Annotated in this window: 196 protein-coding genes, 12 tRNA genes and 1 other RNA gene; 86 read left to right on the forward strand and 123 right to left on the reverse strand. The window is 48.6% G+C overall.

Going from position 1 to position 209,918, the window contains the following annotated elements; all coding sequences use genetic code 11:
- The 4 genes from WCV72_01250 to WCV72_01265 all read left to right on the forward strand — a co-directional run.
- Positions 1–2,895: hypothetical protein (locus WCV72_01250; GenBank protein ID MFA6458002.1), on the forward strand; the 2,895-nt coding region annotated here is incomplete at its 5' end.
- Positions 2,896–2,903: 8 nt separating this feature from the next.
- The gene (locus tag WCV72_01255) at positions 2,904–3,455 is read left to right on the forward strand and encodes a hypothetical protein (GenBank protein ID MFA6458003.1); all 552 of its coding nucleotides are present in this window, start codon (positions 2,904–2,906) and stop codon (positions 3,453–3,455) included.
- A 9-nt stretch (positions 3,456–3,464) separates the two neighbouring features.
- Positions 3,465–5,639, forward strand: a complete 2,175-nt coding sequence (locus WCV72_01260) for a PKD domain-containing protein (GenBank protein MFA6458004.1) — start codon at positions 3,465–3,467, stop codon at positions 5,637–5,639.
- 9 nt (positions 5,640–5,648) lie between these two features.
- A complete protein-coding gene (locus tag WCV72_01265) occupies positions 5,649–6,602 on the forward strand; it encodes an NAD(P)-dependent oxidoreductase (GenBank protein ID MFA6458005.1) in 954 nt (317 codons plus the stop codon).
- Between the two features lie 322 nt (positions 6,603–6,924).
- Here the strand turns inward: WCV72_01265 and WCV72_01270 are convergent.
- Positions 6,925–7,000 (reverse strand) — tRNA-Trp (locus WCV72_01270).
- 21 nt (positions 7,001–7,021) lie between these two features.
- A complete protein-coding gene (locus WCV72_01275; GenBank protein MFA6458006.1) occupies positions 7,022–7,927 on the reverse strand; it encodes an AEC family transporter in 906 nt (301 codons plus the stop codon).
- Positions 7,928–8,258: 331 nt separating this feature from the next.
- Between WCV72_01275 and fba the strand changes: the two genes are divergently transcribed.
- On the forward strand, positions 8,259–9,188 hold the full coding sequence (gene fba, locus WCV72_01280; protein ID MFA6458007.1) for a class II fructose-1,6-bisphosphate aldolase: 930 nt from the start codon (positions 8,259–8,261) through the stop codon (positions 9,186–9,188).
- Here the strand turns inward: fba and WCV72_01285 are convergent.
- A complete protein-coding gene (locus WCV72_01285; GenBank protein ID MFA6458008.1) occupies positions 9,185–10,471 on the reverse strand; it encodes a putative glycoside hydrolase in 1,287 nt (428 codons plus the stop codon). The two genes, fba and WCV72_01285, sit on opposite strands and share 4 nt — an antisense overlap.
- A 105-nt stretch (positions 10,472–10,576) precedes the next feature.
- Here WCV72_01285 and WCV72_01290 point away from each other — a divergent pair, with 105 nt between their 5' ends.
- Complete coding sequence (locus WCV72_01290) at positions 10,577–11,674, forward strand: mechanosensitive ion channel family protein (protein ID MFA6458009.1); 1,098 nt, start codon at positions 10,577–10,579, stop codon at positions 11,672–11,674.
- A 6-nt stretch (positions 11,675–11,680) separates the two neighbouring features.
- On the opposite strand, the gene WCV72_01295 is transcribed toward WCV72_01290, so the two are convergent.
- The 8 genes from WCV72_01295 to rnpB form a co-directional block, all read right to left on the reverse strand.
- The gene (locus WCV72_01295; protein ID MFA6458010.1) at positions 11,681–11,968 is read right to left on the reverse strand and encodes a hypothetical protein; all 288 of its coding nucleotides are present in this window, start codon (positions 11,966–11,968) and stop codon (positions 11,681–11,683) included.
- Positions 11,969–12,009: 41 nt separating this feature from the next.
- On the reverse strand, positions 12,010–12,921 hold the full coding sequence (locus tag WCV72_01300; protein MFA6458011.1) for a lytic transglycosylase domain-containing protein: 912 nt from the start codon (positions 12,919–12,921) through the stop codon (positions 12,010–12,012).
- The gene (locus WCV72_01305) at positions 12,918–15,548 is read right to left on the reverse strand and encodes a cation-transporting P-type ATPase (GenBank protein MFA6458012.1); all 2,631 of its coding nucleotides are present in this window, start codon (positions 15,546–15,548) and stop codon (positions 12,918–12,920) included. Before WCV72_01305 ends, WCV72_01300 begins: the two co-directional genes overlap by 4 nt.
- Entirely contained in the window at positions 15,538–16,755 is a 1,218-nt protein-coding gene (locus WCV72_01310) for an S-layer homology domain-containing protein (GenBank protein MFA6458013.1), read from the reverse strand. The genes WCV72_01305 and WCV72_01310 overlap by 11 nt, the downstream gene beginning before the upstream one ends.
- 43 nt (positions 16,756–16,798) lie before the next feature.
- Positions 16,799–17,860: a peptide chain release factor 1 gene (gene prfA, locus WCV72_01315; GenBank protein ID MFA6458014.1), complete on the reverse strand. Its 1,062-nt coding sequence runs from the start codon at positions 17,858–17,860 to the stop codon at positions 16,799–16,801.
- A 64-nt stretch (positions 17,861–17,924) separates the two neighbouring features.
- Positions 17,925–18,758, reverse strand: coding sequence for a peptide chain release factor N(5)-glutamine methyltransferase (prmC, locus tag WCV72_01320; GenBank protein MFA6458015.1), 834 nt, complete (start codon positions 18,756–18,758; stop codon positions 17,925–17,927).
- A 2-nt stretch (positions 18,759–18,760) separates the two neighbouring features.
- A complete protein-coding gene (locus WCV72_01325) occupies positions 18,761–18,967 on the reverse strand; it encodes a hypothetical protein (GenBank protein ID MFA6458016.1) in 207 nt (68 codons plus the stop codon).
- A gap of 63 nt (positions 18,968–19,030) precedes the next feature.
- An RNA gene (rnpB, locus tag WCV72_01330) (RNase P RNA component class A) lies at positions 19,031–19,378 on the reverse strand.
- Between the two features lie 98 nt (positions 19,379–19,476).
- Here rnpB and WCV72_01335 point away from each other — a divergent pair.
- Positions 19,477–19,932 (forward strand): hypothetical protein, encoded by a 456-nt coding sequence (locus WCV72_01335; protein ID MFA6458017.1) that lies wholly within the window; start codon positions 19,477–19,479, stop codon positions 19,930–19,932.
- On the opposite strand, the gene WCV72_01340 is transcribed toward WCV72_01335, so the two are convergent.
- The 4 genes from WCV72_01340 to WCV72_01355 all read right to left on the reverse strand — a co-directional run bounded on the left by WCV72_01340 (position 19,933) and on the right by WCV72_01355 (position 22,243).
- Positions 19,933–21,300 (reverse strand): MATE family efflux transporter, encoded by a 1,368-nt coding sequence (locus WCV72_01340; GenBank protein MFA6458018.1) that lies wholly within the window; start codon positions 21,298–21,300, stop codon positions 19,933–19,935. It lies immediately after the preceding gene.
- A 276-nt stretch (positions 21,301–21,576) separates the two neighbouring features.
- Entirely contained in the window at positions 21,577–21,786 is a 210-nt protein-coding gene (locus tag WCV72_01345) for a hypothetical protein (GenBank protein ID MFA6458019.1), read from the reverse strand.
- 4 nt (positions 21,787–21,790) lie between these two features.
- Positions 21,791–22,129 carry a hypothetical protein gene (locus tag WCV72_01350; GenBank protein ID MFA6458020.1) on the reverse strand — a complete coding sequence of 113 codons (339 nt, stop codon included), beginning with the start codon at positions 22,127–22,129 and terminating at the stop codon, positions 21,791–21,793.
- Positions 22,130–22,167: 38 nt separating this feature from the next.
- A tRNA-Pro gene (locus tag WCV72_01355) sits at positions 22,168–22,243 on the reverse strand.
- Between the two features lie 367 nt (positions 22,244–22,610).
- Between WCV72_01355 and WCV72_01360 the strand changes: the two genes are divergently transcribed.
- Positions 22,611–23,546: a DUF475 domain-containing protein gene (locus tag WCV72_01360; protein MFA6458021.1), complete on the forward strand. Its 936-nt coding sequence runs from the start codon at positions 22,611–22,613 to the stop codon at positions 23,544–23,546.
- Positions 23,547–23,552: 6 nt separating this feature from the next.
- Here WCV72_01360 and WCV72_01365 read toward each other — a convergent pair whose 3' ends face one another.
- The 5 genes from WCV72_01365 to WCV72_01385 form a co-directional block, all read right to left on the reverse strand.
- On the reverse strand, positions 23,553–24,632 hold the full coding sequence (locus tag WCV72_01365; protein ID MFA6458022.1) for a YibE/F family protein: 1,080 nt from the start codon (positions 24,630–24,632) through the stop codon (positions 23,553–23,555).
- A 16-nt stretch (positions 24,633–24,648) separates the two neighbouring features.
- Positions 24,649–24,725 (reverse strand) — tRNA-Pro (locus WCV72_01370).
- Positions 24,726–24,914: 189 nt separating this feature from the next.
- A complete protein-coding gene (nrdR, locus tag WCV72_01375; GenBank protein ID MFA6458023.1) occupies positions 24,915–25,361 on the reverse strand; it encodes a transcriptional regulator NrdR in 447 nt (148 codons plus the stop codon).
- A 93-nt stretch (positions 25,362–25,454) separates the two neighbouring features.
- A complete protein-coding gene (gene ruvB, locus WCV72_01380) occupies positions 25,455–26,489 on the reverse strand; it encodes a Holliday junction branch migration DNA helicase RuvB (GenBank protein MFA6458024.1) in 1,035 nt (344 codons plus the stop codon).
- A 40-nt stretch (positions 26,490–26,529) separates the two neighbouring features.
- Positions 26,530–26,606: transfer RNA gene (locus tag WCV72_01385), tRNA-Arg, on the reverse strand.
- A gap of 403 nt (positions 26,607–27,009) precedes the next feature.
- Between WCV72_01385 and rny the strand changes: the two genes are divergently transcribed.
- From rny to WCV72_01400, 3 genes are all read left to right on the forward strand, one after another.
- Positions 27,010–28,596: a ribonuclease Y gene (gene rny / locus WCV72_01390; GenBank protein MFA6458025.1), complete on the forward strand. Its 1,587-nt coding sequence runs from the start codon at positions 27,010–27,012 to the stop codon at positions 28,594–28,596.
- Positions 28,597–28,692: 96 nt separating this feature from the next.
- The gene (locus WCV72_01395) at positions 28,693–29,421 is read left to right on the forward strand and encodes a ZIP family metal transporter (GenBank protein ID MFA6458026.1); all 729 of its coding nucleotides are present in this window, start codon (positions 28,693–28,695) and stop codon (positions 29,419–29,421) included.
- Positions 29,422–29,466: 45 nt separating this feature from the next.
- A complete protein-coding gene (locus WCV72_01400) occupies positions 29,467–30,600 on the forward strand; it encodes a glycosyltransferase family 1 protein (GenBank protein MFA6458027.1) in 1,134 nt (377 codons plus the stop codon).
- Between the two features lies 1 nt (position 30,601).
- Here WCV72_01400 and WCV72_01405 read toward each other — a convergent pair whose 3' ends face one another.
- Complete coding sequence (locus tag WCV72_01405; GenBank protein ID MFA6458028.1) at positions 30,602–31,012, reverse strand: hypothetical protein; 411 nt, start codon at positions 31,010–31,012, stop codon at positions 30,602–30,604.
- An 83-nt stretch (positions 31,013–31,095) separates the two neighbouring features.
- On the opposite strand from WCV72_01405, the gene purH reads away from it, so the two are divergent.
- The 4 genes from purH to WCV72_01425 all read left to right on the forward strand — a co-directional run bounded on the left by purH (position 31,096) and on the right by WCV72_01425 (position 35,751).
- Complete coding sequence (purH, locus tag WCV72_01410) at positions 31,096–32,601, forward strand: bifunctional phosphoribosylaminoimidazolecarboxamide formyltransferase/IMP cyclohydrolase (GenBank protein MFA6458029.1); 1,506 nt, start codon at positions 31,096–31,098, stop codon at positions 32,599–32,601.
- Positions 32,602–32,732: 131 nt separating this feature from the next.
- Positions 32,733–33,722, forward strand: coding sequence for an aspartate carbamoyltransferase catalytic subunit (locus tag WCV72_01415; GenBank protein ID MFA6458030.1), 990 nt, complete (start codon positions 32,733–32,735; stop codon positions 33,720–33,722).
- Entirely contained in the window at positions 33,719–35,020 is a 1,302-nt protein-coding gene (locus tag WCV72_01420) for a dihydroorotase (GenBank protein MFA6458031.1), read from the forward strand. Before WCV72_01415 ends, WCV72_01420 begins: the two co-directional genes overlap by 4 nt.
- Positions 35,017–35,751 (forward strand): sulfite exporter TauE/SafE family protein, encoded by a 735-nt coding sequence (locus tag WCV72_01425; GenBank protein MFA6458032.1) that lies wholly within the window; start codon positions 35,017–35,019, stop codon positions 35,749–35,751. Before WCV72_01420 ends, WCV72_01425 begins: the two co-directional genes overlap by 4 nt.
- 221 nt (positions 35,752–35,972) lie before the next feature.
- Here the strand turns inward: WCV72_01425 and rpsE are convergent, their stop codons facing one another.
- The 27 genes from rpsE to argC all read right to left on the reverse strand — a co-directional run bounded on the left by rpsE (position 35,973) and on the right by argC (position 49,742).
- Positions 35,973–36,668 carry a 30S ribosomal protein S5 gene (gene rpsE / locus WCV72_01430; GenBank protein ID MFA6458033.1) on the reverse strand — a complete coding sequence of 232 codons (696 nt, stop codon included), beginning with the start codon at positions 36,666–36,668 and terminating at the stop codon, positions 35,973–35,975.
- Between the two features lie 47 nt (positions 36,669–36,715).
- Positions 36,716–37,063 carry a 50S ribosomal protein L18 gene (gene rplR, locus WCV72_01435; GenBank protein ID MFA6458034.1) on the reverse strand — a complete coding sequence of 116 codons (348 nt, stop codon included), beginning with the start codon at positions 37,061–37,063 and terminating at the stop codon, positions 36,716–36,718.
- A gap of 53 nt (positions 37,064–37,116) precedes the next feature.
- Positions 37,117–37,659: a 50S ribosomal protein L6 gene (gene rplF / locus WCV72_01440; protein MFA6458035.1), complete on the reverse strand. Its 543-nt coding sequence runs from the start codon at positions 37,657–37,659 to the stop codon at positions 37,117–37,119.
- A gap of 13 nt (positions 37,660–37,672) precedes the next feature.
- Entirely contained in the window at positions 37,673–38,056 is a 384-nt protein-coding gene (rpsH, locus tag WCV72_01445) for a 30S ribosomal protein S8 (GenBank protein ID MFA6458036.1), read from the reverse strand.
- A 102-nt stretch (positions 38,057–38,158) separates the two neighbouring features.
- A complete protein-coding gene (locus WCV72_01450) occupies positions 38,159–38,383 on the reverse strand; it encodes a type Z 30S ribosomal protein S14 (protein MFA6458037.1) in 225 nt (74 codons plus the stop codon).
- A 14-nt stretch (positions 38,384–38,397) separates the two neighbouring features.
- Entirely contained in the window at positions 38,398–39,135 is a 738-nt protein-coding gene (gene rplE, locus WCV72_01455; GenBank protein MFA6458038.1) for a 50S ribosomal protein L5, read from the reverse strand.
- Positions 39,132–39,464, reverse strand: coding sequence for a 50S ribosomal protein L24 (rplX, locus tag WCV72_01460; GenBank protein ID MFA6458039.1), 333 nt, complete (start codon positions 39,462–39,464; stop codon positions 39,132–39,134). The genes rplE and rplX overlap by 4 nt, the downstream gene beginning before the upstream one ends.
- A 28-nt stretch (positions 39,465–39,492) precedes the next feature.
- Complete coding sequence (rplN, locus tag WCV72_01465; protein ID MFA6458040.1) at positions 39,493–39,861, reverse strand: 50S ribosomal protein L14; 369 nt, start codon at positions 39,859–39,861, stop codon at positions 39,493–39,495.
- On the reverse strand, positions 39,858–40,226 hold the full coding sequence (gene rpsQ, locus WCV72_01470; GenBank protein ID MFA6458041.1) for a 30S ribosomal protein S17: 369 nt from the start codon (positions 40,224–40,226) through the stop codon (positions 39,858–39,860). Before rpsQ ends, rplN begins: the two co-directional genes overlap by 4 nt.
- Before the next feature lie 10 nt (positions 40,227–40,236).
- Positions 40,237–40,650: a 50S ribosomal protein L29 gene (rpmC, locus tag WCV72_01475; GenBank protein ID MFA6458042.1), complete on the reverse strand. Its 414-nt coding sequence runs from the start codon at positions 40,648–40,650 to the stop codon at positions 40,237–40,239.
- A gap of 1 nt (position 40,651) precedes the next feature.
- Positions 40,652–41,071 carry a 50S ribosomal protein L16 gene (gene rplP, locus WCV72_01480; protein ID MFA6458043.1) on the reverse strand — a complete coding sequence of 140 codons (420 nt, stop codon included), beginning with the start codon at positions 41,069–41,071 and terminating at the stop codon, positions 40,652–40,654.
- Positions 41,072–41,079: 8 nt separating this feature from the next.
- The gene (rpsC, locus tag WCV72_01485) at positions 41,080–41,829 is read right to left on the reverse strand and encodes a 30S ribosomal protein S3 (protein ID MFA6458044.1); all 750 of its coding nucleotides are present in this window, start codon (positions 41,827–41,829) and stop codon (positions 41,080–41,082) included.
- A 52-nt stretch (positions 41,830–41,881) separates the two neighbouring features.
- Positions 41,882–42,328, reverse strand: coding sequence for a 50S ribosomal protein L22 (rplV, locus tag WCV72_01490; protein ID MFA6458045.1), 447 nt, complete (start codon positions 42,326–42,328; stop codon positions 41,882–41,884).
- Positions 42,329–42,415: 87 nt separating this feature from the next.
- Complete coding sequence (rpsS, locus tag WCV72_01495) at positions 42,416–42,691, reverse strand: 30S ribosomal protein S19 (GenBank protein ID MFA6458046.1); 276 nt, start codon at positions 42,689–42,691, stop codon at positions 42,416–42,418.
- Positions 42,692–42,769: 78 nt separating this feature from the next.
- On the reverse strand, positions 42,770–43,627 hold the full coding sequence (gene rplB, locus WCV72_01500; protein MFA6458047.1) for a 50S ribosomal protein L2: 858 nt from the start codon (positions 43,625–43,627) through the stop codon (positions 42,770–42,772).
- Positions 43,628–43,719: 92 nt separating this feature from the next.
- On the reverse strand, positions 43,720–44,013 hold the full coding sequence (gene rplW, locus WCV72_01505; protein ID MFA6458048.1) for a 50S ribosomal protein L23: 294 nt from the start codon (positions 44,011–44,013) through the stop codon (positions 43,720–43,722).
- A gap of 35 nt (positions 44,014–44,048) precedes the next feature.
- A tRNA-Gly gene (locus WCV72_01510) sits at positions 44,049–44,123 on the reverse strand.
- Complete coding sequence (gene rplD, locus WCV72_01515; GenBank protein MFA6458049.1) at positions 44,109–44,810, reverse strand: 50S ribosomal protein L4; 702 nt, start codon at positions 44,808–44,810, stop codon at positions 44,109–44,111. Before rplD ends, WCV72_01510 begins: the two co-directional genes overlap by 15 nt.
- A gap of 65 nt (positions 44,811–44,875) precedes the next feature.
- Positions 44,876–45,157: a hypothetical protein gene (locus WCV72_01520; GenBank protein ID MFA6458050.1), complete on the reverse strand. Its 282-nt coding sequence runs from the start codon at positions 45,155–45,157 to the stop codon at positions 44,876–44,878.
- 26 nt (positions 45,158–45,183) lie between these two features.
- Positions 45,184–45,768, reverse strand: coding sequence for a 50S ribosomal protein L3 (gene rplC / locus WCV72_01525; protein MFA6458051.1), 585 nt, complete (start codon positions 45,766–45,768; stop codon positions 45,184–45,186).
- A gap of 156 nt (positions 45,769–45,924) precedes the next feature.
- Entirely contained in the window at positions 45,925–46,191 is a 267-nt protein-coding gene (locus WCV72_01530; protein MFA6458052.1) for a hypothetical protein, read from the reverse strand.
- A 109-nt stretch (positions 46,192–46,300) separates the two neighbouring features.
- On the reverse strand, positions 46,301–46,606 hold the full coding sequence (locus WCV72_01535; GenBank protein ID MFA6458053.1) for a hypothetical protein: 306 nt from the start codon (positions 46,604–46,606) through the stop codon (positions 46,301–46,303).
- 91 nt (positions 46,607–46,697) lie between these two features.
- Entirely contained in the window at positions 46,698–47,072 is a 375-nt protein-coding gene (rpsJ, locus tag WCV72_01540) for a 30S ribosomal protein S10 (protein MFA6458054.1), read from the reverse strand.
- Between the two features lie 102 nt (positions 47,073–47,174).
- Positions 47,175–47,426 carry a hypothetical protein gene (locus WCV72_01545; GenBank protein MFA6458055.1) on the reverse strand — a complete coding sequence of 84 codons (252 nt, stop codon included), beginning with the start codon at positions 47,424–47,426 and terminating at the stop codon, positions 47,175–47,177.
- Between the two features lie 58 nt (positions 47,427–47,484).
- Positions 47,485–47,844, reverse strand: coding sequence for a hypothetical protein (locus tag WCV72_01550; GenBank protein ID MFA6458056.1), 360 nt, complete (start codon positions 47,842–47,844; stop codon positions 47,485–47,487).
- A gap of 42 nt (positions 47,845–47,886) precedes the next feature.
- Positions 47,887–48,681 carry a [LysW]-aminoadipate kinase gene (locus tag WCV72_01555; GenBank protein MFA6458057.1) on the reverse strand — a complete coding sequence of 265 codons (795 nt, stop codon included), beginning with the start codon at positions 48,679–48,681 and terminating at the stop codon, positions 47,887–47,889.
- A 29-nt stretch (positions 48,682–48,710) separates the two neighbouring features.
- Positions 48,711–49,742: an N-acetyl-gamma-glutamyl-phosphate reductase gene (gene argC / locus WCV72_01560; GenBank protein MFA6458058.1), complete on the reverse strand. Its 1,032-nt coding sequence runs from the start codon at positions 49,740–49,742 to the stop codon at positions 48,711–48,713.
- Between the two features lie 131 nt (positions 49,743–49,873).
- Here argC and WCV72_01565 point away from each other — a divergent pair, with 131 nt between their 5' ends.
- Both WCV72_01565 and WCV72_01570 read left to right on the forward strand, forming a co-directional pair.
- The gene (locus tag WCV72_01565; GenBank protein MFA6458059.1) at positions 49,874–50,089 is read left to right on the forward strand and encodes a hypothetical protein; all 216 of its coding nucleotides are present in this window, start codon (positions 49,874–49,876) and stop codon (positions 50,087–50,089) included.
- A 72-nt stretch (positions 50,090–50,161) separates the two neighbouring features.
- Positions 50,162–50,917 carry a hypothetical protein gene (locus WCV72_01570; GenBank protein ID MFA6458060.1) on the forward strand — a complete coding sequence of 252 codons (756 nt, stop codon included), beginning with the start codon at positions 50,162–50,164 and terminating at the stop codon, positions 50,915–50,917.
- Between the two features lie 2 nt (positions 50,918–50,919).
- Here WCV72_01570 and WCV72_01575 read toward each other — a convergent pair whose 3' ends face one another.
- Positions 50,920–52,182, reverse strand: a complete 1,263-nt coding sequence (locus tag WCV72_01575; protein MFA6458061.1) for a glutamate-5-semialdehyde dehydrogenase — start codon at positions 52,180–52,182, stop codon at positions 50,920–50,922.
- Between the two features lie 59 nt (positions 52,183–52,241).
- Entirely contained in the window at positions 52,242–53,426 is a 1,185-nt protein-coding gene (locus WCV72_01580; protein ID MFA6458062.1) for a glycosyltransferase family 1 protein, read from the reverse strand.
- 111 nt (positions 53,427–53,537) lie between these two features.
- Here WCV72_01580 and WCV72_01585 point away from each other — a divergent pair, with 111 nt between their 5' ends.
- The 3 genes from WCV72_01585 (at position 53,538) to WCV72_01595 (ending at position 56,256) form a co-directional block, all read left to right on the forward strand.
- Complete coding sequence (locus tag WCV72_01585; protein ID MFA6458063.1) at positions 53,538–54,041, forward strand: hypothetical protein; 504 nt, start codon at positions 53,538–53,540, stop codon at positions 54,039–54,041.
- Positions 54,042–54,174: 133 nt separating this feature from the next.
- On the forward strand, positions 54,175–54,684 hold the full coding sequence (locus tag WCV72_01590) for a hypothetical protein (GenBank protein MFA6458064.1): 510 nt from the start codon (positions 54,175–54,177) through the stop codon (positions 54,682–54,684).
- Positions 54,685–54,735: 51 nt separating this feature from the next.
- Positions 54,736–56,256 carry a pyridoxal phosphate-dependent aminotransferase gene (locus WCV72_01595; protein ID MFA6458065.1) on the forward strand — a complete coding sequence of 507 codons (1,521 nt, stop codon included), beginning with the start codon at positions 54,736–54,738 and terminating at the stop codon, positions 56,254–56,256.
- On the opposite strand, the gene WCV72_01600 is transcribed toward WCV72_01595, so the two are convergent.
- Positions 56,253–57,224 (reverse strand): hypothetical protein, encoded by a 972-nt coding sequence (locus tag WCV72_01600; protein ID MFA6458066.1) that lies wholly within the window; start codon positions 57,222–57,224, stop codon positions 56,253–56,255. The two genes, WCV72_01595 and WCV72_01600, sit on opposite strands and share 4 nt — an antisense overlap.
- 91 nt (positions 57,225–57,315) lie before the next feature.
- Between WCV72_01600 and WCV72_01605 the strand changes: the two genes are divergently transcribed.
- From WCV72_01605 to WCV72_01615, 3 genes are all read left to right on the forward strand, one after another.
- A complete protein-coding gene (locus tag WCV72_01605) occupies positions 57,316–58,581 on the forward strand; it encodes an MgtC/SapB family protein (protein ID MFA6458067.1) in 1,266 nt (421 codons plus the stop codon).
- Positions 58,582–58,704: 123 nt separating this feature from the next.
- Positions 58,705–59,946: a Glu/Leu/Phe/Val dehydrogenase gene (locus tag WCV72_01610; GenBank protein MFA6458068.1), complete on the forward strand. Its 1,242-nt coding sequence runs from the start codon at positions 58,705–58,707 to the stop codon at positions 59,944–59,946.
- A 366-nt stretch (positions 59,947–60,312) separates the two neighbouring features.
- Positions 60,313–64,455 (forward strand): thrombospondin type 3 repeat-containing protein, encoded by a 4,143-nt coding sequence (locus tag WCV72_01615; protein MFA6458069.1) that lies wholly within the window; start codon positions 60,313–60,315, stop codon positions 64,453–64,455.
- Here the strand turns inward: WCV72_01615 and WCV72_01620 are convergent.
- From WCV72_01620 to gatC, 4 genes are all read right to left on the reverse strand, one after another.
- Positions 64,440–65,177 (reverse strand): FAD-dependent oxidoreductase, encoded by a 738-nt coding sequence (locus WCV72_01620; protein MFA6458070.1) that lies wholly within the window; start codon positions 65,175–65,177, stop codon positions 64,440–64,442. The two genes, WCV72_01615 and WCV72_01620, sit on opposite strands and share 16 nt — an antisense overlap.
- Before the next feature lie 53 nt (positions 65,178–65,230).
- Positions 65,231–65,674 carry a type II toxin-antitoxin system PemK/MazF family toxin gene (locus tag WCV72_01625; GenBank protein ID MFA6458071.1) on the reverse strand — a complete coding sequence of 148 codons (444 nt, stop codon included), beginning with the start codon at positions 65,672–65,674 and terminating at the stop codon, positions 65,231–65,233.
- An 18-nt stretch (positions 65,675–65,692) separates the two neighbouring features.
- Complete coding sequence (gene gatA, locus WCV72_01630) at positions 65,693–67,123, reverse strand: Asp-tRNA(Asn)/Glu-tRNA(Gln) amidotransferase subunit GatA (protein ID MFA6458072.1); 1,431 nt, start codon at positions 67,121–67,123, stop codon at positions 65,693–65,695.
- An 86-nt stretch (positions 67,124–67,209) separates the two neighbouring features.
- Complete coding sequence (gene gatC / locus WCV72_01635) at positions 67,210–67,497, reverse strand: Asp-tRNA(Asn)/Glu-tRNA(Gln) amidotransferase subunit GatC (GenBank protein MFA6458073.1); 288 nt, start codon at positions 67,495–67,497, stop codon at positions 67,210–67,212.
- A gap of 45 nt (positions 67,498–67,542) precedes the next feature.
- Here gatC and WCV72_01640 point away from each other — a divergent pair, with 45 nt between their 5' ends.
- Entirely contained in the window at positions 67,543–67,947 is a 405-nt protein-coding gene (locus tag WCV72_01640) for an adenylyltransferase/cytidyltransferase family protein (GenBank protein ID MFA6458074.1), read from the forward strand.
- Positions 67,944–68,903, forward strand: coding sequence for a permease-like cell division protein FtsX (locus WCV72_01645; protein ID MFA6458075.1), 960 nt, complete (start codon positions 67,944–67,946; stop codon positions 68,901–68,903). The genes WCV72_01640 and WCV72_01645 overlap by 4 nt, the downstream gene beginning before the upstream one ends.
- Before the next feature lie 2 nt (positions 68,904–68,905).
- Here WCV72_01645 and gmk read toward each other — a convergent pair whose 3' ends face one another.
- Together gmk and WCV72_01655 are read right to left on the reverse strand one after the other, a co-directional pair.
- Entirely contained in the window at positions 68,906–69,505 is a 600-nt protein-coding gene (gmk, locus tag WCV72_01650) for a guanylate kinase (GenBank protein ID MFA6458076.1), read from the reverse strand.
- Positions 69,506–70,202: 697 nt separating this feature from the next.
- On the reverse strand, positions 70,203–70,541 hold the full coding sequence (locus tag WCV72_01655; protein MFA6458077.1) for a YraN family protein: 339 nt from the start codon (positions 70,539–70,541) through the stop codon (positions 70,203–70,205).
- A 54-nt stretch (positions 70,542–70,595) separates the two neighbouring features.
- On the opposite strand from WCV72_01655, the gene WCV72_01660 reads away from it, so the two are divergent.
- Together WCV72_01660 and WCV72_01665 are read left to right on the forward strand one after the other, a co-directional pair.
- Complete coding sequence (locus tag WCV72_01660) at positions 70,596–71,384, forward strand: TIGR00282 family metallophosphoesterase (protein ID MFA6458078.1); 789 nt, start codon at positions 70,596–70,598, stop codon at positions 71,382–71,384.
- A gap of 158 nt (positions 71,385–71,542) precedes the next feature.
- Positions 71,543–72,013, forward strand: a complete 471-nt coding sequence (locus WCV72_01665) for a hypothetical protein (protein MFA6458079.1) — start codon at positions 71,543–71,545, stop codon at positions 72,011–72,013.
- A gap of 149 nt (positions 72,014–72,162) precedes the next feature.
- Here WCV72_01665 and WCV72_01670 read toward each other — a convergent pair whose 3' ends face one another.
- The 5 genes from WCV72_01670 to WCV72_01690 all read right to left on the reverse strand — a co-directional run bounded on the left by WCV72_01670 (position 72,163) and on the right by WCV72_01690 (position 77,172).
- Positions 72,163–73,284, reverse strand: a complete 1,122-nt coding sequence (locus tag WCV72_01670) for a DUF1297 domain-containing protein (protein ID MFA6458080.1) — start codon at positions 73,282–73,284, stop codon at positions 72,163–72,165.
- A gap of 12 nt (positions 73,285–73,296) precedes the next feature.
- Positions 73,297–73,662 (reverse strand): four helix bundle protein, encoded by a 366-nt coding sequence (locus WCV72_01675; GenBank protein MFA6458081.1) that lies wholly within the window; start codon positions 73,660–73,662, stop codon positions 73,297–73,299.
- Between the two features lie 47 nt (positions 73,663–73,709).
- A complete protein-coding gene (locus WCV72_01680; GenBank protein MFA6458082.1) occupies positions 73,710–74,720 on the reverse strand; it encodes a formate--phosphoribosylaminoimidazolecarboxamide ligase in 1,011 nt (336 codons plus the stop codon).
- Between the two features lie 82 nt (positions 74,721–74,802).
- Entirely contained in the window at positions 74,803–75,351 is a 549-nt protein-coding gene (locus tag WCV72_01685; GenBank protein MFA6458083.1) for a hypothetical protein, read from the reverse strand.
- A 567-nt stretch (positions 75,352–75,918) separates the two neighbouring features.
- Positions 75,919–77,172 (reverse strand): 3-isopropylmalate dehydratase large subunit, encoded by a 1,254-nt coding sequence (locus tag WCV72_01690; GenBank protein MFA6458084.1) that lies wholly within the window; start codon positions 77,170–77,172, stop codon positions 75,919–75,921.
- Positions 77,173–77,292: 120 nt separating this feature from the next.
- On the opposite strand from WCV72_01690, the gene WCV72_01695 reads away from it, so the two are divergent.
- The 6 genes from WCV72_01695 (at position 77,293) to WCV72_01720 (ending at position 87,109) form a co-directional block, all read left to right on the forward strand.
- Complete coding sequence (locus WCV72_01695; protein MFA6458085.1) at positions 77,293–77,679, forward strand: hypothetical protein; 387 nt, start codon at positions 77,293–77,295, stop codon at positions 77,677–77,679.
- A gap of 147 nt (positions 77,680–77,826) precedes the next feature.
- Positions 77,827–78,195, forward strand: a complete 369-nt coding sequence (locus WCV72_01700; protein MFA6458086.1) for a hypothetical protein — start codon at positions 77,827–77,829, stop codon at positions 78,193–78,195.
- Positions 78,196–78,254: 59 nt separating this feature from the next.
- A complete protein-coding gene (locus WCV72_01705; GenBank protein ID MFA6458087.1) occupies positions 78,255–79,811 on the forward strand; it encodes a FecR domain-containing protein in 1,557 nt (518 codons plus the stop codon).
- Between the two features lie 85 nt (positions 79,812–79,896).
- A complete protein-coding gene (locus WCV72_01710) occupies positions 79,897–81,255 on the forward strand; it encodes a hypothetical protein (protein MFA6458088.1) in 1,359 nt (452 codons plus the stop codon).
- A complete protein-coding gene (locus tag WCV72_01715) occupies positions 81,252–84,911 on the forward strand; it encodes a hypothetical protein (GenBank protein ID MFA6458089.1) in 3,660 nt (1,219 codons plus the stop codon). Before WCV72_01710 ends, WCV72_01715 begins: the two co-directional genes overlap by 4 nt.
- Positions 84,912–84,940: 29 nt before the next feature.
- A complete protein-coding gene (locus WCV72_01720; GenBank protein MFA6458090.1) occupies positions 84,941–87,109 on the forward strand; it encodes a hypothetical protein in 2,169 nt (722 codons plus the stop codon).
- 138 nt (positions 87,110–87,247) lie between these two features.
- Here the strand turns inward: WCV72_01720 and ispE are convergent, their stop codons facing one another.
- The 3 genes from ispE to dxr are packed head-to-tail and all read right to left on the reverse strand — an operon-like array spanning position 87,248 to position 90,434.
- Positions 87,248–88,192, reverse strand: a complete 945-nt coding sequence (gene ispE / locus WCV72_01725) for a 4-(cytidine 5'-diphospho)-2-C-methyl-D-erythritol kinase (protein ID MFA6458091.1) — start codon at positions 88,190–88,192, stop codon at positions 87,248–87,250.
- Positions 88,189–89,313: a 2-C-methyl-D-erythritol 2,4-cyclodiphosphate synthase gene (gene ispF / locus WCV72_01730; protein MFA6458092.1), complete on the reverse strand. Its 1,125-nt coding sequence runs from the start codon at positions 89,311–89,313 to the stop codon at positions 88,189–88,191. The genes ispE and ispF overlap by 4 nt, the downstream gene beginning before the upstream one ends.
- Positions 89,310–90,434 (reverse strand): 1-deoxy-D-xylulose-5-phosphate reductoisomerase, encoded by a 1,125-nt coding sequence (gene dxr / locus WCV72_01735; GenBank protein ID MFA6458093.1) that lies wholly within the window; start codon positions 90,432–90,434, stop codon positions 89,310–89,312. Before dxr ends, ispF begins: the two co-directional genes overlap by 4 nt.
- A gap of 57 nt (positions 90,435–90,491) precedes the next feature.
- Between dxr and WCV72_01740 the strand changes: the two genes are divergently transcribed.
- Positions 90,492–91,001: a hypothetical protein gene (locus WCV72_01740; protein MFA6458094.1), complete on the forward strand. Its 510-nt coding sequence runs from the start codon at positions 90,492–90,494 to the stop codon at positions 90,999–91,001.
- Between the two features lie 388 nt (positions 91,002–91,389).
- On the opposite strand, the gene WCV72_01745 is transcribed toward WCV72_01740, so the two are convergent.
- The 7 genes from WCV72_01745 to WCV72_01775 all read right to left on the reverse strand — a co-directional run bounded on the left by WCV72_01745 (position 91,390) and on the right by WCV72_01775 (position 98,082).
- The gene (locus WCV72_01745) at positions 91,390–91,863 is read right to left on the reverse strand and encodes a zinc ribbon domain-containing protein (GenBank protein MFA6458095.1); all 474 of its coding nucleotides are present in this window, start codon (positions 91,861–91,863) and stop codon (positions 91,390–91,392) included.
- Positions 91,860–92,648, reverse strand: coding sequence for a prolipoprotein diacylglyceryl transferase family protein (locus WCV72_01750; protein ID MFA6458096.1), 789 nt, complete (start codon positions 92,646–92,648; stop codon positions 91,860–91,862). The genes WCV72_01745 and WCV72_01750 overlap by 4 nt, the downstream gene beginning before the upstream one ends.
- A 32-nt stretch (positions 92,649–92,680) precedes the next feature.
- Complete coding sequence (locus tag WCV72_01755; GenBank protein ID MFA6458097.1) at positions 92,681–93,865, reverse strand: hypothetical protein; 1,185 nt, start codon at positions 93,863–93,865, stop codon at positions 92,681–92,683.
- 40 nt (positions 93,866–93,905) lie between these two features.
- A complete protein-coding gene (locus tag WCV72_01760) occupies positions 93,906–94,304 on the reverse strand; it encodes a hypothetical protein (GenBank protein MFA6458098.1) in 399 nt (132 codons plus the stop codon).
- The gene (purD, locus tag WCV72_01765; GenBank protein ID MFA6458099.1) at positions 94,301–95,641 is read right to left on the reverse strand and encodes a phosphoribosylamine--glycine ligase; all 1,341 of its coding nucleotides are present in this window, start codon (positions 95,639–95,641) and stop codon (positions 94,301–94,303) included. The genes WCV72_01760 and purD overlap by 4 nt, the downstream gene beginning before the upstream one ends.
- Before the next feature lie 14 nt (positions 95,642–95,655).
- Positions 95,656–97,137 (reverse strand): amidophosphoribosyltransferase, encoded by a 1,482-nt coding sequence (gene purF, locus WCV72_01770; GenBank protein ID MFA6458100.1) that lies wholly within the window; start codon positions 97,135–97,137, stop codon positions 95,656–95,658.
- A gap of 81 nt (positions 97,138–97,218) precedes the next feature.
- Positions 97,219–98,082 carry a bifunctional 5,10-methylenetetrahydrofolate dehydrogenase/5,10-methenyltetrahydrofolate cyclohydrolase gene (locus WCV72_01775; GenBank protein MFA6458101.1) on the reverse strand — a complete coding sequence of 288 codons (864 nt, stop codon included), beginning with the start codon at positions 98,080–98,082 and terminating at the stop codon, positions 97,219–97,221.
- 201 nt (positions 98,083–98,283) lie between these two features.
- Here WCV72_01775 and WCV72_01780 point away from each other — a divergent pair, with 201 nt between their 5' ends.
- Genes WCV72_01780 through WCV72_01800 form a run of 5 tightly spaced genes read left to right on the forward strand, consistent with a single transcriptional unit; the run spans position 98,284 to position 103,754 of the window.
- A complete protein-coding gene (locus WCV72_01780) occupies positions 98,284–100,023 on the forward strand; it encodes a hypothetical protein (protein MFA6458102.1) in 1,740 nt (579 codons plus the stop codon).
- A gap of 16 nt (positions 100,024–100,039) precedes the next feature.
- Positions 100,040–100,696, forward strand: coding sequence for a GspMb/PilO family protein (locus WCV72_01785; GenBank protein ID MFA6458103.1), 657 nt, complete (start codon positions 100,040–100,042; stop codon positions 100,694–100,696).
- 43 nt (positions 100,697–100,739) lie between these two features.
- Positions 100,740–102,020 carry a GspE/PulE family protein gene (locus WCV72_01790; protein MFA6458104.1) on the forward strand — a complete coding sequence of 427 codons (1,281 nt, stop codon included), beginning with the start codon at positions 100,740–100,742 and terminating at the stop codon, positions 102,018–102,020.
- 13 nt (positions 102,021–102,033) lie between these two features.
- Positions 102,034–103,338, forward strand: a complete 1,305-nt coding sequence (locus tag WCV72_01795) for a type II secretion system F family protein (GenBank protein MFA6458105.1) — start codon at positions 102,034–102,036, stop codon at positions 103,336–103,338.
- 8 nt (positions 103,339–103,346) lie between these two features.
- Positions 103,347–103,754 carry a hypothetical protein gene (locus tag WCV72_01800; protein ID MFA6458106.1) on the forward strand — a complete coding sequence of 136 codons (408 nt, stop codon included), beginning with the start codon at positions 103,347–103,349 and terminating at the stop codon, positions 103,752–103,754.
- Here the strand turns inward: WCV72_01800 and topA are convergent.
- From topA to WCV72_01820, 4 genes are all read right to left on the reverse strand, one after another.
- On the reverse strand, positions 103,751–105,985 hold the full coding sequence (gene topA / locus WCV72_01805) for a type I DNA topoisomerase (protein ID MFA6458107.1): 2,235 nt from the start codon (positions 105,983–105,985) through the stop codon (positions 103,751–103,753). The two genes, WCV72_01800 and topA, sit on opposite strands and share 4 nt — an antisense overlap.
- A gap of 212 nt (positions 105,986–106,197) precedes the next feature.
- Positions 106,198–106,581 (reverse strand): hypothetical protein, encoded by a 384-nt coding sequence (locus tag WCV72_01810; GenBank protein MFA6458108.1) that lies wholly within the window; start codon positions 106,579–106,581, stop codon positions 106,198–106,200.
- Between the two features lie 126 nt (positions 106,582–106,707).
- The gene (locus WCV72_01815; protein ID MFA6458109.1) at positions 106,708–108,063 is read right to left on the reverse strand and encodes a Fic family protein; all 1,356 of its coding nucleotides are present in this window, start codon (positions 108,061–108,063) and stop codon (positions 106,708–106,710) included.
- Between the two features lie 84 nt (positions 108,064–108,147).
- The gene (locus WCV72_01820) at positions 108,148–109,248 is read right to left on the reverse strand and encodes a DNA recombination protein RmuC (protein MFA6458110.1); all 1,101 of its coding nucleotides are present in this window, start codon (positions 109,246–109,248) and stop codon (positions 108,148–108,150) included.
- 256 nt (positions 109,249–109,504) lie between these two features.
- On the opposite strand from WCV72_01820, the gene metA reads away from it, so the two are divergent.
- Positions 109,505–110,410: a homoserine O-succinyltransferase gene (gene metA / locus WCV72_01825; protein ID MFA6458111.1), complete on the forward strand. Its 906-nt coding sequence runs from the start codon at positions 109,505–109,507 to the stop codon at positions 110,408–110,410.
- Between the two features lie 222 nt (positions 110,411–110,632).
- The gene (locus tag WCV72_01830; protein ID MFA6458112.1) at positions 110,633–111,901 is read left to right on the forward strand and encodes an O-acetylhomoserine aminocarboxypropyltransferase/cysteine synthase family protein; all 1,269 of its coding nucleotides are present in this window, start codon (positions 110,633–110,635) and stop codon (positions 111,899–111,901) included.
- A 237-nt stretch (positions 111,902–112,138) separates the two neighbouring features.
- Here WCV72_01830 and WCV72_01835 read toward each other — a convergent pair whose 3' ends face one another.
- The 6 genes from WCV72_01835 to fmt form a co-directional block, all read right to left on the reverse strand.
- A complete protein-coding gene (locus tag WCV72_01835) occupies positions 112,139–112,705 on the reverse strand; it encodes a nicotinamide-nucleotide adenylyltransferase (protein ID MFA6458113.1) in 567 nt (188 codons plus the stop codon).
- A gap of 50 nt (positions 112,706–112,755) precedes the next feature.
- On the reverse strand, positions 112,756–116,160 hold the full coding sequence (locus WCV72_01840; protein MFA6458114.1) for a transglycosylase domain-containing protein: 3,405 nt from the start codon (positions 116,158–116,160) through the stop codon (positions 112,756–112,758).
- A 55-nt stretch (positions 116,161–116,215) separates the two neighbouring features.
- Positions 116,216–116,425, reverse strand: a complete 210-nt coding sequence (locus WCV72_01845) for a hypothetical protein (GenBank protein ID MFA6458115.1) — start codon at positions 116,423–116,425, stop codon at positions 116,216–116,218.
- Positions 116,426–116,486: 61 nt separating this feature from the next.
- Positions 116,487–117,602 (reverse strand): dNTP triphosphohydrolase, encoded by a 1,116-nt coding sequence (gene dgt, locus WCV72_01850; protein MFA6458116.1) that lies wholly within the window; start codon positions 117,600–117,602, stop codon positions 116,487–116,489.
- Positions 117,603–117,635: 33 nt separating this feature from the next.
- A complete protein-coding gene (locus WCV72_01855; protein ID MFA6458117.1) occupies positions 117,636–118,181 on the reverse strand; it encodes a hypothetical protein in 546 nt (181 codons plus the stop codon).
- Between the two features lie 357 nt (positions 118,182–118,538).
- The gene (fmt, locus tag WCV72_01860) at positions 118,539–119,462 is read right to left on the reverse strand and encodes a methionyl-tRNA formyltransferase (protein MFA6458118.1); all 924 of its coding nucleotides are present in this window, start codon (positions 119,460–119,462) and stop codon (positions 118,539–118,541) included.
- Between the two features lie 125 nt (positions 119,463–119,587).
- Between fmt and WCV72_01865 the strand changes: the two genes are divergently transcribed.
- A complete protein-coding gene (locus tag WCV72_01865) occupies positions 119,588–119,908 on the forward strand; it encodes a hypothetical protein (protein ID MFA6458119.1) in 321 nt (106 codons plus the stop codon).
- A gap of 384 nt (positions 119,909–120,292) precedes the next feature.
- On the opposite strand, the gene dapB is transcribed toward WCV72_01865, so the two are convergent.
- The 3 genes from dapB to WCV72_01880 are packed head-to-tail and all read right to left on the reverse strand — an operon-like array spanning position 120,293 to position 121,719.
- A complete protein-coding gene (gene dapB / locus WCV72_01870; protein MFA6458120.1) occupies positions 120,293–121,033 on the reverse strand; it encodes a 4-hydroxy-tetrahydrodipicolinate reductase in 741 nt (246 codons plus the stop codon).
- Positions 121,030–121,329 carry a hypothetical protein gene (locus tag WCV72_01875; GenBank protein MFA6458121.1) on the reverse strand — a complete coding sequence of 100 codons (300 nt, stop codon included), beginning with the start codon at positions 121,327–121,329 and terminating at the stop codon, positions 121,030–121,032. Before WCV72_01875 ends, dapB begins: the two co-directional genes overlap by 4 nt.
- A 24-nt stretch (positions 121,330–121,353) precedes the next feature.
- A complete protein-coding gene (locus WCV72_01880; protein ID MFA6458122.1) occupies positions 121,354–121,719 on the reverse strand; it encodes a hypothetical protein in 366 nt (121 codons plus the stop codon).
- Between the two features lie 145 nt (positions 121,720–121,864).
- Between WCV72_01880 and ftsH the strand changes: the two genes are divergently transcribed.
- The 3 genes from ftsH (at position 121,865) to rpe (ending at position 125,088) form a co-directional block, all read left to right on the forward strand.
- Positions 121,865–123,697, forward strand: a complete 1,833-nt coding sequence (ftsH, locus tag WCV72_01885) for an ATP-dependent zinc metalloprotease FtsH (GenBank protein ID MFA6458123.1) — start codon at positions 121,865–121,867, stop codon at positions 123,695–123,697.
- 135 nt (positions 123,698–123,832) lie between these two features.
- Complete coding sequence (rpiB, locus tag WCV72_01890) at positions 123,833–124,261, forward strand: ribose 5-phosphate isomerase B (protein MFA6458124.1); 429 nt, start codon at positions 123,833–123,835, stop codon at positions 124,259–124,261.
- Between the two features lie 212 nt (positions 124,262–124,473).
- On the forward strand, positions 124,474–125,088 hold the full coding sequence (gene rpe / locus WCV72_01895) for a ribulose-phosphate 3-epimerase (GenBank protein ID MFA6458125.1): 615 nt from the start codon (positions 124,474–124,476) through the stop codon (positions 125,086–125,088).
- A gap of 5 nt (positions 125,089–125,093) precedes the next feature.
- Here the strand turns inward: rpe and WCV72_01900 are convergent, their stop codons facing one another.
- Positions 125,094–125,474, reverse strand: a complete 381-nt coding sequence (locus tag WCV72_01900; protein MFA6458126.1) for a hypothetical protein — start codon at positions 125,472–125,474, stop codon at positions 125,094–125,096.
- 23 nt (positions 125,475–125,497) lie between these two features.
- On the opposite strand from WCV72_01900, the gene tnpA reads away from it, so the two are divergent.
- Positions 125,498–125,926, forward strand: coding sequence for an IS200/IS605 family transposase (gene tnpA, locus WCV72_01905; protein ID MFA6458127.1), 429 nt, complete (start codon positions 125,498–125,500; stop codon positions 125,924–125,926).
- A gap of 85 nt (positions 125,927–126,011) precedes the next feature.
- On the opposite strand, the gene WCV72_01910 is transcribed toward tnpA, so the two are convergent.
- Positions 126,012–127,067, reverse strand: coding sequence for an MraY family glycosyltransferase (locus tag WCV72_01910; GenBank protein MFA6458128.1), 1,056 nt, complete (start codon positions 127,065–127,067; stop codon positions 126,012–126,014).
- A 9-nt stretch (positions 127,068–127,076) separates the two neighbouring features.
- Positions 127,077–127,970: a tRNA pseudouridine(55) synthase TruB gene (gene truB, locus WCV72_01915; GenBank protein ID MFA6458129.1), complete on the reverse strand. Its 894-nt coding sequence runs from the start codon at positions 127,968–127,970 to the stop codon at positions 127,077–127,079.
- 221 nt (positions 127,971–128,191) lie between these two features.
- Between truB and WCV72_01920 the strand changes: the two genes are divergently transcribed.
- Positions 128,192–129,058, forward strand: a complete 867-nt coding sequence (locus WCV72_01920; protein ID MFA6458130.1) for an NAD(+)/NADH kinase — start codon at positions 128,192–128,194, stop codon at positions 129,056–129,058.
- 231 nt (positions 129,059–129,289) lie between these two features.
- Here WCV72_01920 and WCV72_01925 read toward each other — a convergent pair whose 3' ends face one another.
- Positions 129,290–129,802, reverse strand: a complete 513-nt coding sequence (locus tag WCV72_01925; GenBank protein MFA6458131.1) for a hypothetical protein — start codon at positions 129,800–129,802, stop codon at positions 129,290–129,292.
- 391 nt (positions 129,803–130,193) lie between these two features.
- Between WCV72_01925 and rplA the strand changes: the two genes are divergently transcribed.
- Both rplA and WCV72_01935 read left to right on the forward strand, forming a co-directional pair.
- The gene (rplA, locus tag WCV72_01930) at positions 130,194–130,889 is read left to right on the forward strand and encodes a 50S ribosomal protein L1 (GenBank protein MFA6458132.1); all 696 of its coding nucleotides are present in this window, start codon (positions 130,194–130,196) and stop codon (positions 130,887–130,889) included.
- A complete protein-coding gene (locus tag WCV72_01935; protein ID MFA6458133.1) occupies positions 130,886–131,335 on the forward strand; it encodes a dUTP diphosphatase in 450 nt (149 codons plus the stop codon). The genes rplA and WCV72_01935 overlap by 4 nt, the downstream gene beginning before the upstream one ends.
- A gap of 65 nt (positions 131,336–131,400) precedes the next feature.
- Here the strand turns inward: WCV72_01935 and WCV72_01940 are convergent, their stop codons facing one another.
- Positions 131,401–132,087 (reverse strand): ComF family protein, encoded by a 687-nt coding sequence (locus WCV72_01940; GenBank protein ID MFA6458134.1) that lies wholly within the window; start codon positions 132,085–132,087, stop codon positions 131,401–131,403.
- 33 nt (positions 132,088–132,120) lie between these two features.
- Between WCV72_01940 and WCV72_01945 the strand changes: the two genes are divergently transcribed.
- Together WCV72_01945 and WCV72_01950 are read left to right on the forward strand one after the other, a co-directional pair.
- Complete coding sequence (locus WCV72_01945) at positions 132,121–132,465, forward strand: hypothetical protein (GenBank protein ID MFA6458135.1); 345 nt, start codon at positions 132,121–132,123, stop codon at positions 132,463–132,465.
- 82 nt (positions 132,466–132,547) lie between these two features.
- On the forward strand, positions 132,548–133,084 hold the full coding sequence (locus tag WCV72_01950; GenBank protein ID MFA6458136.1) for an adenylyltransferase/cytidyltransferase family protein: 537 nt from the start codon (positions 132,548–132,550) through the stop codon (positions 133,082–133,084).
- Between the two features lie 53 nt (positions 133,085–133,137).
- On the opposite strand, the gene WCV72_01955 is transcribed toward WCV72_01950, so the two are convergent.
- The 3 genes from WCV72_01955 to eno all read right to left on the reverse strand — a co-directional run bounded on the left by WCV72_01955 (position 133,138) and on the right by eno (position 134,876).
- Positions 133,138–133,214: transfer RNA gene (locus tag WCV72_01955), tRNA-Val, on the reverse strand.
- A 127-nt stretch (positions 133,215–133,341) separates the two neighbouring features.
- Positions 133,342–133,416, reverse strand: a tRNA-Glu gene (locus WCV72_01960).
- A gap of 191 nt (positions 133,417–133,607) precedes the next feature.
- A complete protein-coding gene (gene eno / locus WCV72_01965) occupies positions 133,608–134,876 on the reverse strand; it encodes a phosphopyruvate hydratase (GenBank protein MFA6458137.1) in 1,269 nt (422 codons plus the stop codon).
- A 279-nt stretch (positions 134,877–135,155) separates the two neighbouring features.
- Here eno and proB point away from each other — a divergent pair, with 279 nt between their 5' ends.
- Positions 135,156–135,917: a glutamate 5-kinase gene (gene proB, locus WCV72_01970; protein MFA6458138.1), complete on the forward strand. Its 762-nt coding sequence runs from the start codon at positions 135,156–135,158 to the stop codon at positions 135,915–135,917.
- A gap of 53 nt (positions 135,918–135,970) precedes the next feature.
- Here the strand turns inward: proB and WCV72_01975 are convergent, their stop codons facing one another.
- From WCV72_01975 to WCV72_01990, 4 genes are all read right to left on the reverse strand, one after another.
- The gene (locus WCV72_01975; protein MFA6458139.1) at positions 135,971–139,192 is read right to left on the reverse strand and encodes an efflux RND transporter permease subunit; all 3,222 of its coding nucleotides are present in this window, start codon (positions 139,190–139,192) and stop codon (positions 135,971–135,973) included.
- A gap of 47 nt (positions 139,193–139,239) precedes the next feature.
- On the reverse strand, positions 139,240–140,982 hold the full coding sequence (locus WCV72_01980) for an efflux RND transporter periplasmic adaptor subunit (protein MFA6458140.1): 1,743 nt from the start codon (positions 140,980–140,982) through the stop codon (positions 139,240–139,242).
- Positions 140,983–141,009: 27 nt separating this feature from the next.
- Positions 141,010–141,486 carry a MarR family transcriptional regulator gene (locus WCV72_01985; protein ID MFA6458141.1) on the reverse strand — a complete coding sequence of 159 codons (477 nt, stop codon included), beginning with the start codon at positions 141,484–141,486 and terminating at the stop codon, positions 141,010–141,012.
- Positions 141,487–142,040: 554 nt separating this feature from the next.
- Positions 142,041–142,117: transfer RNA gene (locus WCV72_01990), tRNA-Arg, on the reverse strand.
- A 145-nt stretch (positions 142,118–142,262) separates the two neighbouring features.
- Between WCV72_01990 and lysS the strand changes: the two genes are divergently transcribed.
- The 4 genes from lysS (at position 142,263) to recJ (ending at position 147,585) form a co-directional block, all read left to right on the forward strand.
- Positions 142,263–143,720 (forward strand): lysine--tRNA ligase, encoded by a 1,458-nt coding sequence (lysS, locus tag WCV72_01995; protein MFA6458142.1) that lies wholly within the window; start codon positions 142,263–142,265, stop codon positions 143,718–143,720.
- Positions 143,721–143,856: 136 nt separating this feature from the next.
- Positions 143,857–145,122, forward strand: coding sequence for a hypothetical protein (locus WCV72_02000; GenBank protein ID MFA6458143.1), 1,266 nt, complete (start codon positions 143,857–143,859; stop codon positions 145,120–145,122).
- Between the two features lie 248 nt (positions 145,123–145,370).
- On the forward strand, positions 145,371–145,946 hold the full coding sequence (locus tag WCV72_02005) for a transposase (protein MFA6458144.1): 576 nt from the start codon (positions 145,371–145,373) through the stop codon (positions 145,944–145,946).
- 31 nt (positions 145,947–145,977) lie between these two features.
- Positions 145,978–147,585 (forward strand): single-stranded-DNA-specific exonuclease RecJ, encoded by a 1,608-nt coding sequence (recJ, locus tag WCV72_02010; protein MFA6458145.1) that lies wholly within the window; start codon positions 145,978–145,980, stop codon positions 147,583–147,585.
- A gap of 263 nt (positions 147,586–147,848) precedes the next feature.
- Here recJ and WCV72_02015 read toward each other — a convergent pair whose 3' ends face one another.
- The 3 genes from WCV72_02015 to gap all read right to left on the reverse strand — a co-directional run bounded on the left by WCV72_02015 (position 147,849) and on the right by gap (position 154,291).
- Positions 147,849–151,538: a biotin carboxylase N-terminal domain-containing protein gene (locus tag WCV72_02015; protein MFA6458146.1), complete on the reverse strand. Its 3,690-nt coding sequence runs from the start codon at positions 151,536–151,538 to the stop codon at positions 147,849–147,851.
- Positions 151,539–151,735: 197 nt separating this feature from the next.
- Positions 151,736–152,725: a biotin--[acetyl-CoA-carboxylase] ligase gene (locus WCV72_02020; GenBank protein ID MFA6458147.1), complete on the reverse strand. Its 990-nt coding sequence runs from the start codon at positions 152,723–152,725 to the stop codon at positions 151,736–151,738.
- A gap of 558 nt (positions 152,726–153,283) precedes the next feature.
- Positions 153,284–154,291, reverse strand: coding sequence for a type I glyceraldehyde-3-phosphate dehydrogenase (gene gap, locus WCV72_02025; GenBank protein ID MFA6458148.1), 1,008 nt, complete (start codon positions 154,289–154,291; stop codon positions 153,284–153,286).
- Positions 154,292–154,367: 76 nt separating this feature from the next.
- On the opposite strand from gap, the gene WCV72_02030 reads away from it, so the two are divergent.
- The gene (locus tag WCV72_02030) at positions 154,368–154,718 is read left to right on the forward strand and encodes a zinc ribbon domain-containing protein (GenBank protein MFA6458149.1); all 351 of its coding nucleotides are present in this window, start codon (positions 154,368–154,370) and stop codon (positions 154,716–154,718) included.
- Between the two features lie 75 nt (positions 154,719–154,793).
- On the opposite strand, the gene WCV72_02035 is transcribed toward WCV72_02030, so the two are convergent.
- Positions 154,794–155,255: a 23S rRNA (pseudouridine(1915)-N(3))-methyltransferase RlmH gene (locus WCV72_02035; GenBank protein ID MFA6458150.1), complete on the reverse strand. Its 462-nt coding sequence runs from the start codon at positions 155,253–155,255 to the stop codon at positions 154,794–154,796.
- A gap of 50 nt (positions 155,256–155,305) precedes the next feature.
- On the opposite strand from WCV72_02035, the gene WCV72_02040 reads away from it, so the two are divergent.
- From WCV72_02040 to WCV72_02055, 4 genes are all read left to right on the forward strand, one after another.
- Positions 155,306–155,382, forward strand: a tRNA-Gly gene (locus WCV72_02040).
- 64 nt (positions 155,383–155,446) lie between these two features.
- The gene (locus tag WCV72_02045; protein MFA6458151.1) at positions 155,447–156,634 is read left to right on the forward strand and encodes a type III PLP-dependent enzyme; all 1,188 of its coding nucleotides are present in this window, start codon (positions 155,447–155,449) and stop codon (positions 156,632–156,634) included.
- Between the two features lie 185 nt (positions 156,635–156,819).
- Entirely contained in the window at positions 156,820–159,186 is a 2,367-nt protein-coding gene (locus WCV72_02050) for a phosphoketolase family protein (GenBank protein ID MFA6458152.1), read from the forward strand.
- A 29-nt stretch (positions 159,187–159,215) separates the two neighbouring features.
- Positions 159,216–160,235, forward strand: a complete 1,020-nt coding sequence (locus WCV72_02055; protein MFA6458153.1) for a hypothetical protein — start codon at positions 159,216–159,218, stop codon at positions 160,233–160,235.
- A gap of 27 nt (positions 160,236–160,262) precedes the next feature.
- Here WCV72_02055 and WCV72_02060 read toward each other — a convergent pair whose 3' ends face one another.
- The gene (locus WCV72_02060; protein ID MFA6458154.1) at positions 160,263–160,550 is read right to left on the reverse strand and encodes a zinc-ribbon domain containing protein; all 288 of its coding nucleotides are present in this window, start codon (positions 160,548–160,550) and stop codon (positions 160,263–160,265) included.
- A gap of 138 nt (positions 160,551–160,688) precedes the next feature.
- On the opposite strand from WCV72_02060, the gene WCV72_02065 reads away from it, so the two are divergent.
- On the forward strand, positions 160,689–161,609 hold the full coding sequence (locus WCV72_02065) for a transketolase C-terminal domain-containing protein (GenBank protein ID MFA6458155.1): 921 nt from the start codon (positions 160,689–160,691) through the stop codon (positions 161,607–161,609).
- 3 nt (positions 161,610–161,612) lie between these two features.
- Positions 161,613–162,200: a hypothetical protein gene (locus WCV72_02070; GenBank protein MFA6458156.1), complete on the forward strand. Its 588-nt coding sequence runs from the start codon at positions 161,613–161,615 to the stop codon at positions 162,198–162,200.
- Here the strand turns inward: WCV72_02070 and WCV72_02075 are convergent.
- A complete protein-coding gene (locus WCV72_02075) occupies positions 162,197–163,312 on the reverse strand; it encodes a glycosyltransferase (GenBank protein ID MFA6458157.1) in 1,116 nt (371 codons plus the stop codon). The two genes, WCV72_02070 and WCV72_02075, sit on opposite strands and share 4 nt — an antisense overlap.
- 292 nt (positions 163,313–163,604) lie before the next feature.
- Positions 163,605–164,906: a homoserine dehydrogenase gene (locus WCV72_02080; GenBank protein ID MFA6458158.1), complete on the reverse strand. Its 1,302-nt coding sequence runs from the start codon at positions 164,904–164,906 to the stop codon at positions 163,605–163,607.
- 86 nt (positions 164,907–164,992) lie between these two features.
- On the opposite strand from WCV72_02080, the gene WCV72_02085 reads away from it, so the two are divergent.
- Positions 164,993–165,745 carry a hypothetical protein gene (locus WCV72_02085; protein MFA6458159.1) on the forward strand — a complete coding sequence of 251 codons (753 nt, stop codon included), beginning with the start codon at positions 164,993–164,995 and terminating at the stop codon, positions 165,743–165,745.
- Here WCV72_02085 and glyA read toward each other — a convergent pair.
- Positions 165,742–166,992, reverse strand: coding sequence for a serine hydroxymethyltransferase (glyA, locus tag WCV72_02090; GenBank protein ID MFA6458160.1), 1,251 nt, complete (start codon positions 166,990–166,992; stop codon positions 165,742–165,744). The genes WCV72_02085 and glyA overlap by 4 nt on opposite strands.
- 75 nt (positions 166,993–167,067) lie before the next feature.
- Between glyA and WCV72_02095 the strand changes: the two genes are divergently transcribed.
- The 3 genes from WCV72_02095 (at position 167,068) to WCV72_02105 (ending at position 168,311) form a co-directional block, all read left to right on the forward strand.
- A complete protein-coding gene (locus WCV72_02095; protein MFA6458161.1) occupies positions 167,068–167,358 on the forward strand; it encodes a hypothetical protein in 291 nt (96 codons plus the stop codon).
- 60 nt (positions 167,359–167,418) lie between these two features.
- Positions 167,419–167,835, forward strand: a complete 417-nt coding sequence (locus WCV72_02100) for a hypothetical protein (protein MFA6458162.1) — start codon at positions 167,419–167,421, stop codon at positions 167,833–167,835.
- 146 nt (positions 167,836–167,981) lie between these two features.
- Positions 167,982–168,311, forward strand: a complete 330-nt coding sequence (locus WCV72_02105; GenBank protein ID MFA6458163.1) for a hypothetical protein — start codon at positions 167,982–167,984, stop codon at positions 168,309–168,311.
- A gap of 45 nt (positions 168,312–168,356) precedes the next feature.
- Here WCV72_02105 and WCV72_02110 read toward each other — a convergent pair whose 3' ends face one another.
- A complete protein-coding gene (locus WCV72_02110; protein ID MFA6458164.1) occupies positions 168,357–168,686 on the reverse strand; it encodes a hypothetical protein in 330 nt (109 codons plus the stop codon).
- Positions 168,687–168,747: 61 nt separating this feature from the next.
- Between WCV72_02110 and WCV72_02115 the strand changes: the two genes are divergently transcribed.
- The 6 genes from WCV72_02115 (at position 168,748) to WCV72_02140 (ending at position 173,418) form a co-directional block, all read left to right on the forward strand.
- Positions 168,748–169,191 (forward strand): signal peptidase II, encoded by a 444-nt coding sequence (locus WCV72_02115; protein ID MFA6458165.1) that lies wholly within the window; start codon positions 168,748–168,750, stop codon positions 169,189–169,191.
- 10 nt (positions 169,192–169,201) lie between these two features.
- The gene (locus WCV72_02120) at positions 169,202–169,915 is read left to right on the forward strand and encodes a hypothetical protein (GenBank protein ID MFA6458166.1); all 714 of its coding nucleotides are present in this window, start codon (positions 169,202–169,204) and stop codon (positions 169,913–169,915) included.
- Entirely contained in the window at positions 169,908–170,108 is a 201-nt protein-coding gene (locus tag WCV72_02125; GenBank protein MFA6458167.1) for a YtxH domain-containing protein, read from the forward strand. Before WCV72_02120 ends, WCV72_02125 begins: the two co-directional genes overlap by 8 nt.
- The gene (locus WCV72_02130; GenBank protein MFA6458168.1) at positions 170,105–170,779 is read left to right on the forward strand and encodes a hypothetical protein; all 675 of its coding nucleotides are present in this window, start codon (positions 170,105–170,107) and stop codon (positions 170,777–170,779) included. Before WCV72_02125 ends, WCV72_02130 begins: the two co-directional genes overlap by 4 nt.
- Positions 170,780–171,219: 440 nt before the next feature.
- Positions 171,220–172,395 (forward strand): S1 RNA-binding domain-containing protein, encoded by a 1,176-nt coding sequence (locus tag WCV72_02135; protein MFA6458169.1) that lies wholly within the window; start codon positions 171,220–171,222, stop codon positions 172,393–172,395.
- A 99-nt stretch (positions 172,396–172,494) separates the two neighbouring features.
- The gene (locus WCV72_02140) at positions 172,495–173,418 is read left to right on the forward strand and encodes a hypothetical protein (protein ID MFA6458170.1); all 924 of its coding nucleotides are present in this window, start codon (positions 172,495–172,497) and stop codon (positions 173,416–173,418) included.
- A gap of 1 nt (position 173,419) precedes the next feature.
- Here the strand turns inward: WCV72_02140 and WCV72_02145 are convergent, their stop codons facing one another.
- Both WCV72_02145 and WCV72_02150 read right to left on the reverse strand, forming a co-directional pair.
- Positions 173,420–175,015, reverse strand: coding sequence for an S-layer homology domain-containing protein (locus WCV72_02145; GenBank protein MFA6458171.1), 1,596 nt, complete (start codon positions 175,013–175,015; stop codon positions 173,420–173,422).
- Positions 175,016–175,110: 95 nt separating this feature from the next.
- Positions 175,111–175,695, reverse strand: coding sequence for a rubrerythrin family protein (locus WCV72_02150; GenBank protein ID MFA6458172.1), 585 nt, complete (start codon positions 175,693–175,695; stop codon positions 175,111–175,113).
- A 130-nt stretch (positions 175,696–175,825) separates the two neighbouring features.
- On the opposite strand from WCV72_02150, the gene WCV72_02155 reads away from it, so the two are divergent.
- From WCV72_02155 to WCV72_02165, 3 genes are read left to right on the forward strand one after another with little or no spacing between them, the layout of a single operon-like run.
- Positions 175,826–176,101, forward strand: coding sequence for a metal-sensing transcriptional repressor (locus WCV72_02155; protein MFA6458173.1), 276 nt, complete (start codon positions 175,826–175,828; stop codon positions 176,099–176,101).
- A gap of 16 nt (positions 176,102–176,117) precedes the next feature.
- Positions 176,118–177,482 (forward strand): sulfite exporter TauE/SafE family protein, encoded by a 1,365-nt coding sequence (locus WCV72_02160; GenBank protein ID MFA6458174.1) that lies wholly within the window; start codon positions 176,118–176,120, stop codon positions 177,480–177,482.
- Positions 177,483–177,495: 13 nt separating this feature from the next.
- Positions 177,496–179,676: a heavy metal translocating P-type ATPase gene (locus WCV72_02165; protein MFA6458175.1), complete on the forward strand. Its 2,181-nt coding sequence runs from the start codon at positions 177,496–177,498 to the stop codon at positions 179,674–179,676.
- A gap of 9 nt (positions 179,677–179,685) precedes the next feature.
- On the opposite strand, the gene WCV72_02170 is transcribed toward WCV72_02165, so the two are convergent.
- The 5 genes from WCV72_02170 to hisS form a co-directional block, all read right to left on the reverse strand.
- Positions 179,686–179,762 (reverse strand) — tRNA-His (locus WCV72_02170).
- 111 nt (positions 179,763–179,873) lie between these two features.
- Complete coding sequence (locus WCV72_02175) at positions 179,874–180,149, reverse strand: MGMT family protein (protein ID MFA6458176.1); 276 nt, start codon at positions 180,147–180,149, stop codon at positions 179,874–179,876.
- A complete protein-coding gene (ilvD, locus tag WCV72_02180) occupies positions 180,143–181,813 on the reverse strand; it encodes a dihydroxy-acid dehydratase (GenBank protein MFA6458177.1) in 1,671 nt (556 codons plus the stop codon). Before ilvD ends, WCV72_02175 begins: the two co-directional genes overlap by 7 nt.
- Positions 181,814–181,895: 82 nt before the next feature.
- Positions 181,896–182,414, reverse strand: coding sequence for an NYN domain-containing protein (locus WCV72_02185; protein ID MFA6458178.1), 519 nt, complete (start codon positions 182,412–182,414; stop codon positions 181,896–181,898).
- Positions 182,415–182,439: 25 nt separating this feature from the next.
- The gene (gene hisS, locus WCV72_02190) at positions 182,440–183,825 is read right to left on the reverse strand and encodes a histidine--tRNA ligase (protein MFA6458179.1); all 1,386 of its coding nucleotides are present in this window, start codon (positions 183,823–183,825) and stop codon (positions 182,440–182,442) included.
- A 288-nt stretch (positions 183,826–184,113) separates the two neighbouring features.
- Here hisS and WCV72_02195 point away from each other — a divergent pair, with 288 nt between their 5' ends.
- The 5 genes from WCV72_02195 (at position 184,114) to WCV72_02215 (ending at position 188,706) form a co-directional block, all read left to right on the forward strand.
- A complete protein-coding gene (locus tag WCV72_02195) occupies positions 184,114–185,229 on the forward strand; it encodes a hypothetical protein (GenBank protein MFA6458180.1) in 1,116 nt (371 codons plus the stop codon).
- Complete coding sequence (locus tag WCV72_02200) at positions 185,226–186,185, forward strand: PrsW family glutamic-type intramembrane protease (GenBank protein ID MFA6458181.1); 960 nt, start codon at positions 185,226–185,228, stop codon at positions 186,183–186,185. Before WCV72_02195 ends, WCV72_02200 begins: the two co-directional genes overlap by 4 nt.
- A gap of 192 nt (positions 186,186–186,377) precedes the next feature.
- Positions 186,378–187,259, forward strand: coding sequence for a pyridoxal 5'-phosphate synthase lyase subunit PdxS (gene pdxS / locus WCV72_02205; GenBank protein ID MFA6458182.1), 882 nt, complete (start codon positions 186,378–186,380; stop codon positions 187,257–187,259).
- A gap of 89 nt (positions 187,260–187,348) precedes the next feature.
- A complete protein-coding gene (gene pdxT / locus WCV72_02210) occupies positions 187,349–187,912 on the forward strand; it encodes a pyridoxal 5'-phosphate synthase glutaminase subunit PdxT (protein ID MFA6458183.1) in 564 nt (187 codons plus the stop codon).
- Positions 187,909–188,706 carry a transketolase gene (locus WCV72_02215; protein MFA6458184.1) on the forward strand — a complete coding sequence of 266 codons (798 nt, stop codon included), beginning with the start codon at positions 187,909–187,911 and terminating at the stop codon, positions 188,704–188,706. The genes pdxT and WCV72_02215 overlap by 4 nt, the downstream gene beginning before the upstream one ends.
- Here the strand turns inward: WCV72_02215 and WCV72_02220 are convergent.
- Positions 188,703–190,562: a right-handed parallel beta-helix repeat-containing protein gene (locus WCV72_02220; protein MFA6458185.1), complete on the reverse strand. Its 1,860-nt coding sequence runs from the start codon at positions 190,560–190,562 to the stop codon at positions 188,703–188,705. The two genes, WCV72_02215 and WCV72_02220, sit on opposite strands and share 4 nt — an antisense overlap.
- Before the next feature lie 391 nt (positions 190,563–190,953).
- Here WCV72_02220 and WCV72_02225 point away from each other — a divergent pair, with 391 nt between their 5' ends.
- Together WCV72_02225 and WCV72_02230 are read left to right on the forward strand one after the other, a co-directional pair.
- Positions 190,954–192,111, forward strand: coding sequence for an ArgE/DapE family deacylase (locus tag WCV72_02225; GenBank protein ID MFA6458186.1), 1,158 nt, complete (start codon positions 190,954–190,956; stop codon positions 192,109–192,111).
- Positions 192,112–192,116: 5 nt separating this feature from the next.
- Positions 192,117–193,037: a D-alanine--D-alanine ligase gene (locus WCV72_02230; GenBank protein ID MFA6458187.1), complete on the forward strand. Its 921-nt coding sequence runs from the start codon at positions 192,117–192,119 to the stop codon at positions 193,035–193,037.
- Here WCV72_02230 and WCV72_02235 read toward each other — a convergent pair.
- From WCV72_02235 to map, 9 genes are all read right to left on the reverse strand, one after another.
- Complete coding sequence (locus tag WCV72_02235) at positions 193,006–193,140, reverse strand: hypothetical protein (protein MFA6458188.1); 135 nt, start codon at positions 193,138–193,140, stop codon at positions 193,006–193,008. The two genes, WCV72_02230 and WCV72_02235, sit on opposite strands and share 32 nt — an antisense overlap.
- Positions 193,141–193,351: 211 nt before the next feature.
- Complete coding sequence (locus tag WCV72_02240) at positions 193,352–194,587, reverse strand: S8 family serine peptidase (GenBank protein MFA6458189.1); 1,236 nt, start codon at positions 194,585–194,587, stop codon at positions 193,352–193,354.
- A gap of 105 nt (positions 194,588–194,692) precedes the next feature.
- Positions 194,693–200,011, reverse strand: coding sequence for an Ig-like domain-containing protein (locus WCV72_02245; GenBank protein ID MFA6458190.1), 5,319 nt, complete (start codon positions 200,009–200,011; stop codon positions 194,693–194,695).
- A 1,294-nt stretch (positions 200,012–201,305) separates the two neighbouring features.
- A complete protein-coding gene (locus WCV72_02250) occupies positions 201,306–202,361 on the reverse strand; it encodes a DUF4325 domain-containing protein (GenBank protein MFA6458191.1) in 1,056 nt (351 codons plus the stop codon).
- Positions 202,362–202,881: 520 nt separating this feature from the next.
- Entirely contained in the window at positions 202,882–204,177 is a 1,296-nt protein-coding gene (locus tag WCV72_02255) for an ammonium transporter (GenBank protein ID MFA6458192.1), read from the reverse strand.
- A 296-nt stretch (positions 204,178–204,473) separates the two neighbouring features.
- Positions 204,474–204,548, reverse strand: a tRNA-Asn gene (locus tag WCV72_02260).
- Between the two features lie 221 nt (positions 204,549–204,769).
- Complete coding sequence (locus WCV72_02265; GenBank protein MFA6458193.1) at positions 204,770–205,255, reverse strand: hypothetical protein; 486 nt, start codon at positions 205,253–205,255, stop codon at positions 204,770–204,772.
- Positions 205,256–205,368: 113 nt separating this feature from the next.
- Positions 205,369–206,154, reverse strand: coding sequence for an inositol monophosphatase family protein (locus WCV72_02270; protein ID MFA6458194.1), 786 nt, complete (start codon positions 206,152–206,154; stop codon positions 205,369–205,371).
- A 123-nt stretch (positions 206,155–206,277) separates the two neighbouring features.
- The gene (map, locus tag WCV72_02275) at positions 206,278–207,051 is read right to left on the reverse strand and encodes a type I methionyl aminopeptidase (protein ID MFA6458195.1); all 774 of its coding nucleotides are present in this window, start codon (positions 207,049–207,051) and stop codon (positions 206,278–206,280) included.
- Between the two features lie 137 nt (positions 207,052–207,188).
- Between map and WCV72_02280 the strand changes: the two genes are divergently transcribed.
- From WCV72_02280 to WCV72_02290, 3 genes are all read left to right on the forward strand, one after another.
- Positions 207,189–209,360, forward strand: a complete 2,172-nt coding sequence (locus WCV72_02280; GenBank protein MFA6458196.1) for a polyribonucleotide nucleotidyltransferase — start codon at positions 207,189–207,191, stop codon at positions 209,358–209,360.
- A gap of 118 nt (positions 209,361–209,478) precedes the next feature.
- Positions 209,479–209,733, forward strand: coding sequence for a GIY-YIG nuclease family protein (locus WCV72_02285; GenBank protein MFA6458197.1), 255 nt, complete (start codon positions 209,479–209,481; stop codon positions 209,731–209,733).
- A 6-nt stretch (positions 209,734–209,739) separates the two neighbouring features.
- Positions 209,740–209,814, forward strand: a tRNA-Phe gene (locus tag WCV72_02290).
- The last annotated feature ends 104 nt before the right edge of the window (positions 209,815–209,918 follow it).

Genomic DNA, 209,918 nt, shown 5'->3' on the forward strand with positions numbered 1-209,918 from the left:
CTGAATAACATCCAGACCGCGGTGAAAGGTGACAACACGACGGCAGCAGCGAGTATTCGCACGAGTGTCACGGCAATTCGCAGCAACCTGAAATCCAGTAATCCGAACGCGACTGTAATCCTGGCGGAATTGACTGAAATGGAGGATCAGATTGACGGCTTGCTGACGAATTCCGAACGCACGCTCGTCGCGGCAAGCATCACGAAAATTCGCAGTATTCTGGTAACGAACACTACAGTTGTCACGACTCAGGGTGGCTTGATCGAAACTGAGCTGCAGAAAATTGTGGATGCTATGGTCAATGACAACACAGCTGCGGCGACCAGCATTCGCACAAGCGTGACTGCGATTCTCGGGAACCTGAAATCTAGTAGCCCGAGTGCGACCGTGGTCCTGGCCGAATTAACTAAAATGGAGAGTCAAATTGATGGCTTGTTGACGAATTCTGAGCGCAATGCCGTCATGACGAGCATCACGAAAATTCGCAGTATCGTCGGGACTTCCGCAGTGACGAACCCTCCGCCTGTCGTCACCCAAGCAGGTGTCATCGAAACTGAGCTACAAAAAATTGAGACTGCGGTGCAGGGCGACAGTAGTAGCTCCGCACGCAGCATCCTGGTAAGCGTCGGAACCATTCGAAGTAATTTAGCCAACAGTCCATCAGCAAGCGTGATTCTAGGTGAATTAGACAAGATAGCAGATCACGCGTCTTCTCTCTCGTCTTCCGCGCAAACAGCCGTCATGATCAGCGTCGCAAATATTCGAAAAATTGTCGGACTGAGTGAAGACACTGAAGTCATTCGTGATCTTGCACAAGCCATCAGCGATGTGACTGAAGGAAATGTCAGCCTGGAAGAAGTCGAATCTAACCTGCAAGCAATCGAAGCCAAAATCTCAGGCTTACCTGAGAACCAAAAAGATGTCGTGCGTGACGGAGTCGACGCAATTCGCAAGCTAATTAGTAATCAGGGCGCAGCGGTAAACCGCAAAGCACAGATTACCGCGCTCGAAGCTCAAATCCAGAAAATCGCTGACAATCTTTTTTCCGAGGAAGAAATCGGCACGATTGAGGCAGAAGAAGCCAGCCAGCGCGCAGATTTTCAAACCAAGACTGCCAGTCTTCAAAGCTGCATGGGAGCTTATCTAGATGCGAATGTAATCCGGACGGAATTAACTAAAATGGACAGTCAAGTTTCCGGTTTGTCGACTAATTCGGCGTACACCTCCATCACGACGAACATCGCAATAATTCGCGCGGCTATAAGCACTCCGGTTGAGACGGACACAATTAGTGCGACTCAAGGCGACTTGATCGAAAAAGAGCTGGAGAAAATTGTGGCTGCAGTGAAGGATGACACCGTGCATGCGGCGGATAACATCCGCGCTGACGCGAAATCTGACGCGAACATCTCTACTCTGAGTAAGACAGCAATTCTAGGAAAATTAGATATGCTAGAGGCTGCTGTTCCCGACTTGTCGACCGATGCGGAGCGCACCAAAGTCACGGCGAGCATCGCGACGATTCGCAATATCGTGAACACTCAAGCATCGCCAATCATAGCTAATAGCGATACGATCGAAAAAGCACTACAGGATATTGTGAACACTGGTAACGGCACGACTGCAGCAGCGAGCATTCAAACGAATGTCACGGCGATTCGCAGCAATCTAACATCCAGCAATCCGAGTGCGACCGTGGTCCAGGACAAATTAGATAGAATAGGAGGTCAAATTTTCGGCTTATCAAACGATTCGGCTTACACTCTCGTCACGGAGAGTATCGAAGAAATTCGCCGTGTCATGGGAAATTCAGCAACTATCACAACTCAGGGCGGCTTGATCGAAGCTGAGCTGCAAAAAATTGTTGACGCTGTGCAAAGCTACAACACAGCTGCGGCGATTAGCATTCGCGCAAGCGTCACGACAATTCGCAACGATTTAACATCTGGTAGCCCGACTACTAGTAAATGTCAGAGCGAAATCATTGCCTGGATAGCCCAAAAAGAAGAATACCAAAAATTTATTATTGACCTCCAAAATCTGACCTCCAGCCGAACCATCGCCGCTGAAGCAGAAATAGAACCTCTGCAGAAAAAACTCGATCAATTGAAGGCGGAAGAAGCCGCCGCCACAACCGTCACCAATCTCAACCCGCTCACGAGCAGCCTCGAAGCGAAATATCTGAAGGCGTGGAGTCTCTTCGGTGGTGACGAACCAGCAGTCGAATCTCCTCGTGAATGGCTTGGAATAAATAAACAAGCTGATTCCAGTCCGCAGCTCAGCGTACTCAAGAATAAATTTGAAGCGAAATATCTGAAGGCAGAAGCAGACGGAGTCGGAACTTGGGACATGATCAAGGGCGGAGCAACGGAAGCGGGCGGATTTATTGGCTCAGTTGTTTCGGCGCCACTCGAGGTCGTGGGCGGATTCATCAGCGGAGCCACCGGCGCCCTCAGCGCCGGTATCGGCGCAGTCGCCGGAGCACTCGGCATCTCGACCGATGCTGCCGGTTCAGCCACTTCTTCCGGCACGGTCTTCGACGGCATCGGCTCAGCCAAAGGCTTGACCGCGTTCGCCTCGAATTACAAAGGCAACACCTATGGCGATGCCATCGGCTCGATCACCGGCTGGACAAATTTCACTTTACCTTTCGTCGGCGTGATCGCGATCGCGGCACTCATCTACGCCGGCTTCCTCTACCTCACTGCCGCTGGCAACGAAGATCAAGCCAAAAAAGCCAAAAACATTATCATCTGGGTGGTCATCGGTATCATCATTATTTTCTCAGCCTACGCCATCGTCAATACACTGCTCTCGGGCAGCAGCGGTAGCAGCAGTAATGGCACAAATGTCAATGTTAGCGGCGGCGGGGTCGATGTTAATTACAGCAATTAAAAAATTACATGAAATCCAAAAAAATATTTCTCGTTCAAAAAGTCGCAATCGGCATCGTGCTCGGCATATTCATTGTCGGCACGGCGATTTTTGGCAGGATGGCAGGTCAAAATCTCATGGCGGATCTTGATATAAATCTCGGCGGCATACTCGACGGAGTCTTGGGTGGAGTCGGTCTCGACATCTCGACCGACGGATTTAGCTTCAGCACGGGTGGCGGAGTCGCGAAACAGCCTGGCTGCGGTGGGAGTGAGTGTCTCGTCGCCCCTAATCCGGATGCTTACGCCGGTATCGTCATTACTGGCATAGATGGCACAACCAACCTCCGCGCGGCAATCCTCAAATGGACCAATTTTTTTCTCAGCTTCTTGGCGCTCATCGCGATGATCTTCTTGATCTATGCCGGCTTTCTGTATGTCACCTCGATGGGCAATGACGAACAAGCCAAAAAAGCCAAAAACATTATAATTTGGGTGGTCGTCGGAATTATCGTAATCATGATCGCATACTCCCTGGTTAATACTCTCATCACCACCGGACCGACCGGTCATGACATTTAATCCTCAAAAATGGAAAACCAAAATCTTGCCGACTTCGATGAAATCGCGCCGCTGCACGAGGAAGCTCCTGCTCCGAGCAAAGAACTCGTAAAAAAAGTTCCCGCGCGTAAGCCGATAAATACCAAAAGAATAACTTTTGGCTGCCTCTTTATATTTTTATTGGTATTTTTGATTCTGCTGCTAGCGATGGCTTTTGGTCTCAGCGCCGACGAAAGCACGATTACGAGTCTCGGTCTCAATCCGACCAGTCTCAAAAATTGGTCGATTGGCATGGTAAATTTTTTGTTTGGCGCAATCGCTCTCATCAGCTTAATTGTTTTGATCCTTGGAATTTCACGCCGATTGCTGGCAAGTCCGGATAATATTGTCGGAAAATCACGCGCGACCAAACGCTCGCTTTTGAGTCTGATTATTTTCATCATTGTCGTGACGCTGTGGTCTGTGGTTTATGGTTACTTCAGCCAATTCGAAATCCGAGAACCAGATTTACCAGTGGAAATCGTGACCAATCCAGTCGACACACTGAATCTCACTTCGCCACTGCAGATTGAATTTTCGGCGGAAAGAATCACATCTAAGTTTGCCAAAAATTACAACATCGTTAGTTACGAATGGGACAAAGAAGGTGACGGCAATGTCGATGCAACCGGCACGAAGAACAAAATTTATTTTCAAGATCGCGGCGAAAATAATGGTCTTTATGAAGTCAAATTGGTCGTCAAATTACAACCCAAAAGCGGCGGTCCGATTGAGACGCGCGAATACCAACGCGAAATTTCGATTGGCAAACAAGAGATTTACGGAGAAATCGCAGCTGACAAATCGTCAGGCGATGTACCGCTGACCGTTGAACTTGACGCCAATGACATCAAGGATCCGGACGGTGCCGAGATTATTAATTTCAGTTGGGATTTGAATGGCGACAACCGTCCCGACCGCGAAGCCGCGACATACGGCACAGCCGAATGGACTTTTGACAAGATTGGTGATCATGTCGTCAGCCTCACGGTGACATCAGCCGATTTCAACGACAGTGGCACACATGAAACCAAGACTTTCAAAAAAATCATCAGCGTGCGTGAGCCGATCAATACAGTCGATGCGGACATTTGGATTGAGTCCACTCCCCAAAGTGGCTATGCTCCACTCACAGTCACGCTCTTCGCCAATTACCAAAAGGCAAGTCTGCAAAATTCGCGAATCGAAAAATACGAGTGGCAAATCGGCGATGGACTCGCAAAATTACTGGGACAACGCACAAAATATACTTTTGAAAAACCCGGAAATTATCCTGTCTCGCTTATCGCGACCTTGGCCAACGGCCAAATAAGTACTGTCACCAGCGAAATTATTGTAAACGATGCAAGCTTCGCTCCAAAAGCTATCATCACTACGACACCTGCAGCAAGTGGCGCAAAAAAAATAGTCACCGGACCAGCGCCCTTCACAGTTGAATTCGACGGAATGAGTTCGACTGATTCCGATGGAAACATCGTAAAATACGAATGGGATTTTGACGGCGACGGCCTCTGGGATGAAGAAGGCAGTCTCGTCAAACATGAATTTATTGATTCACAAAAATACGAAACCACCCTTCGCATCACTGACGCCGACGGCAACGAATCACGCGCAAAAATCCCAGTCAATGTAGAAGAAGAAAGCGCTATTATCAACTTCGGCACAAATCAGCTCTCTGGTCCAGCTCCACTCACAGTCAATTTTGATGCTTCCGGCTCGCGCGTTCCCCGCGGCAAAAAAACTATTTCTTATGAATGGAACTTCGACTCGAAAAATAGTAAAAGCGAGAGTTTTATTTATGACCGCGCCCAAACCTCGCATGTTTTTGGAATTGTCGGAGAATATGTTGTGAGCCTTACACTTCACACTGACGATGGGAATAAGTATTCTGACACTTTAAAAATAGTGGCTTCAAACGCTTCGCTTATTGCAGAGTTCACACTCTCTCGTTCTGTCGGACCAGCGCCACTCGCAATTTCATTCGACTCCAGTTCGTCGAGCGGTAATTTCAATAAAATTGAGTGGGATTTCGGCGATGGCACAACAAGCACAAACGACAAACCAAGTCATATTTTCGAGAAAGCCGGAAAATACGAAGTCATCTTGCGCATCTACGATCCCTTCAATAATGTTTCCCAGACGAGCAAAATCGTCACCGCCAATTAATTCCTAAAATTGCAGCCTAAAATTTATTTCTTTGAGGTCGAGAAAATCGACACCAAATTGGTTCGCCGGAAATATCCGCAAGCGCAGATTTTCACTGAGCCTTTTGGAAAGAAAATTCTGGCGAAATGCCGCGACGCGGAAGTTTTGTGCGGCATGGTGCATTCCGATTTTTCGGCGGCGAATTTAAAGGCACTGCCCAATTTGAAATTGGTCGTCACACGCACCGCGGGCTACGACCACCTCGATCTGAAATATCTCGCCGCGCACAAAATTCCGGCGGCCTTCGTGCCGGACTACGGCTCACATGCCATCGCCGAACATGTTTTCGCGCTGCTGCTCTCGAGCTGCCGCAATGTCCTCGAGGGCGAGGAGCGCACCGCGCACGATAATTTTTCGTGGGAAGGTCTGCGCGGCATGGCACTGAAGAATAAAACTCTCGGCGTAATCGGAACCGGACGCATCGGCGCGCAAGTGTGTCGAATTGGAAGCGACGGATTTCTGATGCGAGTCCTCGGCTTCGACAAATTCAAAAATCCCGAACTCAAAAAACTCAAAAACTTTCGCTACACCTCGCTCAACTTTTTGTTAAAAAATTCCGACATCATCTCACTCCACCTGCCACTCTTTCCTGCGACCGAGCACTTCATCGACGCGAAAACAATCGCCCAAATGAAAACCGGCGTCGTGCTGATCAATACCGCGCGTGGCAAACTCATCGACACGCCAGCGCTGGTGAAAGCGATTAAAAAAGGGAAATTCTGCCGCGTCGCTCTCGATGTCGTCGAGCACGAAGACAACCTGCGCGAAGATCGCGAGCTCCTCCATCTGCCGCGCGTCATCATCACACCGCATGTCGCTTTTTACACCGACCAGACGACGGACAAAATGTACGCCGAGGGTTTCCGTTCAATCGACGAATTTTTGAAACACAAAAAACTCACGCACCAGATTGTAGGACACTAGAAACGCGAATCTCTAAATTGTTTCGAGACTTGAGCCGCGTAGAATTTTTGAATATTTTCAAGTCTCTAGAGGGGTAATTTTCTAATTCTTAATTTTGTAATTTTTAAATAAATTTCAATTTCTAATTTTTAAAAATTTGGGTTTAGGATTTATTTATAAAATTAAAAATTTAAAAATTTGTAGACTTCCGCAAGTTTAATAAATGACTGGCTCAATGACTTAAAGACTTAGCGACTTAAGACCTAATGACCCTCCGAACCCATGACCCAATGACCCTCCGAACTTCTGGATTTCGAGATTTGCGTAAAAATCTTTGGAGTGTTGGCAGGCCCAGAAGGATTTGAACCCTCGCTTCCGGTTTTGGAGACCGGCGTGCTAACCACTGACACTATGGGCCTAGTTGCGTGAGCGGGATTTTATCAATTGACGAGGAAATACGCGATTCCGATAATCACGAAGCTGCCGAGTGAGGTCCCGACGACGAAATTCGAAATCGTCGCAACTCGAAAATTGTAGCGTTCTGCGAAAACCGAGAGCGAAATCGCCGCCGGAATGCCCGACTGCAAAAGTAAAAATTCTTGCAACTGTCCGGTCGGCTTGAGCCAAAAATTCAAAAGTAAGAAAGTGGCAGCGGGGAGCGCGAGCAAGCGAAAAAGCGAGAAGGGCAGAGATTTTTTGAATTCCGTGACCGAGAAATTCTCGAAGATGAATGCGCCAAGCGCGAAAATCGCGAGCGGTCCGGCAGTCTGACCGAGCATCGCCGCCGCATCGAGAACTGGCGTGAACGGAATTTTTAAAATGGAAAAAACCACACCGGCGAGAATCGAGATGATAAGCGGATTGCGCAGAATTTTGCCGCAAAAACACCAAGCCTTGCCGTGCGCCGTCGCGTATTCGAAAAGATAAATCGTAAGTGCGATGCCGACCGGACCGAGCACCGACGAGGAAATGACCGCGAATTTCAATCCGGCAGCTCCAGCGAAAGCCTGGAAAAAGGTGATGCCAAAAAAAGCATTCGAGCCAAAAACAATCGCGAGCGCAAGCAACACAAAATTTTCCTTCGAAAGAATTTTCACGAGATGCAAAAGCAGCAGCAATGCGACGAGTGCCAAGATTGGCGCGATTGAGCCGATGATAATCTTCGAATCAATCGTCGTGAGATCAGTACGCGTAATTTGCTCGAAAAAAAGCGCGGGGAGCGCGAAATAATAAATGTACGAACTCATCCCGCGAGTGTGCGCGCTGGAAAGAATTTTCAAATGGCGAGCAAACCAGCCCAGAAAAATGACGAGCGCGAGCGTGCCGAGCGTGAAGAGGATTGGCATTCGGGAAAAGTTTTGTTAAATAATTTTAACACCTAGTTAATCTAGCTAACCCACGAGATATCTCGCAGGTTAAAACTTAGTTTTTTAAATTTGAAACTTATTAGTTTGAAACCTAAACTGCGAAAAATCAGTGAACTTGACTCGTCATCTTCACTCGATTGAGAATCGAGCAATTCATGCGACAGTTCAAAGCCTAAAGTTCAAAGTTCAAATTCTGGATTCCCGCTGGAGTTTATCCTCGACCTTGATCGGGGACAGGAAAGACAATTAAAACTTACTTCTTACTTCTTAATCCTTACTAACTTACTTCTTACCAATTTAATCCTTCCTCATGCTTACTACTTCCACTCAAATTTTCCAAAAAGCACTCGCCGAGAAATTTGCCATCGGCGCGTTCAATGTGAACAATCTCGAAATCATCCAGGGAATCATGGAAGGTTGCCGCGCGAAGAAATCGCCTATAATTTTGCAGGTTTCAGCTGGCGCGCGGAAATATGCCGGCGCGATTTTCTTGCGGAAATTGATGGAAGGCGCGGCGGATATTTATTCGGAAATCCCAATCGTCTTTCACCTCGATCACGGCGAGGATTTCGAAATCTGCAAAGAATGTATCGACCACGGTTTCACCAGCGTGATGATCGACGGCTCGAAATTTGAGTTCGCCGAAAACATTGCCCTGACGAAAAAAGTCGTGGATTACGCGCATGCGAAAGGCGTCGTCGTCGAAGGCGAGCTCGGAAAATTGGAAGGGATGGAAGACGATGTCATCGTCGCGAGAGGCGAGGGAAAATACACTGATCCAGCGCAAGCCGCAGAATTCGTCGCGAAAACCGGCGTCGATTCACTCGCCGTCGCGATTGGGACGAGTCACGGCGCGTACAAATTCCCGCTCGGTGTCGAGCCGAAGTTGGATTTCGAGCGCTGCCGCAAAATCGCGGAAGCTGTCAAAATTCCGCTCGTACTGCACGGCGCCAGCTCGGTGCTGCAAAATTTTGTCACGGAAATTAATTCCTTCGGCGGCAAAGTCGAAAATTCGCAGGGCGTGCCGGAAGCAGCCATCACCGAAGCTACGCAGTGCGGGGTCGCCAAAGTAAATATCGACACCGACATCCGCCTCGGCATGACCGCTGCCGTGCGTAAAAATTTGGCTGAATTTCCAGAGAATTTCGATGTACGCAAATTCCTCGGCGCAGCGCGAGATGCAGTGCAGCAAATGGTCGAGCACAAAATTGACATCCTCGGCTCAGCGGGAAAAATTTAGTCGCGGCAATTCTCCGGTCGCTCGATTGTGCCGAGAATTTTGTAGACTTCGGTGTAGTCGTTTTGGATATCCCAGACCATGAAGCCACAAACTCCCGCGGCGAAAACACCTTTGATCTGATCGGCGATTTCTTTCTCGGAATTGTAATAACCCTGAATCCATGGTCGTAATTTATCGGCATTTTCACCGAGAGCCTCTCGGTATTTTCGCAGCGTGAGATAAACCGTCGAGTATTCGAAGCTTTCTCCTTTCAGGGAATAATTCGGATTGTCGCGGGAAAAAGTCGCTGGGTAAAGCATCGGGGCGATGATGTCAGCCAGCTCGCCAAGCTCACGAATATCCTGACCGAGGGCGGCCTCAGTCGCACCATCATCCCAGGGTAGCACCGCGAAAGTATCGATGCTCAAAACGGCATTCATTTTTTGTGCGTCAATCGCCTCGCGCGCCATTTTCACAAAATTTAAAATGTTTTTTGTTTTTTCCTGTCCCGAAATTCCGAGCCACGCGCTCGTGAATTTGTCGGGATAGCGCACAAAATCGAGATTGATTTCATCGACTCCCGCCGCGACAATCTCAGAGATGACCTGCCGGTTGTATTCCAAAACTTCGGCATTCGCAGGATCGACCCACTCTGGCACCGGCGTATTCGTCCAGGGATTTTTCAGCCAGACCTGCGGATTTTTGAAAGCGAACTCTGGATCTTTGACGCCAATCACGCGCGCAATGGTGTAAATCCCAGCTGATTCCAGCTGGGTGACGATGGTCGGCAAATCATAGAGCGGCTTTTTCAAACCGTATTTTTTGGCAATTTCTGAATTGGAATCGAAATAAACGAAGCTGCCCTTTACATCGAAAATGACTGTCGAATTTTCGATTTTTTGTAATTCTCTGATTTCGTTCTTTAAAAAATTTTTATTCGTAATGTTGTTTATGTGGATATAAACACCAATTTTTTGCTTTGCTTCGTTTCGTTCAATTTTTTGCTTTGCTTCATACCGCGCAGCTGGATCAGGCGATAGTTCAATTTCAGGAGCTGAGTCCAATACAAATCGTTCAATATCGCGCTCGACATCACCCTCGAAGGCCAAATAAGTACTATTGTAGATTTCAGAAGGCGCTGTGAAAAGAATGTATTCAGTCTGCCTATTTTCGAGTGCTATCGTAAAAATATTACCGCTCACGAAAGTAGTCGTAAGCACCAAAAATAAAATCACAAAATTAAAAATCGTAGATGAGAGCCTCATTCTCGCGTCAGAACTCGATTCGTTTATAATTTCTTGCATATTTTGTATTTATGTATTTTAAACTAAAATTGATATAAAGTCAATTTTATTTTAATTTGATATTAACTGAATTTGCTAAAATTTCCGAAAGTTAAAAACCAAAAAATGAATGCACTCACATCTTTGCAGTCTTGGATTGGATCTCTAGAGCCGTACATCAAGATCTTGAATAAGTTCTTAATTTTCAAAATTCCTGCGCTGCAGTGGATCCTCGCCCTTGGTGCCTTCGCGGTTTTGCTGCTGCTTTTTCGCTTTTTCCGCCGACACATCGTCAACAATCTGAAGAAGCTCGGCAAAAAAACTCAAAGCAATCTGTATATCACTCTGGTCGAATTTTTGGACAGCATTCCGACGCATTTTTACCAGGTCGTGGCGGCGTTCGTCGCATTTTATCCGCTCGTCATCAAGCTGGAGAATCAAAGCGTTGGTCGTATTTTTAGAACGATTTTTCTGATTATCGTAATGTACCGCGGTCTACTTTTTTTACAAAAATTTCTCGGCTACATGATCGAGAAGACACTGATGAAAAATGAGGAAAACGAAACGGCGCTGCATGGCATTAAAATTATTTTGAACATCGCACTCTGGTCGATCGGCGTATTAGTTATTTTGCAAAATCTCGGCTTCGAAGTCTCGACGCTGGTCGCGAGCTTGGGAGTCGGGGGCATCGCCGTCGCCTTCGCGCTGCAAAATGTCTTGGGCGATCTTTTTTCGAGCTTCGCGATTTATTTCGACAAACCCTTTCAAATCGGCGACCACATCGTCCTCGGGACAGACAGCGGCACAGTAAAAAAAATCGGACTGAAAACCACGCGTATCACGACCTTGCAGGGCGAGGAGCTGGTAGTCTCGAATGCCGAACTCACCTCAGCGCGCATCAAAAATTTCAAACGCATGAAGAAGCGACGCGTGAGCTTCGCCTTCGGCGTGACCTATGCGACACCGACTGAGAAGCTGAAAAAGATTCCCAAAATCGTCGCTAAAATTATCGCGAGTGAAAATTTGACCGAGCTCGAGCGTGTGCATTTCAAAGCATTCGGCGATTTCAGCTTGAATTTCGAAGTCGTTTACTTCGTGAAAAGCCGCGAATACAACGACTACATGGACATCCAACAATCCATCAATCTCGCTTTGATGGACGCTTTTGAAAAGGAAAAAATCGAGATGGCTTTCCCAACTCAGACGATTTTCTTGGCGAAGTAGTTAATTTTAAAGATCACATTCTTCTTCCTGTTCTTGCTGTTTTTGGGCAACTTGAATAAAAATTGCCTTAATCGCGTTTCTTTTTTCTTCGGAAAGTTCGCAAATTGGAATTAATCTCCCGTCAGGGAGAAGAAGCTTTACTCTCTTACGCAAAGCAGGCACAGATATAAAATTCTCAGCAGCTTGGACCAAAGTTAAAGAACAGATATCCTCTTTCATCTTAAAAAATGGATGCTTGCTGGAACTTCCGTCAATAATGACTGTGCCAATTCCTGGAACTTCAAATTCTGTCATCGTCAAAAATTAAATAAGGCATAATTTTGCCTGATAAATAATCAGCGCGCAATCTTCACATCGAAACTACCACTCGGTAAGGAATTACCCACAATCCACGGATTGAGCTCTTTGATCGCGCGCAGTGTCGTCGCATTTTCACTCGCGAACTGAGCGAGATCGGCGACCGGACCGACGACTGTCTGGACTGCGAATTTCGGCCAAGCGAAATAATCGCCATCATCCAGCTCGTAACCGTATTTTTCGGGATCACGCATGATTTCCTTGACTGCGAGAATCCGGAAAAGATAACGCGAGGTTTCGTCGTTCAAATACAAATCGTAGTAATCATCCACGAGCTGCTCGTCGATCCGCCGCGCCAGACCGTTCTCGCCGGAATTGTAAGCCGCCGCCGCGAGCGTCCACGAGCTGAATTTCTCGTGTAAAAACTCCAAATAATCGAGCGCTGCCGGAGTCGATTTTTCGAAATTATTGCGCTCGTCAATCGCGTCGTCCACACGCAAGCCGTATTTCTCCGCCGTCGCGGGAACGAATTGCCACAGTCCGACCGCACCCGCCGAGCTCGTGACATCCTCACGCAAGGCCGATTCTGCGACCGCCAGATATTTCAAATCGTCCGGCAAGCCGCGTTGCTTGAGCTCGCTCTCAATGGTTGGAAAATATTTTGGCGCGCGTTTGAGATACAAAATATTTTGGTAATCACTCGCGAGCGTGACGAGAAATTCTTTTTCCCAAGATTCCCGGACATAGAAATCATCGAGCGGTACCTTCTCGCCGCAAAATTCCAAATCGGTCGGCCAGTCCACTTTCAGCAGGTTGGTGCGCGAGAGCAGAATTTTTTCACCACCGCCCAGCACGATTTTGAAAAACAAAAAGATTGCCAGCAAAATCACACCCCAAAAAATGAACGAAAAATAGGAACGGCGGGCAAGCAAGGTCTGATGAAACTTCAATTCTTGGTAGTTAAAAATCGCGCGAAAATTTTACGGATTTCCTCGAAAAATAGAATACTGGCGCTGAGCACGACGACCGCCGACCATTCGGCAAGCGAAAGATGCGCTGTCGAGAATATTTTTTGGGCGAGCGGAAATTCGACGACGATTAGCACGAGTCCGACCGAAACCAAGATCGCGAACCAAAGGAAAAGATTTTTTTGGATGTGTCGGGAAAAAGCCGACAGTGTCGCCGAACGGAAATTGAAAAGATTGAAAAGCTGAATAATCACAAGTGTCGCGAAGGCGAACGAACTCGCCCGAATGTGAATCAGAGAACTGCCAGTCAGCGCTTCGCCGAAATGCCAACCCTCGTGGAGCAACATGCCGAAATATCCGCTGAGCACCAAGCAACCAATCACCACTCCGATCCATAAAAAACGCAAAATAAAGCGACCGCGCAAAATGCGCGAATTCGGATCGCGTGGCGGCTCACGCATCGCGAGCGGATCAGCAGGATCGACACCGAGCGCGAGTGAGGGAAGCATATCCGTACCTAGATCGACGAGCAAGATGAGCACGGCCGTGAGCAAGAGCGGCAGATTGAGGAGAATCGACGCCACGACGGTGACTAGCTCGCCGATATTGCAGGCGAAAACATAAGCGATAAATTTCTGCATGTTCCCGTAAATTCGTCGTCCTTCGGAAATCGCATCGACAATCGTCGCAAATGAATCGTCGGTCAAGATGAGGCTCGCGGCTTCTTTCGCAACATCTGCACCGCAGCGACCCATCGCCACGCCGATATCGGCGCGTTTGAGCGCGGGCGCGTCATTCACGCCATCACCAGTCACCGCCACGACTTCACCCAGTTTTTTGTAAATTTCGACGATGCGCAGTTTGTCCGCCGGCTGCACCCGCGCGAAAATGATGTTCGCCTTTTTCGCGAGAATTTTCTCGAGTTCACGGTCGGATAATTTTTGTAATTCGTCACCCGTCAGCACGCGCGTTTTTTCATCGGCGATACCGAGCTCGCGTGCAATCGCCCGCGCCGTCACGCCAAAATCGCCCGTCACGACAGTAATGCGAATACCGGCGAGCCGACACGCTTCGACCGCCTCGCGCACTTCGCGCCGCGGCGCATCGTACATGCCGAGCAAGCCGACGAAGACCAAATTCGCTTCAGCTTGCGCGGGTGTCAATTTTTCACTTTTTTTCACAGAGCGAAACGCCGCACCAAGTACGCGCAGCGCGTCATCCGCGAAAAATTCGGCATGGGCGAGCACGCGCTTCTTCGTCTTCGCATCGAGTTTTTTGATTTTGCCATTTTCGAAAAAGTGCGTGCAGCGCGCAAGCAATTTTTCCGGCGCACCTTTCACAAAAATTTCCGAGCCAATAACCGTACTCATTAATTTACGATTCGAGTCGAAAGGGAAAGTTTGCGTCCGCCGCCACTTCTGAGTAATGCCGAATTTGCGCGCAGCAACTTTCAAAGCCGCCTCGGTCGGATCGCCGACCATTTTCCAAATTCGACCTTTCTGCTCAAGCTCAGCATCATTCACCGCATCGAAAATCGAGAATAATTTTTGGGCGTCGAGATTTTTGCGGACGATTTCGACCTTGCCGCTCTGCGGATCATAGCCGCTCCCAGTCACTTCGAATTCGCCGTGTCCGGCGAGCCAGCCGCGGCGCACGACCATTTCGTTGCGCGTCAAAGTACCGGTCTTGTCTGAGCAAATGACGGTCGTCGCACCGAGCGTCTCGACGGATTTCAAATCTTTGACGAGCGCGTTTTTTTCCGCCAGCCGCCGCATCCCGAGTGCCAGCGCCGTCGTGATCGTCACCGGCAAACCCTCCGGCACCGCCGCGACCGCGACTGCGACCGCGAAGAGCAGTGACTCGACGAAGGAATAACCGCGCAAAAAATAGCCGAAAATGAAAAGTAAGGCTGAGACGGCAAACGCAACTTTGCTGACAAAAATTCCGATGTTTTGCATTTCCTTAGTGAGCGGTGAGGCGGATTTCTGGGTCGTCGTCGTAAGCTCAGCAATCTTGCCAAATTCGGTCGCCGTACCGACTGCGGTGACGACCGCGCGACCACCACCACTCACGACTGTCGTGCCCGAAAAAATCTGCGCCAAGTTCGGATTCTTGGTGTCGAGGAATTTGTGAACGCTGACGGACTCGCCGGTCAAAATCGATTCATCCATGAGAATCTCGTCGATTGCGAAAAGGCGCGCATCCGCCGCGACTTTGACACCTTCTTCGAGGATCAAAATGTCTCCGACGACAATTTCGCTCGCCGGCACGATTTGAATTTTACCGTTACGCAAAACTTTCGACTTGAGCGCGATTAATTTTTGCAGCGCTTCCAGCATTTTTTCCGTTTTGAATTCCTGGAAAAAACCAATCACAGCATTCAAAATAACAATGCCGAAAATCACGAGCGCATCGACGATCTCGCCGAAAGCGCAGGAAATCCCGGCCGCCACGAGTAAAACGACAACGAGCAAATCGAAAAATTGCCGCGCGAATTTCAGCCACAAACTTTCCGGCTTTTTGACGGCAAGCACATTCGCTCCAAATTTTTGGCGATTCGCGAAAACTGCGGCACTCGTGAGTCCCGTCTTGGCGGAGCTAATTGGCATTCGGTAGATTTTCGAGATAATCGACGAGCTCGCCGCGGGTGTATTTCAGTGCGCGCATCACGAGCTCAGCCATTTGCCCGCGCGTCAGATTGGCATTCGTCGCCGCGAAATCCGTGGGTAAAATTTGGAGCTGCTGAGCTTTTTGCAAATAAGGAGCGAACCACTCCGTCGCGGAATTTTTTTCGACGGAAAAATCAAAAGCCTGGACGAGAATCGTAATCGCTTCGGCGAGATTGACCGGATTCGCCGGCTTGAATTCACCATCGGGATAACCGCTGATGATGCCATTGGCTTTGGCGAAGCAGACGAAAGGTGCGAACCAGTCGGTCAGCTCGACATCCGGAAAACATTTTTCGGCGAGCTCAAAATTGGCGAGCTCATCCGCGAAGCGCGTCTGAATCAGGATTTTGGTGAATTCGGCGCGATTCATCTCGGCACCCGGTTTGAAATTGCCGTCATCGTAACCCGCCACGATTTTTTCATTGGCGATGAAATTGATGGCGTAAAAAAATGCGGCATCCGGCGAGACATCGCCGAAAACCTGTTCGGCTAATTTTTTCGCCAGCTCCGCCGCCGCCGCCGCTTTCTTCTCTGCGAGTGCCGCAAGAAAAGGCGCGAGCGCATTTTCGTCGAGCAGTGAAATATAAGCACCGAAAGTCTCCGTGAAAATTTGGCGGACATTCGTATTCACGACGCCGTGAATTTTGACGACATCATCCGCACGCGGCGCGTAGCCGAAAAGAATCTTGGAATTTTCGTCGCGGAATTGAGTTTTTGAACCGATTAAAACAGTGTATTTTTCGCCCTCGACTGTCTCGAGCGTGAAGGTCGTCGCCGTCGGCTCGCGCACCCAGCCGTAAAAATTTTGGTCACACAAAAGCAAATTGGAATCTTGCGCCGCCAGAATGACATTCTGCGCATTCACCAAAACTCGGACATTGTCGCCCGGGAAAAATTCTCCCGCCGCAGCCGGACCGCCGCCGTCACGGTATTTCGCGATGGCTTCCATCCGTCCCGAGGAAGTCGCACCGTCGGAATTTTTGACTGACAAAATTTCCGCACTCGCTTCGGTCACCGTCGCCGTGAAAACTTTTTCTCCGGCGAGGGGACTCGCGAAAGGATTGGGCTCAGGGTCGGTGAGTGCTGCCGCGCTGGAAACGGTGAGCAGCAGAACAAGTAAAACTTTGAGAAAAAATTTGCGTAGCATTGGGGCAATTTTAAATTTAAAACCTAAAATTTTAAATTGACTTTTATTCGATTTTTAATTTTTCAGCCAGCTCAGCCTCAGCCAGCTGCGCGACGATTTCGGTCAAATTACCTTCCATGATTTTCGGTAAGTTCGAGAAATTCTGCCCGATGCGGTGATCCGTCACGCGATCCTGCGGGAAATTGTAAGTGCGAATTTTTTCGGAACGGTCACCCGAACCGATCATGCCACTGCGCAATTCGCCGCGTTCACGCGCCGCTTCCTCTTCGTAGCGCGCGAGTAAACGACTGCGCAACACCTGCATCGCCTTGGCGCGATTTTTGATTTGGGACTTTTCGTCCTGCTGCGACACAATCAAACCGGTCGGTAAATGCGTGATGCGTACGGCAGAATAAGTCGTATTAACTGACTGCCCGCCCGGACCACTCGAACAAAAAGTATCGACGCGCAATTCATCAGGACGAATCTCGACATCGACTTCCTCCGCCTCCGGCAGCACCGCGACCGTCACCGCGGAAGTGTGAATGCGTCCTTTGGACTCAGTCGCCGGAATTCTCTGGACGCGGTGTGTCCCGGCTTCGAATTTGAATTTGGCGTAAGCGCACGATCCCTCGACGCGGAAAACAATTTCCTTGACTCCGCCCGCCTCCGCCTCCGACCGCGAAATAATTTCAGTTCTGAGATTTTCCGTTTCCGCGAAACGAAAATAAGCGCGGGTCAATTCCGCTGCGAAAAGCGCCGCCTCTTCACCACCCGTTCCGGCACGCACTTCGACAATCACGCTCTTGCCTTCGTTTTTGTCCTTTGGCAGCAGGGCGATTTTGAGCTTGGCCTCGAATTCGGCGAGCTGTTTTTCAGCGAGAATTTTCTGCTCCTCGGCGATTTCTTTCATCTCCTTGTCGCCCGATTGGAGAATTTCCTCCGCCTCGGTGCGATTTTGCCAAGCCGATTCGAAGGCGCGCAAAAGCTCAACATCCTGGTTGATTTGCGAATAACGAATCGAGAGTTCACGGAATTTTTTTTGATCCGCGACATTCTCCGGCGAAGCCAGTTGCTCTTCGATTCCACTAAATTCAGCGAGAAGTTTCCGAACCTTTTCAATCATGAGGAAGGAGAATAAAGGTAATAATGAGCTTTAAAGATTATAAGGATTTTGATTATTTTAATCCTTATCGCTCTTTATTGCTCTTGAGAGTCTTCACAATCCTGCTTATTTTCAGCACTCGCGCGATTCCCGCGAGGTCAGGCAAAATCGTGATTTCCGAATCGGAAAAAATTTCCTGCGCGAATTTTTCCAAAATCTCAGTCTGCGCGCCGCCACCAAATTCGAGCAAAACGAATTTTGGTTTTTGAGGTAATTTGGAAATTTGAATCAATAATTTCCGAATCAGATCGAGTCCATCCGCACCACCGTAAAGCGCGAGCCGCGGCTCGAAGTCCGCGACCGATTTTTGAATCTCGCGAGAATCGTCCGGAATGTAGGGCAAATTCGCCGCGATTACTTCAAACTCATCGGAAATTTTTTCAAGCAAATCTGATTCGATCAGTTCAATTTCCACGCCCAAGTTTTGGGAATTTTTTTGAGCGACTGCGAGCGCAGCGGGGGAGACATCACTCGCGCTGACGCGACAATGCGGCAGATTTTTTTTGGCGGAAATCGCAACACAACCCGAGCCCGTCCCGACATCAAGCAAGCTCCGCGGCGCAATTTTCAGAATTTCTGCAACGAGTAATTCCGTCTCAGGACGGGGAATCAGGACATTTTCATTGACGAAAAAATCGAGTCCAAAAAATTCCTTGTGACCGAGAATCACCGCGACTGATTTGCCGGCGAGACGGGATTTCTCGAAAGCGTGAAAACGCGCTAACGCAGCTTCCGAAATCTCAAAATCCGGCTGCGCGAAAAGCTCCGTTGGCGAGAAATTCAAAACCTCACCCAAAAAAAGCTCGGCATCCAATCGGTCAAGCAGCGAGCCTGCGAGAACTTCCGAAACTTTCGGCAAGACTATTCGTAATGCTTTTTGCGCTCGTGCTCGGCGCGGTATCTTTCGCGAATAATCGCCGCCGTGCGTTTTTTGAGCGCTCCTGGCTTTTCTGCCAAATAACGACCTTTGCGCAACGACTTCACGAAACGCGTCGAACGACGATTGAAGCGGGTGAGCAATTGATCAGAGCTCTCGTTTTTCTTGCGCAAAACTTTGGTGGAAGCCATAGTAATTTAAGATTTTAGATTTTCGATTGAAGATTTAGTGGCGGGATTTTAGCGAATAAAATTGGCTCAAGCAAACGATAAGCCGAGTTCTGTCGTGGGCAATCATTTTTCTATGCGGCGGGAAACGCGGGGGCCGTGTCCGCCCGATTCCGTATTTCCAATCCCGCCTTGCAGCCGAGAGGGTTTACCACGCTTCAATCTCACGATTGAGCGAAGGGCGTAGCTCGATCCTAGAATTCGAACATCGCCCGACTTTTCACCTTTGTCCCGCCGAAGCGGAATAGTATTGTCTCTGTGGCACTTTCCCTATCCTCACGGACGGTCGCCGTTAGCGACTCTCGTTGACACGCACTGCTCGGACTTTCCTCCCTCGAATTCGAAAATTCAAAGAGCGATTGCCTTGTTTACTTGAGCCATGCGAATTTTGATAGAAAAGAAAATAAAAGTCAATTTTGGCTTGGCGTGCAAGCTGAAATTTCGTTAAAATACCGCGCTCTATTCCCAATAAAATGCTTGAAAAACTCCGCCGAGATTCAGCCGAAAAACCGCGCGATTGTGCCGATTTAATCGATTGGCTTGGACAAATCATCAAGCAAAATAATCAAGTCAATTTAGAATTTCCAAATGTCTACGAAGTTTTTAGTTGGCTGCAAATAAATAACCTCATAAACCGACTGAAGCTAATAAATTGGCGCCAAACAATAAACGCTCGCCGAAGAAAAAGGCAAAATCCCAAACCAAAGAATTGTTGGGAAAATCCAAATTACAAACTAAATCAATGCTTGAGGCGATTAATCACAGCTTTGACAGAACGAAATTCGCACCATGAACTGGAGAAAATTTTCGCAGCTGCAGCTGCAGAAAATCCCGAAATCGTAGCCCGTTTAAGTAAAATTGAAAAAGAGTTTTTTAAAAGATTTAATCGTGCATCAACACGAGCATCTGCACAAACAACACTTAATTAATTATAAAGTTGGATTGAAAACCAAATCGGACTTCAGCCACTTTTTTTGAAAGTAGACAAAGAAGGCGAGCGCGAGCGCGGAGACATTCGCGAGCGGGTAGGCGAGCCAAATTCCAAATTCGCCGAGAGCGCAATTCTCCGAGAGAAAATAGCTCAGAAAGAAAATCATAAAAGCGTGGAACGACGCGAGCAGCATCGCTGTCGTCGTCTGTCCCGCCGCCTTGACCGTGCCGAGGATAACCATCTGTACACCAATCAAACCGAAAGTCGGCGCCATCAGGCGAATGAACATGGTCGTCCGCGCGATCAGCTCCACCTCACCCGGCACGAGAAAAGCCGCGAGATTGGAAGCGAAAATAAAAACTAAAATCCCCAAAGCCGTCAGTGAGATGAACGCGATTTTCATGCCGGATTTCACGATTTTCTCCGCCCGGGCGTGCTGCCGCGCACCGAGATTATTGCCGACTAGAGTCGTGGTCGCCATCGCGAAACCCATCGCGGGAATGATAATGAGCATCAAGACTTTGGTTCCGATGCCATAAGTCGCGATTGCGAGCGTGCCGAAACCGGTGACGATAAGCGTGACGAGAACCATGCCGAGCGAACGCGCTGACATTTCGATCGAGGAAGGGAAGCCGAGCAGGAAAATTTTCTTGAGCCATTTTTTCTGAATCCGAAAATCGGACAGCCGCACGCCGAGATTGTATTTTTTCGAGAACAAGAAAATGAGACCAACCACCGCCGAGAGTGATTCCGTGATTAGCGTCGCGAAAGCCACTCCTGCCACGCCGAGCGGCGGAATGAAATTCCAGCCAAAGAGAAAAAGCGGGTCGAGGAAAAAATTGAGCACCACCGTCGCAATCGAGATGAGCAGCGGCAAACGCACATCACCGATTCCGCGCAGCATCGATTGGAAAATGACGAAGATGAAAACCGCCGGCATGGCGAGGAAAGAAATCCGCAGATAGTCGGCGGCAGGAGCGAGCACCGCCGGATCGTGAGTCAGGAAACTGAGCGCCCATTCCGCGCCGAAGTAGCCGAGCGCACCAATCGCCAGCGAGACGAGCGTGACGAAAGCGAGCGTCTGACCAGTCACCAGTGCGACACCGCGCCTGTCACCGCGACCATTGAATTGCGCGACCAAGATCGAACCAGCCATCGCGAAACCCATCGCGAAAGAATTGAGTAAAAAAGTAATTGGAAAACTGAGTGAGACCGCTGCCACTGCCGTAGTTCCGATGCGACCAACCCAAAAAGTGTCGATGAGTTGATAAACCGTCTGAATCGTATTGACGAGAATAATCGGAATCGAGATCATGAGAATCGACTTCACGATCGGGCCTTCGAGCAATCTTTTGCGCGCTTCCATGTTGAAAATAAGTTAAATCAATATAAATCACAAAAATTGCCGAGACAGAATTACATCAGGAATTTTAGCACTAGCTCCAAGAGCTAATCTACTTTTGCTTGAGTTTTCAAACCACAACCCGAACCGAATACCAAAAGATTATGGGAAATTGAGGATAAAGCAATAGGTCTGACGATTAAGAGTTTGAGAGCATATTTAATTAGGAGAGATTCAGATGTGAATTTTTTGAAAAAGCAAGTTGTAGAACCTTAACTATTTAGAGCTAGTAGAATCAGTTTATTTTTTGGTGGGGGTATAAGTAATCATTTGTTTGCCTCCATAATAATCATTGACTGCTTTTGCAGCTTGTTCCTTCAAATTTTCAACATCATCTTGTGTAAGATTTTTTTTATTTAGCAAAGCTTCAATCAAAAAACTATTAAGCTTTGACTGAAATTGAAGCTCAATTATAACTTTACCGATATCAATGTCTCCAATTTTAATCATAGAGTTATTTGATAGATTGATTAAGTTGGTTAATTTGTTCTTTTAATTTCATATTTTCATCAATCAAGTTCTTCTGCAAATTTAACAATATCGAGAAAGAATCTTGTCTTTCATTCATTAGCATTTCTATAGTTTTATCAAATTGTTGCTGTTCGCCATTTAGTTCATGAACGAGTGTTGATAAACCAAAAAATTGCGTAATTAAAAAAGCAAGCACAGCACCAACTAAAATCCATAATGCTTTAATGGCATATTCGGACATGATTCCACGAACATACTCGGATACGGGTAATGACCCATCAACCTTAGTCTGTCCGTCGTCATTGATTTTTAAGTCTGCCATAATTTACTTAGTTTTAGATGTCTATCAGACATCCATAATGGTCGGGGTAGCCGGACTTGAACCGACGACCTCACGCACCCCATGCGTGCGCGCTACCAACTGCGCTATACCCCGATTTTAAGTTTTATGATTTCTGAACCTCCGACCTTCCCGATGTCCATCGGGACGCGCTACCAACTGCGAGACAAAGTCTAGCCTTCGGCTCTATACCCCGATTCAATTTTCAATGATTGAATGATTCAATAATTCAATTTGCAATTAATTTTAATTTCGAGTTTTAAGTTTTAAAACAAGATTGAAAAATTTAAAATCGCGCAGCCGATTTTAGCGCAAAAAAACATTTCAAACAGCTCGAACAGCTATTTCCGCTCATCGTAAAAAGACGCGCAATCGCCGGGGAAACGAGCGAGCGTGCGTGCGTGCTTGTTTGCAGAAAAGTGTTTAAAATTTCGGGCAACCAACCATCCTTCACTTTTACTTTATGAACCTTTGGTCAATCGCTCTCACCGTCATCGGGCTCTGCCTTTTTGAGACTATCTCTTCGATTGATAATGCAATCATCAACGCCGAAGTCCTCGGCACGATGCAGCCGAAGTACCGGCGTTGGTTTTTGATCTGGGGAATTTTGTTCGCTGTTTTTGCCATACGCGGTTTGCTGCCTTGGCTGATTATTTGGCTGGCTACTCCCGGACTCGGGCCCTGGGAAGCGGTGACCGCGACTTTCAGCAATGATCCGCGCGTGCTGACGGCAGTCGAATCAGCTGCGCCGATTTTGCTTTCGGGCGGCGGAACATTTTTGGTTTTCCTATTTTTTCACTGGCTATTCCTGGAGGACAAACACTTCGGACTGAAAGGTGAAAAATTCTTTTTCTCGATTGGCATTTGGTTTTACGCCGTGGTTTCGATTCTACTGTCAGCCATCGTCTGGCTCGCACTCCAAGAAACACCGATGATGGCTTTTGGCGCGGTGCTTGGTTCGACGGCTTTTTTCATCACGCACGGCTTCAAGCAAAATGCCGAACAAGCTGAACGCAAAATGCTCACGACCGGACTCTCCGACATTAGTAAAATTTTTTACCTCGAAGTCATCGACGCGACTTTCTCGATCGACGGCGTACTCGGGGCTTTCGCCTTCACGCTCTCGGTGCCACTCATCCTGCTCGGCAACGGTCTCGGTGCGATCGTCGTGCGCCAGCTCACGATTGGCAATATCGACAGAATCAAAAAATATATTTTCGTGAAAAACGGCGCGATGTATTCGATTCTCTTTCTGGGAATAATTATGTTGCTCGATAGTTTCGGCTTCGAGGTTCCGAGCTTCGTTTCTCCGGTCATCACTTTCGGCGTCGTCGGCTTTTTCTTTCTCAAATCGCAGCACGCGCTCAAAGCAAGTGGTGGCAAAATTCCCAGCAAATAATTCAAACTAGCGAGCGCGCTTTTTCCTCCTGAGAAAGAAAGCTCCGAGCGCACAGGCAAGCGGTGCTGCCAGCACGAGTGCCAGCGAGCCGACCAAGGTGCGGACGATTTCTTCGGCGGCAAATTCAGAATTCAGCAGCGCCCAGAGCGGCTGATTGCCATCGACGGCGAAAAGCAAAATGAAGGGCAGTGCGACTCCGACATAGGCGAGCGCGAGCGTATTCACCATCGAGGCGATGTGCTCGCGACCGACGCGCAAACTGCTCCGAAAAATTTCGCGGCGCGAAAGATTCGGATTTGCCTGGATTAATTCATCCGCGGTCGTGATTTCGGCGACCGTAATATCGTCGAGTACGCCGAGCGCACCGAGTAAAATTCCGGCGAGCAAAAGTCCGCGCAAATCGAGCTTGCCGAAAAGTACACCCGACAAATAAAAAGTTTCCTCCGTCCCGGTGCCAAAAAGCGCGGCGAAGTTGGTGAAAAAAACGGCGAAAATTGCCGCGATTCCGAGTGTGAAAATAGTCGCGAAGAAAGCCAGTAACGACCGGAAATTAAATCCGTGCGCCAGAAAAATCGTCACCGCGGCAATCAGCGAGCCGCCGATCAACGCAACCAAGAGGGGAGGATAACCCGCCGCAAGCGCGGGCACGATGCCGAAAATAATCGCACCAATCGAAGCCGCGAGTCCGACGAGCGCAGTGACGCCGCGCCAGCCGCCGACTGCAATCAGAATCACGACGAAGATTGCGAAAATTATCAATAAAGCTGCAAGACGATAATGATCATAAATTTGCCAAGTCATCGTGCCGCCGAGGTCGAATTTACCGAGTACGAATCTCTCGCCGACGATGGGAACTTGATTCGGCGTCGTCGTGAATTCGTCGGTGACCTCGACTGAAATTTCGCGCCCGTCAGTCAGTCGAATCGTCGCATTTTTATCTTGAATTTTCGTGACATCACCGACGGCGAATTCGAGGCTGTCTGGCGACACAGTCGAAGCCGAATCTGTCGAAGTATCCGCCGCCACCGCCATCGCGAAATGCGCTGAAGCAATCAAGAGCGCAAGCGTGAGAATTATTTTTCGCATTTCGCACGAATTTATTTGGTCGGGGTGAGAGGACTTGAACCTCCGACCTCGTCGTCCCGAACGACGCGCGCTAGCCAACTGCGCTACACCCCGATTTTGAGTTTTATGATTTCTGAACCTCTGACCTTCCCGATGTCCATCGGGACGCGCTAGCCAACTGCGAGACAAGGTCTAGCCTTCGGCTCTACACCCCGGTTTTAAATTTTCAATGATTCAATAATCGAATGATTCGGCCGTGAATTTTCAAAAACAGATTCTGCCTCTTTGCCGCCGATTTTTCAATTAAAATTTTCGTAAGCGCAGTAATTCTTTTTGGAAGCTCGCCACATCTTTGAATTCGCGGTAAACCGAAGCGTAGCGAATGTAGGCGACATCGTCGAGCTGTTTCAGCGCTTTCATCACGAGATTGCCGATCTTGCGCGAATCGACTTCTTTTTCGCCGCGCAGCTCCTCTTCGATCGCATTCAAAACCAAATCAACCTGGTCGCGCCGCACCGGGCGCTTCTGGCAGGCGACCCACAAGCTCTTTTCCAATTTTTCGCGGGAAAATGGTTCGCGCGTGCCATCCTTTTTCACGACGATACAATTCGGCGCATCGACGCGCTCGTAAGTCGTGAAACGAAAACCACATTTCTCGCATTCGCGCCTCCGCCGAATCGCGTTGCCACCGTCAGTCTCGCGTGAATCGATCACGCTCGTCTCGGGATTGGCGCATTTTTGGCAAATCATCACGGCGATTTTGCACCAAATGTTGCGGCTTGAAAAGCGCAAACCACAAAATCGGCGATTTTTTTAATCCCAAGCATCAGACAATTTTGGATTTTACGGAATTTTAATTCCGAGTAATTCGAATGCTGCCGGAGTCGCAACGCGCCCGCGCGGCGTGCGCGCGAGTAATCCGAGCTGCAGTAAAAATGGCTCAATCACGGTCTCGATCGTGTCCGCTTCTTCCGAAGCCGCGGCTGCGAGCGTCGAAAGTCCGACCGGACCGCCCGCGAATTTGCGAACCAAAATCTCGAGAATACGGCGATCGTGCGCATCGAGACCCTGCGCATCCACGCCCAAATCGCGAAGTCCTTGCTCGACGACCGCAGAATGAATCACACCGGCGTGGTTGATGTCCGCGAAATCGCGCATCCGCCGCAACAGTCGATTCGCAATTCTTGGCGTCGCACGCGCGCAACCGGCTAATTTTTGGCAAGCCGCCGGCTCGATTTCGACTTGCAGAATTTTGGCAGAACGCGCCAGAATTTTTTCAATTTCGGCATTGTCGTAAAAATCCAAGCGAAAAACCGAACCGAAGCGATCGCGCAGGGGAGCGGACAGACCGGAAAATTTCGTCGTCGCGCCGACCAAAGTGAAACGCGGCACTTCGAGGCGCATCGTTTTCGCGCTCGGACCTTTGCCGAGGACGAGGTCAATCGCGAAATCTTCCATCGCGGAATAGAGTACTTCTTCAACAACTGTCCGCAAACGGTGAATTTCATCAATGAAAAGTAAATCGTTCGGCTGCAAGTTGGTCAGAATCGCCGCGAGATCGCCCGCTTTTTCCAGTGCCGGACCGGAAGTGATGCGCAGATTCACTCCGAGCTCATTCGCGAGCACAGTCGCGAGTGTCGTCTTGCCGAGTCCCGGCGGTCCGTAAAATAAGGTATGTTCGAGCGCTTCGCCGCGCTGCTTCGCTGCCGCGAGAAAGACTTTGAGGTTTTTTTTCAAATCCTTTTGTCCGATGTACTCGTCGAAAGTCTGCGGACGCAGCGTCGCGTCCAATTTCGAAAACTCGTCCGAGGTCGCTTTCGGCTCGACCGGACTTTTCTTTTTTTCGGATTTCGCAATTTTTTGATTTCTTTCAATCATCGCCAAATTTTCAATTTTAAATCTTAAATTTTAAATTGTTTGGTGCGCCCGGGAAGATTTGAACTTCCGACCTTTACCTTAGAAGGGTACTGCTCTATCCAGCTGAGCTACGGGCGCGAATTGAAGTCATTTTAGCGGAAGACAGAAAAGTTGCCGCAAGACCGCCATTGGCGGATATAGACCCGAGTTACGAAACCAATTCAGACTTGGGTTGCGAAAAATTTTCGAATTACAAATTCGAACCAGCACAAGACTTAACAACCCTCCGAACCAAATGACCCAATGACCTGACATTTGTCAGACAGGAATTAAAAAGTTAAAATCAACTCGCAATTTTCTCAAACAGTTGCTGAAGATTCCAGATTTATTTTGAAAAATGAAAACTGAAACGAGGTGGAAAACTTCTGAAAAATCGCTGAAAAAACTTGTTCTCACGAAAATAGAGACTCGAAAAAGTTCTCAAATCGTCGGGCATTTTTCGCGATAAAACTGTTTGGGGCTATTATTTAACCCCAATGCAATGGATCCCACAATTTTATTTGTCATCGTCGGCCTAGTCGTCGGCGGAGCTGGTGGTTTTTTCGCAGCTGCGACTAAGTTCAAAAAAGACGCGGAAGACTCAGCCAAAAAAGCTGCCAAGCTAATTCTGGAGGCGGAAACGCACGCTCGGGAAATCGAGAAACACGCCCGGGAAATCGAGAAGCGTTCCCATGCTGCGGCTGAGGAATCGAAACAAGAGGCGGAAAAAAATCACGCCAAGGCGGAAAAAATTCTTACCGAAGCCAAAACGGAGGAGAAGGAAATCAAAGCCAAAATCGAGGCGAGTGAAAAAAGACTCGTCGAAAAAGAAAATCACCTCGATGTCAAAATTGAGAATCTCGAAAAGCAAAAAATCACGCTCACTGAGCGCGAAAAAGAAATCGAGGACTTGAAAATCGAGACGGAAAAAATCCGTGAGGAGGAGAAAACGAAACTCGAGCAAGTCGCGAAACTTTCGAAAGAAGAAGCCAAACAGCAGCTACTCGCCAAAATCGAGAAGGATTCGGAGGAGGAGCTCGTGAAAAAAATCCAAGAAGGCGAAGCGAAAGCGAAGCTCGAGGCTGATAAGAAAGCGAACAAAATCATCGCGCAGGCGATTCAGAGATTGGCGCAGGAAGCCACGAGCGAATCAACCGTCACACTCGTCCCGCTCGCCGACGACAGCCTGAAAGGTCGCATCATCGGTCGTGAGGGAAGAAATATCACCGCTTTCGAAATGGCGACCGGCGTCGATGTCATCGTCGATGACACGCCCGGCGCAGTTCTCATTTCGGGTTTCGATCTGCTCCGCCGCTATGTCGCGAAGACTGCACTTGAGAAATTGATTGCTGACGGTCGCATCCACCCGGCAAGAATTGAAGAAACTGTGAAGAAGGCTGAAGAAGATGCGCAAAAATTGATGCAAGAATGGGGCGAGCAGCTCGTCGTCGAGACCGGCGTCGTCGGCCTCCCGCCGAATCTGATGAAGCTCATCGGACGACTGCGTTTCCGCACGAGTTATGGTCAGAATGTTTTGAAGCATTCCGCCGAAACAGCCTGGCTCGGCGCAGCCATCGCGAGTGAACTCGGCGCGGATGTGAAAATGGTCAAAACAGCGTGCTTGCTGCACGACATCGGCAAAGCCGTCGACCACGAAATCGAAGGTCCGCACGCGCTAATCGGCGCGAATATTTTGCGGAAATTCAAAATCCCCGAAGAAATCGTCCACGCCGTCGAAGCGCATCACGAGGATGTGCCGATCGAATCCATGACTGACATCATCGTGCAAGTCGCCGATGCGATCTCAGCCAGTCGTCCGGGCGCACGCCGCGAAAGTCTCGACGCCTATATCAAACGCCTCGAGGAACTCGAGAATATCTCGAAGAGTTTCGCCGGAGTCGAGAATGCCTACGCGATTCAAGCTGGTCGCGAAGTACGCGTCATCGTGAAGCCGCAGGAAATTGACGACCTCGCCGCGCACAAATTAGCGAAAGAGATTTCGAGCAAGATTGAGAAAGAAATGACTTATCCGGGTCAGATCAAAGTGAATGTGATTCGCGAAACACGCGCGGAGGAACTCGCGAAATAATCGTTCTAATTGTTCAATCGCTGCGCTTGTTCTACTTGTTCTAAATGTTGAAATTGAGCGGTCGAACATCTAGAACAATTAAATTAACGCATCCAAATGCTACCAATTTTTCTCGCCACCGGAATCGCTTTCCTCGCTTTCCTCGGCGGCGGACTGCTCTCGCACCGCTTTGCGCATTTCATCGCGCGCCATTCCGGACCAGTCATCGCTTTCGCGAGCGGCGCCATGCTCGCGATCACCTTTTTCCATGTTTTGCCGGAAGCCATCGCGACTGCCGGTCAGCCCGCCTGGACTCTTGTCTTAGCCGGAATTCTGTTTTTCTTCACGCTCGAACATTTTTTTTATTTACATGGCTGCCCCGAACACAGTCATCCGGGCGAATGTGAAAACCACGCCATCGGACCGCTCGCTGCCATCGGCATCGGCGTGCACTCTTTTTTCGACGGTGTTCTGATTGTCTTCGCTTTCCTGACGAATCCTGTCCTCGGCTGGCTCACAGCAATCGGCATCGTCCTGCATAAATTGCCTGCTGGCGCGATTTTGCATGCGCTGATTTGTCACAAAAAAGACCGCAAAAGTTTGTGGTGGATTTTCGCCGTCGCGGCGACCACACCCTGCGCCGCTCTCCTGACACCCGTGCTGAGAACTTTTTCCGAGCAGCAGATTGGTTATGGCTTGGCTTTCTCCGCCGGGACTTTGCTCTACATCACGCTTTCCGACCTGCTGCCTGAGACGCATCACACGAAAAATAAATTGAATCTTGTTTTTCTCGTAATCGGTATCGCGCTGATTTTCAGCTTCGGCCATTTTTTCCCGGTCGAGTAAGAACAATGTTCGCGTAATCCTGCATTTGTCGGTAAAATCTCGCGGATGAAAATCGGGATTGACGCTCGGATGTATTCGAGTGGTTTCACCGGCATCGGTCGTTACACTTTCGAATTGATTCGCGGACTCGCGCGGCTCGATGCGAAGAATGAATTCGTCGTGTTTTTGAATCCCCAGGAATTCGAGAATTTCGTCGCACCGGCGGAGAACTTTCGGGCAGTGCGCGTCGATGCGCCGCATTATTCCACCGACGAGCAAACGAAATTCCTCAAGATTCTGAATTCCGAAGACCTGAATCTGATGCATTTCACGCATTTCAACGCGCCGATTTTGTATCACCGGAAATCAATCGTGACGATTCACGACCTCACGCTTTCGAAATTCCCGGGTAAAAAAATGAATAAGCTCGTCCATCGCCTCGCTTATAATCTCGTCCTGCGCCGCGCGACTAGTCACGCGAGCAAAATCATCGCCGTGTCGCAGAACACGAAAAAGGACTTGATGGAGCTCTTGAAAATCAATTCGGACAAAATCGAAGTCGTGTGGAATGGTGTCGGTCGCGAGTTCGTGCCGTCTTTTCCGACTGAGCTTTCGCGTCGCCAACTCGAACAAAAATTCGGCATTCGGAAAAATTACCTGCTCTATGTCGGCGTCTGGCGCGACCACAAAAATATCTTGGGAATGCTCGAAGCGATGGCGCAAGTCGTCGCACGACAAAAAGATTTCGATGGCGAAATCGTGATTACCGGTCGTCCGAATAAATTTTACGCGCCAGAGATTTTTGCCAAAGTCCGTGATCTCGGTCTCGAAGACCATTTCGTTTTCACCGATTTGGTGGATGACCGAGATTTGTTGCAGCTTTATCAAAACGCGCGCGTCTTTGTCTTCCCGAGCTTTTACGAAGGCTTCGGTCTGCCGCCGCTCGAAGCGATGGCGTGCGGAGTTCCAGTCGTCGCCAGCAATGCCAGCTCGATTCCAGAAATTTGCGGCGACGGCAACGCGCTCTTTTTCGATCCGAAAAACAGTGAAGAAATGGCAGACAAAATGTGGGAAGCCTGGTCGAATGAAGCGACGCGAAAAAGATTACGCGAGCGGGGACTGCGCCGCATCGCTGATTTCTCGTGGCGCAAGATGAGCGAAGCAACCTACGAAATTTACCGCGAAGTTTTGGGGATTTGATTTATGATTTTGATCTATGGTCTTCATACATTTTGATAACCTGATCTCGTATCGCAGTAATCAACTCTATCTTCTCTGGAAGAGAGTTAGACTTGAAAGCTGTGTCAATTTTACTTTGCCAACCCCTTATCGTGCCTTCAGTATTAGGATCACATCCTCTTATATCGGCTGCCAAAGCAAAAAGAGTATTGCCTAATGGCCCCACAACTTTACTATCTAATTGATTCTTAGCTGTGGACAAAACTTCTTCTGTGAGTTTACCAGCCATTTCTGCTCTGGATAAAGAGCGCACAATACCGTGAAATGGTTCACCTAAGGCGTCAAAACCAAAAGGATGATGACCTAATGGTCTTTCAGATAATCCTGCTGACAATTCAACAAATGATTTTTCTGTTGGATTTGGATTAGGCATGATTTTAAGGGTTAAAAAAATAAGGCTAAATTTTCTCTCAATATTTTCGGCTTGTCAAAAGTTTTCTGCTAAAATCTCCGCCGGTGCAAAAAACCGCGTTAATTTCCGTTTCTGACAAAACTGGTCTCGCCGAATTCGCGCGCGGACTGGTGAAACTGAATTTCACGATTCTCTCGACTGGCGGCTCGTTTGATTTTCTGAGGAAAAATAAGGTCTCCGCGACACGCGTCGAAGATTTGACCGGCTTTCCAGAAATCCTCGGCGGACGCGTCAAAACTTTGCATCCCAAAGTTTTCGGCGGAATTTTGGCGCGCGCGACGAAAAGTGATGCTGCCGAACTCGCGAAATTCGGCATTCCGAAGATCGACTTGGTTTGCGTCAATCTTTATCCTTTCGCCAAAACGATTGCGCAAAAAAATGTGAAATTCGCCGATGCCATCGAGGAAATCGACATCGGCGGTGTGAGCTTATTGCGTGCTGCCGCGAAAAATTTCGAGTCGGTCGTTGTCGTCGCGAATCCTGAGCAATATTCTGAGATTCTTGAGAATTTGAAAAAGGGTATCTCAAAAACCGAACGCCAAAAGTTGGCAGCGGAAACTTTCGCGCTGACGCAAAAATACGACGCACTGATTGCGAATTTCCTCGGCGCAGAAAATGAACTGCCTGTTTTCGAATTTCAAAAAAATCTACGCTACGGCGAAAATCCCCACCAAACCGCCGCACTTTTTCACGAAGTCGGAAACACGAAGAGCTGTATCGCGAATGCGGAAGTCCTCGGTGGCAAGGAATTGAGTTTCAATAATTTGATGGACGCGGATTTCGCGATTCGCATTCCATTTGAATTCGCGAAGCCGACGGCTGCCATCATCAAACACGCCAATCCTTGCGGCGTCGCGAGTGACGCGACGATTTCCGGCGCGTTGGATAAAGCTTTGAACGCCGACAAAAAATCGCCTTTCGGTGGAATCATCGCGCTGAATCGTCCGGTCGATAAAAAATGCGCGGAAATCATTCAGCCGCTTTTCATGGAAGTCATCATCGCGCCGAGCTTCGAAAAAAGTGCGCTCGCGATTTTGCAGAAAAAGAAAAACTTGCGCCTGCTGGCAATCGGTAAATTTGAAAATAATCCGGACGAATTGGATTTCAAAAAAATTGGCGGGGGAGTCTTGGTCCAGAAACGCGACACCCGTGTCGTCACGGAACAAGATTTGAAAGTCGTGACGAAAAAACCACCAACAAAAGCGCAAATTCGCGATCTCATCTTCGCCGCGAAAGTCTGCAAACACGCGAAATCCAACGCCATCGTCATCGCGAAGGATGAAGTCGCCGTCGGTATCGGCGCGGGACAAACCGCGCGTGTCGATGCCGTCGAAATCGCCCTCGCGAAAGCAGGCACACGCGCCAGCGGAGCGGTGCTCGCGAGCGATGCGTTTTTCCCGTTTGACGATTCGGTGACAGTCGCAGCGCATGCCGGCATCGCCGCGATCATTCAGCCGGGCGGTTCGATTCGTGATGGAGACTCGATTGTCGCCGCCGACCGTGCGAATGTCGCGATGGTGACTTCAGGTGTGCGCGGATTCAAACACTGAGTAATTTTAGATTTCAAATTTAAAATTGAAGATTTTATTTTTTAAAAAATAAATCAAAAATCGACAATCTGAAATCTAAAATTATTTTCAATTTGCACGGCACGCATTTTTCATTTACACTCGCTCCTCGGATGACGACTGCAAACTTACTTGCGGAGCTGAAAAAGACGCGCAAAGCGAAAAATCTTTCCAATTTAGACCTCATTTCAGTCGAAAATATCACGCTCGATGACCTCGAGCTGATTTTGGCTGTCGCGCGAGTTTTCAAGAAATTCATCACGGATGGCGCGAAAAAATGCGATCTCTTGAAAGGTAAGACCATCGTTAATTTTTTCAACGAGAATTCTACGCGCACACGCAGCTCCTTCGAGCTCGCCGGCAAACACCTCGGCGCAGATGTCATCAATCTCGCCGGCTCAGCTTCGAGCGGCAAAAAAGGCGAGACACTGGGGGATTCCGCGCGCACGCTCGACGCGCTCAATGCTGATATTTTAATCATCCGCGATGCGAATTCTGGTGCCGCCTTCCAGCTCGCGAGTCTCGTCCGCGCTTCCATCGTGAATGCTGGCGACGGCTGGCACGAGCATCCGACTCAGGCTTTGCTCGAGCTTCTAACCTTGCGCGAGAAATTTGGGAATAAAAAACTGACTTACCTTTTCGTCGGCGACGCTTTGCATTCGCGCGTTTTCGGCAGCCAAGTGCGACTTTATCAGAAACTCGGCTTCGAAATCCGCCTCGCCGCACCGCAGACTTTGATTCCGAAAGGTGTCGAAAATTGGGGCGTGAAAGTTTTTTATAAAATCGAAGACGCTCTACCGGGCTGCGATGCGATTCACGCGATTCGCCTGCAAACGGAAAGAGCCGCAGGGAAATTCGTCGCCACCGGTCGCGAATATTCGAAAAATTATTGCCTGAATTTGCCACGGGTCGCGCTCGCGAAAAAAGACGCCGCGATTCTCCATGCCGGTCCGGTCATCCGTGAATTCGATTTACGCACCGAAGTTTTGGAATCGCCGAATTGTCTCGTCCAACAAATGGTCGAAAATGGTCTGCCGATCCGCATGGCAGTCGAGTGGCTACTCGCGACGAATCCGAAAAAGAAAGTAAATCCCTGGAAATGAAAACAATTCTGATCCAGAACGGCCAAGTCGTGAATCCGGCGAACAAGAGAAATCCTGTGCGCGTCGCTGATATTTTCATCCGCGACGGCAAAATTGCCAAAATCAAAGCGAATCTCGACCGACCGGGTGCGGATATCGTCCTAAATGCGAAAGGCAAATTGGTGACCGCCGGACTCGTCGACATGCATGTCCACCTGCGCGAGCCCGGACGCGAAGACAAGGAAACCATCGCGACGGCGAGCCGCGCCGCGGCACTCGGCGGAATCACGACGATTCTCGGCATGCCGAATACGAATCCGACCATCGACAATCAGACGACGGTGAAATTCGTACTCGAGAAAGGTCGCGAGGCGGGGATCGTGAATGTCCTCACCGCTGGATCTTTGACGAAAAAAATGGAAGGACACGAGCTCGCCGAGATTTGGGAAATGCGCGAAGCAGGCGCGTCGATGATTATCGACGATTGCGCCGAGACGAGCGGCATGGGACTGAGGAAATTGGCGCTGGAATATTGCCAAACTTTCGGTATGCCGATTCTGACGCATCCCGAAGATGCCGACCTCAAAGACGGCGCTGTCATGAATGAAGGCTGGATGGCGACGCAGCTCGGTTTGCCGGGTTCGCCGACTGCGACTGAGGCTTTGGTCGTCGCGCGCACCATCGAGCTTCTGCGCGAAACTCCGACGCCATATCACTTCACCCATGTCTCGACTGGTCGCTCGGTGGAATTAATTCGCGCCGCGAAAAAAGCTGGCTTGCCAATCACCGCCGACACGACCGCGCATCATTTGCTTCTGACTGACGCGGCTTGTGCCAATTACTGTACCGCCGCGAAAGTCGATCCGCCACTGCGCAGCGAAGCCGACCGCCAGCAATTAATCGCCGGAATCCTGGACGGCACGCTCGACGCGCTGATTTCGGATCACGCGCCGCATCTCTTGGTTGAGAAATTCGTACCTTTCGCCGAAGCTGCCGTCGGCATCACCGGACTCGAGACACTCTTCGCGCTGGCGTTTTCGGAATTGGTGAAAAAACACAAAATGCCGCTCGAAGATTTCTTCGCGAAATTAACTCTCAATCCAGCCAAAATTATTCGCTCTGATCGCGGACGAATCGAAGAAGGCGCGATTGCCGATCTCTCGATTTTCGATCCGAATATGGAATGGACCATCGACAAAAATAAGTTCGCGTCCAAAGGACGCAACACGCCATTTCACGGCCGCAAAGTTTTTGGCAAGGCGACCGATGTCTTGGTCGGCGGCGCACTGATGGTGCGCAAAGGTGAGCTGCAAAAATGATTGAGTCGCTTGCGTTTTTCGCAATCGCTTTTTGCGGCGGTCTCGTCGCCGTCCCGGTCGGCGGCACTTTTTTGTTTGTCGTGCCGAGCTTTTTATTCCTCGGATTGAATGGACTCGAGACACTCCTGCTCTCCCGCATTTACGCGCTCGCGGCAGCCGCGAGTGGTAGCTCGTATTTTTTGAAAAATCACCGGACTGAATTTGATTGGCGTACTATCGCCAAATTTTTGGCAGGCAATATCCTCGGCTACGCGCTCGCTGCCAAAATCGCGACTTCGCTCGATGTCGGATTTTTGACGAAAATCATACCCTTCGTCTTGCTCGCTGGCGCAGTGCTTCTACTGAAAGATTGGAAAATCGAAAAACTCCACCACCGAAAAATTTTCCAGAGAATCCTGCCCACAATCGGATTTCTGTTCGGACTTTACGGCGGACTCGGCGGCGCGACCAGCAATATGATTATTTTGGTTTTGACGCTCGCGCTCAATTTCAGTCTGCACCGCGCCATCGTCAATACGCGCCTGATCGAAGTCGTCGGCGGCGTTGTCGTCGTCGCGAGCTACTTATTTTTCGGCGCGAAATTCACAGGCTTCGAGCTTCCGGTCATCGCGGGCGCAGTACTCGGGGGATTGCTCGGCGCACACTTAACTTTCAAAACAAAACCAACCTGGCTCAAAAAAGCTTTCTTAATCTTGGTTGTACTCGCTGCGATTAAGACGCTATTCTTCTAGCGCAAAGCTCGAAACTAATTCGAGTTTGAGCTGTGAAAAATTTTAATTTTTATCCGTCCCGTTTTTAACCTATTTTTAAACCCGGAATTAATTCCGGAGTTAGGAGTGCTGGCGGTAGAGTAATGAACGACTCAACAACCCTCCGAACCTAGTGACCAATGACCCCCGAACCCAAAGACTGAAAGACTGAATGACTCAACCACTTAATGACTATGTTCCAGCTAGGCTTTCTGCTCGATTTCAGTCTCGAGGCGACCTTTCTCTTTCTCGACTTTTTTCGCAGCTACTTTCAAATCACTCGGCGCTCTCTTCGCATCATCTTTGCGCGGGGGGCGACGGCGACCGACTTTTTCGGAACCTTTTTGCGCCGCTTGGCGTTTCTTCTTCTCGTCGTCTTTTTGTCTTTTTAATTCAGCGGTGAATTTCTTGGCAGCCTCAGTTAATTTCAATTCACTCAAAATACGCAGCATCGCTTGACCGAGTACGACGCGATTCGTCGTGCCGAAACTTTTGGAAAGCACATTTTTGACGCCGGCTAATTCGAGCATCTTGCGCACAGCCGAGCCAGCGATGAGACCGGTTCCTGGAGCCGCCGGGATGATCAGGACACGCGCCGCTTTGTATTTCAATTTGGCAGCGTGCGGAATCGTATCATTCACAATCGGCACTGTAATCAAATTTTTCTTCGCATCAGACGCTGCTTTGCGCGCGGCGATTTGGACATCGGCGCCTTTTCCGAGACCGATGCCGACACGACCAGCGCGATCACCGATGATGACTGTCGCGCGAAAACGCATGCGGCGACCACCCTTCACGACGCGTGTGACACGATCGAGCTGCAACATGTATTCCTCGAATTCTTTTTCTTCGCGCGGACCATGACTGCGGCGTTTGCGTTTGTCATTAGGAGTGTTCATTGAGAGTTGATAGTTAGTAGTTGGTAGTTCTTAGAATTGCTTTCTAATTAAAATTTCAGACCGGCAGCACGCGCGGCATCAGCGAGAATCTTGACACGACCGGAGTAGAGGAATCCGCCGCGATCGAAAACAACCGCTTCGATTTTGGCAGCTTGTGCAGCCGTCGCGACCAATTTGCCGACTTCCGCCGCCTTCTCAGCTTTCGTGCCTTTTTTAATTTTGAGTGAATTCGCGGAAGCGAGCGTCTTGCCCGCAGTGTCGTCGATGATTTGCGCGTAAATCGCGGTCGTCGATTTGAAAACGGCGAGACGCGGACGCAGCGCATTGCCATTCACGCGCGCGCGAATGCGGCGTTTGCGGGCAGTGCGGTCGAGTAATTTTTTAGCGGTTTTCATTGGAATTTTAGATTTAGCTTCTCGCTTGCACGAGAATGAGTGTGCGCATGCGCTTATTTAGCAGCCGATTTACCAGCCTTGCGTGGAATGTGTTCGCCAGCGTAAGCAATACCTTTACCTTTGTAAGGTTCCGGTTTGCGCCACTTGCGAATGTTCGCGGCGACTTCACCGACGAGCTGCTTGTCGATGCCGCGGGTAATGATCGTATTTTTCTTCACATCGATTTCGAAGTCGATGCCTGCCGGTGCTTTGATCGGAACCGGATGCGAGAAACCAAGCTGCAGTTCGAGATCTCGACCTTTCGCCGCGACTTTGTAGCCGACACCCGTGATGATTAATTTTTTCTCGAAGCCTTTCGTCACGCCCTCGACCATGTTCGCGAGCAAAGTGCGTGTCAGTCCCCAGAGCGCGCGCGCTTCTTTCGAGTCATTTTTCGGAGTGACGACAATCGTCTCGCCGTCTTTTTTAATTTCGACGAGCGCGTTGAAGCTCTGCTTCAATTCGCCTTTGGGTCCTTTGATTTTCGCGGAATTTCCGGAAATCTCAGCGGTGACACCGGCTGGAATGGGGACGGGATTTTTGCCAATTCGACTCATTTTAAGTTTGGAATTAATAAATTTCGCAGATGACTTCACCCCCGAGTTTCTTTTGGTGCGCCTCTTTATTCGTGAGAAATCCAGCCGAAGTCGAAATCACCGCGATGCCGAGACCATTTAAGACTGGTTTGATTTCGGTTGATTTGACATAGACGCGGCGACCCGGTTTCGAGACGCGATTGAATTGAAATGCGCCGCCTTTCTTGAGGCTCACTTCGAGGATTGGAAATTTCTCGGAAGTGTTTTCTTCGATTTTCCCGACAAATTCACTCGCCTCGAGCACTTTCAAAATCGCGAGTTTTTGCTTCGAATGGGGAACGCGCACGACTTCCTTACGCGCGTTTTGCGCGTTGCGGATTCGCGTGAGCATGTCGGCAATTGGATCGGTTATCATAATTTTTTAAGTATTAATTCATAAGCCCTAAAATTTTTTGTGATTTATGAATTGTGGGATAAATTTTTTAGTTAATTATTTATGACTTAATATTTAAGACTTAATCTACCAGCTCGCTTTTTTGACTCCGACGATTTCCCCGCGCGAAGCCAATTCGCGGAAACAGATTCGGCACATTTGGAAGCGGCGCATGTAGCTACGATTGCGTCCGCAAATGCGGCAGCGATTCACGACGCGAGTTGCTTTTTTGGGTTTCACACCCGCAGCCAGCGCATTGGCGACTTTGCGTTTGAAGCGGGCAGCTTTGACGATGGATGAAGTTTTAGCCATTTGGAATTAAAAAATTATTTTTTAGCTTTTTCGGCTACCGGGGCAGGAGCTACTGGAGCCGGTTCGACTTTCGGTTTTTCTTCTTTGAATAATCCCGCTGCCTTCGCTGCCTCCGCCGCCGCTTTTTGCGCGTCAGCTAAAGCTTTTTTGGCAGCATCTTCAGCCGCATCAGATTTGGAAGTGTCTTTCTGGAAAGGAAAACCGAGCGCGGTGAGTAGTGCCTTGGCATCGGAATCCGAACGCGCCGTCGTGCAAACTGTGATTTCGAGACCGTGCACGAATTCGGCGTCCTCTGGTCGCACCTCAGGAAAAACGGTGAAATCCTTGAGTCCGAGCGAATAGTTGCCGTTGCCGTCGAAACTTTTGAGCGGGATACCACGGAAATCGCGGACGCGGGGGAGCGCGACATTCACTAATTTGGAAATGAAGTCGAGCGCACGGGGGCCGCGCAGCGTGACCGAGAGACCGATTGGCATGCCTTCGCGCAATTTGAAATTCGAAATCGCTTTCTTCGAAAGATGTGTGCGCGCTTTCTGATTCGTGATGGTCGCAAGATTCTTCGCGACTTTCGCGAGAATTGTCTCGTCCATCGAGTTCGACGAACCACCTTTGCGCGCGAGCTTGCCGACACCGACCGAGACTTTTACTTTGTCGATGTGGGGAATCGCATGAATATTTTTCGCGCCGATTTTCTTACCGACGGCGGGCAAAATTTCAGTTTTGACGATTGCGGCTAAATCAAATGCTTTCATTGTTTGGAGATTTTCGGGTTAATAATGCCTTCGTTGCATTTTTTGCAGAAGCGCGTTTTTTTGCCGTTGGCGAGAATACGATAACCGACGCGTGCCGGCTTCTTGCAGTGCGGGCAGATGATTTTGACATTCGAGACATCAATCGGTTTCTCGAATTTCACGATCTGACCAGGCGTACCGTCGGCGCGTTTTTTGATGTGCTTCGTCACGATGTTGACTTTTTCGACGATGACTTTGCCTTCTTTCGGAATTGCGCGCATCACTTTGCCAGTTTTACCCTTGTATTTACCGGCGATGACTTGGACGAGATCGGAGGAGAGAATTTTCATTGCGGAATTATGATTTAAAATTTAGGACCTAGAGAACATCCGGAGCTTGGGAAATAATTTTCTGGTAGCCTTTTTCACGCAGTTCGCGCGCAATCGGTCCGAAGACGCGGGTACCTTTCGGTTCGCCCTTCTCGTCGATGATCACGACCGCATTTTCATCGAAGCGCAGTGCGCTGCCATCTTTGCGGCGAATCGTATTTTTGGTGCGGACGATCACCGCTTTTTGAATGCTTTTTCTTTTGGCAATCGCTTTGGGTGTGGCTTCTTTGACCGAGACGACGATCACATCACCGATATGTGCGTAGCGTCTGTGGCTGCCGCCCAAGACTTTGAAGCATTGCACTAGTTTCGCACCAGTGTTGTCAGCGACTTCGAGAAAAGTTTCATTTTGGATCATTTGGCTGTGGCAGAATTATTTTCCGATTTAGCTTTTTCGATTTTCGGAGCAGTTTTTTCTTTGGCGACCGACTCTTTCAGTTCGCGCTCGGAGGCGCTCTCGACGGCAGCGGGCTGGTCGACCACTTTCGCATTCTTGGAAATGATTTTCACGAGCTTCCAATTCTTCAGCTTCGAGAGGGGAATCGACTCGATGATTTCCACGACATCGCCGACTTCGGCTTCGTTCTTCTCGTCGTGAGCATGGAATTTTTTCGAGACGCGGTAATTCTTCTTGTAAATCGGATGGCTCACCTCACGATCGACACGGACGACGATCGTTTTCTGGTTGGCGTTCGAGATGACGATGCCTGTTTTGCTACGCATTTAAATAAGATTATTTTTCAGATTTTTTAAAAAGTCCTTTCGGTTCGACTTTTTTGACTTTCACATCTTTGTTGGATTTGGCTTCGATTTTTTCTGCTTCGGTTGCTTCAGCTTTTTCCGCCTTTTTCGGAGCAGCTTTTTCTTTCTTGGTTGTTTGCTTTTTCTCGATCTCAGCTGAAAATTCTTTGGCTTTCTTACCGACCGCGTCGGAGGTCTTTTCGACTTTGTCGCCGAATTTGGTGCGGCGAGCTGCTTCCGTCAGAAGCTGGGCGAGATATTTTTTGAGGATTTTGATGAGATGCAAATCTTTCAAATGATTCGTTCTCACGCCCATTTTTTGGCGGAAAAGTGTGTCGCGCGTGCGCGTCACTTCCTCGTGGAGATCACGATCGGAGAGTTGCGCGATTTCAGAAAATGTCAGCATTTTATTCGTGTTCTTTGGTTACAAATTTAGTCTTGACCGGGAACTTGTGGGAAGCGAGTTCGAAGGCTTCACGGGCTTGCTCGACTGTCACACCTTCGAGTTCGAAGACGACCGTGCCGGCTTTGAGCGCCGCGACATAATATTCGACTGAACCTTTTCCCGAGCCCATCGGCACTTCCGCCGCTTTCTGTGTAATTGGTTTGTGAGGGAAGACGCGAATCCAGAGCTTGCCACCGCGTTTCAGATAGCGTTGAATCGCACGGCGCGCGGCTTCGATTTGGCGGGAGGTGAGCTCACTGCGCTCGACGATCTTCATGCCGAATGATCCGAATGCGACGCGACTACCACGCACGGCGACGCCTTTGAGCGAGCCGCGATTGCGGTGCCATTTTCGAAATTTAGTCTTTTTAGGAAATAACATTTTACAAATTATTTTTTAGCTTCAGTTTCGAGTTCTTCCTCCAGGCGACCTTTGGCTTCTTTCTTGGAAGCGTCTTTGCGCGATTCCGCGAGCCAATTTTGGTCGGCTTCTTTTTGGACGGCGGTCGCATCTTTCAGGAAGATTTCTCCGCGGTAAGTCCAGACTTTCACACCAATCTGTCCGTAAGTCGTGCTCGCCGGGATTTCACCGTAGTCAACATCCGCGCGAATCGTGTGCAGTGGAATGTTGCCTTCTTTGAAAGTTTCTTCACGGGAGATATCAGCACCATTCAGACGACCAGCGACGCGAATCTTGATTCCACGCAAACCGCCATCCATGCCTTTTTTGACAGCCTGTTTTGCGACGCGGCGGAATGGCATGCGGCGTTCGATTTGATTCGCGACCGACTCGGCGATTAATTGGGCGACTGTATCCGGCTTGGCGACTTCGATGATGTTGATTTCGATTTTGTCGCCGAATTGCTGTGCAATGTCGTTCTTCAATTCTTCCAAAGCCGCACCAGCCCGACCGATGACCATGCCCGGCTTCGAGCTGTGGACATTGACTTTGACATGTCCGGAGCTGCGCTCAATCTCGATCTCGCCGACACCCGACTCCTTCAAGCGTTCTTTGATCGCCTTGCGCAGCGTGATGTCGCGGTGAAGCAAGTTCACATAGTTCTTTTTCGAGAACCAGCGCGAGCTCCACGATCTGATCGTGCCGAGCCGAAACGATTTTGGATTAACTTTCTGACCCACAGTTTAAGGATTAAGAAGTAAGAAGTAAGAATTAAGAATTAAGGACTAAGAATTAAGAATTTACTGGTTCTGCTTTTTCAATTTTTTCTGCCACCTTTTTAGCTTTCGGCTTCGCAACTTTCGCGTCGCTCTTTTTAGCTTTTACCTTTTCGTTTTTACCTTCTGCGGCAGCGACGACCGGGGAGAGCTCGACGAGCAGGCGGGAACTGCGTTTCAGAATCGGATGCCAGCGACCTTTCGAGACTGGCAAACCGCGTTTCAGTGTCATGCCCGCATCGACGGAGAGTTTCGAAATCATCAGGTTTTCACGGTCTTGTTTGAAATTGTTTTCCGCATTCGCGGCAGCCGAAGCGATCAATTTGGCGATGATCGGCGCACTGCGTTTCGGCGTGAATTTCAGAATCGTGAGCGCTTCGTTGACTTTTTTACCGCGGACGAGCGCAGCGACAACATTCACTTTCTTGGGAGAAATGCGGGTCTGGCGGAGGTAGGCTTTCATTTAAATTTAAACTTAATTCTTATAACTTACTTCTTACTAGCTTAATCCTTACTTCTTATTTCTTACTAACTTAATCCTTAATCCTTCCTAGGATTCTTTGGCTTTTTTACCACCGTGGTGCCGCCATGTGCGGGTTGGTGAGAATTCACCGAGACGGTGACCAACCATTTGCTCAGTGATGAAGACGGGAAGATGTTGTTTGCCATTGTGGACGGCGAAGGTGAAGCCGACGAATTCCGGCGGAATGACACAAGCGCGCGACCAAGTCTTGACTGGTTTTTTCTTGGCGTCGGCCGGGAGATTCTGAATTTTCTTCAGAAGCTTCGGGTCGAGGTACGGTCCTTTTTTGGCGGAGCGGGTCATTTAGAATTGAAAATTTAGAATTGAATATTTTTCACTATTTTCTAACACTATTTACTAACACTAACACTATCCCTAACACTACTTTCTGCGGCGGGAGAATCTTCCCGGTTTGCGGCGTTTGAGAATCAATTTGGCTGAATACTTGTGTTTCTTGCGAGTTTTCACACCGAGTGCGAGCGCACCCCACGGTGTTTTCGGCGCTTTCATACCAATCGAGTTGCGCGCCTCACCTCCACCATGCGGATGATCGCAAGGGTTCATGACCTTGCCGCGAACTTGCGGACGACGACCCATGTGGCGCACACGACCAGCTTTGCCGATTCTCTGGTTGGAATGGTCGATGTTTGCCGCGACTCCGATGGTCGCGAAACAAATTTTTGGGACGAGACGGATTTCAGAAGAGGGGAGTTGGATTTGCGCCATATCTTTATCAGTCGAAACGACTTTGGCACGACTACCCGCGGAGCGAGCCATTTGCCCGCCTTTTTTTGGTTTCAGCTCGACATTGAAGATTTCGAAACCGGCAGGAATATTTTGAATTTGGCAGCGATTGCCATTTTTAATCTTCGTCTTTTCGGCAGTCAGCAGCTTGTCACCGACTTTGGAACCGTGCGCTGCGAGGTGGTATCTCTTGTCTCCGTCAGGATAGACGACGAGCGCAATCCACGCTGAGCGATTCGGATCGTATTCGAGCGCGGCGATCTTGCCGGGGATGCCGGATTTCGCTGTCTGGTCGAAGTCAATCAAGCGGTAATTGCGTTTTTCTCCACCGCCACGATGACGGCAAGTGATGTGACCGAGATTGTTGCGACCGGCTTTTTTGTTCAGGCGCGTAATCAGGCGTTTTTCCGTCGGTTTCTTCGCAAGCACGCTGCGATCGACGACACTCATCTGGCGTCGTCCCGCGTCGTTGCGTTTGTAAATTTTGACAGGCATTGAGTAGTTTCTAGTTTTTAGTTAATAGTTTTTAAGTTCTTACTTCTTACTTCTTACTCCTTACTAACTTAGTCCTTAATCCTTAATCCTTCCTAGGCTTTGATCTTGTTGATATCAATCATCTTCGCACCAACCGTCGTGACAATCGCCTTCTTGCCAGCATTGCGTTTCTCGACTTCGCGCCGACCAGCTTTGCGAGTTTTGGGTTGAATTTTGGAAGTGCAGACTGATTTCACTTTCACGCCGTAATATTTCTCGACGGCATCAGCGACTTCATTCTTCGTCGCGCCATTTTTGACGATGAAGGAGAATTTGCCGGACTTCTGTCCACCGAAAGATTTTTCGGTGTCGAGCGGGCGGACGATAATTTCGTGGAGGCGATTCAAGTTAGAATTTAATAATTATGATTTATGATTTAATTTGGAGCGGGCGAGCGGAATCGAACCGCCGTCTCCAGCTTGGAAGGCTGGCATAATAACCATTATACGACGCCCGCAGTTTCCTCCTTCTTGGATTTAGATTTGGAAGAAGATTTTGCGGCCGGTTTTTCCACCTTCGCCTCGATTTTGAAAATGTTGGTAAGCTCGAGGAGCGCGGATTTTTCGAATAAAATTTGGTCGAATTTCGTGAGATCGTGCGGATTGAGCAAATTAACAAAGAGCGGCTTCACAAATTCGAGATTCTGAGCCGATTTGATGAGTGTCGCATTGCGATTGTGGACGACCAAAGTCGAGCGGCTCGCTGGCAATTTCGCGAGTAATTTCATAAACTCTTTGGTCTTCGGCGCTTTCAATTCGAAACTTTCGAGCGCGATAATTTTGGATTCCTGAGCTTTGGAGGTCAACATAGAAGCGAGCGCGAGTCGGCGTGCCTTCTTCGGCATCGCGCGACTGAAATTGCGATCGTTGCGCGGTCCCCAGGCGACACCTCCACCACGCATGATTGGCGAAACACGATCACCGCGGCGCGCATTACCTGAGCCTTTTTGGCGGAGAATTTTAATCGTCGAATGGGCAACCTCGCTGCGTTTGAGCGTGTGTGCCGGAGAAATACGCGCATTCGCGTGTTGGCGTACGAGCGCAGTGTGCACCAGTACTGGATTGATCTTAGCTTCGAAGAGGGAAGCGGGAAGTTCAATCTCGCCTGTTTTCGAACCGTCCTGTGAGTAAATTGGGGCTTTCACGAGAGTAAAGGATTTAAACCCGCCGCTAAGCGGGCTAATTAGGTTGAATGTAAATTAAGTGGAAATTATTCTGCGACTGCAGCCGGAGTCTGAACTTTGCAATCAATTTGTTGGAGCTGGATCGAAGTCTCATCGAGATTTACCGGGAAAGGTTGGCAAGTCTCGGCCTGTTTGATGAGATCGACGACCGCCTGTTGATAACCAGCCTGCGCGGCTTTATTGACTTGATTGACCTGAAAATTTTGCCAGATGCTATTAGCGACGAAGACGACCGAGAAGATGATCCATGCCGCGAGAATGATTTGACCGATACCACCGTTTTCGAGAAGTTTGCATTTGAACTTCATATTTTTAGGGTTAGAGTGCGAATTTTTTAATTGGCTTCGATTCTGATGAGTGTGCCAATCGAACCAGGAAGCGAACCTTTCACGACGAGCAGATTTTTTTCGAGATCGACTGCGACGAGTGGAACATTTCTTTTGGTGACTTTATCGCTTCCCATACGCCCTGGAAATCTTTTGCCCTTCGGCACACGACCCGTACCCGTCACCGCGCCCGAGCTGGAGCCCGGTTGGCGATGGTGATGGCTACCGTGACTCTCTGGTCCCCGGGAGAAGTTGTGGCGTTTGATGACACCGGCAGTACCTTTACCTTTGGAGATGCCGGAAACTTTGACCAATTTGATTTCTGAGAATGCCGCGACGGAAATTTTGTCGCCCTTTTTCTGTTCAGCTTCACCTTCAATTTTGAATTCAGCTAGGTGGCGAAACTTCCGAGTTTTTTGTGGCTTTTTCAATTCGTCGAAACCGAGGATTAACGCGGGATATCCGTCCTTCTCGGTTGTTTTGATTTGAGTGATCTCGTTAGGAGAGCATTCAATTACCGAGACGGGGATCACACCACCGTCATCCGCGATTACACGCGTCATGCCGACTTTGCGGCCGAGTATTCCAGTCATTGGAAGAGGTTAGAGCTGCGTTGAACTTAAGTCCCGCAAGTGCGGGAGCCTCAGCAGCGTGGTTAACTATTTTTAAGGCTCCGATTTTCGAAGCGCGAGAATTTTACCTAAACTTTTTTTAAATGCAAATCTTTTTTTAGACTTTTTTACCAAACTTCAATTATATAAAATACGGAATTGAAAGCGAGTGCCCTCGAGCAATCTGATTAGATCAGGAATCTTTTCAGGATTAGCACCATACAAAGTAAAAGTTGACTCCAAATCAAATTCAGCATTCGTTGCATCTACAGATTCACGCAATACTTTTGGAGCAAAAATTGCAAGATTATCCATTGCCCTACGAAGATATAATTCGTTCTTTGAGGGCGAAGTAAAAACCTCAATCACAACCGAGGGGGGTTTTCCTTTTTCTACTTCTGGCATTTTAAAAAATTAGGGTTCGCATTTTTACACGCATTCCAAAAACTGACAAACTTCTAAACTTAATCCTTAATCCTTAGTTCTTAATCCTTAACTAACATCTCACCGACTTTTATTGCGGTGTTTTATTGAGAGGCTCCCAGTGGCAAATAACCTCGTCACATTTACCATCCGGCGAAATAACAAAAACCTTGGCTACATCACTCCGAACCAATCCTGCAATTGCCTCTTGAATTTCGGCACCATTATTGGCGACCTCAATTGGCTGAGTCATAGTCTCCTTGCCAGATAGCTTTGTGCGTAAATAACCTTCTCCATCTAAAAAAAGCAAAGTCGCATAACTTCGCACATTGACTCCATCTCTTCCTGTCTTTTTGATTTCGATAATTTGGCAATAGCCTTGTTCGCCTGGTTTCATTTTAAAAAATTAGGGTTCGCATTTTTACACGCACTCCGAAAACTGACAAACCTTTGCCACTTAATTCTTAATCCTTAGTTCTTAATCCTTACTAAGCCATCTTGATCTCGACATCGACACCACTCGGGAGCGTGAGCGTCTGCAATGACGAAACTGTGTTCGGCGTGGATTCTTTGATGTCAATCAATCTTTTGTGTGTGCGCATCTCGAATTGTTCTTTCGCGGTCTTGTGCTTGAAGGTCGCGCGGTTGACTGTGAAAATTTCTTTCTGTGTCGGCATCGGAATCGGTCCGGAAATAATCGCGCCACTGCGGAGCGCAGTATCGACAATCGTCTTCGTCGCTTCATCGACGATGCGATGATCGAAAGCGCGGACGACGATGCGAATCGACGGCTTGCTATCAGAGAGCGATTTTTTCGTCGCTTTCGAAGCTTTCAGGGTTTTCGTTTTGGCAGTGGCTTCCATAAAATTGATTTAGAGCTTGCCCTCGACTTGATCGAGGGTAGGCGGATTTTAGTGAATTTTTTAGAAAAATCAAAACTAAATATCGGAATACTGTTCCTCATCTTAATCCTCATTTAAAACCCGATACCCTAATTGCTCAAACCCCTTGTTTAATTCATCATTAGTAATTGAACGAGGAACATCACGGACAGTAAAGGATTGAATCGAATCTTCATTAAGAAAAACAATTCTTCCGCAATGCTCCCCAATACATTGCATAATCATAGACCTAATAAACCTAGCATCTAAAAGATTCACCTTCTCTGTATCAGACACGACACATTGAATTTCTCTAGTCTTGGTTTCAGTAGACATTTTACAAAAATTAAAAATAAGACCGCAGCTTAATCGAACTCATTAAAAAAGCAAAACGCTAACTCTTAATGTTCTTTTTCGCAGCTATAATTTTTTGTATTTCCGAAAAAAAACCAAACGGATTTTCCCACTCTGCCAGTATCGAGCCTGCTCGATATGGAACAGCCCTGGCAAAATTCTCAGGGCGCATGTGTTTATTTCTTTTTTTGTCGCAGTCTTTTTTTGTCAGACACTGCATACTGTCGCGAATACTTTTTCGAACACCTTCACATAAAACTTGACAGCCGGTGGATAAAACCATGTCGTAGAAAAAATCATGATGGTCGAAATATGGATTTTTAGATCGTAGCCGGTATTGCTCATTAAAGAACTTAATTTCCTCACTGGTTGGAGCTCGTTCTGTGATCCCAAATGGCATTTAGCAAATTAGCGTTGTATTTTATTAGACAATTTAAATTTTTCAAAAAACTTTCGTGCCTTTGCCTGCCAGAGCTGCATCGATTGGGTTTTCTGAGCTTCTCCCGTCCGCGAAAATCACTTCGCCGACGCCAGCCTCGATGGCGCGTTTCGCCGCCAGAATTTTTTTCTTCATGCGTCCGACTGCGAATTCGTCAGCTTTTTGAATTGGGATTTCACGAATCAGGCTCGCTTCGTTTTCAACATTCTCAAGCAAACCCGGCGTGTTCGCGAAAAAAATTAATTTATCAGCCTGCATTTCAACCGCGATTTTTGAGGCGATTTTGTCGCCATCGACATTCACCTCAGTCGAATTTTCCGCAGCCGCAGGGGGAGCGACGACGAGAATTTTTTTGTCTGCCAGAATTTGGTGAATCGCCGCCGCGTCAATTTTTTCAATCGAGCCAGTGAGGTCGCCCTCGACGACTTTCACTTTGCCATCCTCAACGATGCGCATCCGACCGTGCTGTTTGGCGAGAATTAAATTATTTTTCGAGCCGATTTGCGCGACAGCTGCGCCGCCAAATTCGGCAATTTTCACAGCGACTTTTTCAGCGGTGCCACCGTAGACTTCTTTGAGAAGTGCGAGCGTCGCCTCATCCGTCCAGCGCGATTTCTCACCGCGCTCGGAAGTAATCATGCGCGGAGTGATACCGCGTTCTTTTTGAACGCGTGAAAGCTCGGCGTTCGCGCCGACGACAATCACAATCTTTTCACCGGAATTTTGGAGAGCCGCTGCATTGCGCGCGAGCGCAGCGAAATCGATTCCATCACCACCGCCAAACTTCAGAACGAGCATTTTTAAATTTTATATTTTAAATTTTAAATTTAGAGTGGGTGTAGTCCTAAAAATTCTAAGCCCGCTTTTTCGGCGAAACCGCAGGCGAGATTCGCATTTTGAATCGACGCGCCCGCCGCACCTTTGCCGAGATTATCGAGCGCGGCGACCGCAGTGATCCGATTGGAATTTTCATCGAGCTGCCAGCCGACATCGCAAAAATTCGTGCCAGACAAAATCTTCGGCTCAGGCAAAGAATGGATACCGGAAATTTCTTTGACGATGCGGACGAATGGCTCGGTCGAATATTTTTCGCGGAAGAGTTTCCAAATGTCTTTGTCGGAAGTCGGCGCAGTGAGCCAAGCGTGCGCGTGGCAAACGATTCCGCGTACTTCCGGTGTCGAAGTAATCGAGTAGCCCGGCACATTCGGCAAATGCAATTCTTGAATCGCTTCGCCAGTGTGACGATGACCGGACAATTTGTAGCTGCGCAAAACTCCGGCGCGTTCCGGATGGTGCGAGCCGGCTGAAGGCTTGTTGCCGGATCCGCTCGACGCAACCTTCAAATCAAAAATAATTTTGGAAGTGTCAACAATCCCGAGTAGCGGCAGCAGCGCGAGAATCGCAGAAGTCGCGGTACAGCCGGGGACAGCGATGCGCTTCGATTTTTTGATTTCTTCGCGGTGAATTTCGGGCAAACCGTAAACCCATTTTTCCATGCCATCAGCAATCGGCGCATCGGGATACCATTTCGCGAAATCCTCTTTTTTTTGAAAGCGGAAATCCGCCGACGAATCGATGATGATGTCGCCCAATTTTTCGAGCGCAGAAATCTTGGTCGCAAGCGCGCCGTGAGGAAGGCAGGAGAAAAGAATGTCAACTTTTTCGACTTCCGAGATTTTGGAAAATTTCAAATCCGTCGCACCGCGCAAATTCGGGTGAACTTTGCCAATCGCTTTGCCAGCGAAATTTTCGCTCGTCGCGAATTTGATTTCGAGGTTGGGATGACCGAGCAAGAGACGCACGATTTCACCGCCGACATAACCAGATGCGCCGATCACGGCTGCAGAGAGTTTTTGCATAAAAGCATTTTAAACTGGAAAAAGTCTTTTGAAAAGAGGCTTGACTTTATAGAAAAAAAGAGTAGAATCTCGCGCGGTCTTTTTCCAGAATTTCAATCTCGAAACTCACACCAATTAAAACCCAATCCAAAATGTTTCAGCTCTCCACCAAAAAAAGTCTCATCACGCTCTCACTCGGCCTGATCTTCACGGCTGGAATTTTGTTTTTATTGAAGGGCGGGGAAATCAGCGAACTAGCTCTGAATGAAGAAAATTTAGCGCCAACTCAAGTCGTGAAAATCGCCGATCTTTCAAAAATCGACTGGGAGATTGAAGTGGTCGAAGAGTCCGACCTGCCCAAAAGCTAGCGAGTAGCTTGATTCGGTTTTACAGAGAAAAGATTTGCGGCTAGAATCGAGTCTTATTTTTAAATTTGAATCATGTCTGAGAAAAACCAGCGACGCGAAAGCTTCGTCGATAAAGAGCTGACTGGCAACGAAATAGTTGATGTGAGATTCAGCGGCAGCTCAGTAGGAGATAAGTTTGGGAGAGGAACGACAATCGGCGGGCAAGACCTGAACTCGCTCGCTAATTATTTTGGGAAGGGTGCTTCTGCATACGATGTTGATTCAATCACTTTTGAAAGAGTTCACATCGATAAAGTTAACAAGTTCATAGAGCAACGGCGAGCTAACTTCTTAAAAAATTCGGGCTTCCTTAAATCACAAGCTATACGCTATTTTAACGATGCCCTTCGCGCAACGATTATTAATGTTCGCAATATATCCCGCCAAAAGATTGAAGCGACAACACCAAATCAGAACCGAACTCAAACTCCGGAAGTTCTGCCACTTGACGGAAAAGTGGATATCTGGATTAGCGGACCAGCTCTGGGGGACGGGAAGCGTATCGGGCAATTAGAAAATTTCGCAAGTGATCTTGTTTATCGACTTGGGGCCAAATCATGCACTGATCCAAACCCAAAGGGATTCATGATCCAAGGCGCAGATGCAGGCTTGCTGCCTAAACTCGAGTCTGATTTAACATACTACGACAACTTAAATTTGGGCGAAGATCTTCAATTAAAAATTTCTAAGAAATTAGAATTTCAACAAGGCAGTCCTGACGAAGGTCGCAAACCAACCAAGTTTACTAAATGTCAAAAAAGTGGAAAAACCTGGAGAATGTTTCAATAAAACTAAATCGAACAGCTCGGCGCAGCCTCACCACCATCGCGAATCTCGCCGTGACCGCGCCCGACCCATTTATAACTAGTCAAAGCTTCTAAAGCGAATGGTCCGCGGGCGTGCATTTTTTGTGTGGAAATCCCAATCTCTGCGCCGAGTCCGAATTCGCCTCCGTCTGAGAATTGCGTCGAGAGATTGGCGTAGACGCAGGCGGCATCGACTTCGCGCAGGAAACGGTCGATGGCTTTTTGGTCGCGCGAGATAATCGCTTCGGTGTGTTTGAGCGAATATTTCGCGATGTGTGCGAGCGCTTCATCGAGACTTTTGACGATTTTCAAATTCAAATCCAGAGACAACCATTCACGGTCGAATTCAGGCGCATAAGTTTTAACCGTTAACCCACCGGATATCTGGCGGGTTAACTTAGCTGAATGAATTTTCACTCCGCGTTTTGCTAATTCTGGCAAAAGCTGCGCGAAAAGTTTCGGCGCGATTTTCTCGTGGACTAGTAAAGTGTCGAGCGCATTGCAGATCGTGGTGCGGCGCGTTTTGGAATTCACGATAATCTTGACCGCCTCGTCGACGACCGCCGAGCAGCCGACGAAAATGTGGACGACGCTCGCGCCCGTCTCGATTGTCGGAATCAGGGAATTTTTGGCGACGAAATCAATCAAGCCGCGACCGCCGCGCGGAATCACGAGATCGACAAATTCACGCGCCTGCAAAAGTTCGCCGACAATTTTGCGATCGGGCGAGTCGATGAATTGAATCGCATCGAGCGGAATTTTGCTTGATTTCAGGCTCGCGCGAATGATTTTGACGATTGCCCGATTCGAATTCAGCGCATCCGCCGAACCGCGCAGGACGATGGCATTGCCTGATTTCAGAGCTAAAACGATGGCATCGACCGTCACATTTGGGCGTGACTCATAAATCATCGCAAGCACGCCGAGTGGCGTCGAGATTTTTTCCAGCTTGAATTTCGCGCGCGGTTGCGCAATCTCAAGAACTCGTCCGACTGGATCGGGGAGTGTCGCGATTTTGCGGACTTCCGCCGCCGAGCCGAAAATCCGAGCGCGGTCGAATTTCAGCCGATCATATTTGTCGGCGGAAATTTTCTTCAAATCTTGAGCATTCGCTTTTTCAATCACTGCGTAATTTTGCTCCAGCGCGTCCGCGATTTTTTTCAGCGCGAAATTTTTGTCAGCGGTCGCGAGCGTCGCGAGTACGCGTGAACTCTTCTGCGCGGCGGCAAGTTGTTTTTGTAGATTCACTTTTTCGATTTACAAGTTCGTTAATCCACGAGATATCTCGTGGGTTAACTTTATTGCGCTTATTTTACCACCTCAGCAAACGCGGCGAGCGTTTTTTTCGCCGTGTTTTCCCAGCTGAATTTGCGCGCGCGGACTTTGCCCGCCGCCGCCATTTTCTGTCGCAACTTTTTGTCAGCGAGAATTTTCGCGAGCGCGATGCGCCACGCATCGATATTTTCCGGCGCGACGAATTGCGCCGCCGTGCCGAGCACTTCGCGCAGCGGCGGAATATCCGCTGCCAAAATCGGCGTACCGGCGACAGCCGCCTCGAGCGGCGGCAGCCCGAAACCTTCGTAAATTGACGGAAAACAAAAAACCTCCGCCGCGGCGAGCAGCCCGGCTTTTTCCGCCTCGGAAACCGAACCGAGAAAATGAATTCCGTGTTTCGTGCTCGATGCGCCATGTTTCATGTTCCGTGTTTCATGTTTCATGATTCCCGGGTCAGCGAAAATTTTTCGATCGAAGTCGCCGGCAATCACGAGCTCAACTTTGTTCGAATCCCCGATCCGGGCCGAGGACAAGTTCTCCTTTTGCAGTTCGGCGAAGGCACGGACGAGCGTGCGCAAATTTTTGCGCGGCTCTAGCGTCGAGAGCGCGAGAATAAATTTTTTCGGTAACTTTTTGGGACGAATTTTTTGGACGGAAATTCGGGCGGCGAGTGGCGTGACGGCGATTTTCTCCGCCGGAATTTTCCAAAATTCCGTGAGCTCGCTCTGCGTGAAATTCGAAACCGCGAGAATCCGATCAGCAGTCTGCGCAATCTTTTGGGAATTCAGAAAACGCTGCCACAGCATTGTTTTAGCAGAAAAAAATTGTGGGAAACGCGTCGGTGACAAATCATGAACCGTCACGACGAGGCGGCAATCGTCCGAGAGCGCGACCGGTCGCGGATCCGGCGACCAAAAAAGATCAATCTTCTCAGCACGCTTTTCATTCGAAAAAATAAATCTATCAAGCGGTGGAGCGTCAAAAAAGCGCAGCCGGAAATTCAGAAGCCGATTCGAAAATTTCGTGTGAATTTTTTTGAAGCGCGGGGAGTGGGGAATCTCGAGCTCCGGGAAATTTTCCGTCGCTGAATTAAACCAGAGAAAATAGCTGTTTTTCTTGTCGAGACGAAAAATCTCGGCGAGCGTATTGCGGAGGTAAATCTTGACGCCGGAAATTTGGTCGCCGGCGAGCGCGCGAAGATCGACGATTATTTTCACCCGCAGATTTTAGCGAAAAAATGGGAACATTAAATGTGTTCGGATTTTCGGAAAAAATTGCTTTGTAATCGGGACACAAATAAGATTGCGTTCAATTTAATTTTGAAAATCATGTTTAAGCCGAAGAATGGAGAAATTGATCTGCCAAATAGTCTAGAAGAAATAGCTGGGGATCGCGCAAATGTGGGCATAGTTTACGACGAGGCAGCAAAAGAGAAAATCCGAGAAGCAGCTCTCGCGCGACTCAAAACAAAGACTAAGTTTCTCGCTGACCCTGTTGTGGAGCGTATTTCTACGCTCGTAGCCAACTCGAAAAACGCAGCCACTTTTCTCTCTAATGAGAAACTCAGTCCAGGTTTAATCGCCGACTTGTTCGGAAAATTCAACGACGCCAAATTAGCGATGCTTTTTTCGCTTAGTCCGGAGTTCACCTCAGATTTCATGGATTTAAATCCTGAAGACAAAATCGAAGTTCTGCAAAGTTCTAAAAACCCAACTGACTTCGAACAATTAATTTTTGACAATAGGCCAATGATCAGGCGAAAACCAGGAGAAGGGGAGGGAGAAGAAAAGACCTATCCACTTTTTGATCCAGGCGTAGAAGGAAGCAATTAATCGCTCGACGATTATTTTCATCCGCAGGTTTTAGCGAAAAAATGGGAACATTAAATGTGTTCAGATTTTCGGAAAATCATTGCTTTGTAGTTAGAACGGAAATAAAATTCTACCTTCTTTTAACCCCAAAAATATGAATGACTTACAAAATGGCGACCTTAGAGAAATTGGATCCGATGACATCAAATCCATGGAGGAAATAGTTAAAATGCGAAACGAGTTAGATTTGAGCGCAATTTATGATGGAGTTGAAGCAGACAAATTTCGCAAGACAGTCTTTGACAAGTTCAAAAAATTCTGTCCGGACGAGACTTTGCTTTCAAAGTTATTTGAAAAAGTTGAAGTATTATCCAATTCTAATTTGGAACGCATCCTTGCACTCGTCGCTAATTTTCATACCGCAGCTGATTTTTTCGCCAACAATGACAGCCTAAGCTCAAGTCGAATCGCGACTTTTTTGCAAAACTTTGATGACGATCAACTAAGAATGTCATTCTTAATTAGTGTAGCTGCTGGGGAAAAATTTAATAAATTAAGCTTTGAGGCAAAACAAGAAATTTTCAGCAATGCCAAAACTTTACCCGAATTCGAAAAACTCGTTTTAGATTATAAAGCTGAAGAAGACGGCTCAAGCGGCAATTAGTCACTCAATTTAAATTTTGTTAAACTCACCAAGTTTTAACCTTCTTTCGAGATGCTCACGCAAAATGAATTTGGTTTTGATCTCGCGGTAGACAATCCGTTTGTGATTTTTCGCCTCCTCGCGAAAATCGCGAAAGATGCAGTCGGAATCGACAAAGTTCTTGACCTGAGTCGCGGCGATCCGGGATATGGTTTCGCGCCAAATGTAAGAAGCCGCCGATTTTATTCATTCCTCGTCGCACTCGACACAGTGCTGAATAATTTCGAGACGCACTTCAAAGACCGCACGAAAAATTCAGAAGCTGAAATCCTCGGAGAAATTGAAAAATTCGCGCGAGAGAATTACGCGGAAAAAGTCGCGGTGGAATTGCTCGCTGACCTCGAGGAGTTTTTGCAAAAAATAATTGAGGCGGCGAAGAACCAGGGTTTGAATTGGGGTAAATTCGAAGTCCTATTCGAGCTTTTCAAATATTCGACTGTCTCGGGCGGCTGCTACCACGATCCTTACGGTGAATTGCTCACGCGTGTCGTCATCGCTGATTTCCATTCACACAATCTCGGTGTCGCCGTGAAGTACTCCGATTTGGTTTTCACGAATGGCGCGAGCCACGCGATTGGCACATTTTTCAAAGCCTTCGGCGTCGAAGGCGCGGGACTGCTGAAACCAGGCGACGAAGTGATGATTACCTCGCCGGTTTATTTTCCCTACATGGGCATCATGCAAGCGCGCGGACTCAAGATTACCTGCGTCTCCGCTGATCCTGCGACTGGACAATTCGCGCCAGACGCTTTCGCGAAAGTCGCCGAAAGCAATCCGAAAGTCATCGTCCTCGTCGATCCGGACAATCCAACCGGACTGAACAAAAATGAAGCGAGCCTCAGAATGTTGGCAGAATTTGCCGAGCAGAAAAATGCGATTATTTTGAGCGACGAAGTTTATTCGGCTTTTCATCCTGGTAAAAAATCGATTCTCGAATTCGCACCGAAACGCACGATTCGCATCGACGCGCGGTCAAAAATCGAACGCGCGACCGGCTGCCGTTTCGGTGAGTACATCATCCTCGACGGAGCGAACAAATTCATCACTGAAAAATGGGCTGAATATCTGCCGAAGGGGATGGATGTCAAAACCTATCTCCACGACGCGAAAGCTCCGGGCGGCGTGCTGGGCGAATTCCGCCACACGACTTTCGTCCCAGGTCCGAGCCAGATCCTCGGCATTTGCCATGTCTTGCTCGGCGCACCAGAACGCGCGCGTTACACGGAAATCGTGAAAGAAAATATGCAGGTCTGGTACGATGGACTCGGACTGCCTTATCCGAATAATTTTTATTATTCGCTAATCGACCTGAATTCGATTGCCAGCGCAGCGAAAAAAGCCGTCCCAGCCGAGCAAAAATTCCTCGACCTCGCCAAACTCGGCGTCGTGCTGATTCCCTCGAATTTGTTTTTCTCGCAAGAGGATCGCGCCGCCGAAGATCGCAAAAATTTCGCCCGCGCCAGCTTGCCGAATCTCACGACTGAGCAAGTCTCAGCCGCCGCCAGCAAAATCAAAGCATATTTGGCGAGCTAATTTTTTAGGTTTGGCGCGACCTGCTTGATGACAACACAATCGCCGAACTTTTTCGTGGCATTTTTGATACCCTGAATAATTTCCTTCGTCACACGAGAGTGTAGTGGGTCATCAATAATGAAAACCACAAAAGGGTTTTGCGGTGTAAATCTCTTTTCAACTTTTGCAATACCAAGCGAAATTTCGATGCGATGAAAAACATTTGTCCAGTCCGAAAGCGCAGGATGAATCGTAAAACCGTTCGGAACCTCGTCTTGAAGCTTGCTGCTATCAAAAGCAACATCTGGTCGCGTTCCGCCAATCAGGTCGACATAAAAAGCCTCTTCCTTGTGTCCATGCGACTCGCGACTCATCCCCTCGAGAGGAATCCACGAATAATTCACTTTAAGTTCATTTGCGAGTGTCTCAGAGAAGAATGCCGCGTGAGCATCAACGACTGACTGCCAGCGCGAATCTGCCATCATCGCTGCGACGACTTGTGGTGCAACGCCCAAGGCTTGGAAAACTCGACCAAGATCGCCATTTGCGGCACCACATTCGGCATGCGCCGAAATACCTTTGATAATGTTTTTTAGTGTCAAATCTCTCAAAATATCTAAATAATCTTCATCGGGCAACAAAACCTTTTCTGATTCTCCGGTCAGTTCAATACCAAATCCTTGGAAGAAATCCGCCATCGGATGATTGCGTGGTAAAGCTAATTGTTTGCGTGGAAGCAAAATACCCGAACCAGCCATGCGCAAACCACCCTCTGTTCCGCCATCCATACATTTCACAATTCCGTCGCTTTTGAAAGCTTCTTTAATCTCCGGTTTATGAAAAACCTGTGAAATGCGATTGATGCGTTTCATATCAAAATCATGCTGTCCTTCTTCGGGATAATCCTTCTGGCTCAAAAATACGGAACCCTCACCAAATTCTCCTTCAAGACTTTCCTGCTCGGTAGGCTCTTCGTAAATTTCAGTCATTTTATAAAAATTAAGTTGGGCGGAACTTTACGCTTTTGGGTCAAAAAGTCAAGTTCGTTTTTTTTCTGAATAATCGTAAAATCTCTTCTCGATGAATGGTGACCTCGCACTCCTCGTAAATTTCGCTGTCGCGATTGGACTCGGCGCCCTCATCGGCGCGGAGCGCGAAGTCACGAAGGTCGGCAAAAAGGCGCGTCGGACTGGCGTGCAATTTTCGGGTTTGCGCACTTTCACACTACTCAGTATTCTCGGGTTTGCCAGCGCGCAACTTACTGAGATTTTCGGGGCGATTGCTCTCGGTGGCACACTTTTGATTGTCGGAGTGTTTTTGTTCGCGGAATATTGGCGCGGAAAATTTTTGGGGATTACTTCTGATCTCGCTGCGCTCGCGACTTTCCTGGTCGGTGCGCTCGCCTTCGAGTCACGGCTCGCTGCAGCGGCAGTCGGCATCGCAGTCGTCATCGTGCTCGCCACGAAAAAGTGGGTTCGAGATTTTTTGCACAAAGTGAGTGAGAGTGAATTTCTCGCGACAATCAAATTCGTAATCGTCACTTTCCTCGTTTTACCGATTTTGCCGAGTGAAGCGATTGACCCGTGGGGGATTGTGAGTCTGCAAAACGCCTGGCTGATGGTCGTTTTCATTTCAGCGATTTCTTTCGTCGGCTATGTTTTGACCAAAATCGTCGGCTCGCAAAAAGGTCTGAGTCTGACGGGGCTCGTCGGAGGACTCGCGAGCTCGACGGCTGTCACGAGCGCGATGGCAGTCGAGTCGAAATCAAACCGCAAAATCACCACGCCTTTCACGATTGCGATAGTTCTGGCAAATGTCGTGATGTTCGGGCGCGTCGGCTTCGAGGTCGCTATCTTAAATCGTGCGCTCCTGCCGCAGCTCGCATTTTCACTTGGTGCGATGCTGCTCGCGAGCGGCGGGGTTTTGATTTTCTTGTGGCAAATGTCGAACCACGCCGATCGACAGCAAAAATCCAAGCGAGAGCTCAAACTCGCGAGTCCATTCCAGCTTGCTCCCGCGCTTAAATTCGCACTCTTTTATGTTTTAATTTTGTTCGTCGCACATTTCGCGAATAAATTTTTTGGCACGCAAGGAGTTTATGCTGCAGCGGCTTTTTCGGGGCTCGCCGATGTCGATGCCATCACGATTTCACTAGCGCGCCTCGCCGGGTCGGGGGAGCTCGCACACTCGACCGCCGTGAATGGCATCACGATTGCCGTCCTCGTGAATACGCTCGTCAAGCTTTCGATTATTCAAATCTTCGGCGACCGCCAGATTTTCCGCCAAGCGCTCGTCGCGTTTTCAATTATTTTGGCTGCCGGATTGGCGGTGATTTTTGCGTTTTAGCTTGACAAACTAACTGAAAGTTAATGATTCAAGCAACTTTTTAAATAATAAGTCAAGCAATTATGACTTTATCGCGCAACAAAAAACGATTATAATTCAAACCTATTTTTTAACTTCCTTAAAATGAGCTTGTATGAAAACACGCAAAAGCTGATCGCCCGCGCTGGCACAACGATGAATCTTGCTCCGGAAATGCGCCTCATCATGAATGAACCCGAGCGCGTTTTGACCGTGAACTTCCACATTCACCGCGACAACGGCAAGCTGGAAATGTTCCGCGGCTTCCGTGTTCAGCACAATACTCTGCGCGGTCCGGCGAAAGGGGGAGTGCGTTTTCATCCGCAAGTCGACATGGAAGAAGTGAAGGCGCTCGCGGGTTGGATGTCGATTAAGTGCGCCGTCGTGGATATTCCTTACGGCGGGGGAAAGGGCGGCATCGAGGTGGATTCGACGCAGCTGTCGGAATGCGAACTTGAGCAATTGACGCGCGAATTCACCCGCGCGATCGCGCCAATCATCGGTCCACGCCGCGATGTACCCGCACCAGATGTCCGCACGAATGGTCAAATTATGAATTGGATTGCGGATGAGTACCACAAAATTCATCCCAATGAAGACGATTATCTCGCAGTCGTCACTGGCAAAACGCTGGACAATGGCGGTTCACTCGGACGCGACTCGGCGACAGCCGCTGGTGGCGTGCATGTTTTGGAAGCTTTTCTCGCGACGAAAAATGAAAAGGTCGAGGGCATGCGGATCGCAATTCAGGGATTTGGCAATGCGGGCGCCTGGATGGCGAAAATCTTGGCAGACAAAGGTGCGAAAATAGTCGCGGTGAGCGATTCACGCGGCGGAATTTACAATGCGGAGGGACTTGATATCGCCGCAGTGGAAAAAATTAAAGATGCAAAGGGGAGTGTCACTGCCGCGGTAGGCGAGCAAATTTCGAATGAGCAACTATTGGCTTCGGAATGCGATATTCTCATATTAGCCGCACTGGAAAATCAGCTTACTGTCAAGAATGCTGATTCCGTCCGGGCGAAGATCGTCGCCGAGCTGGCGAACGGTCCGACTACGCCGGAAGCACACGAAATGCTTGAAAAACAAGGCATTACCGTCTTGCCGGATGTGCTCACGAATGCGGGGGGAGTCACCGTCAGCTTTTACGAATGGGAACAGAATCTACGAGGCGAAAAATGGAGCGAGGCGGATGTCGCGGCGAAGCTGGAAAAATCCCAGAAAACGGCGTTCGCAGATGTCGCGAATACTGCAGCTGAATTCAAAACTGATTTGCGCAACGGAAGTTACATTTTGGCACTGCGCCGAATCGAGCAAGCTTTCGCTGAGAAACACACCGTGAAATAAAATTGCCTCAACCCAATCTAACCCGAAGTTCGAAACCACTTTTGGGTTTGAACCGCGCAAAATTTTCTCCATGTTCCATGCTGTGTGCTTCATGTTCCATGCTCTATGTTTAAACCATGGAGGACAGCTCGAGCTAACCTCACACAATGTATCTTGTGTGAGGCGGTATTGAAGACTTCATTTCTCTCGGAAAAATCTTTAAAAAAAGACACCTCCGCGTTTTAACTTGTTGCTGACAGGAAAAATTTAATTTATTTTATAGAAACACAAAAGCCAAAGTGCTCACTCCCCTCGCTGGAAATCATTTTCCAAAATTGATTTTTCCGCCTTTTTTTGCTAAAATAAGGGGATTTTAAAACAAAAAAATTGACTAAATTACTGACAAAACTCCAAAAAATCTGCGCGAGCCTGTTGGCAATCGCACTTTTAGCAGGCCAATTACCTCTAACTCGGGCAGCGACTCTGTCGATTGGCAGTGATTCGCTTGCCAATCCGGCAGTCGGCGAGACCAGCGCCCATTCGATTGCCTTCACCACGCAGAGCAATCTCGCCGCAGGCGACACGCTCGAGCTCAGTTTCCCGGATTTCGGCTTCGCGCTCGACTCAGTCGAGGACATAATCGTGCCAGTCGGACCAGTCGGCACGGTTACTTATTCGAATGCGGACAAAAAAATTACATTTACGCTCTCGCAAAGTTTCCCGGCCGGAGCCGTCGAGGTCGCAATCAGCAACGGCGGAATCACGAATCCGGCAGTCGCCGGTGAATACTCTGTACGAATTTTGACGAAAAACACAAACGGCGCAGTGCTGGACAGCGGCAGCGCGCTGGCGCAAATCGCAAACGGCGTGCAAGTTTTAGCGAATGTCACTCCCGTGATTACGAATGTGACGAGCTCAGTCAGTGATGGCAATTATTTGATTGACCAGATTATTCCAATTCAGGTTCAATTCACAGGTAATGTTTTCGTCACAGGCACGCCAACGCTGGCGCTGAATAACGGCGGAACTGCTTTTTATTACAGTGGCAGCGGGACAAGTACACTCACTTTCAGATATCAAATTCAGGCTAATCAAAATCTCGCTACGGGCGGGAACCTCGACTATGCGTCGACGACCGCGCTGACACTTGGAACAACTGGCACGATCAAGCTCGCGAGTGGCAAAGATGCCAATTTGCTTTTACCAAGTCCAGGGACCACTAGCTCGCTCGATGCGAACAAAAATATCGGCATTTCAACAAGTCAATTTCAACTCTCGGTGACCGCACCGACAGCTTTGTCTTTTGAAATAGCGGACGATAACGGCGCGACCACCACCGCGACACCACTTTTGAAATTCAGTGCAAAAATCGAATCAGGCAAAGTCGCGCTCAGTTGCGACGGCAGAACTTGGAGTAATTGGCACACTTATCCCGAGAGCGGACAGCTGAATGCTGACGGCGCGGCCGATTTCAATATCCTGAGCTGCGGCAGCGACGAAGGGCTCAAGACCATCTCGATTAAATTCGCCAACAGCTTCGGCTACGAATCGAAAATTCTCACTGACTCCACAATTTATAAAAAAACCACGACTAAAGTCACCGAAACTCCTCCGACTACTCCAAGTGAGGTTCCGACCGTAGTCCCAACGACCGGAGCAGCGACAGAGACCAAAACTACACAAACTACGGTTGATTTAAGCACTGCCATCACTGAAACAAAAACTAATACCAAAGCTAACGAACAAAAAATAATTGAAGTTGGTTATGTCGATCCGAATTCCAATATTTGGAAAAGCTTCCGTGATGTGACGGTCGACACAAATGGCAAAACAACAGTCGCTGCGCCGAACGAAAATAAAATCGAAGTGCGCGTGATTCCGGCTAAAAAATTGGAAAATCAAACCACCAGCCTCACAACCTCTCAGCCAATCTTGCCTCAGGCTGGCGGCAAAATTCCCACAAGCACTGAACTCGTTTCTACAACCAACTCTGCAACAGTCCAAATTTCAGCCGAAACCAATGTCACGAGTGGCGGCAGCGGCGCGAGCAGCAGCCAGTATGAAGGCGTAATTTACGCCCCGGAAGTCGTCGAGAATCCTCCACCCATCACCGACACAAATCTGGAAATTAATAACGCCATTGCTGTGGGTAGTTCAAGTGGCTCAATCCAGTTTGACCAGCCGGTCTTGCTGACCCTGCCGACCGAGAATAAAAAGGATCCGCGCATTTATTATTTCGATGAGACAACAAACGATTGGGTCAAAACCGCAGATGTCAAAGGCGGAAAAAGCGGTGGCGAAGTCAGTCCCGACGGCTCGACAATTTCCGTCTGGGTCGATCACATGACACTCTTCGCAGTCGTGGGTGTGAAAGAAATCAAGCTCGTCGGTATCTCGAAAATCGCGGTCGGTGAGGGCGAATCGCGACGCGCAGAATTCGCGAGCGGCGAGTGGTTTTCACCAGCCGACATTGGTAATGACGATTTCGTCAGCATCGCTTGGAGCGGAGTCGGCGAAAAATTTTATTACACTCTGGATAAAAATCCCGCCGCAACTTCCCTGCGCAAAATCACAAATGAGACGAAATTCACGACTGATTTTTTCGTCGATGGAATTCGCGTGAGCGAAGGCGAAAGCTACTTTCACATTCGCGCCGAAGGTGCGGACGGTGAACGCGACGGCGAGACTGTTTTCGTAGTGAACTACGACAAGACACCTCCCCGCCTGACAAGAATCAAAAATGAGGCGGGAAAAATTGAGCTGGATTTTTCGGAACCAATCAGTTCGAGCGATGTAATTTCAATTTATTTTGCCGACGGTCGCGAGCTCGAAATTCCGGCCATCATCGAACCAACCACAATTTTGGAAATTAATTCTGACGAAACCGCTCCGCAGATTACTGCCATCGTCGGATTGCTCACCGACCACGCCGGACTGGTCTTGATCAATCCCTCACCCGATGCAAATGAAATCGCCGACGGTCAAATTCACGCTGCGAGCGTCGAAGTCCTATTCCCTGGTCAACTCGTAAGTGGGAAATACCTCACGCAAAAAGACTTTGTGAATGTCAAACCACAAGCGCTGGGCGCAGTGAAAATGCGGCTCGCCAGCGGCGCCTGGGAAAATTTCGCGGAAAAAGAATTCCACATCGCCCTCCCCGACTTCGGCACCAGAAAAATTATTTTTGAATTTGAAAGCGCCAGCGGTGCGACCAAGTCAGCCGGTGTCATCGTCACGCGCCTGCCGGCAGACACGAGCGAACTTGAGACAAGTGAAGCCGCACAAAATTCCGGCCTCGCCAAATTGCGCGCAGCCATCACAACTAAATTAAAAAAACTGGTCGTCTGGGGCATCTCAGCACAAAACGAAAAAATGCTCGCGACTGTGAATCCCGCGATTTTACCGAGTGAAGAAGTTCCGAACTCCGCAGCGATTAGCGATTTAAATGCTGCACTCACCATCGCTCAGGAAATTGAGAAACTCGCCGGCAAGGAAAATCCAGCCGTGTCAAAAATCGAGCAACTGGCGCAGGAGCTCGCCGCAAAAAATTTCAAGCTTGATGACCTCTTGCCAATCACGACGCTCGTAAATATTTTCGGCAAAATTTCGAGCGCCGACGCGATGCGGCTGGTCGGATTTTTGGATTTGAACTCGGTTGCCCTGCAAAAAAATGACGCGCATTTCACGCTCGGCGAACTTTCGCTCGGATTGCGCGACTCGGACGATGACGGACTGGCGGACAAGCTTGAGCTCGGACTTGGCAGCAATCCATTTAGCTTCGACTCGGATGGTGATGGGATCTCGGATGGTGACGAGGTTTTGAAATTCGGCACTGACGCGCTGACTAAGAATTTACCGGCAACTGTGGGATTCACGAATCTCCCGGAAAAAATCACGAGTCCGCGACCATTTTTAACTGGGACTGCTGCGGCGAATACAATTATCACGCTCGTCGCGGTCGCTGCGGCTGACACGGAAATCACGCTCGGAGAAACCATCACGGACACACGCGGTGGCTTTGCGACTTTGGCGAAAAACGCACTCCCCGCCGGCGATTATGAATTACAGATCAGGGAAAACGGTGAAACTTTAGCCAACAAAAATGTCACAATCAATCTCGATTTCATGCTGTTGCCACCGCAAATTTTCGCCGGCTCATCGGAAATTTTTGAAGAAAATCAGCCCGCCTTTTACGGCAACTCGTTTTACGACGCGCGCGTGATTGCGTTTTTTGACGACCTGCCGAGAGCCGTCGTCGTCGACAATACGCTTGGCGATTTCGTCGTCCGCCCACCGAAAGCTTTGGCGCTCGGAAAACATACGCTCACGATTGTGAGCGAACTCGCCGACGGAACGCGTTCACCCGCCCGTGTTTTGGAATTCGAAACAATCAAGCCAAACGCGAAATCCGCCGCGCCGGTCATCGAAAATTTCGACTGGGAAAAAATCGCGCTGGCTGGCGGAATTTTGATTCTCGCTGGAATCGGCGGAATCTGGATTTTCCGCAGAAAAAATCAAACTGCGCCGTAGCCCTCCGCGTCAATATTTTCCGCCGGCACGCCGAGCTCAAGCAGCTTATTTTTGATACCCGCCGTCGAAACTTCTGAGCCGCAAATCAGGACTTCCAAATTGCGCGGAATATCTGTCTGCGCGAGTACTTCCGGCAGTCGCCCCGAAACTCCCACGAAGTCTTGCGGCGGACGCGAGACGGCGACGGTGAATTCGAAGTTCGGATTTTCTTTTTTCAGCTTTTCGAATTCCGCGAGGTAAAAAATTTCTTCGACGAAGGAAACGCCGAGGAAAAGCTTGATTGGACGCGATGATTTCGCACGCGCCAATTGCGTCGCGACGGCGTAAAGCGGCGCGATTCCCGTCCCCGTCCCGAGCAGCCAAAGTGGTGATTCGTCGCCCAGCTTGGGTACGAAACTTCCCGCTCCGGCCGGTCCGAAAAATTCGACCGACTCACCGACTTTCAAATTTTTGAGAAAACCGCTGCCTCTTCCCTCTTCACCATTTTCAGTGCGAAAGAGTTTGAAAATGATTTTGAAAGTCTGCGAATCATGTCCGTCGCTCGCGAAAGTGTAAGCGCGAAAAACCGCTGGCGTTTTGCCATCCGCGACACGCAGCGAAACATAATTTCCTGCCTCGTATTGCAACTCGCTCGGCTCAACCAGCCGAAAAGTTTTTTCGAAAATATCGCGCGCCAACTCCCGGTGCGATGCGACCTGCGCGATGATTTTTTGGGGTGGCATTTAATACAATTATTTACAAAATTTGATTATCGTCGTCAATTACCGTATAATTATTACACAAATTCCTTCGGGATCGCAGCCTCCTTTGGGGGCTGCTTTAAATTTGTCAGACCTAAAACCTCGGCGATTTTAATTTTCAGATTTTCAAAATCAGCTTGATGCATCATGCCAATTTTCTGGCTCAGTCTTTTGGCGTCAAAAAGACGAACTTGGGAAAGAATCGCCAAACTTTTTTCACCGCGACTTGAGATAAATTCGAAATAATATTTTTTGTCTGCCCGTTCAGCCGTAGTCAGCGAGATGCCCCAAAAAATATGCTGATTGAATTTTTTCAGAATAATCGCCGGACGCAAAAAATACTCCCCCTTCCCGTTTTGTTCGAAACCAATATTCTCACCGTGCCGAACCCAAAAAATATCCTTTTCTTTGAAAAAAATATGTTGCTCGCGCGAGTCGGTCTGTTGCTTTAGTAAATTCCATTTATCGAAATCTTTCATTATCTTGAAATTTAAGAACTAAATAAACTTCGGTTTTTGCAGATGAAAATCAGTCGCAGTTTGGAAAGCGTGCGCCGCGGCGAGCAATTTCGCTTCGGCAAATTGCGGCGCGATGAGCTGCAATCCGACCGGCAAATTGACGGAAAATCCAGCCGGCACGGAAATCGCTGGCACGCCCGCGAGACTCGCCGGCGCAGTGAAAATGTCGGCGAGATACATTTGCACCGGGTCGTCGATCTTCTCGCCAAGCTTGAAAGCCGTGGTCGGCGCGACCGGCGCAGCGATTAAATCAACTCCCGCGAACGCAGCGTCAAAATCTTTTTTAATCAGAGTCCGAACTTGCAAGGCTTTTTTGTAAAACTTGTCCGCATAACCCGCCGACAGCGCGAAAGTCCCGAGCATAATGCGGCGCTTCACTTCGTCGCCGAAACCGCGCGTGCGATTTTCGAAATACATTTCAACCAAATTCGCCGCGTCTTCGTTTTTGATTGTCGGTCCATAACGAATGCCATCGAAACGCGCCATGTTCGCCGAAATCTCGGAACTCGCGACAACATAATAAGTCGGCACGGCGAATTCGGTGTGCGGCAAAGAAATTTCGACAATCTCGGCGCCGAGTTTTTTGAGCTGGCTAATCGCTGCCCGAATTACTTTTTCAACTCCCGCGTCCAAACCTTCGACGAAATATTCGCGTGGAATGCCTATTTTTAAGCCTTTTAAGTCGGTGTGCAGATTAGCGGAATATTTTTCGACTGGTGCGGAACTAGTCGTCGCATCGCGCACATCCTGACCCGCGAGAATTTCGAGCGCGATTGCTGCGTCTGCAACACTCTTCGTAATCACACCAATCGTGTCGAGCGAGCTCGCCATCGAAATCACACCGTAGCGCGAAATCCGGCCGTAAGTCGGCTTCAGTCCGGTCACGCCGCAGAAAGAAGACGGCTGACGAATCGAGCCGCCCGTGTCAGTCGCCGTCGCGAAAACGCACAAATCCGCCGCGACTGCCGCCGCCGAACCGCCGGAGCTGCCGCCCGGCACGCGCGCTAGATCCCAAGGATTACGGGTTTTTTTGAAAGCCGAAGTCTCGGTCGAGGCGCCCATCGTGAATTCGTCCGTGTTCACTTTGCCGAGAATCACACTCCCCGCCTGTTTCAATTTTGCGACCGCAGTCGCATCAAAAGGCGGGACATAATTTTCCAAAATTTTGGAAGCGGCGGTCGTCGGCATTGAAGCCGCACAGAAAACATCTTTGTGTGCGATGGGAATTCCATCCAAGCTACCGGTCAAATTTTCGCTCGCCTGATCTTGTGCGACGAAAAGGTAGCTTTCAATTTTGGGATCGAGCGCCGCAATTCTTTGCCAATAAGCCGCGGAAACTTCTTCCGCAGAAGCTTTTTTTTCAGACAATAACTTTCTTGTCTCGACGAGATTTAAAGCAGTGATATTCATTATAAATTTCTATCCCCTGAACCCTATCCCCTAAACCCTGTCCCCTAAACCCTGTCCCCTAAACCCTGTCCCCTAAATCCTGTCCCCTAAATCGATTTCTTAATTTTAATCTGATTGTTTTCCAGCGGATGCTGCGAGCAAGCAATCAGCTCATTCATTTTCGGGAAATTCTCAATCTCGTCCTCGCGCAAAACATTCTCCATGCCATTGACTTGATTCGTCTCGGCAACACCAGCGGTATCGACGGAATTCAGTTTCTCGATGAAGCCGACGATTGCGCCGAGCTGCGTCGTGAATTTTTCGGTCTCGGAATCAGTGAGCCGAATCCGCGCGAGCTTCGCGATCTTGACGACAAGGTCTTTGGTAATTTGCATTTCCAGGGGATTTTAACAAAAAAATTGGACTGCTAAAATTGGGAGGTGAAAAAAGTCCTCATCTTCGGAACATTCGACGGTCTACATCCCGGGCATGAGAATTTTTTCGCGCAAGCCGCGCGATTAGGACGAGTGTTCGTCGTCGTCGCGCGCGATGCCAATGTCGCCAAAATTAAAAATCGCCGACCGCACTTCTCCGAGCGCAGCCGACTCGCGACTGTCGCGCACGCGGCCAATGTTTTCGCCGCACGACTCGGCGATCCGCAAGATTTTCTAAAACCAGTAATTAAAATCCAACCAGACATCATCGCCCTCGGCTTCGACCAAAAAACTTTCGCGCCCACTGAGCTAAAAACGAAATTGAAAAAAATCAAGCTCGCGCCCAAAATAATTCGGCTAAAATCATTCCAACCTAAAAAATATAAATCGTCTCTCCTTCCCAAAAAATGATTTTATTTCTCCGAATTTTGCGGATGACCGGCCAAAATATCTGGCGCAATGGTCTCACAAGCATCGTCGCAGTCAGCGTGATTACGCTGCTTTTCATGCTGTTTAATGGAATTTTGTTTGCTAACGAATTTCAAAAAACCGCCCTCTCGGTCGTCAATTCGCGACTCGACCTCGCGCTCAATTTCGTGAAACCAGTTGAAGATTTTCAGGTGAATGCGATTGAGTCTGAGCTGCAATCCAATTTTCCTGGAATCCGCTCAGTCAAATTTATTTCGAGTGATGAAGCGTTCCGAAATTTTGTCGCGAATTTCGGACAGTCGAACAGGCAGCTGGCGACCTGGCTCAGCGCCAACACGAAAAGTTCGCCGTTGCCCGCCACCCTCGTGATTTCAGTCAATGCCGATTTACACAGTGAAATTATTAGTTTTCTCGATACGAGTCGTTATAGCGGACTTTTCAATCTCGCCGAACCAGCGACTGGCACACTCGCCACTACGGCCGCTGACAAGATCATCGCGCTCGACCGCACACTCACGAATATCAGTCTCGCTGCGATACTCATTTTTTCAGGACTCGGAATTTTGATCATCGTCGCCGTTCTGCGCCTCGCGATTTTTACGCGCGGACTCGAAATCGGCATCATGCGACTCGTCGGCGCGACGCGCCAATTCATTCGCCTGCCGTTTATTTTTGAAGGGATTTTCTTCGGTTTCGCCGCCAGTCTCGTGAGCGCCGGAATTTTCTTTCTCGGAATCGCGCACTTCGACACGAGCGCTTTCGCTGCCAATCAATTTGGTAGCTTCGGCGAAATGCTCGCGATGACGACGACGAATTTCAGCAATCATTTCGCGCTGATTTTGGCTTGGCAAATTCTCGCCGCCATCACGATTGGCACGCTCGCGAGCATCATCGCGACACGCAAATATCTCTCCAGTCGCGAGGTAATTTTGCACTAAAACTATTCGCGCGACTCACGCGCGATAATCGCCTCGACTTCGGCAACCATTTTGCCAATCGCGTCTTCGCCTGACACCACTTCGAAATCTGCTAAATCTTTTTGGATTAGTTCGGCTTTCGCCGACTCCAGTCGGCGTGCTAATTCCGTGTCCGACATATCCGGCTGGCGTTTGTGAATTCTCCGAGCAAGCGTCGCGAAATCCGGCGGCACGATGAAAATCGCTGAGAATTTTTCCCGTGGGAAATTTTGGCGAATCGTTTTGAGACCTTGAATATCGACTTCACGAATCACGACTTTGCCTGCAGCAATCGCCGCCTCGATTGGCTCGCGCAGCGTGCCATACTTCTCAGCCTCATGTACAACAGCAGTCTCGAGAAATTTATTCTCGCGTTGCATGACTTCGAAGCGTTCGTCTGAAACGAAAAAATACTGGTCCCCTTCCGTCTCATCTGCGCGCGGCGCACGCGTCGTCGCCGATGGCGGAAAATAAAATTCCGGATGATCGCGACGCAAAGCATGCACGAGCGTGCCTTTGCCGACGCCGCTCGGTCCGACGATGAGAAAAAGTTTGCCAAGCATTTTGAAGATTTTTGTACTCAATTGTTTAGTATTTTAACGCACAATCCGCCGAAGACTTGGCGAAGACGGCTAAATTATTTTCGCGCTATGGATGATTGACTTTTTTAGACAATTTTGTTAAAATATAAATAGTTCAAAACTAAACACAAACACGAACTCTTCACATCTCATCTCATCTTCAAAAAAACCTTTCGGGTAGGAAGCGAGTCCGGTCAAATTTTTGTTTGTTTTGGCATTCGGGTTCGTCCCGAGTCCTGCCGAAGTTAATTCAAAAATTTTCTTCGACAGAATCCGTGACAGACAGACTGGGCTCACTTCCTACTTTTCGATCGCGGATCGCGCCGAAACGATCCCGCCACCGAAAGGCAATTTTCTTTCGCGAGTCATTTTCACCTAAAAAATCTAAACGGCTCGAGAACAGAAAGATTGATGGTCGCTTCGGCGACTTACAATCGGAGAGGTAGCTCCAAAATCTACCGAAGAAGAGTGGGAACGCGAGAGGCTCGGCCCCTCACGCAGCCCGCACGAAATCGTAATTTTTCGCTTCAAATTTGAAACTAATTTGAGTGCGAGGATTTCATTCGAGCGGATCAAACCCCCTTGTTGGATTATAAATTTTCTGACGAGGGGGTTTTGTTTTTCAGGAGTAAGGAGTAAGGAATAAGAAGTAAGAAAATAATGGGTAGAGACGAGGCATGCCTCGTCTGCGTGCTTTTCCTCAAATTCCTTTCAACCACTTCAATTTGCCGTCTTCGATCGTGATGAGATCAACCCGCCAGTCGGAATTTTCGAGTGAATTTTCGAGCAGAAATTTTTGACCCGCCGCGGCAATTTTGGCTAATTTCGCTTCGCCGACCGCCTCGACCGCCGCGCCAAATTTCGCCGAGCGTCGCGCTTTCACTTCGACGAAGACGATCTCTGCACCGTCGCGGCAAATCAAATCGACCTCGCCGTCTTTGGAATGAAAATTCGTTTTCAAAATCTCAAGTCCCCGACTCACGAGAAATTTGCCAGCCAGAATTTCACCGTCATTTCCAAAATTCTTTTTGAAGCTCATTTTGTTAAAATCAACGCGCCTCAATCTTAAATCATAAATCGACAATCTTAAATTATGCGCATCCTTTTTTTCGGCGATATTTACGGCAAATTCGGACGCATCGGTCTGAAAGAAATTTTGCCGAAATTACTTGAGAAATTTCAGCCCGACTTCGTCCTCGCGAATGCCGAAAATCTCGCGCACGGTCGTGGTCCGACTGAGCGCCAGCTCGCCGAACTCGCTGCGGCTGGCATCGACGGCTTCACGAGCGGCAACCATATTTTCGACGCGGCGGGCTACGAAGAACTCTTCGCGAAAAATGCTTTTCCGCTCGCACGCCCCGCGAATTATCCGGACGGTGTACCCGGTCACGGTTTTTTTGTCTTAAAGAAAGCTGACCAAAAACTTTTTGTTGGTAATTTAATGGGACGAATTTTCATGGGCGATCCGCTCGATAATCCATTTTTTGCCGCAGAAAAATTGATTGCCGAAGCCAAGAAATTGAAAATCAAAAATATTTTTCTCGACTTTCACGCCGAAGCGACGAGTGAAAAATCGATGCTCGGACATTTTCTCGATGGCAAAGTGAGCGCCATCGTCGGCACACACACGCATGTGCAAACCGCCGACGAACGGATTTTGCCGAATGGCACAGCCTTCATCTCGGACGCCGGATTTTGCGGCGTGCTGAATTCCGCGATTGGCGCGAAACCGGAAGCCGCGCTCAAAAGATTTTTGACGCAGCTCCCTGCCAAACTCGAAATGGCGGAAGGTCGCCCAATCGTCGTCTCGGGCGTTTTTATTGAAACCGATGCAAGCGGAAAAGCTCTGAAAATCGAGCGCATTTACGAGCTTGTCGAATGAATACGGACTTTTCGAAAATTCAAAATGCTCGCTGGCTTGACCGAGAAAGCGATTTACCAAAAACTCGGCGAGCAGTATTTGTCACCCGAGAAGAGAGTTTTAGATTTGACAAAATAGATTTAGATAATAAAATCAAACCTTCTTTTAAGAATTAAAAAATGTCCGAAATCCCACGGCTAATGCCAGAAACAGGAGAAAGAGGAAGAATAATTGAACAGCTATTAGTTGCTGAAGCTCGTCTGCCAGATAAATTAGACTTGAGGTTTATTCGAGAGTCCGGTGATTTTTTTAGGATTGACCAGCTACTGTCTACAGCAGAAGATCAAATTAACAGCGCTATTCGCGCAATAGAAGGAGATGTTCTTCTATCGCGTCGTTTTTATAGAAAAATAGAAGATGTTTGCCAAATACCTGCTGCCCAAATGGAAATAGCTGAGACGCGCATAAAAGATTATCAGAGCTTGTCAAAAAACAATCTCAACGAAAGCAACCTAAAAAAATTAATTACTGCCTACAATCAAATTATTTTTTATCTTCAAAATCTTAAAAGCTTGAAAGAAGAAAAACTCAAGAGCCCAAAGCCGAAACATTTAAAAGATTTACGATTCGAGATCGATGGTATTTTTTAGTTTAAAAAGTTGAGATTACGCTTTTCTTCTTGTCATTCCCGACCTAATCGGTAATCCAGAATTTTAGATCGCGAAGCATTTTCCTGGATCCCCGCCTGCGCCCCAAAGGGGCCACTTCGTGGCGGGGAAGACAATGCAGGTGCACTCATTCAACTAATGATTTCTCCCAGTCTTCCGCTCATCCGCGCCGCGTTGACTTCCATCGCGATTCTTTCACCCATCGCGACTGGTCGGCCGAAGAGATAAGACGAGTATGGCGTCGCGGCGATGCCTGGACTGCCCGGCATGCGGAAGGAAACATCGAAGACGACCAGCTCTTCTTTTTTGCCGTCCGTCTCGATCGCACCCTGGAGCGCGAAAGGTCCGACGATGCCCTTGGGATTGTATTTTTTACAAATCTCGACGAAGCGCGAACCGGCTTCAAAAGCCTTTTCTAGCAGACTTTCTTTGACTGTCGCGGCGATGTGTCCGGTCTCGATGTGACTCGGCAAGATTCCGGCCGCGCTCAATTTCATCTGTTCATTCGCCGGCAGCCTCAACCAGCCATCGAGATTCGTCTGACGGCGCGTATCCGTCCCGAGTAATTCCAGCCGATTCGAAAGCGGCGAATAAAAGAAATTAAAATTGATCGGCGCGCCGAGGATGAATTCCTCAATCACGGCTTTCGCAATTCCCTCTTGGGAAATCTGCCCGGCCGCCAATTTTTCCGCAATCGTTCTTTCCCATTCAACCTTCGAACTGGCGAAAAAATTCTCGCGCTCAAATGTGCGCGTCGCGTTCGGAATTTTGGTCAAAGTCAGCCGATCAATTTCTTCGGCTGATTTGAAAATTTTGGGAATCCGAATTTTCGCCGCTTCGAGTACATCGTACTGATTCGGTTTTTCGTCTCTTTCTTCGAGTCGCAGAAGTTCGCGCGTCCCGAGAATCGGCACATGAAAATCATTTTCGACTTTGGCGAAATCGTCGAAATAGACCCAGAAATAGCGCGAATGTACGAATAGAACATTCAACTTACGCAGCTGTTCTTGAATTTCCGGCTTGAGAATGTCGGCGAATTCATCGACTAGAATTACCTCATCGACCACGCCAGTCTCCGTCTTGGGATCGAACTTGAGAAATTCAGAGTAAGTTTTTTCACGACCGCGTTTCGCGACGACGACTGACTTGAGCCCCTGCCGTTTCGCACCAAGCGAAGTTTCGAGCGCGGAATGTCCGCCGAGCGAAGCAATCGCAAGATTTTCTAAATCGTAACCCTGAAGTAAATCTTTCAATGTGGAAATAATTTAATGATTCAATGCTTTGGTAGTGGTCGCGAGAATTTTACCGCTAATTTTAGCAAGTTCCTCACAGTCCGCCAAAAATGATTCAGCCAAATCAGCAGGAATGTAATCCGAGTCACGCAGAAGTTTTAACCAAAAAATTGTTTCGCAAACTTCCTTGTAGGCTGTCGACATTTTCGCCCGAAATTCTTTTTTCGATTGTGAACCAGTCGCCTCCGCGACATTCGCCCCGATTGAAGTTCCACTCCGCAAAATCTGTTTTCCAAGCGTGAATTCCTTTTTTTCGTGAATCAAAAATTGATAAAGCTTCACAATCCTCAATGCAAACTGATAACTTTTTTCTGCAATTGCATTACTCTTTTGAATCATTCCATTATTTAATTATTGGATTATTGAATTATTGAATCATTCGCTATTCACCCGAGGACTTTATCGAGACAATTTTGCTCAAGCGCTATTTTGATTTCGCGCGCGATTCTGCGACCAGTCGACATCGGCTCGTTGTATTTGAGGAAAGTATAAGGCGAGCCGGCGATGTAGGGATTCGTCCCAGCGACGATGCGCGCTGAGATTTCGAAAACCGTCAGAATCAAATCAGAAGTGACGATTCCCTCCAAACAAAATGGTCCGAAAAGTCCCGGCGCTTCGAGCTTTTGCGATTGCTCGACCACGCGCGTGCCAATCTTGATGAAATACGGCAGTAAAGATTCGCGGACGACGAGCGGAATGTTGCCGACGATGGTGTAGCTCGTCTGCAAATTGGTCGTAATCTGATCGGTCGCCGCGACACGCCCGATTGAGTCGGCGTTCGATTCGTAGCGTTTGTCGAAACCGAGAATCTCCAATTCCCCTGTAATTCTCGAGTAAAAATAGTGGACATAAATCGGCACACCGACGACATATTCTTGAATCGTGAATTTTTCGTCCGGATGCGCTGCGATTCTCTTATAAAATTCCGCAGTCGAATTCGCGAGGAAATAACCGCGTCCGCCGCGTGCGCCGTGAAATTTCACAATTACCGGTCGGTCGATTTTTTCGGGCGAATCGAAGATGAGCGGCATTTTGATCTTGGCGGCAGTCAACCACTTCTCCTGCTTGCCCCGATCCGATTCCCAGTCGAGAATATTTTTGTTGCCAAAATGGTCAACTTTCAGCTGCTTAATTTTGTCAGTCTTCAGATATTCCACGAATGAGCCGTGCGGAATCACAATCGCATTCTCGGCAATCAACTGTTTTTCAATCTTCAGAAAATCGCGGAAGCTGTCAATCTCGATGATTTTGTCCGCAACCGGAAACATTTTGTAAGGCGCGACGCGTTTGCGCTCACAAACACAAATCGTCTCGAAACCCTCATCTTTCGCGCCCTTGAGAATTTGCAGAGCGGAATGGCTGCCAATCGTCGCGATTTTTTTGGGAAGTTTGAGCATTTTTTGGATTTGGTTGATTATAGCAAAAGAGCGCGCTGGATGGAAAAACTTGACTGAGAATTAGATTTAAAAACTCCGTGCTTTATTCTCGGACAATTTGATTATCAGCTAAAAATCTAGTGATTTTATCTGGGTTAGAAATCGCCAAAATTTCATTTCCGTCTAAGAGTTTTCTTCCTTGAATGACAAACCTCAAAAATACGGCTACATTTAAGCCTTTTTCTTGAACAATCTGCAAAATTTCCGGTCGATCAAAACTAACCCTTCTGATCCAATCATAGCCACTATAAAAAACTAAACCTAAATTATTATCTCCCCAAGGAAGCGTCTCAACTTTGATCTCGTCGGCAAAACTAATATGAAGCAATAAACAAAGATCTCGAATTGCGGTCTCTTTTTCTGTTTCTTGCTCTTGAGTTGTGAATAAATGATTTTTCGACTTAAGGGCAATGTCTGGTTTTGGCTGACTCATCGCCTCAACCATAGCTCGGACTGTCCGCCTTCGATATTCTGCAGCTTTCTCACGATTAGCGGCAGCCCGCTCAAGCTGAGCGACAAATATCCTAAGGTCTGTCTGACTCCAAGGACTGCTTTGTCGCTCATTACCTTCCAATCTATTCCCAGTTTTCATTTTTTAACATTAAAAATAAGGTGAGATTCTAGTCCACAATATCTGAAAAACAAAATTAGTCCGAAATAAATCCTGCGATTGCCGAGGTCGCGACGATGCGCGGCGACGCCAAATAAACTTCGGATTCTTTCGAGCCTTTTTCTTGGATAATCTTCAAAATTTTTGATCAATCAAAACTAAACCTAAATTACAATCTCTCTCCTTGCTTAAAAAAATTTTTATTTAAAAAACGATCTACCCTGATTGTTGCGACTAAAACCACCTCGCACAATGAGCAAATTTTCGAGCGTAATTTTTGGGCTAAAACTCCTGTGATTAATAATATTTCCTGCCAGCCTCGCGACCACACTACCATCTCGCGCCCGAGGAAGCGGTTGAAGATTTTCATCAAGATTAGCTTGCAAAATCCGAATAACAGCCTCCCTAGTCTCATCCTCCAACTTCTGGGAAAGCTTATTTACTCTATCGATAACAATCTGAAGGCTTGTTTTTATCTCCGGCGACTGAGGCATTTTTAAGCATTAAAAATAAGGTGAAATTTTAGCTCACAATATCTGAAAAACAAAATTAGTCCGAAATAAATCCTGCGATTGCCGAGGTCGCGACGATGCGCGGCGACGCCAAATAAACTTCGGATTCTTTCGAACCCATGCGTCCGACGAAGTTACGATTAGTCGAAGCGATCGCGCGCTCACCGGCTGCGAGAACTCCCATGTGTCCGCCAAGACAAGCACCGCAGGTCGGTGTCGAAATCGTCGCTCCCGCCGCTGTGAAAATCTTGAAGAGTCCTTCGTCCTCAGCCTGATTCCAGATCTTGGTCGTCGCCGGCACGACAATCATGCGCACGCCGTCCGCAATTTTTTTATTTTTCAAAACTGCTGCCGCCTCACGCAAATCCTGAATGCGACCATTCGTACAGCTCCCCAAATAAGCTTGGTCGATTTTAATCTTGTCTTTTTTCGCTGCCGAAATCGACTTGGCATTCGAAGGTAAGTGCGGATAAGCGACCATTGGCTCAAGCGCGGAAACATCTATTTCCAAAGTCTTTTCGTAATGAGCGTCTGAATCAGACTGCAAAACTGTGAAATCGCGGCAGCCACGCGCCTCAACATAATCGATGGTTTTTTGATCAGGATTGATCAAGCCGGAGGTCGCGCCCGCTTCGACTGCCATGTTCGAGAAAACGACGCGATCTTCGACTTCGAGTGAATCAATCAGTTCGCCGCCAAATTCAATCACGCGATCAGTCGCCCCAGCGACTCCGAGCTGGCGGATGACTTCGAGCATCGCGTCTTTCGCGAAAACTCCCGGCTGTAATTTGCCAATCAAATTGACGCGAATGGTCTTCGGCACCTCGAGCCAAACTTCGCCCGTCGCAATCGCCGCCGCGACATCGGTCGTCCCGACACCGAAGGCGAGCGCACCGACGACACCATGAGTGCAGGTGTGCGAGTCCCCCGCGATGGCGACCATCCCCGGTCCGATGTGACCATTTTCGAGAAAAATCGTGTGGCAAACTCCGTGTCGCCCAATCGGATAATAATTTTTGATGCCAACTCGGCGCACCCACTCATCCAATTTTTTCGCGAGAGTTGCGGATTTTTCGTCTTTCGCCGGAACGAAATGATCAGGCGTGACGACAATTTTGGCTGGATCAAAAACCCTGGAAATACCGCGTTTTTCTAGCATCGTGAGCGCCGGCGGCGTCGTCACTTCGTGACACAGCAATCGGTCAAGACGGATTTTGACGAAACCGCCTTCACGCGCAGCGCCAGAGATTAAATTTTTCGCGATGATTTTTTCGACTAAAGTTTGAGACATGGGAGCATTTTATCACTTATTTTATAAAATATAATTAGCTTCTAGTCAATGTATTCAATTTGACTTGAAATGACCTTTCCGCTAAGATAACATGATTTCTTATTTTCTAACTTAAGAAAAATGTCTCCTCTCGCAAATAAGCTAACTAGCCACAAAGGTCTCGCTGTCGCACTCGCGGCAACCGCCTTGTTGGTTTTGGGTGGCGGAGTTTTCCTTTCTGCCAATGATCTCCGTAGCTCGGTCGTTAACACGATTGACAGCTCGACTTATCAGGCCGTGCACCTCGACAATAGTGAAACCTATTTCGGCAAAATCACCTCGATGGACGACAACTATGTCAATGTCACTGATGTGTTTTATTTCCTGGATGAAACGAAAAAGACACTCGTGAAACGGGGCGATGAATCGCTCGTGCTCAATCGCGCTCATGTCCTCGCAACCGAAAATTTGGAGGACGGCAACGCTGTTTTGCAGGCGATTCTTAAATACAAGTCAAACAAAAATTAAATATTTCTCGGCTAAAAACGCCGGGAGCCAAACACAAAAATAAACGGTCAAAAAACAAAACAAAACAAAAAGCCCACCAAAATACGGTGGGTTTTTTGTCGGCAAGTGTGGAATCAGCTAAAATCATCGCGCATTAAAAAAACTAACATGCTTAAGTCCGAGCATTCCAAAAAATCAGCCATCGGCGTATTGTCGTTTTTGCTGATTTTGGTGATTGCCACTTGCTTCCTAATTCATTCGAATTTTTTGGGAAATCTTTTTGGTCCACCGCAGTATGTCGCCGTCGAGCTCGCGGACGGCGAAACTTGGTACGGTCAAATCGCCAGCGAAAACGCCGAATCCATCACGCTCAGCCATGTTTACCATTTTCACGACAATAATTCTACGCAGCTCATAAGCCACGACGATCGCCTCGATCCGCCGAAAACAATCACGCGCAGTGAGATTTTTTCGCTCGCAACTTTGAGTGAAAGTAGTCCGGTTTTAAAAGCGATTCGTAAATACGAAAGCAAATAAATTTGTGAGCTCAAATAGTTTTTGCTATATTGAGAGCCACTTTAATAACCCCCGCCGCGATGCGCCCAACCCCTCCCCGCCGTAAATCCAGAGACTATTTGGTGCCGTTTTTAATCGTCCTCGCCATCGGCGTAATCGCTGCACTTTTGTTGCAGCTGTGGGGATTGTGGGGCGACACAGGTGAAAACACGCTCACGCTCTCCGGCAAGGCTGAACTTACGGATGTTTCTGGCGATGTCGAGGTTTATTTGCCGGCAACCGGATCTTGGAAAATTACGAGCGAAGCAGCCGTGCTCAATCCGGGCGAGAGTGTGCGCACGGGTACAGACGGTAGCGCGACGCTGACTTTTGACGATGGCAGCGTGGCGACACTCGCGAACTCGAGCGAACTCGCAATTTCCGATTTGCAAAATTCCATCACCAAAAAATCAGTCACGCTCGCCCTCGCACGCGGAGCCACCGCCATCACAGTCGGTACGAAAAGCAGCGACCTCGTAATCACGAGTGAGTTTTTAAGAATTCATAACGCCGACGGTCGTTTTTTAATGCAGGTCAATACTGCTGGCGATCTTGCCAGTGCAATCGAAGGCGGTTTCGTCGCGGCGATCATCGATCCGGAGAATACGACGAAAACCCCGGAACTGAAAAATCTCATGGTCGAAAGCGGCAAGACGGTTGAAATTTCCGAGCGACGCATCAATCTGCTGAGAATCGGCGGTGAGATTGACCTCGTCCAAACCACGCCAGCCGAAATTCTAAATTCGAATCTGTACCTCGCCGCAACTTCCGGAACGAATCTCGTGTCAGACACAGTCACGAATCCGGACACAGTCGTGAACCCGGATGGAACAGTGAGCCCGGCGACCACCCCAGACGGAACGGTGGATTCAGCGACAAATCCAGATTCGGAACGAATCCCGGCACCGCTCGTCGTCACCGGCGGCGGCAATGTCTCAGCCGTCGCTGAACCGGTCAAAGTCGTCGGCAAGGTTTCACCGAAAGTCGTAAAAATCAAAGTCACCTTCGACGGCACTGACGCTTTCGAGCTCTCGAAATTCGTCCCAGGTAGCGGCGAGTGGAGCTACAACGCCGCCCGCAGTTTTGAAAATTTGAAAGTCGGCGTGAATAATTATTCGGTCGTGGGCTACGATGAAGCCGGCAACGCCACTCCGACTGCGAGCTTCCAGATTCGCTTCAATCCCGATGGTGCGACGAGCACGACCACCGAGTCAACCGAAACTTCCACCACCACGACGACTACGACCAAAACGACTGACGGTGTCCCCTCGGTCGGCAGCACGGCGTTCGCCGCGCCCACAGTCAGCGAACCGGCTGACGGTGCGACATTCGAAACTGCACCTGTACATTTCGCAGGCACAGTGCCCGTCGGCACGACCGCGGTCTTCGTCAATGGCTACAAGCTGACTGGTTTTGTCATCGGCGGCACGACCTGGCAGTACAACGCCGCTCCGAGCTACAGCAATCTCAAAGCCGGTGAAAATGAATTTGAAATCGTCGCGACGAATGAAGCCGGTGAACGCAGCTCGACCACGATCAAAATCACCTATTCGCCCGCAGAGACGACGGCTCCAGAGACAGTACCAGCAGGCGAATAATCCCGGATTTTCGCGAAGCTAAGCCTAAATTGAGTTGATATTTTGGCGTTTTTTTGGTAAAATGGCAAGATTTAAAAACAAAAATTTGGAAATCCGACAAAAATATTTTGCCGAAAAATCTCTTTTCCGAGAGAAACGGGTTTTGTTTATCGTCGGAGGAATGGAATACATTTTGGGCGAAAAAGGAATCGAGGGTTTTGTGAAATGGCGTGAAAGTAAACACAAATCAAAAGCAGATATAAAAAAAGCAAAAATTGAATCAAATCTCAAAAAAATTGAAGCAATTCAGGCAGAGAAAAAGGCTGCAAAAGACTCTAAGGCAATGCAAGAAATTAACGAAACTCAGCAAGAATTCCGACTCCAGATGGCAGATCGCGGAGTCATTCTGGACAAAGATTTAAATCCGGCTCAAAGTGCAGCACCGCAAAATCCAGCAGAAAATGCAGAAGGCAAAACTTCGAGCCCGATTGAAGGCGTAACCACCAAAATCAGTATTCTGAAAAACATTCCCTTGAAAGCAAGAGAGAAACAAGAGCTTTTAGCTGAACAAATTAATGACCTTTTGGCTGGGAAAAAAAGTTCTGGTGAAAAGATTTTGCGAAAAATCGACCCCGGTTATGTCCGACCAGCCTCGGGTAACTGTTCTCTCGAAACACAAAGGGCGGTCGCCAAAGCTGTCGGGAATTATTTGTCAAAAGAATTGGTCGAAAAAGCAATGGCTGGCGATAAGATTGCCGAAAAACTGGCGGCCAACAAAATCGAGCAAATTTATGATGTCCTTAGTCTTGCCCGCACAAGAATTTACCGAAAAGAAGTTCGTGCCGAAACCAAAAACGAATTCGACAAAGTTAACCTTGGCTGGCTCATGTCATATAAAAAAGACCGACCTGTCCGTGCTGACCTAGCAAGGCCTAGATTTAAACAAACCAGCAAATTTGAAAAACTAGAAAACAAAGCTTTTAAAATTGAAGAAGATCCTGAGAAATTAGAGGCTGACAAGATTGCTGCAAAAAAAGAGCGCAGCGGCAAACCCAAAAGCAAGCTCGGCAAAGCCGCTTATTACGGTCTAGTCGCTCCCTGGCTGGCTCATACCGCCTACAAAAAAATTATCGAACCTACTGCTAAATTTTTGGTGGAAAAAACTTTTGGCAAAGGCGTCGTGGTCGGCACGGCACGCACGGCTCTCTGGGTGCTCGGCAGTGGCATGATGGGCGGAATCCCTGCCATCCCAGTCGTAGTCGAAGCAGCAATCTGGACCGCGCAGCAAATTAAGCCTGGCAAAAAAGCAGAAAAAGTCAAAGATGACGCTGTGTATGCTGCAAAAAATGTTGCGAATATCGGCACGCTCGGCATCCCCCGCTACATCGGCGGTGTCTTAAAGAAAGGTTGGGATTTTGTGAAATTAGACCGCAAACCAAAACCAACCAAACCAGCTAATAAATGATTTCTGATTTTATTAAATCACGATTCGCAAATAGCAATCAGCCGCTTACGGCACGACTTGTTTTTGCTGATCAAGCTCCTGAAAAAAAATCGATTACAGCGAAAACAGAGTCCGCGCCTGTCGTGCCAGAGACCGATAAAAGCAAGAATGCTTTCGAACAACCGGAACACACAAGCGACGATACCATCAAGCATGATTACAGTGAAGACATCCAAAAACATCTCGACAAAAAAAATACGGACACCGAACTAAACGAGAAGCTTCCTTCGAATTGGTTTCAAGTCGATAGTGAACCTGGCAAACAATCAGAAGGAGAAGTGCAAGCTCGAGTCGACAAAATATATAAAGAGATTTTCATCGATGACAAAGGACCTCTCCACGAGCAAGTCGCTGAATATAATGCGACATACCGCAACGGCAAAGATAAGGATCAACAAGTTACGGCCGAAAAATTAGTTTTCGGCAGCAGCGTCGCTGAGAGCGCACGAGCACAATATCTCAAAGAAAACCCTGATAAAGATCCTGATAAAAATGAAGCTGCCGTAGAACAAATCGCCGAAGCTGAAAAATCTATTAGACTTAACGCTATCCGTGACCGACTTGAGAACTTGAGCAAGCTGCGCGAGAAGCAAAAAGAAAAATTGACTGCTGGGAACTTGGTAAAAAATCTCGGCGAAGGCGTCACCAATATCACGGAGTCATTTCAGGAAAACCTGAGCGAAGGCAAATGGGTCGAGGCTGGCATCCAGGCTGTCGGCATGTTTTTAGTTTTGAAATCCGCTTGGACGCTCATCAAAAAAAAGCCGGACGACCAAGATTGGGTTTCTTATCTCACAACCAATGTTTTACAGGCGGCAGCTGGTGTCGCGATTCTCATGCCAGACGCAACACACAGCAAGCACAATCTTTTGAACATGTTGAAGCTGACGAGTGCGGCGGATGACATGGACGACCGCGGCTTGGCAGAATTAATGAAGGGATTGAACTGGCGTAACCGCACGGAAGCAGAGACGCTGAATGCCCTCGCCAAAAACGACATCGACGACATTCACAAGGCCTATCAAGAAGCGCGTGCCGACGGCAAAAGCGAAATCGATCCGCGCCAACTGCTTGGCAAGAATGCGCCAAAAAAATCTATCCTGAATGGCAAAGAACTTTTCAATATTGTCGAAAAAGTCTTGGAACGCTACGGCGCAAAATATTTCGAGCTCGTGATGGGACAACCGCCAGCGACTCCGCAAGAGATCCAGGACGGCATCACGCTGTGCGTGCGCTATCACAAGGTGACCAAAAACCAGTCCAAATCTTTCGCGAGTGTCGTCGCACTCGAGGAGCAAAGTTTCGAAGACTGGAAGTATCCTGAAAAAGTCGAGGGCAAAATTCCCATCATCGCTGGCATCGCCAGCAACATCGGGCTTAGTATCCTGCACCCGACGCGAAGTCCAGAGTTGCTTGGTGAAGCCTTTAATAAGTGGCTCGACTTTTTCGAAATTGATCGAGCGTGGTTCGCCGCAAATGTCAGCGATCCAGCTAAAAATGAAATTTTGGCAATTTATGAAGTCGATAAAGAGTTGGCGAAAAAACTTGTCAATACAATTAAAGATTTTGCCAACACTCAGTATGAAATTTATAAACTCATGGGTGCTAAGGCGTATATTTCCGCTGTCACCGAGCTAGGAGTGAAAGCTACAGTCGAACTCGCTGGTGCGACATTCACAGGAATCTATGAAGCGGGCAAAGGTCTGAAAGATGTCGTGGTCGAAGTCGGCGGACAGCTTTACACCAATGCGAAAGTTTACATCGAGCGAGACGGCACACTCGGCAACACGATTGTCTTCAGCAACTGGATTCCATATAAATATAATTTGAAAGACAAGAAGTGGTCACGCGCGAGCATCGCCGATGCTGCCGGCAAGGTACAAGAATTCACAGTAGGCAGCGTGAAATATGTCGCAAACGAAGTTCCTGCAATCATCGACAATACCACTGTTTTTTGGGCAGAATATTTCCAAAACACCCTGCCGAAACAGTGGGAGAGCATCAAACCAACACTCGAAAAAACTGGCGTCAAGATCGTCGGCGGCTATGAATTATTTGCGGCTTTCACGAAAGCGGTCATTCAAGAAAACATCGTCCCGGCTGCTAAAGCTACGGGCAAAGGTCTCGCTGATTTTTTCACCGACGACAATAATTTAATCCGCGCTTTCTATAAGGCAGCCAAAACAGCAAGCTCTGAGAAGCTAGATAGTTTTATGCATGGCAGCATCAGTATTGTTGATTTCCTTAAACAGTCCGCCAACGAGCGCGAACACCTCAAAGAGAATATCAAAAAGTTCGACGACATCATTTCGAAACGAGGCGAAGAACAAAAATATTTTGGCAGCGCCATCACTCCAGAAAATCTCAAAGGACTTGAACCAGCTGTCCGCGCGTGGATGTTTGACCGACTGGGCTCGTGGAATCTCGATATGTCTGCCAGCGCAGCGAAATTCGATGCTGCTGGCGGATTCATCGAATACAGCCCCATCACACTTGAGTCGATTGGCACGCTTGGCATTTTGCCAGGTTTTGGCAATCGAGATGTCAAGCTACGCATTAATTTCGCGGCGGATGGAACTCTCGATGACAGAACAAGATTTGAATTAATCACAGAAGACGGTCAAGTTCTTAAATTGGAAAAAGAGGATTTCGACGCCAATAAACTCAGCGAGACACTCAAGCACGCCGAACCCGCTCTCGAAAAAATGTCGCGCCTCTCGCTGACCGCTCTCGAACAAAATCTAAATCGCGAGACGGAAATAAAATCTAAAACTGAAATTCTGGCGGCAGTGAAAAAAATGTCAGCGAGCCCAGAAATGCAGTCGATTTTCCTGCCGCTCGCTCCACTCATGGAAAATGCCAGCGAAGACTTTGGTTTTTTAGGGAAAGATGCGATTGCTGGGCTGCTTGAATATATTTGGAATCTCGGATCCGGATCAGGACCAATCAATGAAAATCAGTGGGCAGCGCTCGTCACCTACAAACAGCACGAAATGCTGCTTTTTTACCAAAATTCATTGGTCGCCAACGCGCAAAAAAATAATGGCGTACTTGATCCAAAAGAAATTCCTGCGCTCGAGAATGAGTTCAAAGAAAACTACTTGAAGCCAATCGTAGATAGCTGGCCTGGATTTGATAGCCAACTCGAAGACATTACAGACGAAGCAAAAGGTTTGATTGTGGACATCGGCAGCAAGAATTACCAAACCGCTCTCGCCAGACTACTCGTACTCGGCGCGCGCAATGAAACCTATCCTACAACTTTACAAAATCTAGTCGCGAGCTTCGAGCAAATTAATTTCGAAGGTCAAAACCTGAGTGAATATGCCAACCAGCTCAAGGCAGTCGCACTTTGGAAATTTGCCGAAATGGCAGCACCAATCGGAAAACTCAAAGAAGCACTTCCTGCGAATGGACATGACTACACTGGTGAAAGAATTGGAGAAAATCACAAGAAATATCTCGCATATTTATCGAGAGAGCTTTTGGAGCAATTAAATAATTTTCAGAAAAATGGCTTAGTGCAAAAAAGTGTCAGTGCTGACGAAGTCGCCCAAATTTTTAGAAACCAACTAAAAATCCAAACATTCGCGGAGTTTGAAAAAAACCCGTCTTAATAAATCATCACAAAAACCAAAATCTTAAAATGAATCAAGATTCAAAGAACGGAGATCACGAACACAAGAAGCCAGAAAACGAACCGCCTTCCTGGAAAGATTTGCGTGACAAAGCGCGAAAAAAGCTTGAGGATACACTTAAAAAAAAACTTAAAAACCGAGAAAAGGGGTCATGGGATAAAAGAATTTCACGAGGTGCCAGGCTAAAACTAAACCGTCTTTTTGATAAATTCCAAAGTAAAGCTGAGCCTGAACAGAAAAAAAATAAAACTGAGGACGAAAACAGCTCCAATACCCCTGATTCGAAAGAACCACCAAAACAAAAGAATCCTCATCAGGCAGGTGCTGAAAAAAATAAGACGCAACGACGACAACCTCCCGAAGATAACAGCACGGACGAAGGTCAATCAAACAAAGGTGAGTCCACCAAAAAATCACCGCAACAAAAAAATCAAAAAGCTTGGGAAAAGAAATTTAGTATGTTTCTTTACAGAAAATTCGAAAAACTAAAAGGCATTGGAGGATTCGCCTACCAAGGATTAAAAAAAATAAGACGAGACAACAAAGAACACATTCTTGATGATGACAAAATATTTTCCCAGATGCCTCCAAGTCGCTTTGAAGAAGCTGAGGAAACCACAAGATTTGGCGAAAAAAAGAAGGTTGACCGCTTGATGGACTATTTTGGTCGCACCAATCGTGATCCATTCAAACATAATGGTGATTGGCTTAATCCGGACATGCGAGAAATCAAAATCGTTGTGAACTCAATTGATTCCAACCTGAGAGATGCTCTCGGCGATATTTTGAATAAGTTTAAAAAAGAAATTGACCCTGCCTTCGGACACGCCAAAGTCGAACCACTCGAACTGATTAGCGATCTCGAAATGCTCAACGGAAATATTTGTACGCTGGGCATCGTCTCGTCACACGATCTCGCCCAAGATGTCGCTGCCAGACTAGAGACTGGTAAGAGCAGAGACGACATAGCAGAAAAAATCTCAGGCGGTGTTGTCGATTTTTTTACCAAAAACTGGAAACGAAAAACTACTTCGACTGCAATCGTATTAGCACTGAGCATGGCGGCAAATCCCTTATTTCTAGGTACTTTTTTTGTACCAAAAGCACGCCGATTGATTTTCGAGAAATGGAAAAAACTTGCCGACAGAGAAGCACCCCAAATCGACTCTGAAAAAATTTACAAACTTCTGCAAAGCAAAGACCTCAAAGCCTTGCGCGCACTGTCGCTCGGCAAAGGATACAATCTGGAAATTAATAATTTGCCAAGAAAGATGCGCTGGCTCGAGATTGGGACAGGCTGGTGTTTTTTACCATCCGTAAAAAAAGATTCTCCTGATCAGGCCTTGGTTTATCGAGACAAAGCGATTGTCGCCCGAGACACTGGTGCGACCGTCAACCCAAAATTCATTGTTAAATCACCAGCCGCATGGGAAGTGTTCTTTCAGCACATTGGCAAGAAATACGACAACGGCACGGATCTCCCGCTCAATGGCAAAGTATTCACGGACGATATCAAAGCGACAGGGAGCAAATTTTTCCTTCCGCCTGATATCGGAACTGTCCAAAATCTCGACCTCACAAATGTCGCAGGCACCGAAAACTCGTTGCGTGTCAAAACTTTGCGAGAAATAAAAGGCGATGTCACAATCCCATCTAATGAGGTTTTGGAAGAATTTCCTAATGGTGTGATTTACCGGGGCAACAAAGAAAATTTGCAGAATCTAGATCAAGAGGTAGTCAGAAAAAAATTTAAATTCGCAGAAGCGGATAAAAAACCAGAGCCCGAAGCAGAAGTAACGCCAGAGGCAAAAGTGGAGGCAGAAACAAAGACCGAGCCAAACTCAGAAAATAAACCTAAGCCCGAAGCTGACACTAAGCCAAGTCTAGAGCAAAACCCAAAATTAAAGACTGAGACAGAAGCAAAGCCAGAATCAGAAGTAGTACAAAAGCCAGAAGCAAATCTCGAATTCAATATAAAATTCAATATAAAATCAAGCCCCGAAGCAAAATTAAAGACAGATTCGAAGCCAGAATCAGAAGCAAAGCCAGAGCCAGACTCAGGAAATAAACCTAAGCCCGAAGATAAAGATAAGCCAGACTCAAAACAAAAGAAGCATCCTGCCAAAAAAATGCGTAGCTTCTTTACTAAGATCAAAGACGCTTGGAAGAATAGTTAAAAGCAAACCTTTCTGCTAAACTACCCTTTGTCCTTTAACCTTTTTAAAATGACTAAAACTTTTGGTCCTGGCTGCGGATGCGGCGGTTGCTCGTTCGGTCCTGGCTGCGGTGGAAACTGCGGTAGCTGCGGAAAATAATCACTCGCGAATTTTCGCGACGAAAACCGATCCGAATTGGCTGAGCTCTTGAATAATTTCTCGACTCGGTCTCTTTCGGAATAAGCCGAAGACTGCCGAGCCACTCCCCGACAGACTCGCGATCGCTGAGCCCGATTTTTCGAGCTGTTTTTTGATTTGCCGAATTTCAGAAAACTCGCGAAAGACGATCCTCTCAAAATCATTAGTTAGGGTGCAGGGATTAGGTTTTAGGGAATAGGTTTTGGAAACAAGATTTTTTTGTTTGATCTCTGTCCCCTGACCTCTAGTATCTATTTTTTTATTATTATTTTTCAATTTTAATTTTTCAATTTTAATTTGGTCGTACGCCCATGCGGTCGAAATCTTAATCGGCGGAACCACGACCAAAGCTTCGCGTGGAAATTGCTTCGGCAGCGCAATCGGCTCGAGCAGCTCTCCCCGACCGCGACCACGACAAACTCGTTTCGCGAGGAAAAATGGAACATCCGAACCGAGACTCGCCGCGATTTTGTGCAGTTTTTCAGGAGTAATTTTAAGCCCCCAAATTTTTGGCAAAGTTCTCAAAACAGCCGCAGCATCCGAGCTCCCACCGCCGAGTCCGGCTCCGAGCGGAATTTTTTTGCGGAGCGAAATCTCAACACCCGGACTCCCCGGCGCAAATTTTTGCAAAATCCATGCTGCCCGAAAAACAAGATTCTGTTTTGTCGGAATGTCTGCATTTTCGACATTCACCAAAATTTTCGAATCACTGCGCAGACGAAATTCCAGCTCGTCGAAAACTCCAATCCGCGCAAAAATCGTATCGAGCTCGTGAAAACCATCCGCGCGCTTGCCGAGAATTTTGAGTCCGAGATTGATTTTTGCGAAGGCTTTTACTCGTAAGGCGTTAACCCCCGAGTTAACTCGGGGGTTAACTCGCTCGCTGTTTTTTTTGATTGGAATCATTTTTTCAGCAAAATTACCGCAAAAACCTGCAACCCCTCACCGCGTCCGAAGCTCGTCAACTCCTCACCCGTCGTCGCGACCAGTCCGATTTTGGCGGAATCAGTTTTCAAAAGTTCCGCTAATTTTTTCCGAATTTTGGGAAAGTGTTTTTCGAGCTTCGGTCTCTTGCCTTCGATCGAGATTGCCAGATTCTCGATGACAAAATCCTGCGCGCGCATTTTGGCGAGCACGACCTGCAAATATTTTTGCGAATTCTTCTCGCCGCGCGCACACATCGCGTCGGAGAAAGTCGAGAGCGAACCGCCGCCGAGCGCGGAGGAAATCGCATTCGTCAGCGCGTGCAAAATCACATCGCTGTCAGAATTACCTTCCAGTCCGCCAGCCGCTGAAATCTGCAAACCGCCTAAAAACAGAGCTTTCCTTACTCCAGAGAAACGGTGTGAATCATGACCGAGTCCGATGCGTCTGGAACATGGAGCATGGGAGATGGAACATTTTTCTAAATCAACTGGATGTGTGATTTTGAAATTTCCCGGATCCGCTGGAATGATTTTGATTTTTGCGCCAGCGAGCTCAGCAAGCTGAATTTCATCAGTGGCTTCAATTTTTTGCGAACGCGCAATCCGCAAGCCCTTTGCCAAAAATTCTTTTTTCACCAGCTGCGGCGTCTCCATCAGCCAAATTTTTTCACGATCAAGCGTGGTCAAATTTTGGCGCACAGTAGAAGTCGCACGGTGCGCGACCGCCGCCGCATCGTATTTCTCGAGCGTTTTCGCGAGACGCGTAATTTCATCCGGCGTCGCGAAAGGATTCGCCGCGTTGTGAACCAACACGGTTTTTTCAGCACAAAACTTCAGACCAATCGCCAAGCTCTCCTGCCGCGAGTCACCACCCGCCACAATTTTGGAAACTTTTTGGCAATCCACCACCAGCTTTTTCGCTCGCGCAATTTCAGACTGCGGCACGACCAAAATCGTCTCGGTAATCTCGGGCGATTTTTCGAACAGCTCGATCGAACTCAGAAAAATTTCTTTACCTTCGATTTTCACGAACGCTTTGGGAGTGCTTTTTTTCAAGCGTTTCCCGCTGCCGGCTGCGAGCAAAATCGCGGAAATTTTCATCGGAAAGAATTTACGACGGCGAGAATATTTTTGATTGTCGGCGCACTCGTTAACTGGTGGGTTAACTCCAGTTCGCGCAAACTCTTCGCGGTCAATTTGGCAATCTCCGGAAAAGCGATTTCGCCCGCGAGAAATTTTTGACCCCAGAATTCTGAAATCGCCGCAGCTGCCGCTGGAAAAATTCCACCCTTCTCTGCTGCCGCGAGAATCGTGAAAAAAAGCGGATAGCGCGCCTTTTCGATTTTGCGGAATTCGAGATTTCGACCGACGAGATCAAGCGGCGCGACGGAATCGTCCTGGCGCACACCGTCAAAAAGCGCGAGCGAGATGGGCAATTTCATCGACGGCTGCGACATTTGCGCGAAGAGATTGCCATCGACCGTCTCGACCATCGCGTGAACGAAACTTTGGGGATGAATCACCGCCTCAATTTTCTCGAGCGGAAAATCGAACAAGTGCGCCGCCTCGATGATCTCAAAAGCCTTGTTTGCCAGCGTCGCACAATCCAAAGTGATTTTCGCACCCATCGCCCAAGTCGGATGGCGCAAAACTTTTTGCGGTGAAATTTTGGGAAATTCACTGAGCGGTGTATCGCGCAACGCGCCACCCGAAGCCGTGAGAATGATGCGCCGCACCTTGTCACGCGGGACTTTTTGCAAAAGCTGCCAGACTGCGGAATGCTCGGAATCGACTGGCAGAATTTTGACACCAAATTTTTTTGCCTGCGCAATCACGATTTTCCCCGCCAAAACGAGACTTTCCTTATTCGCCAGCGCGACGGAATTGCGCGCGCGAATCGCCGCGAGCGTCGGCGACAGACCCGCCACGCCGGAAATTGCCGACACGACGAGGTCGCATTTTTGCGCGGCTAATTTTTCAAGTGGAAGAATCTTCACTTTGCTGTACTCAGTAGTTAAACCCCGAGATATCTCGGGAGTTAACGGTAGCTCAATCGAGATAAATTTCGGCTGAAATTCACGAATCTGCTCTGCAAGCAGCTCGAAATTTTGCCCACCCGCCAAACCGATAATTTTGAATTCGCGCGGAAATTCGCGGACAATTTCGAGCGTCTGTCGTCCGATTGAACCAGTCGATCCGAGAATGATTAGATTTTTACGCACCAGTGGATTTTAACTGAAAAGCTTGTCTTTCGGTGCAAAATTGTTAAAATCTCGCCAATGAACGACGAAAATTCACAGAATTCGAATCCATCCGCCGATGCGGGCGCGACACCGCCACAGGATGACGCTGCTGCGCAGGTGAAATCAGCTTCGCCACTCCAATCCGAGGACGAACTCTCGGAGGATCAATTCATCACGGGCGGCGACGACCACAGCTTCATCACAGGCGTACCAGTGCCCGCGCATCCGAGCACGCAATTCGACGAAAAGAAATTTCTCGAGCTTTTGGCGAAATCAATTTCCCTCACCAAAACTGAAAAACAGCGCATTATCGCGAGCATTCCGAAGCTCAGCCAATATCAGATTGACGAGTTGATGCGCATTTTCGAAGAAGAACAGCGCAAATTTTCTGAACTGAATAAGAAACACGAAGACCAGCTCAAGGCAATCGAGGATAAACACAAAAACGATTGGAACGACATCGAGCTGCAAGCCAAGCAAGACGAAAAGAAGAAAAAGGACGAAGATGAAGCCGACGCGCTCCGCCGCAAAATGGGATTGAATTGATTTAAACGCGAATCTCGAAATTGTTTTGAGACTTGAGCTGCGTAGAGTTTTTGAATATTTTCAAGGTTCTGGAGGTAATTTTTAATTCTTAATTTTGTAATTTTTAAAAATTTGCAGACTCCCGCAAGTTCAAGTTTATAAATGAACCGTTCATTTTTCTGCTAGCTCAAATGTGTGGTTCGAATTATAAATTCAAACCAGCACAAGTCTTCCTTCTCTTCTAATCGGGGCATTCATGCCCCGATCCACGGCATGAATGCCGTGGTTAAAATTTGTAAACTACCGCAAGCTCAAGAAATGACTGACCCAATGACCCTCCGAACCTAATGACTCAAAGACTTAAGAACTCAACAACTCAATGACTTAACGACCCTCCGAACCTAATGGCTCAAAGACTTGTTGTCTCAACTTTCTTTTGAGTCGATTTTTTCGCACCGCAGTAAGGACAGACTGACCAGCTTTTGGAAACAAGTTTGTGGCATTTTTTGCAAGGACGGCGCGCCTCCTCACCGCAGCTCGGACAAAATTGGAAATTAAGCGGTAGCAATCGATCACACTTCGGACAAGTCTCCTCGCTTTCGGTGAGCACGCGCTGTTCGAGCGTCTCATGGTATTTGTCGACGAGTGTTTTTTGCGGACGCACGATTAGGTAAATCAGCAGTCCGGGTAGATTGAGCGTGATTACAAGTAAGATTGAAAACACCTGAAAAAGCAGACTCTTGCTGCGAGCAACCGCATCGCGTGCGACCCAAATCACAATCGCGACCAGCACGACAAAAAGATACGCGAAGACGCCACGCAGGCTGACTTCGAGCCAATTCGAAGGATCAAAATTGGTGAGATAGTCGAGTGCGGCGTTCATAAATCAGGAGTTTTAATGTGTAATTCGCCGCGCCGTTCTTCACGCGCCGCGATCTTCATCCGCAGTGTGATGCCGGCGGCGATGAGTGCCAACACGAGCGTGAAGTACTGACTCGCCCGCAGCACACCAAAGGTCGGCGCCGAATCACCGCGCAGGAAATCCAAACAGAAGTACATAATCGAAAGTGTGAGCAGCAAGAATGTCCCGGCTTTACCGGCGCGCGCTGTTGTTTTGAAAATAAATGAAGCTGCGGCAAAAAGTCCGAGCATGATGACTGCCGCGTAAAGCTGAACTGGGTGGAGCGGAATGGTCGAATAACCCACTGCGTCTGGATTGGTGAAAGTGACACCCCACGGCAACGCCGTCGGAATACCGTATTCGCTCCCTACGAAGAATGTACCGATGTGGTGAAAAAAAAGCACCGGCGCGACAGCCAGCATGATGAGATCGAGCCAAGTGAAAAAGTTTTCATTGTAACGGCGTGCCAGCAAAGCCAGCATGCCGAGCAACCCCAGCGCCGCGCCGAAGAAACTCAGACCAGCCGTGTTGCCCCAAGCAAACGGAAAATCAAGTAAGGAAAAATTGCGGAGCAGAACCTCGGCAAGTCGGGCAAAAAACAGCGTCACGAGCAGCAGCCAGAGAAAATTATCCGCAAGAAATTGAAGCATCACGCGCTTGCGTCGCGCTGCCAGAAAAAGCTCGCCCGCACCCAGTAAAATCCCAATCACAAGCGCAATGTTGTAAACCGGAAAGTAGATTCCCGCTAATTCAAAAAATGGCCACATCGCCACGAATTTTACGCCGAAGACCGCAAATTTTAAAGTAAATTCAGTCCAGCAAAAACAATCACCAAGCTACCAACCAAGAATAACAGAGCAGTGTGCCAAAAGCACCAACTTGTGAATTTTTCACGCAAGAAAATCAAAATTCGCAGAAAAATAAATGTGCCAGCCAAAAAGTGGATTGTTAAATTATCGCGCAGTGTTAATTCAGCCAAAACCGAAATGCGTGGAATTTGCACATAAAATGAGATTGTACCAAATACGAGATAACCCAAAAAAACCGCTGCCAATAAATCAACAATCTCTGAAAATCCAATCCAAAATCGATTGAATCTTGCCCGTCGTTTCAGGACCTTAATACTTTCAATCCGCCCGATATCCTTCTGCTCTCGCGGCGGAAACAAAAATTTCCACATATCGCGCCAGCCATCCAAGCGAGTTTTGCCTTCCGAAGGCACGATAATTTCAGTAATGTGGAAATAAAACTTGCCAAATTTTTTAGAAAAATCCGGAGCAAAATTACTAAAACCATCTTTAAGTTTTTGCCATTGCTCGCTTAAGTCCACATCTTCCTTGGGCGGATCTCCGCCTTGCAGTAAAGCATAAATTTCGTCTCCAGACGGAGGCAGGTCGGAGCTGACTGCAGCTTGGGTGACAGCCGACGGCATCGCATTCGGATCAGGAAAATCAGCTTCTGATTTTTTCGTGAGGTCTTCCTCATCAGCGTTGGAATATTTGGCGGCATTTTCGATTGCGCTGGTAGACTTTTTCTTGTCACCGAAATTTAAAGTAACCAGGCTTTTAAAACTACCAGTGAGCGTGCGCTTCTCGAGATCGATTTGACGCTCGGCCTCTTTTATTTTTTTCTCTGCCAGCTCTCGCGCGCTATTTTTCAGCGCGTAAGCCTTTTCATCCTCGGAAGCGTCAGCGGCAAAAATATAGTTAACTCTCTTGAAACTAAACTCATCTTCAAGCCGCTCGAAAACCACCTCTGCGCTTTCTTCAAACATCTCTCCGGCAAATTCTTGACCATTAATTTCAGTCACAGAAAATACAAACGACTTCGGACAATCTATCGGCCGACTAACATCCAACGACAAAATTGCCATCCCGACTTTATTAATCCGCTCACGCGCATCCTTTTCGTTTTCTGCCTCAAAGCTAGCAACAAGCTTTTTCTTGGCGGAATTCGAAACGGCTGTGAAATAAAATTTGGTCAATGTTTTGGTTTTTGGTTTTGAATCGTCCCATTTTAACACATCAGAGCTTGATTCTCAAGTCGAGAAGTGCCCGCCGAAAACTCTCGAGCGCCTTGCGAAATTCAAATTCGGACGGCGTGAAATTAAGCTCGTGGGCGAATTTGTTGCGCATCTTGTGCGCGAACCACACGCCATTTTTGTCGGCGAAAAGCCGCTCCGCCTGTTTGAGCTTCTCGCCAAGCGGACCACGAAAGCCGTATTTTCCAAGCACGAAGTCGAGTAATTTGTCCGCTTCGAGAATATCGTTTTTGGGATTTTTTCCGAGACCAATCATGCGCCACTGATTGCGAACGAAAGCCATCTCACCTTCACTCAGTTTTTTGGGGCGGCGGTAAATGCTGAGCACAAAAAAAATCGCGAACACGGCGACAGCGATACTAAGCAGAAAGGTTGGGTTCATGCGCCGCGAATTTCCTGCAAATGGCGAATCCGTTTGGCGATGAGCGCGGGTGTGCCAATATCCCGGCGGTGGAAAAGTTTGCCTGCGATTTGATTAATCCCTGTCTCCGCGATGCGCTCCGCCGCGGTCAAATCATCGGCAATACCGACGACCGCAATCGCGCGCGATGCGCCAGTCAAAATCCGACCAGCGGCATCGACATCAACCGCCGCGTAAAAAATTTCACAATTTTCCGGCAAACCCAAGACGCGGATTTCTTGTCCGGCAAGCGGAATGTTCGGATAACCCTCTGGCACAAGGTATTTCACGACTGTCGCCTTTTTTTCAAATTCGAGCGGCAGTGAATCTAAACGACCAGCAACAACCGCGCGACAAACTTCGATGAAGTCCGTTTTGAGAATCGGAAAAACATTCATCGCCTCGGGATCACCGAAACGCGCGTTGTACTCAATCAGCTTCACGCCATTTTTGGTCGCGATGAAACCGCCGTACATCACCCCGCGAAAAGTCTCGCCTGTCTCGGTCGTGAGTGCCGCCAGCACTTGCTCCGTGATGGCACGCGCCGCCGCCAAATCTGCGGCTCGCAAAAATGGGAGCGAGCCGGTCTCGTCAGAGTAAGTCCCCATGCCGCCGGTATTCGGACCGAGATCGTTTTCGAACGCGCGTTTGTGATCTTGCGAAACCGGCAGCGCCGCCAGCGTTTTGCCGTCGGTCAAAAACATCGCCGAGAATTCCTCACCGATTAATTTTTCTTCAATCACAACGCGACCATCCGCGTTTAGGCATTCGAGCGCGTAATGCAAACCATCGTCGATGCCATTCAAATGATCACCGACGACTTTCACGCCTTTGCCGCTTTTCAGCCCATCTGCTTTGACGACGAATTGACCGCCCAATGCTTGCATGAAACTCCGCAGCGCGAGGCGCGCCTCATCGTCGTTGTCGAATTTGGAGAAAACGATAAATTCTGGATTGCCGGGAATGTCGTATTTTTGCAGCAAATCACGCGTGAAACTTTTGGAAGATTCCAAACGCGCCGAAGATTGGCGCGGTGCTACCACGCCGACACCGAGCTCTTCGAGTAAATTCGCCGCACCCGCCGCGATCGGCGCCTCGGGTCCGACGACCGCCAGCTCCGGTTTTTCTTTTTCGACTAATTTGCGCAGCGCGACTAAATCGGTCAGCGAAGTAGCTTTTTCGTAAACCGTCGCGAGCTTTTGCAAGCCTGGATTGATTTTGTCGGCGAAAACGATGAGCTCGGGTTTTTGCGGTGAACGCAGAACCGCTGCGCCGATTGCGTGTTCGCGCGCGCCGTTGCCAACCAGGAGAAATTTCATTTGGGAAAATTAAATTAAAGCAGTGTCATTTGCTTGTCATCGCTCTCTTTGCGACGCGAGCACTCGCGGCATTTTTCGACTGAAGCGAGATATTTCGCGGTCACCTCTTTGGTCGGATATTTGCCGTCAAAACAAGCCGTGCAGAAGTGTGGAATTTTGGTCTTTTCAAATTCGCAGGCGCGAATGAGATCCGGCAGTGGCAGGTAAAAAACAGCGTCCGCTTTTAATTTTTTAGCAATCTGCGCAGTCGAAAGTTTGTTGGCGATGAATTCTTTTTTGGACGGCATGTCTACACCATACACGCAGGGAAATTTGAGTGCGGGCGCAGCTGCCGCGAAATAAACTTTTTTGGCTCCCGCTGACCGCACCATCTCGACGATCTGGCGCGAAGTATTGCCACGCACAATCGAGTCATCGACGATCAAAACATTTTTTTTACGCAGCTCGAGCGGCAGAGGAACTAGTTTGTGGCGAATGGATTTTTGGCGTTTCGCTTGCGTCGGCATGATGAAAGTCCTACCAATGTAGCGATTCTTAATCAAACCCTCGCGGTAACGCACACCGAGCTCATTCGCGAGCGCGAGCGCGGAACTGCGCGAAGTGTCGGGCACGGGCACGACCACATCGATTTGAATTTTCGCTTTGCGAATTTCCCGCGCGAGATATTCGCCTGCACGCAGGCGTGAACGATAGACGGAAATATTGTCGAGCGTCGCGTCCGGGCGCGCGAGGTAAACATACTCGAAAATGCAGGGTGCCCAATTTTTGGGAGCGAGCTGCTGCCGCGCAATTTTGCCATCGGCGGAAAGCCAGACTGCCTCGCCCGGCTGCACATCGCCAATTTTTTCAAAACCGAGCGTCGCGAAAGTCGGATCCTCACTCGCGACTGCGAGCTCGTCGCGTTTGGAATTTTTGCGAATACCAATCGTCAGCGGGCGCAAACCCTGCGGATCGCGCAGCGCGAGAATACCGTGACCCGCGACGAGAATCACGGCGGCGTAACTACCCTGCACGCGCTCAACTGTTCTCTTGGCGGCGGCGAAAAGTTTCTTGACTGAGAAAGCTGCCATTTTTTGCTTACGCAATTCACGGGAAAAAACATTGAGCAAGACTTCTGAATCGCTCGAAGTATTGAGATATCTCCCCTCTTTTTTGAGCTCGCGGCGCAGTTTCTCGGTATTCGTGAGATTGCCGTTGTGGACCAATCCCAGACCGAGCGGCGAATTGACGAAAAAGGGCTGCGCCTCCTCCGGTGAATAACTGCCCGCCGTCGGATAACGCACATGCCCAATGCCAATCTTGCCAGTGAGCTCGAGAATGTCAGCGGCACCGATCACATCGCGCACGAGTCCCGCGCCGCGTTTCGTGTGAAATTGTGCGCCGTCGAAAGTCATCACGCCTGCCGCATCCTGACCGCGGTGCTGCAGCGTCGCGAGTCCATCGTAGATTTCGCCGACGACTTCAGAATTTGCCGTGATGCCGATTACTCCACACATGAATTGAATTTTAAATTTCTAAACAATTTTGGATTTTTGAGATTCTAATTTTAATCTTGTTTTAAAACTTAAAACTTAGAATTAAAAATTCTCCGCGGCGCGGAGCGTGTTTTCAATCAAAGTCGCCACCGTCATCGGTCCGACTCCGCCCGGGACGGGCGTGATGGCGCGTACAATTTTCTCGACATTTTCGAAGTCGACATCGCCGACCAATTTACCATCGAGCTGCGCGCAACCCGCATCGACAACCACGCAATTTTTCTTCAACATTTCTGCGCGAATCAAATGTGGCACGCCGGTCGCCGAAATTATGATGTCGGCATTTCGCGTAAATTCAGCTAAATTTTTGGTGAAAACATGACAAACCGAAACAGTCGCGTCGCGATTGAGGAGCAGCATCGCGAGCGGTTTGCCGACGATATTGGAATGTCCGACCACGACGACATTTTGACCCTTGAGCGGAATTTCAGACTCATCGAGCAAGCGCAAAATCCCCGCCGGAGTCGCGGGCAGCAGCGTCGGCAGCTTCAGAAATCCGCGCCCGAGATTGAGCGGATGGAAACCGTCGACATCTTTCGTCGGAGAAATTCTTTCCAGAATTTTTTCCGTGGAAATTTTCTTCGGCAAGGGCAACTGGACGATAAAGCCCTGAATTTCATGATCAAGATTTAATTCGTCGATCGTCGCAATTAATTTTTGCTCAGAAACAGAACTTGGCAAATTCACCTCGCGAAAAGCGAAACCGACCTTTTCGGCGGCGCGGCGCTTCTGGCGCACATACGAAACACTCGCGGGATGCTCTCCGACCAGAATCACTGCCAGCCCAATTTTGAGTTTTTTCGCGGCGACTTTCCGTTTGACCGAATCCAAAATTTTCGCGGAAAGTTTTTTACCGTCGAGCAGCATCAAGAGAAAAGAAAAGCCCCGCAAACGAGGCAGAAGCATTTTAGAAAAAATGCGCTGAAAACTCAAATGCGGCGCAAATAATTAGTCACTAAAAAAAACCGTCAATTTTGTTGACTCCTCCATCGCATTATTTTAATATAGAGCCTTGCTCTCAAAATTTTCCAGTTCAAGAAGGTTGTTTTTATACTGAAAATGTGATAAAATGGCGAGAATCTTTTACTAAAAATTAATCCTATCCTCATGTCCACCCCTCAGAAAGACCCGAACGAAAAGGCTAAAAAACCTTCTTTTTGGGAAAAGTTGAGCGAACGCAGCACAACAGCAAGCGGAGGCGGCTCGCTCGTCGACGCGATTGTGCGTCAAGCCGAAAAAGAGGCCAACGGAAGCATGGGCAATAATCTGCGCGAAGATAACAACGAAAAGAAAAAGGCGCTCTCTCTACTCGCAAACTCTAGAACACTGCTCACTGTAACAATTCTCGTAGTCCTCGGAATCTGGATTTATTTCTGGACGGTGTTGGATTCAAACAATTACTTATATGGAAAACTTGGACGGGAAAATATCACAACCGAATTAAATCGCAAGACAACACTGATGCAGCAAGCGCAGGCGGACATTAGGGATTTGAAAAAATTCAACAAACTTTTACAAGTTGAAAATCTCGCTAATAATGTTCTAACACTTGATCTCGAAAGTCAGATTTTAAATTACGAACGACCGACGGGAGAAAGAGTCGTACCGCGAGAAGACTCAACCACGGTTTTACTTAAGACAACTAATAGCGCTGGTGAAGTGGTTTATCTTTCGGAGGCTGAGATTTTGGGACTAGAACAAGAGCGTTCAGGACAACTTGAGAAAACTCGCACGCTACTGCAAAAAATTATTACGCAAGCGATTAGCCTAGAAAACACAATCAGTACAGGCGCCAAAATTGAAGATTCACTTAATATTTTAGTTACCGAAGTTACCGCCATCAATCCGGACGAAAGCAATTTCCCGTCGGCGATTTCTAAATCTCATTTTGCGGCCGCTCAAGCCGCCGCGACTTCGATTTTGAAAAATGTGAAAAGCATGAACCTGGAAAATCTAGTAACCGACATCAAAAAACAAGTTAACCTGATTGATGTGTCCGGTCTCGACAAAACAGCCAGTCAAGTCATCGCCGATATCAAAACTATTCTCGCGAAAATTTCCCCACAACAGAGCAGTACTTTTGAGACTGCCTTCGATGAAATCCATGAACTCGATCTTTCCAAAATCACAGATACGAATCTTTACCAGGAAATAACTCGCATCATTGGTGATCAACGCACCAATAACAGCGACTCCGATCTCGCAACTGCCGCCGTAATCACGAATAACATGGGACGCATCAATGCTATAGGTACATTACGCGCTAACCGCATTGCGTGGTCAGCGGTGATTGAACGCGCCGAAAAAATAGTGCGTCTCGGCTCCGATTTGACGCGTGACACCGACGGAACCCCAGCCAATGCCAATCGCGACATTGACCCAAACAATACGCTCGTACGATTGACGAATTACTCGGGCAAGTCTAGTAAAGGCATGATTGAAATCAGCGGTAGTGCTTACGGCAAAGAATCGTATATCGCCAGAACTTTTACATTGGTCGCCGATCTCATTGATGCGCTTGAATCCAGTAAATACTTCAGAGATGTCAAAGGCTTCGCGTTTTCGCGCGAAGAAAGTCGCGACGGCGGCATCTCATCGCCAATCAATTTGCAATTCTCTCTGCAGGATTTAGCCGTACCAGACAAACGCGACACTCTCGTCAGTGGACAAACTGAAATTAGCGAAAGAACTTCAAACGCTGCCAGCACGACAGAGACGATGAACCAAGACGATTTACAAAATTTGGAATTTAGCTTTCCCGAACCGCAAGTGACAGACACGGTCACAACGAGCGAGCCAGAACCAACCAATGTTTTTGACGCGCTCGACACAACTATCAATAACTAAAATTTAATTTTTTTCAATGACAACTTACACTGCCCACTTGCGACAAAGCGCGAACATTCGTTTCGCCCTGATTGCTGCAATTTTGGTTATCACGGGAGTCTTTCTGTTCTGGCCGGACTACAAACAATTGCAGTCTAGTCTCGCAGAAATCGCCAAGCTTGATGATCAAATCAAAAGCGTCTCGCTTGAGCTTGAAGGTCATCGCGATCAGTACCGCATCTTAAAAAATGATTACGCGCTCGCTGCTGTCAGAGACGAAAGCACGATCACGACAATCCTACCTCTCACCGCTAATGAAACCGACATTGTCCGTGCGCTCGAGCAACAAGCTCGAGACATCTCAGGCGACAACAGCTCGTTAGTTTTGAACTCAATTAATATCGGATCTGCTAACAATCAGGACAAGAGTGACTACCTGGCTTTGCCAATCAAAATTAGTCTAACTGGCACAAAGGAAAAATTGATGTCTTTTTTACACACACTCGAAAAAACTGGCGGCGCTGCAGAAAATAGCGAGGCAAGCACGCGCCTAATCAGCGTGCAGGACATTAACCTTCAAGCTAAAGACCGAGGGGCGCAGACTGAAGCTTCGAATGAGGAAATTAGTATGGAAATTTCTGTTAATGCTTATTTCCTGCCAACGCTCCAGGAACAAGCCGCTTCTGCTAAATAATCTGGACAATAAATATCCGTGATAAATATAAAAAAATAAAAAAATGGAAGACAAAATTGTCAAACTCCAGAACGCCATCATCTCCTGCGACATACCGCAAATTGCGGCAGATGTCGTCGAGGCTGCAATCGACATCGGTAGTTCTGATATCCATATCGAACCAAGCGAATACACCGTCAGAATTAGATTCCGCGTCGATGGCATCCTGCGATCGATCATGGAATATCCGCCTTCACTGCATGCCGCCGTCGTCAGTCGGTTTAAAATCATCGCCAATCTCAAAATTGACGAAAGTCGCATTCCTCAGGACGGACGCATGCAAATCACCACCCCGGACGGACGCGAACTAGATCTCCGTCTCTCGACTCTGCCAACCGTCCACGGCGAAAAAATCGTGACTCGTATCCAAGATCGCTCGCGCAAAATTCCGAAACTCGAAGAACTTGGCATCGAACCGCACAATCTCAAAATTTTAAAACGGGCGATTGCCGCTCCCAACGGGATCCTGCTCACAACCGGTCCAACTGGCTCAGGCAAAACAACCACGCTTTATGCCTGCCTCGCAATTCTGAACACTCCTGAGGTCAATATCATGACCATCGAGGATCCAGTCGAAATTCAAATGGACGGACTAAATCAAAGCCAAGTCTATCCGGCGATTGACTACACCTTCGCCTTCGGACTGCGCACTGGTCTCCGTCAGGATCCTGACATCATGATGGTCGGAGAAATTCGTGACCGAGAAACGATTGATGTTGCGATTGAGGCCGCCCTGACCGGACATCTCGTCTTGTCGACAATTCACACGAATTCAGCCATCTCGACTATCACTCGTCTCCTCGACATGGGCGCAGCCGCCTTCCTCATCACAGCAACAGTCAATGCCATCATCGCTCAACGGCTCGTCCGCAAAATCTGTGAACACTGTAAAACTGAGACCGTCATCAAGCCAGCCATTGAAGAAAAGTTGCGCCGAGCAATCGCCTCGATGAACCCAATCCAGCGTGACAAATTAGGGTTAAAAGAAGGAGCACCACTCAAAATTTACCACGGTGAAGGTTGCGAGGAATGCGGACACACGGGCTACAAAGGACGCATCGGTATGTACGAAATTCTCGAGATGAACAACGCCATTAAAGAATTGATTCTCAAAAATGGAACTCCGCTCCAAATGGAAAAACAAGCCATCGCCGATGGCATGAAAACACTTGAACACGATGGCGTCGAAAAAATTCTCGCGGGCATCACGACACCAGAAGAGGTTTACTCAGTCGCCCGCACGACCGAAGAAGAGCACGCTGACAATGTCGAAAAATTAAGTTAAATAATTCCTTCAAATGCAATTCAAATATACCGCTCGCGACAAAAAATCCGCGGAAGTCACCGGCCTAATCACAGCAACGAGCAAGCTCGAAGCTGCCGACCGATTATTCAACGAAAGACAATTGAATGTCATCAGCCTCGAACAACTCGATAGCAAAAAAGAGAAAACTATCTCTAAAAAATCCGAGTTCGAACTTACTACAGATAAGCAGAATCAAAGTTTAATCTCCAAAATCAACCACTTTTTAATTCTGCACACAAAGGTCACAGCTAAAGATAAAGCTGTGATGTTTCGCTTGTTGGCAGTCATGATCAATGCAGGCCTCTCAATCGTCAAAGCGCTTAAAATTCTATCGAAACAAAGTGAAAATCCAAAACTGCGACTCGTACTCACTGATGTCGCCATGCGCGTCGAAACCGGCGTACGATTTTCTGACGCACTCGCTGAATACGACGACATTTCTGCCGAATCGGAAATCGGTATGATTGCGGCTGGCGAAGCCTCTGGTCAGCTCAACAAGACATTACTTAATCTTGCAACCGAAACAGAAAAATCAGCCAGCTTGCACCGCAAAATTAGATCGGCCATGATTTACCCCGTGTCAGTTTTGACAGTTTTAACCGGCGCAATCATCCTCGTCATGACAATGGTCATCCCCAAGCTCGCTGAACTTTTTGAAAGTGCCGGAACGGAATTGCCACTCGCAACTAGGGTTTTGGTAAAAGTTTCTGAGTGGTTTGTCGGGGAAACTTTCATTTTACCGAACTGGATGCTCATCATTGTCATAATCATCGGTGGCATCATCGCGCTAGGAGCCTGGAAAAAAACTCCGCTCGGAAAACTCAGCTGGGACCGTTTCCTACTCCACCTACCAATTTTTGGACCAATGATTCAAAAAGCAGCACTCGCTTCTTTCGCACGCCAGCTTGCCCTACTTTCTGATTCAGGAGTGCCGATTGTGCGCACGCTCGAAATCACCGCCAATGCTGTTGGTAATGAGGTTTATCGCATGCGTCTGATTGACACGAAGGAAGATGTCGAACGCGGCATCACAATTCACAAAAATATCGAGAACGATCCGCTGTTTCCTGAGCTCGTCGTGAGCATGATTGCAGTCGGCGAACAAACCGCCCAACTCGGCTTGGTCGCTCATAAAGTTGCAGAATTTTACGATGAAGAAGTCGACACTTTCGCCAAGAATCTTTCGACTATCATGGAGCCGCTCATTATCGTCGTGATTGGCACACTCGTCGCCGGTCTCGTAGCCGCCATCATGCAGCCAATCATGGACATGACTGACATCGCGTCGAAAGCGTAAATACAGCCATGGGTAAATTAGTTAGGCTTCAGTTGGAACCTCAGCCAAATCCTGCATCGAAACGAACCGAGATTGCAGGGGTTATTCAACTTAGTTCGAGAAAGCCAAAATCAGAACAAGCTTACAAACTGTTTGGGCTAGAGAAAATTCCCCTCTCGGCGAGGAAAAATTTTATTTTCCGCGAAATCGATCCTGCTGTTCTAGATCGACTAGATACCCAATCTTGGAAATGCGGAGATCTCGAAGCAATCGAAGCAAGGGCTTTTACAGAAAACGCCACTTACAAAACTTTAAGAAGATTTATCAAAGATTTAAACACCCAGCAGTTTTTCAATTATCTATTGCAGGCAAAAATCGAAGAATTTACGCCAGCCCAAGTTCAGGCAGTCCTAGATGAAATCGATGAGCGAAGTTAATCTTCCAGCTTCTTCTCTTTGCTGCATTTCAGGCAAACAAGCTTTTGTTGTTTGCCGAGTTTTTTGACGACGACTCCCCCACATTCACACGGAGTTTTTTGCGGCTCGTCCCACGAGGCGAATTTGCAATCGGGATAATTGGTGCAGCCCCAAAATTTCTTGCGCGTTTTCTTGGCGAATTTTTCGGAGATTTCGCCTTTGCCGCAGTCGGGACATTTGATTCCCATTCCGCTAGCCTTCTTCTCGATGAATTTGCAGTCGGGGTAACCCGAGCAGCCGACGAACATGCCGAAGCGCCCGCGCTTGACCGAAAGCGGCTTGCCGCACTGCGGACAAGTTTGCCCGGCGATTTTGGCATTCATTTCGACTTCCGCCGCTTCCTGTTTCTTGTCGAGCGGCTTGGCGTTTTTGCAATCCGGATAGCCTGAGCAGGAGAGGAATTTACCGAAACGCCCGAGCTTAATCACCATCGGCTTGCCGCACTTGTCGCAAATCTCATCCGTCGTCTCATTCACGACATCCTCTTTTTTAATCGTCTCAGTCTTAGTCTCAATCTCAGCGTGAAAGGGTTTGTAAAATTCGCCAATCATCGCATTCCACTTCGAATTGCCTTCAGCGATTTCGTCGAATTCCGCTTCCATCTTCGCGGTGAATTGGAGATCGACGATTTTCGGAAAATGCTGCACGAGGAAATCATTCACGACCTTCCCTGTATCAGTCGGCGCAAGCGCACGGTCGAGCTTCTCGACATAGCCGCGCGTCTGAATCGTGGAAATCGTCGGCGCATAAGTCGACGGTCGCCCGATGCCTTCGGCTTCCAATTTTTTCACCAACATCGCTTCAGTGTAGCGCGCCGGTGGCTTCGTGAAATGTTGCTCCGATTTCAGCGCGAGCAGCTTTTGAATTTCGTTTTCGAGAATCTCCGGCAGTAATTTTTCGGAATCCTCCGCCGCTTCCTCATCTGAATCGTAGCCGACGGAATACGCCGCGAGCCAGCCGGCGAATTTCACGACCTGACCCGTCGCGCGAAAAGTGTAATTCTTGGCGGCGATATCGACGCCTGTCTGATCGAGCAGGGCGTCCGCCATTTGGCAGGCGAGGAAGCGTTGCCAGATCAATTCGTACAAACGCCACGCGTCGTTTTCCAATTGAGCCTTGAGCGCTTCCGGGAAACGCGCCGGGTCCGTCGGACGAATCGCTTCGTGCGCTTCTTGTGCGCCTTTCGCTTTTTTCGTGAATTTGCGCAGCTCGCTCGGCACGAAATTTTTGCCAAATTTTTCGGAAATAACTGAGCGCGCTTTTTTCACCGCCGACTCCGCGAGATTGGTGGAATCGGTACGCATGTAGGTAATCAAACCTTCGCCGAGATCTTCGCCTTCGTAAAGTTTCTGCGCGAGCATCATCGTCTTCTTCACGCTGAAGCCAAGCTTGCGCGCCGCCTCCGCCTGCAGCGTCGAAGTGATGAAAGGCGGTGCCGGATGGCGCACGCGCTCCTTGCGGTCGATTTTCGCGACGCGGAATTCCGCGCCCCGGAGATCGAGCTCGACTTTTTCCGCCTCATTTTTCCTACTAATTTCGGCTTTCTTGGCATCAATCTTCGCCAGCTCCGCGAAAAATTTATCACCGCGCGGCGTCTCGAAATGCGCACCGACCGTCCAGTATTCGACCGGATTGAAAGCTTCGATTTCGCGCTCGCGCTCGACAATCAAACGCACCGCGACGGACTGCACGCGTCCGGCGGAAAGACCGTAACGAATTTTTTTCCAAATCAGCGGCGACAATTCGTAACCGACCAAACGGTCGAGCACGCGTCGCGCCTGCTGCGCGTCAATCAAATTGCGGTCGAGTTCACGCGGAGACTTAATCGCATTCTGAATCGCCTCTTTGGTGATTTCGTGAAAAACGATCCGCGGCGTTTTTTTGGTCTTCGGAATTTTGAGCGCAGCGAGCAGATGCCACGCGATCGCCTCACCTTCGCGATCCTCATCAGTTGCCAGAATGATTTCGTCCGCCTTGTCCGCCAGTTTTTTTAATTCGGCAATCACTTTCGTCTTGTCCGCCGAGACGATGTACTCCGGCAGGAAGCTGCCCGTCTCGATGTCGATGCCCATTTTGGATTTCGGCAAATCACGCACATGTCCCATCGACGCACGCACTGTGAAGTCTTTGCTGAGAAATTTGGTGATCGTCCGCGCCTTCGCAGGAGACTCGACAATGACAAGTTTTTTCATTTGAAGGATTATAACGATAATAGAAAACTTTAACGATTAGAAAGATAAAAGTGTTTTGAAGATTATAGAGGCTTTTTGAAATTCATGAATTGCGTAAATAAATAAGCGGTCATGTTTATCAAATCAAAAAAGAGCCCGAGGAAATCCCTAAGGCTCTTTAAAGCTCTTTCTAATCTTTACAATCCTTCGTTCGATTCCGCTGAAAGTTTTTTTTACAGCCAATAACCAATGTAAGAGAGATAACCACCCGCCGCGAGTAAAACAATCATCGCGATTTTCATCACAATCCCATTTTTGACAATCGGATTGGAGATTTTGAAAAGCAGATTTGGGACAATGAGAAAAGTCGCGCCCTTGAGAATAGCCGACCAACCGACGAGAGTAATCACACCCGCCGCGGACCATTCCCAGATATTGTGATTGTTGACGATGAGCAATCCCATGACCATGATGAGAATCCCCGTGAAATAAATCAGCCCTTGATTCGCCTCGAAGTCTTTCAGGATTTTTTTGTAAAACTTCGGATGCGCGATGAACCCAATCGCCGCCGCGATCATGACTGGCCCGATGATTTGAGCGAGTGCTGTGGTGGTCATTTTTAAGGGGGTTAAATAATGAACACATAAATTGTACAAGAAATTTGGTCGAGCTGGCAAATGAAAAACATTTAGAAACGTAGAGTACCGCACGACCTGCGTGAAAAGTGAGAAGGCAAGAGAAAATTACTGCACTACTCTTAACTCACCTAGGGCTTTTTCTGTAAGTACATACGGCTTCCTCGCACCAATCTTTTTAGCGGTCACAATTCCATCCTTCTCGAGTTTATGTAGATCATGAAGTGCCGTTATGTAAGTGACGCCTGTCATCGATGTAGCACTTTTAGCTGTTAGCGTATTTGATTGTTTTTTAAATAGATATTTAACTATTGATAATTGACGATCATTAAGCACATATTTATCAGAAAAAATTTTCCATACGAATTTTGTCTCTTCAATATCTTGTAAATATTTATGAAAATCATCAAGTGCTTGATTTATTTTTTGCAAGTTGTAGTCGATAAAATAGGTCAGATCAAGATCATCCTGCTCACTGAGGGTATATGCCATTACATACTTAGCGGGTGACTGAATAATAGCTTTGGAAATCGGAAGCAACGAAAAAATACTATAGCCGTGTTTAATCGCATACCAATAAAAAAGGGCTCTAGCTAGACGACCATTGCCATCTTGAAAGGGATGCAAATATCCGACCCAGAAGTGCAAAATAATTCCTCTAATTAAAGGATGGATGAATTTTTTATGTGAAAGTTTATTATTGGCAAAATCGATTAGTCTTGACAGCTCTTTCCTTAGGAAGAGTTCTTTTGGAGGAATGTGGTAAATTTTTCCGTCCTTTTCTACAACGATTTTATCGTCATCCTTGCGGAGCTTTCCTGCGACCTTAACCCAATCTTTTCTTGTATTAGCTATGAGCGTTTCGTGTATTTCAAATAAAACATCTAAAGATAAATCTTTACTGGAATATTCGCTACGAATTTTTTCAATAACAGCATAATTATTCGCAATCATTTGCTCACAATAATTTCGTGGTTTACGACCTTCTCGAAGCATTCTTTTAGCAACTTCTCTCGTGGTTGCCGCACCCTCCATTTGCGAGCTTGCAATAGCTTCCTCCATAAGGCTATTTATTAAAATCTGTTTTCGATTTTGATGTGGTTGTTTTTTTGTTAAAAACGAATCACCATAACTCATGTCTATTTTATGAAGTAACTCCGGCATGTAATCAAGCATCTTAAAGCTATAAAATTTACCGCCCTCATCTTTAACGATTCCATTCACCCTACCGCTATTGCGTTCAAGCTTCACGAGTTGCCAAAGATTATCAGCTGCAAAATTTTGGGTAGGTAGCGCTTCCACTTTATAAATAAATTTACTATAAGAAAGGTAATTTGCCCCACTAGCATCTTCAATCAGTTTTCGCTCTTGAATAAAATTTTCCGTACCTGAAAACCATCCTCTTAAAAGTTCGAAATTCGGCTCTACCTTTAATGGTTTGCGAATATGGAAAATATTTGACATTTCAATCATATTAAATACATTTGTAATTTTATATAAATTTTATATAAAAAGCAAATAATTTTTAATACATTTTTATTTTTAAACTTATTCCAGCGGCAACTCAATCTCAATCTCCTCCTCCGCCACTTCCGCCAGCGGCACCGCATCCGAGTATTCCCCGACTCGCTCGATCTTCGACTCTAGGCGCTGGTAACTCGAAACCGTGTCGTCCATGTTCTTCTTCGCGTTATTCAGATGCTTGGCGGTGAGCTCGAGATTCGCGCCAAATTTCCCTGCCTCAGTCTTCACTCCCGCGATCAACGCCAAAACTTTCTTCGCATTTTCCTCAAATTTCTCCGACTGGAAGGCGATCAAGACAACGCGCAGAAAGTAGAAGAAAGAATTCGGCGAGACGAGCTGAATATTTTTGGCGCGGGCATAGCGCGAGATCTCGGAATTTTCCGAGGCCTCGTTGTAGATTGATTCGGCTGGCAAATAGAGCACCGCGAAATCCGTCGTGCCTTCCTCTGGTCGAATGTATTTCTTCGCAATCGCGTCGATGTGTTTTTTGCAGTCTTTCGCGAATTCCCGGCGAAAAGTCTCGGCGATTTTTTCGTCCGCCGCCGTGCGCATTTTCTCGAAATTCTCGAGCGGAAATTTGGAGTCAACCGGAATGTTGCCATTCTTGGTTTCAATAATCGCATCGACCGCCTCCCCGCCCGCGAAGGCGAATTGGAGTTTCCACTTCTCGCGCGGCAGTGCCTCCGCCAGCATTTCTTTCAGTCCTTCCTCGCCGAGATTCCCGCGCCGTTTGGAATGTTTGAGGAAGTTCGTCAGCGATTCGACCGAGCCGCGAATCTCCGCCATCTTGCCGAGCTCACCTGAAACTTTGGCGATTTCGCGCGCCGCACCGTCGAGCCGTGCGTCGAGCTTCTTCGTATTGTCGGTTAATTTTTGATCAACCGAGTCATTCAGATTCGCGAATTTCTTTTCGAGCAAATCGAGAGTTTGCAAAGTCGTCTTCTGTGTCTCGCCTGTCTGGTGGTGAATTTCTTTGCGTAAATTTTCAATCACATCGAGCATCAATTTTTGCGCGTTGTCTTCGCTCGGCTTCGCGAGCTCCGCAAATTTTTTGGAGACGAAAAAAGCGAGAGCAACGAAAGCCAGCAAAATCGCACCGGCGAGCAAAATTAAATAAGTTTCCATTTGCGAATTTTAACACGCCTAGAGCTTGCATTTAGCGGCAAAACAATTATAATTTACGCAATGACAAACTCATTCTGCGCTGCCGAAATGATGCAATTCTCTAACTGAGAGGTTGCTTTTTGCGCGCGGAAAATTGGCAACCTCTCTCAGAGAGGTTTTTTTAAAAAAATTTCCAAGAGATATAAACTACCAACTACCAACTACCAACTACCAACTACCAACTACCAACTACCAACTACCAACTACCAACTACCCAATGCCAATCAAAATCCCCAACCAACTCCCCGCCAAGAAACTACTCGAGCGCGAGAATATTTTCGTCATGCCGGAAAAACGCGCGGCGAAGCAGGACATCCGTCCGCTCGAAATCGCCGTGCTAAATCTGATGCCGACCAAAATCGAGACCGAGACGCAGCTCGCGCGTCTGCTCGGCAACTCGCCGCTGCAGGTCAATCTCACCTTTCTCACGACGGAAAGCTACCGCCCGAAAAATATTTCTGAAAAGCACCTCGTCAATTTTTACCAGACTTTCGAAGGCGTAAAGACGCGCAAATTCGACGGACTAATCGTGACGGGCGCACCAGTCGAGCTACTCGACTGGCAAGAAGTGAAATACTGGGACGAGCTGAAGCGGATTTTGGACTGGAGCCTGACGAATGTTTATTCGAGCCTTTTCATTTGCTGGGGCGCGCAGGCGGCGTTGCAACATTTTTATAAAATCCCGAAACACAAACTGCCGCGCAAAAAATTCGGCGTCTTCCTCCACAAAGCCTGCAAAAAAAATGCGATTCTCCTGCGTGGTTTTGATGAGAATTTCTGGGTGCCCGTCTCGCGGAATACCGAAACGCGCGAAGCCGATCTACGCAAAGTGAAGGATCTCGAAATTCTCGCTGACGCGAAAGACGCCGGCATTTACCTCGTGCGCAATAAAAAGCTGCGCCAGATTTTCGCGTTCAATCACGCCGAGTACGACCGCGAGACTCTACAAAAGGAATTCGAGCGCGACCGCGCCAAAGATCCGAATTTCCCCGAGCCGGAGAATTACTTCGACGCCAAAGGTCAGCCGCAAATGCGCTGGCGTGCACACGCCACGCTACTTTTCTCGAACTGGCTGAATTATTATGTCTATCAGGAAACACCATTCGATCTCGAAAAACTTTAACTTAATTCCCCGCTCATGACTCCAAAAAAATTATTCCGAAACTCACTACTGAAAATTTTTAATTTTTGAATTTTTAATTTTATAAATAATGCCTAAATCCAAATTTTTAAAAATTAAAAATTGAGATTTATTTAAAAATTATAAAATTACAAAATTAAAAATTGAACCAGCCCCCCCAAAAAAAAATCTCACTATTCGAAACAATTATTTAATTCCCTAAAAATGACTATCAAAAAGAATCTCCATCCCGAGACGCTCGCGATTCACGCCGGTCGCGCGAAAAATGCAGCGAATGCTTGCGCGACACCGATTTACCAAACTGCGAGTTTCGATTTCGGCTCGACCAAAGAAGCCGCCGATCTATTCGCGCTGAAGAAAGCTGGCAATATCTACACACGCATGGGCAACCCAACGACCGCCGTGCTCGAGGAACGCATCGCCGCGCTCGAAGGCGGCTCGGCCGCAGTCGCGACTGCGAGTGGCATGGCAGCGATTTCTTTGGCAATTTTAACTTTGGCGCAAAAAGGCGATCACATCATTTCCTCGACCGCACTCTACGGCGGCACGGAAACTTTGTTTCGCCACACCTTGCCGCGCTTCGGCATCGAGGTCGAATTCGTCGAGAAGCTCTCTGCCGCGAAATTGGAAAAATTGATTCGAAGAAATACGCGCGCAATTTATTTCGAGACGATTGGCAATCCTGCGGGCGAAGTTCTCGACTTCGCGGAAATCGCCAAGGTCGCGAAGAAATTCAAAGTGCCCGTCATCGTCGACAATACTTTCGCACCGGTGCTGTGCCGACCGATTGAATTTGGCGCGAACATTGTCATTCACTCACTCACGAAATGGATTGGCGGTCACGGCACTTCGATTGGCGGCATCGTCGTCGACGGCGGCAATTTCGATTGGAAAGTGAATCCGCTCTTCGCGCAAAAAGACCCGAGCTACCATGATTTGCGATTCGCGAGCCTCGGCAAAGTGGCTTTCGCGACGAAAGCGCGTGTCGACGGTCTGCGCAATCTCGGCGCCTGCCTCTCGCCTTTCAACTCTTGGCAATTTTTACTCGGACTCGAAACGCTCGGATTGAGAATTAAAAAACATTCGGAAAATACGATTGCGCTCACGCAATTCTTGGTCGACCATCCGAAAGTCGCCTGGGTGAATTTCGTCGGACTACCGACTCATCCTTTCAATGAAAACGCGCTGAAATATTTCGAGGGCGGCTTCGGTTCGGTCTTCACTTTTGGTTTGAAAAAAGGACGCACCGCCGGCAAAAAATTCATCGAGTCGGTCAAGCTCGCAAGTCACCTCGCGAATGTCGGCGACGCGAAAACACTCGTCCTGCATCCCGCCTCGACTTCACACTCGCAACTTTCGAAAGCAGCGCTCGCCGCCGCCGGCGTCAGCGAAGAAACGATTCGCGTCTCGGTCGGACTCGAGCACATCGCAGATATCCGCGACGATTTCGAGCAGGCTTTGGAGAAGTGCTGAGAATGTAGAAACATTGCGCAACGAAATCCCCCTCAGTCCCCCTTTGCGAAAGGGGGAGGAAGCCAGAACGAAAAATTTTTCGATTTCAAAAATCTCCGCAAGTTCAAGTTTATAAATGAACCGTCCATTTTTCTATTAACTCAAATATGTGGTTCGAATTACAAATTCGAACCTGCACAGCAGAAACCGAAAAACGTAGAAACGTTGCATGCAACGTTTCTACCGAGGCAGAAATTATTACTCCGCGCAGCCTTCACTTTCACTTTCCGCCGCCAAAGCCTCTTCTTCGATATCCATAATTTTGCGCGTCGCCCCGATTTTTTGGAGAAAGGAAATCACGGGCTGCGGCAGATATTTTTGCAAGTCTGAGCCTTTTTTGATTTCCTCACGGACAATCGTCGCCGAAATGGCGTACTTCTTTTTCGGTTTGATAATTTTCTTTTTGCCGTCTTTGCGGAAAAGCTTCTCGACGCGCGGATTGTCGGTAATCGCGACCGACTCGAAATCTTGGCAGGTTTTGATGACATGCTTGACCCATTTTTCATCGTCGTCGATGTCTGGCAGCGGCACGACTTTGAATTGTTCCGGCTTCACGCCGAGCGACTCCAGCGTCTCCTTGACCATCGCGTGGCGTTCACCGACCGTGAAAGGATTTTCGAGCGTGCGGAATTTGTCACTCGATCCGACCACGACCAAAACCTGGTCGAATTTCGGCAGCAAGTCCTGAATCACGGAGAGATGACCGCGGTGAAAAGGCTGAAAGCGACCGATGAAAGCGACGCGTTTAACTTTTTTTGGAGGCATAAAAATAGTTTTCTGGAGTCCAATTTTAGCAGAAATTCTCGGAAAATGATTTATTTTATCTCGATGGTATTACGACCGGAAATAATCGATTTGCCACTCGCGTCACGCGCTTTGAAATAAATTTCATACTTGCCGACTGCCAAATCCGACCAGGTCGCGGTGAAGGTCAGCGTGCTCGGGCTGGTGACCGTCGCGAAGGTCTTGCGCTCGCCACTCGCGAGATTGCGCGCGATGAAGTCGACTTCAGTCGGCGTGAAATTCGCACTATTGATCTGGGCAATTACATCGATGAAATTTTTTTGCACGGAAATCGTCGCGCCATCGACCGGGGAAATGATGGTGGAACCCTCAGCATCGGCGCCGCCTTCTGTGACTGTGAAGCTGACCGACTCGCTCACGGAACGCCCGGTCGTGTCCGTCGTGTCGACGAGCAAAGTGTGGCTACCAAGTCGCGTGCTGGAATCCAGCACAATCGGCACCTCAAAAGGCGGATATTCGATTTCGGAAATTTTCGAACCGTCGAGATAAAAATCAACCTTCGCGATATCACCACCAGCGTCGAAAGCCTCGGCGCTCGCGAGCAAAGTCGTGCCGCGCGCGACTTCGGAATTCGCAGTCGGCGCTGTGATGCGAACGGTCGGCATTTGCGTATCTTCACCGACAATGACATCGACCGTCGAAGTGCCGGAATAATAGAGCTTGTCAAAAACCTTGGCAGTAATCTTCACATGATCCCCGTCGTCCAATTTTTTGGGAATTGGAATCACACCTTTCCATGGCGCCGTCGTCGCTGTCACGACCAATTCGTCGTCGCGGTAGTATTCGACTTTTTCGACATCATTCGGCGCAGTGACATCGACCCACACGCCAATCGTCGATTTTTGGACGGTCGAACCGGAAACCGGCGAGACAATCGTGACTGTCGGCGCGAGCTGCGCGGTCGCAGCGGTGTGGACATCGTCAGTTTCGGTCGGCGGCAGCGCAATCGCAGAATCTGCGCCATAAACTGATTTGACCCAAGCCTGCACTGGATTTTCCCAGGCTGAATCGTAGGGTCGCTCCGAGTGCAGATTTTCAAATTTGCGCAGCTCAATCGCCGACTCCGGCGTCAGCGCACTCGGCAATTTGCCGCTCACACGATCGACTGCAATTTCCATGAAAGAATCATCGACCTCGAGCGGCGTGGCTGTATCGATGAAAGTCTCCGTCACAATTTGGTCAATCGGCGTCGAAGACGAGGCCAATTTGCCAGTCAGACGCGAGACGCTGCGTTGCACGATACCCTCTGGGATTGGGAAATTTTTGACCGGCAAATCTTCGTGTGCCGCTTTCATGAAACCCATCCAAATCGGACCAGCCGAAGCGAATCCGCCGCCACTCATATTCATCGGCGTGCCGTCGTTATTACCCATCCAGGTCGCGACGGTCATCTGGGGCGTGTAGCCAATCGTCCACACATCACCCGGCAGAATCGATTTTTCGGAAATCTTTTTGTTCGCCGTACCCGTCTTGGCAGCGACCGGTCGACCAGGCAGCGTGAGATAAGAATTCCAAGTACTCGGGCGCGAGCTCGGATCGGAAAGCATGTTGGTCATCAGATAGGCAATGCCCGGATCGAGCACGAGTTCTTTTTTCGGGTCAGCGAATTCGTCAATCAGATTACCGCGTGCATCGGTAATTTTGAGAATCGGCGTCGGCGGGACAGCGTAGCCGCCATTCGCGAAAACGGAATAACCCTGAACCATCTCGAGCATGGGAACTTCCGGCGCGCCAAGTCCGATGGTCGGACCGTAGCGTTCGTCGGATTTCACACTTGCCAAACCCATTTCGTGGGCTGTTTGGACGATTGGCAATTCACCCGCCAAGATTGCCATTTTCACCGCCGGAATATTGCGCGAACCACCCAGCGCGCGCCGCATGGAAATCGGACCGAGGAAAGTTCCATCGTAATTTTTGGGTGTGTATTCATCCGTCCCTCGACCGAAATTGGTTTCGACATCCCAAAAAACCGAAGCCGGAGCGTAACCCTGCTTGAGTCCCGTCGCATAGACGAATGGTTTGAAACTTGAACCGGGCTGGCGCGGACGCGTCGTCAGATTGGTCGCGCCGTCACTGCCTTTGCCATCTTCCCCGACTGTCTCGAAATAATCGCGACTGCCGACCATAGCGAGAATCTGTCCGGTCGGGTTATCGACGGCGAGCAGCGAAGCATTCGTCGCATCGAAGCGATTCACACCCCAAGTCGCTGTGCCATCTTCATTTTGCTTCTCGGGAAATTGCGCCGCGACCAGCTCCTCGGCTTTGCTCTGCAAATTGGGATCGAGTGTCGTGAAGACACGCAATCCGCCGCGCTCGACCACATCCTGACCGTATTTTTCCTCGAGTAAGTCACGGACATAAAAAACAAAATGCGGCGCGCGAATCGATTCGTGGTAAGACTGGAATTTCAAATTATTGGATTCCCGCCAGGCTTGCGCGAATTCTGTCTTGGAAATGTAACCGAGACTGAGCAAGCGATTCAAAACATAATCTTTGCGACCGGGTGTGTAGTCCGGATCGTCAATCGAAGTGCAGGCTGAAACGAGCTGCGGCTCAGTCACCGCATCTTCCGCCAACTCAGCAGAATCGGAATTTTTAGTTTTGGAATCTTCGACCGCAACCAAATCTTCCGGACCAGCTGGAACTGGTGGCTTGGCGCAACTACCCATCAAGAGTTCACGATCTTGTCCGTACGGTGAATAGCGACTCGGCGCCTGCGGCAAACCAGCGAGCACCGCCGCCTCCGCCAAAGTCAGCTCCTCCGCGTTTTTATTGAAAAAAGTCTGCGCTGCTGCCTGGATACCGTAGGCGTTATTGCCGTACGGAATGCGGTTCAGATACATCGCGAGGATTTCTTCTTTCGAAAATTTATTTTCCAATTTGAGCGCGAGCATCAATTCCTGGAGTTTGCGCCAGTAAGTTTTTTCGGGAGAAAGATAGGCGTTTTTGACGAATTGCTGCGTAATCGTCGAACCGCCGCCGATGAAGTGACCGACGCCCAGCTCACTCAGCACGGCGCGAATGATGCCGTCGACATCGAAACCGGGGTGCGAAAAAAACTTGTCGTCCTCCGCGACGGTCGTCGCGACTTTCACTGTATCGGGAATTTTTTCGTAGGGAATCTCGAAACGATTTTCATCGCCGTGAATCGTGTAAAGCTCGCCGCCTTCGCGGTCGTAAATGATCGTGGACTGACTCGCGAAAAGTGCGTTGACATCGTCGATGCTCGGCAAAATCGGTGACAACACGAATTGTCCGACCTGCAAAATGAAAAGGACAATCCACACGCGCAGGAACCATGCGACGACGAGCAAACCGGCGGAAAGTCCAAGCCAAGTTTTCCATCTGCCGTCACCGTGATTTTGGATTCGCAGCCGAATCCGCCTCAAAATTGAGGCCTTTTGAGAATTTTCCATCGCGCGCTATTTTATCATTTTTTGGAAAAATCTTCGGCTTATGCCAAACCCGGTCTCAATTTTCGACCCAGCCCTGCGGCGGCTCCAAGCTCCAGACATAACCATACTGTCGCCGCAATTCCTCCAGCTGCTGACAGAAAAAAGAATCTTTGAGCTCTTCCTTCGAAGCGGCAAATCGAAAATGATTAGCGCCAGAACTTGGCTTAACGGGAAAAAAATAAATCGTGACTGGCGTCTCTTCAGAATTCTCTTTGTCGGTTCTCATAACAAGCCAAAATTAAAAATCGGGACGCTACTCTAAACCTCAATTTTAATTTCGCCAAATTTTATTCAGCCCTCACCAAAAAATCCTCGGCGAAATTATCCGTCATCCCGGCGACGAAATCCGCGACGACGATTTCGGGCGGGTCGATTTTGAGGCGACGCGCGAATTCCGGCGGGAGCAAATTTTGCTGCGCGTGAATGGTCGTAAAAAGCTTTTCCAAAATGTCCGCTCCGCGATTCGACAGCTTGGCAACCGCCGGCGCTAGGTAAAAATTTTGCCGCAAGAACTGGCGCAGCTCGACCAAATCAGCCTGCATTTTGGGAGAAAATCCGACGAGCGGCTCAGCGAAATTTCGAACTTTGGGTAGCGAATCAATCGCGTGCTTCTTCAGATTCTGGGCGGAATTTTCGAGCAAATCGCGATTAAGTAAATCGATGATTGCCGAAACAGCGCGGTGATTGAAAGCCTCGGTTGGTAATTTCGCGTCAACTTTTGCGAGCGCTTTTTGCCACAGATTCAGATTTTTCAAATCTTCCCGCGTGAAAATCCCGGCGCGCAAACCGTCCTCGAGATCGTGATTCGTGTAGGCGATTTCGTCCGCCAGATTCACGATTTGCGCTTCGAGTGAAGGCTGCGAGTCTATTTTTTCCGGCGCATCGTAAATCGTCGCGTGTTTCGCCAAACCGTCGAGCAAGTCGAGCGTCAGATTCAAGCCCTCGGAATCGGGATATTTTTTTTCGAGTATCTGGAGAATACGCCGCGACTGCCGATTGTGTTCGAAACTTTTGCCGAATTTTTGCAGCAAGGAATCAAGCCGATCCTCGCCAGCGTGTCCGAAAGGTGTGTGTCCGAGATCGTGCGCGAGCGCAATCGCACCAGCGAGATCTTCATTTACTGCGAGATTACGCGCGAGACTGCGCGAAATTTGGGAAACTTCGAGTGAGTGCGTGAGCCGATTGCGAAAATGGTCGCCGTGACTCGCAACGAAAACTTGAGTCTTACCTTTCAGTCGGCGGAATGCTTTGGAATGGATGATGCGCGCGTGGTCCCGCTGAAACTCCGTGCGAAATTCATCGCGCTCGTCAGGAAATTCACGCCGCGCTGCATCAGCGAAAGTCGCATATGGCGCGAACCAAACGCGTTCGCGTTTTTCGAGATCACCGCGTTTCAGAAGCACGCGGAAATTTTAGCAAGAAAAATCACAATCGAATCAAGCCGCTCTAGCTAAGCCCAAAACTTCAAACTGCCAAGTTTTCTGATTTAATTTTTGATAAGTCTTAGACAAATCCGGAACCTGAAAGTCGGGTGAGATTAGCAACAAGCTGGCGACCTGATTACGCAAGAACGAACTAATCTGCTCACCAGAGTCGAGAGCTGACAATAAAACTCCCAAAACTTTCAATGCCTGGGCGTGTTTTTTAGCACGCAGTTCCTGCAATTCACGCTTGAGAGACAAACGCGCCTGAATCGTCTCAGGCGAGGCACTTTGAGGAACCTCTTCAAACGAGCTTGCTCTTGGCTCTGAGTCAGCAACCTTTTCAGACTGTCGATGAGCTTGATTTTCTAATTCTTGCAGATGGGATATGGCTCCCTCCAAATCGCAGTGCCCACCAAATAAATTGGCGACTTTTTTCAAAAGCGCGCGCTGCTGAGATTCATTAAAAGCGGCAATCTTTTCGGGAGTCTGAGAAACAAACCGATTTTCGGGATTCAAGAGATCTTCCCGTCTAGGCGGTGGGGAGTAGCTGTACTTCATAAATTTTAGATTAACGGTTCATTATTTTAACAAACAAGTTTTCAAAGTCAAGATACTGTTTCAAAACAAAAAGCTTGTCTAAATTTTCGTTCGGACAAAGTCCTCGCTACGGTCGTCGCGAAAACCATGCATCATTCCAACCTATATTTGGCACGAATCGCTGCATCTCTGGGGAACGTAGTTCCCATACTTTTTCTACTCTTATTTCCGGCGCCAGTCGCGGATGATCGCCAAAAACTCTGTCGGCAATAGCTCGGCGCCCTTCAACTCCTGCGGAATGCGGATTCTTGGACAAAGCCTCTTTACTCATAGTCTCAAATTAACAAGTCAACATTTTGACATAATTTTCTTGGATTTTCATCCAAGCAAGCTCCCCACAAACTTCGCATTTCCCCGCGCGAAATCCGCCGCCACGAGAACTTTCTTGCCGGCGAGCTGAACTTTTCGCAATTCGAGTGAACCGTCACGCGTCGCGACGAAAATGTGTTTCTCCGCGACGAAAACTTCGCCCGGTTTTTTGCCCGGAAATTTTGGCGCCGTGGCGAATTCGACGAGCTTCAGATTTTGCTCAGCGAAAATCGTCCACACGCCCGGCCAGTCGAAGAATGCACGCGCTTTGCGCAGCAAAAATTCGGTCGCATCTTTCTGCCAATCAATTCGACCGTCGGCTTTTTGAATCTTGCTACAATGCGTCGCCTCCACTTCGTTTTGCGGAGTCGCAGTAATTTCACCAGCCGCAATTCTTTTCAATACCTCGGGAAATTTTGCTCCGCCAAGTGTCGCCAATTTGACGGCAAGCTCGACTGAATTTTCATTTTTGAGTGGAATGGTGAAGCTCGCGAAGAGATCACCCGCATCCAACTTCGCCGAAATTTTTTGGAAACTCACGCCAGTTTTTTGCTCACCCGCGAGAATCGCCGACTGAATCGGCGACGCGCCGCGAAATTTGGGCAGGAGCGAAGCATGCAGATTGACGCAGCCGAAACGCGGCAGTGCCAAAATCTCGCTCGGCAAAATCTGCCCGAAGGCGACGACCGCGAGAAAGTCTAAATCTTCGGGTAAATTCGCAGCGGTTAATTTATTTTGCTCGACTGGCAAGTGAAATTTTTCGGCGAGAATTTTAACTGGCGGTGGCGCGATTTTTTGTCCCCGACCGACCGGTCGATCCGGCTGCGTGAAAACTTTTTCGATTGTAATCTCTGAGTCAGCGAAAAGATTTTCAAGCGATGGCAGCGCGAAATCCGGAGTCCCCGCGAAAGCGATTTTGAGTTTTTTGCTCATTGTTAAAATTTTAGCTTAAACTAAAAACCAGTGAACCAACGACTCAAAGACTTAACAACCTTTCGAACCAATGACCAATGACCTTCCGAACCAATGACCGATCACTTTTAAATCTTAAATTTTCAATGACCTTCACCCGCCGCGAACAACTCGAAAAACATTTGGAAAAAATGATTGGCGCAATCGTGCCGCGCTTTTTTCCGCTGAAAAAATTTGGCTTCGTGAGTGTCGCCTATGTGCGAATCGCCAGCGGACTCGACTCCGCGAAAGTCGGCGTCGCCATCGAGCGCAATTCACATCAATTCGATGAGTTCGCGAAAAAGGTAATCGGCGAAATTCAACGCGAAGTGAACGCCAATTTGCCGCGCAAAAAAATCCCCAAAATTATTTTGGAAATCGATAGCACGAATGCACTCCTCACGAAAATCGCTTCACTCGGAGTTTAAAAGAAATTTTCAAATTTACGGAATTTACAAAGAAAATTCAGACTCAAGTCTCAACTCAAGTTAACCCACCAACCACTTAAGTGGTTGGCTAACGACAAGCGTGTATAGCTAACAAACTATAATTCCAACATAATCTACATACTTCCTAACCATGCCGTTAACGGCATGGTTAAAAATGTACGCGTGTTGTTTTGCAGTTGCTTAGCTATCTCAAGATTTAATGCTCAAAAAATTAAAACGCTGAAAATTCCATCACTAGCATTCCTAACCCCGGAATTAATTCCGGGGTTAGGAATGAGATGGATAAAAAATTAAAAATTACGGGACTTGAAAATTCGAAAATTTCCCAATTCTAATTTGAAATTAGTTTCGAAATTCGCGTAATCAAAATCCCAACCAATCAGTGGCAGTGAAAACTCCGGCTGATTTTTTCGCGAGCAACCACTCCGCTGCTGCGACTGCGCCAGTCGCATAATTGTCGCGATTTTTGCCAGAATGAATCAGCTGAATCGTCTCGCTCGAACCGTCGAAAATAATTTCATGAATCCCGACGACTCGACCAACCCGAGCCGAGGAAATTTGCAATCTATCAGCTGGAATCGGAAGAATCTCATTGTCGAGCATGACTGATTTTTTCGCCGGGAAATTCGCGAGAATTTTCGCAGCGAGTTCTTTCGCCGTGCCGCTCGGCGCGTCCGCCTTCGCGGTATGATGCGTGTCGCGAATCGCGACATCGAAACCTTGACCAGCGAGAAGCTGCGCCGCCTGCGCGACGATTTTGTAAAAAGCTTGCACGCCGACGGAAAAATTTCCGGCGTACAAAATCCCAACTGAATTCTTTTGCGCCAGCTGCTCCACCTCGGGTAATTTTTCGTACCAGCCCGTCGTGCCGACGACTGTGGGAATTTTGAGCGCGGCGAGTTTTTGCAGATTCGCGATGACGACCGTGGGATGCGTGAAATCAATCGCGACTTCCGCGCCGTTTAGATTGGCAGCAGAAATTTCGCTCGCTGTCGCCTCGGGCGCCTGAGGGTCGATCTTCGCGACAACCGTGTGCTGCGCTGAATTAGCCGCGATTTCAATCGCGCGACCCATCTTGCCGAAACCAATAATCGCAATTTTCATGCCCTAATTGTAATCCCAGCGACCGCATACACAAAACCAATAATATCTAGATTGCCTTTTTGCAACAATAATTTAATTTGTTCTGCGGCAAAACATCCGGCGCAAGACACCTGGTCTGGACTAAAGGCGACCTCCGAAATTCCCCAGTACTCAAACATTGTCGCGACAGCTTTATCTAAATCCATCGTTTTTGAAAATCTGGCGACATCCTCACTCAACGCTTTTTCGACAGCCACCCGAACCTCTCCGGTCGAGATAGAAATAACTTCGCCAGTTCCAATATTTTCAATTCGCATTCCAAAAATCAAAAATTACAGTTCTCAAGCTGCGATATTCTCCAGAGCTAACTCAGCATCATAATCGCCAAGCTCATCAATCGATTTAGTCAGACCACCCAAAGTTTGACCTTCTTGTCCTAGGAGCACTTTAATTTCACCAGCAACGGCAAAAGCAAAATCTGGAATTCCCAATTTTTCAAAAATTCCTATAGTTAATTTATTTAAGTCTCGAGAAGCTGAAGTGCGACCATCCAGAGAATAATTATCAAAAGCGCCAAGATTTCCCTTGGCAAGACTTAAGACCTCAGCTTGTTGCCCAGCATCAAGCGTACTGAAAACAGTCCGACGAACTTTTGCCAAGTCTATTTCGACAACTCGACCTTCATGATTTTGATCGAAAAATTTCATTTCTAAAAAATTATAAGGTCGTATTTTCAAGCAAAAACGATTTTAAGTCAAGCTCTTTCGCCCGAATATTCTCAGAATTACGAGAGTGGTTTTACTTCTTTTTCCTGCGAAGTTAAACTCTCACCTGCTTCCTAAAATTCTTTTGATGAAAACTCCCTCGCGCCGAAACGGACTTTCGACGCTGCTCGTCCTCGCGCTGATTGCCGCGAGCGTTTATGTTATTTTTGGTGAGAACGGAACGGCGATAACCGAAGTGCCAATCACGACTGTACAGCAACAATTCGCGGCGAATGAGATTAGCAAAATCACCGTCAATGGCACGGCGCTCACGATTGAGCTGAAAGACAAGACAATCGAAAAATCGACGCGCCCGGCCGGCGAGACTTTGAAAGATCTCGGACTCAGCGATCCGAAATCGGCAGTCGTCATCGAGGCGATTGATTCGACCGGCTCGGATTTTTGGCTGAATGTAATTGCGGGAATTATTCCCTTTGTGCTGATCGCCGCATTTTTGGTTTACATGATGCGCCAAGCGCAGAGCAATAATCAGGGCGCGATGAATTTCGGTCAATCGCGCGCGCAAGTCTCCGACAAGACGAAAAACAAAACGACTTTCGCGGATGTCGCCGGTGCGCACGAGGCGAAAGAAGAATTGGTTGAAATTGTCGACTTCTTGAAAAATCCGAAAAAATATACCGCGATGGGCGCGAAAATCCCGAAAGGTGTGATGCTCGTCGGTCCTCCCGGCACTGGCAAAACCTTGCTCGCCCGCGCAGTCGCCGGCGAAGCGAATGTGCCGTTCTTTTCAATCTCCGGCTCGGAATTCGTCGAAATGTTCGTCGGCGTGGGCGCGAGTCGCGTCCGTGATTTATTTAAGAAAGCGAAACGCAATGCGCCCGCGATTGTTTTTGTCGATGAAATCGATGCGGTCGGACGCGCGCGCGGGACTGGCATGGGCGGCGGACACGACGAGCGCGAGCAAACTTTGAATCAAATTTTGACGGAAATGGACGGCTTCGAGACCGGCACGAATGTCATCGTGATCGCCGCGACCAATCGTCCCGATGTCCTCGACCCGGCACTGCTGCGCCCTGGTCGCTTCGACCGCCGCGTCGTGATCGACATGCCGGATATCGGCGAACGACTGGAAATTTTGGGCGTGCATTCGCGCAACAAACCGCTCGCGAAAAATGCCGATCTCGAAAAAGTCGCGCGCCAAACTCCCGGCTTCACCGGTGCCGACTTGGAAAATCTTTTGAATGAAGCTGCGATTCTCGCGACGAAACGCGGACTGAAAACTATTTCCCAATCCGAGCTCGAACACGCCATCGAAAAAGTCGCGCTCGGTCCGGAGAAAAAATCGCGCGTCCTGACCGACGACGAGAAAAAAATCACCGCCTTCCACGAAGCCGGTCACGCCATCGTCTCGCATGTCTTGCCGCACACCGATCCCGTGCACAAAGTCTCGATTGTCTCGCGCGGCATGGCGCTCGGCGTCACTTGGTATCTGCCGACGGAAGATCGCCGCCTGGAAAGTGAATCGCGCTTCCACGACGAGCTCGCGAGCCTGCTCGGTGGACATGTCGCCGAGGAAATGGTTTTTGGCGAAGTGACGACTGGCAGCTCGAGCGACCTCGAACGCGCCAGTAAAATCGCGCGCGCGATGGTGACGAAATTCGGCATGAGCGATCGGCTCGGTCCGGTCATTTTCGGCAGCAGCCACGGCAATGTATTTCTCGGCAAAGACTTGATGCACGAACGCGACTACTCGGAAGAAATGGCGAGCAAGATTGACGACGAAGTGCGCAAAATTATCGAAACTGCTTACGCGACGGCGAAAAATGTTTTGCTAAAAAACAAAGCGAAACTGAAAAAAGTTGCCGAGAGATTGCTCGAAATCGAGACACTCGACTCAGCTGAATTTGAAAAACTTTTCGGTGCGAAAAAAGTAACTGTTGAATTAACTATTAAAATTTAAAAATATGTCTCCCGAACAAAAAGATATTCTTACCTCAGAAATCTTCAAACGACTTAAAGAAACTTTCAGACTAATGTTCGTCCCATTATGGAAAGAACAGCGTGAGAAAAAAGATAGCCGACCTAAATAATCCAAATGCTTCTCCTTTCTTCCGATCACGCCGGGTTTGAACTCAAAAATTCGCTGAAAAATTTTTTGACCGAACAAAAAATCGCTTTCGAGGATCTCGGCTGCGATTCGCCGGATTCCTGTGATTATCCTGACTTCGGGCACAAGTTAGCCGTGAAAGTTTTGGAGAATCCGGACAATCGCGGTGTCGGCATCTGCGGCACTGGTCTCGGCATCTCGATGGCGCTGAATCGTCACGCCGGGATTCGCGCAGCGCGCTCCGTCTCGGTCGAAGACGCCGAGCTCTCCCGCCGACACAATGATGCAAATGTCCTCGTCCTCGCCGGCCGCCAACTCGATGCAAAGTTGGCGACAGAAATGCTTGAGAAATTTTTGGCGACAGAATTCGAAGGCGGTCGTCACGAAGCACGCGTGCGGAAAATCGAGATTGCGTAGAAACGTTGCATGCAACGTTTCTACTTCCCAAATCTATCGTTGTCGTTCCCGCCACGAAGTGGCCCCCTCGGGGCGGAAGCGGGAATCCAGAAATAAAAAATCAGCGGTCGCCATAAAATAAGAATTGAGAAAATTGAAATTTTACCTAACCCCTAACCCCTAACCCCTAACCCCTAAAACCTAACCCCTAAAACCTGAACCCTAAAATTAAAATCGCTCCGTCCATTCTCTCCGCCGACTTCGGTAAATTAAACGAGGAAATCGCTTCGATTGAGCCATTTTGTGAATGGCTACATATCGATGTGATGGACGGCCACTTCGTGCCCAATCTGACTTTCGGTGCACCCGTCGTGCGTTGTTTGCAGACGAAACTTTTCCGCGATTGCCACCTCATGGTCAGCCAGCCGGAAATTTTGCTAGAAGATTTCGCTAAAGCAGGAGCAGACGCGATTACGATTCACGCGGAAATCGAAGGAGATGTCGCCGCACTTTTACGCAAAATCAAAAGTCTCGGCTGCCGCGCCGGAATCTCAATCAAGCCAAATACACCAATCGCGGCGATTGCGGAATTTCTGCCGCTCGTTGATTTGCTGCTCGTGATGTCAGTCGAGCCGGGCTTCGGCGGACAAGCCTTTATGGAAAATAGTTTGGAGAAAGTTCGCACGTTACGCGCCGGAAATCCCGAGCTCGATATCTCAATCGACGGCGGAATCAATGCTGAGACTGCGAAAAAAGCCATCGCCGCTGGCGCGAATGTCTTGGTCGCAGGCAACTACATTTTCAAATCTGACAACCGCGAGAAGGCGATTGCGAGCCTGCGCAGCTAAAACGACTAACGCCAAGGTTCAGTTCTGATAATTCTTGATTTGCCATCTTCGGCAACAAGTATCACATTTCTAATTTGGTTTCTTTTACTACCTGCAAAGAACCTAACTGCTTTTTGAAACTCCGAACTGTGGTTACTAATGGCCGCTATCACTGAATCGCCGATGCGACGAGTCGCAAAATCAATTTGGGCTCTTGTGGCGTATATGGTCTCACCATTTTTTAATCCTATTGCTAACGAAAGAATTTTTTCTGAATCCTCTTGTCTCCCCGGCTGATTCGGCTTTTCCGCCTTGCCTAATGTGATTTCCAAGTCTGAGATGTTAAGCATTTTAAGTTCCGCCGAAAATCCGCCTGCGTAAGCTGGCGGATGAAGAGAATCCAGCATCTTCGGCGTGTTAGGATTTATGCATGAAGCTCAAGCGCCAATCAAATTGCATCTACCGTTGCGAATACCATTTAGTCTTGGTAACTAAGTACCGTAGAAAAATCTTCAACAACGGAATTCATGCCTACATGGCAGATAGACTGAAAGGGTTGAGCAAAAGTTATCCGGAGCTTGAAATCTTAAAAATCAATCATGATGAAGATCACATTCATATACTCATTTCTATACCACCGAAAATGAGTGTTGGCAGTGTGGTAAGAATCATCAAATCCAATACAGCCAAACAGCTGAAGGAAAAGTTTGAGTTTCTAAAAGAAGTCTACTGGGGTACAGCGAGTATCTGGAGTGGTGGATATTTTGTTTCCACAGTTGGACTCGACGAGGCAGTCATTAGGCGTTACATCGAGATGCAGGGCAGAGAAGATGCTGGACAAGCGAAGCTTGAATTGTGAAGTATACCGCCTGCGTAAGCTGGCGGTATTTCATCTAGATTAAAAGATAAGGATTGATTTTATCTCTTCGGAAATTTTTTTCAAATCAACTTTCTTTTTCTAATTTCGCGTGACGCAATTTCCAGCCGACCGCGAGCATGACGAGGAAGAGCAGCGCGAGCGCGATTAATTTGCCGAAAGCGTTGTCGATGAAAAGCGCAATCGCGCCGAAAGCTGCCGATGCCGCGTAAATCGCGAGCACGGTTTGCTTCTGGGAAAATCCCGCGGCGAGCAGACGATGATGCAGATGACCATAATCACCGTGGAATGGGGAGTGCCCCGCGAGCAAGCGACGCAGTACGACCCAAATCGCGTCGAGCAGTGGGAAGCCGAGCACGAGCGCAGCAGTCGCGATTTTGCCGCCGGAGAAAACGGCGAGTGCAGCGAGCACGAAGCCGAGCAGCATCGAGCCGGAATCACCGAGCAGAATTTTAGGCGGCGGAAAATTAAAAATCGTGAAGGCGAGCGCCCCGCCCGCGAGAATCGCGGCGAGCGCGACGACTGCCGACTGATCGAAGTAATGGTAACCCGTCCGCGCCGCGAGGAAGAAGATGACGAGTGCAGCCAGTCCGGCGATGCCAGAAGAAAGTCCCGCGACGCCGTCGAGCCAATTGAGCGAATTGGTGAGCAACACGACCCACGCGACCGTGAAAAGATCAGCGAATAAAGTGAGATGATATTCCCCGCCCCAAAATTGACCGACATTCCAATCAAGTGCCGCGAGATCAATCGCCCCGCCGAAAGGATTGGTGAGGTGCGAAATCCCGAGTCCGGAAATAACGAGCATCCCCGCCGCGATGATCTGGATAGCGAGCCGCGCGAGCGGCGGCAAGCGAAATGCGTCGTCGAGAAAAGCTGTCGCTGTCAGCAAAGTCGCGCCCGCGAGCAAGCCGAGCACTTCTTTCGACAGCGGCACGAAAATAAGCACCGCCGCCACAAAACTGACGAAAATCGTCAGTCCGCCGAAATAAGGAATCGGCGCGCGTTTCAAGCCGTATCTTTTCGGATCATCGAGCAAGCCCCATCGGGGGAAAAAACGCAGCGCGAAAAGTGTGAAGAAAATGGTGAGAACGAAAGCAAAAATGAGAGGAAGAAAATTCACACGAAAATTTTAGCGAATTTTACGCGTCGCGAATTCGATTAATTTTTCAGTCGGCAAATTCCGCACGAAAACTTTTTCGGGACGCAGCAGATGCTTCGCCTCCTCACGCGCCAGAATCGCCAGAAAGTGATTTTCGAAAAAAGCGGCGACCAACTCATCACTCGTGCGCGACGGAATTTTTTGACCATTTTGAATTTTGTCCGCTTCGAGCCGCGTGAGGCTAATCTGCGGCAGCGTCACACCCGCCTCAATTGGCAGAATTTTTTCCGCACGAATCGAACGCAGTGGCAACGCGCGATTGAGTGTGAAATCGCCGATACGCGTGCGCGTCAATTTCGAAAGGTGCGCGCCGGCTTCGAGACGCGCGCCGAGATCGCGCGCGATCGAGCGAATGTAAGTCCCCTTGCCACAGCGCACAGAAATTTCCGCTTTGGGGTATTCGAAATTGCGGATTTGAATTTCGTAAATTGTGACTTCGCGCGATTTCAGCTTCACCTCTGCACCGCTCCGCGCGAGACGGTGCGCCGACTGACCGGCGATTTTGATGGCAGAAAATTGCGGCGGAATCTGGTGAACCGTGCCGATGAATTCTGGTAAAACTTTTTCCAAATCTTCGCGGGAAAATTTCTTAGCATCGGGAAAATTCGTCAGCTCACCTTCGGCATCGTCCGTCGTCGAAGTCACGCCGAAAGTAATCTCCGCCTCGTACTCTTTTTCGGTGTTTTGCACATATTCCAAGAGCCGCGTCGCTGCGCCGATGCCGAGGATGAGGACTCCCGTCGCCATCGGATCGAGCGTCCCCGCGTGTCCGATTTTTTGAATTTTGAGACGCCGCCGCGCGAACGCAACCGCATCGTGCGAGGTGATTCCCTTCGGTTTGTTGATTGCGATGAAGCCGTCCATTAGGAGGATTTTAACTGAATCTAGTCGAAATGCGGACAAGAAATTATTTAGTGGATAGTGTTAGTGAGTAGTGTTAGTTTATTTTTTTGAAACTCGCAAATTTTCAATTTTTACAATTTTTAAAAATTTAGATTTTGGATTTATTTACAAAATTAGAAATTACAAAATTCAAAAATTCTTTCCGCTTTCAACTTTGCCATGAAAAACCTAAAATTCGTTTCGTGCTTTCCCAAAATCTGAATTCGGTCGCACTCGTCGGTGGACAAAATTCCAGCGCGCGCAAAAGCTATTTCGTGAAGCTCGTGAAATTTTTGGAATGCCAGAAAAAGACCATCCTTCTCGAGAAGCCAATCGCCAAAATTTTGGGCGGGAAAGCGGCGACGACTCTGCAAATCAAAAACGCCGATTTGATTTTGGTCTTTGGTGGCGACGGTGCGCTGCTCGGTGCTGCGCGCGAGTTCTTCGGCGCGAGCGGCAAATTCGCCGGGATTCGGCTCGATGGCACGCTCGGCTTTTTGACGGAATTCGCGCCGGAAAATTTGGAAAAATTGTTGGCTGAATTTTTTGCCGGGGACTTCGAGACCAGCGTGCGCATCCTGCTCACGGCGAAAATTTCGCGCGGCAAGCAAGTCGTGAAAACACTGCACGCCCTGAATGAAATGGTTTTGAATCAAAACTGCGTCGCGAAATTAATCGCGCTCGATTTCGATTTCGACGGCAAGCGCATAGCGACTTTCCACGCCGACGGCGCGATCGTCGCGACACCGACCGGCTCGACCGCTTATTCGCTCTCTGCCGGTGGTCCGATTCTCGACCCGAATTTGGCGGCGGTGATTTTGACGCCGATCAATCCGCACCTCCTCGCCGCGCGCCCGCTCGTCCTGCCTGCCAGCGGCAAAATCCGCAGTCGAATTACCGAAAAAAATCTGGTGCTCACAGCGGACGGACAACAAAGCTCTGCATTAAAAATCGGCGACGAGATTCTTTTCGAAAAAGCCGACTGGCAGCTCGAGGTCATCCATCCCAAGAAACGAAATCATTTTGAAATTCTCCGGCGCAAGCTGAATTGGAGCGAGCGCAAGGTCTAGCTGTTCTAAGTGTTCGATCGTTCGCTGCGGCGGACTTGTTATAGCTGTTCTAAGTGTTCGATCGTCCGCTGCGGCGAACTTGTTATAGCTGTTCTAAGTGTTCGATCGTCCGCTGCGGCGAACTTGTTCTAATTGTTCTAATGAATTTGTTTATCTGCTCGTGGTTTTTAACAAATAGAACAACTAGAACATCTCGAACAACTCGAACAACTATAACACTTCCAACACTCCTCAGACGCTTTTTCTGACCCACTTGAGATAAAGTCCGGTCAGGAATTCTTTCGTCGCGTCGACGAGATTCGAAAGCAGATCACGCAGGCTGCGAATTTTGGCGATTTTTTCCGCGAGATAATGCGGCGGATATTTTTTGAGACCGACATAAGCGAGCAAAACTTTTTGCTCTTCGCGACGAATTTCCTTACGAATCGCCGCCGCCACTTCACGCTGCATTTGCTTCTGTGGCACGGTCTTCTGGACATACGCGAATAAATTTTGTGCTTCTTCGTCAGTCACCGTAGAGCCGGTCGCGCCAGTGTGATCTTTTTTGTCACCTTTGTGCTCAGAAAAACTCTCGCCACCTTCCGCCGATTCAGCGGACTCGATTGTCTTCATGGCTTCAGCCGAAACCCCCGAAGCCATCGAATCAACTGCCGCCTCAGCTGCGATTTGACCGACATCGACTTTTTCCGGGTTCGCGGAAAGCGCCTTTTCATGGGATTTTTCGAAATTTTCTTTTCCACTCACGGCGGCCATTTTATCATAATTATCGTGTAATTTTAACATTTTTTAGCTTAAAATTCAATGATTTGCTTCCAAGCATAATTACGAGTAAAATCCGCCGGTTTTCCAAGCAAATTGGAGACCAATCGAGGGAGCACGAAGATTTTGGCTTCGCGCGTTCGCACCTCATAATTTCATTCAAATGAATCCCAAGAAAAATCCCGCGGCGGCGGATGAGAAAAACGCAGCGACTCCGGAACTTTCCGAAGCTGAGCTTTTGAAAGTGAAAAAGGCGGAAGCCAAAGAAAAAAAGGCCGCCGAAAAAGAGGAGAAAAAGGCCGCGAAAGAGGAACGCAAACACGCGCCGCAAAAAACAGCCAAGGAACGCAAGACGCAAAAACGCAATCCGCTCAAAGTGCATTCGAAAAAATGGCGTGCAGCAGCAGCGAAAATTGAAAAAGAAAAACTTTATCCAATCGCCGAAGCAGTGAAATTAGCCAAGGAAGCTTCGACGACGAAGTTCGACGGTAGTTTGGAAATCCATGTGCGCCTCGGAATCAACCCGAAAAAATCCGACCAAAGCGTCCGCGCGAGCGTCTCGCTGCCACACGGCACAGGCAAGAAATTGCGCGTCGTCGCCTTCGTCACAGAAGGCAAAGCGGCTGCCGCGAAGAAAGCGGGTGCAGTCGAAGCCGGTGAAGAAAGTTTGATTGAGAAAATCGGCAAAGGCTGGCTCGAATTCGATGTCGCCGTCGCCACACCGGAAATGATGAAGAAGCTCGGCAAAATCGCCAAGACGCTCGGTCAAAAAGGTTTGATGCCAAATCCGAAAGCCGGAACTGTGACAGAAGATTTCGAAACGGCGATTGCTGAAATTCAAAAAGGCAAAGTCGAATTCCGTGGTGATTCCTTCGGAATTTTGCACAACACCGTCGGCAAAGTTTCTTTCGATGATGCGAAATTGATTGAAAATATCAAAGCGTATGTGAAAGCTGTCCTCGATGTGAAGCCGAAAGCGGTGAAGGCGAATTATGTGCGTGGCATCGCGCTCGCGAGCACGATGGGTCCCGGCGTACGCGTCGATGCGAACCAACTTTTGAAAAGTCTATGAAAGTAAAAATCTTTCGCGTCGACAAGACTCTGCCACTGCCAATTTATGAGACTGCCGGCGCAGTCGGTTTCGATTTGCTCGCGCGTGAGACGACGGAAATCGCACCGGAAGAAATCAAGCTGATCCCGGCGAATGTGATCGTCGCGACTCCCCCGGGCTTCGCGCTGCTCGTCACTTCGCGCTCTTCGACCCCGCGCAAAAAAGGTCTCACGCAACCGCACGGCTTGGGAATTATTGACCAGGATTTTTGCGGTGAAAAAGATGAGCTACAAATTCAGGTACACAATTTCTCGAAGGTGAAAGTCGTCGTCGAGCGCGGTGAAAAAATCGCGCAGGGACTTTTCGTGAAATGCGAGCGCGCCGAATTTGAGGAAATCACCAAAGTCGAGAACAAGACGCGCGGCGGCTTCGGCTCAACAGATCAAACTCAATGGGTGAATGATTAAATGATTAAATGATTAAATGAGTAAATCATTGGATCATTGGATTATTGAATCATTTGCACATTGGATTATTTCCGCGCCAGGACCAAACCCCAGACCTCTTGCGCCCCGTTTTGTTTAAGAATTTTGGCAGCCTCGACCAAAGTCGTCCCCGTCGAGGCGACATCATCGACCAAGAGAATGGTTTTGCCTTGCGGCGAAAAATCCGGAGCAAGCTCGAATGCAGCGGCGAGATTGCGAATGCGCTCGGCGCGCGAAAGCTTCGCCTGCTGTGCTGTGTTTTTGGTACGCGTGAGTCCGTGAGCGAAGGGCAAATTTAATTTACTGGAAACGAAGCGCGCCAATAATTCCGCTTGATTGAAGCCGCGCCAGCGCAGTCTTTTTTTGTGCAGCGGAATGGGAACGACGATGCGTTCAGCTTGGTAATTTTTCGAGCTGATCGAACGCGCCAGAATCGCCGCCAAGTTCGCAGCGAGCGGCTCAGAAAATTTGTATTTCAAAGTTTGGATTGCGTGCGCGAGTTCAGGATTTTTTTGGTAACTCGCTGCCACGCGCAAACCGTCGAGCGGCGAAGAGCAACGCACGCAAACGCGCCCGCCGAGATTCGCCTGCCAGCAGACCGGACAAAATTGCTGCGCATTGAGCTGAATCTTGTGCGCGCAATTTTCACAAAGCCACTCCCCTTCGCTGCCACAGCCGACGCAGTGAATCGGAAAAATTATTTCGAGGAGGAAATTTTTCGCGCGACTAAGCACGACTAGATTTTAGCCGAAAAAACCAAGCAAAAAATGTTAAAGTATTTTCGCGATATGAATCCACTCGATTTTCTGCGACAGTACCGAATCTTCGGTTACGCCATCTTCGACTTCACAGTCGCGTTTTTGGGAATTTATTTACTCTCGCCTCTACTCTCAAAAATCTTTCGCAAAATCCGCCTCAAAATTCCCAAAGTAAATTGGCTATTCCTGACTCTACCAATCGGCATCGCGACACACTTGCTCGTCGGGAGAATCACACCGCTGACGAAAAACTTTCTCGATCTGCATGACCATTATTTTTTGAAAGTTGTTATCATCGGACTTTTCGCCTGGGGCATGAAAGGCATCAAAATTCTGCCGAAAAAGAAAAAGTAGTAGTTGAGCTAGTAGAATTTATAAAATAAAATTTGACCGAGAAGTCCGCGACGCGACTCATCATGGGAAATAATTTCTCTTTATGCACACGCTCAGCTCGGTCTGCAAGGCGCTAAAAAAACAACGACGGAAGAAAATCGTTCTGCATGGTGGCAGTTTTGATTTGATTCATATCGGCCACATCCGACTGCTAGCGAAAGCCAAAGCGGCTGGCGATATTTTGGTCGTCGGGCTAAATAGCGACGATCTCATCCGGAGAATAAAAAGTCCGCGCAGACCAATCATTCCAGAGAAACAACGCGCGGAAGTTTTGCTCGGACTCAAATCGGTCGATTATGTTTTTATCTCAGACAGGAAGGTGCACAACGACAAACATCTCACCAAACTGAAACCTGACATTCTAGTTTTTAGTAAAGAGAAAAAGAAACTCGCGCGTCACAAAAAGGCAGCACTCGACATCGCGAAAAAATTTCCCGCGATCAAAACAATTTTCTTATCCGCTGGCACGGCGGATAAAATCAGCACCTCGACAATCGAAGCCGGCATTGTTGAAAAATTCATGGCTGAGGTTGAAGGCGCAAGACAAAAGGAAATTCGCACACGCAAAAAAACCAGATAAAATGGTGGGTTACAAGAGCAAAAGTCGAACCATTCGACTTTCATTCCTGTAAATGGTGGGTCCGAGAGGAGTCGAACCTCTGACCTTTCGCACGTCAAGCGAACGCTCTAACCAACTGAGCTACGAACCCGTGATGTCAAACCTTGTTTTATTTATTCAGAACTTCTGATTCTGCCGATATCGATCGCGATACTCGTCTGGCGACCTAAACTGGTGGTGGAGATTTTAATTTAAAAATTCTAGATTTTAAATTCTTTTGGTAGGGCCAAGGGGAATCGAACCCCTGTTACCAGGATGAGAACCTGGCGTCCTAGCCACTAGACGATGGCCCCAGACAGTTTGTAGTTTTTAGTCAGTGGCTCGTAGAATTTTTCTAAAGCAGCCTGCCGACCATCAAATCTCAAAGAGCCGCGAGATTTTAGCTAAAACATTTTTTTCTAACAACTTCTTCTTACTCCTTAATCCTTACTAACTTAATCCTTAATTCTTAATTCTTAATTCTTATTCCTTACTAACTTATTCCTTAATCCTTAAAGACATTGCCCGCGAATTTTGCAGTCGCGCCCAAATTTTCCTCAATCCGCAAAAGCTGATTGTATTTCGCGACACGATCCGAGCGCGAAAGCGAGCCAGTCTTGATTTGTCCGGCGGCAACTCCGACCGCGAAATCCGCAATCGTCGTGTCCTCCGTCTCGCCGCTGCGATGCGAAATCACCGCGGTGTAGCCGGAATTTTGCGCGAGACGCACAGCCTCGATCGTCTCGCTGACTGTCCCGATTTGGTTAAGCTTAATGAGAATCGAATTCGCAATCCCCTTCTCGATTCCCATCGCGAGTCGCTCGGGATTAGTGACGAAAAGATCATCACCGACGAGCTGAATTTTGGAACTAAATTTTTTGGTCAACTCACTCCAGCCCGCCCAGTCGTCCTCATCGAGTCCGTCCTCAATCGAGACAATCGGATATTTGGCAATTAAATTTTCGTAAAAAGCGAGCATCCCCGTCGCGTCTTTTTCGGCACCCTCAATTTTGTAAACACCATTTTCGTAGAATTCTGAACTTGCCGCATCAAGCGCAATTTTGACTTTGCCGGTGTAACCAGCCGCCGCAATCGCCGCGACAATCGCGTCGAGCGCTTCCACCGAAGTCGCGAAATTGGGGGCGAAGCCACCCTCATCACCGACATTCGTCGCGTGTCCGGCTTGTTTGAGAATTTTTTTCAGCTCGTGAAAAATCTCCGCTCCGGCACGCAGCGCCTCGGAAAATTTGGTGAAGCCGAGCGGCACAATCATGAATTCCTGAATGTCGATGCCATTATCCGCGTGCTGACCGCCGTTTAAGATATTCATCATTGGCGTCGGCAGCAACCAATTTGAATTTTCTGCCAAGAAGCCAAAGTGCTGGAATAGAGGAATTTTTTTGTGGGCGGCTGCGGCACGCGCCACTGCGAGCGAGACCCCGAGAATCGCATTCGCGCCAAGCCGTGACTTATTCGCCGTACCGTCGAGCGTCAGCATCTTCGCATCCAGACCTTTTTGATCAAGCGATTCGAAGTCTTGAAGTTCTTTTGCCAAAATTTCATTCACATTTTTAACGGCTTTTTGCACACCTTTACCGCCGAAACGCGCATCATCATCGCGCAGCTCGACCGCTTCGTGTGCGCCCGTCGACGCGCCGCTCGGCACCGCCGCAATCTCGCGCTCACCGGATTTGAGCTCGACCTCGACTTCGACCGTCGGATTGCCGCGTGAGTCGAGAATTTCGCGAGCGTGGATTGTGGAGATTTGAGACATGTTGATTAAGTATTAAGTGTTAAATATTAAGTATTAAAGAGTAAGAACTGGGTTATGAGGATTAACAGGAGAGATTTGTAGTGACTCAACAACTTAATGGCCCAATGACCAATGACCTAATGACCCTCCGAACCTAAAATGACTCAACGGTTAAGTTTCAAGAATGAGAATTAAAAAACAAAAAGTAATAAAATACTCCTCGCGGATTTTAGCAAATCGCAAACTCAACCACTCAACAACTTAAAGACTCGAAGACTTATCCACTTAACAACTTAACCCTTGAATAGAGTCGTCATCAAAATCGGCACGAATCTCCTCACGCGCGCGGACGGCAGTCTGAATCTGGAATTTCTCGAAAAAATTTCAAGCGAAGTGAAGCGGCTGCATATGAACGACATCGAGACAGTCATCGTGACGAGCGGTGCGGTCGCCGCTGGTCGCGGCGAGCTGAAGCTCAATCGCGCCGATCCGGAGACACTCCACGAAAAACAAGCCCTCGCCGCCGTCGGTCAGAGCAATCTAATGCAGAAGTATTACAAATATTTTTCGCTCGAAAATAAAGTCGTCATCGCTCAGGTGCTGCTCACACCGCACGATTTCGAGAATCTGGATACATTGCAAAACACGCACAATGTTTTGAAACTTTTGCTCGCAAAAAAAGTCGTGCCCATCGTCAATGAAAATGACGTGACAGCGACGGACGAATTGAAATACATGGCGAATGACCGACTCGCGGCGCGCGTCGCGAATCTCGTCGGCGCGGATAGCTTGATCTTGCTCACTGATGTCGACGGACTTTTCGAGGAAGAACCGCACAAAAATCCGAAAGCCAAAATCGTGAAAACCGTCGACAAACGCAATTTGAAAAAATATTTCGAAATGGCGGGCGCAGCCAGTGACGGCGGACACGGCGGCATGCGGACGAAACTCGAAGCGGCGAAAATTGCGGAGTGCGAAGTCTTCATCGCGAACGGCCTCGGCAAAAATGTCCTCGCGAAAATCGTCCTGAAAGAGGAGAATCCGGGAACAGTTTTGCGCTAGCTCGCAAAGAAAAATTAATGCTGGAGTCGCGGGGAAAAACGGCGACTGGTTTTTTAGCCCTGATGCTTAGACCCACGGACTTCTTCTTCGCTGACTAAGGCGTTGTAAAAAATCGGCACCATCACGAGCGTCAGCATCGTACAAAAAGTCAGACCAAAAGCGATGGTGAGTGCCAAATCCGTCCACATCTCACTACTGAACGCGAGCGGAATCATGCCCATGACGGTCGCCGCCGTCGTGAGAAAAACCGGCTCAAGGCGTTCACGACCGGAGAGCACGATTGCTTCCAGTTTCGGCATGCCGAGCTTGATATGATGATTGAAACGATCAGTCAAAATAATCGTGTGACTCACGACCACGCCGCAAAGCGCGACGATGCCGATGAATCCAGGGAAAGAAAAATTGCGACCGAGCAAAGTGAGACTGGCAAAGACACCAATCAACGCAAGCGGAATCGTGAAAATAATAATGAACGGCTGGCGGAAAGAATTGAATTGCAAAACCAGAATTAAGGCAATCAGGAAAAGCCCGATGCCCATCGCACCAAAAAGTGAATTGTAACTTTCCGCGATGTCAGCGGTCTCACCGCCGAAGTCCGCGGTCACGCCCGCCGGCAAAATTTGGCTCATCTCGGCTGATAATTTTTGGACAACCTCGCTCGGCAAAGTTTGGCTGTCGACATTGGCATCCACGGTCACGACTGTATCGGTGTCGCGGTGGCGAATCGTGGTAATCGCCGGATTCAGAGAAACATCGGCAAGCTCGCTGACTGGCACGGTCCCACGCGCTGTCACCACCAGAAGATTTTCGAGAGTCGAAATGTCAGTCGGAGTGTTGCGGCAAACCGTGAGGTTGTCGCGCCGCTCCAGGAGCTGTGTCTGCTTATCTGCTTTGCAAGCTTCCTGGCGAAAATCGAGCGCGACGACAATCGGCGTTTCTTCGCCGGCGCGGACAATCTTGACCGAGTCGTTGCCGAAAACAGCCGTGCGCAAAAATGTCGCGAGCTGCACCGCCGTCAAACCGTAATAATTCAAACGATCTCGACGCGGACGGAAATAAAATTCACCCGTACCCGTCTCAATATCAGTCGTAATATCGTAGGTGCCAGGAATTTTTTCGAGCGCCTGCTTCACTGCGACCGAAGCCTGCTCGAGCAAATTGGAATCAGCGCCTTTCAAGCGCAACTCGACTGGCGCGCCCGACGGCGGACCGGATTCCAATTCATCGACTGTGACAGTCGCTTCGGTAATCGCGAGCGTTGCGCTGCGCAATTTCTCCGCCAGATCGTAGCTTTTGAATTGCCGCTCACCTTTCTTAAATAAATTGACTGTAATCGCCGCCTGATTCGCACCAGTCGCTCCTCCGCCACCACCAAGTCCGCCTGAGCTTCCGACCGCACCACCGCCGAGAATAGTCACGAAATTATCAACCTCGGGCAAAGCTTGAATCATTTTTTCCACCCGCTGCGCCACCGCGTCAGTCTGCGAAAGTTCGGCGCCCACGGGCAGCTTAATCGCGACATTGAAGTAATCCTGATTCACGGTCGGGAACATTTGAATTTTCATCAGCCCGATGAAAGGAAAAGAAATTGTCACACAAAAAGCGAGTACCATACCGATGACCCAGGTGTACCGCAATTTTTTGGATTCCATAATCCGACGAATGCGTACGGCGTACCACGATTCGAGCGGCTTCAAAAAATAGCGCACCAAAAGTGGTTGCCGCTCGACTCGCTCGCTCACATGGTAATTGCGGAAAATCCGCGCACACAGCCCCGCCAGCAAAAAGATCGCGACCAAAAACGAAGCAGCCAGAGTAATGTTGACCGTATTGGGAATGTGCCGGATGTACTCACCCATAATTCCAGTCATCAAAGTCATCGGGAAAAATGCCGCCATAATCGTGAGCGTACCCGCCACGATCGGCGTCTTGAATTCGCTGATCGCCAACATCGCCGCCGCATAACCGTTCATTTTTTTTATTTTCACATTGCGGTAAATCGCCTGCACAATCACGATTGAATTGTCGACCACGATACCGAGCGAGAGTACGAGCGCAAACATGACGATGCTATTGAAGGTCTCGCCCACCAGGCGCAAGCCAATGAAGGACACGAGCAAAATCAGCGGCACCGAGAAACTCACGAGCAAAGTTTCGACGGTACCAAGCGAAAGATAAAGCACGACGAAGATGATGAGAATCGTCTCAATCGCCGTCTCGCCCAAAGTGTAAATATCCTCGCGGATAAATTCGGAGTAGTCATTCGTGAGCAAGACATTGACGCTCGGCGGCAAAGAATTTTTTTTGAAATCTTCCGCACGCTGCTTCACCGTATCCACGACTTTGACGATATTCGCGCCCGTTTTCTTTTTGACCTGGAGCGTGACGGAGTTGCTGAGATCTTTTTCTGCAGCACGGTAAACGCGCGCGCTACTTTGTGTCGCGCCAAAAACTTCACGCACGGTCGCAATGTCACGCAGATAAATATTTTGCCCACCGGCTGAACCGACTGGCAGCAAAAGCAAATCATCGGCGGAATCAAATTGAGCTTTGAATGAAGCCGTGTAATAAAAACCGTCCGTGAGCACATTGCCAATCGGGAAATCAATGTGATTCGCCGCGACCGCGCCGACAATCTGCGCCAGGCTCAAACCGTAGCCTTCTAGCTTTTGGATGTCGACCAAGATCTGCATCTGCTTGTCAGCCAATCCGGAGAGAATCACCTCACTCACGCCCGAGACACCTTCGATTGAAGTTTTGAGATCGTCGGCATATTGTTTCATTTCTTCGGGCGGCAAATTCGCCAGCAAAGAAATTGTCAAAATCGAAACATCGTCGAGTCGAATTTCAGTGACGACCGAATCCAGTGCGTCCGCCGGCAAGTCCCCTTTCGCATTCAGCACTTCGTCCCGCAACTTGCGAATCGAGTCAGTCAGATCCGCCTGCGGATTGAATTCGACTGTAATCGCGCTGACGCCCTCGCTCGAAGATGAAGTGAGCTGTTTGAGCTGATCCAGATTTTTGAGTCGAATTTCCAAAGGATCCGTGACGAGCTTCTCGATATCCGTCGGCGAAGCGCCCGGATAAACCGTCGCCACGACGGCGATTGGAATTTTGATTTCCGGGCTCGACTCGAGCGGCATCTGCGAGAGCTCGAAAAGACCGCCGAAAACAGCGAGCAAAATCAAGAGCAAAGTGACGCGCCAATTCCGCACACAAAAACCCCAAAACGATTTACCGGTTTCCGCGATTGCTAGCTCTTCAGGCGTACTCAATTAGTTGGTAGTTAATAAGTCTTGTTTAATTTTCAAAAAATTTAAAATTAATTAGCGATCGTGATCGCAATCCCATCTTTCGATTCGTCGAGCACACGACCACCACCGACGATTGCCTCTTCGTCTAAATTCAGTCCGCTCACGATTTCGACAAATTCACCTTCGAGTGCGCCGAGCTCGACCGGTCGCTTGAAAGCTTTGCCATCCTGCACCACCCAGACGGAATTTCCCGAAGCGAGAATATTGAGCGCGGTGAGCGGGAGAAAAATACGCGCGTCCGTAGTATCAGACTCTCCGATCTGGAAACGCAGCTGGACAAATTCACCCGGTTTCAAATAAGGATTTGCGGTGAAAATTTCGACGGCGAATTTTTGCGTGAAGCCGTCAGCCGACGGCGCAATCGTCGCAATTTTGTCCGAGCTTTGCTTGGCGATTTTCACCTCATCGCCAATCTTGACGCGGCGCACTTCCTCCGCCGAAAGATACGCGACAATCTTGAGCTGCGAGGCATCTTCGACTGAGACCAATTTCGTCCCCGGCGCGACCTGATCGCCCTGCTCGATTCCAATCTCGGTAATTTTGCCGGAAAAAGGCGCACGAATCGCGAGCTTGTCTTGCGAAATTTCGGTCTGGCTCAGATTGCCCGCCGCCGAGCTGAGTGAAGCGCGCGCCGAAGTTTTGGAAAGTTCGGTCGAACGCTCCGCCGACTCAAGCGCCGCCTTCGCTGATTCGACCATCTGGCGCGCAGATTTTTCGGCTGCGGCAAGCTGCGTGAGAGTCGTCTGATAATTCGCCTCAGCGGAAAGTACTGTCTGCGAAGTGCCGTTGGAATTTTGTTGTGCCAAGGCAAGCCCGGCTTGCGCGGAGTCGAGCGCGGAAATCGTCGAACGCACCGCCGAAAGCTTGCCGTTGATTGCGCCAATATCAGCATTCAGAGTCGCCTGCGTGAAGCTCGTGCCGACAGTCGAATTACTCAAGACATCGAGCGTCTTCAGAATAGCGTCTTCTGTCGCCGCGAGGAGCGCACTCGCCGAGGCATAGTCGGAAACGGTGCCAGCCAATTTATCGAGCGCTAAAGTGATGGACGCTTCCGCCGCCGGCTTCGAGGCGAAGCTGAGTGAGCCGAGAAAATATTCGTAAGAATCATTCGCGCTTTTGTAAATTTGTGAAACGCCGATGATGCCATCGCACGCAGCCACGGCGGAATCCGCCGTCGGATAGACAGAACGAATCACATTGTCGAGCGCGGTTTGCGCCGCATCGACTGACAGTCCGCTCGCCAGTTTCGCGGAATTCAAAATCTGTTCAGCCTGCTGCCGCACCGCCTCGTTTTGCGCGAGCGTATTCGTGAGCGAAATTTGCGCCGTATTCAGCGCGACGCGCGCGCCCGCGACACCTTGTTCGGCGGACAGACCAGTCTGAGTCAGAGAGTTTTGAGCATTGACATAAGCCGCGCCCGCGGTCGAACGGCTGGAGCTGACACTGGCGGAAGCGAGCTGGACGAGTAATTGACCAGCCGTGACCGAGTCACCCACTTGCACGAAAACTTTTTGCACATTGGCACTCAGCTCACTCGTCAAAACAGCTGATTTCACAGCCTGAACTTCGCCGGTCGTCGCGATTTCACGCGCCAGCCCGGGCGCGACAAGCACGGTCTGCACCGACGGGACATAAACTTTCGCGGCGGAATCATCGGTCGCTGGCGTCGCCGCGCAGCCCGTCATGATGAGCGCGATGAGACCGAAGCTCACAGCGGATTTCAAGCGAAGATATTTGGGAGAGAACTGCATTTTTCAGGTTTTAACTTAAAAAATAAATTATTCGAAAAGTTTGATAATGGCTTGTTCGTTTTCATCGAGCAACTGGTTCAGTTTTTTGAAAAAATCGAACTGCGCTGCGACCTCCTTTTGCGAGAATTGATTTTCGAGCGACTTCGCCGCCTTATGAAAACGCTGCATCAACCCCTCAACCAATTTGCGCCCCGACGCTGTAATCGCGATGTAGACATTGCGACGATCCACCCCAGCTTGGTGCGCCGAACGCACGACGAAGCCCTGCTTTTCCAGTGATTTGATGCGCTGACTCACATTCGATTTCGTACCGCCCACCAACTTCAAAACTTCAGTCGGCTGCTGCTGATCCCTGAGCATGAGCAAACGCAAAATCCGAAACTGCGTGCCGGTGATTTTGCTCTCGCGGAAGACGCAGCGATTGGCGATGGCGCGCAAGCGCGTGCTCGTCATGATGATGATTTCACTGAGTGCGAATTCGGTCTGACCTGTCTTGGTTGGCATTTTGGTGGACAGCTAAAGATGAAGACCGAAGTTTATTGATAAACTTCTTTACTGTCAAGCACCAGTCGTGGAGCACATAGCACATAACATGGAGCATGGAGCATGAAACATGAAACACACAATTAACTCAAAACTCGAAGCTGGTTTAGATTTGAGCTGAGCAAAATTTCGAATTTTTTCAAGCTTCTGGAGATAATTTTCTAATTTATAATTTTGTAATTTTTAAATAAGTTTTAATTTCTAATTTTTAAAAATTTGGATTTTGGATTTATTTATAAAATTAAAAATTGTAAAAATTTAAAAATTTGCAGACTCCCGCAAGTTCAATTAACCCACCACTTTGCATCGGCACGATTTTAGAAAATCCACTGAATGACTCAAAGACTCAACAACCCTCCGAACCTATTGACCAACTGACCCTAAGCCAAATAACCCATCACCAATCACCCTCCGAACCTAATGGCTCAACCACTCAATGACCTAATGACTCAACGACTTAAAGACTTAAAGGCTTAAATCCATGTTTCTGAGCTTCGAGATTCGCGTAGAAATTTTGGTGCGCCCGGCAGGATTTGAACCTACGACCCCCAGCTCCGCAAGCTGATGCTCTATCCAGCTGAGCTACGGGCGCACAAATAAAATTTTATTTATTTTTCTAAACCCTGAACCCTATAACCTAAACCCTGAACCCTATCCCCTAATTAAGCCGACGGATTTTAGAGCAAAACTTCCGCGACTGCCAACTTTTCGCTAAACTCGCAAGGTAGCCTTTTTAAATGAACGAGCCCAAAAATATTTCCGAAGAGAAAATGCGCCGCGAACGCGCCGCCGCTTTGCGCGCTGCCGGCGTGAATCCTTTCGCTGACCGCTTCGTCAAAACGCACGATCTCACCGCTGCGCGAGCACTGAAAGACGGCACGCCCGCTGTCGCGGTCGCCGGGAGAATTTTGCAGCTGCGCCAGATGGGCAAGCTCGCCTTTTTGAAATTAGCGAGTCTATCCGGCGAATATCAGATTGTGATTCAGGATGGTCAAACGGCGGACTTCGCGCTGTGGGCGAAAAATCTCGACCTCGGCGACATCGTCGGCGCGAGCGGTACGACCTTCACGACGAAGCACGGCGAACCGAGCCTGCTCGTCGCGGAGCTGACAATGTTGACGAAAAGCCTTTCCCCACTGCCTGAGAAATTTCACGGACTCGCTGACATTGAAAAAAAATACCGCGAGCGCCACCTCGACCTCGCGACGAATCGCGAGACGCGCGAGCGCTTTTTGTTTCGTTCGCAGCTGATCAAATCCCTGCGCAGCTTTTTTGAAAATGAAGGCTTCGTCGAAGTCGAGACACCTGTGCTGCAGTCCAAGCCGAGCGGCGCCGTCGCCAAACCTTTTCGCACGCACCACGAAGCGCTGGATTTCGACTGCGTTTTGAGAATCGCGCCCGAGACTTATTTGAAGCGCTGCCTGATTGGCGGCTTCGAGCGCGTTTTCGAATTCGCCCGCTGCTTCCGCAACGAAGGCATCGACCCGACACACCTCCAGGATTTCACGATGCTCGAGCTCTACGCCGGTTATGAGAATTATGAATTTTTGTTGAATCTAGCGGAAAAAATGTTCACCGCGATTGTGAAAATTTTGGGCAAAGAGGAGATTGAATTTGGCGGACAAAAAATTTCACTCAAGGGACCCTTCCCGAGAATCGACCTCGTCGAGGCGATTTCGCGAGAAGCCGGACTCGATCTCGCGACCGCGAGCGACGATGACATTCGCGCGAAAATCAAAGAGCTCAAAATCGAAGTGGCGAATTTGCCGAAACTCGGTCGCGGCAATCTGATCGACGCGCTGTACAAAAAAGTCCTGCGCGAGAAAATCGTGAATCCGACTTTCATCGTCGGTCACCCCGTCGAGCTCTCCCCGCTCTCCCGCCGCAACGACGCGAATCCGCAAAAAGTCGACCGCTTCCAGCTCGTGATCAATGGCTGGGAGGTGATTAACGCCTTCTCAGAATTGACCGACGCCGACGATCAAGCCGAGCGCTTCGCCAAACAACAAAAAGCACGCGACGGCGGTGATCCTGAGGCGATGGAAAATGACGAAGAATTTGTCCGCGCACTGGCGCACGGTATGCCACCCGCGGCCGGTTGGGGCATCGGCATCGATCGCCTCACCGCGCTCCTGACAAATTCGGACAATCTGAAAGATGTAGTGCTATTTCCGCTACTGAAGCCGGAGAAATAAAGGAATTTTGTTTAAAAAAAGTTTTGAGTTTATGTTGTTTTTGGTGAAAAATAGAAATTGGCAAAAAGTAAGATAGTGGACTTGTTTAGACAAAATCCGGCACAACGGAAATCAACGCACAATTTAAAAATTCAAAATGAATAAAAAAAATGGGCAATCAAAGACTCTTTTCGGACAAAATTTAGAAGCTTTCCTTGATTACCTGGAAAGTCTAAAAGAAGTTTTGCCTGCCGTAATGTCAATAATTAGGATAAATCATCAGATAAGCGATAAGCGTTTAGACGACTTTATAGAAAAATATGGAAAGAACATCAAGGTCGCAAAAAAAATTAAAACTTTCTCAATAGCTCCCGAAGACAACCAAAAATTCAAATCATTAAAGAAGCCAAAAGAATTATCAGAAATGGCCTTTAAGGTTATACCTAGAAGCTTATTTAATTCCTTAATAACTCAGTTTGATGTTTTTATTCGCCAAGCAGTAAGACTTATTTTACTCGAGCAGACGGGCATATTAAATTCCTCCGAAAAACAGATTTGTTTTAAAGAGTTATGCGATTTCAATAGCATCGATGAGGCAAAAAATTTTCTTATAGAGAAAGAGATAGACGGAATATTACGCGAAAGTCATGAAGAACACTTTGTTTGGCTCGAAAAAAAACTCGGCATGGTCTTGCGCAAAGACTTAGATATTTGGCCAATATTTGTTGAGCTGACAGAAAGGAGAAACTTATTTACTCATTGTGATGGAGTTGTAAATCCCCAATATATTCGAATATGCGCAAAACATAAATTCGTCTTTACATCTAAACCTAAAATCGGCGATACATTAAGTATTGGGCCGGAATATTTTTACAGCTCATACGATTGCTTAAGGGAAATAGCTGTAAAACTTACCCATGTTGTATGGCGAAAATTATTACCTTCGGAAAATGATATCGCCGACGACAGCCTCAACGAATTGATCTACAACTTAATAAGAAAGGGTGAATATAAAATTGCTGACAGGCTTTTGATATTTGCAACTGAAATCCTAAAACAGCATCCGAGTGAAACAACTTTAAATTGTTTGATAATGAATAAAGCCCTGTCGAAATTACTCGGAGGGGATAAAGATGGGGCTCGCAGAATCGTCGAAAACAAAGACTGGAGCGCTTGCAGCGACGACTTTAAGTTAGGAAAGGAAATCATACTTGGAAACAATAAAAATGTTTTTGAGCTTATGGAAAAAATTGGCCAAAAAGGAGACCTAGTAACAAAAATTGCATACAGAGATTGGCCTCTTTTTTCCCAAATTAAAAAAAGTAAAAAATTCCAAGAGATATTTAAGAATATCTTCAAAGAAGAATACATGGATAAAAAAGAAATCAAAAAAAAGTATCATTTAAAATTAGAGGTAGTTTAAAAAAATAGCAAAATTATCGCCTGAAAATTCATTTGGTTTTGGCGTAGGGAACGCAGATCTGCGTTCCCTACAACGCGCCATCATCGCTTTCCCTACAAACACCATCATCGCGTTCCCTACAAATACCGCAACGCGACCGCAGGTAGGGAACAAAAAATTTTGTTCCCTACAGACCGAGCCTACCAACCGCCGCCCACAATCCGTTTTCTCGCAAAACGATCGGTGAATTTTTCGATTAAAATAAAACCATGCGCGCCTCGTCTCACCCCGACCGCGACCGCAAATTGCCGCGACTGAAAGATTTCGATTACGCGACCGACGGCGCATATTTTGTGACGATCTGCACACACAATCGCGCAAATATTTTTGGCGAGATTCAAAATGACAAAATGGTTTTGAATGAATCAGGTCGGGTCGCCGAGAAATGTTGGCGCGAGATCCCCGACCATTTTCCGAATGCGAAATTGGATGAATTCGTGGTGATGCCAAATCATGTGCATGGGGTGATTTGGATTGAAAATTCGGAAAAAATTACAAAACGCGTAGGGAACGCAGATCTGCGTTCCCTACAAATACCGTGTTCTCCACAAACACAATCACAAAAAATTGATCGAACCAAAATGGCGATTCCAAAAATAATTCACGGATTCAAATCATCGGTCACCCGAATCATCCGCCAACGAAATTCCCAAATTTATTCCGTCTGGCAGAAATCATTTCACGACCATGTCATTCGCGAGGACGACGAATTAAATAACATTCGAGATTACATCTGGCAGAACCCGAGAGATTGGGAAAAGGACGAGGAACGATTGAGAAAATAATTTCATTTTTCAGGGTGTTAAAATCCTGAAGATGGATCGCCTTTCTCTTCTCGGCCGCCGATGGATCTTCCCGCGCGAGTCAGCGAGCGGCGATTTCTTGACGCAGCTAAAGAAAGTACGCGGCATCGATGCTAGTGAAATTCACTCCGGCGCGAAAATGCGCGACCTCACGCGAGCCGCGGCGCGCATCAATCTAGCGATTGAAAAAGGCGAGCGCATTTTGATTGTCGGCGATTACGACGCAGACGGTGTGACAGCGTCGGTGATTCTTTTCAAGGCAATCACGCAGCTCGGCGGCGCGGTCAGCGTGCGCCTGCCCCACCGCATGCGCGACGGTTATGGTTTGAATGCGCAATTTATCGAGGAAGCGAAAACTCTCGGCGTGAAGCTCATCGTGACGGTGGACAATGGTATCTCGGCGGTCGCGGAAGTCGCGCTCGCCAATCAGCTCGGCATCGAGGTGATCATCACCGACCACCACACGCCGCCGCAGGTTTTGCCGCCGGCTTTAGCCATCGTCAATCCGAAGCAAAAAAATTGTACTTATCCAGACAAAAATCTGAGCGGCGCGGCAGTCGCGCTGAAGCTCGCGGAAAATCTAGGCGAGCTGCCGACTGAGCTCAGGAATGAAATGCTCGCACTCGCGGCAATCGGCACACTCGCCGATGTCTGCCCGCTCACGGGTGAAAATCGCGCGCTCGTCGCCGCCGGCCTCGCGGCGCTGCCGAAAATTCGGAATGTGGGTTTGCAGAAAATTTTGGCGAATGCCGGAGTCAAAGGCAAAGTCTCGGCGGATGACATCGGCTTCCGCGTCGCACCGCGGCTGAATGCCGCCGGTCGCCTCGCCGACCCACTGGTCGCGTTTCAGGCTTTGGCGCATGGCGCGGGAGAAAAATTCGCCGACGAACTCGAACGACTGAATCGCGAACGACAGGGTTTCACGGCGAAAATTTTGGCTGAGGTCGAGGAGCAGCTGGGGAAATGCGGCGCCGAAAAAATTCTCGTCGCGAGCGGTGATTTCCACCCCGGCATCATCGGACTCGCCGCCGCGAATCTCGCCGAGAAATATTTTCGCCCGGCGATCGTGATGAGCACGCAAACGGACAATCTCGTCGGCAGCTGTCGCTCCCCCCTCGCGGACTTCGACATCACCGCAGCACTCACCGCCTGCAGCGACCTGCTCGCGAAATTCGGCGGTCACCGCGGCGCAGCGGGCTTCACGCTAGTAGGAAAAAATCAGGCGGAATTCGAAAAACAAATTGCGGCTTTTGCGGAAAAAAATATCGCGACCGTCGCGCTCACGCCGACGCTCGACCTCGATCTGGAAGTCGCGGAAAATATTTTGACGGAAAAATTTTTAAATGAACTGGAAACGCTCGCACCCTTCGGCATGGGCAATGCCGAACCCAATCTGCTCTGGCGCGCTGCTCCGCTCGCGGATATTCGCGCCATCGGCGACGAAGGCAAACATCTGAAAATGCAAGTCGGTGGACAAAAAATCACCGCCATCGCTTTTCGCTTCGGTGAATTCGCAGCCGCGCTGGAAAAACAAAAAACCGCCGACCTGGTTTTCAACTTCGGCGAAAATGTGTGGAATGGCAATCGCGAGCTCCAGCTCCGCATCGTCGACGCACGCTGAAAAACAACAATCGAGAATTTGTAAAAGTCTCAAACTGCTTAATTGAAGCGCATTACTTTACTGAAAAAATAATTTCTTATTTCCTCGGTAAAAAAATGAATGGGGAGAAGGAACTGAATCCTCCTCCCCAAACCGTTTAAATTGTTTGTAAAAAGTCTACCGCGTGGCGCCTCCGCTAATGACAGCGGCTCGCCACCGGAAAACAACTTAGTCAAAACGAAGCTCTGCCCGCAGACCATCCGAAGATATCTGAGGGCAAGAGGTTAAAGTTTTTCGAGCTCGACAAGTAGATCGCCCTCGCCGACTTTTTCGCCAACAGGGCGAACTATCCTTTTTACCTTAGCTGATTCGGTACCTTGATAACAAACAGGCACCTCGTTCTTAGCGATCTCAAGAACGACCAGAGTATCACCCGGTGCGACTGAATCACCGGTTTTTTTGAGGCATTTGTAAATCTTTCCAGGAATGCCATAACTAATCTGCAGCGGATCCTCCTGGTCCGCTTTTTCTATTTTGCGAACATCCCTGACAACAACCTTCAGTTTTAAAAGGTAGGAATTCAGCATTCCTTCGACGGTCCTGGTCCCATCGGCCGGATTGACAGAGGAAACTGTCAGAAGGCGGAATGAATGATCTTCACCGCCAACCTGAAATTCAACCGAATCGCACCCATCAACGATCAGACCCTGGAGAGAGACATGATCGGGTAGCGTCAGGAATGGCATACCGTATTGCCGAATGTTTTCCATGCATCCCGGAAAATCACGGGGAAACAGACGATAAGAAAGGATGTTTTCCAGACTCGGCTCGACCTCATGAGCCTCGAGCTGCATTACAATTTCTTCTTCAGAGACATAAGCAGGCTCAAAAGCAAGATCCGATCTTTTGGCAATCGCGTCCCCCCACTTCTCACCAAACGTAGCTTGGTAAACCCAATCATCAGGATATCCGCCAGGAGGAGTACCCCAGCAGCCAAGCAAGAACTGCTTCAACGAATCCAGCGGCGCAAAAATACGCGCCTTTGCTGCCACCGAGACCCTCTCGGACTGACCATCAATAATCAAATCCATGTTTTCAAGCATGGTCTTTAAACGGCGCAGCCTGGAAAGCTCTTCGTCCTTTACACGATTATATTCGTTGCAAACCGCCGAAGCAGCTTGGGTAATATAAAGCTGCTGCATCGGCGTTACAGCGTGCCCACCCAAAATTAAATTCGATCTTTGAAGGTGGGCATCCACAAATTGTTTGAGATGAGCAATACCCATCTCTTCCAAGTTTGTAGAGATGGAGCTCATTGCCCCCCCAGCTAGTTTGGTGTCCCTAACGCTGTACTTGGGTCCCTTAATCCTGGGGCTCAAATATGCATCATAGAGCGCAAACCAGCCCTGTAAATAATCGTTTAGCGCCGACACAGCCTCCATATTGACTATGGGCTCGTAACCCTGCTCACGCAAAATTGCATCGACTGTCTGAATCGGAGGCTGACCAAAGTTTCTGGTCATCGATTCCAACCCAAGACAAAGCATCTGCACCCCGGCCTTGACGGCCGCAAGACAAACCATTGCCCACATACCACTGGTTTGATGAGTGTGATACCGCATGACAATCCGAGGATACATTTTCACAATTCCAGTGACCAGTTCTGTAATTTCACTAGCCATCCAGTTTCCACTCATATCCTTGAGGTCAAGGATAATCCAGTTAATCACCTCCTCTTCGGTCATGCCGAATTTATCGGCGACATCATTGATTATTTGTCTTACGACCTCGAGATAACCAGAGATCGTAAATCTTTTGCCGTCAGGCCGCGTCATAGTAAGACACGGCATGTAAATAATTTTCTCGCGATGCCGTGCATAGGCTTCGTGGGTTGAGTCAAGAGTCCTCGGATCAACCGAGTCGAAATTCCTGATACAGTCGTTCCCGCTTTGCACAATCATGTCGACCATGTCCGGAATAACCTGCCGCGGTTGCGGATTGAGACCGACAATATTTGTGCTTCGACTCAGCATGACCAGCGGGATACGCTTGACTACCCCTTTCCAAATACGAGCATATTCAAAGGGTGGGCAACCCATAATCCGAGCTGCTTGCTGCGGAGTCGCTCCACCCCAAGTCTCGACCATCGCGACGTTGGTTTGATCCAACAACGGGCCGATTTTGTTAATCAGCCACATTGACAAGAAGTTAGTCGTTTCGCACTGGACAACGTCTCTCATAGTAATTTCGTAAGAGATTCGCCCAGCAGCCGCATTACGGCGAATGTAGTCAATGAACTCAACCGAACCATTATCTTTCAGATCAGGATAATCCCGATGAGAATCGATAACAGCTGGTGGAACCATTGAAGGCACCAAATAAGGACTGTCAAAGCCCCGATGTTTCGTCCCGATAATAGGGCTATACCCCTTGGCTGATGTCTCCATAATATAGCGAGCGATTCGCAACGCTTCAGCATCGCGATCTCGATATGTCAGAAGCTCTTCAAGATTTTCGGATAAAAAATCGACCGAAACTGGCTCTCCTTCGGTAATTTGGCGATTTCTCAGGATCTCGATATCGAGCGGAATGCTCGACGGAAACCCCAAAATTTTATAACTGGAAAGTATTTCAGCTGCTTTTTGGTGAAGCCCCTTCCATGTATCTGCCCTTACCGTTACCATCGCGAACATGGGGTCGAAATCGACCTCACAGGTATGACCAGTTCTAATTGAACTGACCACCCAGGTGTCAGCACTTTGCGATGGCGCTCTATGACTCATTACATAGCCACCCTTGGAATTAAAATTATTCTTTGGATCGAACGCCACACACCTAACGTTGACTGAAAACTCCTTTCTGCCAGCAAGATCGGATCGATCGAAATCAATTCGTCCACCAAAGGAGACAATAACCATCCACTCGATCAAATTAAGCCCTGTCAGAATTTCTGTTGCCCGATGCTCAACCTGGATACGAGTGTTAACTTCCATAAAAACAACCTTGATCTGCCCGTTCGTATCTGAATAAATTAAAAACTCGACCGTGCAAATCCCAGTTAATCCGGCCTGCCGACAAACTTTTTCGGCGTTATTAATCAACGTCATCTTTATCTCTGGTCGATTCTCAATCCAGGGGTGATGTCCCCACTCCAGCTTTTTTTGACCGCCCTTGCCTTTTTGCCGAACCTGCACAGAGCATATCCTGTAATCAACCCCGACCACTTTTCCGAAACCGTCAGCAATAATTTGAACTTCCCCGTGCTGGGGAGAAACAATCTCTTTTTCGAGAATCAAGTCTGGGTTTCCAAACTGCTTTTTGGCATATTCACCCAAAGATTGAAACCCTGCCATCAGATCCTCATCAGAGCCAACAACTTCTTGTCCACGACCACCGCCTCCAAATGCGGCTTTTAACCTTACGGGATAACCGACTTCGTTGGCAGCTCGAACAGCCTCATCCAGGTTCTGTAAAGGTGTAGTTACACCCGGTGAAACCGGAACTCCGGCGTCAACGGCAATTTTCCGCGCCGCTGCTTTGTCACCCAATTTTGTCAGGACTTCGTCTGATTGACCGACCCAAATAATACCGCGTTTTTTGCAACTTGCTTCCATGCCAGGTATCTCAGCTGAGAAACCCCACATAGGAAGAATAGCGACAATATCGTCAGGAATCAGCTTAAAAATTTCTTCGAACTGAACATAGGACAGCTCGCCTACATTCACAACACGATCTGCGATGGTCGTGAAATAGGTGTTAGCCCGTACATCTTCATCATTCGCCAAAACAGCGACCTTGATCCCCAACTCACGAAGACGCTGAATTGCAATCACTGCAGCGACATCCCGGTTCCAGACAAGGAACCAGGGTTGATGCTCCGCAAGGAGCGCTTTGATCTCCTCTTTTGAAGCACCGCCATTGCCCAGATTTCTCTGGACATACCTTAGCCAAAATTTTGTTTTTCTGTTCTCCATGGATTCTCCTTTTTCTAGGCCTAGAAAATTTTTCACCAAACCACAAGTGTGCGCACACCTGTGGAAAACCATATCAGCGAATCGGACCACCCGACTCGCCGAAATCTAAACACTGACAAGACACCAAAACAAAGTGCCTCTCTCCATCTCACGACATTTCGAGAAACAAAGAGAGACACTTCGCAGAAGCGTCTCTTTCACTGAACTATTTCCAAACGGCCACTAAAAAATTCTTCCAAGCCTCTTCTTGTAGCAATTCGAGCATAACCGTCATCATTTACTCCGAAAAATTTGCCACTCACGACTTCGCCATTTGAATCATCATGCAAGCGAGCTGGCTGATACTTGCCGACCAACTGATCATTGTACGCATGAATGATTTCTTGTCGATTACCAAGTCGCACTTGCAAAAATTGCTTAGCCAAGTGCTGCAATAAAACATCAGTCACTTCGGCTAGAGAAAATTCTTGTTGAGTTTTTTTTCGTAGAGTAGTGACTCCGGTCACGAATTGATCCAAGTCAGCGGCTGCGGGGAAGGTGTTGAGATTGAGCCCGATACCAATATTCGCTAGTCTAGATGAAATATTTACTGGAATTACACGCGTCAGAATTCCAGCAATTTTATCGTAGCCTTTCCCATTTTTCACCAAAATATCATTCACCCATTTGATGCCGCTTTGCTTTACTCCGAAACTGCCAACCGTCGCATTGCCTGCCAAGGCAGCGATTACCGTGCTGAGACGCAATTCTTCTTCTGTTCCAGCGACCAAAACATTGGCGTGCAAATTACCTCGCTTGGAAACCCAGCTTCTGCCATTTTGTCCCAAACCTTTAGTTTGCTCCAAGGCGATTAAAGCATCACCAGCATTCATCTGCCCCGCCTTCGCCAAATCATCGACCAAATCCATGGTCGTCGGCACACTGTCTAGCACTATCAGTCTCCTACCAAATTCTCGTTTATTGGCATCGAGACCATAGCCTAGTAATTTTCGGTTAGTTCGAATCAAAGCTGCGAGCCGAGAATCAACCTCTCTGCTCGCCCCGATTTGGAAGCCTAATTTTTCTAATTCTTGTAATGGCACATCAGAAATAAGTTCAGCCTGTTTAGGCTTTTTTCCCATATAAAAAATTAAATTAAAAAATTTGTTTTCTTGGCTTTTATTTCCCGAAATGTCAAAGGACGACATTACAAATCGGAAGTTGCAGATTTTAACAAATATTTTATATTATTAGCAAATCTTCATGATTCGAAATCATTGAGGCAAAACTGATCAAAAGCAGTGTGCAAACTAGCCTCCTTCGTCGTGTAGGAAATCAATGCCTAATCAAGCTTCGTGCCAAAATCAGGCACACTGGGCAAATATCTGCCTGCGGAGCTGCAACCTGATTGCCCTCCGAATTAATTTCGTTTGAAATTCACTGAAATATATTTCAATTGATTTTAGTCAAAGACAACCAAAATTTAAACCACAAAAAAACTCCGGATTTACCGTGCTATTGAACTAATCAAATAATCAAAACTCCTAGGATCGATTTTCGTAAGGATATTCGCCTTGCTCTATTTGTGGCTTTGGCAGATTCTTTTTTAATCTCGCTTCTGCTACTTCTGCCGCAAGTACGGACCCAAGAACCAAGACTATTTCTTCTCTATCACCACCTGCCGACTCTCTTAGTAGGTTTTCCATATTAAGGGGGTTAAAAAATTAAGGTTCGATTTTATCAAACACAATGCTTAATTTTCAAATTCACGCCCCGAGCATCTTGACGAGATCGACGACGCGCGCGGAGTAACCCCATTCGTTGTCGTACCACGACAAAATCTTAAGTAATTTTCCGTCAACAATTTTCGTATTTTCCGCATCGACAATCGACGAACGCGTATCGCCGCGGAAATCAATCGAGACGAGCGGCTCGCGCGAAATCCCGAGAATTCCCGCCATTTTGCCTTTGGAACTTTTTTCAATCGCCGCATTCACCGCTTCCGCCGTCGTCGCTTTTTCGAGCTCGACCGTGAGATCGACGAGCGACACGACTGCCGTCGGCACACGCAAACTCACGCCGGAAAATTTATTTGCCAGCTCCGGAATCACGCGACCGAGCGCGGATGAAACTCCGGTCTTGGTCGGCACAATCGAAGGAATGAAGCTGCGCGCGCGACGAAAATCACCGCCTGAATTATCGAGAATGTTTTGGTTGCCCGTGACAGAGTGCACGGTGGAAAGCTGCGCGCGGCGAATGCCGAAATTTTCGTGAATGACTTTGGCGAGTGGCGCGAGGCAATTCGTCGTGCAGCTCGCATTCGAGACGATCTTCGAACTCGGATCGAATTCGGAATCATTTACGCCGACGACGAAAGTCGGAATACGAATGTCGTTGCAGGGCGCCGTCACCAGCACTTTGCGCGCACCGGCTTCGAGGTGGAGCGCCGCGCCAGAATAATCGGTGAGTCGTCCGGTCGCCTCGATCACGACATCGACAGCGAAATCCTGCCAAGAAAAATCCTTGCCCGGATCACCGGCGAGCACGGCAATCTCCGCGCCATTGACTTTGAAAAGATTTTTTTCAGCCGAAATCTCCGCCGCGCATTTGCCGTAAATCGAATCGTATTTGAGTAAATGCGCGTGCATCGCCGCATCAGCGCGCGAATTGACCGCGACGATTTCGATTGCAGCATCGCCCAGCGCTTGGCGGTGAAAACAGCGGCCAATCCTGCCGTAGCCATTGATTGCGACGCGAATTGGTTTGGAATTCATCGTGCGAAGATTTTAGCAGAGCCGCAAATAGATTTGTTAAAATACGGCTAAACATATTCTACTAACTACCAAAAATTTGAAAGATTGTCCGGCTTGTGGCGAAAAAATCAAAGACGATGCGCTGAAGTGCAAATTTTGCAGCGTCGATTTAAATTTGCGGAAATGTCCCTGGTGCGCGGAAATCATCGAGAAGAATGCGAAAAAATGTAAGCACTGCAAAAGCTTCGTCGCCAAATTGAATTGCACGAGCTGCGGTGATGCCGTCGAGATTGCCGAAATGCGCTGCCCGAATTGCGTCGCCAAAATGGTCGTGGCAGAAGTCGAACAGCGTGTCGCCGCCGAACGACGCAAACTCGATTTGAAAAATTGGCTGATTTTGGCAGTGCTCGTCGCACTCGGCGCCTTCGCCCTCTCGGAAATTTTTTAGAAAAAAATCCGCTAACACTAACACTACCCGCTAACACTAACACTACCCACTAACACTACCAACTAACACTACCCGCTATTTGTGGTATTTTTTTCCGGCAAGAATGGTGAAGGCACGGTAAATTTGTTCAAGCAAAATCACACGAAAAAGCTCGTGCGGGAAAGTCATTGGCGAAAAGGAAATTTTCAAATCCGCCCGCGCCAAGACTTCGACACCAAGACCAGACGAACCACCAATCACGCAAACGACTTTTTTGGCAGTGTCGCGCGCTCCGCGGAAAATCTCCGCGAAGTCTTCGGAGCTCAAGCTGCGACCACCCGGATCGCAAGCCAGCACGAAATCGTCAGGTGAAATTTTGGCGAGCAATTTCTCCGCTTCAATCTTTTTCGCCTTTTCCGCAAGCGAATTTTCATCGGCTGGCGCGAGCAAGATAATCTCGATTTCAGCGAAATTCTGCAGGCGTTTGAAAAAATCAGCTTCCGCCGCTGCCGCCCAATTTTGGGGTTTTTTCGCGATTGCCAAAATCCGGATTTTCACGGGAAGATTTTAATTGAATTCAAAAAAAGTTTTGCTAAAATTCTCGGCACGCGGATGTAGCTCAGTTGGCTAGAGCGCCACCTTGCCAAGGTGGAGGTCGCCGGTTCGAACCCGGTCATCCGCTCCAACTTCACAGAGCGCAGGTCGTCCCGCCCAGGCGGGATCATCCGCTCCATTTCTCGCAATCTTTGATGCTCACTTCCACCACCCGCAAAATCTCAAATTTCGTGAGTAAGGCTGAGTTTGAGGAAATCAAAAAGTTTGCCGCGGATAAGGCGACACCTTTTTTGATTATCAATCTGGAAAAAATCGCGCAGAACTACGACGAGCTCCACGAGAATTTCCCTACGGCGGCGATTTATTACGCGATTAAGGCCAATCCCAATCCGCGCGTGATTAAGCTGCTCCACAAAAAGGGGTCAAATTTTGATGCGGCGACGATTTTTGAAATTGATAAATTACTCGACCTCGGCGTGTCAGCCGACCGAATCAGCTTCGGCAACACGATCAAAAAAGAAGCCGACATTGAATCAGCTTACAAAAAGGGCGTACGGATTTTCGTGACGGATTCACTCTCAGATTTGCGGAAGATTGCCCGTCGCGCCCCCGGATCAAAAATCTTTTTCCGGCTCATCACGGAGGGCAGCGGTGCAGACTGGCCACTCTCGCGGAAATTCGGCGCGCACCCCGACATGATTTATGACCTGATTATCGAAGCGAAAAAACGCAAACTCGATCCTTACGGTATTTCCTTCCATGTCGGCTCGCAGCAACGCCACATCGGTCAGTGGGACAACGCCATCGGACAGGTCAAACAGATTTTCGGTTTGGCGAAACACGAGGGCGTGAATTTGCGCGCGATTAATTTGGGCGGCGGCTTCCCGTCTAAATATCTACAGCCGGCGCAAAATCTCAAAATTTACGCCCGAGAAATCAAGCGTTTTTTGAAGAAAAATTTTGGCGCGAATATGCCGGAAATTTTTGTCGAGCCGGGTCGCTCGATTGTCGGCGATGCCGGCGTGATTGTGAGCGAGATTGTTACAATCGCGAAAAAATCAGCGACCAGCGAAACCGAGTGGGTTTTTCTCGATGTCGGGAAATTCGGCGGACTAATCGAGACGACGGACGAGGCGATTAAATATCCGATCTTCACCGAAAGACACTCGCGTGACTTGCGCGAAGTGATTCTCGCCGGTCCGACCTGCGACAGCGTCGATGTCTTGTACGAGAATTTCAAATACACACTCCCGAAAAAAAGCCGCGAAGGCGACCGCATTTATATTTTCTCGACTGGCGCTTACACGACCTCATACAGCTCGATTGAATTCAACGGTATCCCTCCGCTGCGTGAGTATATTCTGAAGCATGAAGCAGAATAGCTTGTTCCATGTTCCATGTTCCATGTTCCATGTTCCATGTTCCATGTTCCATGTTCCATAAATTACGAGACTGGAAAATTCGAAAATTCATCGCCGCCCAAATCTAAATTAGTTTTGGGATTCAGGTTTTGCGTCATTGAAAAAAATAAAAAAACATGTTAAAATACCGAGAAACTAATATAAAAATGACCATCCCAAAAACAGAAATTGCTGCGCTGCAAAAATATGTGCGCGCGACTAATTATCTCGCCGTCGCTCAGATTTATTTGCGTGATAATTTTTTGCTGGAGCGCGAATTGCAATCGAGTGACATCAAGGCGCGCCTGCTCGGTCACTGGGGCACCTGCCCGGGGATTAATTTTGTTTATGCGAATGTGAATCGCCTGATTCAAAAAACGAACGCCGATTTTCTTTTCATCGCCGGTCCTGGTCACGGCTTCCCTGCCGTCCAAGCGAATCTTTTTTTGGAAAAATCGCTCGCGCATTTTTATCCGGAGAAAATTCCGTTTACGCACAAAGGTCTTGCCGAAATTTGCGGAAAATTCTCTGCGCCCTACGGCTACCCGAGCCATTCGAATCCCGCCGCACCCGGCACGATCCTCGAGGGCGGCGAGCTCGGCTACTCACTCTCGGTCGCTTTCGGCAGCGTACTGGATAATCCGAATTTAGTGACGGTCTGTCTCGTCGGTGACGGCGAAGCGGAGACCGGACCACTCGCGGCGGCGTGGAATTGCAACAAACTTTTGTCACCGCGCGAGAATGGCGCCGTCTTGCCAATCGTCCATGTGAACGGTTACAAAATTTCCGGACCGACAGTGCTCGGGAGAATGAGCGATGCAGAAATTCGAAAATTTTTCACCGGACTAGGCTACGCGCCGCACTTCGTCACTGGTCACGCTGAAAAAGTTTATGCAAAAATGGCGCACGAAATGGATGCCGCCCTGGCGGAAATTCGCGCAATTCAAAAGTCAGCGCGCAGTGGCAAAGCAGTCGTGAAGCCGAGGTGGCCAGTCGTGATTTTGCGCACGCCGAAAGGCTGGACTGGAGTGAAATCCGACGGCGCGAAGAAATTGGAGAGCAACTGCCTCTCGCACCAAGTCGTGATTGAAGATGTCCGCGAGAATCCAGAGAATTTGCGGAAGCTGGAAAAATGGCTGCAATCCTACCGTTTCGCCGAGCTCATCCAAGTCCTGCCGAGCGGAAAATTAAAGCTTGATTCCGCCATCGCGAAATTGATTCCCCGCCTCGGCAAAAGTTGCGGGACGCAAAAATTCGCGCGCGGTGGCGAAGTGGTGAAGAATTTGAAATTACCGCGACTTGAAAAATTCGCGGTAGCAATCAAAGCGCGCGGCGTAACGCAAAAAAGTGCGATGGCCGTCGGCGGCGAATTTTTGGCGCAGGTCTTCGCGACAAACAAAAAAAACATCCGCCTCTTTTCACCGGACGAAACTTATTCGAATCGACTCGAAGCAATTTTTCGCGTGACGAAAAGAAGCTGGCAATGGCCACTCGAAAAATGGGATCGCGACTTCGCGCGCGAGGGTCGCGTGATGGAATTACTTTCGGAGCATACGCTTTTCGGCATGTTGCACGGCTATGTCGCGACCGGTCGCCACGGTTTTTTCGCGAGCTACGAAGCATTTACGCAAATCGTCGCGAGTATGGCTGACCAATTTTGCAAATTCGTGAAAGCTTCGCACGGCGTGAAATTTCGCCCGCCCCTGCCCGCATTAAATTTAATTCTGACTTCGCTCTTGGAACGCCAAGACCACAACGGTTTCTCGCACCAGAATCCTTCGCTACTTTCGAGCATGCTCGAGAAAGACGGGAATTTGATTTCCGCCTTTCTGCCGCCCGATGCGAATTCGCTGCTCGCCACGCTGGAAGAAACTTTGCGTTCGCGCAACAAATTGAACTTGATTGTCGTCGGCAAAAAAGATTTACCGCAGTGGCTCACGCTGCCCGAAGCGCGACGGCAAATGCGCGCTGGCATCATGGAGTGGAAATTCTTGAGCGACCGTAATCCGCAAATTGTGTTGGCAGCAAGTGGTGACTACGCGACGAATGAGTCGCTCGCCGCACTGAAAATTTTGCGCGAGCTTTTGCCGCAAATTCGGCTGCGCTTCGTGAATGTCAGTGAGCTGACCGCGCTCGGTGTCGGCGATCCGACGACCGCGACAAATTCGAAATTCTTGGACCGATTTTTCACGACTGACAAAAATGTGATTTTTAATTTCCACGGCTATCCGCACACAATCAAAAAACTGCTGTTCGATTATTCCGGCAGTCATCGTGTGAAAATTAATGGCTACGAAGAAGAAGGCTCGACCACCACGCCGCTCGATCTCGAAGTCCGCAACCGCACTTCGCGCTTCCACACCGCGCTCGACGCAGCCGAAAAATTGTGCGCGCAGAAAGATATTTCCCGCGTGCAATTTAATTTGATTAAAAAAATCATCGCCAAGAAAATTCGCACGCACCATGAATTCATAATGAAAAATGGAGTCGATCCAATCGAAATCGAAAACTGGGTGAATGATTCTAAAAAATAACAACCTAAACCCTAAACCCTATCCCCTAATTGAAAATCCTCGCACTCAATCCCGGATCCGCGACGCTAAAATGCGCTTTTTTTGAGGACGAAAAAAAGTTGGCGGAATTCACCGCGCCAAATCGCGACCACGCGCTCGCGGAAATTTTGCGGAAATTGAAAATCAAAAATGTTGATGAAATCGATCTTTTCGGAATTCGCATCGTGCACGGCGGCGAAATTTTCAGTGAACCAAAATTACTCGGCGCGCGCGAACTGCGCCAGCTGGAAAAGCTGATTGCGCTCGCGCCACTGCACAATCGTCCCGCCGTGCAGCTCGTCAAAATGATTCGCGCCGAATTACCGCGCGCGAAAATTGTCGGCGTCTTCGACACCAATTTTCACCGCACGCTGCCACTCGTCGCGCGCACACTGCCAATCGCAAAAAAAATCGCCGCAAAATTTGGCATCCGCAAATTCGGCTTCCACGGCATCGCCTGCGAAAACATTCTGCGCCAATTGCGTGAGCGCGGGAAAGTACCAGCGCGGATTTTGATTTGCCACCTCGGCGGCGGCGCTTCGGTCACGGCAGTGCAGAATGGAAAATCCGTCGAGACTTCGATGGCATTCACACCCGCTGCCGGACTGCCAATGCTCACTCGCGCCGGCGATCTCGACCCGGGCGTGTTTGAATTTTTGGTCGAGCAAATGAAAGTTTCACCCAAAAAAGTTTTACAGATTCTGAACGAAGAGTCGGGAATTTTCGGACTCACGGGCGAAAAAGATTTCGCGAAAGTCGTGCGCGAAGCGAAGAAAAATCCCGACTACGAATTGGCAGTCGAGATTTTCGTGCAGCGCGTCGTCGAGCAAATTTTCGCTTTTGCGGGAATTTTGGGCGGCGTCGATCTGCTCGTTTTCTCGGGCGGCATCGGCAGCGGCAGCGCGGTGATTCGCCGAAAAATCGGAGCGAAATTAAAACTCTTGAAGATTAAAAAAACCGCCGTCATCCGCGCGGACGAGCTCGCGGAAATCGCACTGCAAATTTTGGAGGCACAAAAAAGAGGGCACTAGGCCCTCTTTTCTTTTGAAACGAAAAAATTATCTTTTGTTCGCTTCGAAACACTCGCGGCAGTAAACCGGTCGGTCTCCGCTCGGAACGAACGGAACTTCGGTTTCCTTGCCACAACCAGCGCAGGTCACTTTCGTGAACTGGCGACCGGCTGCTTTCTTGGCAGCGCGGCACTCTGGGCAGCGTTTCGGCGGAGTGAAGCCTTTTTCCTCGTAGAACTCCTGCTCGCCTGCGGTAAAGATGAAATCTTTGCCACATTCCTCACAATGGAGGGATTTGTCGCCGCCAGCGGCGGATGTTGTCTGATCGTCAGACATTGTAAAGGGGGTTAAAACTTTCCGTTGAAATGGCGAATGGAAAGTTAGAACCCTCCGTCGAACCGATTTTCCGGAAATTACTGATATTCTAAACTTTTATTTAGGAAAAGCAAATTTTTTTCGTGTAAAATCCGCCCGATGAAATCAACTCGTGAAGGCTTCGGTGACGGCTTGCTCGACATTGCGGAAAAAATTCCGGCAGTCGTGGTCGTGGATGCCGATTTACGCCACTCGGTCCAGACGCTGAAATTCGCGGAAAAGTATCCGGCGCGCGCTTGGAATGTCGGCATCGCCGAGCAAAATCTGGTCGGCGTCGCGGCTGGTCTCGCGCACGGCGGCAAGATTCCCTTTGCCGCGACTTTCGCCGCTTTCTTGACCGGACTCGGCTACAACCAGATTCGTCAGTCGGTCTGCTATTCCGGAAACAATGTGAAACTCGTCGGCAGCCACGCCGGAATTTTGACCGGCGAGGATGGCGCGACCCACCAAGCACTCGAAGATTTGAGTCTCATGCGCGGCCTGCCCGGTTTGCGAGTTTATTGCCCGGCGGATTATTTCGAAGCACGCGCAATGACGCGTGCCATCGCCGCGGAGCAATCTCCCTGCTACCTCCGACTCGGACGACAAAAAGTTCCCTTCGTTTATGATGAGAAATTTGAAGCTAATTTGGGCAAGGCTGATATTTTGCGCGAAGGTAATGACGGCGTAATTTTCGCCATCGGCACGGAAGTACCCTTCGCACTCGCCGCGGCAGAAAGTTTGAAATCGCAGGGCAAAAATCTGACTGTCGTGAATGTTTCGACACTCGCCCCGCTCGACGCGGCGACAATCCTCCCGCTGCTCCAAAAATTCCAAAAGGTTTTCACTGCCGAAGATCACTCAGTGATCGGTGGACTCGGCAGCGCGATTGCCGAGCTCATCGCGGAGAATAATTGTGACTGCAAACTTACCCGCATCGGTATGACCGGCTTCGGCGAGAGTGGCACTAGTGAGGATTTGCTGAGAAAATACGGACTGGACGCCGACGGTCTCGCGCAAAAAATTTCCACTAAAATTTAGAATATGTTTCGACGCAAAAAGAAATCCCAAATACCGGCAGCCTTGGTCATCTCCGGCTTGGCACTTTTCATCACGGCGGGCGCATATGTCATCGTCAAGCTCGATGCCGTGAAGCAACGCCCGCAGGAGTTGCCGCTCGTGGAACTTGACGCGACGACAAACGCGACAGAGGAAAATTCCAATCAGTCCTTCGTTTATTTTACGCAGAACACGACCGATGCAGTTTCGACGGACCAACGCAATTGGCGCGATGCCGAGACGGTACTGATGAAATATTTCGAAGAAATTAATGCCGGCAATTACACAGCCGCCGTCGCCCTGCGCACCACTGAATTTTTGGCGAGCAGCCCTGAGGCCTACGCCGCGCAGCTTGAGAATTCGATGAAGAATGATATTTCTGGGAAATTAAAAATCACTGAGATTGAACGGATTCCGAATGAAAGCAAACTTACAACTAAGTATTTCCGTTTCCGCAAAGACGCGGTGTGGAGCTTCGACGGCACGACCCATTCCGAGATTCGCAAAGCGGCGGTCGTCCTGCGCGACGGCAAGTGGACGATTGATCTTTTTGAAATCGAGCGGAAGTTCTAATTTTCTGACAATTTCTCCTCGACAAATTGGAGAATGTTTTTTTTGAAATTGACGATATCAAATCGTTCCGCGTTTTTGACGATTGATTTCTTGACCCAGCGCTTCGCGCTCGCCCGCTGCAGCGCGTCGGCCAAGCTCGAGACTGTCTGCTCAGCGAAAAAAATTCCGGAATGATTCGGGCGCACAGTCTCGCACGCGCCACCACCGCGAAAGGCGACGACCGGGCGACCGGAAGCTTGCACCTCGACCGCAGTCAGTCCGAAGTCTTCGACCTGCGGAAATATAAGAGCACGACATTCCCGGTACATGCGCTGCAAAATTTCCTCCGAAACTTTGCCAAAAAATTGCACCGTCGGACCAGCCATCGCCCGCAGCTTCTTTTCCTCCGGGCCAACTCCGACGACGCGTAATTTCACGCCCAAAACATTCGCCGCCTGAATCGCGAGGTCGAAGCGTTTATAGGGAATCAGTCGACCCACCGCGAGAAAATAATTCTTGGCTTTTTCCTCGCTCGGCGAAAAACTTTTGGTCTCGACTGGCGGATAAATCACAGAGGAATCGCGCTGGTAATATTTTTGAATGCGCTTGCTTACGAATTCGGAATTCGCCAAAAAGTAATCGACCCGATCCGCCGCGACGCGATCCCAAATGCGCATTTTCATCAGCTGGCGCGGAATCATTTTGCGCGCGAGCCAGTTGAAATTATTTTCGTGCAAACGCAGATATTCGTGCGAACCGTCCCAGAGCGCGCGATTCGGATTGTGGCAATAGCAAATGTGCAGCGTCTCCGGCTTCGTAATCACGCCCTTGGCGCAGCCCGACGAAGAGTCCGAGATCACGAGATCAAATTCGGACAAATCGAATGACTCGACCGCCGCCGGCATGAAAGGAAAAAACAGGCGGTGGTGTTTTTTGGCAAACGGAATTTTTTGCAGATAACTCGTGCGCACATCCGCCTCGGCAAACATCGGTAAATTCTCCGGACGAAAGAAACTCGTGAAAATCGGCGCATCCGGAAAAATCTCATGCAGTGCGAGTAGCACGCGCTCCGCACCGCCGAAGTCGGTGAGCCAGTCATGGACGAGCGCGACACGGATTTTTTGAGAGTGCATTTTGAGGAATTTTAACATTCCTCAAAAAAATTACTCCCCATCTACTCTTGCTTGACGATATTTTTCGTCAATCTTTCTAAGCGCATCATCAAGCAACTTTCTCTCTCTCGAGACTGATAGTGGAAGTTGTTTTGGGTTATTGTCAGGATGTAAATTATCTCTCTGAATAAAAAATACATCTGAGACTCTCTTTGACGATCCTCCCTGTGATTTGTCTAAGCTACCCATCTTAAAATTTTAAAACCAGATTTTACCACCAAAAAACCAATCTGTCCCAACAGCCTGAATCAAATTATTCTTCAACGCGCAGCACGACTGTTTTGCCATTCACGCATTTCAGCTGATTGATTTCTTCGACCGCTTTACGGACGCGCAGTTCGGAATTTTTGTGCAGCAAAATCACGAGCGGCACCTCGCGTTTAAATTCATTCAGATCAAGCTGCAAAATGTCGCGAATGCTGAGCTCGTATTTCGCCAGCACATTTGAGATGTCGCGAATCACACCCGCCACATCCTTCACTGCGAAGCGCAGATAAAATTCGCTCTCAATCGCGTCGATTTTTTTGATTGGAAATTTTTGGAGCAATTTCTCCGGCATGCCGCGACTCGGAATCTGCGAACCGCGCGCCGCCTCGATGATATCGCCGACCACCGCCGTCGCCGTCGGCAGCGAGCCCGCACCCGGACCCGAGAGAATGATTTGACCGAGATTTTGACCATGTACCGCAATCGCATTCGTCACACCGTCAATCTTCGCGAGCGGCGAGTCAATCGGCAAGAGTGTCGGGTTCACGCGAATCTCGATTTCACCATTTTCTTTTTTCGCGATTGCGATGAGTTTGATTTTGCGATTCAGACGACGCGCGAATTCGAAGTCAGCGGCGGATAATTTCGTAATGCCTTCGATGTGAATTTTGGAAAAATCGATCTTCGCACCAAAAGCAATCGAAGCCAGCAACGCGATTTTGTGCGCCGTATCTCCGCCCTCGATGTCGAGCGTCGGGTCAGCCTCAGCGAAGCCGCGCTGCTGCGCGTCCGCGAGAACTTCGGCAAACTCGCCACCTTCATTCGCCAATTTCGTGAGAATGAAATTACAAGTCCCGTTCAGAATGCCGAAAATCTTTTCAATCTTCTCACTGGCGAGATCAGTCTTGAGCGTGCGCACGATTGGAATCGCGCCACCGACCGCCGCCTCGAAAAGCAAAAGTTTGCCTTGCTTCTCGGCCAGTGCGAAAAGCGGCTCGCCTTTTTCGGAAAGCAGCGCCTTGTTCGCTGTCACGACATGCTTGCCGTGGCTTAAAGCAGTTTCGATGAATTTCGCGGCGATGCCTGTGCCACCGACCGTCTCGACGATGATGTCGATCTGCGGATCAGCGCAGACTGCGAAGCCGTCAGTCGTGAGAATTTTCTTGTCCACTTTGACTCCGCGGTCGCTTTTCAAATCGAGGTCCGCAATCGCCGCCAGCTCAATCTTGCGACCAACTCGTTTTTCAATTTCAGCGGAATTTTTTTGCAAAACTTTGACGACACCCGAGCCGACGACGCCGAAACCGAGCAGACCGACTCGAATCGTGGAACATGAAGTTTGAAGCATGGAACAAAAAAATTAAGGCTCAACACCTTTAATTTTACCCCAAAAAAATCGAAGTTTCGATTTATGTAAATGCTAAAATCATAGCCATGAAAGAATTATGTAGCTCACTTGCGGATTGGTGGAAAGAAAAAACAACGAGCCCATTTTACGGGACTTTTTTTATGGCCTTGGTTTTTTGGAACTGGAAAATATTTTATGTTTTGTTTTTTGAAGATGCCGCAATAATCGGAGAACCAAAAATCAAATATGTTTCGGAAAATTATTTATCATTTTTATCTCATTTTAATTTCTGTCTTTGGAAGCCACTTTGTGTTTATCCGACCATAAATATTTTAGATTGGATTTTCATGATTCTTTTTCATTTAGTACCACCATTCGGAATTGCTCTTCTTCTGATTTGGATTTTCCCAAAATTTACGAACAAGCTGCATAATAAAAGTTTAGATTTTCATTTCGAGAGACAGTCCGCGTTTCGGAATAAAACTATCGAATTTGAAAAAGAAGAATCAAAAGGACTAAAAGAAATTAAAAAAGAAGTTGAGAAGCAAGCCGACACCCAAAAAGAAATTTCCGCGACAAAAACAAAAATAAAAGAATCAAAAACCCCAGAACAAATCTGGGATGGAGAATTTGAAAAATTAAAAGACAATTCCCTGTTTTCTAATTTTGGAAAACTAAAAGACTGTATTTATAGAAATTCAGGATATTGTTCTGAATCCTATAAAGATGTAATTCCATTCTTTCATGTAAATGAAATTGTTGAATATAAAAAGAACAAAGAAAATACTATTGAGCTAACAGAAAAAGGAAAATATTTTATGAAAAAATATTTGGGCTAAATTCCGGGAACTGGAAAGTCAGCTGCTAGTACCTCGACTTCTTTCTTGATTTTGGCGAGCTCGTCGGCGTTGGCGAAATTCTGTGCGACACGATCAATCCACTCGGCAATTTTCACCATCTCCGCCTCCCCCATTCCGCGCGTCGTGATCGCCGCCGTCCCGAGTCGCACGCCGCTTGGTTTCATCGGCGGGTTCGGATCGTTCGGAATTGTCGAAGCGCTGGCGGAAATTCCGGCGCGGTCGAGCGCATCGGTGAATTCTTTGCCGCCGACATTTTTATTTTGCAAATCGACAACCATGAGGTGATTGTCCGTCCCATCGGAAATAATTTTGAAACCTTTGGCAATCAATTGCGTCGCCAGAGTTTGCGCGTTTTGAATAACTTTTTTCGCGTACTCGGAAAACTCTGGCTGCAAAGCTTCGCCGAGCGCGACTGCAATCGCCGCGATGACATGCTCGTGCGGTCCACCCTGCAAGCCCGGGAAAACCGAGCGATTGATTTTCTTCGCAATTTCCTCGGTCTTCGAAAAAATGAGTGCGCCGCGTGGTCCGCGCAAAGTTTTGTGTGTCGTCGTCGTGACGACATCGAAGCCCGCTTCGATCGGCGAAGCAATCGCCCTGCCGGCAATCAGCCCAGCGACATGCGCGATGTCCGCGAAAGTCAGTGCGCCGATTTCGTCCGCGATTTGTTTGAAACGCACCCAGTCGAAATCACGCGAGTAAGCTGAAAATCCAGCCACAATCATTTTGGGTTTGTGCTCTTTCGCCAATCTTTCCACCTCGTCCATCTCGACGCGACCAGTCTCAGGATTCACACCGTACTGCACGAAATTGTAAGTTTTGCCCGTGAAATTAATCGGATGACCGTGTGACAGATGTCCGCCGTGATCGAGCTTCAATCCGAGAATCGTGTCGCCCGGCTGCACCAGCGCGAAGTAGACCGCGAGATTCGCGGGCGAACCGGACAAGGCTTGGACATTTGCGAAGTTCGCGCCAAAAAGTTTTTTCGCGCGCTCGATGGCGAGACTCTCGACCGAATCGACGACTTCATTGCCCGCGTAATATCTTTTGCCTGGATAGCCTTCGGAGTATTTGTTATTCAGCACCGAAGCCATCGTCTCGAGCACCGCCGCCGAAGCGTAGTTTTCCGAAGCGATCAGCTCCAGTCCGGACTTCTGACGAGCTTCCTCAGCGCGCAACAATTCCAAAACTTGCGGGTCGACCGTTGGCAGAAATTTGTAATCCATCTTTTAGGGAATTAAAAAAGCTTGGCAAGTGTAATGAAAACCTGTAAAATTTTCCACTAACATTTCTTCTTAATTATGAAAGAAGCAGCTAAGCCGCCTTACGAAGTTGACCGAATGCAAATCCGTTCTCTTGTTGAGGAGGTGGACAAATGGAAAGAAAAAAGTCCTAAAGTAACACTCGAAATCATTCGACTCTTAGAAGAGGGTGTCAGGAGGTGGCAGAGGGTAAAACTTTCCTGGAATTTAGTTGAAGCTTTTGTCGATGATGTTTGCACTGACCCAGAAAGCAAAGATGATCGCAGTCCGTATTGCCGAGAAAATATTCGCGCCATCTTTGAAGATCTCGAAGAACCAATCGGCTTCTAAAAAAATCTATTTCTCTACTCGTAAAATTTTCCACCTTATTTTCTAATTTTTTATTTATAAATGTCTAAAGATATTTCTCTGCACGATAAGGAAGCCGCAACAGCTGATTACGAAATCCTGGCGACACAAGTGCGCTTTTTGATTGAATTAATCAAAAACTGGAAAGTCGAACGCAATGAATCCAGAGACGCAATAGTCGGGATTATGGAAACAAGCCTGAGTGAAAAGCGAAAAGCTTATATTCCACGAGAATTAGTTGAACAATTTATTGACGAACGAGTCGCCGCGCTGGAGAAAATTAACTCGGATAATATAGACAACGACATACGCCAAACCATGCGGAGAATATTTTCAGAATCAAATAGGCGCCTGCCATATAAAAAACCAAGAGGCGAAATCGATTCCAATCTCCTGGCGGCACTCAGAGATAATCTACCCAGAGATCTTCTTAAAAAATACAAGAAGCTTTTAGCCTAAGCGTAAAACGACCGAGCTACGCCGCAAATTCGAAGCTTGCGGTTTATGGTCGGAAAAAATTTACAATCCATTGTTTTCGGAATTAAAAAAGCTTGGCAGACGCAATGAAAATCTATAAAATTCTCCACCTTTAAAAATCATTTGCAATGGAAAGAAGACTTACGGCAAGAAAAACCCGGCAACTCAAAAAACCCGGCTACGAAATCCACCATTCTTATACAGACTTTTTGCTTGAAGAAGTGGAGTCCAGAAAAGACAAAAGCCCTAAGGTCAGCCTTGAGATTATTCGACTTTTGGAAGACGCGAGAGAAAAAAGCAAAAAAGTAATTCTTTCCTGGAATCTGGTCGAGTCTTTTGTCGATGATCTTTGCGAAAATAAAAAAGAAGAGGAAATGCAAAAAAACTGCCGACGAAATATTCGCGCCTTGTTTGAAGGTCTTGAAGATTCTCGTTACTCGCTTTACTCGTTTTCCTAAAGTCCATCTTTTTGCGCTTAGCTCATCTACCTCGCAGACGATGAATTAAGCCGCGAGGTCAAGCTCGGAAATCGAAATGCTCAGCTCAAGAACCTGCACAATTTCATCGCGGCGATTTTTTTCGGCAACCTTAAAACCAATAATTTCAGCTTTTTCTCCCACCGAAGCAAAAGCACTTCCGATAACCCGACGAGTCTCGTCCACAAATTGACTGAGTCTTTTGGCTGCCAACTCTGTGTCGCCCCGAAGATGCGAGGGAAGGACAAGATTCAAATTAAACAACTGCAAATTCTCTCCTTCTGGGGCTTGATCCAAAATATCTTGGAATGATTCGACCTCAACCATTGCTTCGGTAGCTAAATTTCGCAAACTCATATTTCAAATTAAATCTGGAAACAAGTTTAACCGAAAATTTAATTTTGCTAAAATTCCGACGATGAAAAATCGAGGAATATTTTGGGGCGCGCTCACAGGAATCGTTTTTCTCGACATCCTGACGAAGTTTGGCGCACAAAAATATCTATTCGTACCGCACAAAATTCTGCCGTTTTTGAAATTGGAGTTTGTCGAAAATTCCAATCTCGCTTTCGGCATCGAATTCCCGCGCGTCTGGATCATCCTGCTCTCGCTCGTTGCACTTGGTATACTCGGAAATATTTTCGTGAAAAATGTCCGCAAAACCTCTAAAATTGGTGCATTCGCATTTGGCATAATTTTCGGTGGAGCCCTCGCGAATCTCGGCGAAAGAATTATTTTCGCCCATGTCACCGACTTCGTCGCCCTCAGCATCATTCCGAATTTCAATCTCGCCGACACGGCGCTCACGCTCGGTGTCGCCACTCTCATCGCCTTTCATTCCAAAATTTTCAAGAAAAATTAACCCACCTGCGATGCCATTTATTCCGCCGCGCGAAGTTCATTTCCCACTTTTCTTTTTCAAGTCGCTCGCAGGCATCGGCATCGGCTCAATCGGAATGCTGATCTTGTTGATTTTTGTGTTGCTCGGCGTTGACACCTTCGGCAGCCAAGGAGTTTCCGGACCATTTTTGACTTTCGCCACGGTCGTGATGGGGCTCATCACGGCACTCATCACAAATTGCTTTGGTGTTTTTATTTTTGCGATCATCGACCGTGAAAAATACGCCGACACGCGCAAAGTCTTGATGAACATAATCTCCTTAAATATTTTAATTTTTCTTTTTCTTTTGCCAGCTCATTTTCTCGCAGTTATTAGCTCTGGTGAAGACTTGAGATTAGTAATGCTCGTCGCGACAATTCAGCTCGTTGCTTCGGCATTCGCGAGCATGTTCATCCTCGAGCTTTCGAATTCACAAGGGAGCCGCCAAAATCTCATCACAATTTATGGCATCGTATTCGCAATTTTAGCGACTCTCGTGGCGAATGCGTTGATTTATCAACTTGGTCAGGCGGCGTCAACCACTGCCGAGCTTGCGACTGGTAGCGGTGGCGGCAAAGGCATCACGATAATTTTGTTCGCAATTCTCCCAACAATTTGGTTTTTCTTCGGCGCATTCACGACTATGATTGAAATGCTTTACCATTGGATTTACCAAACTTGGGGTCAAGATCCTTTAAATGATTAATTCTAACGAAAATCCCGAAAAAAAATCCGGCGGCAAATTACTCGCAGGACTTATAATCGGCGGTGCTATCGCCTCGGTTTTGGGTATACACCTCACACCCAAGAAAACACAAAATCTTTTAAAGAAAAAAGCACGCAGGATTTGGGGCAAAATTGAGGACAAAATTCACGAGCTCGAAGAAAACGAAGAATGAGTCTCGAAAGCCTGAATCCGATTGACGATGAAAGCGGCGGCAGTAAAGCTACTGAGATTTCCGACGAAGTTTTTCGCGAGCAAATTCGCAAAACCCAAAAGGCGCAAAAGGCGCTGAAAAAAGCGGAAGGCAAAGCGCGCGCCAAGGATGACCGTCTGGCGAAAGTGATTGGCAAGTTTCTGCAAACGCGCTCGAATACTGCCGCGATGATTTTGATTTCACGCTGCCTTGATCACAATATCCCAGCTGGTTTGATTCTCGGAATTCTCGCACTCGTCGAGGTCGAGGCACAGAAAGAATTCGAGGTCGTACTCGGCGAAAACGCGCAGATCCTAATCGCACCCAAAGTCGGCGAACGCACGCTCGTCGCGCATACTGACTTCCCGCCCGAAGTGAAAAATGCGCTCGATGTGTGGAGCTTCGGCTTACTCGAATTCGGGCTGACCCAGCCGGCGCGCCTGCTCGCGACTGCCGTCTCACCCGAAGGTGAGCTTTTCCCGAGCCTCGTGAAGCTGACTACTTTCGTGACGCGTGATTTTTTGGTGGAACGGAAGATTGAGCTGGAATTCACGCGCATCGAACAATTCGCGGACTTCATTTTGAAATCAGTGTTGCTCAAGATCAAAAACCAAATCGAAGCGACCAAAAGCCTTGGTGGCGGTGAATTCTAATCTCCAAGCTAATTCGAGATTTGAGCTGTACAGAATTTTCGAATATCTTCAATGTTCTAGGGGTAATTTTTAATTCTTAATTTTGTAATTTTTAAATAAATCTTAATTTCTAATTTTTAAAAATTTGGATTTGGGACTTATTTATAAAATTAAAAATTGTAAAAATTTAAAAATTTGTAGCCTTCCGTCAGTTCAATTAACCCACCACTTTACACCAGCGCGATTTTAGAAAATCCACTCAATGACTTGGCGACTCAACGACCCTCCGAACCCAATGACCAATGACTTAACAACCGACCACCCTTCATGCTCAATGTTCCATGCTCCATGCTCCATGTCGCTGAGTTTTGACGAAATAAAAATTTACCCGTAGAATCCGTCGGCTTTTTCGCGGTTCGCGGAAATCGTGAGAAAGCTTTTATTTTTTAACCCACCGCACAATGAGTAAAAAAGATAATCGCGCGATGGCTGCGCTTTTGGCCGAGGACGAAATCCCCGCGCCACCACAACCCGGACAGCCGGTCACCGGCAAGGTTGTGAACATTTCGAACAACCGGATTTTGGTCGAAATCAACGGCACTTACACCGGTATCATCGCTGGTCGCGAGGCAATCGACGGTTTCGATACAGCGAAGAAATTGGTCGAGGGTGACGATGTCACGGCTTATGTCGTCGAGGAAGAAAATGCCGACGGCTACTATGTCCTAAGTCTGCGCAAAGCGAGTCGTGAAAAAGCCTGGGTAAAATTGCAGGAAATGCGCGACACGGACGAGACAATCGATGTCACGATTCGCGAAGCAAACAAGGGCGGACTCATGACTGAATTCAACGGCATCCGCGCTTTCATCCCGGTGAGCCAGCTCGCACCCGAGCACTACCCGCGCGTGAATGGTGCCAACGCCAGTGAGATTTTGTCGAAGCTGGCGAAATTCGTCGGCGAAAAATTCACCGTCCAGGTCCTCACCGCCGAACCAGACGAGAATAAATTAATTCTGTCGGAAAAAGCCGGACTTGCGAAGAAGCGCACCGCCGCCATTGCGAAGCTTTCGGTTGGTCAGAAAATTTCCGGTAAAGTGACGGGCATCGTCAACTTCGGCATTTTCATCATGTTTGGTGACGGACTCGAAGGGCTCGTCCACCTCTCCGAAGTCGCGTGGGGCAAAGTAACGGACGCAGCGAATTACGCACGCGTCGGTGAAGATAAGGAGGCAGTCGTCATCGGCATCAGCCCAGACAAAATTTCGCTTTCGATGAAACGACTCACGACTGATCCGTGGCTGAAAAATATTGAGCAGTTTTCAGTCGGCGATACTGTCAATGGCACAGTCGAAAAAATCACACCTTTCGGCACGCTCGTGCAATTGACCGACGATGTGAGCGGACTCCTGCACACCTCGGAAAATGAGGAAAAAATTGAATTCGCAGTCGGCGACGCAGTGACGGCGAAAATTATTGAAATCAATCCAGACGACCACCGTATCGCGCTTTCGGTGAAAGATCTCGACAACGCCGCTAAACCGAAAAAGCCTTCCGCAAAAAAGACCGAGAAGAAAGCTGACACAGAAGAAGCTGGTGAGGAAAAACCGAAAAAGAAAAAGTCCGCAAAAGATGAATAAGCGGTGAACTAAATCCTGAAATCAATACGACTTAAAAGGCTTTCTCTGACTTGACAGAAAGCCTTTTTTTTCGTAAATTGAGTCCCTTTTCGCGCGGCAATGCCCACTCTCAAATTTTCAAAAATCGCCTTCGCCCTGCTCGTCTGCGCAGCCGTCGCCATCGGCACGCACACTGCGCTCGGATTTTTCGCAGAGGAAAAACTGTACCCGGTCGAAAATGTACCCACGCTTGAGCTGCCGATAATTTTTGCCAGCGAACCACCGCAAGCCGCCAATCGCTTCATCCCGGATTTGCCGAAAACAACAACCGTCCAACGACCACTCAGCGATGTCAAAAATCTTGCTGCCAAATTTGACGCCCGCAACTTGAAAATCGAGCTACTCGCGAGTGAACCAATCGTCGGTGCCACCGAGGTCGAGAGCTGCAAATCCTTGGTCGAAAGCACGCTCGCCGCTCTACCAGCTGATTTGACTAGCTCGCTCGAGGAAATGAAATTAATTTTTGCCAAACGCAATCCGCGTGGACTCGCAAATTCGCGCCTCATCGAATTACGCTGCGGAGAAATCAGTGACGATGAAGTCGTAGCGGTGCTCGTTCACGAGCTCGGTCACATCGTCGACCTTGGAAAATTAAAAGGTGACTCGCTCGCACCGAGCGAATTCGTCGACGGCAAAATTCCTGTACCAGCCAATGACCCAAGCGTCACATTTTATCAGCTGAGCTGGCGCAACGAGAGCGAAAAAAATTATCTCGCCGACCGCAAAGACTTCGTCAGTGGCTATGCCATGACTGATCCGTTTGAAGATTTCTCGGAAAGCTTCAATTTTTATGTACTCCACGGCGCCGATTTTCGCGCCGTCAAAAACGAGAGCTCTATATTGACTGCTAAATACGATTTTTTAAAAAACAAGGTTTTCGCCGGAATCGAATTCGAAAGTAAGCGCGCGACGAAACCCGGCAAGCGCGTTTGGGACGCGACGCTCGTCGAATTCGACCGCGCGGAGTTTTTCGCGCGCGGCTGAATTATTGTCCGTAGGTCGGGGCGACCGCTCGCACTGCCGTCTGCAAATTCGGTGTGAATTCGATTTCGTAAGCGAAAGGTTCATTACCCGCCGACAATTTTTTGTCCATCGGCTGAGTGTTCACGCGTCGCGGCGCCACCCAAGCGTCAGCTGAAACGATTAAATTACTGCCATACATCTTGAGACCAGTAATTATAAGCGAATTCGTCGTGCCACTCGGCTCACGCGCCGAGAGGAAAGTCGCCGCCTGCACACCACCGTCAGCCGGATTAATCTTCGTGACGACCGCAATCTGGTGTCCGCTGCCAATACCATAATCCGACAGCCAACCCAGACGGGTGAAACGACGGAAATCGGAAGTGATATTTTCCTCAATGCCGCGCGAAGTGAAGACGACGAAAGCCGAATTCGCATCCGTCCACAAAATTCCGTAAGCCAAACTTTCATCAGACGAAGTTTCGTAATCACGGCGCACCCAATTTTGCCTGCCATTGGTGAAGCTCACGACGACCGGATTGTAATTGAGCGGCGCGAGCACTTCGTAGCCGACATAGATTTTGCTGTTATTGAATGTCGCGAATGCGCCACCGCTGCCCGCCACTGCCGACTCATTCGCGAGATCGACACCAGTGAAATTCGCCGCGATACCAACCGCAGTATTCGGTTTGGCGGGAATAATCGTCGGTGTAATCACGCCAGAAGACCGCCCCAAAACATTTTGGAATTCGGAAATAAATTTAGTCAGACTGGAATCAAAATTATGGAAGCCAAGTAACGCAAAGTGTTTTTGAATTGTCTTAATTGCAGCAACATAATCTTGCGGAGTCGCGAAATAATAAGTACCACCGTTAAATTCGAGTGCGGGCTTAAGCATCCACACACCATTCGTAATTTGCCATTTACTGAGTGCTAAATTACTATTCTGCGCGTTTGCAAAATCAAGCGTTGAGCTAATGATCGTCGCCGGCTTGGTTCGTGTATCGAATCCAGCGATGAGACCAAAAGTGAATTTGCTTGCGCCAGATTTTTTGATGACGAGCGTGCGGTAAATCATTTGGGCGACTTCACCGCGTGTGATTTTTGTGCTGGCTGCGAAAGTCGTAGCATCCAGCAAATTCCGCGCGCGCACCGTATTCGCATATGGCGCGTACCACACATTGGAATTCACATCAGAGAAATTCTCCGAATCATCGAGCGCGAGCCCGAGCGCATTCACGATGATTTTCGCCGCTTCGGCCCGATTGACCTCCGCACCCGGTCGAAATTTGCCGTCAGTGTAGCCGCTGAGCCAATTCGAATTTTTGGCAAAACAAACGAACCGTGCGTACCACTCGTTCGCAACATCATCGAAACAAGATTTGAATTCGCGCACGCTCGGACTCTCACCGCGCGCACCGACGACAATTTTCGCGAGCTCGGCGCGAGTAATCCGCTGCTGCGGTTTGAATTCTCCGTCGGAAAATCCGCTCACGACTCTCTGCTTCGCGAGATAATCAATCGCTGTTTTATATCCGTTATCCGAACTGACATCGGAAAAAGCGAGCGCACTCGAGCACGCAAACAGCGTTGCCGCGAGTGTCACAAAAATTTTGCGCATAGGATTGAATTAAGGCTAACTATTTTGACACAATTATTTTGAATTGCAATACCTCCGCAAAACTAAATATGACCAACTTGATCGCCTCGATTAAATCAAAAATTTTCGCACTTGAGCTGAAAATACGCCGGCGGATGACCACAGCTCGGACAGTGTTCCGGTGGCGTCAAGCCGCGATGCGTGTGACCGCATTTGCGACAAACCCACTCGACCTCTTCGACCTTTTTGAAAATAGAATTATTTTCGAGCACCGCCAGCAATTTCTTGTAGCGCTCCTCGTGGTGCATCTCCGCCTTGGCAATCGCCCGCAACCGCGCCGCAATTTCTGGGAAACCTTCTTTTTCAGCTGTCGCCGCAAATTCGGGATACATCGCCGTGTGTTCGTGATTTTCGCCCGCAATTGCCGCCCGCAAATTTTCCGCAGTCGCCGCGAAAATCGTCGGTGCACCCGCTTCAACTTTAATCTCGGACAAATCTTCAGCTGAATTCTTTTTCAGATCCTGAATCATCCGCATGAGCCACTTCGCGTGCTCAGACTCCTGCGTCGCAGTCTCTTCGAAAATCGCAGCGATTTGTTCGAAGCCTTCTTTTTGCGCTGTCTTCGCGTAAAAAGTGTAGCGGTTGCGCGCCTGGCTTTCGCCGATGAAAGCCTTCGCGAGATTTTGGATAGTTTCGTTCATGTGTGAAATTAAGAGGAAGTTAATTTTAACCTCCCGATTTTGATTTGGGAAACGCCAAAAATTCACTTGCAATTCCTACCTGGTACCTATACCATAGGTACTGGTATTAATAAATTTAACTAAACTTATCATGGCTCACAACACCGCCAAAACAACAATCGCTTTAAAAAAAGCCAAATCCTCACTCGAAAAAGTTTTCCGAATGATTGAGGAGGACAAATACTGTATCGACATCATTCAGCAAAATCTGGCGATTATCGGGCTGCTCCGCAGCGCGAACCAGAGCTTACTCGACGGACATGTGAATGGCTGCATCAAAGATGCCATCAAGAAAAATAATACTAAACGAACAGATGAAATGATGGTCGAACTACTCAAGGTAATCAAGATTGCCCAAAGCAAATAATTTTTAAATTTTTAAAATGTCCAAAGAAATTTTTCACATCGCCGGTATGCACTGCAAAAGCTGCGAGGTTTTATTGGAAAATGAACTACGCAAATTAGGCGATGTCCAGAAGTGTGAAGTTTCACACCGTAGCGGCTCGGCCGAGGTTCGCTGCGTCGACGCAGTTCCGCGGCAAAAGATTATCGAGATTATCAAGCGCTGCGGCTATCAGGTCGTTACGACGGGAGAGAAAAATCGTGCGCCACAGTCAAAAAAAACTTGGCGCGACTATCTCCAAATTATTTTAATAATCATCTGTGTGACTATCGGCGCGTTCTTGATTAATAAAATCGAGATCGCGAAATTTTTTCCTGACTTCGGCAGCCAAGTGAATGTCATGATTGCCCTGCTGCTCGGAGTAGTTGCTTCGCTTTCGACCTGCCTAGTTTTAGTCGGCGGTATCGTACTGAGCTTCGGCAATATGTATCCCGTGCGCGAAGACGCGCGGTATCCTTTTTGGAGTCGCGCGCTTCCCCACATTTATTTTCACTTTGGTCGCATCGGCGGATTTATCTTGCTCGGTGGTATTCTGGGATTAATTGGCAGCAAGCTCGATTACTCAGCTACCTTCACTGGCTACTTCATAATCCTAATTGCAATCGTAATGCTCTATATAGGTCTGCAAATTTTAGAAATCTTGCCGAATATCACCAAGCTCGGTTTTCATTTGCCTAAAAAATTCTCGCATAAAATCAATCAACTCCAAGCTAGTGATCACCGTCTAGCACCCATCCTCATTGGCGCGCTGACTTTTTTCTTGCCCTGCGGCTTCACGCAGTCAACGCAGCTGGCAGCAGTCGCTTCGGGCAATTTTCTTACTGGCGCAGCAATCATGGGCGCTTTCGCGCTCGGAACTCTTCCGGCGCTCCTGGCGGTCGGCATCGGCTCCAGCTACGCGAAGAAACAGAAATTTAATTTGCTCAATCGAGTAATCGGCGTCATTATAATTTTCTTCGCTCTTTACTCGCTCAATTCTGGCCTAGTTTTGACTGGCTCAAGTTTCACTTTGGATTTCTGGAAAAACGGCAACAACGCGACAGTGCTAGCGAGCGTGACTGATAATAATTCGACCATTGGCGCGATACAAACAGTCAAAATGAATGTAGATTGGGATTTCAGCCCGACGGAGTTCCGTGTAAAAAAAGACGTGCCTGTGCGTTGGGAAATCACGGGCATCAATGTCACCGGCTGTTCGAATGAAGTCGTGATTCCTAAGCTTGGTCTCAGCAAAAAATTAAAGGAAGGTCTGAACATCTTGGAATTCACTCCGACTGAGTCGGGCAATCTACCATTCTCCTGTGGAATGGGAATGCTAAATGGTCACTTCATCGTGACTGATTAATTTAATTTTCAAAATGCCAAAAATAATTCTCAAAATCACGGGCATGACTTGCGCCAGCTGCGCGAAATTAAATGAACATGCCTTACTAGCAGTTTCAGGCGTGAGGGCGGCGAATGTAAATATTGCTACGAATAAAGCCACTGTCGAGTTCGACGAACAAATTACGAGTCTCGCAAAAATCATTCAGGCAATTGAAAAAGCCGGTTATGGCGCACACGAACTGAGTGAACATGATCACAATCACGCCGCCATGGAAGATGCGCGCGAAGATCGCAAAACGCGCAACCGTTTCCTCGGCTCAGCGCTACTCACCCTACCGGTTTTTTCGACGATGCTCTTCGGTGAATTAAAACTCGGCAGCGAAATCCTCGGCATAGATTTATTGATGTGGGCTCACGCGATTCTGACCGCCATCGTGGTCTTCGTGTTCGGCTGGCACTTTCACCACAGCGCCGAGAAGAAGCTCTTGAGACTAAGCTTCAACATGGACAGTCTGGTCTCGCTCGGAACTTTGACGGCCTTGATTTATAGTCTTTGGGCGATGTTCGCCGGACAAGCCGTTTATTTCGAAGCGGCCGCCGCAATCATCACGCTCATCAATCTCGGCAAATGGCTGGAAGCGCGCAGCAAAGGTCGCGCCGGTCAGGCACTGCAAAAATTACTCGAGCTCGGTGTGAAAAAAGCGCGCGTGTTGCGCGGTGGCAAAGAAATCGAAATGCCAATTGAAGAAATCCAGGTCGGCGACATCCTGCATGTGAAAGCCGGCGAAAAAATTCCGCTGGATGGCGTAATCATCGCAGGCGCAGCAGCGCTCGATGAAAGTATGCTGACGGGCGAAAGCATGCCGGTGACGAAAAAAATTGGCGACGAAGTTTTTGGTGCGACACTGAATCAAGATGGCAGTCTCCAAATTCGCGTGCTCAAAGTCGGCGACGAAACCGTGCTCGCCCAAATTATCAAAATGGTGGAAGAAGCGCAGGGCTCGAAAGCGCCGATTCAAAAGCTCGCCGATAAAATTTCAGGAATTTTTGTACCAATCGTCATGGTGATTGCGCTGCTGACTTTTTTGGTTTGGCATTTCCTGACTGGCAATCTCGAAATGAGCATCATTCCTGCCGTGGCAGTGCTCGTGATTGCTTGTCCTTGTGCGCTCGGACTCGCCACACCGACCGCTATCATGGTCGGCACCGGTACAGGCGCGAAGAATGGAATCTTAATCAAAAACGGCGAAACACTGGAAAAATCGAATCAAATCGATGTCGTGATTTTCGACAAGACTGGCACGCTGACCGAAGGCAAGCCCAAAATTACCGACATCATTCCATTTAATTTTCCGGAAGAAAAATTACTAAAGGTCGCTTACAGTCTCGCGAAACTTTCGCATCATCCGCTTTCACAGATGGTCGCGCAATACGGTGATGAGCGCAAAATTAAATCCGCCGAGCTGATTAACTTCAAAGAAATCAGCGGGCAAGGAATCATCGCCGAATGCCGCGAACACCAAACCAGCGTGCGTCTGGGCAATGAAAAAATGCTGCAGGCTGGCAAAATCGAAATCGAGACACAGGCTGACGCTGTAATTCACAAACTCGCGACTGAAGGTAAAACTCCCCTCCTCATCGCTCACGGCAATCAGCTAATCGGCGTGCTCGGTCTGATGGACACGGTCAAAGCGGATTCCGCAGAGGCGATTCGGAAGCTCAATCAATCAGGCATTGAAACTGTGATGCTGACCGGTGACAATCAGCACACAGCCGAAGCTATCGCCGCACAGCTCGGCATCAAAAAAGTCATTGCGGAAATCTTGCCCCAAGCGAAAGCAACCGAAGTGCAGAAATTGCAAGAAGCCGGACACAAAGTCGCCTTCGTCGGTGACGGTATCAATGACGCGCCGGCTCTGGCGCAGGCTGATCTCGGAATCGCGATGGGCACTGGCTCGGATATCGCGATCGAAGCTGGGAACATCGTCCTAATGCAAGGCTCTCCAGCGAAAGTTTTTTCTGCGCTGACGCTGTCGCAAAAGACCTTCCGCATCATCAAGCAAAATTTATTTTGGGCTTTTGTTTACAATGTAATTGGCATCCCCATCGCCGCGCTGGGATTATTGAATCCAATCTTCGCGAGTCTCGCCATGTCGCTGAGCTCGGTCTCGGTCATTTCGAATAGCCTCCGAATCAGGAGATTTAAGCTGTAGTTTTTAAGATGGGGTGGCTGATGGGTTTTGAACCCACGACCTCCAGGACCACAACCTGGCGCTCTAACCAACTGAGCTACAGCCACCATACCGAAACCATGAACCCGCCGATTTTAGCGAAGATTCGTCCGCAACTCCAAACCAAAATCGCATTATCCCCATAGCTGCTTTTGGCAAAAAATCTTTTGGTGAAGACCTCAAATAATTTTATCGCCCGAAATTTTAGCACCCTCACTTCTGAGCTTGCGAATTTTTTCCTCTTTGCCGAGATTAAAACCACCGACCTTTCCATTCGAACAAATGACACGATGACACGGAAAATTTGGGTCGTGATTCGCGCGCATGATGCTCCCCACTGCTCGTGCACCATTTTTGTTGCCCGCCAACTTCGCGACCTCGCCGTAACTTCGCACTTCCCCGCGCGGAATCCGCGCGACCACGGCGCGAACTTTTTGCGTGAAAGTTTTTAACATTCCAAATCCAAAACCGCGCCGCGATCCGCCGAGCTCGCGAATCTTTGGTAGCGCGCCAGCCAGCCTGTTTTGATTTTCGGGATGAAGGGTTTCAGTTTTTTGAGGCGCGCAGAAATTTCTGCCGCCGGGACTCGAAGCTCGAGCTTGCCAGCTGGAATGTCGATCGCAATCAGATCGCCATTTTTGACGACCGCAATCACGCCACCCGCCGCCGCTTCCGGCGAAATGTGCCCGATGCACGCGCCGCGCGTCCCGCCCGAGAAACGGCCATCGGTCAAAAGCGCAACTTTGTCGCCGAGCCCCATGCCGACAATCGCCGCCGTCGGCGAAAGCATCTCGACCATGCCCGGACCACCACGCGGACCTTCGAAACGAATCACGACGACATCACCCGCTTTGATTTTGCCAGCCAAGATTGCGGCGAGCGAAGCTTCTTGTGAATCAAAAACTTTCGCTTTGCCTTTGAACCTCAACATTTTCGGATCGACGCCACCCGACTTCACGACCGAACCCTTGGGTGCGAGATTGCCGAAGAGCACTTTGAGCGCGCCTTCCGGTGAAATCGGATTCGTGAGTGGATGAATAATTTTGGTGTCACGAATCTTCGCACCCGCGATTTGCGATTTCAGGCTACCGGAAATAGTTTTCGCGGTCAGGTCGAGCACGCCCGGTTTTTTGGCAAGCTCGGCGATGATTGCCGACACGCCGCCCGCACGATCGAGATCCTCGATGTGCACGGTCGGATCACTCGGGGAAATTTTCGCGAGGTAAGGCGTCTTTTTCGCAATCTCGTTAATTCTTTTCAGCGGATAATCGATGCCACCCTCGGCGGCAATCGCCGGTAAATGCAGCGTCGTATTCGTCGAGCCGCCAAGCGCGACATCGACGGCGAAAGCGTTGTCGAAAGCTTTTTTGGTGACAATGTCACGCGGGCAAATGTTTTTTTTCACCAGCTCGACAATCTTCGGACCGGTCGCGCGGTACAATTTTTCCCGGCGCGGATCGACGGCGAGAATCGTGCCATTGCCCGGGAAAGCCAAGCCTAAAACTTCCGCGAGACAATTCATCGTGTTCGCGGTGAACATCCCCGCACAGCTCCCCTCAGTCGGACAAGCTTTGTCTTCCAATTCGTCTAAATCTTTTTGCGAAATCTTCTTCTGCTCGAAGGCACCGACGCCCTCGAAAACGGAAATCAGGTCGCAACTTTTGCCACCGCACTTCCCCGCTGCCATCGGACCACCCGAGACATAAAGTGCCGGCAGATTGAGCCGCAGCGCCGCCATCAGCATGCCTGGCACGGTCTTGTCGCAATTGCCAATCAAAACCAAACCATCAAGCAAATGCGCCTCTGCCATCGTCTCGACCGAATCGGCGATCAACTCACGGCTCGGCAGTGAAAAATGCATACCGCGGTGACCCATCGCGATGCCGTCGCAGACCGCAATCGTATTGAATTCGAAAGCGACACCGCCGGCTTTTTCGATTGAGTCTTTGACTATGCGCCCGACTTTTTGGAGGTGGACATGTCCCGGCACCGTCTCGGTGAATGAATTGGCGATGCCGATGAATGGTTTTTTCAGGTCAGCCTTGCCGACACCACAACGGCGCAGAAGGGAACGATTGCCCGCCGTCTCGACCGCAGTTTTGAGATAATCAGAGCGCATAATTTAAGGATTAAATTTGACTTTTGAAATAGCTTGAGACTAAAATAACAGCGTTTCTCCACGAGGCGGACTAGTCTGCAAGTCAGTTTGCAGGAAGATCCGTCTCTTCTTTTGTCATACCAATTTTAGATTTTTTGTCGTGCAGTGTCGCAATTTTCTCGATGGGAATGACTTTCCTAAACAGTGAAGAAAAGTTAGCGTAATTCGGCACGAGCAACTTTTGGAGTTTATCTTTTTGCTGCAGATATTCCACCAAACAGGCGAAATCACCATCACCGCTCACGATTACGGCTCGCCTGTAATTCGGAAATTCAATCATCGCGTGCAGCACGAGCTCGGCATCGCAATTACCTTTCACCTCTTTCGTGCCGAAACTGACCGTCGGCTTGAAAATAAGTCGGTAGCCGATGCGCTCCAAAAAATCATAAAAGCTTTTGTTTTCTTCGATGAAACCAACAAAAATAAAAGCCTCTTTGACTGCATATTTATCGCGTAAAAAGGTTTGAAATTTTTTCCAATCAATCACAAAACCGACGCGTTGCAGCTCTCGATAAACATTCTGACAATCAACGAAAGCGTAATTTTCGAGCGGCTTCTGCACTCGGCAATTTTACTCCAAAAAAAACTTAGTCCCGAATCAAAAGCTCTTCTTCTGGTCGGATGGTCGTGTCTTTTTTCAGCTCGTCGGACGGATCATAGCGATCGAGATTTTTTTCGCCGATTTTTTTAATGACTTTTTCGACGGCTTTACCGAGCGGGATGACTTCCTGCACGCCGGACGCCATATCGCGCAAAATAATTTTGCCTTCACGCACCTCGACTTCACCCAAAATCAGCGCGTATTTCACGCCAAATTTGTCGGCTTTGCCGAGCTGATCTTTCATCGAAGCTTTGCCAAGCGCGCCGAGTGCATGCACACCGCGTCCACGCAATTCGGTCAAAATCTGCAGAGCGACTTTCTTCGCACCGAAGCCGAGCTGCGCGACGAAAATATCAATCTGATCTTTGTCGGGTGCCAGCATCCGGGAAGCTTGCATCAATTCGATGATTCGCTCGACTCCGCCAGCGTAGCCGCACGCCGCGGCGGCAGTGCCGCCGAGCTGCTCGACTAGTCCGTCGTAGCGTCCGCCCCCACCGACGGAATTTTGCGCGCCGTCCGATTCATTCCAAAATTCGAAAACCGTCCGCGCATAATAATCGAGTCCGCGCACGAGCTGCGGATTTTCCGTGTATTTAATGTCAACCGCATCAAGTAATTCCAGCACTTTTTGGTGGTGGTCTTTGCAGTCGTCACAAATCACATTTTCAAATTTCGGGGCGTTTTCTGCCAGAATCCGACAGTCTTCATTTTTGCAATCGAGAATACGCAGCGGATTTTCCGCCAAACGGCGCACGCAATTCGCACAAAGACTGCGCTCCTTGCCGATGAAATAGTCACGCAGCTGATTGGAAAATTTTTCGCGACACTTCGGGCAGCCGATCGTGTTGATTTGGAGCTTCAATTTGTCCGCGATGCCGAGATCTTCGTGAATCGTCGCCGCGAGCTGTATGATTTGAGCGTCGATACCTGGATCCGGCTCACCGATGACTTCGAAGCCGAATTGGTGGAATTGACGATAGCGACCTTTTTGGGGTCGATCGTGGCGAAAAAACGGCTCAATGTAATAAAGCTCGACTGGCTGCGGCAGCTGATTCATGCCGTGCTGGATGTAGGCGCGGACGATTCCCGCCGTCCCCTCCGGACGCAACGCGTACTCGTCACCGTCTTTCTTGGTCGCGAATGTGTAAAGCTCTTTCTCCACAATATCGGTCTGCTCACCCACACCGCGCGTGAATAGATTTTTTAATTCAAAAACTGGCGTGGAAATACGGCGGAAACCAGCCTGACGCGCCCGGTGTCGCACGACCTTCTTGATTACGGTGAAATACGCGTGCTCTTCGGGCAAAATGTCGTGCACGCCGCGCGGCGCCTGAAACTTTTCTGGTTTGGAGACCTTTTTCTCTTTGGACATTAAAAAAAGATTAATACGAGCTTGGTAGATTTTACCACTTAAACCCGAATCTCGAAACTGCCTTACGACTCGAGTTAAGGAGAATTTTCCAATTTTCAAGTCACAGCCAGCGGTTGAGTCGTTGAGTCTTGAATTTTCTTTCGTAAATTCCGTAAATTAGAAATTCCCTCTGTGTTTCGTGTTTCGTGCTCCATGTTTCTGAGTTGTGAGATTCACAAAATTCAAGCAACTAAAGCTTGAAAAGAAAGCTCACTTGTGATAAAATGACCAGAAATCAAAACTAAAAAAATGCGTCCAAACAAAATTTTTCCGTTTATCGCGTCGGTTTTCCTTTTCGCGGCACTCAGCCAAACCGCAGTTTTTGCCGCAGAAGCTGAGATCGCTACGGCGGATAGTCTGGATAATCCGCCAGTTGCCACTTTCGTCGCGAACAATTCCTCGGCGGATGAAGCCGAAGTCGCCGAACTCAAGAAAACGCTCGCCGATTTGCAGATTCAGCTGAGCAGCATGCGTAGCGGCATGCAGGATTTACAGGCGAAGTGGGTCGAATCCGAAATGAAAAATCTGCAGGCGCAGCTCGCGGCACTCCGCGGCAGCACTGCCACCGCCATGCCGACGACATTCAGCGCACCAGAAGAGACAAGCACTGTGCCAGCGCCGGACGAGACAACGGTCAAAGTGACGAGCCTCGAAGATTTTGTCGGTTTCCCCATCGACCAATCCGATGACAAAGCTGCGACGACAGAAGCAACGACGCAAGACGGCACCGAGGTTAATTCCATTTTAAAAACCGCCGATGCTGAAATCGCTAAATTGGAGGCGATTCTCGCAGCCAAAAAAGCACTCAACGAAGATGAGTCAGCGCACGCAGAGGTTACGAAAAAAATCGCAGAGCTGAAAGCTGCGCGCAGCAAGCTCGCAGAAATTTCTATCAAAGATGCAGTGGAAAAATTGGCGGACGCAGAGCCGGATGCCAAAGTCGCACCTGCGACTTCTGCGAGTTCGAACATCATCGCGCAAGCCGATGGTGCCGTACTGTTCCAATTCCCGCGGGCAATATCTCGCACGGCAGACACAGCCGCAGAGCCAAGCGGTTTCGATGCCGGCAATCTAACTGCCGATGTGCTCGCCGCTGCCACAAAAAATGATTCTCGGCGCAATGCCGCACCACACGCGGAATGGAGCATCTTTTCCGAAACAAGTCTCGCGATTTTCACGACGGCACTCCTAATCGGAATCGTGGTCTTCGTGACTTGGCTGCTCCGCAACGAGCGCCGCTTGCTCGCCGCGACGAGCCGAAGATTCCAGCAGCTTGATCAGAGACCCAATTTCGACCTAGGAATCCACACAAAAAAATCGGCACAAATTAAAAATAACCCCCGTGGCAAAAACATCATCCAATGAACGAAGTCAATTTAACACCCGATCTGATCGACCGAACGGGCGATGCGCTACACCGCGTCGCGAGCGTATTTAATGGTGAACATCTTCCTTTCTTAGCTCTCGCGGTCGTCCCAGTCGTGATTTGGTTGTGGTTATTTTTGAGCCATAAACGCGAGAATCGCTTTTTGACCTTCGCGATTTTCTTGGCAGGTATGCTCGCTGTCATTCCGATTTTTATTTTTCAATACGAAATCGCCCGCATCGAAGAAGGCCTCAAAGGCTTGCTGGAAAATCTCGTACTCACGACCGCGCTCACGGGTCTCTGGGTCGGATTTTACGAAGAGACTGCCAAAATGTGGATCGTCAAACTGACCGGCAGGAGTTTTTTCCGAGATATCGACGACGCAATCATCCTCTCAATCACGGTCGCGCTCGGCTTTTCTTTCATCGAAAATGTTTTGTATTTTTATTCCATCTGGAACAACGCCGGTATCGATGAATCCATGCGCTGGTTTTATGTAGTTTTCCGCTCGCTCGGCTCGATGCTCCTTCACATCATCGCGAGTGGTATCTTCGGCTATTATTTCGGAATCGCCTGCTTCGCCAAGCCGGTCTTGATCGACAAACTTTCACAAGGCAAACGCTTCATTTTCACAAAACGAATTCACCAAATTTTACATCTCAAGAGTGAAACAGTTTTCCGAGACGAGAAAATTTTCGAAGGCTTGATCATCGCCGCCTCAATCCACGCTGTGTTCGACTTTTTGATGGGCATGAGCCAGTACTTCACAGATGCCGGAAGCTCGGGAATCGCCCGGATTTGGCTGCTGCTCGCAATCCCCTTCTTGGTCGGCGGATTCTTTTGGCTCACCTACCTGCTCGACAAAAAAGAGGATCACAAAACTTACTGCGAAGTCGGCGAACCTGATCCCCTCGATAAAAGTGAGTGCAAAAATGACGGAGTCAAACGCCCGTAAATTACCCGAATCTCGCAACTCAGGAACATGAAGCATGAAGCATGAAGTGAATTTTCAATTTACGGAATTTACAAATTTTCAAATAAAACTCAACGACTCAAAGACTTATCCACTCAACGACTTAACGACTTAACGACTTAATTCTCCAAACTTCGAAAAGCTGTTAAAATTCCGCAGCTTTAATTTTTTGAAATGGAAAAGAAAACTGCCACACTACGCCTGAAAAAAGGTCTCGCCGAAATGCTCAAGGGCGGCGTCATCATGGATGTCGTGAATCCGGCGCAAGCCGTGATTGCGGAGAAAGCCGGTGCAGTCGCAGTGATGGCGCTCGAACGCGTGCCTAGCGATATTCGCAAAGACGGCGGCGTGGCGAGAATGTCCGACCCGAAGATGATTCGCGTAATTCAGAAAGCGGTGACGATTCCCGTCATGGCGAAAGTCCGCATCGGACATTTTGTCGAGGCGCAGATTTTGGAAGCACTCGCAGTCGACTACATCGACGAGTCGGAAGTTCTCACACCGGCCGATGAACAATTTCATGTCGATAAATCCCAATTTAAAATTCCCTTCGTCTGCGGCGCAACCAATCTCGGTGAAGCAGCACGCAGAATCGCGGAGGGTGCAGCGATGATTCGCACGAAAGGCGAAGCCGGAACAGGCAATGTCGTCGAGGCGGTGCGTCACATCCGGACAATCAATGCGGAAATCGCGGCGTTGCAAAAGATGTCACCAGCGGCGGTGAAAAAATACGCAGCAGCAATCCGCACACCGCTCGCACTCGTCGCAGAAATTAAAAAGCTCGGTCGCCTGCCAGTCGTGAATTTCGCCGCAGGTGGAGTCGCGACACCAGCCGATGCCGCGCTCCTGATGCAGCTCGGCTGCGACGGTGTCTTCGTCGGCAGCGGAATTTTCAAATCAAAGAATCCCGCCAAAATGGCGCGCGCCATCGTCCTCGCGACGATGAATTTCCGCGATGCGAAAATCATAGCGCAGGTTTCCGAGGGACTCGGCGAAGCGATGAAAGGTCTGGAAATCTCAACACTCACGACGAAACTAGCCGGACGCGGCTGGTGAGATAGTCTCTAGCTGATAGTTGTTAGTTATTAGATTTTTTTAATTTTAAATTTCTGCAAACTAAAGACCGCAAACTGCGCATCGGAATTTTGGCTATCCACGGCGATGTCGCGGAGCACGCCGCTGTTTTACACACGCTGAAAATCGAAGCCGTCGAAGTACGCACCGTGCAAGATTTCGCAAATCTCGATGGGCTGATTTTGCCCGGCGGCGAATCGACGACCATCGGAAAATTGATGGAGATTTACGGATTGAAAAAAGAACTGATTCGCTTCGCCACCACTCCGCGGAAAAATCTAACGACTGGAAATTACCAACTACCGACTATCTTCGGAACTTGTGCCGGACTAATCCTGCTCGCGAAATTCGGATTGCTCGCTGCGAAAATCGAGCGCAACGCCTACGGTCGCCAGCTCGATTCTTTCGAGACGCGATTAAAAATACCAGCAGTTTCGTCGAAAGAAATTTCCGTGGCTTTCATTCGCGCGCCCAAAATTTTGTCCGTCGGAAAATCAGTCGAGGTGCTGGCAAAATTTGAAGGCGTGCCAATCTTCATCCGTGAGAAAAATATCTTTGCGACGAGCTTCCATCCCGAGACTCTCGGCGAGACTAAAATTCACGAATTTGTTTTTGCGGTAAAATCCGGACAATGAAAAACTCGGAACTGCAAACGCTCGCCAACCAGCTGCGCATCACCGCGCTCGAAATGATTTGTGGTGCGAAGTCCGGACATCCCGGCGGGAGTCTCTCCGCGATGGACCTCCTGGTCGCGCTGTATTTCGGCGGGATTTTAAAACATGATCCGCAGAATCCGAACAATCCCGAACGCGATTTTTTCGTGCTGTCGAAAGGTCACGCCTCGGCCGCGCTGTACGCCGTCCTCGCGGAGCGCGGATTTTTTGACAAGGCAGAGCTCGCGAAATTTCGCCAGATTGATTCGAATCTCCAGGGACACCCGACTCCGCACACGCCCGGCGTCGAAGTCGCGAGTGGCAGTCTCGGTCAAGGCTTGAGTTTTTCCGTCGGACTCGCACTCGCGCAACCAGCGCAATGCGTCTTCACTTTGCTCGGCGATGGCGAATTGCAGGAAGGTCAAAATTGGGAAGCCATAATGTCCGCAGCGCATTTTAAATTGAAAAATCTAACCGCCATCATCGACCACAACCGCCTGCAAATCGACGGCTCGACGGACGAAGTGATGCGCGTCGATCCGATCGGCGCGAAATTCGCGAGCTTCGGCTGGGAGGTCGTCGAAATCGACGGTCACAATTTCGCGGAAATTTTGCACGCGCTGACGCAAGCGAAAGCTGGCAAAAAACCCACTGCAATTATTGCGCACACGACGAAAGGCAAAGGCGCGCCGGTCGCAGAAAATAATTTCGCCTTTCACGGCACGCCACTTTCCTGCGACGAACTGGTCGAAGCAAAAAAGAATCTCTCGAATTAATTCAGAATCTCGAAGCGCGAGAATTTGATTGCACTCGGTCGGCCGTTTTTGTAAGTGAATTCTCCGAAGACCGCAATCTTTTTCGCCTTGTCGGCTGACTTCGTGAAGTTGTCGATGTCGCGCCATTTGTCTTTGTTGAAAAGAACATAGTATTTGCCGTCAGTCGTCTTGAGCAAGTAAGTCAAAACGCCATTCAGCATTTGGCGCGTGACTGTACCGGTCGCGATTGCACCGGCGACTGGCGCAGGCGCAGAATTTTGCACAGTTGGCGTCGCCGCTTTTTGCCCTGCTACCGGAGTAGTGACTGGTGCGCTTGTAGGCGCGGCAGTATTGCCGCCAGACACACTCAAGTTAACTTTCGTACCAAGTGTGTAGGAAAATGGTTTGCCGGCTAAATCGATTCGCGGCAAGGCGGGATTCACAGTCGTCGGATTCGTCATCATGACGAAAAACAGAGTCTTCTCGCCGAGCGCCGGAATGCCGGTCGGTGACCACACGAGCTGGTTATTTTTGAAAGTAAGCGAACTCGCCAGCGCAGTCGAGCAAGCTGTCGCGAGGGCATAACTGAAATCAGCACTCGCGGGCTGCGCGCTGCAGAGCAGCAGGCTCTGATCGGAAGGAGTGGAAATCGCAATCTGCGCGTCCCGCGCGCTCGTCGTTTTGTTTTCGAGCGTGAGTGAATATTGCAAAAGCGCACCCGGTAAATTTTCTTTACCGATGGTCGCTGTCCGCGCAACCTTCGCCGTGAAAAAATTGTCGGTCAGATTGTTTTCGGCAAGATAGTCGCGGTAAATTCGCGCTGCCGCGGATGAGCCATCAATCGTGAAAGGGAGATCTGTGGCAGAAAATTTGGACGCGTCGTAATCACTCGAGACGAAAAATTGTCCGGCGGTCTTTTGCGATCCGGTGTCGATGCCGAACCAATTACCCGTCGCTGGATAAGTCCGCCCGACGAAATTATTGATATCGGACTTAATCGCAAAATTCGTATTCTTTAAAAAATTGTTTGCGTTAATTTTGAGTCCGTCGCACGAACGCTGGAAATAGACCCCACCGGAGTTCTCCCGAAAAAAATTATTTTCAATCGTCGCTAGCTGCGAATAAATGCTGTCACTTCGAATCGCATAACCACCATTTTTGAAAATCAGATTGCCGCTGATTTTGGTCGGCACTTTGAGGTCGACCGTGACTGCGTCTCCGGCGTTGCTTTCAATGACATTGCCGAGCAGCTGGCAGCTATGGTCGCAAAAAATTCCGGCGGCAGCACCATCGCGAATCACACTGCCCTCAATCGTCTGACTGCTGGCGTAAACCGCATACTGCGCGAGACCGGAGTTCGTAATTAAATTATTTTGGAAAAGTGAATTGTTGATTTCGACCGCCGCGCGTTTGCCTTTCGCTCCGGCGTAACGCACCTCGACCCACTCCAGCTCAGAATTCGGCGACTCCGCAATCAGCGCACCCCAGTCGCCTGGTTGCGGATTGGATTCTTGCGAGGTGAAAATAATCGGCTCGGTCGCAGTCCCGCGTGCCACCAGCTTCGGCATTTTGATTTTGCCTTCCCCATCGCGGTAGCAAGTGTCTGAATTAAAACCACGCAAACACGAGCTCATGATTTGGAAACTCATGCCCTTCTCGACTTGGATGACTACACCCGGCTGAATCGTGAGCGTCGCACCATTGATCAAGCGGCGAATGGTGTCACCGCGTACGCTCGACTGAATCAAGATCGGACTCATCGCTTTCGTCCAAGTCGTGTCGGCGTAAATATCGATGTCGACGACGGTCTCGGCCAAAACCGGCGCACTCGCCAAGACGAGAAAAACAATCGCAAGGAAAATTTTACGGAGCTGCATTTTTGTGGATTTAGATTGTAATCATTTAAGCAATTTTGGATAATTTTTTCAATCGGAGGTCGTTTGGTTCAGAGTCATGGGTTATTGGTCATTGGGTTCGGAGAGTCATTGGTTCAGGGGCTATTGGCGTCATTCAAAACAGTGCGAGGAAGTGAGGTAATTTTGTAGCCTTCAGTAAGTTCAATTAACCCACTACTTTGCACCGGCATTTCCTTCCGTTAACCCACCAGATATCTGGTGGGTTAACTGCGGTAGCGCCACATTTTTTAAGTGCGACTGGAAATGGTGGGTTAACTTCGGGACAACTTACTCCTTATTTCTTAATCCTTATAACTTAAAGACCTAATAACCCTCCATGTTCCATGTTTTTGAATTCGTCTAAAATGAACGAGTGCATCCAGTCCACCGACTTTCCGCCAGCGAACAAAAATCACTAATTACCACTCTCGGGAAATTAGTCGCAATTGATTCTTCGCGCAGTGAAACCAAAGTCGTGAATTTCTGCGAAAAATTTTTGGGCACAATCGGAGTAGCTGTCGAAAAATTCGCGCTGATTAAAACCCGACCGAATTTGATCTGGAGTCTCGGTCGCGGACCAGCGATCCTCGTCGCGGCTCACACCGACACTGTCCCCGCCGGAGAAAATTGGAAAAGCGATCCATTCAAAATGTCGCAAAAAAAGGGAGTGCTCCTAGGTCGTGGCGTCGTGGATAATAAATCGCCACTCGCCGGCATGCTAGTCGCGACCAAAATTCTGCAAAAATTTGAGAGCGAGCTGAAGAATAAAATCATCTTCGCGGCAGTCGCTGACGAAGAGCGCGGCAATAAATTTGGGATAGATTTTCTGCTCGCGCAAAAAGTTTTCCCGAAACTCGCCGCGGCAATCGTGCCTGATTCTTGCGGTCAAAATCGCGCCATCGAAATCGCCGAAAAGGGCGTGCTGCAGATCAAGGTGACCGCCTTCGGCGAGCAAGGCCACGGCTCGCTGCCCGAGAAATCGAAGAACGCGATTTTTGTTTTGAAAGATTTCTTGCGCCAAGTGCGGCAGCTCAAATTCGCGCGGCGAACCAAGCTGCTCACGCCGACGACCATCGCTGTCACGAGCTTCCACGCGGGAGCCGCGACAAATGTGATTCCCGGCGAAGCGAGCGCGACGCTCGACATCCGCCTGCCACCGAGTGAATCGAAAACGAAAGTACTCGCCAAAATCAAAACGCTCGCGACGGCAGAAGAGCGGCGTTGGCGCGTGCCGAAATTTCGTTTTGAAATTCTCTCCGACTTGCCAAGCTCGGCGACTACGGAAAATTGCGAACTCGTGAAATCAACTGCGGCAGCAGTGCAAAAAATTACGCGGCGCAAACCGCAAGCCCTCGGCATGGCAGGCTTCACCTTTGGCGGAATTTTGCGCGCGCGCGGAATTCCGACCGTCGCCTTCGGTCCGGGCAAACTCGAGGAATGCCACCGCGCGAATGAAAAAGTCCGCAGTGCCGAAGTCACCGAATTCGCGGAAATCTTGATCGAGCTTTTGCGTGGGATTGAGCTAAAATAATTTGCATGAAAAAAAATCTGACAGTCGCGGTGCTCGCTGGCGGTGCTTCGGCCGAGCGCGGTGTGTCGCGCATCTCGGGTGCCGCCGTCGCGCAAGCTCTGCAAAAAAAGGGTTTCCGCGTTTTGACTTTCGATCCGAAAAATCAGCTCCCGAAATTTATCGCGGCACGAAGTGAAATCGCCGTCGTCTTCCCGGCGCTGCACGGTCGTGGCGGCGAGGACGGCGAGATTCAGAAATTACTCACAAAATTAAAAGTGCCTTTCGTCGGATCGGGCGTGCGCGGTATGCAAAATTCTTTTGATAAAGTTCGCGCCAAGAAAATTTACCGCGCCGGAAAATTACCGGTCGCCGCCCAGCAAATCTTCGCACCTAGCTCGCAAGCGCGCCTGAAATTAAAATTTCCAGTCTTCGTGAAACCCGCACGCGAAGGTAGCAGCTTCGGCGCATCACTCGTGCGCGAAGATAGACAATTCGCGGCAGCACTCAAAAAAGCTTGGAAATTCGGCGCGGCACTCGTCGAGGAATTTTTGGATGGAACTGAGATTTCGGTCGGCGTGCTGGAAAATCCAAACGGCAAATTGACCGCACTACCCCCGATTGAGATTTGTTCGAAAAATAGCTTCTTCGATTTCAAGGCGAAATACGATTCCAAATTCTCGGAGGAAATTGTGCCTGCCCGCATCTCGCAAACGCTCACGAAAAAAGCGCAACTGCTCGCGAAAAAAGCCCACGAACTTTTGCAATTGCGCCACCTCTCGCGTTCGGATTTTATAATTGTCGGCACGCAGATTCATATCCTCGAGACGAATACCCTCCCCGGCTTCACGCCGAATTCACTCTTTCCCAAAGAAGCCGCAGCGGCTGGCATCACTTTCGATGAGCTTTGCGAGCGGCTTATTCGACTGGCGCTACGGGACAAAAAGTAAAAACCTTACCGCCATCACTTGTCTCCTGCGTGCAAAGATTCGGCTCATCCTGATTGAGCTGCAGATAATCCAAAACCGTAGTCTGCGTAATCAGGTAAAACAATCCGAGGCAAATTAAACCCAAGAGTATGAATGTAGCGATAATTTGTTTCGAAGTCATTGGGGGTGAGTCAAACGCTACTTTGCTGTACTGAGTTTAAAGGAAGCAGGAGAATTTTCAATTCTTACAGCCTTTTAAATTTTGGAATCAGCACCATCAAATTAACCAACTGACCCGCTGACCAACTGACCCTCCGAACCAATGACTTAAAGACTTAGCGACTTAAAGACTCAATGGTAGCCTGCTCACCAGCCGCTAAAATTCTGCGACCAAGCGCATATTTGCTAGTAATCGGCTCAGAGTTTTGGAGCAGGAAATCATTCACCTCGGAAAAATCGAGTGGCTCTGTAGCAGTGCTGAGCAGGTCGGCAATCTTGGCAGAGACGACTGGAGCAGCTTCCGAAGTCCCCGTGCGATACGCGTACTTCCCGCCCGGTGCCGGGGCGTAGACATCCTGCGCCATGACGGAACAATCCACCCACTCACCGAAATTACTGAGAAAAAGTTTGCTGCCATTTTTACCGAGAGCAGCCACACCGAAAACTTCCGGCCAGGCTGCCGGGAAAAATTTCGTGCCAGTATTGTAATTACCAGCCGCCGCGACAATCAGGACATTTTTGGCGCGCGCGTAGTCAATCGCCTCGTGCAGAATCTCAGATTCCTGCGGTAGGCCCAGACTGAGATTGATTACTTGGACACTATTATCGGCGGCGAATTTGATTGCTGCGACCAGCTCGCTCATCTTGCCCGTCGCCCCGTCGGAAATTTTGAGCGGCAGAATTCGCGCAGCCGCTGAATTTCTCAGAATGATGCCAGCGGTATGCGTACCGTGTCCATCACTATCGGCAACATCATTATTCTGATTGACGAAATTCCAACCCGGCTCAGTGCGACCGACTAGATCCGGATGCGTGATATCCACACCGGAGTCGAGCACGGCGACGAGCACGGGCTGCGATTCCTGAATAGTAGTCTCAGCGGGAATACTTGCAGGCGCTTCAAGCTCGGTCGAGGCTTCAGTAGCCGGCTCCGCTGCCGGATCAATTTTCAAATCAAAATTTGGCTCAGCAGTCTGCACAATCGGAGAATTTTGGTACGCCTCCGCCACCTGCTCGATATCCTCACCTGTGCGCAATTTCAAGAGCAAGATGTGTTGCGAAAGATCGCCGGAATTGTCCGCCTTGAGACTCACGAGCAAATCCTGCTGCGGCTTCACCGAACCGACTAAATCCGCCCGCAAAAAAACCGGCTTAAATAAATTTATGTCCTGCACCTCAGCCAAATGATCGAGCGGCTGAGCCGCGACCAAGCCGTATTTGAAATTCAGCTGCGCGAGCTGGTCGACGGAGCTCGGCGCGGTCAAGCATCTGACTGTGACGCCAGCTGCTACCGCAAGGATGAAAATTCCGAGCAACAGAATTTTTATTTTTGGGGAGATTTTTTTAAACATGTTTTATTTTTTAAATCTCCTTATTTTAACATGTTTTTACGCAAAAAACAAAGAACCCCCACGAGGAGGGTTCTTTGTCGGATGCTAATTCAATGCTTATTTTTATTATTTAAGCTCGATGCTGAGCATCGCGATTTTCGCAAATTCAGCGCGGGTGATTGAATTGGCTGGACCGAAATTACCATTTGCATAACCATCCACGATGGAATGCAAAACGGCGAACGCAACATATTTTTCATACCATTGCCCTTTTTCGGTATCTGGGAAATTCATTTCCCCACCAGCAATTTCTAATTTAGTTGCTTCCAAAATCACTTTCAAGGCTTCAATTCTCGAAACCGCGCGATTGGGCTGGAAACTACCATCCGCATAACCACCTATAATTCCAGCGTTTTTCGCCGCGAGAATGTACTGTGCGTACCACGCGTCAACCGCGACATCGGAAAATGGTTGCGCTGTGACAGTTTCTGGCAAATCGATGTTATATAAATTGACGATGATTTTGACCAATTCTGCGCGCGTCAAATTATCATTCGGCGCGAAGACCCCCTCGCTTTTACCGCTGATCGCTCCCGTGAGTCGCAAATTATCGATAAATTCCGCTGCCCAGTGTCCCTCGATATCAGTGAATGGATTCGCAACTTCAGCCGATTGCAGCGCGAATGTGTCTGCCGCAGCTACTGCTGCCGCTGCTCCACCTCCGCCACCACCGCCACCACCGCCACCGCCAGTGCTACGATTTATAGTCTGCGCGTAACTAGCAAATGTTGTGAAGTGCTTAGTCCAAATCACCAAATCAGCTCCAACATCAATCTTGCAATCTCCATCTGCCGCCAAAGCGTTTCCTGTCGCTTGATCATCCGCTGCACAAGTCGCAGTTATCTCAGTGAAATTTGTGCCACCGTCTCGCGTGTAACCTGCCCTCTTACCGGCTTCCCCTGGAAGCAATAATCTAACTGCTTTATCAAAAGATAATTTAGTGCCAGTAAATCCAACTTCGATAGCTGTGCTAAGAGCTTTGGTTTCTCCTGGTGTCGCTGGAAGGGTGACTGTGGTAGCTGTTGGCGCAGCGATTATTCCATTCCAAGTAGCATCAGCACTGGTGACGAGAGTAGCAGCAGGGATTTCTATATTCACATTATTGGCATTCGCTGAAGTGATATTAATCGCCGGAAGTGTGCCAGTGCCACCAGTGATGAATGAGCTGACATCAATCGTTGGATTGGTCGTCGCGCTATCGATAGTAATATCGACTTCTTGAGTTGGGTTCGTGATGACGACTTCCGGGTTTGTATTCGTAAGATTCGCGTCACCACCGGCATCGGGAGTGGTCTGGTCGGCATCCAATTTGGAATCCACCAGCAACAAACCATTTGCTGCATTGCCGGCAAGGTCTGAGATATTGACGACGACATCGTTGGCGAAAGTTGTGGCCTCAGTCGCTGTAATCGTCAGCGTCGCCCCAGCCCAGGTATAAGTCAGAGTTTTGTCAGCACCGCTGGTCAAAGCATTTTCCACAGCTGTCTTCGCGCTAGCCGATAATTCTTCGTTAAAGACTAAGTCTGTATCTCCCGCTGCGATAACTTCATCGACTGAGTCATCACCAAGTTTTGTGACTGTCGGCGCGACTGGAGAGACTTTAAATACTTGGTTATCACCACCTTGCGCGATTCGATTGCCTGCCAAATCTGTGATGCTATAACCCCAGGCATCTACTACATAAGATGCATCTGCGGTTTTTTCCAGATTTCCGGAATAAGTGATAGTGAGAATTTTATTAGCAGCGTCTAGGCTGGCTGATTCGATATTGCCTACTTTCGTATTCGTATAATCTCCAGTGGCAGGATCGATCTCGTAAATTCCAAGTAAATCTTTATCCAAAGGCGTAACTTCTTGGTTAGATTGGTTTATAAGTTGGACTGCTTCGCCGAAAGTGTAGGTAATTGTTTTGGTGGCTTCGTCGTGAATAAGATTAGTTGCAGTCGGCTTAGTGGTATCGACCGTCCATGTGTAAGAAGCCGGTGTGGCATCAGTGTTGTCGGCATTATCAATCGCGCGGACAGCGAAAGTGTGTGAACCGTCGGTCAAAGGTCCGAAATCCGTGCCCGAAGTGCAAGCTGAGAATCCGCCACCATCTACCTGGCATTCGAAGGAAGCGACACCAGAACCAGCGCCATCATCGCCTGAGAATGTGAAAACTGCTGCAGACGATCCGCTCGGATCAGATGGAGTGCTGTCAATCGATGTGCTTGGTGCAGTGGTGTCCACGACGAAAGTGTGCGTACTGTCAGCAATCATCGTATTGCCGGAATTGTCTCGTGCTCCGGAAATATAAATCGTGTGCTCCATTTCCTGCGGAACAACAATCGTGTAATCGAAACAGAAAGTCTTCTTGTCACCATCTCCGCAATTAGTGACAACTTGAGGATCGCCGACTGAGTGAACATCTATCGTCGGTGCGGTGTAAATCTCCTCGCTGAAAGTGACTGTAATTTTGTGAGGTGAAACAGTTGCCAAATTGTAAGTCTGTCTATCGGAATCAACCGAGACGACTGTCGGCGCGAGAGTATCAGCAGCGTCGCAGATTCCATCGGAATTAAAATCAGCACCATCGTTGGCTGGGAAATAGTCAGTCAAAGGACCATATCCATCCGCGCCAATCGTACAGTCGTCGCAAGTGTCGCCATCAAGGTCGCGACAAAGATTTGGATTGCTGTCGTCAGTGTCCACAGCATCCGCTACGCCGTCGTTGTCATCGTCTGCATCGCCGTCGTTGCATGCGCCGTCTGAATCACTGTCCGCTCCATCATTGCTCGCGTTTGGAACATACAGCCCCCAAGGTTTTGGTGAAGTGCTGCTGGTCGGATTCTGCGAACAATCACTGCAAGTGTCACCATCTGTATCACTGCAAATTTGTGGATTCAAACTAGCGAAATCGGAGCCATCGAGTATGCTGTCGTTGTCATCATCAGTGTCGGTCGCATCTGCGATGCCATCGCCATCTGTATCGACGAGAACATTGATTGTCACGGTCACAGTGTTGCTACTAAGCGCACCATCATTCGCTACATAAGTGAATGAATCTGTTCCGACATAATTAGTATTCGGCATATAAGTAAATGCACCATCTGCATTGAGTGTCAAAGTTCCATTTGCCGGATCAGACACCAAGACCGCAGTGAGCGAGACGAGATCTGCATCGGTATCGTTTGAGAGAATTCCCGAAGCGGCGATCGTCAGCTCTACATTCTCAGATGTTGAGTAAGTATCACCGGCAGCGACAGGCGCATCATTGATTGAATTGATTGTGATACTCACAGTCGCAGTGTCGCTATTGCCCGCAGCATCAGTCGCAGAATAAGTGAATGAATCTGGTCCGTAATAGTTCGCTACTGGGATGTACTCGAATGAACCGTCAGCATTTAGTGTCACTGTGCCATTCGTTGGATTAGTCAATTTCACCGCATCATGCACTGAACTTACTGCGTCAGTATCATTATCAAGTACGCCCTGAGCTGCGATATTCAAAGTCACATCTTCGTCTGTCGAATAACTATCGTCAGCAACGGTAGGCGCAACTTTATCGATGTTAGCTACTGTCGCAGTTGCGCTGCCAGTGTTGCCAGCCGCATCTCGAAATTCAAAAGTGAAGCTGCCATTTGCCGTGAAGGTGTGTGTGAAGGATCCTTCGTTATTGGTAATCGTAGCTGATGTGTCGTCAATCGTAATGGTCGCCGTCACATCGCCATTTGTCGGTGTGGTTATGGAATACTCGATACCTGTTGCAGTCGGTGCGGTGTTGTCAGTAGTGAATTGAGCAGTCAGCGTTTTTTCATTTCCTGCTAGATCTTTAAATGTGGCGACGAGAGAATGCGTTCCTGCTCCAAACTTTGGTACGCTTGTTAGTTGGTCATAGTTCCAAACGCTATTAGCACTGTCATAAACCATCTTGCCGTTTATATTTTCTAAATTACTTCCATCGACATATACATCTGGACTAAATGTAGTGTCCATATTTGCATCTATTATGGCTACACTTAATGAAGTAAATACATCTGCTCCGTCCAAAGACAAAGATCCAAGATTGTAAACGCCATTTACATCTGGATTGGCAACTTTAATTCCTGCTGGAAATAATTTTGTCGTCATCGTCAACGCGCCACCTGTTGGTGCCGTTGAGTCACCTGCAACTTCAAATGTATTAGTTGCTGATGGCAACATCTTGTTGTTTAAAGCATCAGTAATGCGATAACCCCAAGCATCAACTACATAGTTTGTAGTTGTTTGATTTACCAAAGAGCCAGTATAAGTAATGGTTAATGTTTTTGATCCATTAGATAAAACTGCACCTGTAATATCAACAAGAGGAGCTTTCGTGCTTTGATCATAATTATTATCAGTAACTACATAGATGGCTAATTTTTCATTTGTTAGCATAGCTGGTGTTCCATCGTTGTTTCTAAGCTCAACTGCTTCGTCGAAAGTATAAGTAATAGTTTTTGCAGATTCATCGTGAGCAAGAGTAGTGACAGTCGGTGCAACTCTATCTCCCGCTACGATCAATTTGTAAGTGACAGTAGTTTCATTGCCTGCCAGATCTTTTATTTTTCCTTCGAGGACATAGGTTCCTAATGGATAATCGTCTGGTATCGTCATATCGACATCTGTCGAAATAAGATCATGCTTGGCGGCATCAACTAATTTTGTCGTATCACCGTTGATGTAAACAAAAGGTTTGGCGCCATCAACCGCGTCTTTGAGATAAGTCAGGAAAGGTTCTGGCGTTCCTCTGTTTGTGTAATATGCTTTCAGGTCAGTGGCACTGACAGTTGAGCTCTTCAGAGTCAAGCCAAAATATTCTGATGCTAATGTTTCATCAGCAGAAGTGTCGGCTCTGAATTGAATTAAATGATTTGTTGAGGCGACATTGTTTGTACTCAAAGTAAAACCATTTGCGACATCGCCAGACATAACATTTCCATCAGCAGTAAATCCAACAGTGGTTAGAGTTGGAGCGACTGGAGAGACTTTAAATACTTGATTTGCACCTCCCTTAGCGATTCTGTTGCCTGCCAAGTCTGTGATGCTATAACCCCAGGCATCGACTACATAATACGCATCTGCAGGTTTTTCCAGATTTCCGGAGTAAGTAACTGTGAGAGTTGTTTTATTTGCGTCTAAGCTGGCTGATTCGATATTGCCTACTTTCGTATTCGTATAATCTCCAGTCGCAGGATCGATCTCGTAAATTCCAAGTAAATCTTTATCCAAAGGCGTAACTTCTTGGTTAGATTGGTTTATAAGTTGAACTGGTTCGTCGAAAGTGTAGGTGATTGTTCCTGCAACGCTACCGTCGACTGAAACTACCGTTGGGGCAACCTTATCGCCTGCAATTGTAAATATCTGGTTCAAGGCTGGTGCCATTCTGTTGCCAACTAAGTCGGTAATTTTGTATCCCCAAGCGTCTACAACATAACTTGCATCGGAACTTTTAGCTAAAGTTCCATCATATTTGATGGTTAAAGTGTTACCAACTAAGTCAGCTGAATTAATTGTGTTTGTTGTAATTGTATCTAATCCATAAGCTCCGGTAGCGACATCTGCTTCGTAGATAGCAAGCTTATCAGTGGTTAAAGTGGTAAGCGTACCATCATTTTCTGTTAGGTGCATCGGCTCGCTAAAGATATAGGTAATTGTTCCTGCAATGCTACCGTCGACTGAGACTACAGTCGGCGCAACTTTCTCAACTTTAAATACTTGTGTTAGGTCTGCAACCATCTTGTTTTCTGCTAGGTCTGTAATATTTAAACCCCAGGCATCAACAACATATTGCATATCTGTTGTGCCTTCAAGATTACCTGTGTATTGAATAGTCATTGTTTTGCCATCATCACTCAAGATAGCTGATGTGATTGTTCCAACTTTAGCTACATCATCTTGGTATTCTACATGAGTAGAATAATCAGTTAATTCATAGATACCTAAACTAGAAGCGTAGCCTGTTGTCGCATCGGGTGTAATTAGTGCCGTTTTGTCGGCGTTCATTAATTGAACTGGCTCGCTGAAGGTATATGTGATTGTTCCTCCTGCCGCTGTTCCAGACTGAGTAACGGTTGCAGTTGGCAGATCGATATCCTCCGCGTAAGCGACCGGCACCATCCCGATAGAAAACTGACACATCAACGCAAAAAATGTTGCGAGTGCGGCAGCGCGTCGAGGGAGAGATGGGTGGGACATTTTAGGGTGGGTTAATTTTAGAAAGTAATTAATTCCATTTTGGAAAACTCCAGACTTAGGTCTGGGTGGCTTTTTCCGCACCCTAGCTCGCGACACCGCTACGGATGATGAAGACCTAGGATGTCTCATAGTAGAGAGAGTTAGTGGATGCGAAAGAAAGGAATATCTAGCCGCCGCGTACCGAGATCGCTAGATGATTATTAATTTTTGTTTACCAGCATTTAATTACGAATTACGATAAAAAAGGAACTTGATTGTGGAACCAGCGAGAATCACTGTCAACGCTAAACCGTATAATAAAAGTGTTCTCTGCATTTCACGCCATGGCAAGAAGGTCAGACCTAAGCGCACAATTCCTAGAGAATATCTTTTTGAACACAAATGTTATTCTTAGGGGAAATTGAAAAATTTTGAGTCAAAACGCGTACGCGCGTACAAAAAGATTCGCCAAGCATTTTTGCCCCGCAACCTTGCTTGAGTATTATCTCGAAACTTCGGCTTCATGCTGCGCTCGTTCGACCATGAATCGCACTCCTTCAGCCATATGCTCGACTTCGAGCTTGATGCGAGGATACTTGCGGTGGAACACGCGAAAAACTTCATCGGCGAAAGCCTGTCCGACCGTCGGGACTTTAGCAAAATCAAAAACAATGATTTTGAACTTTTCGAGACCAGCGAGGACTCTGCGCGCCTGCGAACGAGAGATGTGCACACCGCCGAGTGCGTAGAGCTTCACGCGAATTTCCGTCTTGTCGAAACCGTAATCGCTCCCTCCGGCGAGATTCGTGTATTGCTTGAAAACCGCGTCCAAATGTTGCTTTGATTTAAGCGAGATTTGAAATGTCACGCGCGTGCCGCGCTTGAGCTTCTTCACAGTCTTCACGAAAACATCGGGCAAATTATTGTCCACGATCATTTGATAGCCGAAGCTATCCAGCGTAAATAAATCCCCCGCCTTCGAAGTAAAAAAAATCCCCTCGCCCGAATGCGACTTCGGCATGGTCGTCGTCTTGCCTTTCAAAATATCCTGCATCGCTTCGAATTCCGACCGGAGCTTCCGCTCGCGCATCACATTCCGAAAGACACCGATGCCTGAATCTTGGATGATGAAAGTAAGCATTTTGCCGGAAAGAGAAACTTCCACGCCGATCCGAGCCGACTTGGAATGCTCGATGGCATTATTCAGCATCTCCGAAAAAGCGTAGGTGAAAATGCTGTTGATGTTATCAGGCAGTTTTTTTAATTTCGGAAAGGCGCGCTCAATCTGAGCAAACACTTTGTGTTCCTCCAGGTCTTTATTTTTGAATGTCTTGAGATACTGCGCAGAAAATACTTCCTGATGAGCTTTCGCCTGCGCTGGCAGCACATAAAACGCATAGCGCGTCACTCCGAATTTTATAAGTTTGCCGTCCGTCACCAGTCCTTTGATCAAGCGATTCAGATACTGCCGCGAGGCTGAAAAATGCTGCGCCAAATCAGCCACCGTGACTTTCCCTTTTTGCTTGGCGATTGCGAGGATTTTTTCCTTGATAGTCATCTTGTCCTTGTAAACTCATTGACAACCAAAGTATATTCCATTGACAACCCATTGTCAACCAAAGTGCTTTTCATTGACAACCTATCACCCTCCGAACCCATGACCAATCACCCTCCGAACCCATGACCAATGACCAATGACTCATGACCCTCCGAACCCATGAACAATGACTCAACAACTCGAAGACTTAAAACCCGAATCTCGAAACCCAGGGACATGGAGCATGAAGCATGAAACATGGAACATGAAGCATGGAGAGAATTTTCAAGTTTCGAATTTACGAAATAGTTTTCAAGTCTCAAGCTCCAATCATTTAAATTTCAGTGGTTTTAATTCTTTGATTTTTGAAATTTGGAATTTATTTGAAAATTTGTAAATTCCGTAAATTGGAAAATTACCAACTGACCAATTGACCCACCGAACCCAATAACCAATAACCCTCCGAACCCTCCGAACCAACTGACTCAATGACTTAACAACTCAAAGACTTAACAACTCAAAGACTCAAAGACTTAATGACTTAAACCGCCTCCCCGTGCTGACTAAGATCGAGACCCATTTCTTCCTGTTCCTCGCTGACGCGAAGCGGTTTGACTAGATTCGTAATTTTGAAAAGTAAGTAAGAAGCGACGAAAGCAAAAGCGGCGACGCCGATCAGCGCGATGATGTGAATTTCGAAGGTCGCGGTCTTGCCGTAAATCAAACCCACATCTTTCGCGAAAATTCCCGTCGCGATCATGCCGACGACACCACCGAGACCGTGGCAAGGAAAGACATCGAGCGTGTCGTCTAAATTAGTTTTGGACCGCCACGCCACCGCGAGATTGCTGACCAGACTCGCGATCATGCCGATGAAGATACTTTGACCGACGGTGACAAATCCCGCCGCTGGCGTGATTGCCACGAGACCGACCACCGCACCGATACAGGCACCGAGTGCCGAAGGTTTGCGTCCGAGCGCCGCATCCCAAAAAACCCAAGTGATTGCCGCGGCTGCGGAAGCTGTATTCGTCGTCGCGAAAGCGAGGACGGCTGTGGCAGAAGCACCGAGCGCCGAGCCGGCATTGAAGCCGAACCAACCGAACCAGAGCAGACCCGTACCAAGCAGGACATAAGGAATGTAAGCCGGACCAGCTTTTTCTCGGCGTAAATGAGATTTGCGTCGACCGAGCACCATCGCACCCGCGAGCGCGGCGAAACCCGCCGACATGTGCACCACTGTCCCGCCCGCGAAATCGAGCACTCCCAGCTGACGCAGCAAACCGTCGGGATGCCAGGTCATGTGTGCGAGTGGTGTGTAGATGAATAAGGTGAATAAAATCATGAAGAGAATGTAGGAGGAAAATCTCATGCGCTCAGCAAAAGCGCCGGTGATAAGAGCCGGTGTGATGATGGCAAATTTGAGCTGAAAAAAAGCAAACAGCATCAGCGGAATCGTCGGCGCGAGCGCGGGATGCGTCTCGAGACCCACGCCGCCGAACATGAAGAAAGTGAGTGGATTGCCGATGATGCCACCGAGACTGTCGCCGAAAGCCAGCGAAAATCCGACGACCACCCAGAGAATGCTAATCACGCCCATCGCGATGAAACTTTGGAGCATGGTCGAAATCACATTCTTCTTGCTGACCATGCCGCCGTAGAAGTAAGAAAGTCCCGGCGTCATGAGCAGCACCAAAGCCGTGGCAGTGAGCATCCACGCGACATCTGCCGGATTGACCGCTTCGCCAATCACGCTCTGCGGCGCGGGCGTGTAAAAAACTCCAAGGAGAGCAACCAAGAAGACCAAACCGAAGGCCGTTTTCCAAAAGAGTTTCATGGTAATTTTGATTAAAGAATAAAATTCTAATTATAGGAATAGATTTACGCGAATTTTTTAAAAAACAGAGTAATCTTATCCTAATTTTAAAAAAAATTAAGAGAATTATCTTGACTTAATTTTTATTCTATTGCTTTTTATGCATAATTTATGCGTATTTGGCAAGTTTTTTACGACAAAATCCACTGATTTAAGATTTTAGACACGCGGAAAAAATCCTCCACTGCTCTGTGGTGAACTGGAAAAAGCTGAATGACTCAGGCTTTGTGTCAGCAAAGCTGGCGCGTAAAACTAGATGGCTCGGGAGGCGGGGATCGAACCCGCGACATTTCGGTTAACAGCCGAACGCTCTACCACTGAGCTACTCCCGAATATACAATACTTTTTATTTTAGTAATCTTTTAATTAAAGCAGGGTTCTTGTGTTGTAATCCTCCGTAGCTTGAGTCCGCCTTGGCGGATGAAAGCGTAGGATGGATGAGCTACTCCCGAATGTGAGTGTGAATTGAGTTTGAGAGCCGAATGTCCCCTAAACTCGGCTACTTCTAAACGAGCCGCGTAATTTTACGAGCGAACCCACTTTCGGGCAAATACTATTTCGCTTCAATCCAAACCGCACCAGGAGTGGCATTACAGGCAGCTGCGGAATATTGAACAACACCAGCTCCGACCGGTTCAGCGCCGAAACTATAAAACCAGGTCACCATTTCGTTGTCGCTGCCACCGCCAATCTGACAACCACCGACACTGTCGGCCGGACAGGCTTCTGGTGAAAAAACCATGCCTTGTTCGCTATTGCAGCTGGCCGCAATGACTTGTGAAGTCCAGATTGATCCGATGTAGTCGATGCAAGCACTGTGCGCCTCGATGGAATTGCACGAGCCGATTACTTTGTTGCCGCTGCCGGATTTCGGAACTGTGGTTGGCGCAGGCAAATCGCCAGTCGTTGGTGTAATTGATTCCTCCAACAAACCAAGATCATCCAATTTTAATTCGTCGGTATTTCCCATGTCTTGATTGGTCGAACAACCAGCGAGCAAAAGTGTGAGCGCCGCGAGTACAAAAATTTTTTTAGTCATTGGAAATTGATTAAATTAATTGTGGAAATTTTACTACATTTTTACAAACGAGCTAGCCCAAAAGCAAGTCCGTCTACATTGCTTGTGAAAATTTTAGCGAAAAATTCCACGCACTACAAAAACTTTTTTAATTGGGCGTGCAGATACGCATTCGTCGCCAGGACGGAAATGTCGGGAAACTTCAAATGTGGCAGCGTCATATCGGAAATTTTTCCACCGGCTTCACGCACGATGAGCTCCCCCGCCGCGATGTCCCAGATTTTGGTATTGCGCGAAAAGTCGAGATAGCCGTCCGCCGCGCCGCGCGCGACGAGACAGAGATCATAAGCCGCCGATGCGAAAGCGCGCACGCGCCGAATTTTTTCGAGCGATTTTGTGAATGCCGCGACATCTTGCTGGAAGCGTTTGCCGGAAGTGTGCCGCCGCGGAATCTCGACGACGATGAGCGCGTCGGAAATTTTCTGCGTCGCAGAGACGGCAATTTTTTGACCATTCACTTTCGCGCCACCGCCCCGTCGTGCGGAAAAAAGTTGCCGCGTAATCGGCGCATAGACAACGCCGACGATTGATTTGCCGTTTTCCTGGAGCGCAATCGAGACGCACCAATTCGGCAAACCGAAGTGAAAATTTTTCGTGCCGTCGAGCGGATCGATCACCCAGCAGTTTTTAGTTGATGGTTGATAGTCTTTAGAACTTTCCTCAGCGAGAATGTCATGCTCGGGAAATTTTTTCCGAATCGCCGCGATAATCATTTTTTCGCTCGCGAGATCAGCATCCGTCGCGAAATCGTGCGCGCCCTTTTGCACCGCGATTTTGGTTTTGCCAAATTTCTGCAGCAAAATTTCCCCAGCCGCCACTGCCAACTTTTCCGCGAACTTTTGCGTTTCGATTAAATTCACCTGGAGAGGATAAAGGATTCAGCCAAAAGAATAAAGAAGCGGAGTGTAAGTATTAAGTATTAAGTATTAAGTATTAAGTATTAAGTATTAAGTATTAAGTATTAAGTATTAAGTACTTATGACTTATGATTTATGACTTACGCTGTCCCAATTCGTCAGCACTTCCGGCTCGCCTGCGGTAATTAAAATTTGGTGCTCGAAGTGCGCGGACAATTTGCCGTCAGCCGTCCGCGTCGTCCAGCCGTCTGGCTCTGTCAAAATTTCAGATGTCCCGCGATTAATAATCGGCTCGATACAAATCGTCATCCCCGGACGCAGCGCGACACCAGTCCCCGGTCGTCCCCAATTCGGCACTTCGGGATCTTCGTGCAAATGGTGACCGATGCCGTGTCCGACTGTCTCGCGCACGGGCGAGTAACCGAATTGTCGAACGAAACTTTCGACCGCATGACCGATGTGCCCGGTCGTATTGCCGGCGCGCGCCGCGGCGATTCCGCGGTATAGACTTTCACGCGTGCGCTCGATTAATTTTTCCGCCTCACCGGAGACTTGTCCGATTGGAATCGTGCGACAAGCATCCGCGTAAAACTTTTCGGAAATCACGCCGAAGTCGATGGCGATGATGTCGCCGTCTTGGAGGATTTCAGAATCGCTCGGAATGCCGTGCACAACGCGGTCATTCACGCTCGCGCAAATCGCCGCCGGAAAGCCGTGGTAATTTTTGAACGCGGGAATAACTTTGCGCGCGCGGCAAAGATCTTCGGCGAGTGCATTCAGCTCAGCCGTCGAAATCCCCGCCTTCACCGCCACACAAACTTGATTCAGGATTTCGGATTGGATATGGCACGCGCGGCGCATCGCGGCGATCTCAGTTGGACTTTTGATTGAAATTGACACGCCTCGATTTTACCGCAACTTTTCGGTAAAATGCTCGCGACTCCGAAGTCGAAATTCGAGCCGCGAATTATTTCGCCACTCGCTTTCGGTTCCGGAGGATCCCCGCTTTCGCGGGGACAAGCTTAACCCCCTCCACAATGGAACCCCAGAAAGTCGCGGGAGCAGTCGCTTCCCGCCCGCTCGTCATCGAGACGGGCAAACTCGCGAAACAGGCCACCGGTTCGGCGGTCGTTTCGCTCGGTGACACAGTCGTCCTCGCGACGGTCGTCGTCGCTGCCGGTCGCCCTGGCGCAGATTTTTTTCCGTTGTCTTGTGACTACGAAGAAAAATATTACGCCTCAGGCAAAATCAAAGGCTCGCGCTTCATCAAGCGCGAAGGTCGCCCAAGCGACGCCGCTGTTTTGCGCAGCCGAATGATTGATCGCCCGATTCGTCCGCTTTTCCCGAAAGGCACGACGAACGAAGTTCAAATCATCGCGACCGTCCTCTCAATCGATCTCGAAGTCGATCCAGCCGTCACCGCGATGAATGCTGCGAGTGCAGCCCTGATGGTTTCGGGTGCACCATTCGCCGGACCAATCGGTGCAGTCCGCATCGGACTGAAAGATGACAAATTGATCGTAAATCCGACTTACGCGGAAGAAGAAACTGGCGACCTCATCCTGACCGTCGCCGGTACGCTCGACGCGATCACGATGGTCGAAGCTGGCTCGAAAGAAATTTCGGATGAAAAAATGCTCGCGGCACTCGAACTCGCCCACAGTGAAATTAAAAAAATCTGTGAGCTGCAAATCGAACTGAAAAAGAAAGTGAGCCCGGCGCTAATTGAATTGTCCGTCGCAGCGAAAAATGCGGAAGCGGAAAAAGCCGTCGCGGAAACAATCACCGCAGCCGACCTCGACACGATCGCCGGCACGAAAAAAGCCGAAATCAAAGGCGCGATTCACGCGCTCGAAGGTAAATTGCTCACGAAGTACGCTGCGGAAATCGCCGAGGCGAAATTCTCCGAAGGCGAACTGAAGGAAATTCTGAATTCGCACTTCGAGAAAAACATGCGCAAAAATATTCTCGAAAAAGACCTGCGCATCGACTCGCGCAAATTGGACGAGGTGCGACCGCTCAGCGCCGAGGTCGGCGTGCTGCCACGCACTCACGGCACCGGACTTTTCAATCGCGGTGAAACGCAAATCCTCACCATCGCGACACTCGGTGGACCAGGCAAAGCGATGATCGTCGACACGATGGACAAGGACTACCATCGTTTTTACATGCACGAATACAATTTCCCATCATTCTCCGTCGGCGAGACAAGTCGTCGTTTCGGTCCGGGTCGCCGCGAAATTGGTCACGGTGATCTCGCCGAGCGCGCGCTCCTGCCAGTGCTCCCCGCCCGCGAAGTTTTCCCGTACACGCTCCGCGTCGTTTCCGAGACTCTGAGCTGCAATGGCTCGAGCTCGATGGGCTCGGTCTGTGGCTCGACACTCGCGCTCATGGATGCGGGTGTGCCAATCACGAGGCCGGTCGCCGCCATCGCGATGGGCATGGTGACGGACAAAAATGCTGAAGGCAAATTCACGACGCACAAAATTTTGACCGACATCCAGGGTTACGAAGATTTCGCCGGTGACATGGATTTCAAAGTCGCGCGCACGGAGAAAGGCATCACGGCTTTGCAAATGGATATCAAAGTGAAAGGTGTCTCGACGGCAATTTTGAAAGAAGCGCTGACGCGCTCGACCGTCGCCTGCGACACGATTCGCGCCGCAATCATCGCGGCCATCGCCGAACCGAGGAAAGAGTTGAATAAATACGCGCCGCTCATCGAATCAATCAAAATCGATCCGGAAAAAATTCGCACAGTCATCGGCAAAGGCGGCGAGACGATTCAAAAGATCACGAAAGAGTGCGGCGTCGAAATCGATGTCGACGATGACGGTATCGTCACGATCACCGCGCCAAATGGTGAAGCTGGCGAGAAGGCGAAAAAATGGATTGCCCAAATTGTCTACGAACCAAAAGTTGGTGACGAGTTCGATGGCAAAGTCGTGCGCACCATGGACTTCGGCGCCTTCGTCGAATTCCTCCCGGGCAAAGACGGCATGGTCCACATCTCAGCGCTCGCGCCGAATCGTATCGACAAAGTCGAAGACGCAGTCAAAGTCGGCGATGCTATTCGTGTGAAGGTCGTCGAGGTCGATGCGATGGGTCGCATCAATCTGACGAGAATTATTGACGGCGTCGAAATGCAACGCGCACCACGACCGCCGCGCCCAGCCGGGAATGGTGGACGACCACCTCGGAGATTTTAATTTTCAAAATACGCGGGGCGGGTTAAAATCCGCCTCGCTTTTAAGTCGGAGCAAACAAATAATTCTTGAAATCTTGTGGCCGGGTAGTCCGCCGCGGCGGACGAAGGATTGAATTGAAATGTTCACAATTTATATAATCCAAAACGAAGCAGGTAAAAAATATATTGGTTTTACACAAAACCTTGCAAGAAGATTAGAAGAACATTCAAATCCGACAGGCAAGAAAAGAGGCTGGACTAGACTACGAGGACCATGGAAACTAATTCACAAAGAGGAGTTCGAAAATAAAACTGAGGCACTAAAGAGAGAGAAATATTTAAAAACGGGAGTTGGTAGAGAATTCTTGAAATCTTGTGGTGAGATAATTAAATAATAATGTGGCCGGGTAGCTCAGGGGTAGAGCGAAGGATTGAAAATCCTTGCGTCGGTGGTTCAAATCCGCCCCCGGCCACCACGAAAATTATCGGCGCGTTTTTCGCCGAGCGAAGGATTGGCTGTCAAAATTAGCCTTGCGTCGGTGGTTCCAATCCGCCCCCGGCCACCACGAAAATTATCGGC

Source organism: Patescibacteria group bacterium (genome assembly GCA_041665585.1).
Taxonomy (GTDB): Bacteria; Patescibacteriota; Gracilibacteria; order JAHISY01; family JAHISY01; genus JAHISY01.

Excerpts from the sequence above, each read along its gene's own strand:
- WCV72_02105 (MFA6458163.1), top strand. The coding sequence starts at position 167,982 with ATGGAAAGAAGACTTACGGCAAGAAAAACCCGGCAACTCAAAAAACCC.
- WCV72_01875 (MFA6458121.1), bottom strand. The coding sequence starts at position 121,329 with ATGCGAATTGAAAATATTGGAACTGGCGAAGTTATTTCTATCTCGACC.
- WCV72_02250 (MFA6458191.1), bottom strand. The coding sequence starts at position 202,361 with ATGACTATCAAGGAAAAAATCCTCGCAATCGCCAAGCAAAAAGGGAAA.
- rplC (MFA6458051.1), bottom strand. The coding sequence starts at position 45,768 with ATGACTGGAATACTCGGCCGCAAAGTCGGCATGACGCGTGTAATCGCG.
- recJ (MFA6458145.1), top strand. The coding sequence starts at position 145,978 with ATGGATCGCCTTTCTCTTCTCGGCCGCCGATGGATCTTCCCGCGCGAG.
- WCV72_01645 (MFA6458075.1), top strand. The coding sequence starts at position 67,944 with ATGATTTTATTTCTCCGAATTTTGCGGATGACCGGCCAAAATATCTGG.
- rpiB (MFA6458124.1), top strand. The coding sequence starts at position 123,833 with ATGCTTCTCCTTTCTTCCGATCACGCCGGGTTTGAACTCAAAAATTCG.
- WCV72_02255 (MFA6458192.1), bottom strand. The coding sequence starts at position 204,177 with ATGAAACTCTTTTGGAAAACGGCCTTCGGTTTGGTCTTCTTGGTTGCT.
- WCV72_01340 (MFA6458018.1), bottom strand. The coding sequence starts at position 21,300 with ATGGAAGCGCGCAAAAGATTGCTCGAAGGCCCGATCGTGAAGTCGATT.
- WCV72_01310 (MFA6458013.1), bottom strand. The coding sequence starts at position 16,755 with ATGCTACGCAAATTTTTTCTCAAAGTTTTACTTGTTCTGCTGCTCACC.
- WCV72_01345 (MFA6458019.1), bottom strand. The coding sequence starts at position 21,786 with ATGATTAAAATTGGAGACATTGATATCGGTAAAGTTATAATTGAGCTT.
- WCV72_02050 (MFA6458152.1), top strand. The coding sequence starts at position 156,820 with ATGACCATCCCAAAAACAGAAATTGCTGCGCTGCAAAAATATGTGCGC.
- WCV72_02085 (MFA6458159.1), top strand. The coding sequence starts at position 164,993 with ATGAAAGAATTATGTAGCTCACTTGCGGATTGGTGGAAAGAAAAAACA.
- WCV72_02155 (MFA6458173.1), top strand. The coding sequence starts at position 175,826 with ATGGCTCACAACACCGCCAAAACAACAATCGCTTTAAAAAAAGCCAAA.
- WCV72_01395 (MFA6458026.1), top strand. The coding sequence starts at position 28,693 with ATGCTACCAATTTTTCTCGCCACCGGAATCGCTTTCCTCGCTTTCCTC.
- WCV72_01665 (MFA6458079.1), top strand. The coding sequence starts at position 71,543 with ATGTCCGAAATCCCACGGCTAATGCCAGAAACAGGAGAAAGAGGAAGA.
- WCV72_01400 (MFA6458027.1), top strand. The coding sequence starts at position 29,467 with ATGAAAATCGGGATTGACGCTCGGATGTATTCGAGTGGTTTCACCGGC.
- WCV72_01325 (MFA6458016.1), bottom strand. The coding sequence starts at position 18,967 with ATGGCTTCCACCAAAGTTTTGCGCAAGAAAAACGAGAGCTCTGATCAA.
- purD (MFA6458099.1), bottom strand. The coding sequence starts at position 95,641 with ATGAAATTTCTCCTGGTTGGCAACGGCGCGCGCGAACACGCAATCGGC.
- rny (MFA6458025.1), top strand. The coding sequence starts at position 27,010 with ATGGATCCCACAATTTTATTTGTCATCGTCGGCCTAGTCGTCGGCGGA.
- WCV72_01285 (MFA6458008.1), bottom strand. The coding sequence starts at position 10,471 with ATGCAAGAAATTATAAACGAATCGAGTTCTGACGCGAGAATGAGGCTC.
- WCV72_01450 (MFA6458037.1), bottom strand. The coding sequence starts at position 38,383 with ATGGCTAAAACTTCATCCATCGTCAAAGCTGCCCGCTTCAAACGCAAA.
- WCV72_01880 (MFA6458122.1), bottom strand. The coding sequence starts at position 121,719 with ATGAAATTTTTCGATCAAAATCATGAAGGTCGAGTTGTCGAAATAGAC.
- WCV72_02020 (MFA6458147.1), bottom strand. The coding sequence starts at position 152,725 with ATGTCGTCCTTTGACATTTCGGGAAATAAAAGCCAAGAAAACAAATTT.
- WCV72_01840 (MFA6458114.1), bottom strand. The coding sequence starts at position 116,160 with ATGGAAAATTCTCAAAAGGCCTCAATTTTGAGGCGGATTCGGCTGCGA.
- WCV72_01675 (MFA6458081.1), bottom strand. The coding sequence starts at position 73,662 with ATGATTCAAAAGAGTAATGCAATTGCAGAAAAAAGTTATCAGTTTGCA.
- WCV72_01935 (MFA6458133.1), top strand. The coding sequence starts at position 130,886 with ATGAAAGTAAAAATCTTTCGCGTCGACAAGACTCTGCCACTGCCAATT.
- WCV72_02175 (MFA6458176.1), bottom strand. The coding sequence starts at position 180,149 with ATGTTAAAAACTTTCACGCAAAAAGTTCGCGCCGTGGTCGCGCGGATT.
- ftsH (MFA6458123.1), top strand. The coding sequence starts at position 121,865 with ATGAAAACTCCCTCGCGCCGAAACGGACTTTCGACGCTGCTCGTCCTC.
- WCV72_02060 (MFA6458154.1), bottom strand. The coding sequence starts at position 160,550 with ATGTCTGACGATCAGACAACATCCGCCGCTGGCGGCGACAAATCCCTC.
- rplE (MFA6458038.1), bottom strand. The coding sequence starts at position 39,135 with ATGAAAGCATTTGATTTAGCCGCAATCGTCAAAACTGAAATTTTGCCC.
- WCV72_01795 (MFA6458105.1), top strand. The coding sequence starts at position 102,034 with ATGCAATTCAAATATACCGCTCGCGACAAAAAATCCGCGGAAGTCACC.
- gatC (MFA6458073.1), bottom strand. The coding sequence starts at position 67,497 with ATGCAAATTACCAAAGACCTTGTCGTCAAGATCGCGAAGCTCGCGCGG.
- WCV72_01950 (MFA6458136.1), top strand. The coding sequence starts at position 132,548 with ATGCACACGCTCAGCTCGGTCTGCAAGGCGCTAAAAAAACAACGACGG.
- WCV72_01780 (MFA6458102.1), top strand. The coding sequence starts at position 98,284 with ATGTCCACCCCTCAGAAAGACCCGAACGAAAAGGCTAAAAAACCTTCT.
- WCV72_01785 (MFA6458103.1), top strand. The coding sequence starts at position 100,040 with ATGACAACTTACACTGCCCACTTGCGACAAAGCGCGAACATTCGTTTC.
- gatA (MFA6458072.1), bottom strand. The coding sequence starts at position 67,123 with ATGAATATCACTGCTTTAAATCTCGTCGAGACAAGAAAGTTATTGTCT.
- WCV72_01760 (MFA6458098.1), bottom strand. The coding sequence starts at position 94,304 with ATGAACCCAACCTTTCTGCTTAGTATCGCTGTCGCCGTGTTCGCGATT.
- WCV72_01815 (MFA6458109.1), bottom strand. The coding sequence starts at position 108,063 with ATGTCAAATATTTTCCATATTCGCAAACCATTAAAGGTAGAGCCGAAT.
- fba (MFA6458007.1), top strand. The coding sequence starts at position 8,259 with ATGCTTACTACTTCCACTCAAATTTTCCAAAAAGCACTCGCCGAGAAA.
- WCV72_02140 (MFA6458170.1), top strand. The coding sequence starts at position 172,495 with ATGCCCACTCTCAAATTTTCAAAAATCGCCTTCGCCCTGCTCGTCTGC.
- WCV72_01610 (MFA6458068.1), top strand. The coding sequence starts at position 58,705 with ATGAGCTTGTATGAAAACACGCAAAAGCTGATCGCCCGCGCTGGCACA.
- WCV72_01830 (MFA6458112.1), top strand. The coding sequence starts at position 110,633 with ATGACTATCAAAAAGAATCTCCATCCCGAGACGCTCGCGATTCACGCC.
- WCV72_02110 (MFA6458164.1), bottom strand. The coding sequence starts at position 168,686 with ATGAGTTTGCGAAATTTAGCTACCGAAGCAATGGTTGAGGTCGAATCA.
- ilvD (MFA6458177.1), bottom strand. The coding sequence starts at position 181,813 with ATGCGCTCTGATTATCTCAAAACTGCGGTCGAGACGGCGGGCAATCGT.
- WCV72_01255 (MFA6458003.1), top strand. The coding sequence starts at position 2,904 with ATGAAATCCAAAAAAATATTTCTCGTTCAAAAAGTCGCAATCGGCATC.
- WCV72_02265 (MFA6458193.1), bottom strand. The coding sequence starts at position 205,255 with ATGACTAAAAAAATTTTTGTACTCGCGGCGCTCACACTTTTGCTCGCT.
- WCV72_02150 (MFA6458172.1), bottom strand. The coding sequence starts at position 175,695 with ATGAACGAAACTATCCAAAATCTCGCGAAGGCTTTCATCGGCGAAAGC.
- WCV72_01600 (MFA6458066.1), bottom strand. The coding sequence starts at position 57,224 with ATGACTGAAATTTACGAAGAGCCTACCGAGCAGGAAAGTCTTGAAGGA.
- rplP (MFA6458043.1), bottom strand. The coding sequence starts at position 41,071 with ATGTTATTTCCTAAAAAGACTAAATTTCGAAAATGGCACCGCAATCGC.
- rpmC (MFA6458042.1), bottom strand. The coding sequence starts at position 40,650 with ATGCTGACATTTTCTGAAATCGCGCAACTCTCCGATCGTGATCTCCAC.
- WCV72_02120 (MFA6458166.1), top strand. The coding sequence starts at position 169,202 with ATGCCATTTATTCCGCCGCGCGAAGTTCATTTCCCACTTTTCTTTTTC.
- WCV72_01750 (MFA6458096.1), bottom strand. The coding sequence starts at position 92,648 with ATGTGGCCATTTTTTGAATTAGCGGGAATCTACTTTCCGGTTTACAAC.
- rplX (MFA6458039.1), bottom strand. The coding sequence starts at position 39,464 with ATGAAAATTCTCTCCTCCGATCTCGTCCAAGTCATCGCCGGTAAATAC.
- rpsS (MFA6458046.1), bottom strand. The coding sequence starts at position 42,691 with ATGACCCGCTCCGCCAAAAAAGGACCGTACCTCGACCCGAAGCTTCTG.
- ispF (MFA6458092.1), bottom strand. The coding sequence starts at position 89,313 with ATGAAAATTTCCGCGATTTTGCTCGCAGCCGGCAGCGGGAAACGCTTG.
- rplF (MFA6458035.1), bottom strand. The coding sequence starts at position 37,659 with ATGAGTCGAATTGGCAAAAATCCCGTCCCCATTCCAGCCGGTGTCACC.
- WCV72_01720 (MFA6458090.1), top strand. The coding sequence starts at position 84,941 with ATGAATCAAGATTCAAAGAACGGAGATCACGAACACAAGAAGCCAGAA.
- fmt (MFA6458118.1), bottom strand. The coding sequence starts at position 119,462 with ATGAGCAAAAAACTCAAAATCGCTTTCGCGGGGACTCCGGATTTCGCG.
- WCV72_01595 (MFA6458065.1), top strand. The coding sequence starts at position 54,736 with ATGCTCACGCAAAATGAATTTGGTTTTGATCTCGCGGTAGACAATCCG.
- WCV72_01520 (MFA6458050.1), bottom strand. The coding sequence starts at position 45,157 with ATGAAGTTCAAATGCAAACTTCTCGAAAACGGTGGTATCGGTCAAATC.
- WCV72_01740 (MFA6458094.1), top strand. The coding sequence starts at position 90,492 with ATGAACGACGAAAATTCACAGAATTCGAATCCATCCGCCGATGCGGGC.
- WCV72_02135 (MFA6458169.1), top strand. The coding sequence starts at position 171,220 with ATGAGTAAAAAAGATAATCGCGCGATGGCTGCGCTTTTGGCCGAGGAC.
- WCV72_01690 (MFA6458084.1), bottom strand. The coding sequence starts at position 77,172 with ATGTCTCAAACTTTAGTCGAAAAAATCATCGCGAAAAATTTAATCTCT.
- WCV72_02000 (MFA6458143.1), top strand. The coding sequence starts at position 143,857 with ATGAATAAAAAAAATGGGCAATCAAAGACTCTTTTCGGACAAAATTTA.
- WCV72_01660 (MFA6458078.1), top strand. The coding sequence starts at position 70,596 with ATGCGCATCCTTTTTTTCGGCGATATTTACGGCAAATTCGGACGCATC.
- truB (MFA6458129.1), bottom strand. The coding sequence starts at position 127,970 with ATGGACGGCTTCATCGCAATCAACAAACCGAAGGGAATCACCTCGCAC.
- WCV72_02200 (MFA6458181.1), top strand. The coding sequence starts at position 185,226 with ATGAACGAAGTCAATTTAACACCCGATCTGATCGACCGAACGGGCGAT.
- WCV72_01705 (MFA6458087.1), top strand. The coding sequence starts at position 78,255 with ATGCGCCCAACCCCTCCCCGCCGTAAATCCAGAGACTATTTGGTGCCG.
- eno (MFA6458137.1), bottom strand. The coding sequence starts at position 134,876 with ATGTCTCAAATCTCCACAATCCACGCTCGCGAAATTCTCGACTCACGC.
- WCV72_01585 (MFA6458063.1), top strand. The coding sequence starts at position 53,538 with ATGTTTAAGCCGAAGAATGGAGAAATTGATCTGCCAAATAGTCTAGAA.
- WCV72_02215 (MFA6458184.1), top strand. The coding sequence starts at position 187,909 with ATGAAAAACTCGGAACTGCAAACGCTCGCCAACCAGCTGCGCATCACC.
- WCV72_02065 (MFA6458155.1), top strand. The coding sequence starts at position 160,689 with ATGAAATCAACTCGTGAAGGCTTCGGTGACGGCTTGCTCGACATTGCG.
- glyA (MFA6458160.1), bottom strand. The coding sequence starts at position 166,992 with ATGGATTACAAATTTCTGCCAACGGTCGACCCGCAAGTTTTGGAATTG.
- WCV72_02230 (MFA6458187.1), top strand. The coding sequence starts at position 192,117 with ATGAAAAAAAATCTGACAGTCGCGGTGCTCGCTGGCGGTGCTTCGGCC.
- WCV72_01745 (MFA6458095.1), bottom strand. The coding sequence starts at position 91,863 with ATGAACGCCGCACTCGACTATCTCACCAATTTTGATCCTTCGAATTGG.
- WCV72_02160 (MFA6458174.1), top strand. The coding sequence starts at position 176,118 with ATGTCCAAAGAAATTTTTCACATCGCCGGTATGCACTGCAAAAGCTGC.
- WCV72_01545 (MFA6458055.1), bottom strand. The coding sequence starts at position 47,426 with ATGTCTACTGAAACCAAGACTAGAGAAATTCAATGTGTCGTGTCTGAT.
- WCV72_01365 (MFA6458022.1), bottom strand. The coding sequence starts at position 24,632 with ATGCGAAAAATAATTCTCACGCTTGCGCTCTTGATTGCTTCAGCGCAT.
- hisS (MFA6458179.1), bottom strand. The coding sequence starts at position 183,825 with ATGTCCAAAGAGAAAAAGGTCTCCAAACCAGAAAAGTTTCAGGCGCCG.
- purF (MFA6458100.1), bottom strand. The coding sequence starts at position 97,137 with ATGTGTGGAGTAATCGGCATCACGGCAAATTCTGAAGTCGTCGGCGAA.
- WCV72_01550 (MFA6458056.1), bottom strand. The coding sequence starts at position 47,844 with ATGCCATTTGGGATCACAGAACGAGCTCCAACCAGTGAGGAAATTAAG.
- WCV72_02075 (MFA6458157.1), bottom strand. The coding sequence starts at position 163,312 with ATGCACTCTCAAAAAATCCGTGTCGCGCTCGTCCATGACTGGCTCACC.
- rplN (MFA6458040.1), bottom strand. The coding sequence starts at position 39,861 with ATGATCCAAAATGAAACTTTTCTCGAAGTCGCTGACAACACTGGTGCG.
- WCV72_01695 (MFA6458085.1), top strand. The coding sequence starts at position 77,293 with ATGTCTCCTCTCGCAAATAAGCTAACTAGCCACAAAGGTCTCGCTGTC.
- WCV72_02115 (MFA6458165.1), top strand. The coding sequence starts at position 168,748 with ATGAAAAATCGAGGAATATTTTGGGGCGCGCTCACAGGAATCGTTTTT.
- WCV72_02125 (MFA6458167.1), top strand. The coding sequence starts at position 169,908 with ATGATTAATTCTAACGAAAATCCCGAAAAAAAATCCGGCGGCAAATTA.
- WCV72_02070 (MFA6458156.1), top strand. The coding sequence starts at position 161,613 with ATGTTTCGACGCAAAAAGAAATCCCAAATACCGGCAGCCTTGGTCATC.
- WCV72_01570 (MFA6458060.1), top strand. The coding sequence starts at position 50,162 with ATGTCTGAGAAAAACCAGCGACGCGAAAGCTTCGTCGATAAAGAGCTG.
- ruvB (MFA6458024.1), bottom strand. The coding sequence starts at position 26,489 with ATGATTGAAAGAAATCAAAAAATTGCGAAATCCGAAAAAAAGAAAAGT.
- WCV72_01700 (MFA6458086.1), top strand. The coding sequence starts at position 77,827 with ATGCTTAAGTCCGAGCATTCCAAAAAATCAGCCATCGGCGTATTGTCG.
- WCV72_01715 (MFA6458089.1), top strand. The coding sequence starts at position 81,252 with ATGATTTCTGATTTTATTAAATCACGATTCGCAAATAGCAATCAGCCG.
- WCV72_01360 (MFA6458021.1), top strand. The coding sequence starts at position 22,611 with ATGAACCTTTGGTCAATCGCTCTCACCGTCATCGGGCTCTGCCTTTTT.
- WCV72_01800 (MFA6458106.1), top strand. The coding sequence starts at position 103,347 with ATGGGTAAATTAGTTAGGCTTCAGTTGGAACCTCAGCCAAATCCTGCA.
- WCV72_02100 (MFA6458162.1), top strand. The coding sequence starts at position 167,419 with ATGTCTAAAGATATTTCTCTGCACGATAAGGAAGCCGCAACAGCTGAT.
- WCV72_01335 (MFA6458017.1), top strand. The coding sequence starts at position 19,477 with ATGCTTGAAAAACTCCGCCGAGATTCAGCCGAAAAACCGCGCGATTGT.
- WCV72_02015 (MFA6458146.1), bottom strand. The coding sequence starts at position 151,538 with ATGGAGAACAGAAAAACAAAATTTTGGCTAAGGTATGTCCAGAGAAAT.
- WCV72_01985 (MFA6458141.1), bottom strand. The coding sequence starts at position 141,486 with ATGCCAACCAAGACAGGTCAGACCGAATTCGCACTCAGTGAAATCATC.
- WCV72_01555 (MFA6458057.1), bottom strand. The coding sequence starts at position 48,681 with ATGCTCGTTCTGAAGTTTGGCGGTGGTGATGGAATCGATTTCGCTGCG.
- rplV (MFA6458045.1), bottom strand. The coding sequence starts at position 42,328 with ATGAAAGCCTACCTCCGCCAGACCCGCATTTCTCCCAAGAAAGTGAAT.
- WCV72_01835 (MFA6458113.1), bottom strand. The coding sequence starts at position 112,705 with ATGCCTCCAAAAAAAGTTAAACGCGTCGCTTTCATCGGTCGCTTTCAG.
- WCV72_01855 (MFA6458117.1), bottom strand. The coding sequence starts at position 118,181 with ATGAAGTACAGCTACTCCCCACCGCCTAGACGGGAAGATCTCTTGAAT.
- tnpA (MFA6458127.1), top strand. The coding sequence starts at position 125,498 with ATGAAGCTCAAGCGCCAATCAAATTGCATCTACCGTTGCGAATACCAT.
- argC (MFA6458058.1), bottom strand. The coding sequence starts at position 49,742 with ATGCAAAAACTCTCTGCAGCCGTGATCGGCGCATCTGGTTATGTCGGC.
- WCV72_01810 (MFA6458108.1), bottom strand. The coding sequence starts at position 106,581 with ATGACCACCACAGCACTCGCTCAAATCATCGGGCCAGTCATGATCGCG.
- WCV72_01845 (MFA6458115.1), bottom strand. The coding sequence starts at position 116,425 with ATGAGAACCGACAAAGAGAATTCTGAAGAGACGCCAGTCACGATTTAT.
- WCV72_01290 (MFA6458009.1), top strand. The coding sequence starts at position 10,577 with ATGAATGCACTCACATCTTTGCAGTCTTGGATTGGATCTCTAGAGCCG.
- prfA (MFA6458014.1), bottom strand. The coding sequence starts at position 17,860 with ATGATTGAAAAGGTTCGGAAACTTCTCGCTGAATTTAGTGGAATCGAA.
- dapB (MFA6458120.1), bottom strand. The coding sequence starts at position 121,033 with ATGAAAATTGCGATTATTGGTTTCGGCAAGATGGGTCGCGCGATTGAA.
- metA (MFA6458111.1), top strand. The coding sequence starts at position 109,505 with ATGCCAATCAAAATCCCCAACCAACTCCCCGCCAAGAAACTACTCGAG.
- WCV72_02240 (MFA6458189.1), bottom strand. The coding sequence starts at position 194,587 with ATGTTTAAAAAAATCTCCCCAAAAATAAAAATTCTGTTGCTCGGAATT.
- WCV72_01405 (MFA6458028.1), bottom strand. The coding sequence starts at position 31,012 with ATGCCTAATCCAAATCCAACAGAAAAATCATTTGTTGAATTGTCAGCA.
- WCV72_01295 (MFA6458010.1), bottom strand. The coding sequence starts at position 11,968 with ATGACAGAATTTGAAGTTCCAGGAATTGGCACAGTCATTATTGACGGA.
- WCV72_01775 (MFA6458101.1), bottom strand. The coding sequence starts at position 98,082 with ATGCTTCTGCCTCGTTTGCGGGGCTTTTCTTTTCTCTTGATGCTGCTC.
- WCV72_02045 (MFA6458151.1), top strand. The coding sequence starts at position 155,447 with ATGCTCACTTCCACCACCCGCAAAATCTCAAATTTCGTGAGTAAGGCT.
- WCV72_02005 (MFA6458144.1), top strand. The coding sequence starts at position 145,371 with ATGCGCGCCTCGTCTCACCCCGACCGCGACCGCAAATTGCCGCGACTG.
- WCV72_01420 (MFA6458031.1), top strand. The coding sequence starts at position 33,719 with ATGAAAACAATTCTGATCCAGAACGGCCAAGTCGTGAATCCGGCGAAC.
- gap (MFA6458148.1), bottom strand. The coding sequence starts at position 154,291 with ATGAATTCCAAACCAATTCGCGTCGCAATCAATGGCTACGGCAGGATT.
- lysS (MFA6458142.1), top strand. The coding sequence starts at position 142,263 with ATGAACGAGCCCAAAAATATTTCCGAAGAGAAAATGCGCCGCGAACGC.
- WCV72_01865 (MFA6458119.1), top strand. The coding sequence starts at position 119,588 with ATGACCTTCACCCGCCGCGAACAACTCGAAAAACATTTGGAAAAAATG.
- WCV72_01275 (MFA6458006.1), bottom strand. The coding sequence starts at position 7,927 with ATGCCAATCCTCTTCACGCTCGGCACGCTCGCGCTCGTCATTTTTCTG.
- WCV72_01945 (MFA6458135.1), top strand. The coding sequence starts at position 132,121 with ATGTTAAAGTATTTTCGCGATATGAATCCACTCGATTTTCTGCGACAG.
- rpsQ (MFA6458041.1), bottom strand. The coding sequence starts at position 40,226 with ATGCGTAGCAAAACAGGCATCGTCATCTCGAACGCCAACCAGAAAACG.
- WCV72_01980 (MFA6458140.1), bottom strand. The coding sequence starts at position 140,982 with ATGCAGTTCTCTCCCAAATATCTTCGCTTGAAATCCGCTGTGAGCTTC.
- WCV72_01790 (MFA6458104.1), top strand. The coding sequence starts at position 100,740 with ATGGAAGACAAAATTGTCAAACTCCAGAACGCCATCATCTCCTGCGAC.
- topA (MFA6458107.1), bottom strand. The coding sequence starts at position 105,985 with ATGAAAAAACTTGTCATTGTCGAGTCTCCTGCGAAGGCGCGGACGATC.
- WCV72_02195 (MFA6458180.1), top strand. The coding sequence starts at position 184,114 with ATGCGTCCAAACAAAATTTTTCCGTTTATCGCGTCGGTTTTCCTTTTC.
- WCV72_01530 (MFA6458052.1), bottom strand. The coding sequence starts at position 46,191 with ATGCCAGAAGTAGAAAAAGGAAAACCCCCCTCGGTTGTGATTGAGGTT.
- WCV72_01900 (MFA6458126.1), bottom strand. The coding sequence starts at position 125,474 with ATGCTGGATTCTCTTCATCCGCCAGCTTACGCAGGCGGATTTTCGGCG.
- WCV72_02165 (MFA6458175.1), top strand. The coding sequence starts at position 177,496 with ATGCCAAAAATAATTCTCAAAATCACGGGCATGACTTGCGCCAGCTGC.
- WCV72_01260 (MFA6458004.1), top strand. The coding sequence starts at position 3,465 with ATGGAAAACCAAAATCTTGCCGACTTCGATGAAATCGCGCCGCTGCAC.
- WCV72_01685 (MFA6458083.1), bottom strand. The coding sequence starts at position 75,351 with ATGAAAACTGGGAATAGATTGGAAGGTAATGAGCGACAAAGCAGTCCT.
- WCV72_02095 (MFA6458161.1), top strand. The coding sequence starts at position 167,068 with ATGAAAGAAGCAGCTAAGCCGCCTTACGAAGTTGACCGAATGCAAATC.
- WCV72_01425 (MFA6458032.1), top strand. The coding sequence starts at position 35,017 with ATGATTGAGTCGCTTGCGTTTTTCGCAATCGCTTTTTGCGGCGGTCTC.
- WCV72_01625 (MFA6458071.1), bottom strand. The coding sequence starts at position 65,674 with ATGAAAGATTTCGATAAATGGAATTTACTAAAGCAACAGACCGACTCG.
- WCV72_01535 (MFA6458053.1), bottom strand. The coding sequence starts at position 46,606 with ATGAAACCAGGCGAACAAGGCTATTGCCAAATTATCGAAATCAAAAAG.
- nrdR (MFA6458023.1), bottom strand. The coding sequence starts at position 25,361 with ATGATTTGCCAAAAATGCGCCAATCCCGAGACGAGCGTGATCGATTCA.
- pdxS (MFA6458182.1), top strand. The coding sequence starts at position 186,378 with ATGGAAAAGAAAACTGCCACACTACGCCTGAAAAAAGGTCTCGCCGAA.
- WCV72_01305 (MFA6458012.1), bottom strand. The coding sequence starts at position 15,548 with ATGCCAATTAGCTCCGCCAAGACGGGACTCACGAGTGCCGCAGTTTTC.
- WCV72_01820 (MFA6458110.1), bottom strand. The coding sequence starts at position 109,248 with ATGGAAACTTATTTAATTTTGCTCGCCGGTGCGATTTTGCTGGCTTTC.
- WCV72_02280 (MFA6458196.1), top strand. The coding sequence starts at position 207,189 with ATGGAACCCCAGAAAGTCGCGGGAGCAGTCGCTTCCCGCCCGCTCGTC.
- WCV72_01415 (MFA6458030.1), top strand. The coding sequence starts at position 32,733 with ATGACGACTGCAAACTTACTTGCGGAGCTGAAAAAGACGCGCAAAGCG.
- WCV72_01680 (MFA6458082.1), bottom strand. The coding sequence starts at position 74,720 with ATGCTCAAACTTCCCAAAAAAATCGCGACGATTGGCAGCCATTCCGCT.
- WCV72_01590 (MFA6458064.1), top strand. The coding sequence starts at position 54,175 with ATGAATGACTTACAAAATGGCGACCTTAGAGAAATTGGATCCGATGAC.
- WCV72_02080 (MFA6458158.1), bottom strand. The coding sequence starts at position 164,906 with ATGCTTCAAACTTCATGTTCCACGATTCGAGTCGGTCTGCTCGGTTTC.
- rpsE (MFA6458033.1), bottom strand. The coding sequence starts at position 36,668 with ATGAACACTCCTAATGACAAACGCAAACGCCGCAGTCATGGTCCGCGC.
- WCV72_02245 (MFA6458190.1), bottom strand. The coding sequence starts at position 200,011 with ATGGCACCAGCCTTGAACCAGATATTTACAATTGCAGGCGATAAGGTT.
- WCV72_02220 (MFA6458185.1), bottom strand. The coding sequence starts at position 190,562 with ATGCAGCTCCGTAAAATTTTCCTTGCGATTGTTTTTCTCGTCTTGGCG.
- rpsJ (MFA6458054.1), bottom strand. The coding sequence starts at position 47,072 with ATGGAAGCCACTGCCAAAACGAAAACCCTGAAAGCTTCGAAAGCGACG.
- WCV72_01565 (MFA6458059.1), top strand. The coding sequence starts at position 49,874 with ATGTTTCAGCTCTCCACCAAAAAAAGTCTCATCACGCTCTCACTCGGC.
- ispE (MFA6458091.1), bottom strand. The coding sequence starts at position 88,192 with ATGATTCCAATCAAAAAAAACAGCGAGCGAGTTAACCCCCGAGTTAAC.
- WCV72_02145 (MFA6458171.1), bottom strand. The coding sequence starts at position 175,015 with ATGCGCAAAATTTTTGTGACACTCGCGGCAACGCTGTTTGCGTGCTCG.
- WCV72_01605 (MFA6458067.1), top strand. The coding sequence starts at position 57,316 with ATGAATGGTGACCTCGCACTCCTCGTAAATTTCGCTGTCGCGATTGGA.
- rplR (MFA6458034.1), bottom strand. The coding sequence starts at position 37,063 with ATGAAAACCGCTAAAAAATTACTCGACCGCACTGCCCGCAAACGCCGC.
- WCV72_01350 (MFA6458020.1), bottom strand. The coding sequence starts at position 22,129 with ATGGCAGACTTAAAAATCAATGACGACGGACAGACTAAGGTTGATGGG.
- WCV72_01620 (MFA6458070.1), bottom strand. The coding sequence starts at position 65,177 with ATGCCACCCCAAAAAATCATCGCGCAGGTCGCATCGCACCGGGAGTTG.
- WCV72_01655 (MFA6458077.1), bottom strand. The coding sequence starts at position 70,541 with ATGAGCTTCAAAAAGAATTTTGGAAATGACGGTGAAATTCTGGCTGGC.
- WCV72_02130 (MFA6458168.1), top strand. The coding sequence starts at position 170,105 with ATGAGTCTCGAAAGCCTGAATCCGATTGACGATGAAAGCGGCGGCAGT.
- WCV72_02285 (MFA6458197.1), top strand. The coding sequence starts at position 209,479 with ATGTTCACAATTTATATAATCCAAAACGAAGCAGGTAAAAAATATATT.
- rplB (MFA6458047.1), bottom strand. The coding sequence starts at position 43,627 with ATGCCTGTCAAAATTTACAAACGCAACGACGCGGGACGACGCCAGATG.